This window comes from Paenibacillus sp. Y5S-9 (assembly GCF_036894235.1).
Classification (GTDB): domain Bacteria; phylum Bacillota; class Bacilli; order Paenibacillales; family Paenibacillaceae; genus Paenibacillus.
Window position 1 is genome coordinate 4,440,701 of record NZ_CP145887.1, and the last position, 230,686, is coordinate 4,671,386.

A 230,686-nucleotide genomic window follows, 5' to 3' on the forward strand; every position below is an offset into this window, starting at 1 on the left:
ACGTTGGAACATGCCTTGAATTCGGTCCAGAACATAAGGAGTAGAGTCAATGAGTTTCTCAAACAGATGTGTTGAATTATCGAGTGGCACAATGTGTACCCCCTGTTTGCCTACCACCAGGAACGCAATAGGACGTATGGATACACCGCCGCCACTACCGCCGCCAAATGGAGAAGCCACTTTAGCTGAACTGGCATGTTCAGCAGAGGTACCTGTAGTACCACTTTTGCCATGACTTTCTCCATTGACGTGAAAATCACTGCCACCGGCAGCAAATCCGAATCCCACTTTACTAATAGGTAAAATCACAGTACCATCTGGTGTTTCGACTGCATCGCCAACAATTGTATTGACATCCACCATGGCCTTGATATTTTCCATTGCGGTTTCCATTAAGCCTTGAATTGGATGATCTGACATTTAAATTCCCTCCAGTTTCAATGTAAGCTAGGTTTGATCTAACCATATCATCCCCAAACTTGAAGGGACTTATGTAAATATACATTTTAAGTACACTCACCGAACCCCAACCTCATATTCCCAAAATCAGACCGGCTAAGATAGGCGTCTACAGTGTTGTCCCACTAAGCTTTTTCTTTTGCTTCGCCTTATGTCTGCTGCGCAGTTCCTGAAGAAGTTTGAACCACATCCGCCATCCGCCTTCAACTTGAAGCACACGGGTGAGTAGTGTAACTCCAGCGATCAGAACGGCTGTAATCCGAATTTTCACTCTGAAATCGAGCTCCGTCTTAAATTCCATTTCATCGGACCATACCGGCATAACCTGAAGCACGGGTGTTTCATCAAAGCGGATCTGATAGGTGAGAAAACCAATAATAATGGACTTGATACTCCACACCCATCCCGTCAGCACCGCTGTATATGCTGCATCACCAACGCCGATGTGGGTAGCCCAGGACAGTTGAGTCATATGTACGCGTGTGAGTGTTTGCTTCAGCCACAGCTTGAGCGCGTCCGTTGCCCTAAGCATAATTTTCACATCTTTAGCCCACTTCTTGACTTTACGTTTGTTGACCCGCTCACTTCCCTGGGCCTCACCTCTCGAATGATTCATGGATTGTTCGGTCTTGACCAGAAAACCTTCCTTCATATTACGAAAAACAATACTCGGGATCTCATAGTTAATCCGCACAATTCCATAGAGAAGACGAACATTAATATTGGCGTAATCATCACTTTTATGTTTACTGAATGTAAAATGTACATGAACATTTGAGATGAGGACTGCGGCAATCAGCAATGCGAACAACAAACCGATTCCTCCAAGCCAAATCCACACAGGCCTTACCTCCAAGCCCTCAATTCTTTTCTCGTCTAGTATGGCACTCTGGATAGGAAAAAATTCACGTCTGACCTAAAAATCCCATTTCATATTTGTATGGATACTGTTCTATTCACCATTTATCTAAAAATAATGCACAAAAAAACCGACCCCACTTTGGGTGTCGGTTAATATGAACTTTCAATTAGAGTGAAGAATCCGTATTATCGTCTTCGTTGTCGATATGACTTAGGTCATCCGCTGGATTAACACTTTCCGGTTCCAGTTGTTGCAAATCCAGTTTGTTGAATAACAGTTGTGTCTCTTCCTCTAGGTTTTCGGAATCTTCGAACAAACCTGGTTCAGGAAGGTCTTTAATTGAAGCCAGTCCGAAATAATCCAGGAATGACTTGGTCGTTCCGTACAGAATTGGTCGTCCGATCGCCTCGGCTCGTCCCACTTCAATAATCAAATCCTTATTCACAAGTGTATGGATGGCCCGCTCCGATTTTACACCACGGATTTCCTCAATCTCTACCCGTGTAATCGGCTGACGATACGCCACAATGGCCAGCGTCTCCAGAGCCGCTTGGGATAAGGACGTTCGTGCGGGAGAGTATGCCAATTTCTCGAAATATACAGCATGGTCAGGCAAGGTGCCCAACTGCACTACACCAGCGATCTTGAGAATCTGTACACCTCGTCCCTGCTGTGAAAATTCATGAATCATCTCCTCAATCGCGTCCGTTACAAGTTCCACTCGCTGGTCGACGATCTCGGCAATTTGTTTGATACTCAGACCCTCTTCTCCGGACAAAAACAGCAGGCCTTCAATAATCGATTTCAATTTCGGAAAATCCATGATTCTTTGTTTCCCCTCTCCACTCCATAACGATATCCTCAAACATCCGTTCCTGATAACAGACAATCTGCTTCATCTTCATCAGTTCCAGCACCGCCAGAAAAGTGACAACAATCTCATGGCGATAGATATGTTCATCCATCAACTTGGAAAATAACAGTCTGCCTCCCGGCCCCATACTTTCCAAAGCGCCGATGACATCCCGTATCCGGTCCTTAACCGAAATCTCATCCCGTTTGATCCGGGTTACAGTTGTACGCTTCTCAGCCTTGCGTAGCGCCTTCTGAAATGCTGCAATCAGGTCAGAGGTGTGTAAACCCTCAACCGGGTTCGATTGGGCTTCTACGGGCATATAGGGGCGCAGATCCTCGGGCTCTTTGGAAAATATAAGGCTGCGTTCCCACTCCCGTTCATGAAGATGACGCGCAATTCCCTTGTACTTGCGATATTCTATCAGACGTGCAATCAGCTCTGCACGTGGATCATAATCTTCTTCTTCCATAAAATCATAATCCTCGAAGTCCTCAATTACCGGTGGTTTAGGCAGTAAAAGTTTGCTCTTGATCGACAGCAATGTTGCTGCCATGACCAGAAATTCACTCGTAATATCCAGTTCCAGTTCCTGCATCGAATGCAGGTACGCCATGTATTGATCGGTAATATCGCTGATGGGAATATCCTGGATATGAATTTCAGCCTTATCAATCAAATGAAGCAGCAGATCCAAAGGCCCTTCAAAAGTCTCCAGTTTGTATGTAACTACCGTCACTAGACGAATCCTCCCGCCAGAAAAATACAAAACCCTGCTAAGCCGTACGAATCCGGTTTCCCGTGTTCGTCTGCGCAAAGCAGGGCACTACTATTAAATAAGCACTATTTTAGCTGTTTCGTCAAGTTTGCCATCTCAATTGCCGCCGTAGCTGCATCCCAACCTTTGTTACCCGCTTTGGTTCCGGCACGTTCAATCGCTTGTTCAATATTTTCTGTCGTAACCAATCCAAAGATTGTAGGCACGCCAGTTTTCAGATTAATTGCTGCTACCCCTTTAGCCATCTCGTTGCACACATAATCGTAATGCGTAGTGGATCCACGAATGACAGTTCCCAGGGTAATCACCGCATCATACTTGCCGCTCTCCGCCATTTTCTGCGCAATCAGAGGGATTTCGAACGCTCCTGGAACCCAGGCTACATCCACTTCATCATCCTGCACGCCGTGACGTTTGAATGCATCAAGCGCTGCGCTAAGTAATTTACTGGTGATGAATTCGTTGAAACGTCCAACGACAACTCCATAACGTGATCCTTCTGATACTAAATGTCCTTCAAAAAATTGTGGCATTCAAGTCATCTCCCTAACGGTATAATGTAATGTAAGTAACGGAAATCCTAATTAATCTCTTCCATAAATTACATGGTGAACGTTATTCATCTAAAATATATTTACTGTTCGTTTTGTTCGATATCATCAAACTTGAGCATATGCCCCAGCTTTGCTTGCTTTGTATGAAGATAAACCGTATTGTCCTCGTTCTCTTCCATCTGTATCGCAACACGCTCTACAACTTCAAGTCCGTATCCTTCAAGGCCTTTAATTTTACGAGGATTGTTAGTTAACAGTCTGATCTGACGAACCCCAAGGTCTTTCAGAATTTGAGCTCCAATCCCGTAATCACGCAAGTCGGCAGCAAATCCCAGCTTCAGGTTTGCATCCACCGTATCCAGACCTTCCTCTTGCAGCTTATAGGCTTTGAGTTTGTTGATTAGCCCAATGCCCCGGCCTTCCTGTCTCATATAGAGCAGTACGCCGTTGCCTTCCTCGTTAATCTGTTTGAGTGCCGCATCAAACTGAGGACCACAGTCACAACGATGGGAATGGAATACATCACCAGTCAAACATTCAGAGTGCACACGTACAAGTACGGGTTTGGAACCATCTATTTCACCTTTCACCAAAGCCACATGTTCCTTGTTATCCACAGCGTTTGTATATGCCACCGCTTGAAACTCGCCAAAGTCCGTTGGCATACGCACAGCCACTTCACGTTGAACCAGCTGCTCTTTTTCGTTACGGTAACGAATCATGTCCTGAATACTGATCAGCTTCAGATCATGCTTGCGGGCAATCTCCTGCAGATCCGGAAGTCTGGCCATTGTGCCATCTTCCTTAATCACTTCACAGATCACGCCTGCGGGATATGAACCACACATAATGGCCAAATCTACCGCCGCTTCTGTATGCCCGGCACGACGAAGAACACCGCCATCTTTTGCAATCAGCGGGAACATGTGACCAGGCTTACGGAAGTCCCCAGCTTTCGCTTCAGGATCGATCAGACCTTTCACGGTAATAGAGCGTTCATGTGCCGAGATACCTGTTGTCGTATCTTTGTGGTCCACAGAGACGGTGAAGGCTGTTCCATGGAAATCCGTATTTTGTTGAACCATCGGTTTCAGATTCAGTTCGTCCGCACGTTGTTGTGTAATCGGAACACAGACCAGACCTCTACCTTCAGTAATCATGAAATTAATGACTTCAGGTGTCGCCTTTTCGGCCAAAGCGATAAAATCGCCTTCATTCTCCCGATCTTCATCATCCACAACAATGACGGGTTTGCCACGCATGAGATCATATATGGCTTCTTCTATCGTATCCAAAATGGATTGTTCTGACATGGGTCCACCTCCAGTTTATTTCTGTTTCTATTTATGCAAATCCGTGATTGGAGAGAAAATCTTCACTGATACTGCGCGGCTTGCCAGCACCCGTCTCTCGATGTCCTCTCCCATACTGGAGCAGATGATCCACATATTTGCCCAAAATATCGCATTCGATATTAATGGTATCCCCTGTCTTTTTCACATTTAGTACAGTTTCACCAATGGTATGCGGGATTATGGAAACCGTGAATGCGGTATCCGATGTATGGACAACGGTCAAGCTAATGCCATCCAGTGTAACCGATCCTTTGGGAATCAGATATTTGAACAACTGGTGATCATCAGGTTTGATCTCAAACACAATCGCATTCTGATCACGTGTTATACTGCCAATCACTCCGGTACCATCGACATGGCCCTGAACGATGTGTCCGCCAAAACGACCGCCAGATTGCATAGCCCGCTCCAGATTAACTTTACTGCCAGATTGCAGCTGACTGAGATTGGTATGGCGATAGGTTTCAGGCATTACGTCGGCGGTAAAACCTCCACCTTCGAGCGTTGTCGCAGTTAAGCACACGCCGTTCACTGCTACACTATCACCAATTTTCAGATCGTCCATGATGGCGGAAGCTCCGATATTCAGGACCATCGCTTCGCCTTTCCGACCAATACGCCGGATCTGACCGACTTCTTCCACCAAACCGGTAAACATGCTGCCGCCTCCCTTGTTCAATTTATAAAGAGTCTAACTTGTTTCTTTAAAATTCATTTATTTATTCAGGCCACACCGGAATACCGCCAATGCTGATATTATCTCCAACTTTTTCGATCTCCAACTGATTCAATTGAATCGCCTGATTCATACGTTCCACACCTTCGAAGCGGAAGCTTCCAGGTGTATCATAACCGCCTACAATCTTCGGAGCGATAAACATGAGCAGTCGATCGACCAACCGTGCCTCCAGCATGGCTCCATTCAGAGTGCCCCCACCTTCAAGCAAAATCGAACCAATCTCACGCTCACCCAACTTGCTAAGTCCGCTTAACAGATCCACACGTGGTCCAGGACCACAGCGTATAATCTCAATACCGTAAGCTTCCAAACGTTCAGCAGCTTCAGGACTGGCTTCGTCTGTGGTGAGAACCCATGTTGGAGCAAGACCATCCTTAACCATTTTGGCACCTACGGGAAGACGCAACTTGGAATCCACCACAATGCGCACCGGACTAATGCCTTCCACTTGTAAACGGGTTGTAAGTTCCGGATTATCGGCAATCACTGTGTCGACGCCAACCATAATTCCCTGGTGACGATGACGAAGGGCATGCACAATCTCACGAGCGGGCTCGTTGGAGATCCACTTGCTGTCTCCGCTGCGAGTAGCAATTTTGCCATCCAAAGTAGTAGCCGTTTTCAGTGTCACAAAAGGTAGACCCGTTGTTATAAATTTAATGAATTTTTCATTCATGCGTCTTCCACGCTCACGCAGTACGCCAACTTCAACTTCAATGCCTTGTTGACGAAGCATGCTGATGCCTCTGCCGGATACTTGCGGATTTGGATCTTCACAACATACGACAACACGTTTTACCTTTTCATGAATCAGGCGTTCACTACAAGGTGGCGTCTTGCCATAATGACTACAGGGCTCAAGTGTAACGTATACCGTACTTCCTTCTGCATCGCTGCCTGCCATGTTAAGGGCATGCACCTCCGCATGACCGGTTCCACGTTTCAGATGGCTCCCCAGACCTACAATACGACCTTCTTTCACAACTACACATCCAACGACCGGATTAATCCCCGTCTGTCCTTGTGCTCGTTCCGCCATATCCAATGCCAGTGCCATATAAAATTCATCATTGATCATTTCCAAATCCGTTCACCCCGCGGTTTAAAGTCTTTTTTATTAAAAAATCCCCGTCGAACAATCAGTTCGATGGGGATGATGAGAGACAAATGTCACCAGCAGGAGTGAAATGGATACAGCACGCCAACACTTTGCCCAAAACTTCATTTCGGGCAAGTGAAAATAGACACATACCTTAATGAACATCAATTACAGGTAAAGAGCTTTTATAGTGTGGCATATGTATGGAACTGTCCAGCGTAACCGGATTTTCCCTGCACAGTGCAAGACATTACCAATCTAGACTGTACAGCAATACTCCTGCTGAATGCAAACCTGTTAGGTCTGCACCTCTCCTTCTCCCATCCAGACTATACTGTCGGTTCTGGAATTACACCAGATCAGCCATCTGCCACAGGCAGACAGGTCACGGACTTTGCATCAAGTGCTGGACATGTGTCCTTACACTTCCTGCATCACCGCCGGTAGGGAATTGCACCCTGCCCTGAAGGATTGCTTTCGTTATTACTTGGATGTTAGCACTTTAATGCCAAAAAATCAATTGTTTTTTGTTCCTTTTTGTCACATACTAACTTTTAATAAGCTAAGAAACAACAAAAAACCGCTTCCTCTCAAGGAGGTACGGTTTTTGTTTGGAGGCACATTTCACATCCATCGCAGTATTCTACATATCAGGAAAACACCAGCTCGCCATATGCTTTAATTCTTTGGCATTATGGAATGGAGTGCGATCAGGTTCTTGCAGGGGCGAAGTCGGAAGCGGGAACTCTCTTGCCACCCTTCTGACCCAACTTGTGGAATCAATCGCAATAGCCGAGCATTTCCAGCGTCCATTCGCTCTCGGTCGAAACGTTCCATGCAAATCTGCTTTTCCCGGCATCTCTGGAAAGACACCATCCAAATATTCAACGATGACACGCTTGTCTCTGACTTCATGACAGTATACTGTCACCCATACACCTTCCCGGACCCGAACAGCATACACATCTCCAGACTGTACCTCCCCGGTACCTGCATCAGGAGATGCCTTTGGTACTTTTCCGCGAACACTTCTCTTCTTCTCCAATGCTCCTAAGATCGTGTCCTTTACAGCTGGACTCTCATCAGGCTTATCCGCAAGAGATATATTATTCAGATCAAAATCATGAAATATCTTGTTCAGGTTGTTCTCATTGATTCCTACAGATGAGTCCCACCACGCCAGAGGCGCCTGTACCTCAACCCGAACATTGGGGCGTGCGTCACGTTGCATGTAAGTGGTGAATTCCGTGATCATTCCAGGATGTTCCGGCGTATCCAATATGCCAATCAGAGCTAACGTCTCAAGCAAATCACGGTAGGCATATTCCTTCTGTGTAGGCAAAAGACGTTCCTTCTTGAGCGCTACTGCTGCCTTGCTGTAGCGTGTTTTGGGAGGTAATTCGCGCAGCACCGTTAACACCGCACGGAATGTCCAACGGTCGTAATCATTAGGTATTGGAAGCTCCTGCGCGGCAGCCAACTCTCGAAGTGCCAGCACATATCCAAAAGGATCACCGTCCAACGGGGTTCCATTGGTCATGCGCCAATACCATTGCAGCGTCGTGTCGGTTGCTTGATCTACACTTAATCCGCAAATCTTACAAGTGTTTGAAGATGGATATGGCGTATGTCCATGACTTGGCATACTGCTCGCAATAAGCTTGCCCGTAAGCAACGAGCGCCAGATCATGGGTGCTGACCACAAAGAGGATACAAAAGCCTGCGCTGCATCATTCAGCGTCCATTGATTCGCAACTTTTTTCAGCTCAGTAATCGTTTCATCATGTTGGGGACGTACAAATCGATTCGGTTCATGCCCCGCTGCCTCAAGCGCTTCTCGATCCTTTACGGATAGACTATCCGGAACGACATGGCGCGATGCCTGCAGTTCTTCATCCCACAACGTGCGCTCACTATAAATTTGTTTTAACAAGCTTAGCTGAGTAACCGTATCCAAGGTTTTATTCATCCTTTCTAATCATCGATTTCAAGTATGTAAAAAAACAAAAAAAGTGCTTCTATAAAAGAAGCACTTCATGTTTGGATCCAGTTAAGGTGAAGGTATTAAGCTTCTACAACTTCAACAGTTTCCATTTTGTCTTTACCTTCTAAAGCGTCCACGAACTCCATACCTTTAGTTACTTTACCAAATACAGTATGTTGTCCATCCAGATGTGGTTGCGGTTGGTAGCAGATGTAGAACTGGCTTCCACCTGTGTTACGGCCAGCATGTGCCATAGCAAGTGTTCCGCGCTCATGTTTGTTCGGGTTAATTTCACAATTGATTGTGTAACCTGGGCCACCTGCACCGCTACCGTTAGGGCATCCGCCTTGAGCTACAAAGCCCGGGATAACGCGGTGGAATGTAAGACCATTGTAGAAACCGGAGTTAGCCAGTTTCTCAAAGTTTGCTACTGTGTTTGGAGCTTCTTGATCGAACAGATCGATCAGAACTTCTCCGCCGTTTGCCAATTTAATTTTCGCTTGTTTCGCCATATGTAAATGACTCCTTTCGTATTGACCATCGTTAATGGTGCCAGAACGCATGACCCTGGGTCAAGCATTACAGCACTTTTCTTAGTGTACACCGAAAATGACTGGATCGCAAAAAAAACGGAAACTTTTTTCATAATTTAGTCCGAATATACAAAAAGCAGACGAAAAAGGAAGTTCCCTTTTCATCTGCTTCAAATTTAAAATCCCTATATCCTGAATAATGCAGAAACGCATTATCTTTTGACGAATTAGCGAGTTACTGGCTGTTTGCCAATGCGCGCTGGTACCAGGTCATTCTGAATGATATCTTGATACGTCTCACGGCGTACTACGACATCTCCTTGACCGTCTTTGACAAACACAACAGCCGGACGACGAATACGGTTGTAGTTGCTCGCCATGGAATAGTTATATGCACCTGTACAAGCTACAGCGAGCAGATCGCCGCTCTCCACTTTTGGCAGGTCCAGATCCCAGATCAACATATCGCCACTCTCACAGCATTTACCCGCAACAGATACCGTTTCCTGAGCAGCCTCATTCGCACGGTTAGCGAGCACAGCTTCGTACTTGGATTCATACAAAGCAGGACGTGGGTTATCGGTCATCCCACCATCAACGGCAACGTATTTACGCACGCCTGGGATGTCTTTGCTTGTTCCAACAGTATACAGCGTTGTTCCCGCTTCACCCACGATACTGCGGCCTGGCTCAACCCAGATCTCAGGTACGGCATAGCCAATTTGGGCAAAATGATTTTTAACTGCGTCTGTAATAGCCTTCACATATTGCGCAACTTCAAGCGGCGTATCTCCATCAATATAACGGATTCCGAATCCACCACCAAGGTTAACCACTTTGAAAGCAACATTAAGACGCTCATATACACTTGCTGCAAATTCAGCAACACGTTGAACAGCCATCTGGAAGCCTTCAACTTCGAAGATCTGGGAACCGATGTGGGAATGCACACCGAGCAAAACCAGGTTAGACTGCTTGGAAGCCAAGTCAATCGCTTCAAATGCTGTACCATTGCCAATATCGAATCCAAATTTGGAATCCGTTTGACCTGTGGAAATATATTCATGCGTATGGGCCTCAACACCAGGCGTCACACGAAGCAAAATGTTTACTTTACGATTTTTGTCCGCTGCTACAGCCTGCAACAGATGCAGTTCATTGAAGTTATCAACAACAAAGCATCCGATCTCCGCATCAAGAGCCATTTCAATCTCTTCCAGCGTTTTGTTGTTACCGTGGAAATGAATGCGCTCAGCCGGGAATCCTGCTTGCAGTGCAGTAAACAGTTCACCATCAGATACAACATCCAGGGAAAGTCCTTCTTCAGCTGCAAGTGCACACATTGCCATTACACAGAATGCTTTACTTGCGTAAGCAACCTGGAAACCCAGTCCGGAAGCACGGAACGCTTCCATGTACTCTCTGCAACGCTCGCGAACCAATTGCTCGTCCACAACGTACAGGGGAGTTCCAAATTGTTCTTTCAGATCTGTTGCATCAACTCCGCCAATCTCCAGATGTCCTTGTGCATTTATTTTACTTGTACCATGTAAATACATAATCTGCATTCCTCACTTTTTTGTATACTGGAACAGTTGCTATTCCAATGATTTTACACCAGTATATCAAATTAGGCAGCGAGATGAATGGATTTTTCGGAAGATCATTTGTGTTTTTTACTTTTTCGCAGTTCACCGTCCGGATCATCGGACATTTTGGTGTTGTCACGGGTTTTGTTAAATGATGGACGTTTCTTATTTTCCAGCAACGGAAGCCGGAATAAAAAGTTGCCCAGGGCCTTTGCATTAAACGGTATAAAAGGCCAGAGATACGAAGAATTGTACGACCTGTGAACGGTGAGCGCCAATATGAGTAGTGTACTGCCCACGACCAATCCAGGAACCTTAAATATCGCAACAGCGACTAGCAGAACCAACCTGACCAACCTGTTGGCAAGTCCAAGCTCGTAACTCGGCGTGGCAAACATGCCGATGGCTGCGATAGCCATATAGAGTACAACCTCATTGACAAAATATCCTGTTTTGACGGCGATATCCCCGACTAGAATTGCCGCGATCAAGCCCATTGCCGAGGCCAGAGGTGTAGGCGTATGGACCGCGGCCATCCGTAATAAATCGACCCCCAGTTCAATCAGTAGAAACTGTAGAATCAGCGGCAGCTTTACATTTTCCTGCGGACCAATGAAGTCAAGTCCCATCGGTTTAATCGAAGGATCAATAACCATCAGAAGCCATAGTGGTAGCAAAAACAACGAGATTAGAATCCCTGCAAAACGCACCCATCGTAAATACGTTCCCATCAAGGCAGTCTGTCTATTCTCCTCGGCATGCTCACAGAGGTCGAAGAAGGTCGTAGGCAGAATCATCACACTGGGGGAAGTGTCCACGAAAATGACAACTCGTCCTTCCAGCAAATGGGAAGCTGTAACATCTGGTCGCTCAGAATACCGAACGAGTGGAAACGGATTCCAACCCTTGTTGATAATCGCTTCTTCCAGCTGTTTATCGGCGGAGGGAATACCATCGATATCCACTCGCTGAATTTTTTCACGAACTGAATCCACTTGCACTTTATCCACAATATCGTCAATGTACACCACGCAGACATCGGTTTGTGTTCTCCGCCCCACCTGCATGATCTCAAATTTCAATCCAGGGTCGCGTATTCTGCGGCGCACCAAGGTTACATTGGTCAGGAGTGTTTCGGTAAAACCGTCTCTGGAACCGCGGACTACCCTTTCCAATGAAGGTTCTTCGGGTGAACGTACCGGATAACTCCGGGTATCCATAATTAAGACCGAGCGGTCCCCTTCAACAAACATTGCGCTCATACCAGTAAGAACCTTGTTGATGACCGCACTCATCTTCTCAACTTTTTCCACCTGAATATGGGGAATGTAACATTCAAAATAGGATTTGAGAGCATGTCCGGACACGTCATCCGGCGTGAGATAGGTGAGTCTTTTCAACACCTCAAGCAAAATCTCATCCTTGGCAAAGCCGGTGATCATCAGCAATCCAACATGCTTGCCACCCAGAACCATTTCCCTCATATTCACGTCAAACGATTCTCCGAGCCCCAGGACCTGTTGCAGTGTATATCTATTCTCACTCATGCGTGGGGAGATATCATCGTTTTCCTGCCAATATTGTACGGATTCCTCAATGCTGTCGGACATCTCATTTTGTTTTTTCTTACTGTACGCTTTCTCCTCTTCTTCCTTCTGAATCTCATAAGCAGACTTGTGTAACATCTCTTCCGTTATACCTTCACTATTTTCCTGGCCTGTGTGCTCTGTTTGTTCATCCATCTTCCATCCTCCTATGGCCACGAGTTACCGCTGATATATGAAAAAATCAAACAGGGAACCTGTCATTTTGCCCAAAATCATGGCGAGCAGTAATCCAAACAAATAAGGTTTCATGCCCAATCGTTTGGCTAGTACGGGCAGTACATTAAGCACCTCAGTGAGCGCTGCGGCCAGCAGACCGATGAACACCCCACAGAACAAACCAACGATTGGACTGAGCAGCAGCACCCCATGCATTTTCCAGTGCCAGAAATCCGCCACCGTCCCGAGCAGTGAACCACCGATCAGCGCCCCTTCGTACCAGTGAGTCTTGTCATACGATTGCGTAAGTTGGGCCAACCTGGGAATCATATCGAGCACCAGAATGAGCGCAATTACGCCGCTCCCTACGGCAATTCCCCCTGCAATACCCAATACAATGCTGATTGCTCCATTAAGAACGCTCATCCGCATTCATCTCCCTGCGTTCCTGCTCGTGCATCCGTTCGCTTTCTTCAATCACCACATATTTATCTACATTTTGCTGGTATAGGAACATCTCCACTTCCAGCGGGGTAGGCTCCTCATTCCACTTTTTCTTGAACAAATGATTAAAAAATACTGCCATACCGAATCCAATGCCAATGGAATACGCCACTTGAAACAGATAGGGATGTTCGTCCCGATGCCCAGTAAGCATCTCCACAATTCGAATCTGTACTTCCTGCATGTTCACATCAGCATGAAAATTCATAATGGTTAAGGCTGATCCGAAGAAAAGCAGCAGCCAAACCAGAATGAACAGGGACTTGGAAGGTTGACCATTTCCCGCAATGACTTCAACCAACGTATGACCTGATCCCATCAGTTCCACACTTACCTCCGGCAAGATGCGCCGAATTTGGGGAATAATCTGCAATATATCAATGAGGATCAGATTGCCATCCTCCGGTCCAGGGCGCAGCAGTTCAAGCTCCAGTAGCCTGCCCTCCTGGTCTTCAGAAGAGGTCAGTACATGTGCGATGTCTCCAAGCTTGACTGCTCTGCCCCTCTGGATGCGAATACGGCTGCGCAGACGAATATAGACCATTGGAGTGGGTGTCTGGGACATCCATAGCACTCCTTTACTGCGTAATTTAAGTTAGTATTTGAAGAATGTGCAAATTTATTACAAACGGGTTGGAAAAAGATCGGGAGGTGGTGCTAGCGCTACGGGATGGATCGGTCATTGGTCGCTGTTGCTCGGGGGAGGATACACGCAGACACTCCGACGGCAGACCAACCTTCTGATCGCTGTTGTCTCCAAATTCTTTTGATTGATTTCTAAGTGTTAGAAATTTGGAGACAAAGGCGAACGCTTCGCTTCTTCAGGTCTAATCTGCCGCCTGCGTTAATTATGTATCCTTAGATGAACCCTCACGCTTCGCTCCTTTTGACCGATTCCATCCCACCGCTACCCATAGTCCTCCCATTTCCAAACGTTTGAAATAAATATGCTGGGGAGGAGGCAGGGAGGGAATTAAAAGATGTGCTTTTTGGGGTTTATTTTGACTTTAACGGAGGAGTAACTATTGACCGATTTGGGGCGTAATTGAGTGTGAAGCATTATTTCACATATCAAAAAAAGTCGCCGTGTGCGCGACTCTTCGATATCGGTAGATAAGTTCACGGATCATGTACAATAACTCAACAATTATGTTATTTTTCTCTTTTGTTCAATTCACTTCTGAATCGTAAAGGGGTTGAATTCATTGTTTTGCGGAATTGGTTAATGTAATAACTCGTGCTGTTAAAACCAACCTCATAGGCAATTTCGGTGATGCTACGCTTGGAGGATTGCAATAGTTCAATGCTTCTTTGGATGCGGTACTCGATCACATATTGCATGGGTGTGGTTTTCAGAATTTGCTTGAAATAACGGCATGTCTCCGATCGACTTAACTGTCCGGCCTTTGCAATATCTTCCAGCTTAATCGGCTCGGCATAGTTGAAATGAATCCATTGCAACATGTCTTTCATTCGGTTGTTTCTGCTCATCTCTGATGGATCATGTTCCAGGGAATATCCGTTCATAATCAGCAGTTTCCACATATTCAGCACCGCAGAAGCAACATTTACTTCGTAAAAAGGAACTTTTTCCACTAACTCCTTTCTAATCCGTGCAATGGCACTCAGGATCTGTTCTCCCCAAGCGTTAGCTCTTTCGATATACAGAAAAGGCAAATTAGTTGCTGTTACATATGGATGTACGTACTTTATATACAAATCCGAAGGCATGATAACATGCGGGGACAAATTCAGACATAAATAAATGCAGTTCTCGCTCACACCGTGATCTTCGGCCATATGCATTATTCCACTGTTGATAAAAATCACGTCACCTTTGGACAACATCATCTTTTGATCGTTGATATGGAACAGTGCCGTGCCCTGAAGAACGGTAACAAACTGCAATTCATCATGCCAGTGGAGAGGAATATGTCCGTGAACATTTTGAACAATGGTTGTCTCATAACAGGCTATAGATAATGTATCGGTACGGTGTTGCGTCATTTCTTTCAAATGTTGATCAATGATAAATTCGATTTTCCGCATGGCCCTCATCTCAATATAGTTATATTTTTAAGTGTAATATTGATATTAATGTACCGCATTTCTCCTTAATATAACACTATTCTTATATTTAAGGTGAGGCGAACAAGAATGACAACTTCTGCAAAATCCAAAATTTCAGGCATCGTACTCGTTCTAACCGGAGCCATCTGTTGGGGCATTGGGGGTACGGTATCTCAAAAACTGTTTCAACTGGATGGAATTGAGGTCAATTGGTATGTCACGGTACGATTGTTGATTGCTGGGTTACTATTACTGGTTATTCAATCGTTTACTAATGGACGATTTCAGATTTTTGATGTGTGGAGAAATAAAAAAACGGCTGGACAGCTGATCATTTTTGGATTGGTCGGCATGCTTACCGTCCAGTATACGTACATGGCATCCATTAAACACGGTAATTCAGCGGTAGCTACACTCCTGCAGTACCTGTCCCCTGTCATGATCATGATTTACATCGCACTCCGTAAGCAGTCTGTCCTTACACGCAATGACCTTGCATGCGCCGTTCTGGCTCTCGGTGGGTGTTTTCTCCTACTGACGAACGGCTCACTCACGCAGTTATCTGTCTCCTGGCTCGCAGTGATGTGGGGCATATTATCCGGGGTTTCAGCTGCATTTTATACGCTGTATGCCGTGCAACTGATTAAAAAATTCGATTCACTTGTTGTGGTTGGCTGGGCTATGATCATCGCTGGTTTGGGAATGAGTTTTATTCACCCACCCTGGAAAATGAATTTTGCTAGCATCACGCTCGAAACCTACGGTTATTTGATATTTACAATCCTTTTTGGAACCATGATTGCTTTTTGGTTTTATATTGCGAGTCTCAAAAGTCTTACACCCAAGGAAACTAGCTTGCTCGGGAGCGCAGAGCCCCTTGCTGCTGTTGGAACAACTGTCATATGGCTCCATGAACCTTTTGGCTTCTATCAATGGATTGGTATGGCATGTATTCTTGGCATGATGCTGGTCATGCAGTCCAATCGTTCGAGATCTCCCCGGAGTAACAACAAATAACCTTCCTCGCCATAATGCGCGATAGAAGGTTGTTAGTTGTCGTATATTGGTGCATAAGCGCCAATATTGTTGTTGCAATCCCAGAATCACTGCGCGATCTGGTCGCGGATGGATTGCAGTATTTTTTTCTCCAGACGTGATACCTGTACCTGAGATATTCCCAGCCTGCTGGCAACCTCGGACTGGGTCTGATCCCGGTAATACCGAAGATAAACGATTAACCGCTCCCGCTCACTGAGACCACCAATGGCTTCGTTCAGGGCCAGTTTGTCAAACCAACGTTCCTGAGACTCGTCGGCAATCTGATCCATTAATGTGATGGGATCACCGTCATTCTCAAATACCGTCTCATGGATGGAGGTCGGTGGTTTGTTCGCTTCCTGGGCAAATACAACTTCCTCCGGGGTTACTCCCAGCTCTGCGGCAACTTCCTTGATCGTTGGCAGACGATCCAAATGTTTAGACAGTTCGTCCCTTTTTTTGCGAACTTTATTCGCCATCTCTTTCAGTGAACGACTGACCTTCAGGGTACCGTCATCCCGCAGGAATCGCTGGATTTCTCCGATGATCATCGGTACCGCGTAGGTTGAGAACTTCACGTCATAACTGAGATCGAATTTGTCCACTGACTTGAGCAGACCGATACAACCAATCTGGAACAGATCTTCCGGATCATATCCCCTGTTCATAAAACGCTGTACGACGGACCAGACGAGTCTGATGTTGCAGTTCACCAGCGTATCCCGTGAGACATGGTCACCCGACTGACTGAGCGCAATCAGCCGTTTGACCTCGGCATCGTCCAAATAGGTCTGTGAAGATGGTTTCACTTCAGCATCCATAAGAACACCAACCCCTAATTATACAATGCTTTCTTGGATTCAATCCTTTTTTTCATCTTGATGGAGGTGCCTCTGCCGGGCTCACTGCTGACTTCGAATTCATCCATGAAGTTTTCCATAATGGTGAAGCCCATGCCCGACCGCTCAAGTTCGGGTTTGGACGTATATAGCGGCTGCTTGGCCAGTTCAAGATCTTCGATTCCTTCACCGCGGTCTTCCACAATAATCGTAATCATGTCTTCCCGAATCTCGGCCTGGATGGACACAACCCCATCGGAGTTGTTGTTGTATCCGTGGATGATGCTGTTGGTCACGGCTTCCGAAATGACCGTCTTCAGGTCACTGAGCTCGTCCATCGTTGGATCAAGCTGGGAGATAAACGCAGCAACGGTTACCCGTGCAAACGACTCATTCTCTGACTTGGCCGCGAATTGCAGATTCATGAAATTTGTCCCTGTTCCTTCATTCATGAGACGACCTCCAGACCTGAGAGAGCAGTTCCCTCATTTTCGTATATCGGCATAATCTTGAACAGACCCGACATTTCCAGCAATCGGTACACTGGCGAATTGACGTCACAGACCACCATCTTGCCACCTTTATTCTTAATGAGCTTGTATCTTCCCAAAATGACACCCAGACCCGAACTGTCCATAAATTGCAGATCTTTCAGGCTGAGTACGAGATGCTCGCTTTGTCTCCGCTGGATGGCTTCATCCATTTGCATCCGTACCATGTCAGCTGTATGGTGATCCAGCTCCCCGGATAATCGTACAATCAGAATCCCGCGATGGTGTTCCATTTCCACATGCAAGTTCACGTTTGCTCACTCTCCTCCCTGTCTTAGAACAAGGATTTCTACGCTTCCGAAGGCTTTTCCTGCCCCCCGACAAAACTAGAAGAAAACCCCTATTTAACTACAAAATATGTTCGAAGGATGCGTGCAACTCGCAGAAATCGCCGTTTACTCAAACAGGTTGGACGTTGTCCGCTTGAACAGCTTCCACCAGCCAGCCTTATTCACATCCTGCGGGGCCTGAATATCGAATTCCTTAATCACGTCATTGCCCTGGTAAACCACAAGTTTACCTATACTTTGCCCAGCCTTGATCGGAGCTTTCAATTCTTTGGCAACCAACAATTCATGTCGGATGTCGTTGGATTTGGCTCCTTTGCGCATCAGTACACTATAATTTTGCGTGGCATTCAGAGGCAATTCGGCAACTTCACCTTTTTCGATCTTCAGACTGCCCAGCAGATCCCCTGCCTTGTAGAGCGCCTTCATCGTATATTGGCTAAAGGCATAGTCAAACATCGAAGACACCTCGCTGTTCCGTGTTTTGGTATTTGGTTCACCAAGTACCACGGAAACGACACGCAGTCCATCCTTGGACGCTGTTGCAGACAAGCAAAATTTCGCTTCGGAAGTGTAACCTGTTTTCAAACCGTCTGCCCCTTCATAAAAACGAACCAGCTTGTTTGTGTTCACCAGCCAGAATGGCTTTTCCGTATCTTTGCGAAGGTAATCCTGATATGCACCGGTGTACTTTGTAATCCCGGAATGTTTCAACAGTTCACGGCTCATGACGGCAATGTCATGGGCGGAAGAATAATGATTATCGACCGGAAGGCCGTTACAGTTGGCAAAATGAGTATCCTTCATGCCAAGCTCCTTCGCACGCTCATTCATCAGCTGTACAAAAGCTTCTTCCGAACCAGCAATCTTCTCGGCCATAGCCACTGAGGCATCATTGCCTGAAGCCATCGCGATCCCTTTTAACATATCATCGACCGTCATTTCTTCCCCAGGCTCCAGGAAGATCTGCGAACCGCCCATGGAAGCTGCATATTCACTCGTTCTTACTTTGTCCGTCAGCTTCAGCTTGCCCGAGTCGATCGCTTCGATCGTAAGCAGCATGGTCATAATTTTTGTAATGCTCGCAGGAGGCAGCTGATCATGACTGTTTTTCTCATAAATGACGGTCCCCGTATCTGCATCCATTAAGATCGCAGATCGCGCCGACGGGGCAAGATCAGTTCCTCCCGCTGCCTTCGGTGTTTCTTCAGCTAATGCCGTTGATGCCATAAGGGACAGCAGGATACAAAGGGTCATGAACGATGCCATTATTCTTTTCTTCACAAGGTTACCTCCTCAAATGACTTGCTTACTGCATGTTCCATGCATGTACTGCTAATCATTGTCGGCCCGTTTCCAGTAAATTATTCCATGTAAAGCATGATTTCCCGAACTTTTATTGAAAAATGTGGTCAAAGCAAAAAAACGTACTGCACTCAATGAATGAGTAACCGTACGTTTAACACAACAAAAAAAGGTTACCCCCCGATGATTTCTCATCCAAAGAGGTAACCTTCTCTACTCAAATCTTGCTTACATTTGCGGAATAACCGCCACTACCAGCGCCAGGAACGACTCACGAACACGTTCCGTCGTTTCCATCACCTCATCATGTGACAGCGGCTGGTCCAAAATTCCGGCAGCCATGTTGCTGATACAGGAAATACCGAGTACTTCCAGGCCTGCGTGGCGTGCCACGATCACTTCAGATACAGTGGACATACCCACTGCGTCTGCGCCCAATGTACGCAGCATTCTGATCTCTGCCGGTGTCTCATAGTTCGGACCGAGCATACCTGCGTATACCCCTTCACGTACGTTAAAACCTTGTGATGCGGCCGTATCCTTCGCCAGCGCACGCAAACGGCGGCTATATGCTTCGGACAGATCAGGGAAACGCACGCCCAGTGCAGCGTCATTTGGTCCGATCAGTGGATTTTTGCCTGTAAGATTTAAGTGATCAGAGATCAGCATCAAGTCTCCAGCTTCATACGACGTATTCACACCACCCGCAGCATTGGTTACAAGCAAGCTGCTTACACCCAATTCTTTCATAACCCGTACCGGGAAAGCTGTCAATTCCGGACCATATCCTTCGTACATGTGGAAACGGCCTTTCATCATTACGACTGGACGACCTTTGATGGTTCCGACCAATAGTTCACCTTCATGTCCTTCTACTGTGGACACCGGAAAATGTGGAATATCCTGATAAGCGATGCTTACACCATCTTCAATCAGTTCTGCCAGTACGCCAAGACCCGAACCCAAAATCAAACCGACTTCCGGCTTGATGGAGCTTTTGCTTTGAATATAAGATGCTGCTTCCGAAATCATTTGTTGGTTTAATGCTGTCATGCGATGTATGTTCCTCCTTGAGTTGAAACGATCCGTCTTATGTATAACGGCGTTTGGATGTATTCAATTTATTTTATCCTAAATCGGCCCAATGTTCCGCATTTATTTGTGAATGCCCTGCGTCAAAATCTATCTTGCCCTCGGATGATGGGTTTCATAGATTTCTTTCATGGTTTTGCGACCATGATTGCCGTATTGTTGTCCAGGCTGCTCCACGTGACCCAGCATGTCCTGAACCGCACGTGTATCCGCCCCATTGGCAATCAGGTGCGCCGCAAACGAATGACGCAGCGTATGCGGCGTAATTTCTTCCGAGATTCCCGCGTCCACCGCTGCTTTTTTGAGCAGCTTCCAGAAGCCCTGCCGGGTCAAACGTCTGCCGGATACATTCACGAATAGTGCCTGCTCGTCCGAATCGGTTTTGAGCAACTTGTTGCGGAATTCCTCCACATATACACTTGCCCAATGTGCTGCTGGTGCACCGATGGGAAGGATACGTTCCTTGCCCGCCCCACCGCATCGGATAAAGCGCATGCCTGGCTGAACATCTCGAATGTCAAGGGCAATCAGTTCCGAGACCCGAATACCCGTAGCATATAACAGTTCAAGCATCGCTCGATCTCTCACACCCTGCGGTGAACGAATATCAGGCGCTGTCAGCAGTTGTTCGATCTCCTGGATACTTAACACCTGTGGTGGCGTCTTGTCCGCCTTGGGAGCTTCCACATCAAACGTAGGGTCCTGTATAATATCACCCCGCCGCATCAAAAAATGAAAGTAGGAGCGCAGAGATACGATGCTGCGGGCAATGGTTGCATTGGCACGTCCTGCCTGTTTGAGTTGACCTGCAAACAGGACGACATGTGTGCGTCTGACCTGATCGGCTTCGCGTATGCCATATTCCTTATCTGCAAATTCAATGAACTTGTCCACGTCTCGGAGATACGATTCAAGCGTGCTGCTCGACATCCCTTTATCATCTTCCAAGTATAAGGCATAGGCGTGTATCGTCTGTTTCATGTACAACGCTCCTCAACTGACAGACCTGCCGTTCTGGCAGACTGCTCCCGTATTTGCATCCCTGGCTGTTTGAAGCTACTCCCCGTACCAATAGAACAAACGGAGACGCTCTGCCATCGTAGGACGTCCTTCTCCATTACCCGGCCAATCCGTTTCCTGAAATACTTTGATTGCATTGCCAGTCGGCATCTGATATTGATCCACAGGTGAGATCCAACCATTAAACAGATCCAGAACATGATAGAACAGATAAACTAATGCAGCAAAAAATATAATAAATCGAATAAAACGGAGCCCTCTCCGCACTGATATAATCATGGGCGCGTCCCCCTCCTGATTCGAATCCGGTATTGTCCTTGAATCAGGGTATGTCCATAAACACAGGTTTATGCCATCCGGGGGAAACTCCAGATCATGTCCGGTGCCAAAAAAGCTCTCCCGTCAAAACCGCCGGTGAGAGCTTGAAGATATGCTATGTTATTCTTCATCTTTGGGTTTCTGTTCATTTTTAGCTTTGCAACGATAACAAATTCCATGAAAGTCCAGTCGGTGATCTACTACCGAAAAGTTGAATTCCCGCTCCAAACGCTCTTCAAGCGGTCCAAGCCAGTCTTCACGTATTTCATCCATACTTCCGCATTGAACACAGATTAAGTGATGATGGTGATGCTTGGATGTATCTCCGCGCAGATCATAACGCGCTACACCGTCGCCGAAGTTGATTTTCTCTACAACATGCAGCTCACTCAGCAGTTCGAGGGTACGGTACACGGTTGCCAGACCGATTTCGGGAGCCTTTTCTTTAACGAGCATGAATACGTCTTCTGCGCTCAGATGATCTTCTTCATTCTCAAGAAGTACTCTTACGGTGGCTTCCCGCTGGGGCGTTAATTTATATCCTTGGGACTGTAGTTGCTGCTTAATTTTATCAATCCGTGCTTCCATTTTCTCCCTCCCCCTAGGAAATCACTGCACACTGCAACTTAACCCACTCTTTTCATTATAGGGGGAGTGCGTAATTAAAGTCAACATTTTACACTATACGATACACGTTAGGCCGGTAGTAGCATTGGCGTGACCCAGCGCATCATCGCAGGTGTAACCCATGTTTCAAAAGACGCCACACCGAGCAGCAGTGCAGCCATAACCAAAGTTAACACTATATATGAAGCAAAAGGCCTTTGTCGACCAGGTGTTCGCTGCATTAAAACACGATTGCGAATGATGTATAACGAGAACGTCATCGCCGCCACACTGCAGATCAGGAGGATCGGAATGACAAATAGATTATGCGGCGCCACGGAAACCAGTGCAAACAGCAGCCCTTTCCAGGAATACTGCCCAACAAGGTACCCCACTGTGAATCCAATGAGCACACCTTTCAGAAAATCCAGAACCAGTATACCGGGCAGTCCAACGACGGATAAACCCAGAATAAAGATCAGACCCACCCATTTCAGATGGAGCATGGCAATGTCCCAATATGCCCCGGTCTCTGTCACCTGTGCACTGTGCTGCACGGTCATGAAGAAATTGCCGAGATAACCCTCCAGATCCTGACGTTGCTCAAGAGACAATGCGTTCACCATGAGCGCGCCAAAAATGACGCCGACCAGAAACAAGACAGCCACGAATACATATAACGAAGTCTGACCTTTAAATGTAAAGTAGGAAGAGCGCATACAGGTACGAGTCCCCTTTCCGGTATCATGCTGCAAGGATTCTCAATTCCATCCTCATAGTCATTCTTATGAACCGGAGTGCGCCTGTATGACTTCTTGTCCAGATTGGACCTCTGTAAAGCCAAAGCTAATATGAGTTGAACTACAGAATATTTACACGGGTCACTCCGAAGCTTTTTCCTGAACAGCAACCTTTCCGTACGTACCGCCACCTCCGGAGGACAGCTCCAGTTGTCCGTTCCGTGCAGCCACAATCAGGCCTGCCAGCACAGGTCCAACAACCGCATCAAGCTCTTCCTCTCTGGTGCGATGAAGTACATTCATTTCCGTACCAAAATGGTCCAGTAGCTGGCGCAGTTTGGCTTTGCCAAGACCGGGGATGAACTCCAGTGGTACCTGATAATGATAGGCCGGTCTGTTTGCAGGAACATGAGGACTCTCTCGATCAGAGATCGCCAGGATGCGATCCAGCACCCCCTGCACCAGCTTCAGACTGCCACAGTGCGGACAACGCTCTGCTGACATCGCTTGCTCGTCCATAATGCTGCCACATGCTGCACAGTAAGTACGGTGGTATTTGCCCAGCCTTGGATTCAGTCCATAATTGGCCGCAATTTTCCTGCCGGCTTCTCCTTGAAGTGCCATACGGAATTCATCAAAAGAAGGGGCAGCAACTTGCAGTTCGTTATACTCCCGTCCAATCTTACCGAGTGAATGAGCATCCGAATTGGTCAGGAACGGGACATGATCCAACTCCCGAATATAACTAGCCATGGATGAGTCCGAGCTTAACCCCAGCTCGACAGCATCCACAAGACGGGTATCCAAGACATCGCCCATACGGGGCGCAGTACTGCCATAGATGCCTTTATGCGGTGTAAATACATGTGCAGGCACAATAAGCCCACCACGTGCCTTAATCTCAGCCTGCATCTCTAGAGCGGGCACGTACACCCGCTGAGAACTGAGGTTCACATTTTTCATATAACGTTTCATCCAGTCCGTGAAGGACTTCATCGTTTTCAGATCACGGAAATACGCCAGCATATGGAACTCACGCATTCCAGGCTCGCGCAACTCAATCTCTGTACCCAGCAAAATGGTGGTGTCCTGGTAGGCAATGCCGCCTCCCTCAATCTCGGACATGGTACCACTCTCCAGCAATTGCTCAATATCCATCTGTACAACAGGAGAGTGACAATCAATAACACCAAGCAAATGAATTCCTTTGTGATCCGATGCTTCCCGAGCAATATTCTCAAATGTCAGATCGCGACTGCCGCTGATTTTAACAGCCTCACCGCGTGAGGTTCGTCCAATGTGAATATGCAGATCTGTGTAACAGGGATCCCACATCGTGGACGTTTCCAGTTGGTCTTGCATGCCTAGAACCGTCCTGTCGTTCTGTAAAGGTCCCACGCGTACACAGCCATCATCGTTTTGGCATCGCTAATCCGGTTCTCGTCCATAAGCGCATAGGCTTCCTCCAGAGTTATTTCGGCAACTTCAAGGAATTCATCTTCGTCCAGCGCCATGTCCCCTGCTTCCAACTCTTCAGCGATGTAAAGATGAATGATCTCATCTGCGAACCCCGGTGACGTGTAAAACGAACGCAAATGACGCAGCGACTTGGCTACATATCCCGTCTCTTCTCGCAATTCACGTGCTGCGGCAACCTCGGGCTCTTCTCCCGGGTCCAATTTTCCCGCAGGAATCTCCACTTCGGTGCGTCCCATTGCCTGACGATACTGATCCACTACAAGCATGCGATCCCCATTCAGAGCGAGTACAGCTACCGCTCCAGGGTGCCGGATTATCTCACGTGTAGCCGTCTGGCCGTTTGGCAGTTTAACGGTATCGACTTGAAGTGAAATCACTTTGCCCTCGAAGATTGGCTTGGTGGATACGGTCACTTCATCCAGCTTTGGATTGGCAGGTTGTGCTGCATGGATGGATTGGGCAGATTGGTTTGGTTTCATTTGTTCTTCAACTCCATATCGTAGGATTATATATAAATGGACTAAAAATATTTACACTAACCACTCCGATGACAGAACAACCCTTCGATCGCTGTTATCCCCAGATTTTTTTGATTTCTTTCTCTAATAGATAAAATTTGGTTATAGCTTATGCTTACGATGCAGCTTTCTTTCAGAAAGCTTTTAGGCGAACGCTCCGCTTCTCTTGGTTATTTCTGTCCTCTCCGTTCTTGTGTAAAGGATTAGCTCAATTTATATATTCGATGAATGTATAATTCTCTGATTTTGGGCATATGGTGAGCGTATAGAATTCTCACAGCAAATATAAACGAATCAGGGGGACTTTCGATGAACAGTTATATGACGCCTCAATCCGTACACGTGGTAGGACAAGCCCGGCAAGTACAGCTCGTACTCAAACAATGGTTGCGCGAGTGGGGCCCGGATGCCAAGTTAATCGATCTGCTCGCTGGACGTAAATGAATGGGTAATCGATCCATTGTTTCATTTTTGACCCTAAATTAACGAGTCTTCTCCCTTGAAATATAACATGAATTCGCAAAAAGTCCGAATCCGATATAGACCGGGTTCGGACTTTTGTCTAACAACATGTGAGGTAACATGCGCTCTATATTATTTCTTGTCAGCTGCCGTTTCCTGAATAATAGCTACGACTACCTGAGACAACTTCACAATGTCTTCGGCACGAATGCGTTCTTTGGTCGTATGAATATCCTCATACCCTACCGCCAAGTTCACTGTTGGAATGTCGAATCCGTTAAAGATATTGGCATCACTGCCACCACCGGAAGCAAACGTACTGGTCTCCAGCCCAATACTGCGGATGGCACGCTGTGCAAGCTGTACAACTTCGTGTTCATCATGGAAGCCAAATGCAGGATACAGAATCTCACTTTTGAATTCAGCCGTTGCACCGTATTTGCGACATGTCGTTTCCAGCGCGTCACGCATCTGTGCAACCTGCAATTCGACTTTCTCCTGCACAATACTGCGGGCTTCCGCTTCAAGCTGTACAAAGTCACATACCACGTTGAGTGGTGATCCACCCTGGAATTTGCCAATGTTTGCTGTCGTCTCATCATCAATTCTGCCCAGTGTCATCGCTGCAATTGCTTTGGCTGCAACCTGAATGGCGCTGATTCCGTCTTCCGGGTTCACGCCCGCATGTGCGGACTTCCCATAGATGCTCATTTGAATTTCAGCTCTGGCTGGTGCAGCTACACAGATCGTGCCTACAGCTCCATTAGAGTCAAGCGCATAACCGAACTCGGCATCAATATCCTTCGGATTCATCGCACGTGCACCCACCAGGCCAGACTCTTCGCCGACTGTAATGACCAATTGAATTTTGCCATGCGGAATGTTATTTTCCTGAATCACACGAATCGCTTCGAACAACGCCGCAATCCCAGCCTTGTCATCTGCTCCCAGGATCGTTGTTCCATCACTGCGAATCCAGCCATCTTCACCCAGTTCAGGCTTAATTCCCTGTCCTGGCGTCACGGTGTCCATATGACATGTGAAAAAGATCGGTGCAACCCCTTCTGTTCCTTCGGCTTCCCAGGTAATGATGAGATTTCCGGCGCCATGTCCGGTTTGCTCCATCGTGTCGTCCTCATAGATATGAAGACCAAGCTCTGCAAACTGTTCTTTTAACACCTTCGAGATGTTCTGTTCATTTTTCGTTTCACTATCAATCTGCACCAGTTCCATGAACTGATCGATAACACGTTGTTGTTTAATCATAGGACTTTCCTCCCTCTCGTGGATACGGTACAATACAATTACTATGGCTTGTTTATTTTATGAGGTTGTTCAAAAAGTCTGCTTTTGATTACGAAGGATGCCTGGCGGCATCATCAGCATCGAATATGGAATTCAGCCGAAATGTCCGTTGCTCACGTAGTTTTCCCTACGCTCCGCTACTCCATTTCTAGCTTCATCCCATCTTCTTGGTACTGAAAACCAGTCTTTTTGAACATACACTTTATGTTGAAAGGAGTTCTCTCATCATGCAAAAAAAGAAATGGTTCAAAATCATCATCTATCTCATGCTGATCGCCATGATCGGGTCCACCCTTTTCATCGCTCTCGAACCGTTGCTGTTCGGATAGCAACATAAAGCCTTTCGACGAACTGTTTACAGACGTTGAAGGGCTTCTTTTTCCGTGACCCAATTAATCTCATATGGAAAAATACGATTAAAGTACGGAACAATCTCCTGCGCTACCTGCTCCACCGCATAGGACTTGCCTGTTATATCCTCCAGTGAGGTAACGCCATACTGCTCAATCCCACAAGGAACAATCCCCTGAAAACCTGCATGTTGAATGCCTGAGCTGATGTTAAAAGCAAAGCCGTGACTGGTCACAAAACCGCGGCGGTGTTTGCAGCGATTAAACTTGATGCCAATTGCAGCAATCTTCATATCGCCAATCCACACACCCGTGTAACCCTCTTTGCGTCCGGCTTCGATGCCCTGGTCTGCGAGATAATCCATAAGTACCTGCTCAAGTTTCCGTAAATAGCCGTGCAGATCCAGGTCTTCATCCCGACCAAGAATCAATAACGGGTAACCTACCAACTGGCCCGGGCCATGATAAGTAATATCACCGCCGCGGTCAATTTGAAACAAAGAAATCCCTTGCTCACGCAACTCTTCCGGACTGAGAAGCAGATGCTCCGGATGATTTTGTGAGCCGATCGTATACGTAGGCGGGTGTTGTAAAAGCAGCATCTGCTCCGCTCCCTCGCCCTCGTCCAATCGCTGCACAATCGCTTTCTGGCGGTTCCAAGCCTCTTCATAATCAAGCATTGGTATGTATGCAACATCCAGCGGCTTGCTCATGATTCCCCACACCCTTCTGCTTCAGGTTCAGTGTACAATTGAGCACCTGTCCGTAGACAGCAGGAAAAGTGCACGGCCTGCGGCACATACACTTCCCCGACAACTATTTACTTAATACACCTTGCTCTCCATGGTATATCCTTCAAGGTTTTCTTTGACACGTTGCAAGAAACGTCCGCTGATTACGCCATCCAGTATTCGGTGATCCAGCGACAGACACAGGTTAGCCATCGAACGAACAGCGATCATATCATTAATAACCACTGGTTTCTTGACAATCGACTCAAATGTAAGAATTGCTGCCTGCGGGTAGTTAATGATTGGCTGGGACAGGATCGAACCAAATGAACCCGTATTGTTCACCGTGAACGTACCACCTTGCATATGGTCAAGCTTCAACGTACCTTCACGTGTTTTGCGAGCCAGTTCATCCACTTCACGGGCCAGACCTGCAATATTTCGCTGATCGGCATGTTTGATTACGGGTGTAAGTACGGAATCTTCGGTTCCTACCGCCATGGACAGGTTAATGTCCCGTTTGACGATAATTTTGTCCACTGCCCATACCGAGTTCATGATTGGGTAGTCTTTAATCGCGTTAACGACTCCCTTCATCATGAAGGACAGATATGTCAGATTGATGCCTTCCTTACGCTTGAACTCATCCTTGAGTTTATTACGCAGCATCACAAGATTTGTTACGTCCACTTCGATCATCGTCCATGCATGCGGGATTTCCGATACGCTTTGACGCATGTTCCGGGCAATGGCATTACGCACAGGGGTAACATCGATGAAATACTCCGATCTTCCCTGACCGCCACCTTCCACTTCGATCTGTGGAATTTTCGGACTTTCGGTTAGATGAATGCCTGAATGTCTCACAGGAACACCTGCATCAGACGCTGAGATCGCTTCTCCAGCGGTTAAACCCATTTCTCCATTTCCACGATTCACTCCGCTGAATGGAGAAGCAGACGGCACACCAGAAGGTGTATGCTGCGCTGCAGGAGATAATGCTTGTGCAGACGATCCAGCCGCGTTACCTCCCTGTGCAACAAATGCCAGCACATCTTTGCGGGTAATACGACCACCGGCTCCAGTGCCTTGGATGCTTTGCAAGTTCAAGCCATGCTCTGCTGCCAAGGATTGCACTGCCGGGGAATACCGATTGCGCATCGGCTGGTTGGGATCATGTGCTGCTGTATTTGACGCGGCAACAGGAGTAGGGTTCGCATGTTGCTGCACTTGCTCCTGTTGCTGCGATACTTGTGTTACTTGCTCGGCCGCTTCTTCGTCAGAAGCTGCGACCTGCATGCGGCAGATTGCTTCACCAACAGCAATCGTTGTGCCCTCTTCCACCAAAAGGTCACCCATAATTCCATCCACAGTGGATGGAATCTCGGCATTAACTTTATCAGTGATTACTTCACAGATCGGCTCGTACTGTTCCACACGGTCGCCCGGTTTTTTCAACCATTTGCCTATGGTAGCCGAGACCAGCGATTCCGCCAATTGCGGCATAATGACCTCGATCCATTTCATACGTTCAGCCATTTGATTATCACTCCAAACTTTACTTTTAAACGATCCAAATAACGAAATTAAAACTCGGCAAGTGTACGCATTGCTGCTTTGGCTTTGTCCTTGCTCAGCATGTAGAATTTCTCCAATGTTGGGCTAATTGGCATGGCCGGCACATCAGGTCCGCAGAGACGCTGAATCGGTGCATCCAGTTCAAATAGACATTCCTCACTAATAATTGCAGCAACTTCGGCACCTACACCACCCGTTTTGTTATCTTCGTGTACAATCAGCACTTTGCCTGTCAGACGAGCGGAAGCAATAATCGCTTCACGATCCAACGGTTGCAATGTGCGCAGATCCAGGACGTGTGCTGTAATGCCTTCTTCACGCTCCAGCTCCTCAGCCGCCTGCATTACAAAATGTAGCGGCTGACTGTAACCGATCACCGTAATATCCGCACCCTCACGAAGTACGTTGGCTTTACCAATCGGAACGATGTAATCATCTTCAGGCACATCTTCCTTGATAAGCTTGTAGCATTTTTTATTTTCAAAAAAGAGTACCGGGTCCGGGTCGCGAATAGCGGCCTTGAGCAGTCCCTTGGCATCGTATGCCGAGTAGGGAGCTATAATTTTCAGACCAGGTGTACCAAAGAAAATCGATTCCGGACATTGGGAGTGATACAACCCACCGAAGATCCCGCCACCAATCGGCGCACGGATAACAATCGGACAACTCCAGTCATTGTTGGAACGATAGCGGATCTTCGCCGCTTCACTAATGATCTGGTTGGTTGCCGGCAACATGAAGTCCGAATATTGCATTTCGGCAATCGGCTTCATGCCATACATCGCTGCACCAATGGCAACACCTGCAATAGCGGATTCAGATAAAGGTGTGTCCATCACTCGCATTTCGCCAAACTGATCTTGCAGTCCTTTAGTTGTGGTAAACACACCACCTTTAAGACCTACGTCTTCACCAAGGATAAAAACATTCTCATCCCGTTCCATCTCTTCTTTCATCGCGAGACGGATTGCATCAATATATTCCATCACTGCCATACTTACCGTCCCCCTTCTTCGCTGTCCGCATAAACGTGCGTCAGAGTGTCCTCAGGTTTAGGATATGGCGCGTTGTCTGCATATTCAGTTGCTTCTTTCATTTCCATCGCAAGCTGCGAAGCCAGATCCGCATCCCGGGCTTCGTCCCAGATGCCGCAATCGATCAAGTAGTTCTTCATGCGAGGAACGCCATCTTTCTTCCAGTTCTCCTCAACTTCCTCTTTGGTCCGATAAGCCAGATCATTATCGGAGGTGGAATGAGGTGACAACCGATACATCATCGCTTCAATCAGTGTTGGGCCTTCTCCGGCTATGGCACGGCGACGCGCTTCCTTCACTGCAGCGTATACTTCTAATGCATCGTTTCCATCTACACGCAGTCCAGGGAACCCGTATCCTTGTGCTCGATCGGATATTTTGCCGCTCAACTGTTTGTGAATCGGTACCGAAATTGCATATTGATTGTTCTCACACATAATAATGACAGGCAATTTATGCACACCCGCAAAGTTGGCTCCCTCGTGGAAGTCACCCTGATTACTTGATCCTTCGCCAAACGTAACAAAAGAAACAAATTCTTGCTTCTTCATCTTGGCAGCCAGCGCAAATCCAACAGCGTGCGGAACCTGTGTTGTAACCGGGCTGGAACCCGTCACAATCCGCAGCTTTTTGTGACCGAAGTGACCCGGCATTTGCCGACCGCCACTATTCGGATCTTCTGCCTTCGCAAAAGCAGACAACATCAACTCACGCGGAGTCATGCCTACCGCCAGTACAAAGCCGTAATCGCGGTAATAAGGTAAATAATAATCGTGATCCCGATCCAGACCAAAAGCAGCGCCTACTTGCGCAGCTTCCTGTCCTACACCGGATACGTGAAAGTTAATTTTGCCAGCCCGTTGCAAGAGCAAGCAACGCTCGTCAAACTTGCGTGCGAGCAGCATGTATTTGTACATATCCAATACTTCACCATCGCTAAGTCCCAGCTGTTGATGCCGATGGACCGCGTCTGCAGTACCTTGTGAACTCATATGAGGTACCTCCTTTTAATCAGAGCCTGTGCCACTCTTACTACCCGATCTTATAACCTGGTACTAAGACTTGGCTTAACCTTATTATAATCCCTTTTACCCAAAAAAGGAAAGGACCTTTCTCATAAGCTTGTTTGGCTTACATTCCAATGGCCTTTCCATCGACCGCCAGCATGGCTTCACCCATTATTTCCGACAGAGAAGGGTGCGGATGAATGGTTTGTCCGACTTCCCAAGGTGTGGCATCCAGCATCTGAGCCAGAGAAGCCTCAGCGATTAATTCCGTCACATGGGTGCCAATCATATGTACCCCCAATATATCATTCGTCTTGGCATCTGCGATCACCTTCACGAATCCATCCCGACTTCCGTGAATAAGCGATTTGCCAATGGCCGAAAATGGGAACTTGCCTGTTTTAATATCATAGCCACGTTCTTTGGCTTCTCGCTCGGTAAATCCGATGCTTGCTGCTTCCGGACGTGTATACACACAGCGCGGGATGCGATGGGATTCTACGGCATGTACCGTTTCGCCCGCCAGATGATCCACAGCGAGAATGCCTTCATGACTTGCAGCATGTGCAAGCTGTAGACCGCCGATGCAGTCACCAATGGCATAGATGTGACCTTCGCCGGTCTGTAACTGTTTGTTCACAGCGATGAACCCACGCTCCAGTTTGATATCTGTATTTTCGAGTCCGATATTTTCGACATTAGCCTGACGTCCAACCGACACGAGCATTTTCTCCGCTCTCAGTGTCTCCTGCTTATCGTCACCAAGCTGCACATCAATCTGGATGCCCTCTTGATCCGTGTTATATGTTTCCGTTAGAACAGTGGCACCTGTCAGGAAACGAACACCTCGTTTGCCGAGCAATCGCTGCATTTCTCTGGCAACATCCTCATCCTCGGCAGGCAACACATGAGCAGCTGCTTCAACCACTGTGATGTCTACGCCAAAATCATTCAGCATGGATGCCCACTCCAGTCCAATCACACCCCCACCGACAATGATGAGTGATGCAGGAAGTTCATCCATACGCAGGGCTTCGTCACTGCTCATTATGAACTTGCCGTCCGGTTCCAGGCCCGGCAGCACACGTGGACGCGAACCAGTCGCAATGATGAGATTGGTTGGAACTACCGTATCCATCTCGCCATCTTCAAACTCCACAGCGACTGCTCCGCTCTGCGGTGAAAAGATGGATGGTCCGATGACGCGACCTTTCGCGTGTACAACCTGAATTTTATTTTTTTTCATCAAATATTGAACGCCCTGATGGAGCTGTTCCACAATTGCATCCTTGCGTGCCTGTACTTTGGGAAATACAAGTGTGGCTCCAGCTGTCTCGATACCATACGTCTCGCTCTCCTGGATCTCAGCGTATACTTCCGCACTTTTCAGCAAAGCTTTACTCGGAATACAGCCACGATGCAGACAGGTACCGCCAAGCTTGTCCTTCTCAATGATAACGACCTGTTTCCCCAGCTGTGCAGCCCGGATTGCGGCTACATATCCACCGGTTCCTCCTCCAAGAATTGCAACATCACATGTAATTGGCATCTCTCATGCTCTCCTCTATGAATCAAATTTCAATATAATTTATGATGGCTTAAATCATGGTTTAGCTTATACCCTCTATATGCCATTGTACTCTCCTTAAGCGGTCAACTCAAAGTTTGAAGCAATCACACATGGACAGCCTATGCATTCCAAGCTATGATGGAATCAGGTATGATCTGTAAGCGTAACCTTTATTTAATGTCGACTTTGGCAGAAAGGGTATAATGCTCATGAATACAAGATTGGTCTTTGCGCGATTTTTGGCAATTGTTGTTCTGGTCATCCCCGGTTTAATGGCAATGAAGGGTTTTCTGATGATGAAAGATGCCCTGTTCCTATATTATGCTGAGCACGGGAACGAACTGATTTCACCAGGGTTCCAGTGGCTTTCCTTTGGCGGTGGACTTGTCCTTTTTGCCGCAGGTATGAGTTTTCTGGGAGGCTGGATCTTGTTCCGTGACCGCAAGCGTAATTATGTAGGTCCCCGTTTCCGGTCCAAAAGTGTACCCGAAAAAGCAGAGACGCCCGGAAGGACTCCATGAGTCCGGGCTTTTTGTGTGTTTATACAACACATACCGACAACTTTACATAGACAGGATGGATCATCATGGTATCATTTCTAATCACGTTACAACGATTGCTCAAAGGCATTTTCCATGCGTTCAAAGACCCCAAGTTTCTGGCTTTGTTTGCATTAACGACAGCAACGTTGCTGTCAGGCACTTTGTTTTACACTCGTGTTGAAGGTCTGCACTGGATCGATGCGTTATACTTCTGTGCGGTTACTCTGACTACGGTGGGACATCCTGAATTTGTGCCAACCACCGGATTCAGCAAAGCCTTTACCGTGATCTACATGTTTGCAGGCATTGGTCTCACCTTTGCCATGATTGCCAGAATTACAGCAGGTATTCTATTCCCTCGCAAATTAAAGACAGAAGAGGACCCTGAGTAATCTCCGGGTCATTCGTATAAGGCATCCCGCAGTTTGGTAGACATACGTGATTCTTTGGAAGAAGACTTCAAGATCGTTCTACGCAACGTCAGGTTACTTGCCTGCAGTCGCTCCGCTTCTGCGAACAGTTCTGCAAATAATACCTGCGACGCTTCATCTAGAGACCCCTGCTCTTTCAAGCTTTCATATCGATTTTGAAGTGATGTTAATGCTTCACTCATACTAAACACCTCTTTTCACAACTCCTGTTAATTAGCTACCGTAACCAATACCTTAACAATCCATATAGTAACACAAAGCTGCGCAGATTAGTTCTGGCTCTTTCCAAAGATTTTGTGGTACTCTGTAATGGTCGCTTTTTTTGTTGAATCCCGTATGTGAGAGGAGTAGCAGCACCGTGCAAACAGGACGTATTACCGTAATTACTGGACCCATGTTCAGTGAAAAATCCGGTGAACTCATTCGCCGTTGTCAGAAATTAATACAATTTGGCCGTAAAAAGGTTGTGGCCTACAAACCAGCCGAGGATGATCGGTTTGCCCAGGACGAGATCGTAAGCCGAATTGGTTATCGACTCCCTGCCCATTCCATTCCCCGGCAATTAACCCCGGAATCCGTAGAAATGATCTTGAACCAAACCATAGATGCTGATGTTGTTGCATTTGATGAAGTACAATTTTTCAGCAGTGCCATTATGGAACTTGTCTCGGAGTTAGCGTATTGTGGCAAACATGTCATTGTGGACGGACTTAATATGGATTACCGTGGTAAGGAATTCGGATATGTCGGCGGTTTGCTTGCCATGGCAGACGACATTGAGAAACTCTCGGCTTTCTGTGCGGTATGTGGCAGCCCGGATGCAGCCTTTACGCAACGTATCGTCAATGGGGAGCCTGTTACCTTGGGTCCGGTTGTCATGATTGGCGATTCAGAAGCTTACGAGCCACGCTGTCGTTGCTGCTTCATTCCTCCTCACAAAGTTGAATGCTCATCATAATTGCTAAAAGATTTTTGATATCTTCCAAAAAGGCCCCTTGGGGCTTTTTTTGTTATAGAGCAAACATTCGCACAAAAAAGCACCGCTTCGCAGCGATGCTTCCAGAGTCACTTCCCGCTAGTCACGGGAAACAAAATATTTGTTGGTCATGTAGTAAGCGTCACCACGCGACGTTTCCACCATTCCTTTTTTGGCATCCAAAAATACAATCTCTTTACACTTTGTACAGTACCATTTTGTGCGCTTGTATGGGGATTCCGTCACATAAGCCGTGCCACATTTACAATCAATCTTCATTAATAACTCGGTTGATTTATAAGCACTGGACAAGCGTTCCAGGTTATCCTGCTGCTGTGTAGGCATAATGGTCTGCTGATAATCCGATAAATGATTTTGAACCTTGAAGTCTGCTACCAATCCTGCATTCAATCCAAAAAACTCCTTGCCGATTTCGGTCACGAAGCGCTTCTCATTTCTGTAGCAATCCAGCCACTCAATAATCTGCTTATTAGACAGTGGAACCGTACCCTTGATACCGCTGTTTAAGGTGTAGGTCATGATGTATAAAGTATCGTCTTGTCTACCTGAGTACATTAGAATCCTCCTTCGAATACATTTGCTAATGTACTACAAAAACGCGCATAAATCAAAAAATTCTTATTTCCTGAGCGCATCTCTTCTTATTAAATGGGAAACATTCCACGTTCATCCGCCAAAGACTTACAAGAACTGCATACACCTGAAACATTTCCCTGTGGCGCCGCATAATGCACGACCGATTTAACGTTTTTCTTGCATATGGAACAGTAGTGCCTCCTTTCCTTTTTTGGGATATAGTCCGATAGCTTAACCACGTTTTTGTTCGGTCGGAATCGTTGTAAGAAACCCGGCCATTTCATCTCGCTTCACTCTTTCTTGTTCGTCTACTTCGTAGTCATTTTTTTACTCTGGGCTAAAAATTATCTCGCCTTTTTTTATGTATACGATTCCAAGTTGTGCGTGCCTATCTCATAATCTATTCGACGTTTTGAGCGTTTTTCCTGTTTTTAATCTCTACACATATAAAAAAAACCGACAGAACCTGCTCTCCTTTTTTTCGGAAGAACAGTATTTTAGTCGGTTCCAGCCTTATTTATAAAAAGTTCCCAGAACGTCCAGCTCTGATGAGCGCTCAATTCGAAATGGATAGATATACCCCTGATTCATTCGGGTAAATTTGCGGCTCCACAGATCCAGTCCCGATGTGAACTGATAAGCCTGATATATAAACTTGGAGCAATAATTGCGCTCAATACTGCGCAAATTGGTCTGCAAACGGTAGAATTTCACCTGCTTGTAATGGTCATGTACCCACCCGGCTGCTTTCATGCCTGCCTCATTCAGTCTGGAACGGAATACAATAAAGCGATCTCCTTCATAAAAACGCGTGAGATACCACTCTAATGAATCAGCAAATACAGGCCCATAAGGATGCACATGATACACTTTTCCGTCGAGACCGATAATGCCCATATGCCCGGCGTAATACGTTGATTCTGAGCTTGGCGTGTACACAATATCCCCTGGCTCTAGCTTCATCTCGCCCAACACGTTAATAGGCAAGTCCTGATGCAGCCGTTTGGCTGCTGAGCGTTCACGCCGACCTTCAACCAACAAGCGATGAAGCGCGCCAGCCAGTGCGAGATACATTTCAGACCATTTGATCTTTTTTTTATCAGATCGTTTGAACCACCGCTGGATGAAGGTGAAACCTCGTTGTGGCTGTGATCCCTTTTTCATACGCTGCACTCCACTCTGATCTAGTTATAGTATCTATATAAGTTGAATTAAAGTTTATTTACACTGGCACTACGATGACAGAACAATCTTCCAATCGCTGTTATCCCCAGATTTTTTCGATTCCCTTTTTCTCAAGGGAAAATCCGGTGATAAAGGCGCCCGCTTCGCTTTTTCAGATTTTTTCTGTCCTCTCCGTTATCGTGTAAATGATTATTTCAATTTATATAGTTGTTATTCCACAGTTTCTCAGGCTTATTATAGACATTTGGCGGTTCATGTTCAATTCTAAGCCTGTTCTATCTTGTGCAATTATGCCTTCTTATTACCCATTTTATGCAAAAAAGATGACTTCGGAATGAACCCGAAGTCATCTTAATATAACCGATCGCAGACCTTTATTCTTCTACAACGCCAAGAGCTTTATTTTTCTCCTTAAAGCGACTGTTATGGGAAGAAACATAAGCCACTTTTTCCGCTTCAGGGTCCATGTAAAGCTTTGCACTGTTTACCGCTAGGGCTGCATCAGTGAAAGTACCAGCAATCAAATACAGTTTGCTACCATAATCTACAAAATCACCTGCGGCAAAAACACCGGGAATATTGGTTTGCAATCTCTCCGTTGTAGTGACATGCCATTCGCCAAGATCAAGTCCCCAATCCCGGATTGGACCAAAGTCACTCTTCATGCCGTGATTTACAATGACAGCATCGACTTCAAGCAGTTCAGTTTCACCTGTGTCCACGTGTGAGATGGTCACCTGTTCAATCACATCACCACTCATACTATGCAAGGTCTCTACCGCATATGGTGTACGGACATCTACAGAGGATTCTCTCATACGCAGTACATTACGCTCCAACCCGCCAAAGCGGTCACGACGATGCACAACCGTTACTTGCTCTGCCAGGGCTTCCAGTTCATTCGCCCAGTCCACAGCAGAGTCGCCTCCACCCGAGATCAACACGCGTTTACCACGGAATGGCTCCAGTTCTTGCACGGTATAGTGCAGATTGCTGACCTCGTAACGGTCTGCACCTTCAAGCTCCAGCTTGGCCATTTTATATATACCATATCCGATTGCCATAATGACGGTACGTGTCCAGTGTTGCTCACCTGTTGCAGAAGTTAGCAGAATTGTGCCATCAGGTTGACGCTCGAATCCTTCGATCTGTTGTTCAAATACGAGGGTTGGCTCAAAAGTTTTTGCCTGTTCTTCCAATTGTTTGATCAGATCTTCACACAGAATTGGCGTCACACCCCCGACATCCCAGATCATTTTCTCCGGATAAAAGAGCATGCGACCTCCCAATCTGTCACGTGCCTCAATCAACTTGGTCTTCATATCTCGCATGCCGCTATAAAAGGCAGAGTACATGCCCGCAGGGCCACCGCCGATAATGGTTACATCATAAAGTTCCAACTGCTGATTCATATTAAAAATACCTCCGTTAATTCGATCCAGAACATCGAGTATTTGATATCGATTCTCATTATCACTTAAATCCTAGTGTAATGGTAATCTTATCAAATTACAATGGCTAAAAAACAAACATTTCTTGTACAAAAATTCTACGAACACATCTGCTCTTTACTATTGGGCTCTTGGAGCCGCCAACAGCTTTTCAACGACAAAATCAATTTGTTTATTGATTGAATAGATATCCGAATAGTAGAAGAAATCAAAATCAATTTCAATTAGGCGACCTTCTTTAACAGCCGGGATGCTACTCCATATTGGATCATCCGTAAGGTTATCTGCCCCTTCATACACCGAACGAAACACGTAGTCCCCGATATATTCAGGCAGTACTTCCATGGATAGATTAGAGCCTCCCGCTTCCGAAACTACATCAATTTTCTTTTGTACCACTTCAGGTGCTTTCATCCCCAAGTATTCATATAGTGCCTGAGATCCTCGGCCATATTGCTTGCTCTCTACAACAACCATACCTTTCAAACCGCCCTCCACAATGGAAACCGTTTTGTCCAATATGCCTGCATCTGCTAGTGTTTGCTTACTCTCTTCGACTTTGCTATTGAGATTATTGATTAATGTCTCAGCTTCCTGTTCTTTGCCAAAAATACTCGCTATACTCTGGAGTCTTTCTTCTGTTGTCATTTTCTCGTATGGAATATATACCGTAGGTGCGATATCCTTTAACAACGTATACGTCTCTTCTGAAGGAACAATGATCAGATCCGGATCAAGGTCAATGACAGCTTCAGGATTCGGTTCGAACCAGGTGCCTAGTGAATTTACACCTTCAAGCTCACTCTTGTAGGCAGCTCCGTTGAATACTTCAGATGTAGCAATTGGCTTAATCCCAAGCGCAACAACGTCTCCCTGGAGATACAGCACAACAACCCGTTTTGGATTCGCTGGAACAACTACATCGCCCTTAACCGTTGAGACCGTGCGTGTTTCATTGTCTTTGTTCGTCTGGCTTCCTGTATCTGATGATACTGCCGTACTGCTGTTATTGGAACTGGCACCCGTTCCTTCGCCAGCTGCTGGTGTTGTTGCTGTACCCGAAGAGCAGGCTGCGAGGAGCATCGTTATGCTCAATAAGGCAACCATAATCATACTGGAACTTGTTTTTCTTCTTTTCATTGGTGTAGACCCTCCGTCTATATATTGATAATGATTCTCATAATCAATATATCCCGACTTCCATCTTCGGCCAATGGACGATTCAGAGATTACCAATGGACGATCCTCTGTTCTCGCTTCTTCTCTCATCTTTCGTTGATACTGTATCGGAGAGATCCCCACATGTTTTTTGAAGATACGACTAAAATAATACACATCCGAATAACCTACTTCTGCTGCAATTTCACTCAGCGTTGCATCAGATCGCAAAAGCAGATTGCGAGCCTTAGCGATTCGGGTCTGAATTAAATAATCAATGGGACTGTGACCCGTCTGTCGTTTGAATTGCATGGATAAATGACGGGAGCTGTAGTTGAATTGTTCAGCCAGGAAATCAAGCGTGACCTGTTCCCTATAATGGTTCTGTATATAACGAAGTGTTTGTTTCACCGGGTCAGCAAGCTCTGTTTTGATCTCCTGCTCTGCCAACTGAACCATCATTTCATGAATGAACTGGTAAAATAAACTTTTTGTATGAAGCAGATCCAAACTCCCAGATTGAATCCATGCATCCTCAAGCTCATCAAGGTAACGTAACAACCCCAGCGGACTGCTCGGTGCAAATCCATATTGCAAAGAGAACGGCGCAACTTCCGGCTGTGCCAATAACCACTTTTTACGATAACTAGGAAAGGCAAGGAATGCTCTGTAATAGAGCAGAATATATTCAAAATCTTCGTTGGTTTGGATATCCAGTGAAGATCCTTTCGCCCCATGAAGCATGTAGAACCGCTCAGCCTTGTATGTTTGTCCATCCAACTGAAGCACAGCCGCTCCTCGAATCGTATATATAAAACCATTTGCCGGAAGTGTGTAAGAACTCAGTTGTGCCCCTGCCTCCATAACGATTCGGCGTATATCCAGAACCTTAACAGCGGCATGATTCCAGCATTTCATCTGTTCGTCTAATTGCATCGAATACTCTCCAATCCCAACCTCACCCGGAATAAAGGCCTTACAAGGTCATCATTCTGCCACACATACGATAACATATGTGTAGCAGAGGTTCACTAATATACCTTTATTATAAATGATAATAATTTTCATTATCAACTGTAATTTAGAGTGGAATTGGATTTCATCTCATCCATCACTTGTTATGCTTATTTTGGTTCAGAGATCTTCGTAAACCAGGCGGCCAATTCCTCTGTTTGGTCCAATGTTGCAATCGGGTCAAAGTACCATGAACGATCCGGGCTCCAGATAAACACACGATCATTTTTAACAGCATCCAGTGAACTCCAGACCGGTTTCGATTTCAACTCTTCCAGGGTCAGATTATCTGCTGTTAGAATGATGTAGTCTCCGGCGAACTCAGGAATCGCTTCCGATGAAACTTCAACCAGTTGATCCTTCATTAAAATCTCTTTTTTATCTGCAGGAGGATTCAGCCCGAGCGCGCTGTAGACTGCCTGACCTCCCCGACCAAAATTATCACCAAAGGCCAACGGTGCTTTATCATAGAACTGCATGACCGACACCTCGGCCTGCGGATCAATCGCCTCATGAACGCGCTTCTTGGCATCTGCAATTCTTGCGTCATAATCGGTTAACCATGCCTCAGATTCTTTTTCTTTATTCAGGACTTCACCGAAATAGGCAATTTCTTCGTGGGTGTTTTTCAATTCGCCATAAGGTACAACCAAGGTAGGTGCAATTTTGCTAAAGGAATCAAATAAATCAGGATTACCTGTCACAATGAGATCCGGTTCAAGTTCCAACACCTTTTCGAGCGAAATGGTTTCATATTCACCAATATTCTGCACACCCTCAAGTGATTTGATAAAATACGGATTTTTGAGGTTCATCTCGGGTGTACCCACAGGTTTGATCCCTAGGGCGATCAGACTTCCCAAATACAAGTCAACCACAATCCGTTTAGGTTCAGCCGGGATTGTAATATCTCCCTTAACCGTTGAGACTGTGCGGGGTTCCGATGTTTTGCTTTGATTCTCCGCTGTTACTGTCTTAGTAGAACTTGACGTATTATTGCTTCCGGAAGCATCCCCACTCGAATTACTGGCAACACCTGTAGAGCAGGCACTTAACAGTAATGTAAGACTTAATAGAATACTAAGTAGCATTCCCGTTCTTGTCTGTCTGTTCATATTTATTGACCCTCCATGCTTATATTGATAATGATTATCACCATCAGTATAAACATACCTTCCACTTCCACCTCTGAAAATGTCATTTCGCGCCATGCCTAATGTCAGATCAGGCCAATATAAGGGTGCTGAGGTCTTTTCTTTAAATTGCAAAGGAGAAAGACCTGTATGTTTCTTGAACATACGTCCCAAATAATATCCATCCGGATAACCGATGCCGGCTGCAATCTCATCCAACGTGGCGTCTGTTTGCAGCAACATCTCCTTTGCTTTGAACAAACGAAACTGAATCAGATAATCGATGGGACTGGTTCCAGTCGACTGTTTGAACTTGCGTGACAAACTTCTGGGGCTGGTACCAATCATTTCTGCCAAAACATGAAGCGTAAGTGGCTGAGTGTAGGAAGACTCTACAATTTCAATGACTTTGCTGACCTGATCCAACATACTTGGATAGCGATTGGATATACGAGGAATCTGTGATGAGATCTGCTCCACAAATGCATAGAACAAACTCTTGGCCTGAAAGTGATGAATGGGGTTCTTTTGATCCCACAAAACGTGCATCTGTTTCAATTGCTCATATAAAATGGTTGGCGTATTGGGGGTAAAGCCATAGTTCATTTGGAACGGATTGATTCGCTCCATTAACCTTCCCAGATCGTTTCTCCCTCCACTAGGTAGGTTTGCTTTGTACATCAAGTAATATAGGCGCAATCCGGATTCGCCTGCTTGAATCACCAACTTACTCCCTTTTCCCCCATGGAGAACATAAAAGCGACTCACGTCATATGTTTGATTGTCAATCGTCACTCCAGCATCACCTTGAATGGTGAGTACAAAGGTACTTGTCGGAAATTTGTATTTCATCTTTTCATATGCCTCTAATTCCATGTAACGGATATCTGTTATACTCACCGCAGCATAGTTCCAGAGGATATAATAATCATTCCACATTTTGCTAACCCATCTCCGTCTACATAAATTGTGTCTGTCTCTACCCACTTATTGATAACCATTATCAATTATTATGATGAAGTACGCAATACAACCGATGTATATGAATCCATTCAGACGAAAAAGAGCTATTCAAATCCTTCTCTTAAAATCCGATATATGTAAATAGAACCATGATAAAGAGTAGAAGGAGAACAGAGGATATGAATTCAATCTCATCTGCAACCAAAAGCAGTTTCACTCCCGGGAATCAAGTCTCCAGTCGGGATAAAGAAATTCAGGGACTCATGCAGCAGAAGATCCGGCTCAATGAAGAAATGCAAAGTGTAAAAACTAATGACGAGTTGGATACCAAAACCAAAGCTCAACGGATTAAATCCTTAACAAGCTCCATTTCCCAGATCGACAGCCAGATTGCCCAAATTAAAGCAGAGGAATTGCAAGAAAAGAACAAATTAAGACAGCCCGAAAAGACTCAACAGCAACAACCCAAACCAACCGACGAGGCACAAGCCCCTTCACTGGATCACCTAATCAAGCATAGTCAGACTTATGATCAATTGGGTAAGCTGGTCGGTTTGCGCGATCGCATGCAGGGCTCCATTCAGACCACTGAAGGAGAGACCCGATTCGACCGACTTGTTCTAGAGATCAATCCTCCCGCAAATGATCTCGATCTAGGCAAATCAATGATGTTGGAAAATTCAGAACGCACCGTCTTTCAGGCAAAGCGAGAGACCGTCCAGGACATCAACTCCCAGTTAAATAAGGTCAATCAGAAGATTGGGGAACTGGTGGAAGAGATCCATCAGCCCGCACCTAAAAAAGGAATACAACCACCTATCTCTGCAACATCTGGTGAAGAAGATCAGGAAATTAATGACGGAAAGAAAACAGGAAGTAAGGAGCACCCGTCAGATGGCGGAACCACAGATCAGGAATCAGGAAACAGTCCGCAAACTACAGCTTCTACATCTCCTGCTACTTCATATCCATCCGTCGATATTCGAATCTAAGTACACATTGATCAAACATATTAATATGTATACATAATGAGGTTGAAGTGTTTTCGCAACACAGCACTCGACTGGCATCACATAATAGAAAAACCGCTATTACAGGTGACTAACTCCTGATAAGTAGCGGTTTTTCTTGTATCTTTAACTTTAGTAGTTGTAGCTACTATGATTATTTCTTATGTCTAACACGGAGTACTGGCGGTATCATTGGCACAGATGATACTTCCAGCAATCGCTTTACAACCTTTTTTGATGCGTGTGGCCTCATCAATAATCTGATCAATGTTTTCATATTTTTGCTTGCTGTTGGTTACAACGGCGATAGATACCGACACGAGAGGAATGGGCCGATTCAGCCCGGAACGCCCTTCTCCCAGAACATATTGATTATGCCAATCATGTTCGTTGTAAAACGTCTTTTTCATTTCCTCAAAACCTGAGATGACTTCCTCACTAATATGTTTGTAATCATGGTGATTCAGGATTGTAATAAAATCATCACCACCGATATGTCCAAGAAAAGCTTCAGGCGGAACAAATAGCTTACGAAGCAAGTTAGCTGTCGCCTGAATAAGCTGATCCCCCATTTTGAAGCCATAGCTATCATTGTAAGATTTGAACTGATCGAGATCAACGTACAGTACGCTAAAATGGTCCATCTGAAGCGCCTGAGACAGCCTTTCATCTATGATATGATTACCTGGAAGGCCAGTCAGTGGGTTCATAAATATCGCCATTTCAGCCCGTACGTCAGCAACAGCGAGTAGCAAACGTCGAATACTCACAGCTCCATAGAAACTTTCCCCTGACGTGACCAACACAAGATCATATATTTCCCCTTCATCTCGGTCCATGGCTAGAACACTGACATCTGTAATCTGTTCCGTATAATCCACGACCAGCGCCTGCGTGTTCATCACCAGTTCTACAGGACGTCCCATATACAGATTATAGCCATACTGGGTGCCAATCTGCTGAAAGAATCGGGGCCGCATCATTAATGACACACCCTTCTCCCCCATAACAGCTATACCTTCCAGACTAGGGTTAGACTTGAAAAGATGAAAAACGATATCACATTTTGTATCAGATTGTACTACAGGAATCGGTTCAGCAATCTTGCCTATTTGCGTAAACATACTATTCTACTCCTCTGTTCGTAGCATCTAATCCGAACTTTTCAAATATATATGTAGGTCTTTGTCAATGGTCACATCGTACCACTTTCTACTTGAAAAAGCGTTAACTGGAGGTAAAAGTTTATGAAATATTTCCTTTTTCTGAATTTTGCTATAGGGAACTTTCTTTATTGTTTAATCTCAAAATTAAGTAACAATGATGCAAAATTAAATTTCATCATCATGATCTGAGTTATTTCGTTATCCAAAAATACCGTCAATTATTGGATATCTTTAATCCAATAAAATGACGGTATTCGTTGGCATATATTCACAAAAGTTTACAGGCATGAAATGAACGAATTCAGATATAAGCCGCCATAATTCATGTGGCTAGAATCTAATCTGAATCCAAAATTTCTTGCCCAATCACTACTCCTGACCCTTTCAGCTTACCTTATGCTCAATTCTCAGCTTGTCTGCAACCATCGCGATGAACTCGCTATTTGTTGGTTTCGACTTGCTGATGTTGATTGTATAACCAAACAAGTGGCTGATGCTGTCGATGTTACCGCGAGTCCACGCCACTTCAATGGCATGACGGATGGCACGTTCGACGCGGGACGGCGTTGTTTTGAATTTTTCGGCAATCGCCGGATACAGTGTTTTGGTGATGGCTCCCAAAATTTCGATATTGTTATACACCATCGTAATGGCTTCGCGCAAATACTGATATCCTTTAATATGCGCAGGAACGCCGATTTCATGTATGATGGACGTAATGCTTGCATCCAGATTTTTGTGTTTGCCCATTGGCACAACATTGGATTTCATGAACATGGATGATCCGCTGCTCGTGGACATCGCGGTCTGTGTTCCAACCAGTTGACGCACACGATTCGCAAGCACTTCCATGTCAAACGGCTTGAGAATATAATAAGAAGCTCCGAGTTGCACGGCACGCTGTGTGATATTCTCTTGTCCGAATGCCGTAAGCATAATGACTTTTGGCTGTGGAGACAGGTTCAGGTTGCGCAAGCGCTCAAGCACACCCAGACCGTCCAGATGAGGCATGATAATATCCAGAATCAATACATCCGGCACATCCCGAGTTTGCTCCAGCAATTGCAGTACTTCTTCTCCATTGTATGCAATACCGGTTACTTCCATATCTTCCTGCTCAGATATATATTCGGCAAGCAAATTCGTAAATTCACGATTATCATCGGCCAGCAATACCTCAATTTTTTGCAAAACGGTATCCTCCTTTAAATTAAACATCGTTTCGTACATTTCCTTACAGGTTAAATTTTCGACACAGCAAGTTAAATTCCTCCTGTCGAAAATTATTTTTCTTTATTTTTTTTTCTTGATCCTATATAATAAATAATTTATTTCATTATCCGATATATTATGTTTGCTTTCGACAAAAAAGAACCTCAGGGCTGATTAGCCAGCCTTGAGGTTCTTATCGTTTTCCTTTTTCATCATAACGCCAGCATCTTGTAACATCCATTCAATGAAGCAACCGTAACCCGATTTCGGATCATTCACGAATACATGAGTAACTGCACCGATCAACTTACCATTCTGTACAATGGGGCTGCCACTCATCCCTTGAACGATACCTCCGGTTTTATCCAGCAGTTTCGGGTCCGTGATGCGAAGTACCAGACCCTTCGTTGCTGGCTCCGTTTGATCTGCCACATGGACAATGTCAATGGAGAAGCGTTCAACTTGTTGACCGTCAACCACGGTAAGTATCTCGGCCGGTCCTTCTTTCACTTCATGAGAGAAAGCGACGGGAATACCTTTTGAATAGAGACTGTGCTCAGGATTTCCGGACATTTTACCAAAGATGCCAAAAGCCGTATTACGTTCAATATTGCCCAAAATCTTGCTTTCCTTGAGGAAATGAGCACGTTTTTCACCCGGATCACCGGTCTCACTTTTTGAAATGGACGTCACATTGGACTGAACAATCTGACCACTACCCACAACAATAGATGTTTGTGTGTTCATATCTGTGATGACATGGCCCAGTGCGCCGTATACGCCCTGATCGGGAGCATAGAAGGTAAGTGTGCCAACGCCGGCTGCAGAATCACGAATGTATAAACCAAGCCTCCACGCTTGATCCTCGGAGTCATACGCCGGAGTCAATCGTGTCTTAACCGTTTCCTTACCACGTTTTAACACAACATCAATACCTTTTTTACTTTTACCTGCAAGTTCAACGGCTTCAGAGACACCTGCCACGCCATCAAGGCGTTTACCATCCATATGCGTGATCAGATCTCCAAGCTTAATGCCTGCGTTTTCTCCAGGCGATACACGCTCATCCTGCCCGGAATGGACCAGATGATGACCAACCACCAGAATGCCTGCCGATTTAACTTTGACGCCAATCGTTTGACCCCCGGGTACAACACGCAAATCCGGTATCACATTTACATGGACTGTTTTAACCGGAATTTTACCCCACAACTTCAACGTTAATTTGGCATGTCCCGTCTGTTGAGGGTTAAGATGCAAAGGTTGTTGCCTGGTAACATGCATCGCTGCCTGATCATCCAAACCAACGATATCGGGACGATCTATAACGGCGCTTGAAGCAGCAGGTACAGCGAGCCGGACATCCGCTTGCCTGCCAGCAAACACCTGCAATTCATCCGGCAGTGAAGCATAACTTTGCACAGGCTGAATGGCCTGGCTAATCACACAAAGAAAGAAGGCAAATAAAAGACCTAGCAATTTCTTCCTGAGGGGGGAATTCAATGGCTGTCACACTCCCTTTGCTTCTTTCGCTTGACGAAAGGTGGTCGCCAATTGCGTACCTATAAGATAACCTCGCCCCCAGGCTTTTATTACTGTCAATCATTACGCCAGCCGTCCGTTTCACCCTTTTTTGGCTTCCGCCAAATTCAGCATTTCCTGTGCGTGATGCAGCGTTTTTTCTGTAATTTCCACGCCGCCCAGCATACGTGCCAATTCCTTCACTCTGCCTTCGTCTGACAGCGATTCCACCTGCGTCATCGTCCGTCCATCGTAGACATGTTTCTCAATGAGATACTGATGATCTGCCATACAAGCCACTTGTGGTAAGTGAGTTATTGAGAAAACCTGACAAGTCGAAGACAAGCGGAACAGTTTTTCCGCAATGGATTGAGCTGCTCTACCGCTAACACCAGTATCAACTTCATCAAAAATCAACACAGGTATCCGGTCATGTCGCGCAAAGATACTCTTCATCGCCAACATCATTCTCGACAACTCACCACCTGAAGCAATCTTGCCAAGTGGTCGTAATGGCTCGCCCGGGTTCGGTGAGATCAGGAATTCCGCATTGTCCGCACCCTGACGATTCAGACGAATACGGCGTCCATTCCATTCAATGCCCTTCGGATCTTCGAATGGAGTAATCTGAACACGCAGTGTAGTCCGTTCCATTTGCAGATCCTTGAGTTCACTTTCCACCTGTGCAGCAAGTTCCTCTGCGCATTGTTTGCGAACCTTGCTGAGTTCTTCTGCAGACTCCATCACAAGGTTCAGCATTTTGTCACGTTCAGCTCGCAATTTCTCCAGCCGTTCGTCCTTGTTCTCCAGTTGGTCGGTTTCATGGCTAATCTGATCATAATAACTCAGAATAAGTTCAACACTGTCTCCGTATTTCCGTCTGAGGCCAGAAATCAGATTGAGCCTTTGCTCCACTTCTTCCAACCTTGCCGGATTAAATTCAATCTTCTCCCGGTAATCCCTTAGCTGGAATGTCGCATCTTCCAATTGATAAAATGCGGATTGCAGCTGCTCTACAATTGGTTGCAGTCCTTTGCTATCATATCCAGAAATGTCTTCAATTCTTGAAAGAGCAATGCTCACAGCTTCAAGACCGCGTTGACCACTGAGCAGATCATATGCACCAGCAACACTGTCCATCATTTTCTCACTATGGGATAGTTTGACCCGTTCTTCCCCGAGTAATTCATCCTCGCCTCGTGTAAGGCTTGCCGCTGCGATCTCCTCAAGCTGAAAGCGATACATGTCCAAGAGTTGATATGCCCGCTGACTGGACTCCTGAAGCGCACGCAGTTCTTTTTCCGCCGTGATAAACTTGCTGTAGCGCTCCTGGTACTTCACTTTGACAGGTCCGATGACTTCCGAGCCATAGGTATCGAGAAGCCCCAGATGACCCTCTGCACGCAGCAAACTCTGATGTTCATGTTGTCCATGGATATTGATTAGCTTCTCGCCTACTTCCCGCAGCATGGTCAGATTGACCAATTGCCCATTAATGCGGGACGTACTCTTCCCTTGAGTATTCAGCTCACGCCGAATAACCAAATGCTCTTCAGGCTCACAATGGATACCGAGCTTCTCTAACGTCAGCCAGACCGGATGACTCTGCTCCATCTCGAAAAGGGCTTCCATCTCTGCCTTCTCACATCCGTACCGGATCAGATCAGCTGAACTTCGTCCACCAGCAATTAAGCCAAGTGCATCTATAATAATCGACTTCCCTGCACCCGTTTCCCCTGAAAGTACATGGAATCCCGGATGGAATACAACGTCCACTTCTTCCACCACAGCCAGATTTCGAATCGATAACGTAACTAACATCTGCAAAAACACCTCCGGATGACTAACTCAGAAATTATGTTTTTGAACCATTAATTTAAGCAATATAACCCATAATGCGTTCAATAACGGTCACGCTGTTACCTTCAGTCCGGCAGATAATCAGAATGGTATCATCTCCACAGATCGTGCCCATGACTTCATTCCACTCAATATTATCAAGCAAAGCTGCAATGGAGTTGGCTGTTCCCGGCAAACATTTCATCACAACCAGATTGTTGGTGTGATCAATGTGCAAGAAGTTGTCAACGAGTGCACGCTTCAACTTTTGAATCGGATTATATCGTTGATCTGTTGGCAAAGAGTACTTGTATCTTCCGTCATCCATCGGAATCTTGATTAACAGAAGTTCCTTGATATCTCGGGATACCGTCGCCTGAGTCACCTGAAAACCTGATTTGCGTAGTGCTTCAACCAGATCATCCTGGGTCTCAATTTCATTTTGACTAATGATTTCACGAATCTTGATGTGCCTTTGTCCTTTCATACATGCCTCCAGTTAAATGTATTGCAATAAAGCAGCAATTGTAGTTCGCCGCAGACTTTGCCCTGCAATGTTCATCTTTTTATATTAGTCCAGATCATCCCCATCATACACATCTTCCTGATAGTCCATGAGCCTGATTAACTTAATATCGGAATCCTCCACGTCAACATACAGCAATCCTTCACAGCCAGGATATAACAACAGATAATTGAGGAAGCGATCTCTTAGCGCAGGGCCGGTCATTTCAATTGGCTGTCTGCGACGAGAAGTTTTCACCAAGTATCTCAGATCCTCACGTTCTGCAACATAATCAATGAATAACCTGCTGTAATAAACGGATTCATTGGCCTCAAAAGCCAGAGGGACTTTCATTTTGCCACCGATGACTTCGTAACCCTGTGCTTCAAGCAAATCCAAGGCCGGGGAATCCTGAATCTTCACGTTCAGTTGCATTCCGGACAAGCTTACCGGCATCGGTCGGTTCACCCAATTACGCAAGCCAAAGAACAGCCACAAGATCAAACAGACAGCAAGTACACCTATAAAGATTGTGTCATATTGACCATCCATTATCGCTCACCTCGAAGACATATTCGAGGTTCAGTAACGATTTCCCTTTACATCAATCACCTTTCCAGCGAAAAGAAACCCATCTTATGATGAGTTTCCCGTAAATGTATGAGCTGCTTCCTTTGCAACTTGCTCCGCAAGTGCGTCAAGTGAAGCTGGATCGATCTCTGGTTGTGTGGCCTCTGGTGCTTCCAGACGCCAATGTGCGAGAAATTCTATATTACCTTCTCCACCGGTTATCGGTGAAAAAGTCAAACTCTGCAGATGCAAACCAAGTTGACTGGCAAAATGAAGCATCGTCTGCAATACATCCTTGTGTACCTTCGTATCACGTACCACACCGGACTTGCCTACTTTTTCACGCCCTGCCTCAAATTGAGGTTTAATCAATGCAACGATATCTGCAGGTTGTTTCAAAAGAGCCAGAAGTGGCGGCAATATGATTCGCAGTGAAATGAACGACACATCAATGCTCGCAAAGTTCGGGACGGGTCCCGTCAGATCTTCAGGAGTCACATAGCGGAAATTGGTTCGTTCCATAACAGTAACCCGCTCATCATTACGCAAAGACCAGTCGAGCTGATTATACCCCACATCAATAGCGTAGACGTGAGACGCGCCATGCTGAAGTGCACAATCCGTAAATCCACCGGTGGATGAACCAATGTCGAGCATGACAAGTCCATTCATATCAAGGCCGAAATGACGGATCGCTTTTTCGAGCTTCAATCCGCCTCTTCCGACGTAGGGATGTACCGAGCCTTTAACTTTCAGCTCGGCTTCCCTTGGAATTTTCATGCCCGCCTTTTCGATTGGCTCATTATTGGCATATACCAGTCCAGCCATGATTGCAGCTTTTGCCTTCTCACGACTTTCATAATAGCCCTGCTCAACCAGCAGAACATCAATTCGTTCTTTCGGGAGTGACATGTCTGTCTCCTATCATGTAAATTTACGAAGGAAAACGTGTTTTGGGTATGCCGTAAGATGATTGAACAGCCATCTTGCGCAGTTCAGCACATACATTTTCAACGGTAAGACCCACTTCCTCACGTTGTTCCTTAATACTGCCATGCTCGATGAAGCGATCCGGAATCCCCATCAATTGTACATGAACATCATGTAGTCCCTGTTCTGCATAAAACTCCAGCACTGCACTACCCATGCTGCCTGCTTGGGATGTTTCTTCAAGTACAATCAATTTGGTGCCTCGAACAGCTAAATCACGCAACATTTGCTCGTCAAGAGGTTTGAGGAAGCGAGCGTTGATTACGCCTGCTGTGATCCCTTCCCGCTTCACCATCTCTGCTGCTTCTTCTGCAAGCTGCACCATCGACCCTGAAGCGATGACAGCATATCCCTCTGATGGACGCAGTTGCTCCCATGATCCGATTGGAATCGGAACAAGTACATCATCCAAAGGCACACCGACCACATTGTTTCGTGGATAACGGTAAGCAATTGGACCTTCATTATAATCAAGCGCCGTTTTCATCATGTGGCGCAATTCATTTTCGTCTTTTGGCATCATCAAGACGATATTTGGAATATGGCGCATAAATGCCACATCGTATACCCCTTGATGTGTTTCCCCATCCGGACCAACAAACCCGGCACGGTCAATAGCAAACATCACGTTAGCGTTATGACGGCAAATATCATGTACAATCTGATCATATGCACGTTGCATAAACGTAGAATACACGGCAAAGACCGGCTTCAAGCCTTCCATAGCCAGTGCAGCACACATGGTTGCCGCATGCTGTTCTGCGATCCCTACGTCAATCATGCGGTCAGGAAATTCCTTACTAAAAGGAATGAGACCTGATCCTGTAGGCATTGCTGGCGTTACAGCTACGATCCGCTTATCCTGCTTCGCAAGATCAATTAACGTTTGGCCAAACACTTCCGTGTACATCGGTTTTCCAACTGCCTTCAGCACTTGCCCAGATTCAATTTTGTACGGTGAAATCCCATGCCACTTGTGCGAATCGGCTTCTGCTGGCTGATAACCTTTACCTTTGGTCGTGAGCACGTGAACGAGCACAGGGCCATCAACGTTATCTGCCTGTTTGAAGGTTTCAATCAATTTGGGAATATCGTGCCCATCAATCGGTCCCAAATACGTGAAGCCCAGTTCTTCGAAAAGAACACCTGGTACCATCATATATTTGACACTGTCTTTGATCCAGCTTGCCGATTTGGCCAATCGATCTCCGATAGCTGGAATTTTTTTAAGCATCCCTTCGACATCATCTTTTGCTTTCAGATAATGACGATCCGAACGAATCTTGCTCAAATATTTATGCATGGCCCCAACGTTTGGAGCAATGGACATTTCATTATCATTCAGAATAACCATCAGTTTTCTCTGCTCATGACCGATATGATTCAGAGCCTCAAAAGCCATACCACCTGTAAGCGCTCCATCACCAATCATCGCGATAACTTGGTTGTCCTCACCCTTCAGATCACGTGCAAGGGCCATCCCCATCGCAGCGGACAACGAAGTACTGCTGTGTCCAGCTTCCCATACATCATGTTCGCTTTCGTTGCGTTTGACAAACCCGCACAGGCCGTTATGTTGACGCAATGTATCAAAGCGATCCATACGCCCTGTCAGGACTTTATGCACATAAGCCTGATGCCCTACATCAAAAATCATTTTGTCTGCTGGACTGTTATAGCAGTAATGCAGGGCTACCGTGAGCTCAACCACGCCTAAGTTGGGTGCGAGATGCCCACCTGTAACAGACAGTTTCTCAATCAGAAACTGCCGGATCTCTGCCGACAAAAGGGCAAGATCATCCTGAGACATCGACTTTAGATCACTGGGTTGTTTAATTTGTGGAAGCAGCACGAGAATCTCCCCGCTTTCCTAGATTGTTTAGTTATTGTTGTAAATCGATATATACATTATGAATCAAATGACATTAAATCATTATAACATAAAAGAACAAGAATCATAATTTACTGCACTATACTCCCGATAACGAGCATTCTCGCCAGCAAGTTATTTAAAATTCTTCTCCATATGTATTCCCGCATCCACTCGGGACAGACTTTTTCCATCTACTCGGAAAAAGGACATTACATTCATTACACGGTTATACAGGTTTTGAAACAGCGCGTTTTATCAGAATCTAATGGTCTCGACTCATCAGGTAATCTGCAATTTCCAGCAATCTGGATGCATCAGGTAACTCAGCTCTTTCAAGTGCGTCTTTTGCAGATTGGGTAAGGGATTTCACCTCAGCTACAGAAGCCTCCATGCCAATAAAATAAGGATATGTTACCTTCTGCTGATTCACATCGCTCTGTGTTTTCTTGCCCATCTTCTGCTCGTCACCCGTCAGGTCGAGAATATCATCCTGAATTTGGAACGCCAGCCCCAGATCACGGCCAAATACACGCAAGGCTTCCAATTGTCCTTCCGTTGCTCCACCGATTCGTGCTCCAGCAATGAGGGAGAAAACAATCAGGTCACCTGTTTTGTGCAAATGAATATATTGAAGCTGTGCAAGATCAGTCATGCCTTGCTCGCCTTCCATATCCGCAACTTGGCCACCGACCATACCTCTTGCTCCAGCGAGTTCGGACATGTCCTCTACGATGGACAGCAACGCATCTGCCGCCACACCGCTACGGTGTCCAGCTTGAACAATGCTATAAAAAGCATGGGTTAACAGCGCATCGCCTGCCAATATGGCTGTTGCCTCACCATATACCTTATGATTCGTTAATTTTCCCCTGCGGTAATCATCATTATCCATAGCAGGCAGGTCGTCGTGGATCAGTGAATACGTATGAACCATCTCCACGGCGCAGGCTACCGGCATTGCAGCTGTACGCTGTGCACCGAAGGCTTCCGCCGCAGCAACGACCAGAAGAGGACGAAGGCGTTTGCCTCCGGCCATGAGTGAGTACTGCATCGCATCCGTCAACGATTGGGGTACATCCCAGTGATCGGGAAGCGTGTGTTTCAACGCTTCTGTCACCCCAGCTGTGACCTCTTCGAGGTATGCTTGAAACGAAGGACGATTACTCATGGACTTCACCGCTCTCATCGTCAGCAGTTCCGAAAGGCTTCTTGCGAAGCTCTCCATCTTCTTCTACGATCATTTCGATCTTGCGTTCCACTTGTTCCAGCTTCAGACCGCAAAGTTGCGAAAGTTTCATCCCGCGTTGAAACAGATCGATGGCCTGTTCCAACGGAACATCACCATGTTCCAGCTGACCTACGATGTCTTCCAATGCCGCCATTGCCTCTTCAAAATTCAATTCCGGTTCATTCGCCATGGGTATTGTCGTCCTCCTTCATTCCCCAAACCTGACAGTCCAGCTGTCCGTCTGTTAATTTAATCTTAATTGAATCTCCAGGCTGTACATCCTTTGTGGACTTGATTAATCGCTGTTCCTGCTCGTCATAGACAAGACTGTATCCACGTGACATGACTTTAAGCGGGCTGAGCGCATCCAGATGCCGCACAGATGATTTCCACTGTTGTTGCTTTGATCTGGTTATAGACCTGATCGCAAGTTCCAGTTGTCTGCGTGCTGCCGCATTCTCACGGCGTGCTGCATTAACCTGCTCACGAGGATTGAATCGTTGCAGTGCTGCCCGCAGACGCTCCTGCTTCTCTCCTGTCCATTTCATACGCGTATCCACTGTTCTCAAAAGCCGTTGGTGCATCATATCCAGTCGTTCGGTGTGTTGCATCAAGGTGCGTCTTGGATGAACAAGCACTGGCGAACGCTGTAATCTTGCGAGCCGTTCACGATTATGTACAGCACGTTGACGTAAGCTGTGCTGTAACTGGCGCTGACGTTGTCCGATCTGCTCAAGCAACTCGGCTCGATTAGGTACAGCTAACTCAGCAGCTGCTGTAGGTGTAGCCGCACGCAAATCGGCTGCAAAATCAGCAATAGTGAAGTCCGTTTCGTGCCCCACCGCAGAAATGACAGGAATATCCGAAGCGACTATTGCTCTTGCCACAATCTCCTCATTAAAGGCCCACAACTCCTCCAGTGAACCGCCTCCGCGTCCAACGATAAGTACATCGGCTTCTCCCATCCGGTTTAGGTTTCCAATCGCTTTGACGATGGAAGGTGCTGCACCCTTGCCTTGAACCAGAACAGGATACAAAACAACTTTGGCAGAAGGGTATCTGCGTTGGAGTGTGATCATGATGTCTCGCACCGCCGCTCCCGTCGGTGAAGTTACAACTCCGATGGTCTGTGGATAACGAGGAATCTGTCTTTTCCGCGAAGGTGAAAATAACCCTTCATCCTCGAGCTTTTTCTTCAGCTGTTCGTATGCCAGATACAGACTTCCAATTCCGTCCGGTTGCATATGGGTAGCGTAGAATTGATACTGCCCATCCCGTTCATACACCGAGACATTACCACGGGCAATAACCCTTGCACCCTCCTTCGGTACAAAGGGTAATCGCTGGTTATGGGACGCAAACATAATTGACTTGATCCGGCTGTCCTTGTCCTTCAATGTAAAATACATATGGCCGCTGGAGTGATGTGTGAAGTTCGAAATCTCCCCGCGTAGCCAGACGTCCGACAGGACCTGATCCGATTCCAGTTTCATCCGGATGTATCGGTTCAGGTCTTTAATGGAGTAGATCTTTTGATCTGCCACAGACAAAACCCTAGGCCAATCCGTGAGCGCGCTTGGCAGCGATCAATGTATTTTGCATCAGCATTGTGATTGTCATCGGACCAACACCACCAGGAACGGGTGTAATTGGACCAGAAACTTCTTTTACACTCTCGAAATCAACGTCTCCTGCCAGTTTGCCATTCTCCAAACGGTTCATGCCGACATCAATAACAACAGCACCCGGTTTCACAAAATCAGCATCCACAAAATTAGCACGGCCGATGGCTACAACTAGAATGTCCGCCTGACGTGTAATTTCTTTCATGTTGGCTGTGCGGGAATGACACATCGTTACCGTTGCATTCTCACGTTGCAGCAACAGCGATACCGGTTTGCCAACGATGTTGCTTCTTCCGATGACTACCGCATGTTTACCGGACATTTCCAGTCCAGTGCGCTTGATCAGTTCAATTACACCAGCCGGGGTACATGGAAGCAGACTATCGTCTCCAATAACAAGATTACCAACATTGACTGGATGGAATCCGTCTACGTCTTTATCCACGGCAATTGCATCAATGACCGCTTTCTCTTCGATATGTTTTGGCAGTGGCAGTTGAACCAAAATTCCGTTAATGGATTGTTGATTGTTCAGCTTGTCCACCAGCGCAAGCAGATCTTCTTGGGACGTATCTGCATCCAAGCGATGCACTTCGGAGTAGAAACCGAGGTCGTGACATGCTTTTTCTTTATTACGCACATAGACTTGGGATGCCGGATCTTCCCCGACGAGCACAACAGCCAGACCAGGTACTACCCCCTGTTCGCTAAGCTGTTTTACTTCTGTTGTCATGCTTGCGCGGATCTCTTGGGATACTTCTTTACCGTTAATAATAGATGCTGTCATTGTACTCTCTCTCCCTTATGTGAATATAAATTTAGAGGTTGTTCAAAAAGCCCGCTTTTGATTACAAAGGATACTGAAAACCGGTCTTTTTGAACACACACTATAATTAATCATAACTTAAGATAATTTTGCTTTAATGGCATCAACTTCCTGAATCATGCGTCCAAGTACGCCATTGACGAACTTACCGGATTCTTCTGTACCAAAATATTTGGACAGTTCGATTGCTTCGTTGACAGACACTTTTGCCGGAATATCATCACGGAACACCATTTCATACGTTGACAGTCGTAGAATTTGGCGATCTACACGTGACAGACGGCTGATCTGCCAACCTTTCAAATAATCCACCAGCAGCCCGTCAATCGCTTCTTTATTGTTCCATGCTCCTTGTACAATCTCAGTAACATAGGTACGCATTACATCTGCATCGCGGATAACCACTTCGGTTTCATTATCTTCAGCGGCTTCATTGATCAACATGTTTACAGCTTCTGCTGCGCCTACCTCATTCATTTCCATCTGATACAGACTTTGTACTGCAATTTCCCTTGCCAAACGTCTTTTCATGTCCTGCCTCCTGCAGCGCTCCGTCTGGAGCGTCATCATGCTTATTTTATAATCCATGCAACCATCTCATCAAATCCATTAATAGATTGATCGATGGCTTCCACGGTATTGTTATTGTTATTGTTATCCCTTTTCACAAAAAAACCTGCAATACGTTTCCTCCAAAAAACGGGCAACCTAAACTACAGCTCTATTTTCGGAAGAAACATATTGCAGGGTTCAGGTAGGTCACTTAAACGGACGCCAGCGATCGCCAAGCCATTGCCCCCACTCCCTCCAGGGAATGGACGAACCCAGCTTCGAATCGCTTCGTCTGCCTAACGTATAACCGATGAACACCAAGAGTGCAAAGAACAACATATCCCAAAAACCGATCCATACATAAAGAAATCCAAAAAAGATGCCGCCGATAATTCCGGTAATTCGGCCTCTGTGACTATCCCAAATCTCTTTCCACAGCATCAGTGAAACTCACCTCATTCCACTCGACTCTTGTAGTTAGGCGACTGGGTTACATTAGCGATATACACCGTGACAAAAGAAACGGGGATGCCCGTAATCTCTTGTACATGATCATGTATCGCCTTTTGCAGATCAGAAGTCAGCGCAGGAATAGGTGTCTCACCATCCACTACTGCACGGATCATAATCTCCAGTCCTGACTCAACCACACGTATGCGTGCCTTGACATCACGTACTCCCCGGAAACGGGAAGTTGCCTTCAAACAGAGATTCTCAATCGTCTCCATCGAAATCTGTACATCACCAAACTCAGTACGTTGATCTACAGACGGCAACGATGCACGCTCACGGCGAACCGAGATGTAGAAAAATCGCAAACTCAGGATAAACAAAATCGCTGCTGCAATAACCGACGCAACAATAACGTTTTGTTCCTGCTGGTAATTCAATTCGTAAGGCAGCACACCGCTAATCAGAAGAATGACGGCTGCCGATATTGCTCCAACGCTTATGCTGTATATAAACAACAGAAGCCGATCCAGTATTTTAGCCACGAACTGCACAGCCTCCCTTGCTCACTAACATTACTTAACCTGTTCACTAGCAAAAAATCAGATCCTCATCTAGCTTTCGCTATAATGAAGACCTGTCCAAGACGGGATAACCCCCGGCAGATGATGCCGGGGGAATCTGTCTTCTTTTATTTTACGCGCTGACTGTTCAGGTCGATCTCTTCCACTTTCTCGGTGCTCTTGAACTGAACGTCATGAATGTGCACATTCACTTCATTCACATTCAATCCTGTCATGTTCTCGATGGAACGTTTCACGTTCTGTTGAATCTCCGTAGCTACTTGTGGCAGACGGTATCCATACTCGATAATTACAGAAACATCAACTGCAGCTTCACGTTGGCCCACTTCGACTTTAACGCCTTTGGAAAGGTTTTTGCGACCAAGCAATTCAGCAAATCCGCCAGCGAATCCGCCACTCATGCCTGCAACACCTTTCACTTCAAGGGTTGCCAATCCAGCAATCACTTCAATAACTTCAGGTGCGATCTGGATTTCACCGATATCCGTTCGTTCAAATTCAGTCGGTAGTGTACTCATAACTGTTCAACACACCTTTCGCGAGATAAGTTTGCGGCCATCCGTCAGGGCGCTGGACTCAGGTTAATCAACCTTCAGAACCCTTCCGGTCCGGCTTTACCGGAACTCCTGCAAACATCCGCAAGGTGCGGGCTTATCCTTTGCAGGAGACATGCGCTCTTATTATTACATACTATATCATTTGGGCTACATTATGACAAACAAGCCCAATATACCTTTTAAATCTCGTTTTCCTCAAGAAATTTGATATCAAAGTCACCACGAATGAACGTTGGGTGCTCCAGCAATTTCTGATGGAAAGGAATAGTTGTAGATATGCCTTCAATCGCAAATTCCCCAAGCGCACGCTTCATCTTGGCAATCGCCTCTTCACGATTCGCTCCCCACACAATCAATTTTGCGATCATGGAGTCATAGAAAGGTGAAATGGTATAACCCGGATAAGCAGCACTATCTACACGAACGCCAGGTCCTCCCGGTGCAAGGTAGAATCCGATTTTGCCTGGTGATGGCATAAAGTTACGGTCCGGATCTTCTGCATTGATACGACATTCAATGGACCAGCCATTGATAACCACGTCTTCCTGACGGAATGAAAGTGGGTTGCCTTCAGCTACCGAGATCATCTCACGGATCAGATCCACGCCAGTAACCATCTCAGTAACCGGGTGCTCTACCTGAATACGCGTATTCATTTCCATGAAATAGAACTCGCCATTCGGGCTGAGCAGGAATTCCAATGTACCCGCTCCCGAGTAATCCACAGCAAGGGCAGCCCGTACCGCAGCTTCGCCCATCAGTGTACGAACATCTTCGGAGAGAATCGGACAGGGAGCTTCCTCTACCAATTTCTGGCGACGACGCTGAACCGAGCAATCACGCTCTCCCAAATGTGCTGCATTTCCGTGTTTATCAGCAATGATCTGAATTTCCACGTGTTTCATACCTGTCAGGAATTTCTCCAGATATACACCTGCATTGCCAAATGCCTTTTGTGCTTCCTGCTGAGCAGCAGTAATCTGCTTAATCAGCGTTTCTTCATCTTCGGCAATACGAATTCCCTTACCTCCGCCACCAGCAGTAGCTTTGATAATAATAGGATATCCGATATCTCTAGCAATCATGATGGCTTCATCCATATTTTCAACAAGGCCGTCTGATCCAGGAATAACAGGTACTCCTGCATCTTTCATCGTCTGTTTGGCAACAGCCTTGTCACCCATTTTGGTGATGGCTTCAGGAGAAGGTCCAATAAACGTAATATTGCAAGACTCACAAATTTCCGCAAAATCAGCATTCTCCGCCAAAAAACCGTAACCAGGGTGGATTGCATCACATTCCGTCAGTGTGGCTACACTCATCAGGTTTGTGAAGTTGAGGTAACTGTCCTTAGACAGTGTCGGTCCGATACAATAAGCCTCATCTGCAAGACGAACATGCAGAGAATCCTTGTCCGCTTCCGAATAGACGGCTACCGTTGAGATGCCGATTTCACGGCAGGCACGAATAATACGTACCGCAATCTCTCCACGGTTCGCAATCAGTATTTTTTGAAATTCCATTTCGTTTTGTCCTCCTTCGAAGCTCATGCGGTTAGCTGTTTACCAGCTATAACGGTTATTCCGGTTTCACCAGGAAAAGGGGCTGCCCATACTCGACCAGCTGTCCGTTCTCAACCAGCACTTCAACGATTTCTCCCTTGATGTCCGCATCAAGCTCGTTCATCAGCTTCATAGCTTCGATGATACATACCGTTGTTTTCTCAACAACTTTATCACCAGCGCTCACAAAAGGACCCGCTTCCGGCGAGGAAGCTCTGTAAAAAGTACCTACCATAGGAGATACAATTTTATGTAAATGACTTGTAGTATCGACCTGCGGTGCAGCTTCACTTACCACTGCGGCCGGCTGTACTTGCGGAGCAGCAATCATTTGCGGTTGCACAGCAGCTGCTTGAACATACTCCGTTTTGCCCGGTTTGCGGATCGATAACCGTGATCCTTCATTTTCAATTTCCAACTCTTGAACGGAACTTTCATCTACCAGTTTAATCAGTTCTTTGATTTCACTCAATTTAAACATTTCCATTATTCACTCCTTCGGCATCATGCCAGTCTCACTAGGACGGTCATATGGCTTTATGTATTATATCATAATCATTAAAAATGGAAAGAGCCCGAGAGTACAACCAGCTCCCGGGACTGCATTTCCATGATTAGGATTACTGTTCTGTGACGTATTGCACGCTGATTTTGTTCTGTGAAACCGCCAATTCTTTCATGACCAGATCGACAATGGATACCGCCTGTTTTACATCCAGTTTGTCACTGAGGACCACCACTTTATACTTGTCGGCATCTTCTTGAACGATCGCATTAGCATACTGTTGAGAGAGCGTCTCTTCAATGCCAGTGATTTTGGCTTCTTTTTCTTCCAGTGTACGGAGTTGCTCCGTTGCTTTGGCATTCTCCTCTGGTGTTTTGCTCAGATCACCTGCCACGGTCATCAGTTCCTCATACTTGCGATTGTTGCTTTCTTCACGTTGCCACTGGTAGTTCTGGAACTGGCTGCTCGCAGATACTGTCGTATTCTGCTCTTCCATTTCCTTGAGGACTTCCTCATCTGTCTTGGTTGCAGTGCCGCCTGCCTGACCGTCTGTCTCCGGTGTAGTTGTTGCCCCTTTGTCGGTCTCTTTGTTGGTTTCTTTGCCTGCCTCACCCTTATTCTCGCCTGGTACGACAGCAGGTGTTTTCTCTGTATTTCCAGCTTCTTTACCTTCCGTAGCCGCCGGTTCTTCCATAGCGCCAGCCGCACTTGGATCACTTTCAACTTCGCCGCTATTCACCACTTCATTCACAACCAAACCTTCTGTAGGATCAAGAATGCCTGCCGTCTCCTTTGCTTCCCCTTGCTTGATTCCATCCACTTGCTGACTGTCAGCCACCGGCGCGTTGATTGGACCGGAATCCTCAGTGAACAGATAATACGCGGACAAAATGACCATCAGACTCAGCATGGAAACGAGCCATACCGTTTGACGTTTGTTATTCATTAGAACTTCCTCCTCAAATTGGCTTCAATCTTATGAGAATTGAATCTTGTGATTCAACACATCAGATTAGTCTTGTTTGCGCGGTACAACCGAGATCCGGTAGGCTGCCACATTCAGTCCTTTTTCCACAGCATCGGTTATCAGGTCCTTCACAACCTTGTTCTCTGCACCCCTCGCAACCACAAGCACCCCACGGATCTGCGGTTTGAGCTTTTTGGTCACTATAGGTGTCTGATCCCCTGATATTTCGTACGTAATAATCTCGCCATCACGGGTATATTGCGTCATATGTCGCTTGCCCCCGCTAGCATCGGTTTCTTCGGTAAGTTGCTGAGAATCCTTCACGTTCCGCTGAACGACCAATTCTTCTGTGGAATCCACGGTAACCATCACATCAACCGTTCCCACACCAACAATGTTTTCCAGCACACCTTTGATTTTGTCTTCAAATGCAATTTCGATCGCCTGAAAAGGATTCTGTTCTGACGGATCACTCTGTATGGATGCCATGGATGTTGCCGGGTCCGGTGGTTCCCGACCGATATTTTCGGAATCAATTTTTTTGACATTGACGAAGGAATTGAACAGCATGATTCCCACCCCGATCAAACCGAGGATAATCAGCCAGCGGAAGGTTTGACTTCGCCTTACCCCACCCTCTCCGCCACCCATCCAGGTTTCCATCTTTTTGAACCATTGTTTCATCGGACACCCTCCTTCTCAGAGCACTTCACCACTTTTGGGTTCTCTCACTTGAACGTTGCTCGCATCAACATCCCACTTTTCAGTCAACAATGTAATAATCTGCACCGCATGTTCGGACCTTGTGGATGTCTCACCTTGCTGCTTCGTCTCATCTGCCTGATCACGTATAACAGGCTGGGAAGAGGCTTCATTTCCACCACGCTGCCCTTTACTCACATCAATCTGTACATCAGGTACTTCAATCTGACCAACCTGGATGGGCTGCTGTGTTTGAGGTGATTTATCCTTCTCCGCTTCTGTGTCTGTTCCAAATATGGGTTGTGTATTAGCAGCAACTTCTTGCTGCCTTGCCTTCACTTCTCCCTCTGCACCCTCTCCTGCCATCTCGACCAACACACGCTGGATCACAGGCAGTTCGACGGATGAGGCAGCTTCCATCTCGGTTTCATATTTACTCATGGTCAGCTGTACCTCTACGGACCGCACCTTGGCTCCTGTTGTTTCTTCAATCTGACCTTTCATGACATTAGCCAGTTCTTTGGCTGTCCATTGTAAGGATTGTTCCTGTTCATTGGATTGCAGCCGCTTGCCCTGAGCCAATATCTGTTCGAGTGTTGCATTCCCATCCGATGGAGCATCCATTGCCGACATGGCCCGTTTCAGTTCGCCAACCGGATCACTTTTGAGCAGCTTGGTTATGGGTGATAAAAGGGTTAGCAGGATGAGAAGGCTCAGCACAAGCTTGACATAACGTTCCATGGATCGATTGGGCAACAGCATATCCACAAAAGTCGCCAGCAGAACGATCATAATCAATTCCTGGAGCCAGTTGCTCAGCCACCCCATCCTTTCCATCCCCTTTCTTGCCAACATACATTCAGCGCATCATGACAGTCAGATTGCCCGCGGTCAGCAGGATGGTAATTGCCAGGAAAAACATTAGCCCGACGGCTGCGAGCGCCGCAAATACGTAGATCATACTCTTGCCGATGGCCTGGAGGCATCCTACAATCGGGGTGTCTCCTAGCGGTTGCATAATGGCACCGGTAACGTTGTATATCAAGGCAAGAGCCAGGATCTTAAGTGCCGGAAAGGCACATAGAAACAAAATGATGATCACCCCGGTGAGTCCAATTGCATTTTTGACAAGTAAAGAAGCTGTAATTACCGTATCCGTCGCATCCGCAAATGTTCTGCCCACGACAGGAACAAAGTTGCCTGCGATGTATTTGGCGGCCTTCAGGCTGACTCCATCTGCTACCGATCCCGATGCTCCCTGAACCGAGATTACACCCAAAAACATCGTCAGCAGAATACCCAGCAGTGCCACACTAATATTGCGCAGGAGGTCGGCCAGCTGTGTCAGCTTGTACTTGTCAGACAATGAACTGACAAGATGCAGAACAGCCGAGAAGAAAAGTAACGGGAATACCAGCAAGTGAATCAATGTACTAACCAGATGAATCATGAAAATGATGAGTGGATGTGTCACCGAGACGGTGATGACATTCCCCATGGACGCGAGTAGTGTGAATAACAAGGGAACCATGGCCATCATGAAGTTGATCATGCCGGTTATGGCATCCTTGGCGTATCCAATCGCCACACTGAAACTGTTGATTGCAATAATGATGATGACCATATAACAGATGGAATAGGCGATTTTGCTAATATTATTTTTCTCAAATGCGGTCTGAAGTGTCTCCAGAATCATGCTGAGTACACTTAACATCACAATCGTGACCAGAAGTTTGCCATTATATAAAATTTCATGCAGCATGAAGGTTCCTATCGCTACAAACACCGATTTCAGGCTGAACCCTTCATTGCCGGGGATTAACATATCCATGAAGGAAGGGGTCTTCCCATCCGGGAAGAAACCACCGTATTGTTGCATCAGTTGATCCCAGTATTTCTCCACCTGATCCTTGGGAAGCTGATCGGCCTGCTGCTGCATCCACTCACCGGATGGTGAGCTTGCAGTAACCTGTCCCAGGATACCAAACAGAAAACAGAGCATCAGCACAACCGTAAGGCGCCACTGCGGCTTATGATACATTGATTTCATATGAAGTCCGCACGCCCTTTCTACACCGGCATCAGCTTCATGACGGTTTCGATAATAATGCTGATGATCGGTATAGCAAGTACAAGGATCAGTACCTTACCAGCCAGTTCGATCTTGGACGCAATGCTCTCCTGACCTGCATCCCTGACAATCTGTGCGCCAAATTCAGCGATGTAGGCTATACCAATAATTTTCAGCACCGTTTTCAGATAGATACTTTCCATGCCTGAATTCTCGGCAAGCCGCTTCAACACTTCGATGACTGCACCGATTTTGCCAATCAACAACATGAAGATGACAATGCCGGTCGCGGCAGCAATCAGAAAGGCAAACATCGGTTTTTGTTCCTTAATGACCAGAATGAGCACTGTTGCGATGAGCGCCAAACCTACAACTTGGATAATTTCCACAGGTCACCACCATCCGGCTTCATGACCGTTTTTCATTGAAAAAGAAATATCGATTTGATCTCTTGTAGCAGGCTGTCCAGCATACGGACCACCATGAACAATACAACGACAAATCCGATTACGGTCACCCAGTGAGCCATATCTTCCTTTCCCATTTGTTTCAGTACCGTGTGAATCATGGCGATGATGATTCCGATACCCGCAATTTGAAAGATTGCGTTCACTTCTAGATTCATGACCTTGGCACCTCACTATCCCGGCTATTTCAGAAGATCAGAATGACGATTAACGCTCCGACAAGCATCCCGAGGCTTCGGCTCATTCGTTCATATTTCATTTGATCGGCCTGGGCACGGGATTCCTCATGCATTAGTTGTTGAATGGCTAACGATATATGTTTGGTCTGATCCTGACGGTCACTTGTGCCAAGGCTGAAGCTTAATTGCAGCATCACTTCCTTCTCGTCAGCCTTCATGGCCGATCTTCCCCACGCCAGATCCACGCCTGACTGCAGACTTTCCCGGGCAGTGAGTCCATGAGGAGGTTCCATCTGTGTGGCTGCATGAAGGAACAGCGTCTTTACAGGTTCTTTGGTCTGTGCTCCCATCTTGCCCATGGCATCGGGAAGTGGAGTGAGCCCATAGTTAATCTCCGTCATTAGTCGCTGGAGGGCTGCAATGAGTTCTCGCAACTGTCTCGGTCTTAATGCATACTGTCTGGCCTTGTAAAAACCGGCGAGAGTGCTGGCTAACAGAATAATTACCGCACCAAACATGTTAACCAAAGGCTTCACCTCCTGCCCCGGTCTGCTGCAACCCACGCATTTTGCCATCAGCCAGCCGGAAGGTCATGCCCCGGCTCGTCCGTTGCAGCTGGACATAACGTTGAAACATCTGCTCCGTAATTAAGGTTCTGAGGGCGGGTCTGGCCGACAGCTCCGATAGATCACGGCCATGAGCAGTCGCGATCACAGAGACTCCTGCATGCAGGGCTTCCATCACCGCCTCGGCATCCTCCGGACGACCGATCTCGTCCACAATCAGGACATCGGGCGACATGGAGCGAAGCATCATCATCATGCCCTCAGCCTTCGGACAACCGTCCATCACATCTGTTCGCGGACCTACGTCGAATCCAGGTACTCCTTTGTAGCTGCCAGCGATTTCGGACCTTTCATCCACAATGCCCACTTTCAGCCGCGGACGTATTCCCTGAACCAGTTCATTGCCCCCTGTAAGCTTTGTACCACTGCTAATTTGTCTCGCCAGATCTCGCAGCAACGTCGTTTTCCCTTGTTGTGGTGGTGATAGGATCAACGTGTGCAGGACCTGTCCGCTCTTCATATCGAGAAGATGAGGAAGGATACGATCAGCCACCCCATGTACCTCACGAGCTATCCGAACGTTAAACCCGTTGATGTCGCGCAGGTATTCGACACGCCCACCGCTTAGTACCGTTCGGCCAGCAAGTCCGATTCGATGTCCGCCAGGTATGGTGATGAACCCTTTGCGCAGTTCCTCTTCCAATGTATAAAGTGAATGGTTACTGATCAGGTCCAGCAACCTGTGCGTCACTTCTTTCTGAGGAACATACGCTTCTTCAGGATTCCCGGTCGGACAACCTTGAGGTGTCAGGAAGTGGTAAGTGTTGTCTGCATTAATCTCCAGGGGTCTGCCTTCACGAATACGTACTTCCTCCACTTGTTCCAATAGTGCGGGCGGCATTCTTCCAAGAATGGTTCGGATCGGTTCCGGAAAAAGTTCCCTCCAGTTCACCTTCATGAGTAGGCTCCTCCAACCTTGAGATCATTTGGTTCACACTTCTGGCGCTTGTTCATATCTCAAGTTTATGCCTGTACATTTAATTTATGACGCTGAAATCTATCAATTCTTCAGAATACGGTTGAGAGTTGAAACCATAGATCCACCTTCTGTTCTAGGCACCCGTCTAGATGTGCATGCATATAGTAATTGCAGATAGGTAAGTTCCATTCCGGTTCAAAATAGAACTACCGATCCCCAGATACAGAAAGGAGCTGTGGGGAGTGCGAGTCGATGTCGTTGGCAATGTGAATGAAGTACGTACCATTGATATTGCAGGGCGAAGTGCGGTTGTCATTGATGTATTGTGTACGACCAGTACGATTGTTACGGCTCTGGCGTATGACGCTTCGGCTGTGATTGCCGTAGAGACGGTTCCACAAGCCAAACAAATGGAAGTGAAAGATTGCATTCGAGGCGGGGAGCGTTTTGACAAAAAAATCACCGGTTTCGAGGTGGGGAATTCCCCCTATGAATATATGACTGCAGGCATTGCAGATAAAACAATCATTCTAACCACAACCGATGGAACCCGAGCTTTGATCAAGGCTTCCAAGGGGAAACATGTATTTGCTGGTTCATTTCTCAATGTGCAGGCTGTTGCAGCAGTTCTATGTGAACTTCAACGAGATGTATTACTGTTATGTGCGGGGAACCAGGATGAATTTGCTCTGGAGGACGGGTTGTGTGCTGGATGTATCATCGATGAACTGCACCGTCAATCCTGTTCTCCCCTCCAACTTAACGATCTCGGCATCGTTCTTCATCAGGCGGTATCCCAATGTCAGGAGAGCATCCCGGAGCTGGTGCAGGGGTCTGTTAGCGGGCGGAGACTTGAAAAGTTAGGCAGAGTTCATGATATTTCGTATTGTTCTCAATTAAACCTGCTGGATTGTGTTCCCGAGATGGGGGAGGGGAACCGCATGCAACCTTATAGAGGCATACGCGGGGGAAAGATGTTCAAGTTGATGTGAGAATTGTTATGAGAAAAACAAAAAAAAGGTGTACTGCTGCCCGTTGGCAACAGTACACCTTTGCTAATTTACATATACATAAAACACCTTATCTGCGATCTTGAGGTCCGCCGATAACAGCTTGCTCTGCAGTGTCGAGATCATATGCTGTATGCAATGCCTTAATGACGTCATGCAGCTTATCTCCGTCAATGACACAAGATACTTTGATCTCGGAAGTGCTCACCATCTTGATGCTCACGCCTTCAGCGGAAATGACTTTGAACATCTTCGCAGCTACACCAGGGTGACTGACCATACCTGCGCCAACAATGGAGATTTTAACGAGGTTCTCCTCTGATGTGACTTCACGGTAAGGCAAACGGCTGTGAAGGCCTTCAATGACACGTAATGCGTTCTCACGATCAGACAGCGCCACAGAGAAAGAGAAGTCCGCTTTGCCATCCATCACTCCGCTCTGAACGATAATGTCCACATCCAGCTGATTGGACGCAAGCGCACCAAATACTTCGGCCAGAACTCCTGGTACATCCGGCACACCCAGAATACTGATGCGAGCCACATTTTTGTCATAGGCAATACCACTAACCACTACGCCTTGTTCCATTGCTGCTTCCTCCTTCACAACCGTTCCTTCATTATGGTTAAAGCTGGATCTTACAATTAAAGGTACACCGGAATGCTTCGCGTACTCTACTGCACGCGGATGCAGCACCGCTGCTCCCAAATTAGCAAGTTCCAGCATTTCGTCATACGATATTTCCTTCAGCTTGCGTGCAACCTTAACGATCCGCGGGTCCGTAGAATAGATTCCGTCTACATCCGTATAGATCTCACACGCATCAGCCTTAATTGCTGCCGCCAGCGCTACAGCTGTTGTATCCGAACCACCACGACCAAGCGTTGTGATCTCGCCGTCTTCCGTCATGCCCTGGAATCCTGCAACAATAACAATGTTGCCCTCGGCAAGTGCTGCATTCACACGGTCAGGTTGAATATCATGAATACGTGCTTTTCCGTGAACCGGCTCTGTGCGGAATCCCGCTTGCCAGCCTGTAAACGATACCGCCTTACGTCCGAGCGCTTGAATAGCCATGGATAACAAAGAGATCGAAATCTGTTCTCCTGTCGTTAAGAGCATATCCATCTCACGAGCAGGCAGATCACTATTCAGTTGTTTTGCCTGATCAATCAAATCATCTGTTGTATCCCCCATGGCCGAAACCACAACTACACACCGATGTCCTTCATCAGCTTTTTCTACAACACGTCCGGCTACACGCTTCATGCGTTCTGTATCTCCGACCGAGCTGCCCCCAAATTTCATGACGTACAATGACAACGCAAATCCACTCCCTACCTTGTGCAGTATGCATAATTAATGTCCATCGTCATTATTCTCTACGAGAAATGACTTTAACCCAGTATATTACGAAAGCGCCTGATAGGCTAATCTTTTTTCGAAAAAACCCTCTGCCAAAGGAATGGCAAAGGGTTGTTAATACCGTTTATTAGCTTACAGCTTGTGAAAGTTACGCACGGGAAGAGTATTTACCTTCACGTGTGTCAATCAGGAGAACGTCACCTTCGTTAATGAACAAAGGAACTTGTACATTCAAGCCTGTTTCCACTTTTGCATTTTTGGTAGCGCCTTGTGCAGTGTTACCTTTAACACTTGGCTCAGTCTCGATGACTTTCAACTCAACGCTTGTTGGCAAGTCAATTCCGAGAATTTCACCTTGGTAGCTAACGATCTTAACGACCATGTTTTCTTTCAGGAAGTTCAATTCCCATTCCAGTTGATCACTAGTCAATGTGAACTGATCATAAGTTTCGTTATCCATGAACGTGTGCTCTGTACCGCTTGCATACAGGTAGGATACGCCACGGTTTTCGATGATGGCACGACCAATCGTTTCGCCTGCACGGAATGTTTTTTCAACGGTGTTACCGTTACGCAGGTTTTTCAATTTGGAACGTACGAAAGCAGCGCCTTTACCTGGTTTAACGTGTTGGAAATCAAGTACGGTATAGATATCGTTATCTACTTGCACGGTCAAGCCTGTTTTAAAATCGTTTACTGAAATCACAAAAAATCCCTCCTGATATGGTTAAAAAGTAGGTGATATAAGACGACGGGTTAATGTTATATGTAAAATGAGCCCAAGAATGACCACCTCGTTCACTTCGATTGCAGTACCATCCTCCGATCGCTGTTATCCCCAGATTTTTTTGATCCCATTATCAATGGGAAAATCCGGTGATAAAGGCGAACGCTTCGCTTCTTCAGATTGGTTCTGCACTCTCCGTTATGGTGAAATTTCTTATTTTCAATTTAAATAACACATTAAAAATCGTCTTATATCCCTGGTGGCTGTAAATTAGCCGATTACGGTGAACTTCTTGTCCGACTTCGTGAGAATATGAATACCCGTCTCGGTAATCACTACGTCATCCTCGATACGCACGCCGCCAAGCCCGTCAATATATATACCCGGTTCAACGGTAACAACCATACCCGGTTTCAATACATCGTCGCTAAGCTTGGACAAGCGAGGAGCTTCGTGAACTTCCATACCCAGACCGTGGCCTGTGCTGTGTCCGAATTGATCTCCATATCCGTGACCTGCAATGATATCACGAGCCAATGCATCTGCTTCCCGTCCGGTCATACCCGGTTTCAGGTTCTCCAGCGTATGTAACTGAGCTTCCAGTACAATGTCATAAATTTTGCGCAGTTCAGGTACAGGTGTACCTGTTGCAATGGTACGTGTCAGATCTGAACAGTATCCGTCCAAAAGTGCACCAAAGTCAAATGTAATTAACTCATTCTGTCCGATGACCTTGCTGCTCGCTACACCGTGAGGCATAGCAGAACGTTCACCCGATGCTACAATGGTGTCAAACGAAGAGGACGTTGCTCCATGTTTGCGCATGAAAAACTCCATCTCCAGATCCACTTCACGCTCCGTCATGCCTGGTTTTGCAAACTGCAAAACGTGGCTGAACGTAGCATCTGCCAGATCTGCTGCTCTCTGCATGACGGCGATCTCGTCTTCATCCTTGAACATGCGAAGTTGTTCCACGATCCCGGATACAGCTTTCAGTTCAATAGACTGCAGTGCTTCAGCATAAGCGGAGTGCGTGCCAAATGTAACACTATCCTGCTCAAAGCCCACTGCTTTGATATTCGCGGATGTCAGCAATTCGCGCACCGTATCCATCGGCTTGGCTCCATGCTCAACAACGGTAAATCCTTTGGCTTGCTGAGGCGCTTGTGACATATAACGGAAATCAGTCAGCAGATATGCATCCTGTTCCGTAATCAGCACATATCCCGCCGAGCCTGTAAAGCCCGTCATATAACGACGGTTAATCGGGTTTGTAATCAGCATTGCTGTGAGTTCATGCTCACGCATGGCTTCACGCAACTTATTTACTCGTTTGTTTTCCATCGGTAACCCTTCTTTCTCTCACATTCCCGGGTTCCCGGCTCAGGTTTGTTTGTCCAGATGACGCACAAGAGCCAGCAATCCCAGTTCATAGCTTACTTCGCCAAATCCGGCAATCTGCCCGATTGTTTCCGCTGCAATCACTGAATGATGTCTGAACGCTTCGCGTGCATGAATGTTGGATAGATGTACTTCAACCGTAGGGACTTTTACAGCATTGATTGCATCACGTATAGCATAGCTATAATGGGTAAATGCTCCGGCATTCAGTATGATTCCGTCTGCCTCACCCATCGCTGCATGAATGCGGTCAATAATGTCCCCTTCATGGTTCGATTGATAAAAAGCGATGGAGACGCCAATTTCATCAGCCTGTCTGCGAATTTTGTCCTCAATATCCTTCAGACTAAGCGTTCCATAGATGCCCGGTTCGCGTACACCAAGCATGTTCAGGTTCGGACCATTGATCACAATAATTCGTTTCATCGCTGCTCCACCCTCTCTGCAAATAACCATCTGCTATTTTAACACAGCCATTGCCGGATTGAGAAGCTTTTTTGCGCTATGCCCCCGCTTGCTCCGGCTCGCGTTTACGTTCATCCGTGTACTCCATGGCTACCGTGTAACCAATGAACAGCCCCCATAACAAAAAGAAACAGAGTTCCGTGATGATTGAATCCCACGTTAAACCGTTCAAAGGTTTCATCATACCCAGTTTTGGTCCGACCAGTATAAAGAGAATCAGCCACCAGACAATTCCATACACCATGCCAGGTATAGGCCCTTTCAATTTTCTAATCGTGAACGTGTAAAGCAAGGATGCCAAGATGGAAAAGACGATAAAAAACAGCCAGCCTGTCAAATGTCCTGCTGCGGTATATATATATTCATGTTTGAAAAAAGGCTCGGCCAGAAATCCGACAGGTACAATTGTAAAATGCAACAGATAGAATAGCCAATGTAACCCACCCCATATAAAACCGGCAAAAAAGCCAAGCTCTAACGCAAAGGAAAATGGCTTCGTGTAGTAATGAGCTTGACCTTGTCTCTGGGTAGCGCGCCTGCCCTTGTCTTTTTGCTGGCGTTCTTTCGGACGTTGACCTTCATCTTGTGATGTATCTTCATGCTTACGTTCTGTCATCGATATTCTCCTTCATTCAGTTGATAATCCCGCATTATGCCTCTAATTTCCGCTCCGATTCTACGAGGTAGTATGTTCAAAACAGGACAATCTTAACAACATCCTTCAAGGTTTGACTCACAAACTAGAAATTGGTCTTAAAATTCGATACAATAGGGTTATTAAACTGCCTTTGATCGCGAAGGCCTAGAACAGAATAGGAAGGTGAATAATTTGCCTCAACAATCCAAGCCTGTCAGCTATGGGGGGCAAGCTGTCATTGAAGGCGTAATGTTCGGTGGGAAACATGTCAACGTTACAGCTGTTCGTAGAAAAGACGGCGAAATTACGTATCTGGAAGTTCCCAAGCAAGACAAGTCCTGGGTCACGAAATTGCGGCGGATTCCTTTATTACGCGGAATTGTCAGCATTATAGATTCAAGTGTCAAAGGTAGCAGACATCTCAATTATTCTGCTGACGCCTATGCTGATGATGAACTGGAACCGGAAGAGAAAGCCAAGCAAAAAGAGAAAGAAGGTTCAGGCTGGAGCCTTAGTATGATCATTGGTGTGACCGCCGTAGCCATCCTTTCATTCCTTTTTGGTAAAGTTGTGCTCACATTGCTTCCTGTTGTTATCGAGAATTTTCTATTCAAAAATGCATTCGACAATCAGTTTTTGCATAATTTACTGGAAGGCGGCATTAAGCTGATCCTGTTACTCGCCTATCTGTGGTTAATCTCACAGACACCGATGATTAAACGTCTCTTCCAGTATCATGGAGCGGAACACAAAGTAATCAGCGCACATGAAGCTGGTGAAGAACTGACACCGGAGAACGTGCAAAAGTACAGCCGACTGCACTACCGCTGCGGAAGCAGTTTCATTATGTTGACTGTCATTATTGGAGTGTTTCTATACTCCCTCTTCACGTACGATAACCTCTGGGAACGGATGGGTCAGCGTCTGTTGTTATTGCCAGTTGTGCTAGGCATTTCTTTTGAACTGTTAAAGCTCACGAATTCAGTACGTGATATTCCTGTACTGCGTTATCTCGGATACCCGGGATTGTGGCTGCAATTGCTGACAACAAAAGAACCGACCAACGAACAGGTAGAAGTATCCATTGCTTCGTTTAACCGTATGCGTGAGTTGGATGCCAAGCTTGCCAATGTCTCTGCTACGTCAGAAGTACCTGTTGCAACACTCGATCCTGTGAAAGGGTGAATGATATGAACAAGCAGGCAATCTTATTTTGGACGTTCATCGCACTAGCTGCTGTTGGAGTCTTGACTTGGCTGGGGAACGCTAGTCCATCCAGGATCATTATTCCTCTGGTCGTGTTCGGAGCTGTATTCCTGCTGTACAAATATCCGCCTCGTCGCTGGGCAAGCAAAACCAAATCACCAAAGATCAAGCCATCGGCTCGAACCATGGCGAAAGTCAATGCACAGTCCAGTGCCAGAAAGAGCAGCGGCTCTTCTAAGAAACGCAAGGATTATCCTTTCCAAGTGATTCAGGGACAAAAAGGTAAAAGCGATGAAGATATACCGAAATTTCATTAAAAGTTACTGATATACAAAAAAGCAGTTCTCCCAATATGCGGAGAATTGCTTTTTTCGCGTTTATACAGGAATCAGAGGCGGAGCTTCTGCCTGTTTCTTGCGCAATTCTTTTCGTTGTTTGTCCAGCTGTTCATCATACACTTTCATATTCCACCCGTTGAAAAATTCACTCCCTGCGGTAGTACCTGATCGATATAAGGCCGTGCTGTCCTGTAACGATAAATGAAATTGCGTTGGTTTAATCCCAAGCGTTGGTATCTTCACTGTCCGAAACCGGTTAATCTGTTCGATGTAGCGTTCATCATGTGCTGTGAGCATCGTCTCCACAAGGGCCTGAAGCATGCTTAACGGTCCTTTAATCCGGGCAGGTTCCACTTCCGTCTTCCCCACCATTTTGAATCCGACAACCGGAATAACGTCTCCACCTCGTTCCGTACGATCCCCATCGAAGAGCCACAGCGGAAAATTGCTAAGCAATCCACCATCCACTACATAGACGAACTGATCTTGAAAAGGAAGTCCTTTGGAGAATACTGGCGATTTACGTATGATTACCGGATCGAAAAAATACGGAATACTGCAACTCATACGTACCGCTTTTGCAACATCCAGCTTCGCAGGATCAATGCCGAACCGACGAATATCGTCCGGCAGCACCAGAATGGTCCCATTGGATATATCGGATGCGGTAATAAGCAACTTGCCTTGCGGCAAGTCAGCGAATGTGCGAATCCCTTTCTGCTCCAACATCTTGCGAATCCATGATTCCAGCGCTTCTCCGGAATACAGTCCTTTCTTCAAGAACAGCCTTGCTGCGGGTCCGATCCATCGGGTATTAAATATGGGGGAACGACGCAGCAATGAAACAAAGGGTGTATTCTCAATAATGACTTTCATCTCTTCGGCCCGGTAACCCGCCGCTAGCAGAGCAGCTACAATGGAGCCCGATGACGTGCCGGCCACCCGATTGAACTGAATGCCACAATCTTGAGCACCCTGCACAGCACCCGCAAGCGATATTCCCTTGACGCCTCCACCTTCAAATACCGCGTTAATTAACATAACAAAAAACCCCCGTTCTCCAGGCAGCCACGTTTCTACTGCCACTCTATGAGAACAAGGGTTTGTCTTATCACTGTATTGTTAAAATGTTTTATAGACCATAGTAGGCTTTTAATTTGGCAATCAAGCCGAGAGGGTTCTTCGTCAAGTACTGTGAACTAAAGAAAATATCCCCTTTGACCGAACCATACTTCTTGTTGTAGTTCAGCTGATCGATGATCTCCTGTGAAGTCTGCCAGCCAATTTCCGGCGTACCTAACTTATAAGGAGAGTGACCGATATACAATTTTACATTTGTGTTAGCCACTTCATTCGCCCACCAGTCCACGACTTTGTCGTATCTGGCTACACTTAGTGTCATACTCCAATACACCTGCGGAGCGACATAGTCGATCCACTCCTGGTTAATCCATGTCCGCACATCTGCATTCATGCTGTCATACGCGGTTACTCCTGCTTTGGTATCAGAACCCGTCAGATCAACAGATTTGTTACGCCATACACCAAATGGACTAATTCCATATTCAACGTTAGCTTTCACGCTGTGAATGCTCTGCCCGAGCTGCTTAACGAACTGATTGATATTGTCCCGACGCCATTCAGCACGGTCCTTGGTATTTAATGTGTTATAGGTTTTGAAGGCGGCATCATCATTAAAAGTCACATTGGATGGATAGAAATAATCATCCAGATGTACGCCATCAATATCATACTGATTGACCACTTCCATGATCGTATCGATAATATGCTGTCTGGCTTCCGGGATACCCGGGTTAATGTACATTTTGCCGGATGCATTCACAATCCAGTCTGGATGAAGCTTGGAGATGTGGTTTGCAGCCAAGTTCGATGTACTCGCTGAGTTCGTTGCTCTAAACGGATTAAACCAGGCGTGGAACTCCAGGCCCCGTTTGTGTGCCTCCTCGACCATAAAAGCGAGGGGATCATAACCTGGATCTTTACCTTGTGTTCCTGTCAATACGCTGTTCCAAGGTACCAGACCTGAAGGATAGATGGCATCCCCATTGGCTCTCACTTGGACAAATACGGCATTAATGCCCATACCTTGCAAAGTATCAAGCTGTTTCGTATACTCCTGTTTTTGCTTCTCTACATTTCCCTTGGCACCGGATGTAGGCCAGTCTCCATTCACAGTGGAAATCCAGGCTCCCCGCATCTCTTCAGAAGCTGGTACAGTGCCCGTACCTCCAGGCTCCGCTGGGGTTGCCGGGGTTGGTTCAGGAGTTGGGACTGATTCGTCTCCTGTGTACAGATCAATGGTCTGGGCTGCCTGATTCCAGTTCACTCGAATGCCAAGATTCTCACTGACGAATCGAATGGGTACCATGACCCGACCTTGTTTCAATTCGACCGATGCATCCAGACCAACTACAGCGTTATCCACGGTCGCCTGCTGGCGCCCGCTCGTCATAGAGATGACTAAATCGGATTTCTGAATGGTCACGGTACGAGTAGCTTGAGACCATAAAACAGACGCACCCAGTCCTTCGCTAATAACACGCAGAGGCACCATCGTTACATTTACTTTGGGCAAGATGTAGGGTGATACATCCGATTCCAAACGGTTGCCGTCTAGAAAAATAGCGATTTCCTTCTGCCCGGCTGCTTGTGCCGTCATGCCTGCTGTCTGTAATCCAAGTACAAAAATGAGCAGCAGCATCAATCCTTTACGAAAATTCATTAGTGCAGTCCTCCAAAATCATTATAAATTTGCGGTAAATTCTACTAGTTTAATAGACGCTCCTACCCATCGTTTAGTTGCGAAAAATCACCAAATTATGGTGTTAATCCAAACAAAAAAATGCTTCCTGCCATTAAAACGGCAAGAAGCATCCTTTGATCACAGGATACGATTCATTGTATATCACCATGTTGAAACCACTGCTGAAACTTAAGACTCCGTATTACTCATGACGTCCTGAAGATTTTTGAGGTCACGCAACCGACTCTCATCCTGACGGAAGTATTCAACCAAGGACTCAATGCATGTAATGGAGTCCCAGCTCAGATGATGTTCAATGCCTTCAACATCATTGTAGATATTTTCTTCCTGAACACCAATCGTTGTCAAAAATTGTTCAAGCAGATGATGGCGCTCCATCAAACGTTTGCCCATCTTTTTGCCTTTTGGCGTAAGCACCAGTCCGCGGTACTTCTCATAGATCAGGTACTCGTCTTTGTCCAGCTTTTGGATCATCTTCGTCACCGATGAAGGATGTACTTCCAGTCCTTCAGCTATATCAGACACACGAGCATAGCCCTTTTCATCAATTAATTTGTATATACGCTCCAAATAATCTTCCATACTGGGCGTTGGCATCTGCTTCCCTCTTTTCTCTCTGACCGGCCCCTATTCGTGCCTGGTCCCTATCTTATAATGATACATGTTATCAATACGCATTGGCAAGTCCTGCACAGTTCGCAGCGCACTGTTACACAAGTAATTGGCAGGCGTGACTTCTACCCAAACGAGGCAAACTAAACAAAGTTCCGCATCGAAAGGAGTGATTTCGTGAGTACAAGTGTAGCCTCACCGCCAGTTCGTAAAGCAAAAGGTACTAAACCCTTTATTCCCGATTTGGTGTATTTTGAACCCGGTGCGTTGGAATATGATAAAGGCAAACGGATTATGGAGTGGGTGACATCCAAAAACATACCTTATCAGATGACCACATCCCATAACCGAATCACAAACCTGCCGGGTGAAACCGAACAAGAAAAATATCGGATGGCAAAGCGTACTCTGGTCGTTGGTGTGCGCAAAACACTCAAGTTTGACCAGTCGAAACCTTCAGCGGAATATGCCATTCCCATCTCTACAGGCTGTATGGGGCACTGCCATTATTGTTATCTTCAAACTACCCTTGGTGCCAAACCTTATGTCCGTGTCTACGTTAATACTGAGGAGATCATTCAGGCTGCCAAAGGATACATTGAAGAACGCGCGCCTGAAATCACAAGATTTGAAGCCGCCTGTACGTCTGATCCGGTAGGACTCGAGCATATCACGGAAAATTTAAGTGACTTGATTCGTTTTATGGCAGATGAAGAATACGGACGCTTGCGCTTTGTAACCAAATATCATCACGTTGATCCGTTGCTGAACATTAAGCATAACGGTCACACCCGTATCCGGTTTAGCGTCAATTCGGACTATGTCATCAAAAACTTTGAACCGGCTACCTCCAGATTTGAGGAACGCATTGAAGCTGCTGGCAAAATTGCACACGCCGGTTATCCCCTGGGATTCATTATCGCTCCTATTATGTGGTATGAAGGCTGGGAAGAAGGATACTCGGAGCTTTTGCAGAAGCTGGCAGATACACTTCCAGAGGAAGCAACCAAGGATCTTACGTTTGAGATGATCCAGCACCGTTTTACCAAAACAGCCAAAGCGACCATTGAGAAGCGTTATCCTAAAACCAAGCTGGAGATGGATATTGAGAAACGCAAGATGAAATGGGGCCGCTGGGGTCAGTACAAGTATGTGTATAAGGATGACCAGCAAGATGCGCTGCGCGAATTCATAACGGAACGGATCTTTGAACATTTTCCACTAGCCAATATTGATTACTTCACCTAAACGAAAAACAGGATTGCCCAAAATCATATGCAGTTAAAAGCATTTCTAACAAACGATTAAAAAGCAGGTTACATGACCCAGAGTGTCTCGGGTAACATGTAGCCTGCTATGTCATACATAATAAAACTTAAATTCAGTTCATCCGTTTAAATAATCATCCAGTCTGGTGTAATCTGCTGCAACCAGATCGTAATCTTTGTCATCTGATCTGTAAAAAGCAATACCCCAAGGAACAACATTAATGCTCCCCCGACCTTCATCATGACATTGGAATACCGTAAGATCCAGCGTGTCGAACCAATGAAAAACGCCAAAATGAAAAACGGGATGGCAAACCCAGCAGTATAACCTGTAATCAACGCCAGCCAAGTTGTGGGCTCACTTGCAGCCATCGCAATGATTGTTGCCAGAATGGGGCCAATACACGGCGACCAGCCTGCTGAGAAACCGATGCCAAATATAAAAGAGCCCAGATAGCCTGCTGGCTTCCATTTCATATCCAACTTTCGTTCCTTCATTAGAAACTGCGGCTTGAACACCCCAAGCAAAAATAACCCCATAAGCATAATCAAAATCGCAGACAACTGCCGAATCAGTTCGCGGTTATCGTTGAAAAATTGACCAAACAGTCCCGCACCAAGGCCAAGTGAATAAAACACAGCCGAGAAGCCTAAAATAAACGCCAGCGTATGCGTCATCGTCTTAAAGCGGACTTCCCGCTGATTGCGGTCATCCTTCAATTGTTGCACCGTCATACCAGTAATGTAGGAGAGGTACGACGGATACAACGGAAGACAACATGGTGATATAAATGAGACCAAGCCTGCTACAAAAGCCATCCATACATTAACATCAGGCATGAAGCGGATGTCTCCCTTCCCGGGCTCACGTGCTTGCTCGTTCAGTCGTCAGGCTCGTAACCCTTTTTTTCCAATCATCGTCAAAATCAGCATCATGATCAGCAATAATACAATCGTTGCTCCAGGTGCGAGGTTCCAGATACCTGCTACAACCAGTCCAAGGACTACGGCAATTTCGCCAATCACCACGGACAAAATAATGGCGGATTTGAAACTTCGGGCCATCAACAGGCTGACCGCTACCGGAATGGTCAATAGCGCTGACACCAGAAGCGCACCAACAATCTTGATTGCCGTGCTTATGACAAGTGCTGTCATCACAGTGATTAACATGTTCAGAATTCTCACAGGCAACCCTGTAACCGCTGCCGCATCTTCCTCAAAACTGAGCAGGAAAAATTCCTTATGTAACAATGCCACTACAATCACCACGATCAGCGTAACCACACCTACCAGCTTCAGATCCGTAGCGTCTAATGTATATATACTGCCGAACAAATAACTCATGACATCTGCATTATATCCTTTGCCCAGCGTGAAGAACAAGGAAGCAAGAGCCACACCACCGGACATGATAATGGCAATCGATAATTCGGCGTAACTCTTGTACGCTTTGCGCAATTTCTCTATCGCAAATGAAGCAAGCACGGCAAATATCAAGCCCACCGCAATGGGATACACTTCAATCAGGAATCCAAGTGCAACACCGGCAATGGTCACATGAGACAAGGTGTCTCCGATCATGGATAACCGCCGTAAGACCAGGAACAGTCCGATTAACGGAGCGGTAATGCCAATTAACAACCCACCCGCCAGGGCACGCTGAAAAAAATCACTCATTAATATTTCCAAAACAAACACGACTCCTTCGGCCTTACTCTAATCTAATGGGCCATAAATACGGCTAGCGTACCTGTGCAGTGGTATGTTGCAGATTGGTCTCAGCACAATCCTGTATCTCATGCGAATGACGGACATGAAAATTAATTTTGCCATTCGTTACCGCAGCTTCAGAACCCAGATAACTCTCCATCCGATCCATATCATGAGACACCATTAGAAAAGTCATACGGTGATGTTCATGCATATGGGTAATCAGTTCAAAGAAACTGGCCTGTGATTCAGCATCAATACCTACGGTAGGTTCATCCAGAATCAACAGATCCGGGTGATTGATAAGCGCTCGTGCCAAAAATACACGCTGCTGCTGTCCGCCGGACAATTGACCAATACGTTTGTTCGCCAGATCCTCGATCCGCATGACCTGCATCGCATCCGTGCACTGTTGCTGGCATTTGCGAGACATACGACGAAACATGTTTTTGTTATTGTACAAGCCTGACATGACCACTTCACGAACGGTCGCAGGAAACAACGGGTTAAATGCATTCTTTTGCGGGACATAGCCGATTCGGTCCCAGTCCTTGAACCTGCGGATCGACTGTCCGAATAGTTTGATATCTCCCTGCGCAGGAGGAAGAAGTCCTACCAGCATACGCAGCAATGTCGTTTTACCCGCCCCATTGGAACCGATAATCCCGACAAAGTCCCGCTCTTGGGCCATAAAATCGAGATTCTCAATCACTCGCTGGTCCCCGTAGGAAAATGATAGTTTCTCGATCTCTATAATTGGATCATGACATAGTGGCATGATTTGCTGCATGGCAAAGCCGCCCTTCATTATATATAAGAATCCCATAGCGTCCTAAGAGCCTTCACCGTGAACGGTAAAGACTCTTCGATCTGAATCCTTCATTCTATCTTATTTTAATGCGATCAGCAGATTTTGCAAATTTTTCTCCATCAGGGTGAAATAATCATCCCCGTTTGTTGCCTGTTCCTTGGTCAATCCCTCAACCGGATTAAGGACCATGGTCTCCACTCCTGCTTCACTTGCCAATGTTTTCGCCAATTTGTCAGATACCAGCTCTTCGAAGAAAATGTATTTAATGCCTTCATCTTTAACGAGTTTCGCAAGCTTCACAATATCCTGTCCTGTCGGTTCAGCATCCGGGGAAAGTCCCATAATGGCATGCTGCGTTAATCCATAATCACGCGCAAGGTAGCCGAACGCTTGGTGCGAGACAACAATTTCCTTGTTCGGTACGGTAGCTAGTTCATCTGTAAAACGCTGATCCAGCGTCTCAAGCTTCGTACGAAGCGATTCATAACGTTGTTCGTAACCTGCTTTGTGATCAGGATCTGCCTCGACCAGACTATTTTTGATGTTTTCAGCCATGATCATGGCTGATTTCGGACTAACCCACGTATGTGGATCAATATGATGATCAGCGACATCTTCACTGGTAGCCTCATCTGTATGTTCATCTGCATGCTCGTCTTCGTGCTCTTCGCCGTGACCGTGCCCATCATCACCCTCAGCGGTTAACAGCTTAACACCTTCACTGACGGCAACAGACTTCACCTGTGTATCGCTATTCAGGGACTTCAGGAAATTCGGCACCCATCCTTCCAGTCCAGCTCCATTATAGAAAAACAGCTGTGCCTTGGACGTATTAACAATATCCTGACTCTTCGGAGTCCAGTCATGTGGCTCTACTCCCGTTGGCAGCAGGTTAATAACATTGGCATCCTCACCACCAATTGCAGTCGTAAAAGCATATACAGGATAAAATGTCGTCACAACGTTTACCTTGCCTTCCACAATCTTCGCACTATTGGAACTATCCTGCCCACACGCTGACAATACCAGCAAAGTGAGAATAAGCAAACCCGTCCACAGTACCTTCATGTTGCCTCTTTTGCTCGTCTTCCCTGTCCGGTTATCCTGAGCTTGATGCTGCACTTTATAAAATGTCATTATGATTCACTCCGCATCTCTTAATCGTAAACATTACTGAAAGAATTATAGGTAACCTGAACCTACTTGTCAAGCTATCCCGTCCTATTCATTCTTTCCTGAAGTACGGAGTTCATAACAGTATATGCTTGTTCTCTTCCCGTCAGATACGAATTATATCAATAAAAAAGGGACCCGAATTACATCGGGCCACCTTGAGTCATAGTTACGACAGTATTTATATATTCATTTATATTTTATTTTACTTGTGCGCCATTAGGCATGTTGTCTGGTACTGTAGCCAGTGTAAGCTGGTCGCCATGCGATGCTGCAAGGATCATACCCTGGGACAGTTCACCACGAAGTTTCACCGGTTTGAGGTTGGTCACACAGATGACTTTGCGTCCAACCATCTCTTCTGGCGAATAGAACTTCGCAATTCCAGATACGACCTGGCGCTGCTCATAACCCAGATCCAGCTGCAATTTCAGCAACTTATCCGCTTTTTTTACAGGTTCGCAGGAAATGACTTGCGCGACACGCAGTTCAACTTTGGCAAAATCGTCAATACCGATCTCTTCGGTACCCTCAGGTGCAGTTACCGGTTCAACAGCTGCTGAAGCTCCAGCATCTGCTTGACTTGTTTCAGGCTGTGCTGCTTTTTGGCCACCTGTCATTGCTTCAGAGATATAAGCAATTTCCTGTTCGGAATCCAAACGCGGGAAGATTGGATCCCCTTTTTGCAAGGCATTTCCAGCTGGAACCAGACCCCATTGCTTGGCTGTATCCCAAGCCGTAAGTTCACCTTCCTGAATGCCGAGCTGTGCCCAGATTTTATGAGGAGCACGCGTCAGGAACGGTTGCAACAGAATGGAAGCAATTCGCAAGCTTTCGATCAGGTGAGCCATAACGGATGCCAATTCATCGCGTTTTGCTTCATCACGAGCCAGCGCCCATGGCTGCGTCTCATCAATATATTTGTTGGTGCGGCTGACAAACTGGCTGATTGCTGTCAGTGCTACGGAAAACTGCAGGTTTTCCATTGCCTGTTCCACTTTTTCCACTGTAGCATGGCCTGCTTCTTCCAGCGAAGCATCAAATTCCGTTACATTCGAAGCAAACGCCGGGGCTTTGCCTTCAAAATATTTGTCTACCATGGCAACTGTACGGTTCAACAGGTTACCCAGATCGTTCGCGAGGTCGGAGTTGACACGCTCTACGAAGCTCTCCGGTGTAAACGTACCATCGGAACCAAACGGTACTTCACGCAGCAGGTAATAACGCAGTGCATCGAGACCGTAACGGTCAATCAGAGTCACTGGATCAACGACATTACCTTTTGATTTGGACATTTTACCGTCCTTCATCAACAACCAGCCATGTGCAAACACTTTCTTCGGTAAAGGCAGATCCAATGCCATCAACATAATTGGCCAGTAAATCGTATGGAAACGAACAATTTCTTTACCTACCAGATGTACATCCGCAGGCCAGAACTTGTTATACAAGGATGCATCGGATGAACCGTAGCCCAGTGCTGTAATATAGTTGGACAACGCATCAATCCACACGTAGACTACGTGTTTTGGATCGCCTTTAACTTTGACGCCCCATTCAAATGTGGTCCGTGATACGGCCAAATCTTCAAGACCTGGCTTAATGAAGTTGTTGATCATCTCGTTTTTACGGGATTCCGGCTGAATAAAGCCCGGGTTCTCTTCATAATATTTCAACAAACGATCTGCATATTTGCTCATACGGAAGAAGTAAGATTCTTCTTTGACCAATTCAACCGGGTGTCCGCTATCCGGGCTCTTGGCCGAGATAATCTCACCCTTCTCATTCTTCTCTACATCCACCAATTGAGTCTCTGTGTAATACGTCTCATCCGGAATGCTGTACCATCCTTCGTACTCACCTTTGTAGATATCTCCCTGTTTCAGCAAACGGTCAAAGATATCCTGAACAATGGTTTTGTGACGCTCTTCGGTTGTACGGATAAAGTCATCATTGGAAATGTCCAACTTGTTCCACAGTTCCTTGATCCCCACAACGATATCGTCGATAAAAGCTTGCGGTGTCTGTCCTTTCTCTTGTGCCTTGCGCTCAATCTTCTGGCCATGTTCGTCGGTTCCTGTCAGATAATGAGCATCATAACCGCGTAGACGCTTGTAACGAACCATCGCATCTCCTGCCACCGTTGTATACGCATGCCCAATATGCAATTTGTCACTCGGATAATAAATCGGGGTTGTCAGATAAAATGTTTTTTGGTCAGCCATGAATGACTTCTCCTCCTTCAAATGTTCCTGCTTCATGTGATCCCTTCGTCCAAAACAACTAAAAAAGAACACAAAAAACTCCCGCCCCTATGGGACGAGAGTTGCTCTCACGTGTTACCACCCAAATTCCCCATGTTTTTCGCAAAACACAGGCTCTGTCGGTCCTTCGACCGCCCATTAACGCTGGATCACGCCTCAGCCTTACGACAGCAGCTCTGAAATCACTGTCTGCACGCTCGAAAGAGGTTCCTCCGGGACCATATTCCATCCTCCTCCCAGACCGGTTCTCAGCTCATCCGGCTCTCTGCACTGGGGGTGTGTCTGTACTTATCCCTTCACTGGAAATCATATAGAAGTTGTTCAAAAAGTCCACTTTTGATTACGAATCATGCCTACCGGCATCATCAGCATCGAAGTTGAAATTCAGCCGAAATGTCCGTTGCTCACGTAGGTTTCCTACGCTCCGATACTCCATTTCTAACTTCATCCCATCTTCTTGGTACTGAAAACTAGACTTTTTGAACTCGCATATATAGGAAAAATATACTGAAATGCGGACCCCTTTGTCAAGTGGACAGCATCCTCAAGTTCAATCACGGCCTGCTTCCAGGCCACCCTAATGCTTCCGGCTATAACGTTACTCTGATACCAGAGTAGACTTCTCTGCCTTTGGTGGTACCAGATCTACACCACCAGGATGAAACGGGTGACATTTGGCAATACGTTTCGCTGTTAACAACGAACCTTTGAGCGCACCGTGCACTTCAATCGCCTCCATGGCGTAAGCCGAACAGCTCGGATAGAACCGACATGTTGGCGGTGTTAATGGAGAAATATAGTTGCGGTACACCCGAATAGGTGCCTGAGCAATTCTGCGCGATAACTTCATGGTCAGTGCTTCCCATGAGCGTGTTGATGTCCCGACGCCGCTTTGGCCGGAGCATGCTCTGCACAGTCCTTACAATATCCAAATACCTCGAACTTGTGGTCTACAACCTGAAATTGCTCAGGCGCATCCGCAAGCTGCATCGGGCAAAAAATAATAGGATATGTCTTCTGACACTTCAGACAGATCATATGATGGTGATGATGATCTTCACTACAGTGTGCTTTGAATTTAACGCCATCTTCGAAGATGACCTGTTCCAGTACACCCAGTTCCTGCATCACCCGCAAATTACGATATACTGTGTCAAAACTCAGTCCGCTGTAAGTCTTACCCATATATTCATAGACGTCCTTGGGTGTAAGATACCCGGGAGACTCGGCAAATAACCGGGCCAGTGTTTTCCGCTGATCGGTAATGCGAAGTCCCTGTGAGGACATGGTTGAAATAATCTGTTCTGTCGACAGCATGATCTAAAGCACCTCCTGTCATACGAGCATTTTGCATCATTCATAGAGCGACAGTTTATTCGGCAAAAGCAAAAACTTTTGCTTTCTTGTATACCTCTAATAATGCATCAAATTACGATTAGAGTCAACGAAGACACCGGGTTGGGTCATTCCAACATCACATAAAAAGGACTCCATACACATGCATTGCCATTACTTTTAGCTTGGAGCTAATGACATTGCATTTGATGGAGTCCCTTCCTGACGGTTCAGATGATCAATCGTTCGGGCGACTTTTGGGGTGAACGGGTATATATGATATAAGCTTTCACTCCAAACCGTCCGTGCATGTTCATGTTATTACTTTTCAGCCGGAAGCGGCGTGAACAGCAGGTTAACAGGCAAGTTACTTCCTGGTGCCGCCGAGAAGAGAATGGTTACACTCTCGCCGTACGAACCTGTGCGATACATTACGCTTTGCTCATTAGGTGCAGTTACAGATTTACCTGTGGAAATCTGAACGACCTGTCCATTCACGAGTGCCACACCTGAATATCTGCCTCCACGAGGGTTGAATGAAATCAATGTGCGCGGAGCAACATTATTCAATGTAATTTTGTACAATACACCGAAGTTACCTGCGTTGGAAGCTTCCGTGTAAGCCATAGGGTCCGTTCCCACAAGGTTTGGATCACTTGCATTGTCTCCAAGTGGCAGACGTGCAGGCTTCGATCCTACTTCTTGATCATACGTAATGATCCGTGTTGCATTTGGATAGGTACCACGGTTGTGAACACCATCACGATCCAGAACTGGCAGACTCGACAACACTTCCATCGGGTCCTTGTTTTCTTCAATCATAATAATGTTGTAATCCAGTTCATAGTCACTGAATACATCCGAATACAAGGAAATGACCTGTCCCTGTTTCATCGGAAGAACGCTCAGATCATTGAGAATCAGCTTGCTTTCTCCTGGCTGGATGTAAACTTTCTTTTGTCCGGTACCATTCTGCATGGATTGGAACCAACGGTCAATCGACAACTTTCCAGCTACCGTTGCAAAAGGAGACGGTCCTGCAAAACCCATGTTTTGCTGGTCAATGGACGCCGTGTATGCATTGTTGTTTGTCGCTACAACATACATTTTCACGTTTTTGCCCGTGTTGTTCACATGGTGAATCATGAAGCGTGTCTGTCCGAAGGAAGATTCCTTGTACACAATGCCTTCTGTATTCACGGTTTCCGGGCTGTTACTGCGGATCAGCAGACTTGGTTCATCATAATAAGTGAAAGGTACTTTCTCCAATGCCGGTACTCCACCACCGTCAAAAGTGAACTTCTCACCGACTGGTGTGAACAATTGATTGAAGTCAGTCAAACTATAAAGCGTTTCGCCCGTAATATTGATCATCTTAGTGTAGCTATTGCTAGCACCATGTTTATCGGTAACTGTAATCGTTACGGTCTTCGGTCCTGGAACAAAGAATGCAAGTGCATTGTTATCCCATTCGGTTTTAACAATTGCGTTCTCATCATCTGTGCTTTGATCAATATAAGTGATTTTCTCACCCATTTTGTATTCTTCTTTATCTGTCGTAAACATCGCGACAGGTGGCAGATTTGGTCTTTCAACCTTAATCGTAACCGAATACGGATCACTCCATTGACCACTTGAATCCTGGACCGCATAGGTTACTGTGTATACACCTGGTTGGTCGAATGAATCCTGACGGCCTGTCCAACGCTCATCTACAATGCTGAGTCCCTTGGGAGAGCTGGATTTAGTTGTGTAGGTTACCTGCTCTCCGGCAAAAACCTCTTTTTGTACCGTGAAACTTGCCACCGGTTTGGTACTCAGATTCAATACAACCGTTTTGGCAGATTGATTTACTTTATACGTAATGTCCAAAGATTGGGTAATTGAAGTCAACGGCACCATGAACGTATTTTTTTGTTGATAAGCCGCGCCCTTCATCGTTCTGGACACACCATTAACGGTATAGATCTTGCTGTTTGTTTTGAAACGCAACTCATCTTCACCACTAATAATGATCGTTTCTTTAGTTGTGTTATCATATTTGACATCGTAGCCAACCCGATCAACGAGAGCACGGATCGCTACATAGGATACACCATTTTTAACAGCCATCGGCTGTCCAGCAAGATACGTTTTGCCGTCTTGCATCATTTTATTACTGTTCATATAAAGAGTGAGGTCCCCACCCCCGCCTCCAGCAACAGATGAACCGCCTGTAGATGGTTGCTCCACTTCGACTGGTGCAGGTGCAGGTGTTTCCTCAGCTGTACCTTCTTCGTCCGTAGGTTCAATTACCGGCTCAACAGGAGTCGCGTCTGTTCCTGTAGGAACATCTGTCTCGGGGTTCACTTCTTCAGTTGTTTCATTATTTGATGTTGGAGTGTTTGTTCCGGATTTCACTTCGGATTCCGCGATGGTTTGTTCTTTCTTCACAACCTCCACGGATTTAACTTTGGCTGTATTCACTGATGTAGTATCGCTCTGATCTGCTGATTGTGCATTGGCAGGAATGACTGCAAACGCCTGAAACACAGCAAAAGCGGTAAGTATGGACAATTTCTTCTTCAAATTCATTCTTTGTCTTTGGCTCCTTCTGCTCCCATTTTATAAATATCCCCCTCAAAAAGTCATATTATTAGACGCTTGGAACCGGGAAAAGTTGCTAAAAAGTTAAGATGAGAATTGTAAACTTTTAATAGAAGGAAAATACTATGAAAATAGTTATCTATCAATTATCTTTTTAACATCCATATCCCAAAATTAACCAATAGAAAATCCCAATAAAAAAATCTCTCCAGGAGATGGTCAATCAGCACCATATCGCAGAGAGATTTAAGGATTGATAGGCCTAGCGCAAACGGACAGGCAGACTTCCAGTTGGCTGCAGTCCACCTGTTAACACTTGGGACAGGGCCCGAACAACTGCAGGTGTATTCTCATACGTACACACATAACTACCCGGCCTCGAAATCTCCAGCAGATCATATGGATTGCGCAGAGCAATTACAATCAGGGTATGATTCTCACTAAGCTTTTCAACCAAATACTGTTGCCCTTTCGGAAGATGTCCAGCCGACGTGTACGTACATACGATCACTTGCTCACTCTCCGACACTTCCGCCAATATCCGATCTGCTTCATCCTGAGTAGGCTGAGTTGTTATGTTGTGTTCACGAACTCTGCCTCGCAACTGCGAAAGCGCCATACCAAGTGATTCTGTATGAGACCATGGTTCATCCACCTCTGTCCGTTGTACCACCTCAGGCCAGATGACATACACGTCCTTCTCAGGGTCCAACGGTAGCAGCCCTTCATTATGAACAATCGTAATACTGCTTGAAGCAACCGTGAACAGCATCGATTCGTTTCGTTTACTTGAATCACTGGGTTTAGTAGATTCAGTGCAATCAACAGGTTCGACATCGATTGCTTCGACCGTTTCACTCGCTTTCGGCGAAACAAGATGATCATTCTGCTGCCCACAGCGCTTTCTTTTCCATGTCATAATGCTTTCAACCGCCTGATGAATAACCTCTTCCGAAATGCGCCCCGTTCGAACTGCTTCGTATATGCCTTCCAGCGCAGCAACCTGATCTTGCAAGGTATGACTCACCAGAATCAGATCTGCTCCTGCTTCCACAGCACGAACGGCAGCTTCAGCTACCCCATATGGCTTGGATATCGCATGCATTTCAAGACAGTCTGTAATAATTATGCCTTCAAAACCCATTTCCTCACGTAACAGACCCGTTAACACCTTATGTGACAACGTTGCCGGAATGGGCTCGGGCTCAATCGAAGGGAACATCACATGAGCTGTCATAATAGCATCAACTCCAGCATCAATCGCCTTGCGGAACGGCAACAACTCCATCTGTTCCAGCCTGTTTCGATCATGAGGTACCGTAACCATACCAAGATGAGAATCTACGGCGGTATCTCCGTGCCCCGGAAAATGTTTGGCAGTAGCAGCTATGCCCTGTGATTGATATCCGGTGATGGCTGCTACGCCATGAGCGGCCACACTTTCAGCATGTTCACCATACGAACGCACACCGATAACCGGGTTAAGCGGGTTGTTATTCACGTCGACCACTGGCGCAAGGTTCATATCAATACCGATGCTTTTTAACTCACGCCCCAGAATTTGGGCACACTCCAGGGTATATTCCGGATTTCCTGTTGCACCAAGTGCCATATTACCCGGCACTTGGGTCATTCCCTCTTGGTCAATCCGTGCAACCATGCCACCTTCCTGGTCCACCGAAATCATGAGTGGTAAGGCCCCCGCTTCAGCAGCCATATCTTGCAGTTCGGCGGACAGCCGTGTCAATTGATCTATACTTTCGACATTCCGCCGGAAATAAATGACACCCCCGACGTGATAGTCACGGATTAAGCGAGTAATCTGTTCATCTGCGTGCTGACCGTGAAATCCACACATCAACAATTGGCCTACCTTTTGCTCCAATGTCAGATCATTTAAGAGTTTCATTCGACCTCTCCTCCCGTTTCCCTTGCTACTACGAACCCGATTGTTTACTCTGTCTGTACTCGGAGGGTTTCATGTGGAAGTGTTTATGAAACACCTTGGAGAAGTAACGGCGCTCCTTGAAACCTGTTGCTTCCCCAATCGCTGTAATGCTCCATTCGGTTGTACTCAACAATAAAGCTGCACTTTCCATCCGTTTCTGCGTCATGTATTCCACAAAAGTAACACCCATTTGGGTTTTAAACAGCTGGCAAAAGTAACCCGGGCTGATTCCGAGCCAATCTGAGACTTCATCTATTCCCAAGTCCTGTTGCAGCCGTGCATCCATATACTCACATGCAGACAGGATCAGTTCCGATACAGAAGGACGTGGCTGCGTTTGTTTGCCCTGACAGGCATGGATAACAACCTCTGCAAGTTCAAGGAGTTCCCTCATGGATACGGCCCCTTGCAGTGCATTCCAAAAATTCACTTCGTGCTCTTCAGCGATGGCCTGTACTTCACGCAGTTCACGAAGCATGTGCACAAGCATAAACCGAAGATTGGTTTCATCTACCCTGCTGAAGGATTGTCCTGAATTCCCCATTTGCTGTTTAAGCCGATCCAATACATCACGTAACCCCTGCTTGTTCCCTTGACGAATCCACCGAGTAACAAGCTCCAGATCTTCTCTTGTAATCCATGAGTTAGCCCCTTTGGAGGCCGTATGATCATACGATAAGGCGGTTTCGGGACAACTCGCCTTCAGCACCTTGTCTTCACTCTCCGCATGGGACATCAATATTTTTTGACAATGCCGGTATCGATCCAGAATTTGACTTTCCAGGTTCACCGGCACAATATCCTGAACAACCCTGACCTTCACACTTGAATCCAGGGATAATATCGCATTTAATTCGAGACACAGTTGATGGGCGAGTTCCTCTGAGCGACGTTTCCACTCCCCCGATGCCTCCAGCAGGATGCACCACTCACCTTTGCGAGTCGAAAGAATCTGACAATCCACCGTAATTCTCTCTGCCACTTCCCTAAGTCTGGAAATTACGGTCTCATGCCATCGTTGGTGCTGAAGCTCGGACCAACCGATCGAATGGCGAAAATAACCGACCGCATCCACCAGCAGCAACGTATACGGTGCAGCAGTTGTTATAAATTCAGGAACAGAAGCAGGATAGGCAACCTTCAACGGTGCTTCTCCTCGTAACAGGTCAATCAACTGTTTGTGTCTGATCCAGCTTTCCATCTCTTGGCTGCGATAACGTTGCGATTCGTTTTCCTGACGTCTCTTCTGGATCTGTCCGGCAAGTTCACGCAGTTTATGTTCCAGATTCAAATAATCAATTGGCTTACATATGTATTCATGTACGTTATATTTAATAGCGGTTCGAGCATATTCAAACTGCTGATAACCGGTCAGCAAAATAATTTCACACGTTTCACCCTGCTCTCGCAGCAATCGAATAAGTTCCAATCCATCCATAGACGGCATCCGAATATCGCACAAGAGAATGTCCGGATGACTTTCTGTTACTTTCCCCAGCGCTTCTACACCACTTCTCGCTGTACCTGTGATTTCAATCCCCATCTCTTCCCAGGGTAAAATGTAGTTCAGATTCTCCAGAATCGGCAGCTCATCGTCAACCAACATTGCAGTCAGATTCATCCGGCTTCCTCCTGCTCATATAATGGAATGATGCATCGAATAACTGTGCCATACCCCGGTGCTGAACATATAAATATGCCATACCCGGCACCGTATTGAATACGAATTCGATCTGCCACACTTCGTAATCCCAATCCCCTGCGTTCCGTTATGGACGATAATGATTCCGCCCCTTCCGCGAGCATATCTTCCGGCGGATCTTCTGCCATATACTCAAATCGTGCGAGCATTTCCTGGGGAATACCGATCCCATTATCCTCAACACATAACACCAGATGATCCCGTTCTGCATATGCGCTTATCCGCAGTACACCTGCATAGGTGATCCCCTCAAACCCATGTTGAATACTATTTTCCACCAGAGGCTGGAGGGTAAGCTTAAGCAGAATTGAGCTGTATAGATGGGGTGGAATGTCAATCTCATAGGTGAACAAATCACTGAACCTGTACTGTTGAATCTCCAGATAACTCTGCAAATGCCTTATTTCCTCACCCAGCGGAATCTCCTCCTGATCCTGAATGCTGATACGAAGCATATTGCCAAGTCGGGTTACCATCTCGCTTACTTTGCGGCCCTCCCCACGCAGCGCTAATCCATTAATGGATTCCAATGTGTTAAACAGAAAATGAGGTTTGATCTGGGCCTGTAGTACACGCAGTTCCGCTTGGGCCTTCTGCTCTTGCTCTGCCCGAACACGACGGAATAATCCCCCAATACGATCCAATAGCTCATTGAACCCTTGCGCAAGCAGCTGCATCTCATCGAATCCTTTTCCTTCCACCCTCGCATTAAAATCACCATCATCCACACGACGCATAAACCTTACAAGTACAGCAATGTTACCCGTAATGCGATTCATGAAAAAAAGATTAAAGATCATTGCTGCGAGCAGGCATAACAGAATAATGATGACAGACCAACCTGCAAAGGCATTGGTTTCCGCAGATAAGGCTTCCCATGAAGTCACACTGACGAGGCTCCAGTTATAGTTCTTCAGATGATATTGCGAAATGATACTTTCCTTGCCGTCAAAGACCGTTCTGACACTGCTAAAACCGGGACCGTACCTGTCAGATTCAGCACCAAGATTTTGCATGTTCTCACCGTTATAAATACCAGCAGGATCATAGACGATCAGGCCTTCTTCATTAATTAACAGGAAAGATGTATCCTGTGCCGAATCGCTGATCTGCAGGTGACGAAAGATCCGGTCAATCTCTCCTTTTTTGATCTGAACAACAAGCACGCCGATATTTTGAAAATAACTGAGTTCTTTGACCAGTCTGATCTGGGTGAAGACAGGTTCTACCCCGGTTAATTCGGGATATTCCAAAGGTGCGAGCCATTTGGGCACGCCATTAAGTTGCTGAATTTCGTTGAATAAGGGATGCACTTTGAATTGCTGAAAAGGAAGGGCTTGAAAGTTCTCTTTGGTGAAAATGGAGACAATCTGGTTGTTCTCGGACGAACGCAAATCATATAAAAAGGCATAACTGATGAACGGATAATTATATAGAAGGGAACGGAAATTGCGCTGGCTGGCATTCAGGGATAACTGATTACCGGTTCCCAGATCCTGCTTGGTCGGATCTTTGGCGTTCAGCGCCATTTGAAAAACCGATGTAGCTATCCCGTTGTCGGTAACATTATTAATCTGCTGAAATACATTCTCGATATTGTAACTGATGGCCTGAAGCGCATATTCGGCCTGTTGATTGTATTTTTTCTCAATCGTATGTGATGTGACCAGAAACATGCCAATGCCCAGCGCACACATCGGTACAATGATCAGCAGCAGAAATGCCAAGGCCAGCTTCATTCGCAAGTTCATATCCCGTTCTCCCTATTCACTGGTTCATGGTATTAACCTTTGACACCACCTGCAGTTACTCCTTCTATAATTTTCTCCTGGAGTATAGCGTAGATCACAAGTACAGGTACAACGCTGTATACAATACCTGCCGACATCTGGGCATAGTTCATCTGATATTGATCCCGAAACTGGACCATGCCCACTGGCAGCGTACGCAATTTATCGGTGGATAAGAAATAGTTGGCGAGCAAAAATTCGTTCCAGTTGCCGAGGAAATTAACGATAAAAACGGTAACAATAGCCGGAACCGTAAGAGGTATCACTATTTTAGCAAAGATACCCGGGGCCCTCAAGCCGTCCATGACCGCCGCTTCCTCAATTTCTCCAGGCAGAGAACGCATAAAAGCCGCCAGTATAATAATGGTAAAAGGGATCGCATTGGCCACATAGGGCACGATCAATGCCAGATGGGTATCCAATATGCCCATTTTGCGTACAAGCAGATAGATCGGCAACATGAGGGCATTGTTGGGAATAAGCATACCCGCCAGAATCAGGCTGTACAGAAACAGGCTCCATCTCCGGTGTCTCATCCGGGTTACGGCAAAAGCAAACATGGCACCGAGCACAATCGTACACGCCGATGATAGAACCGAAATGTACAGGCTGTTCCAGAAATACGTGCCAATCTTGGCATTCACCCAGGCCTCCACGTAATTGTTAAACTCCCATGTTGTAGGCAGACCGAATGGATTCAGGGCGATTTCATTGTTATCCTGCTTAAATGAAGAAAAAATTACAAATAAAAAGGGAAACAAAATCGCGATCAAGTACAACATTAACAACACATGAGGTATACTACTTTTTATGCTTTTCGGCATCAATATTCCACCTTCTCGCTCCGCCTCGCCACCAGCAGTTGATACACCGCAGTGAGCACAAGCGTCAGAGCAAAGATCAACACTGCAATGGTATTGCCATAGCCATATTTGAAGTTGGTAATCGCGTATTTGATCATGTATGTGGCCAGAACCTCGGTGGACCCGGCGGGCCCACCTTTGGTCATGACAATCACGATGTCGGCTGCTTTCATGGCACCTGCGATGGACAACATGATCACTACTGAAATGATCGGCCGGATCAGCGGCAACGTAATTCGCATTGCACGTTGTACCGCTGTTGCCCCATCGATTGCAGCCGCTTCATCCAGATCACGGGGAATCGCCAGTATGGCCGCCAGCACCATGACAATGTAAAATCCCGTCCACTGCCAGGCATTGGTCACCAAAATGGACAACATGGCAAATCGGTTATCCGATAACCAGTAGATTGGATCGATGCCCAGCACATGAAGTATTTTGTTTAATAGTCCGATATTGGGTTCATAGATGAACCCCCACAAGATACCGATAACGGCTGTCGACATAATGGATGGTAAAAAAACAGCTGTTTTATACAGACCTTTCAGTCTTTTCACATTGGCAATCAGAAGCGAAAACAGGACGATCAGAGGTACCTGAATCAGTACCGAAAATCCGATGAAAAAGCCGTTATTCCGTGTGGAAATCCAAAACCGTTCATCGGTCAGTGCCTTCACATAGTTGGATAAACCCACAAAACGTGGCTCAGCCGATACCCCATTCCAACTCGTCAGACTGTAGTACAGGGAGCTGCCAATAGGATATAAGAAGAACATCACAAACAGAATTAGGGCTGGCATTACAAATAACGTATAGATTAACGGGCTGCGGAGTGAAGTATTCATGGTCAGCCTCCTTCAGTCACTTCAACGATCGCAGTTTCAACTTGGATTGAATTATTCCACGGAAGCGTTTGCTTCCTCCTGCACCTTTTGCAGCTCTTCTGCCATTTTCTCTGGCGTGGTCTGCCCACCAATCAACTTCTGGATTTGCAGATTGCTGATCTCTGTCGTCACATCAGCCTGAACGAGTGCATCAAATGCCGGGAACGACGTCTTGGACGCATTAAGCACGGCCACAATTTCTTTCATCAGATCATCGGTAATACTGTCGGTCAGCACTTTCTCATCCAACTTCATCGCAGGCAACACACCGTCTTCCACAAGACCACGGACCTGCATATCTTCATTGTAGAAATTTTTGATAAAAGCTTTCACTGCTTCCAGCTTCTGCGGGTCATCCGCCACTGCTGCCGAGAATCCGTATCCATTGTTCACATCCCGCATCAAAGACGTCTGATCTCCTGCGCCGTTCTCTACCGGAGGCATATTGAAGAATCCAACCTTGCCAATGAGCGATTCACCGCTCTGACCTTCTTTGAATACAGATGATTTCCATGTTCCGTCATACATTAATATTGCTTCGCCGCTTGTAAATTGCGTGGTATATTCGGCATACTCAAAGCCCAGTTCACCTTTTTTGAAATAACCTTTATCCACCCATTCCTTATGTTTGGCAAATCCTTGGACCACACCCGGGTCGGTCCACTTCGCTTCACCTGTTGCAAACTTTGCGGTAATCTCCGGCCCGGCATAACGGGACCACAGATGGTTGGTTAACATAAGCGGCACCCAGCCCGCCTTGGATGCGGAAGCAAGCGGCACTTTGCCATCGGCCTTGATCTCGGCCAGTATATTGTCCAGTTCAGCCATGGTGGTTGGAGCTTTCCATCCTTTTTGTTCAAAGTACTCTTTATTATAGAAAAAACCTTCGCCCGAACCGCCAATCGGCAGTCCATATACTTTGCCTTCATACGTAAACGGTTCAAGCGATGTAAACTGGTCCTGAATGCCCAGCTCTTGCAAGATCGGAGTCAGATCAAGCAGCATACCTTCCTTGGCATAAACTTTGGAATCCGGGCTACCGAACAGTTCAAATATATCCGGCGGGTTACCTGCCGCCATCTCTCCGCGAAGCTTTTCCTTACGATTCACATCAGATTCGACGCCATCCAGCGTAAAGGTCAGATTGGGTATCTCACCTTCAACTTTGTCCACTACATCCTGGAGAATGGCCAGTCTTTTCTGTTTGTCGGCTCCCACCTGCGTGTGACGGAGAAGCATCTCAACCGGTTCCTTACTTGTCTCCTCCACAGGTGTATTGCCTGCGCCTTGCTGTGGCTCGTTACTTGAGCTTGCACATCCCGCCAAAGTCCATGAAGTGATAAGCAATAATGAAAGCAGTAATGTCATTCCTTTTTTCATCTGGTTGACCCTCCTCAAGATATTGAGCATTTGGCTTTACACTCTGATTATAAAAAGCCGGAGCTTACATCGTAAGGATGACAATTCATCAATGGAGGGATAAAATCCTTCACTGGACCCATAATCTTGCATTTACAATGGATATCAGCAAAAAAAAGCCCCTGCGAAGTATGTTCGCAAGGACTGCTTGGTTGGTATAACGTTGAACTCAAGAATATTTACACTTGCCACTCCGATGACAGAACAACCTTCTGATCGCTGTTATCCCCCGATTTTTTTAAGCCACTTTTACAAAGGTGAAAATCTGGGGATAGCATATGCTTCCGATGTAGCTTTCTTTTAGAAAGCTTTTAGGCAAACGCTCCGCTTCTTCAGCTTATTTCTGTCCTCTTCGTTCTCGTGTAAATAGTTAGTTCAAATTATATACATCCTGCATATAAAGGTAGTTAATTACCGGAACAAGCCACGCCAGCCGTTTCCTGGCGACCTTGTTCGATCAGGCGATACGCCCGCTCCACTTCTTCTTCAGTTGGTGAAGGAACTCCATCCAGTGGATATACTTTGCCGAGCGCCTCCCATTTGTAAATCCCCATCTGATGGTATGGAAGAATTTCGAACTTCTCGACGCCATTTAATGTTCCAATAAACCGTCCGAGGTTAAGCAGATCCTCTTCCTCGTTATGAATGCCAGGCACATACACGTGGCGTATCCACATTTTCCGACCTTGCTCCGATAACCACTTGGCCGTTTTCAACGTTCTCTCGTTGGATTTGCCTGTCAGCTTGATATGTTTCTCGTCATCAATATGTTTGAGGTCCAGCAGAACCAGGTCTGTGTGGTCCAACAGATCGTGAATCCGTTCCGGTTCGTTAAATCCGTTGCTATCAAGTGTTGTATGCATTCCCCAGCGCCGCTTCACTTCCTTGAAGATCTCGGCTACAAAGTGGGCCTGTAACGTTGGTTCACCGCCAGATATCGTCAGCCCGCCTCCGGAGCTGCGATAGTAGGACAGATAAGGCTCAATTTCAGCCAATACCTCCTCAAGCGTCATTTCTTTACCACCATCCAGCGCCCAAGTATCAGGGTTGTGGCAATACTGACATTTGAGTAGACATCCTTGCATAAAAAGCACAAAGCGGATGCCTGGGCCGTCAACCGTCCCGAAAGTTTCGAGTGAATGAATATGTCCGTTAACCATGCTGCCTCTTCCTTTCTGTATCCGCATCCGCTGTGCGTTTAATATGATTTGGAATGCCTTGCTCTAGCGGTCTTCTACTTGCAAATTACATCGAGCCATGGAACGTACGGTTGATGACATCCAACTGTTGTTCACGAGTCAGTTTAATGAAGTTAACCGCATATCCGGATACCCGTACAGTCAGTTGCGGATAGTTTTCCGGGTGATCCATCGCATCAATCAATTGCTGACGATCAAATACGTTGACGTTCAGGTGATGAGCGTTTTGACCGAAGTAACCATCCATCATCGCAGTCAGATTGGATTTACGTGTAGTCTCCTCTTTACCCAATGCTTTTGGCACGATGGAGAAGGTATTGGAAATACCATCAAGACTGTGTTCATATGGCAATTTGGCTACAGAGCCAAGGGATGCCAGTGCACCTTTTTTATCACGACCATGCATTGGGTTCGCACCTGGAGCAAATGGTTCACCTGCTTTACGACCATCCGGTGTAGTCCCTGTTTTCTTACCATATACCACGTTGGAAGTGATCGTCAGAACGGATTGTGTTGGCACTGCGTTACGGTAAGCTTTATGCTTGCGAATCATACCCATGAAGTTCTCGACCAGTTCAACAGCAATGCTGTCTACGCTGTCTTCATTGTTACCGTAACAAGGGAAGTCTCCTTCGATTTCGAAATCAACTGCGATGCCTTGTTCGTTACGAATTGGTTTTACTTTGGCATATTTGATTGCACTCAGTGAATCTGCTGTAACCGAGAGACCAGCGATACCACAAGCCATCGTACGTACAATGTCACGGTCATGCAATGCCATCTCGATACGCTCATAGCTGTATTTGTCGTGCATGTAGTGAATGACGTTGAGGGTGTTCATATACAGCTTCGCCAGCCACTCCATCATTGGTTTGAAACGTTTCATAACCTCATTGTAATCCAGTACTTCGCTAGTGATGGCAGGATACTCAGGTCCAACTTGTGCTCCGGATTTCTCATCACGACCACCGTTGATCGCATACAGGAGAGCTTTTGCCAGGTTGGCACGAGCGCCGAAGAATTGCATTTGTTTCCCGATCTTCATCGCCGATACACAGCAAGCAATACCGTAATCGTCACCGTAGATTGGACGCATCAGATCATCATTTTCATACTGAATTGAACTTGTTTCAATGGATACTTTACTGCAATAATCTTTGAAAGCTTCTGGAAGTTTCGTGGACCATAGTACAGTCAGGTTCGGTTCTGGTGCAGGTCCCAGGTTGTGCAGTGTATGCAGGAAACGGAAGCTGTTTTTGGTTACGCGTGTTTCACCATTCACGGACATACCACCGATGGACTCCGTCACCCATGTTGGATCTCCACTGAACAGTTCGTTGTAATCCGGTGTACGCAGGAATTTGACAATCCGAAGTTTCATTACGAAATGGTCAACCAATTCCTGAGCCTGTTCTTCGGACAGAATGCCTTCTTGCAGGTCACGTTCAATGTAGATATCCAGGAAAGAAGATACACGTCCCAGGGACATCGCAGCACCGTTCTGTTCTTTGATCGCAGCGAGATAACCGAAGTACAACCATTGGAATGCTTCTTTTGCTGTTGTCGCTGGTAAGGAAATATCGAACCCGTGCATATCGCCCAATTGCTTCAATTCTTGCAATGCACGAATCTGTTCAGACAATTCTTCCCGCAGACGAATGACATCTTCATCAATGACATCAACTTCGAGTGCATTCAGTTCACCTTTTTTGTTACGAATCAGGAAGTCTACCCCGTACAAAGCTACACGACGATAGTCACCGATGATCCGGCCACGGCCATACGCATCTGGAAGACCTGTAATAATCCCTGCTTTACGCGCTGCACGCATATCGGAAGTATAAGCATCGAATACACCTTGGTTATGAGTTTTGCGAATGTTCGTAAATATATCAATGACGCCTTGAGGCAATTCGAAGCCGTATGCTTCACATGCATCAATCATCATCCGGATTCCGCCTGTTGGTTGAATGGAACGTTTGAACGGAGCATCGGTCTGAACGCCGACAATCTGTTCTTTGGATTGATCCAGATAACCGGGTTGGTGAGAAACAATAGTCGCTGGTGTGTTCACATCAACGTCAAGGACACCGCCGTTATCCCGTTCTTTTTTGGTCAGATCAGATACGATCTCCCACAATTCCTTGGTATTCTGGGTTGCACCTGCGAGAAATGCTTCATCACCGTAATACGGAGACAAGTTGTGTGCCAGAAAATCATTCACATCTACGGATTTGGTCCATGTTCCTTTGGTAAAGTTTCTCCAGCCTGTTTGTTGTTTGACATCTTTTTCAATCACCGACATCTTAATCCCTCCACTAATTTGGATTTCTGGACACATAACATCTTGCTTCATTCGTAGCATTGTGTGCCCAGAGCCGCGATTAATGTGAATTGTTTCACATAAACCGGAACATGTTCTCTCTACTTGGGAACCGGAACCGCGGGATGAATGTTTTTCTTACATTTTCAGTATACGACTTGGGGCTTTCATCATCTGTGATTTTTGTCACAAAGTCAGTGAACTAACTCACTCCACCTGCGCTTTGTCCCATTGAACCCGGTGAATTCACACTTAGCCACTGCGCGGGCAGAACAACTTCCGATCGCTGTTATCCCCGGATTTTTTCAATTTTATTTTTCAAAGGGGAAAATCCGGGGATAAAGGCGAACGCTCCGCTTCTTCAGTTTTTTCTGCCCTCTCCGTTATTGTGTGAACATCTGGCTCAAACGGCCACATCACGAATTCCGTGCCACCTCTTTAGAACCCTTTTGCTCCTCTATGCTCGGAGCAAATCATATCTTAGAATAAATCCTGAAAAACAGATGCTTCGCTCTTCTGTTTTTCTGCCCTCTCCGTTATTGTGTGAACATCTGGCTCAAACAGCCACGTCACGGATTCCATGTAACCTCTCTAGAACCCTTTTGCTCCTCTATGCTCGGAGTAAACCAAATTTTAAAATACTCCTGAAAAACAGATGCTTCGCTCTTCTGTTTTTCTGCCCACTCCGTTATTGTGTGAACATCTGGCTCAAACAGCCACATCACGGATTCCGTGTAACCTCTCTAGAACCCTTTCGCTCCTCTATGCTCGGAGTAAACCAAATTTTAAAATACTCCTGAAAAACAGGTGCTTTGCTCTCCTATTTTTCTTCCCTCTCGTTATGGCGTGAAAGACGGCAATCGGGGCTCCCCTCTCGGGGAACCCTGATCTTCTTGCCGTAAGGCACGCTTCGTTCTAAATTTATTATTCAAACTTTCCGTAGAAAGCGTTGCGGTATACATCAGCCAGTTCAGTTACCAACGGTAACTTCGGATTGGCGGTTGTACATTGGTCTTCGAAGGCACGGTCTGCCAGATAATCCACATGTGCTTCAAAGTCTTTGGCATCAAATCCGATTTCCTGGAACGATTCTTCAATGCCCAATGTTTTGTTCAGTTTGCGAATCGCATTGATGAGACTGGTTACGCCTTCTTCTGTCGTACGTGCAGGCAATCCCAGAATCCGGGCAATCTCGGCATACCGTTCATCCGCTACAAAGTGCGAATATTTCGGGAACGATGCGAATTTGGTCGGTTTTTTTGCGTTGTAACGAATGACGTGCGGCATCAGGATCGCATTGGTGCGTCCGTGTGCGGTGTGATACTGACCGCCCCATTTGTGCGCCAAGCTGTGGTTAATACCCAGGAATGCGTTGGCAAAAGCCATACCTGCAATCGTGGAAGCATTATGCATTTTCTCACGTGCCAGTTTGTCACCTTGCAGTGCAGATTGCTCCAGGTATTGGAACACCAGTTGGATTGCTTTGATCGCAAGTCCATCCGTGTAATCATTCGCCATAACAGATACATAAGCTTCAATTGCGTGAGTCAGTACGTCCATACCTGTATCTGCAACGGCTGTTCTAGGCAGGGAGTATACGAATTCTGGATCGACAATTGCTACGTCTGGTGTCAGCTCATAGTCGGCCAATGGATATTTGGTGTTACCTTGATTTTTATCTGTGATAACCGCGAACGATGTCACTTCAGAACCTGTACCGGATGTGGTTGGGATCGCTACAAATTTCGCTTTTACGCCGAGACGTGGATATTTGTAGATCCGTTTGCGGATATCCATGAATTTCTGTTTCAGATCGTTGAAGTCCGTGTCCGGGTATTCATAGAACAACCACATGGCTTTCGCAGCATCCATCGGTGATCCACCGCCGAGTGCGATAATGCAGTCCGGTTGGAAGCGGCGCATCATTTCGGTTCCGCGATCTACCGTTGTTGTCGATGGATCTGGCTCAACATCGGAGAAAACTTCGATCGCTACTGGCATTTGGCGTTGACGCAGATAGTGTTCTACCTTTTCAACATATCCAAGTTTCACCATCATGGCATCCGTAATAATCGCCACACGTGTGATATCAGGCATTTTGGCAAGATACTGCGTTGCCCCTTTTTCGAAGTAGACTTTGTTCGGCACTTTGAACCATTGCATATTCACGGTACGACGAGCCACCCTTTTCACATTGATTAAGTTCACAGCGGTTACGTTGGAAGAAGTCGAGTTACGTCCGTATGATCCGCATCCCAGTGTCAATGACGGCATGTTTGTGTTGTAGATATCCCCGATGGCACCGTGTGTGGATGGTGAGTTCACAATAATCCGTCCAGTTTGCAGACGATCTGCGAATTTGCCGATCACTTCTTCATTTGTGGAGTGGATAACCGAAGAGTGACCCATGCCGCCAAAAGCAACCACTTCTGCTGCACGTTCAATGCCCTCTGCTGCCGTTTTAACTTTGTAACAAGCCAGTACCGGGCTTAATTTCTCAGCCGACAATGGGAATTTTGTACCTACCCCTTCAATCTCGGCCACGAGAATTTTGGTGCCTGCTGGAACTTCAATACCGCACAATTTCGCAATGCTCACCGCAGATTGACCAACAATCGCCGGGTTCACCGCACATTTCTCGGCATTAATCGCACCTGCTGTCAATTTTGCTGCTTCATCTTTGTTAACAAAGTAACAGCCATTTGCAATCATTTTTTTCTTCACTTGATCAAAGATCGGTTCTTCAATGATCACCGCTTGTTCAGAAGCACAGATCATGCCGTTGTCGAAAGACTTGGACAGAATCAAATCCGTTACTGCCTGATTGATATCCGCGCTTTTCTCGATAAAGCAAGGAACGTTACCCGGTCCTACGCCCAGTGCAGGTTTACCACAGCTATACGCTGCACGTACCATGCCTGATCCGCCTGTTGCCAGAATGAGAGCCACATCATTGTGATTCATCAGTTCGTTTGTACGATCCATGGAAGGATCATCAATCCACTGAATACAATCTGCTGGTGCACCATGTTTCACAGCCGCTTCCAGCAGGATTTTGGCAGCTTCCCGGCTACAATTCTGTGCAGATGGGTGGAAACCAAAGATGATTGGGTTACGCGTCTTGATGGAGATCAGTGCTTTAAACATCGTTGTTGATGTTGGATTGGTTACTGGTGTAATACCCATGATGATGCCGACCGGCTCCGCAATTTTCTGGAAGCTCTCATATTCGTTATCTTCAATCACACCTACGGTTTTGTCATACTTGATGCTGTGGTACACATATTCTGTTGCAAATATATTTTTGGTGATTTTATCCTCATACACTCCGCGGCCTGTTTCTTCTACGGCCATCTTGGCGAGCATCATGTGTTTATCCAGACCCGCAAGCGCCATTGCTTGCACAATCCGGTCAATCTGCTTTTGGTCCATCTTCATGAATGCGGCGTGTGCTTTATTCGCTTTGTCGATTAACGTTTGAATATACTGACCTGCTGTCGGTTCTTTTGCTGGGGCGACTTCGTTCTTTACAGCCATCTCCCTCATCCTCCTAAAGGTTCGTATTAGTTTGTCTCTCTCGTTTACATTCACATCGTAACATGACAATAAACTTAATTATGTGATTTTTTTCACAAAGTATAACAAATTTAATTTAAGTTTTGTAGTGTCCTTCATACGACCATTTTCACTTCCTATTTAAAATATAGGGCTGTAAAATTCATCGTCTCCATTAAAAGTGAATTTAATCACAATGTTTGAAATTTCGTCATTTTTGCCTCCTTTCCTTCCCCCTCAAACGGTAAGATTAGGTATATACTGAACTTAAAAATTGAACCACCGCAATTTGTACCGTCCTTCCTCCCGGCCGAGATGACCCTGATCAGGACGGCAACGGTTTGCGGCGAACCTCGGAGGCTACTGCTTATTACAGAAGGTCGTCCGATGGACATAAAGGGGAGATAGACTTATGAGAGAACTAACCACTGTACTGGAAAAGCGCGGTAATACCAACTGTTTCTCGGAAGCAAATTTCAACCATCTGCTGGTTACCATGAAAGATAGAACCTATCCGGAAGGTACACATCTGTACTGGGAAGGCGACATCTCTGACAAACTTTATTATATGAAACGGGGTCGTGCCCAGATCACCAAATCCACGGATGAAGGCAAGGAACTGATCATGTACATGTATCAATCCGGTGATATGATTGGGCAGGCTGATCCCTTCTTTGGCTCTAAACACAGCTTCTCAGCGGAAGTATTAGAGGACAGTGAGATCGGTGTACTGGAGCATAAAGACCTGGAGATGTTAATCTGCCAGCATTGTGACTTCGCGATCGACTTTATGAAATGGATGGGCATCCACCACCGGTTGACACAGACCAAATTCCGGGATCTCATGTTATACGGTAAACCGGGTGCACTCTGCTCCACCCTCATTCGGTTGTCGAATTCGTATGGTGAGCCTCATGGAGAGCATGTCATTATTCACAAAAAAATTACCCACACGGATCTGTCCAATATGATTGGAGCCACTCGTGAAAGTGTAAACCGCATGTTAAGCGACCTGCGTAAGAAAGATGCGATTGAATACGACAATGGCATGATTGTTATCAAAGATCTGAAGATGCTGCAAGGGATCTGTCACTGTGAACTTTGCCCGAACGAGATCTGTCGTATTTAATATTTGACTATGCTAATCGGATATTGCTTATATATTTAATGAATGAAAAAAAGCCCAGTTCTCTAAAAAGAGATTGGGCTTCTTGGTATGCTTAGGATGCATTGGTCAATTCAAGTTTCACCGCATCACGTGGATTCAATTTCATGTCCAGACCATTTTCCATTAATTCTTTGTCATTCACCATAATGACCCACCGCTCATTCATACGAGGCGTGACATTCTCGACCGAAACGACAAATTTGTTATTCTCAGACATTCTTACAATGCCGCTGGACTTCAACACATCGCGAACTGTGCACTCTTGAACGTAGACGCCGGCATATTGACGATTAAGGGTTGGCATAATGTTTCCACCGCTAACCTTGAGTAACGTTGTCTGATATGCAACGCCATCTCCCCCACTGTCAGCGGCTTTCACGTAAATGATTACTTCATCTTTGGCATGAAGCTCCATGTCCCAATCTTCCTGTTCAATATCCTTGCCATTTAATTTGACAGCCCAGCTAAGCGAAGAATCCAGAGAAACTTCTCCGACGGATTGAATCCGTTTGCCATCTGCCGTAAAATCTACCAGTCCGCTATTGAGTAATGCTTTTTTGAGTGTCAAACCCTCACTAAAATCTCGCTTAATGGACTTTGTTGCATCAGGCAAAAATGTACTGCCATCTACAGCCACTGTGATCGTATTCGCTGTTTCTGTCTCCTTGACAATTGGCTGCTCAGAAGGCTGTGTCTCACTACAACCAGCCAAGATCGCCAGTAGGAGCAAACATACACCTATGTAACCGGGGATTTTCTTCATCATGTAGGTAACACCACCCTGCGTAAAATCATTCACCCTGTTGTCCATAACCTCTATTATGGCACAACTTTCGGCAAAAAAAAGTGTCAAAGCCGTTACTTTTATAGGGTGTCCCCTCCAAATAGGGCTTGTACAAGAAAGAGAGCCTGCACACAGGCTCTCCAATCTAATTCAATTTTATGTTCGAATTGGTTACGTTATCACTGGACACTAGCCTGCATATATGTCCGTCCTCCATCGCCATCTTTCAGATATGGATTAAGCCCGAAGAACTGCTCCTCAGATACGTATACCCCCGTCAGCAATCGCCCTTCAAGCAATCCACCGTCCACCTGCACGCAACATGAAGGTGCGTCTACATACTCCTGATACAACGGAATCTGCCCATATTGTTGATGGACCTTGAATACCTTACCTTGCTCATGCAAAGGCCGTTCGGAGAAATAGGTAGGCACAATATAACGGGCAATGACATCCAGTTCCTGCACGCTATAAAAGGGTTCATCACCAAGCCATGGTGCAAACATTCGAATCTTCTCATATTGAGACCAGACAACCGCCTGAATCAGCATTTCTGCCTGAACCAACCGACCTTCTCCCACATCCAGAACCAATCGCTTACCATGGATGGTTTCCTCCATCTGAGAAGTCGTTGAATCAGGTTGTCCCAGCTCACATCCGATACACTTCCAGCCCCTGGACGTTTGAATCCATTTTTGCAGCACCGCCGGAGCTAATCTCGGACCATCGCTGTTCACAGAATGCGTATTCACTTCGGCAAGATCATCCTTACCCGAACGGGAATATGCTGTGCGCTTAAACAACTCCGCAGCTTTTTTGTAAATCAGATGTACCTGAATGGATGCGCTCTCAAGTTCTGCAATATCTTTTTTGCCGTAGCGTACTTCACGGGATAAGCTTTCTTCTCTCATGACAAGTGGGCCTCCTTCGCTCCGGCCGTCTGTGGCCATTTTCTATAGATTATACTACAACTCATGACAACATGTGCATAGCCCAAGAGAAAAACGCCGATCCACGTTATACTTAAGACAAAAACCCCTGATTTCCACGGAAATCAGGAGTCTATGTCATTCATCAACGAAAGTGGGTGATGCTTACACGTTAGTCAACCCACTTCTCAGCCCAGTCTTGAATTTGATTCATGACAGGCTGGAGCGCTCTACCTTTATCCGTCAGTTCATATTCAATACGAACCGGCGTCTCGGGATAGACGTGACGAACCAGAATACCTTCACTCTCCAGATCTTTCATCCGTTCGGATAACATCTTATCACTCATGGATGGGATCAGATTGGAGATATCCTTGAATCGCTTCGAACCACTCATCAATGTTTGAATAATTAAACCATTCCAGCGCTTGCCCAAAAAAGAAAACGCCGTCTCAAAACGCGGACACATCCGCAAGTCTTGACCTTCCACATTAATCACCTCTTTAGAGATCACTCAAATCAACTTACATTTTGTTAGTATATTTCATAATAACATATTTAAGCTTCAAAGAAAACGCCTGCAACTAAAAAGTTTAAATTTTAGAAGCATAACATCCAAAATGGATCATACATCCCAGTATACATTACACGCTGCGTCGTAACCATGGGAAATATCGTATAACTTCCCCATAGTACTATCTTACCCAAAAAGAACCCAGCTGCCACAGTCATCAATGACTCGGAGAAGGGTTCCTTCGTATACATTATTCGTATAATTTCACCTAAAGAATATTTACACTACCACTACGACGTCAGAACAACTTTCCGATCGCTGTTATCCCCAGATTTTTTTGATTCCTTTCTAAAGGGAAAATCCGCGGATAAAGGCGCACACTCCGCTTCTTCAAGTTATTTCTGCCCTCTCCGTTATTGTGTAAAGGTTAATTGAAATTATATATATCTTTCACGAAGCAATTAGTGAATTAGACCAGCACGCCACCAAATGGTCTTACAGGTTCGCTCTTGCCAAATTCCGGCTTAAAGCTGCGGGCAGGATATGCCCATTTCACAGCGTTGCTGATCACTCTTAATATTTCCGGTTTGTAATAGGTCGGATACGTCTCATGACCTGGTCGGAAATAAAAGATTTTACCTTCACCACGCCGGAACGTACATCCGCTCCGGAATACTTCCCCACCCTGGAAGTTACTTACAAACACCAGTTCATCCGGTACTGGAATATCGAAGAATTCACCGTACATCTCTTCTTTTTCCAATACAATCTTGCCCTCGATGCCATCCGCAATCGGATGAGATGGGTTAACACACCATACAATTTCCTGCTCGTCAGCTACACGCCATTTCAGATCGCAGCTGGTTCCCATCAGTGCTTTGAATGGTTTGGAGAAGTGACCTGAATGGAGCACAATCATTCCCATCCCGTTCAGCACTCGCTGCGCAACCTTCTGTGAGATCTCATCGCTTACGCGATCATGTGCCATATGTCCCCACCATATGAGCACATCTGTGGAATTCAGCACTTCATCACTTAATCCGTGTTCAGGCTGATCCAGTGTAGCTGTACGAATAGCAAAGCCTTCGCCGCCAAGTCCGTCAGCCAGTGCTCGATGCAGACCATCCGGGTAGACTTCCCTTACTTCATCGTGAATTTTCTCATGGACAAATTCATTCCAAATGGTGACGTTGATCATATTCAATTTCCCCCTAGTGTAGCTCTAAACCCACCACATATCGCCCAGCGGTTCTTCGATCAATACTTGCTGGAGATTTTGCACGGCTTTAGAGAATCCTTCTTCAACCGACATCAGACCGTCTTCGTGCTCAATACTTACTACATAATCATATCCGACCAGACGCAAGGCACTTATAATATCTGCCCAAGTCTTGTTATCATGTCCATAACCAACCGAGCGGAACTGCCAAGCCCGATCCAGCATATTGGTATAGTCCTGCATATCCGTTACACCGTGTTTGTTCACGTTTACCGGATCAATCGTTGTATCTTTTGCATGGAAGTGATGGATGGCTCCTTCACGTCCCAAGATGTGAATGGCCTGAACCGGATCAATACCTTGCCACCACATGTGACTTGGGTCCAGATTGGCTCCGATCACTTCACCTGCTGCTTCACGCAGTCTCAGCAGGGTTGCTGGAGTATGAACGGAGAATCCGCCGTGCAGCTCCAATCCAACTTTTACGTTACGATCTGCTGCAAATTTACCCCACTCTGTCCAGTAAGGGATAACTTTGTTCTCCCACTGCCACTTCAGGATCTCCTGGAAGTCATTTGGCCATGGTGCAACAGGCCAGTTCGGATATTTGGCATCCTCATGATCTCCCGGACAACCTGAGAATGTATTCACTACAGGTACTTCCAGCTTTTCAGCCAGTTCTACCGTTTTAACAAAATCATCGTGGAATCCTTTGGCAATATCCTTTTGCGGATGTAGCGGGTTACCGTGACAGCTCAGTGCACTGATCGTCAAACCACGTGATTCCACTGCATTTTTGAAGTTTTTCAATGCTGTAGGATTACTTAACAACTCATCTGGCTTACAATGTGCATTGCCTGGATGTCCGCCTGTTCCGATCTCTACTGCTTTTAATCCCTTGGATGCTACATAATCAAGAGCATCCTCCAATTTACGTCCTCCGAATAGTACCAAAAATACGCCGAGTTTCAAGTGCGATTCCTCCCTGGATTAGATATCGTATGATTGCTGAATTCATGAATATTGAACTGTATACAATTACCGTTCAGACTACATGCCTGTTTGATTAGTGTGGAAAATCGAGAGTGTTTCTATCCTGAAATTGAACGTAAGAATACTGGTTATTCTGCTTCACTCGCAAGAGCATCAAGCTTCGAACACTTTTTACTCAGACTAGTGGGATTCCACGGTTTCAATCTCAGTTTGAACTGTGCGAGTTACTGCAAAAGAATCATAGCTGCTCTCCAGATGTACGTGCTTGCCTTCAAGTGAAGAACGCTGGAATGAATGCATGGCTTCCAGTACGTGATAAGCAAGCTTGCCACTGGCTTTGTGTTCCCGTCCGGCACGAATGGATTCAACCATTTCCGTTACGCCGATGCCTCGTTCGTTTTGTCCACTTTCGAAGACTGGTTTGACCGTCTCCCAAGTGTCTTGACCGTATCTGCGAACCTTCACTTCCCCGTTAAAATAGTTGGGGTCCGGTACACTAAGCGTACCTTCTGTACCATAGATTTCAATACGTGGCAGATCCGAAGCTCCGCGAATATCGAAACTGGTAATCATCGTTGCAATGGCACCTTCTGCGAAATCAATCGTTCCTGCCAAGTGGGTAGGCGTCTCTACTTGAAGCGCTGTACCTTCCTTCGGTCCGGAGCCAATCTTGCGATCTGCAATCTGTATGCCTGCCGAGGCGCTGATTCTGCGTATCGGTCCAAGCAACGTAATCAGAGCGGTCAGATAGTAAGGTCCCATATCAAACATCGGTCCGCCACCTGCAACATAAAAGAACTCCGGATTGGGATGCCAAGCTTCTGGTCCTCCACCCATAAAGAATGAAGTCGCTGCAACCGGCTTGCCAATCAGCCCATCCTCAATGGCTTTACGAGCTGTCTGTATGCCTGAACCAAGGAAGGTGTCCGGTGCAGAACCAACATACAATCCCTTTTCCTCAGCCAGCTCAACAACCTTGCGACCATCCTCAAGAGAAATTGCCAGCGGTTTCTCGGCATACACATGTTTGCCTGCTTCGAGTGCAGCCAGATCGGTCATGGCGTGACTTCCAGGAACCGTAAGGTTCAACACAAGTTCAATTTCGTTATTTTGCAGCAACTCATCTACATTGTAAACGTTTGCGATATTAAATTCATCTGCCCGTTCCTGAGCGCGTTCACGAATCAAATCCGCAACAGCCACGACTTCAATGACCGGGTTGTTTTTGAGATTTTCCAAGTAGATGGCGCTGATGTTACCACACCCGATGATGCCTGCTTTCATTTTCTCCACTGTGACGTTCATCTCCTTACGCATGGTGAAAATCTGCGTTTGAATGGTTGAGATACATATGTTTTATTGGATGTTTCCTGTTCCTTAAATCTAATACTATGGTATTCCGTTTCAGCTTCAATTAAAATGAATAATATGATTGAAACATGAACTATCTGGTCATAATTTTCAAATTGCAAGGAGTATGCCCATGCCTACAGATTCTTCCTGCCAAGTTCTTACAGCAGGCTTTTCATTTCATCGTAAACCCTACGCTATGGTGCAGCCCGAAGGTGTGAAGAACTACCTGTTAAGACTGCAAACAGACGGACGTTGCCGTGCACGCATAGACGGGGACATGTCCCTGGTAGATGCGGGCGATCTGCTTCTTTTTGATCCTGACGAGCCTTATGAGCTGAGAATAGACAATGAAACCAATCCGATGGGAGAACGACTGGTGGAGAGTGGTGACTATCACATCTTCTTCAATGGTTCCTGGGTGGATGAGTGGTGGAAGCGTCACAAACGGCCGACCCGGATCAAAGTCGAACTGACGGAAAGCCTCTTGGTCCTGTTTCGACAGCTCGTACTGGAGCAGCGCCGCATCTCCAATCCTTATCCGGAAATTTCAAGTTATTATATGCGAATTTTATGTCTCGAAGTGGATCGTCTGCTCGCGGAGCATCCAACGATAACCAATACCAATTACGTGGCTTATGAGATCAAGAATTATATTGAAGAAAACGCTTCCTCTTTATTCAAGCTCGATGATGTGGCAACACATATTGGTATCAGTGTCTCACGGGGTGTTCATCTCTTCAAAGAAGCGTTTGGCAAAAGCATCATGCAATACACGCTTGACGTAAGGCTGAACATGGCGAGGGAACGGATTATTTTCAGTCCAATGACTCTGGAGCAAGTGTCTGAGTCTTCCGGCTTTAACAACTATACCTATTTCCATCGGGTATTCCGTTCCCGGTTCGGCATGTCCCCGAAGGAATTCCGCGTCATTCACCGGGAACAGATGTAATCATACCAGTATACGTAAGTTGAACTTATTTGCGCGCGGCTATGGCCTCGGATACAACCATCGCCAGATCTTCATTGCCAAACATGGACAACACGCCAAGTACCGTATCATCCGGGATCTCACCGGCTTCCTCCTTGGATACAATCAGCTTCTGCACCTGCTGCAAACGCTCGTTGCTCTGCTGATTCGGGTAGGCTTGCCGGTACATCTCTTCCGGGTCCAAACCATTATTGACACACCACTGGGCAAATACGAGGATCATCATCTCTTCTTCCTGTTTATAAGTTTCAATGACAGCTTCCTCGATCTGTTTATTACGTTCCTTTTCATATTCATCCATGACTTGTATTCCTCCGTATGTGTATTCTGCTCTGCAATTATTTGCGAATCAATTGTTCCGCCAGTTCATGACTGTCCATGACGTGACTTGCACTGATCAGGCAATCATCAGGTGAGTCCAGACAAGCCAGGAAATTGTCAACTGCTCCGCTAAAACCTCTGCGTGTTAACACGGTGTCCCAACTCCCGAACGTTTCTTTGGTTTCCAGACTCCCTTGTTCCATGCAGCTGATCGTGTCCATGTTCACTACTTCAACAGATCGTCCACCACCATGCAATTCGATCTTCTCCAGATCTGCCCCAGCTTCACGCACCATATCGAATCGACCGTAGGCTGTTCTGCCCAGCTTGGCCGTTCCGGTTGCATGCAGCAGTCTGTCCAGATCATTCTTCCGAATCCATTGATGAAGCAACTCCACATTATGATCCGAGTACCACAACATCAGATCCAGCATATGGATGAGATCATCATAGATGGTTTCTGCCGCAGGACGATCCTGAATGCCTGTACGATGTTTGGTCACTGTCAAGGATTCAAAACCTTTTCCACCCTGCATCCATTCTTTGGCTTTTTGGTACATCGGTGCGAATCTGCGGTTGAAGCCCACTGCCAGTAGCAGCCCTTGTGCCTCGGCAAAAGCCGTCATCTCTTCCGACTCCCGAATCGTATAGGATAACGGTTTGTCTACGTACACGGCTAATCCCTGTTCCAGACATTGCATGACAATGTCAAAGTGCACTTCCGTTGCTGTATGTACAAACACCGCATCCAGATCCCAGGACAACAGTTCTTTCAGATCCGTTGTTCCCCGTTCTAATCGATACGCCTCCTGAACGGCTTTGACCGGTTCCGGAGATCGGTTCATAATGCCTACAATCTCCACGTTCGGATGAGCTGTTAACAGCGGCAAATATACTTTACGTGCAATATCGCCGAGGCCGATAATTGCAACTCGTTTACGTTGGGTTGTTTCCATGATGATCATTCCACCTTCAGTTCGGTTCTATATTTCCACGTCCTATAGTGTAACCCTTCGGACAGCAACTTGCCAGTGATTGCAGCAGACTTCGCACGAATTGTTCAGACAATGGGCGAACGTGGTAAACTTAGGAGGAACAGCAGTACAGATCGGGACACGACTAGACCTGCCTGATCTGAAAGGAGCGTTTGGGATTTTGCGAAAATGGTTATGGCTTCTGTTATATGTTTTACTTGCAGGAGTCACGTTTATTTACAGATATGAACTGCTGGCCTGGACCGATCTCCATCAGTCCATTCCGCTGTTACTCGCCATGGCAACCTTGTTTGCTCTTGTGCCAGTGATTCCTTATAAGTTTGTTATTATCGCCTTTGGTTACAGTTACGGTACCACCACGGCAGCCTGGATATGCTGGCTTGGCACCACACTTGCTGCCATGCTCGTTTATGGTGGAGCAAGAACCATCTTCAGACATCAGGCGAGATCGTACCTCGAACGTATTAAGGGTCTGAACCGTTTTACCACATGGATGGAAGCACATCCGTTCATGGGTGTCATGTCGATGCGGCTGCTGCCAGTCGTGCCTCAGATGGCCGTTAATATCTATGCAGGTATAACGTATACACCATTCTGGGTTTTCATGGTCGCTACGGCTATTGGCAAAATGCCCGCGATTTTTGTTTTTGCCTATGCAGGTGCCCAAGCTGAAACATCAATCTGGCTGAGCCTGGCGATCCTTGCCGGATATCTGGTACTCATGGCCATTGTATTGCTTTTGTTTCGCTTTCGGTCACGCAACAAGGCCTGAATTCAGAATTCGCAAACCGTTCAGATTCAGCTTGTTTTCATTCCGGCTTGGTTGGCTTGCCAATTCAGGATATAATAGAAGAGCAAGCCTAATGCTTGTGTAACAAGTTTAATAAAACGGTAGATTGCTGGAGCTCGAACACGAGCGGTAAATCTTCATCAGAAATGGAGTGACTATAGCATGGAACAACATTCAAGTGAGTTAGCAACTTTTGCAGGCGGATGCTTCTGGTGTATGGTATCCCCCTTTGAAGAACTGCCCGGTATTCATAAGATCGTATCGGGTTATACAGGAGGACATACCGAGAATCCAACATATGAAGAGGTCTGCTCGGAGACAACAGGACATGTAGAGGCTGTGCAAATTACGTTCGACCCTGCCATCTTCCCTTATAAGAAACTGGTTGAACTGTTCTGGCAGCAGATTGACCCTACGGATACAGGCGGACAATTCCATGACCGCGGATCTTCTTATCAGACGGCTATCTTCTATCACAGCGAAGAGCAGCGCCAGATTGCGGAAGCTTCCAAAGCAGAGCTGGGACAAAGTGGACGTTTTGACAAACCAATCTTCACTCCGATTTTGCCAGCCAAACCGTTCTATGAAGCGGAAGAACATCACCAAAATTATCACCGGAAAAACCCTGCCCATTACAAACGCTACAGCAAAGGTTCTGGACGTGTAGATTTCATCGAACGCAACTGGACAGGTAACGTGGATAAAGACGGGCTGAAAGAGCGTTTGACGCCGCTTCAATATGAAGTTACGCAGAACAGCGCGACCGAGCCTGCATTCCATAACGAATTCTGGGATCACCACGGTGATGGTATCTATGTGGACATCGTATCTGGCGAGCCATTGTTCAGTTCTACTGACAAATACGATTCCGGCTGTGGCTGGCCGAGCTTCACACGTCCATTACGTGACCACAACGTGAAGGAAAAAACCGATCTCAGCCACTTCATGATTCGTACCGAAGTGAGAAGTCGTGAGGGCGATTCCCATCTGGGTCACCTGTTCAACGATGGTCCTGCCGAAGCAGGTGGAATGCGTTATTGCATCAACTCTGCTGCACTTCGTTTTGTACCCAAAGAAGACTTGCAAAAAGAAGGATACGGTGAGTACGCCGTCCTTTTCCAATAAGTTTTAATACAAATACAAAAAAAGCAGTGGGATGATCCCGCTGCTTTTTGTTGTACATTCTTTTTTGAATAGACGAACTAATGTTACAGGAGAATGCATTGATTAAGTTTTGCTCGAAGAGATTTCCGAACTCAATTGACTGGCAGGAGCCGTCTGATCATTACCAAATTGAATTCGCATCGCTGGAACAATACCCATGATCATCACGGTAACCGAGATTGCGTAGACGATAAAAATGGATGTGCTGTTCATCAGTACACCTGCCATTGAAGATCCAAGAAGCATGCTTCCTATGAATAAAGGTGTGATGGTGCCATTCACTCTCCCGATCAAGTGCTCATCGATCCGAGTGACCAAGTATGTGGAGATGATGACGTTGATGAATGCCAAACTGATTGAGCTTAAGAAGCTGATGACAATAGTCAGCCAGAACCAACTGGATAACACTTCCCCCATCGTGGCTACAGCCAGACACAGCACACCTACAAGCAGAGTTAAGGTCTGGTTCAGCTTGGCACTTACAGCAGCCGCAATACCTCCTCCAATCAATAAACCTATTCCAGATGCACCAGACAAAAACTGTAACGACGTTGCTTCAAGTCCCAAACGTTCGGTGATCAGAAATATTCCAAGTGGGCTGATGAGACCCGCAGAAAGCCCTATACAGATGAATACCAGACTAAGCATTTTTAACGAGCGAGATCGAGCAACATATTGCCAGCCCTCTTTGATATCCGCTAATAATGAGGTATTTATTTCCCGCTGAGTGGCATCTTTAGGCAGAAATGTGAGTAGAAGCGCAGAGGTGAGGAATAGAATGAGTAAAGCGTACATGGACGCCTGAATCCCCATTGCAGTGTATATAAACGTTCCGACGATTGGTCCGAGAATTAAAAACAACGATTGACCACTCTGTGTAATAGCAATTGCAGACTGCAAATGTTCTCCCTTTACATTTCGCCTCACAATCTTTAGAGAGGATGGTTGAGAAAACTGGCTAACGATAGAGGATACAAACGTGGCTACGTATAGAATCTGCCAATACCCAGAAGATAAGACGCCAATAATCATGACAATAGACAACGCACTCAGAATATCCCCCAGTATCATCGTACGTTTGGGATTCCAGCGATCAGCAAGTGCACCGCCAATGATGGAGAAAACAAAAATCGGAGCATATTCAAGTACGGTAATCAGCGAGACGGCTATCGGACTTCCCTGAGTTCGATCCATCACATAATAGAGGATTGCCATATTTCGGATCCATATCGCCAGATTTTGCAGCAGATCAGACCCTGTCACGATTAAAAAAGCTTTGTTTCTGAACAATGTGTTCATTCTCCATCTCCTCTTTTAAACCGACTGTCCGGTTTATTAATATTTAAAAGAAAAACTGACAGTTACATCAGCTTTTCATGGTTAACGTTTTGAATACCTGCCAGCAGACTGGCCATGCCTTTGTGGTAAATACGACGAATATCCGTCAGGTCCTTCTCATAGTAGAGCGTAGTCAATCCGCTAAAGAGACCGTAGATAATGTGCATTACATCCTGTGGGTCATCCGGTTTTAACTCCCCATCTTCCATCCCTTTAGTAATAATGGACTCATATGTCGCATACGGAATACGGATCAGGGAAAGCATCTCATCAAGCATCTCCTGACTGACGACCTGACCCGAGACAAACTCGTTAATGGCGTGATTCAGCGGGTTAGCCAAATCATCCACGTAATGGTCAGCAAGTCCGTACAGTTTGTCTATGGCAGTCTTATACCCGGATTCTTTGTCCAGCCAAGCATCCATCCAATCTTCATTGTTAAGCTTGATTAGATACATGAATAACTCTTCTTTGCTTTTGAAATGATAATAGATGCTGCCTTTACTCCGATTGTTAATCGTACATATGTCTTCCATGGAAGTTGCACTATATCCCTTTTGGGCAAACAGTTCCTTGGTATTACGCGCAATGTCTTTCTTTATCTGGGCAACGTCTTTTCTTCGTTTGACTTCGATTGGAAAAACCCCCATAAACTAAACCGACTATTCGGTCTAATAGTATCACAGCACAAATACCCCGTCAATTCAATTTGCTCAGGCACCCTCTCATTTGCTGTTTCAAAAGGATGTACAAGAGAATGCCTGGCTACAATTCAGGAAAGAAGTCGTCACATCATACTTACAATCCAACCGATCCAATACGCAAATGGAATTAATAACAACTGTGCCAACAGAGTACCGAATAAACGGGATACGAGCATGCAACCATAAATCTGATTCATGCGATCCAAACGGATCTCGCCACGTAATGATTTGTCACTGAGCAGGGAAATCCGCGGATCAATCAGGATGGTTAACAAAATAGTCGCTATTCCGTTAATTAACCCGGTTGATTGGGATGCAGCTACAGCCTGCCCTGGGTAAAGATACGCCGCGTACAAGCTGGACAGGACACCTGTGGTATAGATTGCGGTTACCGCTACATTCAGCAGCATTAACCGTCTTGGCATCCCATGTTGTACCAATCGTTTGGCCATCTTCCAGGATGGCGGGGTGATGTAATACGTTGCATTTCTAAACTTGCTTCGCTTCAGCATACCGCGAACCATCGCAGGGATGGAACCGGCTGCTTCAAAATGGACAACCATTCTCGATGAGAGCTTCACCATGGTTGGAAAACACAATATGGCTAATGCCGTTCCAATCGTTGCCGCACCCATTAACCAGTGTAGTTGTGCCGCAAAGTGTGGATTGGCTCCACGTGTTGCGGTATCCACCAGATTACCTACCATTGGGCCCTGGGCCATATTCGAGGTTCGAGAAACCAACAGCAAGATACCCGCCAAAGAAATGGCTAGCGCGATTCTGCGGGTGCGTAGTCCACCAAGGCGGAGCGCGTATGACAAGCTGTCTGCGGCATGAATCAGCATGGTGAACAGCATAGGGATTGCCAGGCTAAGACTAAACATATGTATGTACTCCTTTATATTCCTGTTATTGAACTTATTTCTTTCATGGACAGCATTATACTCCTCTGGCTTGCAAAAGTATAGGAACGAGATCCTTTTATATAAGTTGAAATAAATAATGTTTACACTGGACACTCCGATGACAGAACAACCTTCCGATCGCTGTTATCCCCAGATTTTTTTGATTCCTTTTATAAAGGGGTAAATCCGGGGATAAAGGCGAACACTTCGTTTCTTCAGGTTTTTTCTGTCCTCTCCGTTTCGTGTAAATGTTTATTTCAATTTATATAGATCATCGGTAAATGCACTTACGACCTCGGCTGTTTATCGTTTATCCCTCCCCTCAGAGGGTAATATACAACTAATCCATTATTGTACAGGAGGGGTTCATATGCCTTGGAACAAACAGGATTACCCGGTATCTATGAAGAACCTGGAACCACGTGTCAGACATAAAGCAATTGAGATTGCTAATGCTCTGCTCGATGACGGGTATGAGGAAGGACGCTCGATTGCTATAGCGACAGCTAAGGCGGAAGAATGGGATGAGAATCATCCCGCACCGGAAAGTTCGAAGTCGGACTCCACATCTTCTTCCGAAAATTCCAACCGTAACAAGTCGTCTTCCACAGATCGTCGTCATTCCGAGCCCGTTTCTTCGTCCAAAAGTCATGATAACATCCATGTAGTACCTACCGACTCCGGTTGGGCGATCAAGGAAGAAGGAAAGTCTACCTATCTGTCCACATTTGATACTAAGGCAGAAGCTGTAGATAAGGCCAAAGAACTGAGTAGCAAACAAAATATTCGAGCGATTATCCATAATCAGGATGGTCAGATTGCTTCTTCGATCAAACCCTGAATGAATCGGAAAACAATAAAATCCCTTTTGCTGCTGAAGAGCAGTCAAAAGGGATTTTATATGAACGTTAACTATCAAGACCTGAATATGATGCATACAGGTTATGGTTGTTCTGAAACGTATGGTTAATTGGATACCCCTCTAGCCACCGTAGTCCGTTGTGAAATAGCAGCAGCGTTAACTGCCTTGGCTGCAGCCGATGGCATCGGCAATTTCACAGCCGAAGTTGTAACCACGGTTCCGCGAGCCGGAACACTAACGACGTACGTAATGACTTTACTGGCAATCCATACGGCCAGAATCGTATATAAAGTTTCTTTTACCGGAAGAAAGAAAAGCGACAATCCCAATACAAAAGCATCACTGACAAAGAAAACTGTTCCCAGCTTCCATCCCTTCCAGCGGCTAACCAGCACGGCGAGAATATCGTCTCCGCCTGTCGCTCCACCGAATCGAAGCACGACCCCAGCGCCTACCCCTGTCAAAATACCGGATAGAACTGCCGGAATCCACAGATTTCCGTTAAACGACAATACCAGTGTAGAGTATCGTTCAAAGCCGTCATAGAATAGGGAAAATGCACCGACGCCAAGCAATGCCTGAATCATGAATTTCCAGCCTTTGAGGAACCAAGCCAGGATCATGACCGGAATGTCCAGTAACAACATACCGATAGCAGGTGATAAGCCTGTTGCGTATTTTCCGAGCAGGGCCAGACCAACAAATCCGCCCTCCGATAAATGATTCTGAAAGTTAATGTGATAATAAGCAAAAGCTAAAATAAATGTACCGAGTAGCATAATGGCGAATTTGATCGCCTCTGTTTTAACGTGTTGTAAGGTTAACGATGTTCTCTTCATTCAGGTTCCCTCGCAGTTTGTAGGTTGGTTTTTTAGACCGACCGTACCCTGCAAAAGGTAAGCCTGGAAGAAATCATCGTGTACGTCCTTCGAATATTCATTCCAATCCCCTCTTTCGCAGAGTCAGCCGTTTTTTTGAACCGGTTGGTGTACTCTACAAGGGGCGCTATGTGTATGAGAGATCGTAACGTTTCCAGATCGTCCTTGGGGAGATTGTCCTTCGGGAACTCATGGTATCCTGATCCTTTCTGTTCTGTTGTGGTTAGCTGTGCTCAGTTAAACTGAAAAATAACTACAATGCATAAGCTTGAACATTTAATTGTACACTTACACTTGGATTACAGTACCCTCTTTCGATCGCGGTTATCCCCGGATTTTTGGAATTCCATTTTCCCTCTGGGGAAAATCCGGTGATCGCTTATGCTTCCGAAGCTGCTTTCATTCAAAAAGCTTTCAGGCGAACGCTTCGCTTCTACAGATGGGTTCTGCACTCTTCGTTCCTGTGTAAATTGTAAATCCAACTTACAGCAGTTGCAAGTTCATTCAGTTTAAACACCAAAGCTAACTTGCTTGTTCTTCTATTATATAACACCAACGTGACCGGGTCTAAACAGCAGACCCCTCAAAAACAGGCATAAAGCAGCCTTTGGACTGCTCCAGCAGTCATACGGCAACACCAGGATAAGCAATGCTTGCTAATGGTGCAACCTGCTCCTTTATTCTATGACCAAAGCTTCCAAAAATAACTGTCAGTCACCCAACTGTGACAAATTGGGGCCTTTTTTTATTTTCTTGCGCTTTTTAAAGGAATCATTTTCCTTTCGTACATACACTATAGCAAAACGTAATCGGCTTATTCTTTGTCCAGTTCAGACGTTTCCAGACTTACTCTGCTGTTTATGGTATAATATAACAATTGAATCCCACTACCGTTTAAGCGAGGCGGATTGATGAAAACGTTAAAGCCAAGAGTCTTTATTGGCTGCTCGCTGGAAGCGAAGCCGATTGCAGCCGCAGTACACGAAAACTTACGTTTTTCAGCCGAAGTTACCCCTTGGTATTCTGGGGTTTTTAATCCAAGCAGCTATACCATGGACGATCTGGAAGTAGAGGTCCGTACGACTGACTTTGCCATTTTTATTTTTCATCCGGATGATATATCCAAAATTCGCGGGAAGTACTACGCGTCGGTCCGGGATAATACAATGCTGGAAATGGGTCTGTTTATGGGTCGTCTGGGACGAAAACGTATTTTTTTCATTCTTCCTGAGGATATTACAGACATCAAGGACACAACCAAGGTTGAAGGATTGCGTATGCCCACAGATTTGCTGGGATTAAATCCACTCGTATATGAAATCCGTTCTGACGGAAAGTGGGCACCAGCTGTATCCGTCGCATGTTCCAAAATCGCAGACAGTATTGAGGAACAAGGACGCTGGAGTGATCCAGAATTGGAGAACATCATTGAGAAGCATAAACGCACTGAGGGAGAAGCGAGGTTACAACTGCTTAAGTTGCTGCGGTTCTTTAGGGAACTGCTGCGTACCCGTAAAGCAGATGCCAAGATGCTGGAGCGAATGAGCGATGCCCTGCGTACTGCCTTTGTCTCTCATCCTCCATTCGCGGTACGTGGCACAGCCATATACCGTACAGATGACAGTGGTTATATTGAGCAATTATGTGGTAATGTTGGAGAACCGGGGAGAAAGTATGACTTGTCCGCTAACGACGACAAACAACCGGATGATCCCAAGCGCATCCTGGTGATTGATTCTTACCGGGAGAATAAAATCAAGATTAACCTGTATGATGATTACCTTGAGAAAGAGTATCTGCTATGCTATCCTGTAGCCAAGAGGTATGTAATCACCGTTCACATTATTGGACATATTGAAGCGGATGAGGCGGTATTTCAGCAGATTGACCTACAGAATCGTCAACTGTTCAACGCCATCAACGATTTGTTAGGAGGCGAACCGGAATGAAACCGGAAACGAAAAAAATAAGCAAGCGCTGGGGCAGCGAAAAAAAGGTACGCCTCAGTTCTGCGCCCGAATCATCACGACCGGTTCCGGAACCCAAGGAAGAAGATCGTTTCCACAAGCCGGCCGTACCGCTAACTACCATTGGGCCCTCCCTGAAGGGCAAGGAAAGACCTTATAAGGTCATCCTTGAAAAAGAGGCGTTCTACGAAAAGCCTCAATATCTTGCTTAATTTCTGAACACATCATCATACCTGCCGCTGAATCGGCAGTATTCCATAGGCCCCGCCGCCCAAGGCAGGGGCTTTTTTGTTGCTCATTTTCGTCAAAAACTGCTTCTACTCGTCGACCTGGTGCCATCGTGTTAAGGTAAGGCATCCTTGAATCATGATTGCAATTCATTGCAGTAATTCATTGCTTGTAATAATTCTGCAGCAGACTGCATTGCATAAGGCTTATTTGGTATGGCCTTAGGTTTCCTGCAAAACCCATAAATTATACCTTATTTTGGAGCAGGCTTGTCCCTAAATCCCTAGCTTCATTCATTATCTGTACCTTTAGGAAAATGCGGTAATGTGTGCTTCCAATATTTCTCGGTTGTATTGTGTATCTCCATTACATATATTGATTATAATACAGGAACACATGTTCTGTAAATATAAAATTCCAATTAAAGGTTAAGGAAGTGAACATATGACATCCTCAACTTCCGCCCCATCCCCTGCGGATGAAGACCACCGTCTGATCAAAGGTCTGGTTGTGCGCACGCTTTTGCTGGATGTACTTGAACGAGATATTCACACACTGGATACGCTGCTGTTGAAGATGCCTGAAGTCTACATTCTGTCGCTGACCCGCATTCAGAACAATGTGCTCAAGGAGATGTTGGCCCTTCGTAAACAGATGAGAACCCGCGGTGTCAAAGTACTGGAAGAGAAACGGGAAGCCGAGGGAATCGAAACTCTGTATATGTGCAGAGGGTATTGGCAACGGTTCTATATGCTGTGGACATTCGCACGCAATGAAGTCAAAAAAGAACTCAGTCGGCATCTGCAGATGGACTTGGCGCAGACTTGATACAACTCTGATAATATTGAACCCGGGTATGCGAACCCCTTCTATTTTTCATCTAAATCAGATGGATATGATCAACCTGCTCACCATCTAAGGTTACGCTTGAATCCATTACAAAACGTCACTACCACTAATTGTTGATGTTCATTACTACTTTAACTCTGAGCCTTAGAATATCCATCTCCAGCAAAACAAGTTGACCACGGAAGGTTACGTTCATTAAGATGGAGAAGAGATATCCAACCATTCCAATAAGGCATGAATTAATTCCAACCGGATATACTCTCAACGTCTTATCAATCAAGGAGCTGTACTTCATGGATTTGAATACACATTCGATTAAACGAACACCCGCACATACTGGTATTGCCGCAGATATAACCGAACTGATCGGCCAGACACCTGCCGTTAAACTGAACCGACTCACAGGCAACGACTCCGCTGACGTATACGTGAAACTGGAATACTTCAACCCCAGTGGCAGCGTCAAAGACCGTGCCGCATACAATCTGATCGTTCAGGCTGAACTTGCGGGACACTTGCTACCCGGCGCAACCATTATCGAACCAACCAGTGGCAATACGGGCATAGGTCTTGCGATGAATGCCGCCGCCAAAGGATATAAAGCCATTCTGATCATGCCGGACAATATGTCCAAGGAACGCATCAACATTCTGAAAGCCTACGGCGCAGATGTGGTGCTCACGCCTGCTGCGGAGCGGATGCCAGGTGCGATTCGCAAAGCAAAAGAACTTCAGGCAGACATTCCAGGAAGTTTCATTCCGCAACAATTCGAAAATCAGGCGAACCCGGACATTCACCGGATCACGACGGCTCCCGAGATTATGCAACAGATGGAAGGCAAGCTGGATGCCTTCATCGCGACGGCGGGAACTGGCGGAACCATTACCGGGACGGGGGAAGAACTGCGCAAGCAGTTACCCGGTATTCGCATCTATGCGGTGGAGCCCAAAGGGTCTCCGGTGTTGTCCGGTGGCGAGCCCGGACCACACAAGCTCGTCGGTACAAGTCCGGGGTTCATTCCGGACATCCTGAATACCGACGTGTGGGATGCCATCATCCAGGTGTCCGATGAGGACGCACTGGATACGATGCGGCAGCTTGCTGCCCGGGAAGGGCTGTTGCTCGGCCCTTCCTCTGGCGCTTCGGTGTGGGCCTCCCTTCGCATTGCGAAGGAACTGGGGCCGGGGCACCGGGTGCTCTGCATTGCGCCGGATACCGGGGAACGGTATCTGAGCATGGATATTTTTTAACACAGCTAAAATCTATACACATCAAAAAGGGGCTTCCATGTCCCATAAGTCATGAGCATGACAGAGGCCCTCCCTTGTTAGCGCTCATTGGTCATTGGTTCTAATGAACCTGACACACGCTATTCGCTCCTATTTGCGCAGGTCTGACGTGTAACGAATCACAGCGACGTTATTTCTCCAAATTCGGTCGATTTACAGGCTTAAAAGCCATTTTCGGCGGGGTAACGTTACTGAGATTCGTTAGAATTTACATCACTTCATTATCACCCTAATAAGGTGCGGTAGGTTCGTTAGAATGTTGGAGCGATTGGGAGCGAGGAGCGAGGGAAAATTCCTTGAAAAAAAGGGAAGAGAAGTACATTAGAGGAACCATCAAAATAAACAAAAAAGCTCTTGCTCCCATACGGATGGTGAATCCGCAGAGAACAAGAACTTATTTTGGTAAGAAACTTTGTATAAAACAAAGCAAGAATATTTAACGTAAGCTAATTAATGTGTCAGGGTTGTCCATTCCACACCTTCAGGAAGCAGGGCCGCAATGCGGTCTTTGGCTTCCTTTTTGGTATACAGTGATTCATCAAGAATGACCGCGGAACCGGAATCCGTGCTTGTCCGAATCAGACGTCCGAGACCTTGCTTCACACGCAGGAGCATATACGGAAGATCGATCTCTTCGTATGGTGCTGCCGACGCACTGCGTTTTGCATTGAAGACAGGGTCCTGTGGTGGATACGGAAGCGACCAGATCATGACATTGGATAATGACGGGCCTGGCACGTCCAGTCCTTCCCACAGATTAACGGAGCACAGCACACTCTCCTCATCCTGCTGGAACGCCGCGATCAGATCACTGATCTCCCGGTCGCCCTCATACATAAAGCGCAAACCTTCTGCTTCAGGTACATGAACGATGTCCTGCTTGAACGCACGTAGCTCTTCCATCGTACGGAACAGAACCAGCGCACGTCCTCCACTCTCCTGAAGTAACGACACCGCATCACGCATGCGATTTTCGTTCTCCGGGTGACCCGGTATAGCTTCGTCTGTAATCTTCATCTTCATTTTGTCCGCATAATCATACGGAGAAGCCACCGAGAATGATACAAAATCATCAATGCCCAGGCTGTCCGCCACATAACGGAATGAACTGTCCACAGATAACGTGGCAGAGGAGAACACGATTGGAATACCTGTGTTGAACACACGCTCGTTCAGCATTTCCTTCACGGTACGCGGCATGATCGATAAGGTTGTCTCATCCTCGCTCTCTTCCGCCCAACAGATGTAACCATCTTCCTTGCGGAACAAAGCAAGTGCAGACTGAATCATGTCCAGATGTTCTTCCACCACACGCATCTGATAACCATCCAGCGAGAACAATCCGCTCTCAAATACCAGTTCCTCACCGATCGCATCCAGCACACTCGTCAGACGTTCAATCTCACGCAGCAGTGGCGGCTCTACCCGAACTTCTTTCCGTTCCGATCCCGGAATCGCCACCGTGTAGGTATCCAGCAAAGCAAACAGTCGCTCACTGCTCTCAATCGCTTCATCCACACGCTCCGCGAGGGATTCACGAATCTCGCCTTCCAATAGACGGGTTACGAGTTCCTCGAAAATACGGTGTTTCAGTTTGTAGCTCAGTGCGTTCAGGGCTGCTTCTTCCAGCAAATGTCCTTCATCAAATACAACTGAGCTGTGATCAGGCAGCAGGGGCAGTTGACCCTCGCGTTTACGCGCATCATACGTCCACACATGCTCCATGTAGTAATCATGGGAACAGATGATGATGTCTTTGGAACGACGGTAATGGTCACGCGACAGCGTCAGGCCGCAGCGTTGTCTTTTGGGACAAACAAAACAATCCTGGAACGGGTCCCAGTTGATTTTATTCCACTGACGATCATTCAGATGTGGATACTGTTTACGGTCACCATATGGATGGAAGGCCTGAAGTGTACCCGGCGTGTTCACAAAATCCGGCAGACTCTCATGCACTTCTTCAATAACAGGCGCATCTTCATCTGCAAATCGCATCGCACTTAATTTGTTCAGACAGACGTATTGGTCCGGTGACTTACCCAGACGTGCGTCCACTTCCAAGTCCAGATGTGCAGCCAGCTTTGCAATATCTCCGCCGGGCTTCACAAGTTGTTCAATCAAAGACTCATCGGCACAAGCGATCACTGCCGGTTTACCTGTATAACGTGCATAACAGACCGCGTAGAGCAGATAGACTAACGTCTTGCCTGTTCCGACACCGGCCTCCGCCATAATGGTCTTTTTATCTCCATAGGCCCGTTCGAGCTGGTACGCCATAAAAATCTGTTCATCCCGTACCTCGAAGCCGGACTCTGGCAAAATATCGTAAAAAACATCGGCAACCCATTCCCCGAGACGGGATACAAAAGGTTCAGCCGGATCATATGCAAAAGGATAACGTTGTGTAGACAATCCTAGGTCAGCCTCCATTCTTAGACGCGGTCCTCTTTCATTTTTCCGTTCAAAAAAGGCCGCAGGGCAAAAGTTAATTATCTCACGCGATGAAGCGGGTGACAAGCTTTTTTTACGAGATTATTTGCGAGGTTTAATGTATAGAACCAATTTTCAGGGAAAATATATACAGGAATCCACTTTAAGGAAAGGCGGTGCTTTACTCCATGAATCATCAGTCTTCACAACCAGAGCATTCCTCAGACAAATCAGCTGAGACATTAACGGATCGACAAGGTCATCCGATCACGGACAATCAGAATGTACGAACCGTTGGCAGCCGGGGACCGACTACGCTGGAGAACTATCATTTTCTCGAAAAGATTACTCACTTCGACCGTGAACGTATTCCGGAACGTGTGGTCCATGCCCGTGGTGCTGGTGCTCATGGCGTATTTGAAGCGTATGGAACGGCCGGGGATGAACCGGTATCGAAGTACACACGTGCACGTCTATTTCAGGAAAAAGGCAAACAAACGCCCGTGTTCGTTCGCTTCTCTACCGTTATACATGGCGGACATTCACCGGAGACCCTGCGGGATCCACGCGGCTTTGCTGTAAAATTCTATACCGAGGATGGCAACTGGGATCTGGTGGGTAACAATCTGAAAATCTTTTTCATTCGCGACCCGCTTAAATTTCCGGATATGGTACATGCCTTTAAGCCAGACCCGTTGACCAATGCACAGGATATGGAGCGGTTTTTCGATTTTGTCTCGCTGAGCCCTGAAGCTACCCATATGGTGACATTCCTCTTCTCTCCATGGGGCATTCCAGCGAATTATCGGCAGATGCAAGGCTCGGGTGTCAATACATATAAGTGGGTCAATCAGGAAGGCACAGGCGTACTCATCAAATACCACTGGGAACCGCTCAATCAAGGGATACGCAACCTGTTGCAAAAAGATGCGAGCGAGATTCAAGGGCAGAATTTCAATCATGCCACACTGGATCTGTATCATGCCATTGAACAAGGCGACTATCCGGAATGGGAGCTGTGCGTTCAGGTAATGGAAGACGGCGAGCACCCGGAGCTGGACTTTGACCCGCTGGACCCAACCAAGCTGTGGCCGCCGGATCAGTTTCCGTTTCTGCCTGTGGGCAAAATGACGCTCAACCGCAATCCCGAGGATTATTTCAATGAAGTGGAGCAAGCGGCATTTGGTACAGGTGTCCTAGTGGACGGGCTGGATTTCTCGGATGACAAGCTGCTGCAAGGACGCACCTTCTCCTATTCGGATACCCAGCGTCACCGGGTCGGTGCGAACTACCTGCAATTGCCTGTGAATGCGCCGAAGAACCGTGTTGCGACCAATCAGAGCGGCGGGCAGATGCAATATCAGGTAGATCGTGCACCGGGGCAGAATCCGCATGTGAACTACGAGCCTTCCTCCCTTGGTGGGTTAAAAGAAGCTACACCGCGCGGCCCGGAACATGAACCGTTGGTGGAAGGCAGGCTAGTGCGTGAGCAGATCGAACGTACGAATGATTTTGGACAAGCCGGGGATACGTACCGGGCATTCGAGGATTGGGAGCGGGATGAGCTGATCAACAACATGGTCGGCGCATTGGCACAATGCAAACCGGATATCCGGGAGCGTATGATTTCTTACTTCACCCAAGCCGATGCCGATTACGGTCGTCGTGTAGCTGAAGGGCTGGCCTCTGTGCCAACCGATGATAGTGCGACGGTCCAACCGAAACATGAACCAAGTGTCGAGCAAGCAGAGAAACGCAGTCGCGAGACGGACGGATATTAAAGTAGCTGGACAGCATTTAGACTGATAAGTCTGACACTGTTAGTACATTTGAGTATTTTGAAGTAAGCAGATTACTTTTCAAATTAAACATAGCCCTGATCGTCAAGTTGCCAATTGCAGCTGCTATCAGGGCTTTTTCATGACTAGCTGGAGTGTAATCTCCACTTCAGGATGCATGCAGCTATGTATTTTAAATTAAATGAAGTTCATATGAGTGGATCGAAGGTAAGACTTGTGCTCTGGGGATGGAAAGGCGCACTTCTCTACGTTCATTTCAGATGATTCTTCGTTAAATGAGAGCTATCACCCAATGGAAAGATTACATAATTCACGTGATATTAAAGGCATTGGAAGCTTGCAGGCCTGACCTGCCTGCATGTACCTCCATCTGATCAGATGATTATTGATGATAACGCTTACAACATTTACCATAAAGCTGTGTCCTAGAGATTACTTTCCCAATTAACCAAGGAGGTTTGCGTAATGAAATTATTCCCATCCACATCCACTCATGTATCTGCACGATCTGCACGTTCTCTGAAGGAACGCTCCCTCAAATCCAAAATGGCCCAGATCTGTCTGAGTGCCGCGTTCCCTCTATTATTAATTGGTGGTGGATCGGCCGGTGCTGAGGAACTGATCGAGAGCAGCTTGCAAAATCCCTCTGAATCGGTGGCGACTTCGAATATCGCACTTGCTGCTGGTGATCTGTATGTGTCTCCTGGCGGCTCAGCCAGCAATCCGGGAACACTGAACAGTCCAACGTCACTGGCTAACGCATTGACCCAGATCGCACCAGGCAAAACGATCTATCTACGCGGCGGTACCTATAACTTCTCCCAGACCATTACCATTGAACGTGGCAACAGCGGCACATCGAGCCAACGTAAAAACCTGGTGGCGTATGGATCGGAAAAACCGGTCTTTGATTTCTCAGCCCAAACCTTCGCTTCCACCAATCGTGGACTGCAAATGTTCGGGAACTACTGGTTCGTCAAAGGGCTTGAGGTGAAGGGTGCGGGCGACAACGGCATCTTCATCGGAGGCAGTTACAACCGTCTGGAGCAGATCGAAGCTCATCACAACCGGGATACGGGTATTCAAATGGGACGTTATGCTTCCACAGCCGCCAAGAGTGAATGGCCTGCATATAATGAAGTGATTCGTTCTTACTCCCACAACAACTATGACCCAGATGACGGCGAGGATGCAGACGGTTTTGCGGCCAAACTGACCGTTGGTCCAGGCAATGTCTTCGATGGTTGTATTGCGGCCTATAACGTGGACGATGGCTGGGATCTGTATAGCAAAACGGACACAGGCGCCATCGGCGCGGTTACGATCCGCAACAGCATCGCCTACGCGAACGGGGCAACCGCAGACGGTACTTCTACCTCCAACAGTGATGGCAACGGCTTCAAGCTGGGCGGTGAGAAGATTGCAGTGAATCATATCGTCGAGAACAGCATTGCGTTTAATAATAAAAAGCACGGCTTCACCTACAATAGCAATCCCGGTTCGATTCAGATGAAAAATAACACCTCCTGGAACAATGGGCAAAGCAACTTTGCCTTTGATGTAGGCACCCACATCTTCACCAACAACCTGTCCTTCCAAGGCGGCGCCAGTGACAAAACAAGCGGAACCGACGTCAGCAGCACTAACGTCTGGTGGAAAAACAAAAAAAGCGAGAACGCCAAAGGCCTGCTCGCTAGCGCAGCCGACTTTGTCTCCCTCGTGCCTTCTGTAACGCGTAGCGCAGACGGAACACCTGTCCTGGGCAATTTCCTCAAGCTTGCGGGTGGCAGTGATTTGATTGGTTCGGGTACGCCAGCGGGTAAGAATATTGGAGCACGGTAAGTGGTAGGTAATATAATAAAAGAATGATTTAATAGCAAAATCCCCTCTCCCATTCCAGCCTGATCGGTGGTAATGGAGAAGGGGATTTTTGAATTGCTTTGTATTGTCTGCTGGCTTATTAGGTAGATAGATAAATACTCACGGCTTGGCTAAAACCTCAATCATCAGTCTGCCACCTGTGCGAAAACCTTGCTCAAACGCCGCTTCCACATACATGGATGTGGACTGTCCGATCAAGTCGATCAGTTGTTCCAAGGCATCGTATTCGTTCCCCGTAAGCTGTGTTTTGTAATCCTGCATCAGGTCCGATATCTGGCGATTGATCTCCTGATACTCAGTTTGTTCAGGATGAATCGACTCATCCAACCGCAGGTTTCCGTGAAACAAATCCTCGATCAGGTTTGACATGTTATCCCCACCTAGTCTTTTTACCAACTATTCTCACTATACTTTAGCGGATTTTCCGCTAAAAATCAATAGCGGATAGCACGCTAAAGTATGATGTTGGTGAGGTGATGAACATGTATGCTCGTATACGAAATTTGCGTGAAGACAAAGACTTATCCCAAACACAAATGGCCACCTATCTTGGCTGTAGTCAACGTGTTTATAGCAACTATGAACGAGGCGAGTTGGATATTCCAACAGCTATATTGATAAAATTGGCTGATTATCATCAGACCAGTACAGATTATCTCTTGAATCGGACGGATGTACGGAAGCCTTATCCTTTGAATTGATACACTTTAAATTTTACAAGCTTTAGGCTAAGTGTATACATGAAGGCATAGTCCGAGACGGTGCGCCATTTGTTATAGACCACCGCTTTCAAATCCGCTAGTACCTAAAGATAAAAGAACACAACTTGCCGCACTGGAAGCATTGGGCGTTCGTTCGTAAATAAACGTTGGAGTGTCAATCTTTTTCTAATTACCGAACCACTCTTCTTTCGCATTCCTTCTTGGGTTTTTCACATACTGCCCACGGTGTAAGTAAACACCCTTTGTATGTTGTTATCCGCATTCTTATTTGACTTTTAGCTGTAAAAGTTAAATCAGCGTCTCCCAAATGTAAGTATGTGTACAGGGCATAAGATACGTCCGGATGAACCGATATTAGTAGCTCAAGTAATTCCTCTGCAGTGTAGCGTTGTAACTTAAAAACTTAGTTAGGTCGATATTATGAGCCTGCTGAAGTTTTTAGGTAGCCAGTTAAAATCCCCAACGGATTCGAGTTGATTGGGACAGTTGTCCTGCCAATGCTCATCATCTGCCGTTTTACCGATACAGGAAGAACAGCATTCACAAATGAATATATGGCTTTATGATACCATTTCAATATTTCACCTCCAGACATGAAAATAGAAGGCAGGAAAAGTTTCCTTACCTTCTAAAGTTCATACTTCTATGGATTTATATTATCATCGACTTACTATCCTGGTACTACGGATTTACTCAGAGTTCTCATACATTCTTCACCAACCCCCATCAATCAAATTGAACAGTCATTCACAGTACTGAATCCCTCGTATACGTGTAACCGAACTGCTCATGATACTCTTTCTTGAGCACGTCTGCATGCTTTGCAGAAGGGTAGCCCTGAATATTCCTACCGCTCTGCTGTCGTTCCTGAATTCTTTCCTGCCATCCAGCATGTCCATGTGCGGACTCAATCACATTGAACATTTTTTTGTCATGGTCGATAACCATGAAGTTTGATACTTCTCGTTTAAACAATAAAATCACCCCAGTTTCTTAGTGTAATAAGAACGGGTTAATGACGCCCCAACTCATGAATGACATGTGTGTACATCGCGCCACTGTGAGACGCCTGCTCTTATCCATCCTAACTATCGGTCTATGTAGGCATTTAGTTGTTGTTGATCCGCAAGATTCTGAAATTTACTTCTTCACCGATGTTAAGCGCAAAAAAAGGACCAGCACTATGGCTCGTTGGTCATAGCCCCGTCAAGTAGACAATCAAAAAAAGGAAAATCATCAAGCGGCGACTTTTTCCCGGAATTCAATTGGGGAGAGGTCGCCGAGTTTGTTTTGGAAACGTTCCTTGTTGTAAAACGAAATATAATCCACAATTTGGATTCTTGCTTGTTCTAGATTTTGAGGCTTCTCCAAATACAACTTCTCCGTCTTCAAATGGGAGAAGAACGACTCAATACAAGCATTGTCATAGCAGTTTCCACGCCGAGAATGGCTTCCTGTCAGCTTCTTCTCTTCAAGCAATTTGGCATAACTCTGTGTTGTATACTGAAACCCTTGGTCCGAATGGAGCAAGGTAGGTCCACATTTCAGTTTCTTCACTGTGTCCATAACGAGTTTTAAGTCATTTCGCTCAGAGAGTTCCCAAGCTACAATTTCGTTGTTGTACAGATCCATCACAACCGATAGATAAGCAAAATCATGTCCAATCCGGACATACGTAATATCCGTCACGAGCTTCTGCACAGGAGCTGCTGCCGAGAATTCTCGATTTAAAACATTACGGAACAGAACTGACGGTTTCCGGCCAGCAAACGGACGTTTCTTACGAATCACGGAACGAATCTGAAGTTCTCTCATTAAGCGGCGTACCTTTTTGTGATTCACCACGAGGCCTTCCTTTCCTAACGCGGTTCTCATACGTTTGTAGCCGAAATAAGGACGAAGCCGGTGAATGCCTAAAATATGTGCTTTTAGATCCGCATCCCGATCTGCTCGTTTCTCTCGGAGGACGACATTCTTCTTCCATTTGTAGTAACCTGCACGAGAAATTTCAGCAATTTTACACAACCACACCACAGGTGCCCACTTGCTTATTTCTTGAATGGACTGGCACCGGGCTTCGAAATCCAGCTTCCCTCTCCGTGCAGATTCGGATTGAGCTTTTTTAGATATTCTACCTGCGCTTTCAGATAAGCATTTTCTTCTTCTGCACTGCTAAAATGCTTCTTCGTCCAACGTCCTCGGTAATCCTCAAAACTCTCTCCATTTTGGCTTTTCCGTACCCAAGTAATAATCTGGCTCTCACTCTTAATACCAAACTTCTCCATGATCGGACTGTATGTCCAACCTTCTTCTATTCGCAGACGAACAGCCTCTTTCTTCGTTTCTTCACTATATTGATTAAAGGTTTGACCTTTTTTTGCTGGCATAGCAAAAATCCCCTCCGGTTTTTCAGTGTTGAGTTCATTTTAACATGACCTCTTTTTTCACTGTCTACCTTGAGGGGATAATACCACGTCCTTGTGTTCTGCTATTGTTTATTGATTCCTCAAAACTTCTTCCAAAATTCGGATCAGTTTGCTGTGGCGTTCTTTAAGTGCATCATAGGTTTCAAGACGTTTAAATCTTGTTACATTACTGCCTATTGTTGCAATAGCTCGCGAATTCAAAGCATACAAATAATCTGTACCAGGATTCTGTAATTTAATTCTTTCAATTTCTTCAAAATCTTCATGATTTAAATACAAAGTATCCATGTTCACATTCATTTTATCCCTCCTCTCCAAAACATCTTACTCAATTTTTGGAAGTTAAACAAAGCGGGATTTGTCTTGAGTTCATTTCCACGTTTGGGTGACCATCATATGCTCAAACGCTGTTCTGTTCTCATATAAACAAGCTTAAAACGGCTTACATTCCGTCATATGAGAGCAAAAGAAAAAGGACGCAAATGGGTGCAGCACTCAATTGTTATTATAGTAGTAAATACCATCTTCTAGTCTTATAATTTCCATTTCTATTAATTTACCAGCATAAATAGACACGACACTAAAACTTCTACCAAGTTTTTCTGCCAACTGCATTTTAGGTATGCCTTTTTTACCAGCGCTTTTAACTATTTCAGTTATTCTATGGCTAATCTTCGCCGAACGAGACCCCGAAAAAGTAATATCATTATTTTCATATGTCATGAACTTGTTATAAGAGTCAAAATTTTGCTCATTATTCTGTTTTGCATTTTCAAGTTTAAGCATAGCCTCACTAAGAGTTTTTTTGAGTTGTTCATTTGCTGTGTTACTTTCTTTAATCTGTTCTAGCAAATCTACAACTTCGATAAGCTCATGTTGAACCTTTTTATTTTGAAGTAAATTCATAAAATTACTTTCGTCTACAAAATCACTCGGTGCATATAAAACGTTGTGTTTAAACAGCAATACCATAAAAAATGCTGCTACCAGTCCAATAGGAAACAACATAACAAACCACACAAAAACACTTTGAATTTCTATAGGAAGACCTAATAAGACCGTTGTACCGGCCAATTCTGCAATACCCGCAAAGATTGCTATTATTGTAAGTGGATTCTGAACTTTGCTTTTATTGTTCACGTTTTATCAACTCCCCCGAACAATAATAACTGGATTTCCAAAATGATACAATATGCGACTATAATTTATTTCTTAGTAGAAACCTGGTCTACTACAGAACTGCTTCACTCCATCCCATCTGCCCCATACACCTTTGCATTCCCCTCGTTGCATCTTCGAAACAAGAGTACAGGTGGTTCTTTGATTGCTACGAAACGCGAGCTTCCAATCAATGGAGATGTCAACCGTCCAATTCAGTCCAATAGGCTTCATTCTCTCCTCAACAAGGATGTCAATTGTCCCATCCTTAGCATTGGCGGTATCTACAATCTTGATCCGGCGAGTAACTGTTCCCGTCGCCCTAATAAGATCATCTACCTCATATGTAGGCATCTCCATTCCATCCCTTCATATTTACAATTGATTGGGATTAATTGATCTACATCACCTGCTTTCATATTTCCGATATCTAAATAATAGAGTCAAATTTCTCCGGTAGTTCTTTATAAAAAAGAAAAAAAGGCGACGAAACTACTCGTCACCTTTACCCCTATCACCAATTGTGGGTCTCCGCATGAAGTTTAAATGGTGTTTAGACTCCTGGTTAAGTTCCTGTAAATCAATAAACTTCTCGAGTAAAAGTCTTGTTTCTTCTCTATACCCCAGTGCATAGAATATTATATATCTTTCGTCATCTGATAGTTGCGAGAGAGCTATAGTCGCATAGTCAGAATCCTTCACTTTTTCCTTTGTGTTTGAACAGTGCTTATCAATCAATAAAAGGATGCAGTGAAAATTTTTTAGATAATGATTAATACTTTTCCCTAGAACTTCTCCTTCCATGAATTCTTGCACTTTTTTTCTCAACTCATTTTCATGATTCGAATTGAATACCATTTCTCTTAACACAATTCGGATATATCCTAACATTGTTCTGCCTGTTCTATCATTACTACCTCTTAATGAATCGATAATATTGTGATGAAGCTCAATCATTTTAAATAATGTGTTCTCAAAGCTTTGCTGTATCATCACATTTTTTTGTTCTTCAAGCTGATCAGCGTTTCTTGATACTTCTTTACGTTGTAAGGCTAGTTCTTTCCTCTGTAAGCTGAGTTCGTAGCGTTGAACATATAGAGTATAGACAAGACCTCCAAACGCAAAGGCAGAAAACAGAGCGTTAATAGCCCCAAACATATCTCCAAAAGTTCCTCTATCGCCCCAGCTGTCAAAAAACAGATAAATCAGTACAGCGGATAGACCCCAAATCAATAAGAAAGCTAAAAGGATAGAACGTAGTTTCCAAACCACAAAACCTTTCTTCTTGTCTTTTCCATCTTTTGATCCTGATGATTCTAAGTTTTCTACAATGTGTTTGCCGTAAAAATCTTTAATTTTGCTTGTCATATGTACAATTCTCCTTAACAAGTAATAACTCCATGGAAAATTATATATAAACAAGCTCAACCTGACCATAGAGTCCTTGATACTACATCCAACAGAAAAGAAGCCCCGCTTTGGAATGGCTTCAAAAAAGGATATAGAGAAAGCACCGTCATTGCCCTCGCTGAGATTCAAACTCAAATCGCTGTTTGTATGCACAGTGATCTTTTCAAATCAAAAGTAGTCACATATCGGGGTCATTCCGTACCCCCCTGGCCCAAGAAGGACCCATAAAGACCCTTCAGATCAGAGCGATGATTTTCCGCCTACCTCCTTCCTACACTTAGGTAATTTCCATAGTTGACCCACGTCTGGTTTCAAGTTCCGTATGACATCTATCCACAAAAGTAAAAAAGTCATTTAATTAAATGACTTTTCATTCCACTAATCGCCCCAAATGCGGTTAAAAGGGACAATCCGAATAACATTAAAATTTAATCCCACTAGTTCTTTGTTTATCAACTTGGGCATGTCATCCAAATTTCGCATCAGCCGTGAGCTTCGAATAAATAGCGTAATTATATCTTCCTCTAATTTGCTATCCATGATTTCAATATCAGCATCATAGTACTCTTGTAAAAGTTCAATAACTACTGAACTGACTTTAGATATGAGATTGGCTTTATGTTGAGTACCCTCTTCTATTGACATGAAAATGTTATAATGGAACAGATTTTCTTTATCAACAGAAACATTTTGCTCTATATGATCTCTAATATATTTTGAATATCTTTTCTGCCTTTTCCACTCTTCAAACAATTCTGAATCAACTTTTACATTTATTTGTTCGTTAAAGATATGCTTATTGACAAACTCCATCTCTTGTATAACTCCGTTAGAAATATTGTTGTTTCCAACACCCAAAAACTTCTCAGCTTGATTTACAAATTGAACAGAGCTATAGAAATAAAAAAGCTTTCCACCACTTATACGATTAAATTCATGGATCAATTCAGGGTGCGGCCCTTTTTTTTCACCTTTAACTTCATATATCCAGTCTTCTTTTTTATCATCACTGACTAGAATGACTGATTTAACTTCTTCAGTCTTTGCATAATCTAAAAGTTGTTTCCAAAAAATAAGATCTCCATATTCCGCTTGATAATTCAAACCATTATGAAAGTACTCAGAACTCTTTTTACTATCCATAAAACCAGGCGGAATTTTATTCTTGTATCTTTTAGCTCCTTCTAAATAAATATTATCAAGTTCCTCTTGAGAAAACTCCCGACCAATATTGAATCCTATTAATTCAGTTATTTTATCTCTGATCTCCAACAAATCTGGCTGTTCTTCTTTTTGATTCGATAATTCTGTTTTGATTTTTTCTCGACTTTCCTCAAGCGTTTGTACCATATCATTGGTGTTTATGTTAGAATGTTTTAAATTATTGAGCTCAGTAATTAATCTTTGGAGTTTATCTATAAAACCAACTTCAAGATTCTCGTATTCTTTCTTTTGTTCATATAGTACCAAATTGAAGTTACGATGATATTCTAAAGCAACGTGATGAGGAATCCAAATTCTTCCTTTAATGTTTTCAAGTATTTTAAGCATTAAATCCCTTGATTCTTTGGGGTATCTGAGAAGATTAAGAATAGTATTTGTGTCAAGCACAAATATACATTCATTCCATAAGTCAATAAGTTCATCATGATTTAGCGGATAGTAACCTGGGAAAATTTTTTTCATAGTCAAATTCCTTTACATTAGAATGCTTGTCATTAATAATTATTTCGACAATATATTTCATCTTCCTTTAGAGGTAATAAAATCAATAAACTTCAGAAAACCTAAAAAACCGCCCAGAATGGACGGCTAGTTATTATTCTTCAATATAAGACTTGAAATTAGGGTACGGTTTGTAATCAAATTCTTCACCTAAAACAACATCAGCCTGATTTTTTATCAGTTTAAACTCGTGAGTTACATACCTTCTGATTGAAGCATGAACTTGATCATTATTATCGAAACCATCTATAAGTTCCAACATCAACTCTTCATTGAATTTATCCAGATAAGGCGCTATACAACGATCAAAATTATGTGCAGCCATATCAAATGAATGACTGTAAGAATAATGCATGATCAATAAAGAATAGAAATCATTGAATGAATTTGTCTCTCTTGCTACCTCATCCAACACATTAATATCACTTATCTGAAAAACTCGGTTGACAATGTATTTTTCGCCATAACGTTCTTGATCTATTCTATGATACCTTTTTTTCAAGTAACTATAGTGCTCTTCGACTGTTCTTTTGAGATAGAATGCTTTGATAATCTTAGAATCCTCAGCATTGATATGTACAGTTAATAGTTCTTGAGCATGCGCTTCCAGTTTCACAAAAATATCTGAAAACTCAAAAAGTAGGTTAGCAAGAAGTGACGTCATCACTGGGTCATCTTTAATTTGACTAAAATATATAGATTCTTCTGCAATGAGAGATTTCAAAGTATCTGCATTTCTATACAACATGATTCGAAGGACTTTATAATTAATGTCCCTATTTTCGACACATTTGTAATCATCCGCTTTAAAAACGACTCTCCATAAACTTTTAAAAACTTTTTTTTCAAGTTCGGGCGAAAGGTGTTTCAAATATTTAGATACAACATATTTTTCGAGAACCGGCTCACTCGTAAGGTACTTCTTATCATTTTCTAAACTGGTCACCATATCCACAAAGATATCACCTTTTAGCAATGCCCCTTTAGATAATATTCCATCGATATTATTTTTTATATGAGCTAGTACAGTTTCTTCATTAGGTGAGAACAAAACATCAGCTTGATCAAGAACTGGATGAGCGCATAGATGACGATGTTGTCTTAAATGTTTTAGATTTTCTCCTTCATGATTATCGAGAAGTTTTGTTCGTTTTATTATAGCTTCAATCAGAGTATTCTCCCATTCAGAAGAAGTCGGCTTGTTTTTTTGCATTTCTCTGATCTCATCCAAGATTGACTTCGCGCCTTCATCTTCATATATATCGAATGATTCTTGAAGCTTAAACACCAAATCTGCCATAACGACTGAATAAAGCGTCACCAATGCTGATCTGAAATTCTTATTCACAAATGAACTGTGAACCTCTACAAAATACTCTGCCGACTTACGATGGTATATTTCTCTTGTTGAATATGTCATGTATTCTGTTACAATTTCCACTTAACTCCACCCTACTTTCATTTTCATAGGGTTAATTATAAATTATTAGACACAAAAAATCACTTCATTTAGTAAAGTAGAGTTCGGATAACTTCTAATAATTAATATTATAGAGAGTCATCCCCTCCAAATAAAAAAGCACCCGCAGGTGCTTTAATCTCACATAATCCCGAATGCGGATCTTAAGTTTTCTTTGACGTATCCATACTTAATATTTTCAGGTTCCCTGAAATGCAATTCAGCAATTCTAAGAATGAGTGCCAAGTCAAAAGCGTCAAAAACTCGAGCATTTTGTTGTGCTATTCTCATTATTTCACTCAGGTCTTGATAGGTAGCTGTACCCTGGCTTACTTTTGAAAATACTTCGAGAAATATCTCTTTATCTCCCTCTAAGAGATTGTCAAGCTTGTTTGAATTAGTCATATTTTCTACCCCTTTCCTTTAACAACTTTACTTCGATGATAATTTTACTTCCTTTACACAATTTGGTCTACAGCAAAACTGCTTGACCCCGTCGAAGCGCCCCCATACACAACCTTTGCATTTCTCCGGTTGCTTTCTCGGATGCGTTTCTTCTTCCGTCTTCTGCTGTACAATACGATTCCTCCAATGAAAAAAAGCCGATCCATGATGGTCATAACCCTGTCAAGTAGACAGTACAAAAAAAAGACAAGGATTTAAGCTACGACCGTTTCCCGGTATTCTACCGGGGAACGGTCGTTTAGTTTTTTCTGGAATCGGTTTTGGTTGTAAAACAATATGTATTTGCTCACTTGCTGTTCAACCTCTGCTTTGTCGGCCGCCTTATTCAAGTATATTTTCTCGGTCTTCAAATGAGAGAAGAAGGACTCGATACAGGCATTGTCTAGACAATTTCCACGTCTGGAGTGGCTGCCTAGCATGCCGAGCTGTTTCAGTTTATGGTTAAAGGGCTCCGAGGTATATTGAAATCCTTGATCCGAGTGCAGGATTACGCCACTCAAGTCCATGTGCTTACGGAGTCTATCCAGCGCTTCATGAACCAAGGCGAAGTCATTTCGTTCAGAAAGAAGCCACGCTACAATTTCGTTATTGTATAAATCCTGAATGACAGAGAGATACACAAAATGTTCTCCAGCACGAATATAGGTAATGTCCGTAACTAGCTTAGTTCGTGGCGTATCCGCCCGAAACTGGCGCTCAAGCCGATTTGGATTCACCACAGAAGCTTGTTTTCCAAAGAATCGACGTTTCTTTCGAATGACAGAACAGATGCCTAATTGTTTCATTAATCGGTACACCTTTTTGTGGTTGACCCTAAGACCTTCCCTCCGTAAAGCTACCGTCATTCGAAGATAACCAAAGTAGGGATGTACGCGATGGATGGCAAGCAAATGCGATTCTAATTCATGTTCCTTGTATCGACGTTCTTTTGCCGCTGATCTGCTTTTTCTCCACTTGTAATAACACGAGCGAGAAACCGCAGCTAGCTTTAAGAGCCAAACCAGACCATGGCGTGCTCGCAGGTCTTCTATGATTTGAAATCTGGTAGCTTTACTCGTCACTCCTTGTGTAGATTTGGATACTGCTTTTTTAAGTATTCAATCTCCGCCCGCAAGTATGCCATCTCTTCTTCCGTACTGGAAAACTTTGTTCTATGGCGTCCCCGTTTGGATGTAGCAGGTTCTAGACTCATTCCCTGTTTCGCTTTTGCTGCCCATACTTGTACCTGAGATTTGTTTTGAATATCTAAACGTGTCGCTACTTCACGTATACTCATATGTTCATCGTTGACCAGTCGGGCCTCCTCCAATTTCAATTCCAAGGAGTACCGCCAGAAAGTTTGTCCTTTTTTAGCCATGAAAAAATCCCCTTCGTTTGACATGATTAAGTTCAGCTTACCAGATGTCTTTTTTCTCATGTCTACTAAAAGGGGATAATACCATGAAGGAACGACTTTAAATATGATATGTATGATGTTGGTGTTACGTCTTAAAAGCTTGCGTCCGGAGTGCCCTTCATCAACAAAAAACCAAATTCTGTCATTTTTCACTCTTTATTACCCATTTATTCGATCATGCACTCGTCTTTACACTTCCTGTTTTCTTAAATGCAGATAATTTCTCTTTCATTATCAGAAGCATTTCTATCAGTTCATCCCGGTTGTTCAAATCTACATTCTTTTTATAACGCTTGGCTTGAAGTACAATCCGTTTCCCGTCTTTAGTCATAATCAATTCTGCTACGAGGTCACCAGCTGCTTTCGTAACTTCTGCCTTGTATCCCTGAGAACGAAATAGTTGTCCAAGATAGTGCTCGAACTGCACTCCATCCATCTGATCAATTTCGGCTATGCCTTACCTCTTCAATCGTTCAGCTCGTTTGCGTTGAATACTGATCATTAACACAATAACACCGACAACTCCGAGCAATCCAACGGCCAATGAGGCTTGCCATGAGCCTGTTAAAGAATACGTACCTTCAATACCTCCCAGCATCGCCATGCCAGCCAATCCTTGAAACAGTTCTTCTTCCTGTGCTTCGCCTTACTTTTTCTTCTCGCCACAGCTTCCCCTCCATTTTAAAAGATAACAAACAGTTATTCTCAATAAAGAAGGATTTTCCTGCCGACTCATCGAACTTTTGTCCTATAAAAGGAGGGGTGAAATGTCGAACCAACACGTGGTACCCAATGGAGACAATGGTTGGGCAGTTACAGGCGAAGGGAACAGTAAAGCAACCAAAATTACGACAACCAAAAAAGAAGCTGTTGATCTAGCCAGACAAATTGCTAACAATCCAAAAAACAGAACTGATTATTCATGGTAAAGACGGAAAAATTCAATCCAAAGACAGCCATGGAAACGATCCTTACCCGCCAAAAGGTTGAAAAAGAGGCGCAAATGAAACGCGCATGCCGGGTTATGAAGCCGTGCGTTTCATTCGCGCCTTTTTCTATGCTCCTAAATGTATCCCACGGAAAAATGGTCATGTGGAGTTCAACATAGCCTTATGAAAGGTCAGGTTGGGTTCACATTCGGGTTAATTTCTATAACTAAATTCAGTTTCCTACATGATAAGGAGAATTTGTATAGTATAATGATTTCGTTATAACAAATAGGAAAGATTAAAAGGAGATCTAAATGAAAATACGAAATGTTCATATTAAAAATTACAAAAGTATCAAAGATTCAGGCATAGTTCAATTACATAACAAAATTAACGTGTTAGCAGGAAAAAATAATACAGGTAAAACAGCTTTTATAGAAGTAATATATAAAGTTCTTACTGCCGGTCTATCCACTTCTTTCAGTATTAATGCTAATTTAATGGTCCTCGTTTTAGAAGTCGACATATCCAAAGATGAATTAAATATTTTATACAATAATGTTGAAGCCAACAATAAAATAGAAAATGTCGAACGAGTTAGACTATCATTTGAATATAACAGTCAGGTTAATATTTCCCATCTTAAAAAAGTAGAGAGATACAATGAGGGTAACTATAAAATTTTTTATAATCTCGAGAAAGTCCCTCATGAAGAACCAAAATATACAATTATTAATATGTTTGGAGAAACGTTTTTTTATGGAATACCAATATTCATTAATAATTTATTTTCATTCCTGAAAAGCAAAATAGTTTACATAAGCGGTTCAAGATATGTTCCACAAGTAGAAAAATCAATTTTACAAGATTCTTTGTATATTGATGGAACAAATCTTAATGCTTTTCTATACACCTTACATAACAATCAGGAGAAGACGTATGATAATATCATAAAAACTTTCACTCAAATCTTTACTGATGTTGCTTCTATAAGTACACCAATTAATGGAGACAACAATACATATGTAAGCTTATATTTTGAAGGAAATGAGACCCCTATCCCCTTATCGAATTGTGGCAGTGGGTTTACTCATGTTTTATTGCTTTTATGTGTCTTATTTACCAAGAAAAATAGCTTAGTTTTATTTGATGAACCACAGGTGTTCTTGCATCCGTCGGCTGAAAAAGCTATATATGATTTAGTTAATGATGATAATGGAAATCATCAATATACATTTACTACACATTCCCCTATTCTGATTAACTACCCTGTAGAAAAACATTTGTTCCATGTGAGTAAACCAAGCGGACACAGTAACTTCGTACATTTAGAAAAAATACAAGAAATGTTATTGGACATAGGTATTTACAATAGTGACTATGCTCTTTCTGACAAAGTTATCTTTGTGGAAGGTGAAACTGAAGAGCGAGTAATTCCGTTAATTCTCTCTCATTTCGATTTAAGACAGATCGGATACAACTACAGAATATTAAATATGAAGGGAACAGGTAAGAATTTCATTAAGAAAACTGCTATGCGCGAGTATAAAGAAAAGCTTGACCTAGTTTTGGGTGGAGTATCGCAAAGCCCGATACCTTATAAGATAATTATTGATCCAGATAATAAAACAGAGGAAAAAATTACTGAACTAAAGGAAAGTTACGGAGAAAATATAATTATCTTGGAACGACGGGAGTATGAGAACTACTTTTTAGACTGCTATGAAGAGCTCTCAGAAATTATCAATCAGGATCTTTCAGGAACCACAAATTCAGAGCAAATAATGGGCGAAGTCGAACTATTACTATCAAAAACCGATGACATTAAATTATTCCCTAGGGGTTCCACAACTGTATCAAAAGATGTTGTTGGTAGTGAAGTTTTGGAACGCTTGTTCGCAAGCCATTCTCTAACGTATAATAAGATTGTTCATGGAATACAACTAACTAATCTAGTTTTAGAAAACACGCCAGATAAATTAGAATTCTTTAAAAATGAGTTGCAAGATTTTATAAAAGGATAAAAAACACAATGAAGGCTGCTGATTATTTGATCAGCAGCCTTCATTTTTTTAAAGATTCTGCGCCATCTTGTTCAAGAAAGCCGTTAGCTTCAAAGTATTGGCGACACTTTCCATACCTTCATCGATTTTTCGCTGGATAGTGCTGTCGTTGAGGGATCGTCGGAAGAATACGATCGTTTCCTCGCATGAGACAATACGGCAATAGCTACGATTCTGATCGGAAAGCAAAATTATATTTACTCGCTCCCCCTTGTAAAAAAATTTTGAATTTCATGTTATCTTTTTATTGACACACCGCCTATTGTTGGAAGCATTATAGACTGAGATGTTCCCAGCAAATATTCATCAAAGGTGAGAACATAGGCGTCAGCTCTATCCGGTGACTTGAGCCCTCGTTTTTTCATGTCCTTCTTACTTTCAAGAAGTATCTTCCCCTTACTGGTCATTGACCATTTCCTTGCGGTCAATTGAGAAGTCAACGTATCAACATTAAGTAATTATAGTACCGCAGATCAATAGTTCATATAATTGCTCATGTGTTCAAAAAGCCCCATAATATACGCCCACATCTTCAAGCCTAGGTTTCCATGATGTTCATCCAAAGATTGCTCAAATGTACTAGGGCTTTGAATACCCATTAATCGCCCATAATGTTGAATAACAAAATAGGAATGTTATACTTGCTTTACAAAAACTTAATTGCATTAGATTCAATATTTTTAACATATTCAAAAAAGGGTTTAGGACAAACTGAAATTTGGTGCGAATTATAGTTTACAGAAGTAGATTCGTAGTATCTTGCATTAAAGTTGATAGGAGGAAAAGATTCATGAATTTAGTAATTGAAAAGTTAAAAGTCACAGATATTGAAAGCTTGTATGAATTCGAAATTGAAAACAGAACTTTTTTCGAGGAAATGGTACCGTCTCGAGGAGATGATTATTACATACCTGAGGTTTTTAAAGTAAGGAATGAATCTCTACTTGATGAACAAGTCAAAGGACTCTCCTTTTTTTATCTAATAAAAGACGAAAATAACTCTATTCTTGGAAGAATAAATTTAGTTGATATTGATTCCGATAAAATAGGATTTCTCGGCTATAGAGTGGGACAAATCCACACTGGAAAAGGTGTTGCTAAAAAAGCATTAAAATTATTACTTAATACGTTAGTTGATTTAGATATAAAAGAAGTTAAGGCAAAAACAACCACCAATAATATAGCATCTCAAAAAGTTTTAGAGCAAAACGGATTCGAGCATATAGAAACTAGTGATAAAGAATTTGAAATGAATGGGCAAATGTTAAAATTCATTACTTATACATGGACAAATAAACCATTATTCTAATCACCAATCGGACGCGGCTGTTTAAGCTGAAGATCATAAGCCAAATTCCTCGTTCAAGATACTGAGGGGTTAGGCTTTTTTTGTCTTTTAAGATCTATTTTTGCTAAATAATAGAATTAATGAATAAACTTGACTGGGGCAATGATTAGGTGTACTATATGTTTGTATAAATGGAATATATTACAATTTAAATATTTATTTTGGAATCTTATATTTTCAAGATCGGTATCAGGTCTTACCATAAATAAGATATCACTACGTATAAATGAGTTTTACATTTTGTCTGCAACACATAATCATTGGCAGGCATTCATTTTACATATACATTCCTACTTCATAGAGTTTTCTAGCCTGTAGAGTTCTACCTCCTTAATTTCTTTTTCAGTAAAGAAAAAAAGGGAAGAACCATCTTTAAAAGAGAGGAGGGCAAGAGGCTTTAAGCTGCAAGCAGGTCTATTTGTCGTATCCGCATGTTTTTGTTAAAGAAACCCCATAACAAGAAAGGTGGAATTTATTGCTATGAGAAAATTGATTAGTTTAGCTCTTATTCTTGTTCTAATGCTTTCATTTAATGTAGCTGCCTATGCAGACGGTGATGTGACACAAGCCAAACCTATGACAAAGGAAGAGATTATTAATTCCAAAGAATTCCGTGAAGCTGTGAAAGCGGCTAAGGCTGAATTTGAATCGCAGAAGGCTGATAATGCGGGTGGTCCAGTTCTGTTTGCGCCTGCTCCGAAAGTATCTCACATTAATGTATACGGTGTCGTATCTCCTAATGGCGGTCAAGAAATTTACGGCTTCAATAACAATCCGCTCTCCACGACCAATGATCATGGTGGGGCTTGGATTCAGTGTATTACTTTCCAGATCGGTTATGACAGCAGTCACTACGGCACACTCGCCGGCAATACAATGACTAACAACTGGTCTGAAGCTATTGATCTGGACGGTGATCGTGTCGTAGATGCTTTTGCCCATTCTTGGGTTTATGAATCCCCTAATACAACAGGCGGACAATTTGTAGGTACGGTCTATTCCATTAACATTCCAACACAGTGGACCGCTTGGATTAATGTTCGTTAACAGGAAGGATGTAATCTGAATATTGGAGGAATTGCTAACCTGGTTCTATCATGAGGAATACGGGAAGTAAGCCCAAAGGCTCATCAGCTTTAGACACGGATTTGATTCTTGATCAGGCGCAGGGATATACATCCCTGCGTCTTTTCTCATTGTGACATTAAAATACGCGACTTTGTATAGGAACCCACCGTTGTACAGCAGGCTACTGTACCTCTGCTTGTATGAATACATAAGTACTCTCATCGGATCTTTCTTCTGAAAAAGCGAAATTCAACCGATCAAAGTTTCTTACATCTTCCACATCTGTAATCTTATGCTCTGCCATATAACGTACCATTTCACCTCTGGCCATTTTAGCCCAGGTTGCCTTTTCAACAAGCTTCCCATTGACCATTTGTCCGAATACACAAGTAATGAACCGGGTTTCCTCACTCAGAAAAGGTAAAATATTTTTGCTATACTCTTTGGAAGCCAGATTTAGGATGTAGTTGCTTTCTGATTGAAGCTGATCTGCGAGTTTGCTACCCCAGAATTGATAGAGCGATTTGAAGCCTGGACCTTGCAGCTTGCCCTGCATCTCCAACCGATAAGGTGTAACCCCATCCAAAGGCCGTAACATTCCATAAAAACCGGATAATATGCGTAAATGCTGCTGAAGATACGCCAGTTCCTCATTTTGAAAAACACCTGGAGCCATATACTGATACTGAATGCCCTCATAGGCATAGATTGCTGGTGTCAGATTTGCTTTTATATTCATATTCTGAATCCGTTCCACGTTCTGTTCGGCGATTGCATCGTTACACTTCCACATCGCTTTGAGTTCGTCATAGGATAACTCTTGAAGCAGACTCAATAGCTGTTCTGACTCGTTTATAAACTGTGGCATCTGCGCGATAGCCATAAGATCGGTATCAATCTTCATCTTTTTAGCTGGTGATATGATAATTCTCATCGTGCTAATCCATCCTTAATCTACCGTTGTTTTTGTCGTTATCCATTGTACAGGATTGGACAGGCGAATCCAATGCCAAGGCTTAACTAAATCCCTCATGGTACCTTTGAAAAGACTCAAAATGAACAAGTCAGCCCATGATTGGACCGGCTTGTTCATTAGAATTCAACACATTAAATTGGTAAGAAAGCAAGGCGTTTATTTCAAACCACTAATTAGGGAGATACGCTCCCCGTGCCGCTATTTTGCTCTGTTTTTGTAGTCGGCAATTGGATCATTGGCGTATTTGACCCACTTACATATGGAAGTGCTCCATCCCATTTCTTGATGGTTTCATATTCAACGAGTTGACTCGATAATGATTGTTGCAGCTCTTTGTTTGCTTTAGCTTGACCTTCTGCTTCGATCAATAGTTTGTCTGCATTACCTTGCGCTTCCACGCGCTTGCGATCTGCTTCTTTCTTGGCGATCTCAAGTTCAGTCGTTTTACGTTCCAGTTCTTGAGATGCTTCGACACGCTTATCGATTGCTTCCTGCGTCTTGGCGTCAGGTTGAGGAACACCTACAGTAACGTTTGATACAATGAAGCCTAACTCTTTAACGTCATCAGAAAAACGTTGTTGCACGTCCACTCCTGCTTCGGATGACTTTTCACCATACACATCAATGACTGTAAACTTGGAAATACCTTTACGAGCTGCGTCACGGAAACGTGTTTTGAGATATGTATCCTCAATTTCTTGAATGCTAATTGGCCCAAATGTATTGAAGATAGAAGATACTTTACTTGGTTCTACTTGGTAGTTGTAAGCAAAATCAATTGTGATGTTTTTCCCGTCAGAAGTAGCAATCTGAATATCTCTGTATTCCACCGTTTGAATTCGGATCGGATATTTCGTTACTTTATCAAACGCTCCAACGAGTTTCCACCCTTGACTCAGTGTGCTATCTTTTACGCCTCCATTTGGTGAATACACGACCCCAACATATCCATTAGGAATTCGTGTTAAAAAGAAGGTCACCATTAGCACTCCCACTATAATAACTAATGCAACCGCAATTGCCCCTACTCTAAACGTCTTTGAATTTTTCATCACCATTCTCCTCTTGTTTGAATTTATTGTATTTCTTCAGAATTCTACTACCTATTTTATTGAATAGCGGGAACATTAATGCCCATAGAATAAATGCTAGGATAAAAATTAAGATGATTCCCCCAATAAATGGCATATCCGTCCTCCTTCTTAAAATGCTGTGGCTCCATATTCATCTGTTTAAAGTTTACTTCTCCGTTCATCCAAATTATAACTAATAATTTATATCTTTCTTTATATATACTTTATAAATTCGATTCGGTTTCAATGATATACCGCGCCGTTTCTTGTAGCCCTAGAATTTCTACATTGAAAAGGGATATGTGATCCGGCTTGTTTTACGCTTGTGAGCATCCCAAGATGGAATTACTATGAGGTAAAGTAGCAAAGAAAATGGTGAGTGAGCGACGTTCAGTAGCTGGTTATTCCTATCCAGAAAGTGGCGTACGTGTGGCCGATGCTGCCCTCCTGTCACACAAAAAAGAGCCATCAAATTATTTGATGGCATCTTCGAACGCTTTACTTATACGAACAAAAATTAAAACGATAAATTAATATTCACAGCTTATTTCTTGTGAGTTACAATCCTCCAATTTATGTCCAAATTCCATCCAACGTGACAATAGATTCCTCACAATATATTTATGAGACCCATCGTTGTACAGTGTAGGCTACTTTATCTCTGGTTGTATGAAAACATATGTGCTCTCGCTCTGCTATATAACGTACCATTTCGCCCTCTGGCCATCTTGGCCCAGGTTGCCTCTTCAATGACCTTCCCCTCGACCATTTGTCCGAATACACAAGTAATAAATTTAACCTGTACTTTAGATTCATACGCCGAATCCTCTCCGCATTAAGTTCAGCAATAGCATCGTTGCACTTCCACAGCGCTTTGAGTTCGTCATAGGATAACTTTTGCAGCAAACGGAGTAGCTGTTCTGACTCGTCAATAAAATGAGGTGTCTGCGCACAAGCCATACGATCGGTATCGATCTTCATCTTTTTCGCAGGTGAAATCATAATTCGTATCATGTTGATTCATCCTTAATCTCCGTTGTTTTGTCATTATTCATTGTACAGGATTGGTTCGATGATACCAATGTCAGTATACATTGATTAGCATTGTGGCGCGTCTCCCAATAAAACTACAACGAACAAGCCTGCCCATTACTGGATTGGCTTGTTCATTACAACTCGAAAACTTCAATTCAGGAAATTCAATTGATTTTTGAATTTGGTTCAGCAGTAAGTTGCACCCATTGCTCTTCCCTGAAGGTGTAAACATATTCCTGTGGATTGTCCTTCAGTTTGACAACTACAGGATACTATGGCATTTTACTGCGACAAGCGGTGATGCTAATAATATCATGTTTCTCCATACCTTTTTCATCGGTTAGATACGTTCTTAAACCATCTTCAAGTTCCTGCATATCCTCTTTAAAAATATATAACCATTGATGTAATTAAAATAAATGATCTCTTTAGAAATTTCCTTTCATCCACTAGTCACGCTATTTCCCCAATAATAGAATCAAGCTCTTCTCAGAAAGGATTCACTCCTAATCATACATCATACATCATACATCCCTCGTGCGGCTACATATATCATTCTCGTTCAATTTTCATATAGAAATATTTCACTTATTAAGTCTATACAAATTCCAGTTATGAACAAGTGTATCTATTGTTTTTTAACTATCACTTTTTCAGTATCTCCATCCCAATCTATTTCAACTATAAACTCATCTTCTTTTAAGAACGATGACCTATTTTCGGCTTTCCCTTTGATAACAGTATTGAATGGAGCTTCCTCTCTCACCTTAATATTTTCACTCATAAATTTGTAATTCACTTTGTCTATTGATGGATTATCTCCTAGATATCTTATGCTATATTCATAACTTGACGAACTGTTATTACTTTGAACCGAACACAATACCCTCCAATTCTTACTCTCCCCCCGGTAAGAGGTAACATCATTCGAGCAAGCAGTAATCGACAAAAAAAGAAGTAATAACAAGATAAATGACATTTTTTTCACGTGAAAATCTCCTTTATAGTTGAAATATGGAAAATAGTAGTGTACAATAAAAAAAAAGCATAAAAATACATTTAAGGAAAATGGAGGTAATGTTTATGAATTTCAGAAAATTATTAACCCCTCTTCTTACAGTCGGTCTTATCTTTTCAAGCGCAAGTTCAGCTTTCGCACAGGAAAAACCTGACTATGACACTGATAGGTATACCATCGTGAAAGAATATGATCAAAATAATTCAACTCCTTTTTTTAATGCTCAGTCAGTGGATGAATCTATACCAGAAATTGATTTAGAAGTTTCGGAAGGTTACGATGTTGATTTGTTAGAAAACACGACTCGTCCATTATACGATCTCCGAGATAAAGAAACTGGAGAAATTGTTACTCAGTATGCGACGGATGTATCAATTCTTGCAGCTGGTCAACGGTCTGATAATCAGGAATACAAAGAGTTTAATATAAAAGTGTATGGAACCATCTATTATATTTTGACAGGTAAAAATAGCTTGTATGTCACAATTGACAAAGTATCTTTTAGATGGGAGAACAACGGTCGTACACCTGGTACCAAAGACCATAGTGTTTACGTTGATCAGTTCGGCGCAACTGAAGGAGGTGCTAAAGTCAATCAAAATAAAACAGTTACTTATGGATTAGTGAGCCATGGAACAGTACTTGTACGAGACTGGAACTGGACTCCAGTATTTACTAGCCCAGAAGCATCATCAGTAGCGGTGAAGTTTAACGCAACCGAAGTTGACGCTATTGGAGGGACCCATCCATTGAGCTTTGTTATTAGATTATACTAAAATTATACAAAAAATAGGAGACCTCTTATAAAAAGAGGTCTTTTTTCCTACGTCCTTTATAAAACGGCATAGTAAATTATTATATCCCATGTTGCTACTAAAAAAACTAATACGTTTGAACTTATCCTCACAAATGCACTAGCGCTAATTCTCCTCTTTTTCCCACTGGAATAGCTGAAGTTCCTTTGATCGTCCAATTAACTGAATCGCACTTTTGAGCAGCTCAAGCTATGTGACAGCTACACAGCACGAAGTCAATCAACCACTACAGCCTCAGGCTGCTTCTCCAGAACTTGCAATGGAGTCTGGATTAAAAACTTTTCCGGCCTGAAAGAAGCCGTGTTGGATTTATTCCTAAAACCGATCCGATAGAGTATGCCTCCAGCATGTTTGTAGATAAGCTTTATCAGAGTATTGTATCACCGATCCTATCCAAACCTGGCGATACAGGAACATTCGATGACGGCGGACATCTGAAATTGCTAAAGTCTGTACCTCCGGATGCACGTTTGAACGTAGGCCACAACCATTCATGTTGTTCATGCTCAATTATTAGAGGCCAGTGACATTCCTGAGGATTCACAGAAAAACATCTCCATTTTGAATCGAGAAGATATCGGTTCTAAAATCACTTATCTCAATACCCTCTACACTGTTGAAAATACAGATGCCATGTTTTAATATGCTACCGGAAAATAAAAATCATGATTAATAAGGTGTGAATTTAAATACTTTTTATAATCGCCTTCTAAGTGAGGAAAATTTAAGGGTATAGTTCACAAACCCACTTACAGGGATTGGATTTCACACTAAACACGCAAAAGGGCGGATCCCAATGAAGCCCCTTTTTGCGTGTTTAACAGATCGATAACTAAATCCGCCCTTATTTACTTTTTAGTCTTTTTGGTCTTATTCGGAAGATACCTACAGCCCGTGCAACACTCTTTTCTACAAACACAACTGGATTATCAATTGATTTCTAGTGAATATATTTGAATTGAATGTTCTGGAATATCCAGTGGTTGAATTGCACTAACTTTAATACCTCGCTTGCGTAATTTTGAGACAAAAGGATTGATTTCACTTTCTAGTATGACTGTTTCCCCCCAAGTTCAGAGTACGTCCACGAGAGTCACTAGACTCTACAGATAATGCAATTGGTAATGTTAAAGGGGATCTACCCCGCGCCGACCTAGAATCTTAACATTTAAATTCCGTAAAGTTTGAACAACGCAAGCTGGTTTATTTGTCGCTAAGTGTCCGCCAATAATCTTAGCTAAACGTGCACACAAAGCTTTTTCACTCATATTAAATACCTACCTATTAATTTCAACGAACAATATATCATGATTAACCATTTTAATTTGATAGAAACACATGATAGAGTATACTCGTATATTTTTCACATACCGTTAGAGTTCATAGCAGAACATAGATAAACGGCTCATCACCAAAACCATGCAACGCCACATCAAGCACTTTCTGCAGAGCAGACTGCTTAACGTTTCAGCTGTCAAACTAACAAACCCCCGGCAGGCGCGTCTACATCAGCAGCGCATGGCCGGGGGTCATTTAATATTTACAATTATTTCTCTTAATTTCTCTACCTAATTTAACGTGTAAAATCATGCTGGCCAATGGTCAGCAGCGTCGGCCTGCTCTTACTCCACACCGAAGTGGCTATCTTCGGATTGTAATAATAGAGCGCTCCGTTTGTCGGATCAGCGCCATTCAAAGCCTTGCGAGCAGCTCTGTAAGAGGTCTGAGTCGGCTTCGTATTGAACTGCCCATCGTCTATAGCCGTGAATTGCCCTTTCTGGAAAATGACCTTTGAGATCGATGATGGGAATGCATTCGAATGCACACGATTCATGACAACCGCTCCGACAGCGACCTGCCCTTCAAAAGATTCGCCGCGCGCTTCACCATGGATCAGCTTCGCCAGCTGGCGCAGTGTCTCGCCTTCGGCTTTGGCTTTTTTATTCAGCCTGTTCAGTGTTGCCGGACCTGCAACGCCGTCTGCACTCAGTCCCTGCGCCCGCTGGAACTGGCGAACAGCGCTTTTGGTAATCGAACCGTAATACCCGGTCATTCCAGCATCGAAGTAGCCCAGATCGCTTAATTGCTCCTGCAATTGCAGCACATGCTCGCTACGAACGCCCTGTTCCAGCTTTTGTGCTCCAGCAGAAGGCGCTGCCATGGTCAATCCCAGAGTCAACGCGCAGGCACCGAGAAGCATGCTGACCCGCCCTGCTCTTTTACCAGCCGTTCTCCCCTTCCCATGAGTGACTTTCCGACTGACAGTGATAGGCTCCATGGTGTCAGCAATCGTTAACAGATCCAACTCCCCATTCGTGCTATCAACTGTAGTACGTTCATTACTGTTCATATGGCTAACCACCTTCATCTCTTTCATCTCACTCACGCTATCTAATTCAATTATCATATTCTTTTCATTCATTTCATTCGGTTGATCCATTCCAATATTGTTCTTCATCATTCCATTAACCTCCACTTTTCTGAATCCAGATCCCACACTTCCTCCTGAATCCTCATGGTTGGACATCCCGAGTGTCATTATAGGATATAGAAAAAATGAAGTCTATCGGACCGATGACGCAGTGAAAAAACGACACCGAACATAACAAAAAGAGGCATGAGCCCATGGTCACACCGTGGTCATGCCCCTTCTTGTATCAACCTTATACCGCTTGTCCAACCCGTTATTTCCGTAGGCAGGCAGACCCGTACAAAAGTTGCGTTGTATTTATTGACAATTAATCGGCCAGTTCCTGACCCTTCGTTTCCCGGCCCCAGAACAGTACAGCCGCTGCGCCAATGAGGATTGTCACGAAGAAAATCGTGAAAATCAGGCTGATTGCCACTTCACGCTGAACCAGCATACCGACCATTAATGGAGCAAGCACCCCACCGATTCGGCCAACCGATGTGGCAAGACCCACACCTGTCGAACGAACAGAAGTCGGATACAATTCCGGGCTGTAGGCGTACAGACCACCCCAGGCTCCCAGATTGAAGAAGGATAGACAGATTCCTGCGGCCAAGATCGTCGCTTCGGTTGTTGCCAGTCCAAACGCAATCGCACTGCATGCAGTCAAGGTAAGATACACAACCAGTACGAACTTGCGACCGTAACGTTCAATGAAATACGCTGCGGTGAAGTAACCTGGCAACTGTGCGATCGTCATGATCAGCACGTACTGGAAGCTTTTAACCAACGTAAATCCTTTTGCCATTACAACCGAAGGCAGCCACAGGAACATTCCATAATAAGAGAAAATGACGGTAAACCACAAAATCCAGAGCATCAACGTTGTACGGCGATGTGGTGCTGACCAGACGGTAGCGACTTTCTCGCGGAACGTGATTTTATGAAGCTTGGTATGATTCTTATACCGCGGCGGGTCCTGAATGGCACGACGCAGATACAGTGCATAGAACGCCGGAAGTGCACCAATGGCAAAAGCAATTCTCCATCCGTACTCCGGGATGACAAAGTTGGCAATGAGCGCTGATACAATCCAGCCCCCTGCCCAGAAACTTTCCAATAATACAACGGCACGTCCCCGTTCCGCTGTAGGCATCGACTCCGATACCAGTGTGGATGCCACGGGTAACTCTCCGCCAAGTCCAATACCCGCAACCAGACGCAGTGCACACAATACCGCAAATCCAGTCGCCAATGCAGACAGACCGCTTGCAATCGTGAAGATTAACAAGGTCCACATCAGTATGGCCTTCCGTCCAAATCGGTCCGCAAGTGCACCTGCAAGCAAAGCACCTAGCGCCATACCGATCGAGTTAATACTCGTAAGCACGCCGACTTGTCCGGGACTGAGACTCCATTCCTTGGCGAGTGCAGCCACGATAAAGGAGATCATGCCAACTTCCATCGCATCAAACAGCCAGCTCATGCCGGCACTGAACAGCAGCTTGCGCTGCTTGGGATTCCGCAATACTTCCAGTTTGCTCATCACTTATAGCTCCCTTGATCTCTATGTAGTCATTCTGACACTAAATCATTATTATGCAGAATGCTCCAGAAATCAATGCAAAATAAGCTTTTCCTTCCGATTTCTGCGATACCTCACCCCTTGAGTGACCCCGCTGTCAGACCTGCAACAAAGTAACGCTGGAGCAGAAGGAACAACACGATCATCGGAATGGCCGTGACCAGCACACCCGTAAGCATCATCGGATAGTTCGTCACGTATTCCCCGCGGAATTGCATGAGCGCGAGCGGTAACGTGAGCTTGGACTTACTGCTGAGCATCAACATCGGAATAAGCAAGTCATTCCATACCATGACGAGCAAAAACGTAGCTGTTGCCGCCAGCGAAGGTGCAGCCAGTGGCAGTGCAATCCGGGTATAGAGCCTCCATTCACTTGCTCCATCCATACTGCCCGCTTCCAGAATCTCCGAATTGAGCATACGCATGAAGCCTGTCAGCATGAACACAGAGACAGGCATCAGCATCGCCGCGGATACCACAATCAGGCCTGTCAGACTGTCCGACCACCCGAGTGTACGTGTAAGGGAATAGATCGGTAGCATACTCACCTGGGAAGGAACGATTAGACCGGCTACGAACAGCGCAAATACGATTTTACCTACACTTCCGCCCCAGCGGACAATGGCGTAAGCAATCATGCTGCTCAGCACTAACTCTATTGCAACCGTACCGAGCGTCACGACCAGACTGTTCCCGAAATATTGCCACATCGGCTGATTGCGGAACATGCCAGTAATGTTATCCCACGTAAACGGGTCCGGCCAGCTGAACGGACTGGTGAAGAAGTTGCTGCTTGTTTTGAACGAAGATACAAATACAAAGTACAGCGGCACCAGGATCAGCAGCGCGTACACCAATAGGATCAGGCGATTAAACCATTTTAAAAACATGTGAACTCCCTTCTGCCTCGATTGCAGGATGAATGCTCCAACATCAACCTCAATAGCTCACCCGGTCAGCGCGTAGTGCCTTGAACTGCAATAACGTCAGCAACGCGAGCAACACCAGGAAGATCATGGAACCGGCAGAAGCCAGACCAAATGAATAGCTGCCAAAGGCGGTATGATAGATATATGTTGTCAAAATTTCAGTTGCGTAGTTCGGGCCTCCGTCCGTCATGGTAAAAATGAGGTCAAATGCCTTGAACGACTGAATCGTCGTATAGGCCACAACAATCGTTGCCGAAGGTGCCAGCAGTGGCCAAGTCACGGTACGGAATACCTGCCATTTGCTGCCGCCGTCCATACGAGCCGCTTCATACAGTTCTGCCGGAATGCCTTGCAGACCTGCGATGAATACAATCATCATCTGGCCAGCATGGGCCCAGACTTGCACCGCAGCGATGGAATAGATGGCGATCTTGGGATCACCAATCCAGTTACGAGCGATGCTGCTCATCCCCGCTTCATTCAGTCCATAGTTGATCAATCCAATGGATGGATCATACATAAATGCCCAGATCAGTCCAACCGATACGGAGGACAGAATCGCAGGCAGGAAATACAATGCCCGAAGCACAATGCGTGTCTTGGTATTGCGTACCAGGAGCAGAGCCAGGACAAGTGAAATAAAGGTTTGTGCAATAACAACCGTTAACATGAACTCCACGTTGTTACCAAAGGCTTTGCGGAATACGATGCTGCTGAGACTGTCCTTGTAATTATCCAGCCCTACAAATGCATACGACGGGGATACCCCGTCCCAATCCGTAAAGGAATAGAACAGCCCCGTCAATGTAGGAAATACGAACAATCCAACGTACAGCAGCAACCCGGGGATCAGAAATAGGGATAGCTGAAGACGGTTTTTCATCGTTTATTTCCCGATATGCTGATCAATGATCGCTTGTGCCTGCTGTGCTGCTTCTTCTGGAGAAGTGCCGCTCAGTACAGCCTGGATGGAGTTGGTTACTGCTTTTTGATTGTCTCCGTTCAGGATGGTGAACCGTGGCTGGAACACGGTCTTTTTGCTCGCCCATTCTCCGGCTACCTGAAGCTCAGGCGTATCGTACTTCACATCATTCACCGTTACATTCTGTCCCGTCTGGTTGGCATAGTCACTCGCTACATCGGGATTGCTCAGGAATTCGAGGAACTTCTTCGCTTCTTCCGGATGTTTTGACTTGCTGTTCACCGCGAGCATGAACGTAGTGGTATGCACTCCTTCATACTTCGCTTGATCTGCACTTACCGTAATCGGTGCAAGCAGTTTTTGCTCCAGATTTGGATTCTGCTGCTTGTTCTGAGCCAATTGATACGATCCACTTGCCAGCATCGCTGCTTTCTCTTGGATAAACAGTGCGCCAGCCGCAGGGTCCTTCGTACCCAGTGCATCCTGTTGGAAGTAACCTTTATCGTTCAGTTCTTTGATTTGAGTCAACGTTTTCACCCAAAACTCATCCGTCAGTTTGGCTTCGCCCGCTTCTACTTTGGTAAAAATGTCGTCACTCGGTGCATTATTCATCACCATTGTATTCATGAATTGCCCTGGGCCAATGTCCGCTCCGGCAAAGGCAATCGGAATGATGCCATTGTCTTTCAGCTTCTGGCAAAGGGCCAGGAAACCTTCCCAATCGGTTGGTGGCGTCAAGCCGTATTGTTCAAACAGTTTTACATTATAGATGGGATCGTTATATACGAGTTGATACGGGATCGCATATTGTTTGCCATCGTGCTGTCCTGCTTCAATCAGCTTTGGATTGTAGGCCGACAGGAACGTTGATCCGCTCAGGTCCGTGAACAATCCTGCTTTGGTGAAAGCTTCGAATTGTGCACCCGGGAAGGATGCAAATACATCTCCTACGGAACCGTCACTGATTTTGGATTGTACGGTGGACTGGTATTGATCGGAGGGCAGTGTCTGCATCTCCACGTTGATGTTCGGGTTTGCTGTCTCAAAAGCGTCAATGGTTTTGTTCAGTGCTTCCACATCTTCTCCACGCCAGTGCATGAAGCTGATCGTAACCTTGCCTGAACCCGAGGAGCCGTTCTCTCCAGATGACGCGTTATCCCCACCGCCGCAAGCTGACAGCAGGATGGACATCACCAGCATACTGACGAGCGGCAGGATCAATTTTTTATTTTTTTTCATGAAAGACGACCTCCTGAGGATGATTAATGTAAGTTGCACGAAAGTTTTTACACGGGGCACTCCGAGTGCAGTACCATCTTCCGATCGCTGTTATCCCCGGATTTTTTGAATCATTTCTTTCAATGGTTAAAATCCGGGGATAAAGGCGAGCGCTCCGCTTCTTCAGATCGGTTCTGCCCTCTCCGTTAAAGTGTAAAAAAAGGGGCACTTACTTAGAGTTGGTAGTAACTTAGTTAGTAGTAACTGAGTGTTGCTTCTGTCTTGTTTTCCATTTCTCGCGAATGATCGGCATCACGGTCCGGCCGAAGATTTCGGCCTCTTCCAGATGCGGATAACCGGACAGAATGAAAGTCGTAACGCCGAGATCTCCATATTCCATCAGACGTTCTGCGACCTGTTCTGCTGTACCTACAATAAGGATCGCACCGCCGGAACGCACAACGGACAAGCCTGTCCACAGGTTGGGACCTACGACAAACTGCTGCTTCTCGGACAGTTCCCGTAGCTCATTCTGTCTGCGTTGGTTGGTTGCATCCGTTTCGGCAAAAGCGGCTTTGGCTTTCTCAATCGCTTCTGGTGGTACTTTGCTAATAATCTCCCAAGCTGCTGCCCATGCTTCTTCTTCGGTATCCCGAATGAGTACCTGAGCACGCATGCCGTAACGGAGCTGACGATCTTGTCCCGTTTCCTCTTTCACCTGCTGACGAATGACCTCAATCTCTTCGATCTGCTCCTGAATCCAGTCATGAGGCTCACCCCACATGAGGAACGTATCTGCATGTTCAACAGCGACCTTCTTGGCAATCGGAGAACTTCCTCCCAGATAGAATGGTGGATGCGGATTTTGCACCGTCTCCGGCATGCCTACCGGTCCTTTGAAGTTGTAATACTGACCGTTGAATTCAGGATTGGGATCACTGGGTGCATCTGCACCAGATTTTGAACCACTTCCGGCAAACTCCGTCAGGTTCAGTCCCGTCGATTGGGTCCATGAACGCTTCATGACTTCCATATACTCGCTCGCTCGTACATATCGTTCATCATGCGCATGTGCCAGTGGATCGCCGAGTTCCTCCAGATCTCGAACAGAACTGCCTGTCACCACGTTGATCATGGCGCGACCACCAGAGAGCTGATCCAGTGCGGCTCCCATTCGTGCAGCGAGTACGGGTGTAACCAAACCCGGGCGAATGGCGACAAGGGGACGCAATGTCTTCGTGTGACTCATCACTGCTGAGCCGACCACCCACGCGTCCAGACAGGCTCCCCCTGTCGGAATCAGTACAAATTCGAATCCTGCCTTCTCAGCCGTCTGTGCCACATCGATCAGATAATCCAGACTCGGTTCCCGCTCCGGGGCAACCCCTACATACTTACCATCCCCTGCTGTTGGCAAAAACCATCCAAACTTCATATCTTCCTGTTCGCTCACAAAAGTCAATCCCTTCTATGAATAAATAAAGTCTCATGTTAAAAAAGTTACCGTTACGCCTCCTTGACGTTCCGGGTACGAATCGTTCTTCCGATCACTGTTATCCTTGAATTTTTTTGATTCTCCTTTTTAAAGGTAAAAATTCAAGGATAGCTTATGCTTCCGATGTAGCTTTCTTTCAGAAAGCTTTCAGGCGACCGCTTCGCTTCTTCAGAATCGATTTCGTCCCCTCCACTACGTTGGCATCTCTTGAAACTTATTTTTAAAGTGCGCCTAATTTCTAACTCATTTTCAAAGTACGCATCCAAATGCCGATTAATTAACTTGGTTTAATAGGTATGGACATCATAACAATTGATTTGTCTGTGATCAATGTCATTTCGCGGCAATTTCATTTTGTCATTTTGTGGTCTTTTCTCAGATTTAGGTCTTCGTGATCTTGAATATGTATAAAACCCACCTGTATAATAGGTTATAAGTGAAACTTTTAAAATGTACAAACGATACTTATACAATAAAGAGGTGTTCCTGATGACCGAGAGCATGAAGGAGGACCACCATGAGTTTTTGGATATTATTTTCTTCACTCCATCTGAATTCGAGAAAGCTGGTGGCGCCTGGCCGATTCGTATTGGCCGTAATATAGCCAAGACCAACTATCATATTGGCCCTCGTACCACACCTTATCATTATTTGCTGTTTGTGCTGGAGGGGGAAGGTACATTCATACAAAACGGACAGCGTCACGCCCTACGTGCCAGGGATGCGTTCTGTCTGTTTCCGCATGTTACCCATGAGTACTGGACGGACCCGGAAGACACGTTGCAGAAAATATTTATTGCCTTTGACGGTGCACATGCAGCCGAGCTGCTGTCTCGAATCGGACTTACACCCGACTCACCGTATCGTTCAGGTGTACTGACGCCGGAGACTGCAAGCGCCATGCGCTCGTTCATGGAGGATGTTCGCAAACCGCAGGATGGAGCGAGCGATCTGGGACGACTCACCCGGTTTCTAACTCTATTCGACCGGATTGCCCGCTCCCCCGCAACCAAAGGATTGCAACCGGATTCAGCCACACCTTGGCTCCAGAAAGGCAAGGAATACATGGACATTCATTTTGCAGGCGGCATCTCCGTGGAAGGTGTATCCGCTCATGCGGGTGTGGATCGAACCCATTTTGCCAAACAGTTCCGCAAAGCCTATGGTCTGTCCCCTGTACAATATATCCAACAATTGAAAATGAATCAGGCTAAACGTCTGCTCGTGCAGACGCCGCTAAGCTTAACCGAAGTGGCTCATTCCGTCGGTTACCCCGACTTATTCTCCTTCTCCAAAGCGTTCAAAAAGCAAGTCGGGCTGCCGCCTAACCGCTATCGCACAGCGGAGAGCACGAAAAAATGAGGGAGCGACCTTTCGCTCCCCAACCTATAATCCATGCCTCATGCATCCCGCCTTGTATACGTTTGTGTAAGATGTCACCTCTACCAAATTAAAATGGACTACTGAGTTTCATATCCTGCACATTATATTGCTGCAAAACCCATATATAAATTGAACTAAACATTTACACGAGAACGTAGAGGACAGAAATAACCTAAAGAAGTGGAGCTAAAAGCTTTCTGTGGCAAGTGTACATTTTCTTAGTTCAATTTATATAAATCCACCACCAAAAAAGGCAAGCCCCATCTACCCGGGACTTGCCTTCTTTCTATACTATAGTCTTGACACACGTACTCGAAACGAGGAACTTTTTTACGTTGACGTAACGCTATTACTTCTCCTCATCCTTACGTGCAAGCGGAATGCCATTCTCCTTCGCATACCATGCTTCATAATGATGCACAGCTACACCTGCAAATGAAGAATGAGAGGAACCGAGATCAAACACCTTTGCCATCTCTTCATTCATATTGCTAACCGGTTTACGGAAAAAGGTCAGGTGATCCCCCTCGTGTGTATCCGCGAGTTCCGCTCCGATCCAGACTTTCTTGCCGAGATCATCCGCTTCGTCCAGTTCTTCCTTGGACAGATCATACATCTGCTGTCCGCTGTCCCGGTAAGCCATAATGGCTACCGCATCAAAGTGGGAAATGACCCAGCGACTGAATGTACCCTCACCTTCAGCCGACTGACGGGCATCAAGCCAGAACGGAATGGCAGCGCTCATGTACAGTCCGGCATCCTCGCCGGCTTTTGTCCAGGCCTTCATGTTGTTCTGCCACTCTGCAATGACGCTGCTCTCCTCGTTCTCCCAGCGCTTCAGCTGATACGGCTCCACATCCAGTTGAATGCCTTCGAAACGTTCATTCTTGGCCGAAGCTGCATTGTATGCTCGTACTCGCTCGATAAAAGCAAGCCCTTCATCCAGCTTTTCCTCATAAGCCCAGTCGGCATGACCGTTAAGTCCATGCACTTCAATCTCAGCCTGCCCTGCAGCCGCAATGAATTTGCGGTATGTTGCGTCAGGCACCTCATCCTGGATTTGCAGGAAGATGGTATCCACGCCCTGTTCTTTGGAAAAGGCAATAATCTCAGGCGTTTGTTCTGCAATAATGGACGCGTCCCACAGCCAGGTCGCTTTATGCTCCTCCGCCTGGAACCATTTGAACATCCAGGACAGAAGCAGCAGGCACAACACCACAGCCAGAATGGCCCATTTCGCCATACCCACCAGTTTGCCCCGTTGCCTCATATATTTCCTCAGACGAGCAACGCTTCACTTGGTTCAAGCACAGGATGCTGTACCGAGTGACCAATCTTGTAGATATGCGGATGTGTGTACGAACGGAACGCATTACGTGTATCCAGAATCGGTACACCCATCTCGGCAATATCAAAGTAAGGCAAATCGCTGTGGTTGGTGATCAGCACGATGCAATCGTACTTTTTGAACTGCTCCAGATTGAACACTTCGCTGTGTACGGTCTCGCCATGCTTGTCCTGGAAGGAATCTGCATGTGGGTCGTAGTAGCTTACGTTAGCTCCACTTTCCTTGAACAGTTCATATACTTCCAGTCCTGGTGATTCACGCAGGTCGGCAATATTAGGCTTGTACGACATGCCGAGCAGCAGAATATTGGATTTACGTACGGATTTGGCGTATTCGTTCAGAATCGTTGACGTTTTGTTTAACACATAATATGGCATGTTGTCATTGGTAGATTGCGCCAGCTCAATGAATTTGCTATAGAAACGGAAACCTTTGGCCTTCCATGACAGGTACATCGGATCAAGCGGAATGCAGTGTCCACCGATGCCTGGGCCTGGATAGAATGGCATGAAACCAAATGGTTTCGTTGCCGCCGCGTCAATAACTTCCCAGATATCAATGCCCATACGATCGCACATCATCGCCATTTCATTTACAAAGGCAATGTTCACACTGCGGAATGTGTTCTCCAGCAGTTTGGACATCTCAGCCACTTTTGGTGAAGATACCGGTACTACGGTTTCTACATATTTGCTATATAGCGCTGTTCCGAGCTTCAAGCAAGCTTCAGTTGTGCCCCCGATTACTTTCGGCGTATTAAATGTGGTGAAACGTCCGTTCGACGGGTCCACACGCTCAGGCGAGAAGCAGAGGAAATAGTCTTTACCTGCTTCTTGTCCGATCTTGTCCAGCTGCTGCTGGATCAGTTCTTCGGTTGTACCTGGATAAGTGGTGCTCTCCAAGGTAATCAACATGCCTGGTTTCATATGCAGTTTGATCTGATCTACAACAGTCTCGATGTAAGACGTATCCGGGTCCTGATTCTCACTAAGCGGTGTCGGTACGCAGATACTGAGTGCGTCGATCACGCGCAGCATGCTGTAATCTGTCGTTGGCTGGAAACGACCGCTTTGCATTACTTTTTTCAACTCATCAGACGAAATATCGTGAATATAGGAATCTCCTTGATAGATACTTTCTACTTTGGTCGCATCCAGATCAATTCCGATTACCGTGAAACCTTGATTGACCATTTCCACGGCAAGTGGAAGTCCTACGTAACCGAGCCCGACGACGCCGAGTACAGCTTCTTTATTTTCAATCGCATTCAGTAATGTGTGGAATTGTTGATTCTCCATGATATTCCCTCCGGGCAGTGTATTTGGTGGTGCTTAAAATCCATATAAATAGATGAGTGTCTGTGCTCTAAATGTTGCTCTAATCTATCTGATTCATAGTGTCAAAAAAGCTCTTACTTTGCACTTCACACAATCAGTTGTTCCAAGCTGTCTTCTAGTGCAGGCAACGTCTGATTCGGGCATCCAGCTCTACGGGTGAGAACGGTTTGGTCATGTAATCATCCACGCCGCTGCGGAAGCATTGACTGATCGTCTGCTCGACACGTTGTTCGGTCAACACGACAATTTTGGGCGGCTGCTCCATCTCCAGGTTCTGGATATGATGGATGAACGGCAGACCGTCGATGCCATACAGATTCAGCTCCGTGAGCACCAGGTCTGGTGTAACCTTCTCGATCAACTCCAGTGCAGCCAGTCCATCGACAGCTTCATAGGTTTCGTACCCCTGCATCTTCAACCGCAATTGCAGGAATTCGCGTACCGTAGGATCGTTGTCCACAATCAAAATGCGTTCCGGTTCGTCCGCCGTATTGTCCAGCGTGTAGATATGAATCTCCGACGAATCTACGAGCTTCGAGGATTCAGCCATATGCTGAATAGTTGCCTTCGAAGGGCGCTCCCCTTCCGGGAAACTGGCCAGTGTAATCTGTGGATCGGCACCGGGCACATTCTCTTGCAGTTCATGCTTGATCCGAAGTCCTTCATAATGAACTTCATCCAGTGACAACCCTGGCAGAAGGACGGCAATCGCTTGGGTGGCCCCATCCTTCCACACCTGGAAGGCTGTCCCGCTCGTCTGCTCCAGATGTGTCCTGACCTGCTGCTCAGGTTGAGAGTTTCCTGCACAATGGATGAACATTAAGCCGCATGTTTCGGCACCCGTTTCCTTCAATCCCTGTTCTACACTTCGGTATACATTAACGGCAGCCTCACGCTGCAATGTCGCCGTATTTGGCATGTTCTTTTCCACCCTTCTCCTCGATTATCTATATAAGTCCAAAAAATATTATTTACACTGACACTCCGATGACAGAACAGCCTTTCGATCACTGTTATCCCCAGATTTTTTGATTCCTTTATACAAGGGGAAATCCGGGGATAAAGGTATGCTTTCGATGCAGCTTTCTTTCAGAAAGCTTTTAGGTGCACGCTTCGCTTCTACAGGCTTTTTCTGCCCTCTCCGTTATCGTGTAAATGTCTAGTTGGACATATAATTGCTTTGATTATTCTTTAATCAAGCAGCTTCGCTTGTTTTCTTCTCATCCTCGGACCAGCTTTGGCGTGTCATAGTACCCCATGAGTTGTTGTTTTGCATGAACTGCACATGTCCCTGCAATCTCCACAGTACGCCCAGCTGATGGTAACCCACGAATTTCAGCGCGGAGTAGACGAGCATTTTGACCAGATCGGAGAGTTTGTTGTAACGCTTGAAAGCAATCTCCTCCAGAACAAGTGCGCCTACACTCAGCAGATAACCACTCACAAAGTTCAGCAGTCCGAACAGAACCAGAATCGGCCATTGCGTCATATCCAGAAGCACATATCCAGCGAGAGCCAGAAGTCCGGTAATCCGGAAATACGGGTTGAGCGCTTCAAAAAGGACGTTATATGGCATGGTCACCATACCCATAACCTTATATTTCGGATTGAACAGCATGCCCCGATTCTCCAGCATGTTCTTCAGGTTCCCACGGCCCCAGCGCTTGCGCTGACTGGACAAGATCCGGTAGGAATCCGGTGCCTGTGTCCAACATACGGCCTCAGGGCAGAAGGCAACGCGGTATTTCAATTTGTTCTCCAGCATATAACGGTGGAGTTTGATGATGATGTTCATGTCTTCCCCAGGATAACCATCCCGGTATCCGCCTACGGCGATTACTGCGTCCTTGCGGAACATGCCGAAGGCACCAGAGACAATGATCAGACCGTTCATGTGACTCCAGCCAATTCGTCCACCCAGGAAGGCTTTGAGATATTCAATCGACTGGAACATGGGCCAGATCTTGCGTGGCAGTGATACATCTTGCACTGCCCCGTTTTCAATTTTGCAGCCATTGGCGATCCGTACATCTCCACCGATGGCTACCGTCTCTTCCGGATTCTCCATATACATGCGTGCCATGCGGATCAGGGCATCCTTCTCCAGCAAAGAATCGGCATCGATGGAAGAGATCAACGGATAATGGGACAGGTTGATCCCCGCATTGAGGGAATCGGCCTTACCGCCGTTTTCCTTGTCAATGACATACAGATCCGGGAACTCCGGATTATGGTAGATCCCACGAATCTTCTGACAGGCAATCTTGCCCCGAATCTTCGTATTGGGTACCGGCTTCAGACGATATTCTTCCAACAGGATATTCAGTGTCGCATCACTGGAGCCATCATTCACCACAATGACTTCATATGTTGGATAATTCAGCGTCATCAGGCAGTTCACATTTTCAATAATCGTCAGTTCCTCGTTGTATGCCGGTACCAGCAGAGAAACCGAAGGTACCAGTTCCGAGCCTGACAATGTATTGTATTTGGAATAGTGCGACCGCCGGAAGATCGTCCAGATGTTACGGAACGATAAAGCCAGAATGGAAAAGTAGAGCGTATTTACAAAAACAACATAGTAGATTGCGACCATGCCGTAGATTAATAGTAGATCCCTAAGCAGTGTAATCCCCTCCTACCGTAGCGACACCTGTGCGCTTCTTGCTGGTTCTGTTCTCTCGGACAGGGCCAAAATAACGATCGTACAGCAGTCTTTTTTTGTTATGTGCAATCATCTGCTCTACAGCTCTGTCATCGGTTCTCGTATGCTGCATGGTACTCTCAATCTGCTGCATCGCAATCTCGCGCTCAGCAACTGTACCTTGCACCGCAGCCTGACACAGCGCTTCGAATCCCGGCTCGCCGAGCTTGCTCAGACTCTCCGCACTGTTATAGCGAACTCTCCAGTCTTCATCCCGCAGCGCTTTACGCAGCAATGGAATACTGCCAGATGCATGCTTCGAACCAAGCGCTTGTACCACTTCGGCGCGAACTTCCGGATCGGGGTCCTGGATCAGCTTCAGAATGGTCTCATCCCGGAGGGCCGGACTTGCGCTAAGATACAGCTTCACTGCTTCGGCACGTACATCCTGATGTTCTGCGCCTACGAGTCTGTCCAGTGCAGGCATCACTTCAGGTACAGCCTGTCCCCACATGGCAACCAGTCCGACTTTGACAAAATCAGGATTCCGATCTTCCAGCAATTCGATTAGAATTCTACTCGTATCCAGACTCGTTTCGAGCAGAATATCTGCTGCCAGGTGGTGAATGGACTTGCCTTTGGTTAACAGCAATGTCAGCATGTCTTTCAGTTCACCTTGCCGAGTCGTACATCTGGAGATGGATCGACCAATCATAATGGCCATCGGGCCCGGTTTCTCATCCTTCAACAATTCCATCAAACCCGGAACGGCTTCGGGACAACGCATGCCACCCAAGCGATAAGCTGCATCAATCTGGCGACCATAACGCAGACGGCCCAGTTCCTTCAGATCATGCTCTACGAACCCTGCTTCACGGCACAGTGCGATTAATTTGTCGCGATACTCACCCTTGAACTGGTCGATCCATTCAATCAGCCTGTCCTGAATGACTCTGCGTTCCAGCGGAGCCAGCTTGCCTGGTGGCAATTTGAGTGGACTATTCTCGGTCAAGGCCGTTTGCAGATAGGTGAAGTAGTCACGCTGCTTCAATTCATAAAACGCCGTCTTGCGTCGTTTGCCATTGTGGGACATTTTCATGGCAAACAATACGATGACGCCTACAACAACAAGTGCGATACAGATGTACAAAAACAGATAGGCCAAAGCCAAACTTGGAAACATGTGAAAAGGTCCTCCTTTATACTCATTTATTCGATCTGAAAACTAGGAATTTTTTCATAGCTCTTCTTCATTTTTTCGTAGCTTAGCTTCAGCCGTTCACTATACTGCACCTGCTCCCAAGGCTGCCAGCTATATCCCGGCAAAGTCTTCAGGTCCAGGGTCGTCTGTTCACCCCCAGGCCAGGATACTTTCTTCGTGGCGCGGTCCGTTAACCACGGAATGAGCGTAACGCCTTCCACAGCAACTGTGGAGAACTCACGTCCATTCTTGAGCGGTCCATAGTCGATTACTTGCAGCGAACTCGGATCACCGAACCCGAGCAGCATCCAGGGAATTCGCATCTCCACCTGATTGCCGTTATACTGCCATGCCGTTAATGAATCCGTATCGGACTGGCTGGGAGCTGTCGTTCCCCGTTTCAATGTTCCGACCTTTTCATTCATAAACGGTTGAGCAGATCGGGTATCCGGCGGTGTCATCCTCAGGCTGACTGCCAGATTCCATGGGTGGAACGGATCTGCGGAATCGGACTGCTGATCTGGCAGCATGTCGTATCCTTCTTTGCCGTACAGACGCTGATTAAAGTCATAATCCTTGGCAATCTCCACCTGTGATTCTTCATCCTGCCCCAGTGTAATCACCGTCTCAAGACCATCACTGAGCGTCCGGCCCGGGAGTAACTTGTCAGGCTGACTGCCTCCAGCAAGTGTATCGGTCCCAATTCGCAGCACTGTCTTAGCCGGGTCAAACGGTTGATCCAAGGTCAGCCCAATATACAGATAGGCTTCATCATGGGTCATCTTCATTTCCTGAATGCCGTCCACTTGGCCCTGCCAGGTCGTGACCTCTTCATCCTTCAGATCATCCCAGTCATCCAGTGATCCGTCGATGGTCAACTGTTCCTGTTTACCGGGGTCCATGGCAAGCAGGCCAAACATCTTCTCGTTTGTCAGTACGTTCAGCCAATATGCACGGCGATCAGCCGGGATTTCCAGTGGCATCGTGTTCCATGTTTTTTTGAACCATTCATCCTGCCACATGAACACAATTGCTCCCGAGTACCCCTCATCATAGATATCCTGCGTCAGTGACGCGTCAATATCTCCCTGCTCTACTTCGTTATGTCCACCCTGATTCCGTCCGCCCATACCCAGATGGGAAATACCAAGAGAAGAGGGTACGCCATACTCTGTAATCATTACAGGCATATCGGAAAACTCGGCTTTTAGCTTGCGCAGATAACTTTTGTACGTGTTGTACTCACCGTTCTCATCCTTGATCGTTTGGAGAGTCTTATCGATATGGAACAGATCCGGGTAATACGGGTACACATGGTAGGCTGCAAAATAACCTCCCTGCCATGCCTCCGGCTGAATATGTCGGGCATCCACACTGACGAGATCCTCTTCATACAGCGGCTCGCCGGGATGATCCAGCACATCGGTCGTTACCCAATTGGTGAAGGTCATCGGATGTTCCCATCCATACTTCTTCTCCAGGACCGCCGTATGATCCAGTAACTCTGCGAGCCAGTTCTCGAACGGTGACGCTTCTGGACTCGCCGAGAAATGAACTCCCTTGTACTGCGGTACGTCCGCATGTTTTGCGTTTGTGTTGTCTACCATCGCCGGGTCCCATTCCGTCCCCACATGCCAGGCCATCAGGTATTTTCCTGCATTCGTTTTGTATTTGCCGCTGGACTCTCCCTGCTTGGCAGGAATGTCCGCATCGCCATAAACAGCAGATACGGCCTTTTCAATCTCCTGCTTGAACGTCTGCTCAATATGCGCCGCATAGGCATCCTGTTTCTCAATCAGCTCTTCTTCAGGTGACCATATGCCCTGTATAAAATATAACGGTTGCTCCCGGCCGCGGTTATATTCGACTAATGCGGAGTAGAAAATCGGTTCGTGAACCGTGTATACCCGGATTACATTGGCTCCCAGATCCTCGATCTGCTGGAACCACCGCAAGTAATCCTCTTTGGTCAGCGGGAATTCTCCCGGGTAATGCCCCGGTGAAGTTGCGCCCAGGTTGACACCTTTGACGAACATCTCCCTCCACGTTCCATCTGGCCCGTATTCCATGAACCGGTCTCCATCGGTCTTGAATTTCATCTCCGTGCCGTTCTCCGCTGTGTACGTAACGAGCTTGGGTTGCATATAGTGCCATCCGGCAAATATCCCACCGGTCACCACCACTGCTCCTGTCAACACCGTTAATAGCCAGCGTCTTCGTCTTTGTCTGCTCATGTCTTTAGATTGCTCACCTCTCTAATATGCATCCTGCTTCAACATCGAATGGTCCAACATGAAGTTTACGAATCTTTCCGCTTCGGATGTCCGCTTGGTAGAGATGTCAGCGGTGTAGTTCTCACTATAGCGCTAAGACTCTGCATTTGTAACTAGGCTGATGGAAGCAAACATGAAATGGAACATTCTGCCCATAATTCGTAAAAAGCGCCATCAACTAGCACCCGAAAGCCTCCAGGATACGTCTGATTCCCAAACACTAATATTTGCTGGAATCGCATGGATTGGATACCCTGCTGATCTTGCACTTCTGGAACCTTTATTGTTATGTGCAACGCGGGTACAGGCAACGTTTGCCGTTTGAACACATACCCCATTAAACGCGAGTTATATTTTAAAGTTGCGGACCTTTTTACAGTATTAACCATAAAGATTACAAAATTGATACTATAGTCCGATAACGCATCAGCGATATTCCGCGTCACATCAAGGTTTTCTGAAAAATGCAGAAAATCAAAAAAGGACATCAGTCCCCCTCTATAGGACTGTGCCCATTTATAACCCTTTTACAAAAACCCAAATGAACGCCCGGTCATCACCCGGAAGTCATGGATCTCTCACATTAAATGTAAAAAAGCACATCTTATTTCCTAATTTCTGCCTCTAATATAGCTAACCAATAATTGTGTCCAATTTGCAAAATAATTCCGGTTGCCGCATTTCGAATTGTCGGATATGCTTATAAAACAAGAACACTTGTTCCATACTGTAAATAAACTGTTAATTATCGATGTTCAAATGAATATAATTGCTTCTTAACATAAGAGCTTAGCATCACGAATAAGGAGAGAAGTCTTATGCCCCGCCAAGACAGACGTGTCATCATGCTGGCAGACTGCCAGTCATTCTATGCCAGTGTGGAGAAGTCTGCACATCCCGAATACAAGGACCGCCCCCTCGTTGTTGCGGGAGATCCGGCGCGCCGTTCGGGCATTATTCTTGCGGCCTGTCCACTCGCCAAGTCCTATGGAATTACGACAGCAGAACGACTGGGCGAAGCACTCGCAAAATGCCCGGATGTTGTTGTTGTTCGCCCCCGGATGGCCGAGTACATTCGGGTGTCCCTTCATATTACGCGTATCCTTCAGTCTTACACCGATCTGGTGGAACCCTATAGTATTGATGAACAGTTCCTCGATGTCACCGGAAGCCTGGATCTGTTTGGCAGCCCCGAGACGATTGCGCGCAGCATTCAATCGAGGGTGATGGATGAGACGGGTGTATACATTAGGATCGGTATCAGTGATACCAAGGTCGTTAGCAAGATGGCCTGTGATCTATATGCCAAAAAAGTCCCTAGTGGCATCTGCACGCTGCCTCGCAAAGATCTGCCTTCAACCATCTGGAAGAAGCCTGTGCGAGACATGTTCATGGTCGGTTCCCGCATGGCGCAGCATCTCTACAAGATGGGAGTCCATACGATCGGTGATCTGGCCCAGACCCCACTGTCCCGACTGAGAGAACGTTGGGGTGTGAATGGCGAGGTACTGTGGCGTATCGCCCGCGGTATTGACGATTCCCCGGTCAAACCCGGGACATATGCTCATCAGCAGCAGGGAATCGGACATCAGATGACGCTGCCCCGGGACTATGACTCCTGGGAAGATATCAAAGTGGTACTGCTTGAACTGGCGGAACTCGTCAGTCGACGTTCCCGGGACAAATCACTCATGGGCCATGTGGTCTCGGTTGGGTGTCGCGGACAGGATTATGATCGGCCAACTGGTTTCTCCCGCCAGATGAAGGTGAATGAACCCACCAACATTACGGATGAAGTATACGATGCGGCAGCAGCTCTGTTCCTGCGCCATTGGGACGGATTACCCATCCGCCGCATCAGCGTGTCATTGACCGGACTTGTACCCGATTCTGAAGTACAGCTGTCCTGGTTCGATGACCGTGAACGCAAACGAGAACTGGAGCGTGCCACGGATGATATCAAGCGCAGGTACGGAGATACCGCCATCATGCGGGCATCCTCCCTCTGCTCGTCCGCGCAAGCCCATGAACGTTCTCATAAAATTGGAGGTCATTATAAATGAGTAAAAAATTGCAGCAAAACGGTATCTTCGAGTCCTCACGCATGATGCTCCCCGAACACCGGGAAGCTTACATTCTTCATCAGGAACAACTTGCTCCTCGTACCCGCCCATCCCTGGATGCCCAGGCCGCGGAAGAAATGTCCCGTTTGCTCAGCAACTCGATGATGCTTGGAGATAGGGTCACTATTACGTTGTTTCACGAACATGACGATATCCGTTACACGGGGCAGGTGCTTCGGCTGGACCGTCCTGCCCGGACCCTCAGACTACTGATGGAAGATGGGTCCCGGGATATTCAGATGAACCTCATTACAGATGTGGCCCTAGCCGATGAATGAATGAATAACTGAGGGCGTATATACCCACCTCGATGTTGTGGATGTTCCATGATAGATGCAGCATGGTCGTTACCATGCAGGACTGCCTTCCTACACATCCTGATGAATGGCAAAAACAGCCGACGAAACATATCCAGACCATTCACTTCGTTCAAAAGAAGCAAAATATCGGATACGTGATTCATCGGCTACATATAAGGGTATGACTTTTCTCAGAAAAATTTTAGAAAAAGCTCCAGTCGAATTCCTTTGACAGACGCTCGAGCAGATGCACGCCGGCAATACTGTTGCCTTTGCGATTCAGAGCCGGGCCAACAAGACCTATGCCGAATTGTCCCGGTACAAGGGTCAATATCCCTCCGGATACTCCACTTTTGGCGGGCAAACCAACCTCGATGGCAAATTCGCCTGATGCATTATACATACCACAGGTCGTCATAAAGGTTTTGGCAATCTGAACATAGCGACGAGGGATGAGTTCTTCTCCCGTAATTGGATCTGTTCCATTATAGGCGAGAACAAGTGACATTCGCGCCAAATCTGCACAGGTGACTTCAATGGAGCAATGACGGAAATACACGGCGAGTACATCTTCCACGTCATCCTTGATTACACCATTATGCTTCAGAAAATAACCAAGTGAACGGTTCAGGTGACCGCTCTCTGATTCGGACTCGAATACCTCTTCGTTATAGCCCAGCTGATCATTATTCGCCAGTTTGCGGAAAAACTCCAGAATGCGGCGTGATTTTTCTTCCTTACAGTCTCCTCCAACAAGCGAGGACACCGTAATCGCACCTGCATTGATTAATGGATTGAACGGGATTCCGGGTTCAACCAATTCAAGCTTGATCATCGAATCGTAATCGTCGCCTGTCGGTTCTTTTCCTACATTAAAGAAAACCGCTTCTTCCCCATGATCCATCAGGGCCAGAATAAGGGTAAATACTTTGGAGATACTTTGCATCGTAAATGGGACACCGCAATCCCCTGCCGACACATGGTTCCCTTCGGCGTCCATGATATGTATACCAAGCTCATCCTGAGAGGCTTTGACAAGCTCTGGAATATAAGAAGCCACCTTACCTTGCCCGGTGTGCAAACGACTGGTCTCCAGCCACTCCGGCAGCAATGCATTCAGACGTTCCATGGTTGAATTGCTCATATGTCATCTCCTCCACATCTCTATATAAGCAAGCATCTTGCATGAAATGTGCATGCGTGAACTCCCACGGTGATAATGAATTTCAGCCATCTCATGCAAGATGCCCTATATTATCTGATTACCCTCAGAACAGTTCCTTTACCGCTTCGTTTGAAGATTTAACTCCAAAATCTCACCAGGAAGACCATCGTAATCACCTGTCCAGGTGGATACAAAGTTCTGGCGGGTCAAGATCCGGCGGGAAGCAGCGTTACCCGGATCGATAACTGCATAGAGGGATCCAATCCCTGCGGCTTGTGCCTGAATAATCAACCGTGACGCTATGGATGTGCCTTGGCCTTTGCCCCAATGTTCAGGCAGGATCATGTAACCTATCTCAGCCTTGGTCGGGTCCTCCTGATCCGGAATCAATTTGGCATACGCCACACCGGCACCATCTTCACTAAATACCCGGTAATGTCCGCAAGTGGAACGCTCATTAAACTCAAGCATGGACTCAAATTGCGTTCTCGCCTCTTGCTCCGGTATTGCACGTTCTGTAATCTGTTTCATTACTTCCATATTGGAAACCAATGCATAATAATCATCAAAATCAGGTTGTGTGTATTTAATGAACTTCATGATATGCCTCCTCTGGGGTACATAACTTGGTCTTAGTCTTGATGAATTCATCTAGAGTATAACAGATGCGAATGATGGAATGCACACAGGGCACCACGCTTGCAGGCAGCCAAATGGTCCGATAGGCCAACAAGTCAGCAATCTGACAACTGTAGATACCAAAAAGCGGCCTCGTCTGGAGACCGCTTTGTTTACTTTGTTTTTTAATTTGCTTTTTAAGATGAAGAAATATTCTCTGTTCCGTCCTTCCAGTGCATGTTGTTAGCTTGCCCGTGATGAAGGGTTAAGGTTCATCTGTTTTTCACGTTGACGTGCACGACGACCTTGACCTGGAGGGGTGATGATCAGTGCGAGCAACAGCGAGACAGCGCAGAGTACAGCAATCACGATGAAGGTTAGATGGAATCCGCCCAGCAGAGCGCTGATGAATGATCCTGCCAAAGCACCAAATCCAAATCCCTGATAGATCACACCATAGTTTTTGCTCTGATTCTTCAGTCCGAAGTAATCAGCCACAATCGCCGGGAATACGGTAATGTTACCGCCGAAGCAGAATGCAACGGCCGCGACACAGGCGAAGAAAATTCCGAAGGTCAGTGGAACCAGACTAAGTGTCATGACAGCTACGGCTGTAACAAGCAGCGCACCAGCAATGACCTTCATTCGTCCTACTTTATCCGACAGCGCACCGAGAATAATACGTCCTGCCGTGTTAAAGATTGCAACCATGGCCACTGCATTCGCAGCGGTAGCTACATCAAGTCCAGCGAGTTGTACACCGATATCTTTGACAATACCGATCAGGTACAGACCGCTCATACACGCCGTGAAGAAAATAACGAACAGCATGTACGCTTCTTTTGTACGCAGCATTTCTTTCACTGTATAGTCATGACGTGCTACGACTTGTTTGGATCCTTCCTTGCTTGCCGGAGCCTGTTCACGAACAACCGCTTCGCGGATCAGGAATGATCCCGCAACGACCAGAACAAGAACAATAATGCCCCAATACATAAATGCCTGAGCAGGACCAACGGCACCAATCAATGCCGTGTTCACATATTTGAACAATAAACTACCGGTACCAAAAGCTCCGACCGAGATCCCCGAGATCAGACCTTTACGCTCCGGGAACCATTTGATCAGATTAGATAGCGACGTAATATACGCCGTACCGTCTGCAAAACCAACGACAAATCCAGCCAAAATGTACAGCAGTGTTAGCGAAGTGACTTGGGAACTCAGAATAAGACCCAGGCCAAGCACAACCCCGGCTACACGGATCAGGCGCTGAAGACCCCAACGTTCCTGCAATCGTCCTGCAAACAATGTGGCAAATGCCAAAGCAAAACTGGTAATTGAAAAAGTTATCGCGACCGAGCTGACGTCCCATCCGAAACGATCAGACAACGGTTGATTAAATAAACTCCAAGTATAGATGGTTCCAAGACCCATTTGTACAATGATGGTCCCTAAAACAATAAGCCAGCGGTTCATTTTTGTAGGTGCAGATGTTGATTCAGGTGTTGATGAAACGGATGAAATGGTTGCTTTCATCGTGATCTCCCCTTTGCCGATGTCATATACATGAATGCGTTCACAAGCTAATCATACATGAAAGGGGATTCATCACACCGTTTTGAGCATGAGTTGCATCAGATGCGGAATGAAATGCTTCTAGATGCGCATGAGTTGCCTGAATTCTTTGACCTTCCCACGACTCACGGGCACTTCAGCTTCCAAATCGCGCAGACGGAGCAGATACGTATTGTTGAACCAAGGTACAATTTCACGGATTTGCGACAGATTTACGACGTACGAACGGTGGCAGCGAAAGAACATATCCTGTGGCAGACGGCTGTGAAAATCCGATATGCTCACTGGCATGGTGAACTCCCCATTTTTGGTATATACCTTCGTCACTTTCTCTTGCGCTTCCGCATAATAGATGTCTGCCGTATCCGTAACAATAATATTGTCATTCCGCAGCAGATTAATTCTTCTGTCCGTATGGGAATTCGTATCTCGTTCTCGCAACAGATCTCCCTGTGCAGCAGATCCGTCCCCCATAGTAACTGGTCCATCCTCAACATGTTGCTCCACCGGCGCATGATCACGTTTGAATGCGAGCTCCAGCTTATGGAGCATTGCAGCAATTCGTTTCTCGTCATACGGCTTCAGAATATAATCAAACGCCTCCAACTCAAAGGCTTCCGCTGCATGTTCCTTGTACGCCGTAGTAAATACAATATAGGGTTTCGTTGCAAACTTCCCAATATGATGGGCCAGCATCATACCGTCCAGCGAGGGAACATTGATATCAAGAAAAATCACATCTACTTCTTGTTCCTGCAAAAATTTCAGTACATCCAGCCCGTCTTCAAGGCGGTCAACCACCTCAATCTGGCTATGTTCCTGGATTAAATAATTTAATTCCTCACTTGCCAGAATCTCGTCTTCCACAATAAGAGCTCTCATTGATCCATCATCACCTTGTTACGACATCTCCTTTGGGCACATCAAATAAAATATCCGTTCCTTGTTCCAGCCTTGTAATGGTTACACCTTGTCCGTAGATAAGCTTGACCCGGCGATGCACATTGTATAGCCCGATCTGATTACCAGGCATACGGTCGTGGTAGACCCGTTCTATAATATCTACACTGATGCCTGCTCCTGTATCACTGACACTGATTCGAACAAACTCCGGATAATCCTGTACCCGAATTCGAACAGTCCCGGGTCCTTTGACCTTGAGAATGCCATGAATAATTGCATTTTCGACGAGCGGTTGGATAACAAGACTCGGAATATGCACTGCGACCTCATCAATGTCATAGATCACATTCAGTCGGCTGCCAAAGCGAGCTTTCTCAATCTCTACATAATTACGGACCTGCTCCAGTTCCTTATGAATATCGATCAACTCATCCGACAGCTCCAGATTGTAACGCATGTACCCGGATAGATTCACAATCAGCTCCCGGGCACGATCCGGTTTGGTTCGGATGGACGAAGCAATCGCATTTAGCGCATTAAACAGAAAATGAGGATGAATGGTTGTCTGTAACGCACGTAGCTCCGCTTTGTTGGCAGCAGCCTTGATCTCCTCTACCCGCGATACCTCCATCTGGGTTGAGATGATCTGCGACAGACCTACAGCCATCGTTTGCAATGGATACGTAATTTTGTACGCTTTGCGATAATAGATTTTGAGCGCACCTGTGATGTCTCCTCGTTCTTTAAGCGGAATGATTAACAGCGAGTGGATATCGGGTGTTTTTTCATCAATCACATCATTACTGATCGTAATCTCCCCGCTGGATATCGTCTTCTTGGTCATCTCACTTATAATTTCATTACCGATATGATATCGTTCCTCACCAAATCCTACATAAGCCAGTACATTCCGGGTATCCGTAATTGCAACCGCATCGGCCTGAATATCCTCCTGAATAATCCGGCAAATTTTGCGCAGAGAATCCTCGTCAATCGAACGGAAATACGGCAAGGTTTTGTTAGCAATCTCCAGTGCCAGCTTCGCCTGACGGGCTGCAATCATCTCTTTTTCCCCTTCGACACTCTGCACCAGGAGCACAATCAGCCCAATGTTGACTTCACCCAGAATCATAGGCAGCGCAATCTTCGAAACAATATCGGCACCCAGTGGATCGGGATAGGAAAATAACAAGATTAATAACATCGTCAGCGCTTCACAGATCATTCCAGCACCAATACCGATGATCCATCGCTTAGGCTTGGGCGTGTACTTATGTATATAACCGGAGACCAGACCTGCCAGGATACTCGTGATTAGACACGGTATAGCTGTAACTCCATCCATATCGATCAAATACCGATGCACCCCGGAGACTATCCCCGTAATAATACCCACAGGCGCTCCGAACAAAATACCACCCGATAACACGGCGATGATCCGTACATTCACCAGTGAACCTTCAACATTAATGCCCGTATATGTTCCGAAAATGGCAAAAGCACAAAATAACAAGGTAACCGCAATAGACTCCTGCCACCTTAATTTCCCCTTTTGCAGAATCTGCCTAAATCTCGGCACCCTCGACAGAAAGAATAAAAATATAATCAACAGCGCCGCCCGTTCAAATAAACCCAGCAGCATCGTAAACATCTCCAATCGTACTTCCTCCACATCTGTCTAAAAATAAAATGCATACCGCCGCAGCCACGCCTTTTTGACGTAACATCCATGACATTGATCGCTGCTGCTCGTATGCTCGTATGCTCGTATGCTCGTATGCTCGTATGCTCGTATGCTCGTATGCTCGTATGCTCGTATGCTCGTATGCAACAGTTTACCGCTCCCCCCGGAGGAAAGCAAAGTCCATCTTGTGAAAATGCATCAACAATACTGCACTATGCCCTATAACGGTTCATCCCTTAACTTCTATGAAAATCTGCGATTCCAGAAAAACCTATGTTATAATTAGTTGTAATGTTATTCCAATTATTCAGTGAAAATTAATACAGAAAGGTGTTCAAGCATGCTTGCCATTCTACTCTTAGGTTTGCTTCTGCTTTTTAGTTTTCTATGGTACACCCTGTATTTTATCTCCAGACGAAGCCATCATCCTGATCGCTTATCGGCGATTGTCCTGCGAATACTCTTAAGCATCTCAACTCTGACACTCATCGTTCAAGTCTACATACTTAAAGGAAACCCATATAACTTTATTTTAATATTCGTATTTATCGCTTCATTAATAGCCACTCGTTCTTTTAACGGTACGAACAAAAACAGATAAATAAAAACAATAGGCATGGCTGGCTCATTAGTTTAATCCTGGAACTAATCCAAAAAGGCCAACCAGACGTACCTGGTTGACCTCAAGTCCAAAATTATAAAAAATTTCGCCTGATAAAATAACTTGGTGTGCAGCTCCAAGCATGGCAATAACTGTTGACCAAATTGCTGCCATAAGGAGAATACGTTTTGTCGTCCGGGTCGTAGAGCTCCCAGAAAGTGTCCGCTCCATCCTTCAGCATACCGCCCCAATACCTTCGGATCTGCTCCAGTGCCTTCTCCTCTTCCCCGCACATAAGCAATGCATCAACATAATGATGAACCATGTACGGCGTGGTCATGCCAATAGCTTCTCCGTTACCCGTTAACCGATCAAGTAATTGCCGGGCCGTCGGAGCATCCATGATCTCAGCCAGAACCATCCATACTTGCGATGCCCAGGATACCTGTCTTTTTTCACCACTGACGAAAAACCCCTGATCACCATCCCACAGATATGTGAGGGCTGCTCGCTCAGCGTCTTTGATGTGTGCGTTAATCCATTCCTCATACTCCGGCAGCCCTAGTTCTTTGGCAATTGATCTGCCCCTTTTCATACTATAGATGAGAACTGCCTGAGCACCCGCCTGTTTATTTAATTCTTCATGCCAGTCCAGAAAACAATACCATGTATCGTCATCCCGTACGATGCCCCGCTCATCAAGTCGTTTAAGTCCAATCTCAATCTGCTCTTGAGCGATCGGCCAAAGTTCTTCCAACGTTTCCCTGTCCTTCGTAGCTTCAAAATAGTCCCATAATGTCGCAATAAAGAACAACGCATAGTCATATAGGTAAATGTCGTCCACGTACGGTTCCGGTTGTTCGTACAAACAGGCTCCTACCTGGCCTCCCTCTAATCTCGTTCCGGCAAAGAGATAGAGACAGCGCTTGACGAGATCATTACAGCCGAATGTTTCATAATTGACGAGGGCCTGAAGGCGAAGATCTCCGATCCATAAACGTCGATCGCGCTTCGGTCCATCTTCGAATACCGTCTGCATGCAATCCCGGAGTGTCTTCACGGACACGCGATCCATTTCCAGCAGATCCGTGTCGATACCTTCAGACAATTGAGGTACTGCCCCTATGTCTGCTGAAGTCACCGTCATGCAATATATATCGTTAATTCGAATATCGTAACGGATCGACGTTTCTACCACCTCGATTTTCAGATACCGAAAGGCATAGCGACGGTCCAGTGTTAGCGCGCCAGGTAACACGTCCACATTCACGATTTCGTCCTGAAGCCATGAACGGCTAAGCCAACCCGAATATTCTGCAAAATTCTCACCGACCTCACAGGGCATTTCTCCAAATGTGAGCTTCAACCTGAGAGGTGCATCTGCATTACTGCGCTCGTTAAGAAGCGACAAGGTCAGATAACCGACGAGATGCTCCCCGAAATCCAGCGTAACACTGTCTCCCTTGCACAACACTTGATCAGATAAGTGTTCTGCTAAGCCGAGTGGTTCGATACGCCATCCCTGAAAAGCCGACGCATCCGGAATTGCGCTCACGATATGTTCCGGATAGACCTTTTGCTGGCGAAGCTCCGGCATCAGACCCTGCGCTTTTTCCAGCCAGGCTGTGTTTATCACTTTTTCACTCATTGCAGTGTCCTCCTTATCCTTTGACCGCCCCAACGGTCATACCACCGATAAAATATTTTTGCAGGAACAGAAACGCCAGCAGCAACGGTAGCGCGCACAGAAAGCACGCTGCAAACAGGACATTCCACTGCGTGGGATTTTGCTGATCGCCCAAAAATCCGAGCATGGCCAGCGGTAACGGTGAATCTCCTGCGCTGGAAATAAAGATCATATTGAAGAAATAATCGTTCCATATCCAGACACCTTGCGTAATAATGACCGAAACCGTCACTGGAATGAGTAAGGGGAACACGACGGTCCAGAACCGTTGGAATAATCCCGCCCCATCGATGTGCGCCGCTTCCTCTACCTCCTCAGGCACACCGCTTCGAATGAAGCCCGTGTACAGGAAAGTTGAAAACGGCAGACTGCACGTAATGAACATGAAAATAGGCGTATATTGATTCGTTGGGATATGAAGCGCATTGATCATTTGCACGATCGGTATCAATACCATTTGCGCAGGTACCACGAGTCCGGACAAAAAAAACAAATACATGAACTTGCTTAGCTTTGTCTTCAAACGGGCCATCGGGTAGGACGCCATCGCCGCAAACAGGACAACGAACACGACCGATACGCCGGTTAACACCACGCTGTTCCATAGCGCTTCCGGAAAGTGCATGCGGTCGAAGGCAGCCTTGTAACTTGCAAAGGACATCTCCTGGAACAGGACCAGCGGATTTGTGTTGTTGCTTGGATCTCGGAGTGATGTCGAAAAGGCAATAATTAACGGAATCAGGTTTAACACCATCACCAACAACACGACAACCTGAATGGACCCTTTCCCCAAAACTTTACGAAGCATCATGCCGACACCTCCCGTTTGTTCATTTTCAGGACAAAAACAGCGGTAATGACGATAATTACGGCAAAGGAAATGACACCAAGAGCCGAAGCTTTACCAAAGAGTTGTTCGGTAAATGCCATCTTGTATATAGTATAAATCAGCGTGTTGGTAGCCGTGCCGGGACCGCCATTCGTCATGATAAACGGGAAGTCAAACGCTTTGAGTCCATTGATCAAACTTAACGTCACGTTGATTGTAATCGCTGTTGCCAGTAATGGAATCTTCACATGTCGCAGCAATCTCCATGAGCCGCAGCCATCAATCCGTCCGGCTTCCAAAAGGTCGCTTGGAACAGTCTGTAGTCCTGCAAGGAAGATAATCATTGTCGTTCCGATCGTCTTCCAGATTTCCACGAAGATAATAGAATACAGTGCGGTCGAGTAATCACCCAGGAAATTCAGTTCATTTGCGATACCCAGTTTATCGAGAAAGGAAGAAATCAGCCCGTAATCCGGCATATAGACGTAGCTCCACAAAAATCCGACGACGATCGCACTGAACAATGTGGGAATATACGCCAGGGAACGGTAAATCCCGGTTCCTCTTATTTTCATGTTTAACAGCAATGCCATTGCCAAACCGATGATATTGCCAGCTATGACGGTGACGAACGTATAGATCAGTGTATTTTTTAAAGAAATGCCTAGGATGTCGCTCCGGAACAATTCCTTATAGTTGTCGAAACCGATATAGTTATAGGCTTGGGCGTACCCGTTATAGTCCGTTATACTGTACTGGAACAACCGCAGGATCGGGAAGATCCAGAAGGTCAGGTAGAAGATCAATGCCGGCAAAGCAAACCAGTACATGGACTTTTTCATTACAGTAGAGCTCATCCTGCTCCATCCTTTCCAAGAGGGCCTGCGGCAAGGGAAGAAGGACAATCATTCTCCCCTTTACAGCAGACAGCATCGTTTTGTTCTAATTTTTCCACAGCTCTCTGAACTTGGTTTCCATGGCGTTTGCCACATCTTCCGGTGTTGTTTTCTGTCCAGCAATAATTTCGGCAAACTTTGCCTGCATGACGTCCGATACTCCGGCTGGCCACATCTGGTTGCTGAAGTAGACAGAATTTCCAGTTTGTTGATAGTTGTCATTCACTTCCTTAAACAATTCTTTTTCAAGTTTTACGTCCTTATACACGCTGATGGAACTGTTGGCTTCCACAAATGCCTTGAACAGATCGGATTCACCATCGAACAGGTAGTTCAGTACTTCCTTGGCTGCATCCAGGTTTGCCGATTTGGCGTTCAAAGCGTATCCCGCAGATGTTGCAGCAGATACAAACACCGGCTGTTCCGGCTCGTTACCTGGCAATGAGGCGAATCCGCGAGTAAATTCGGCAGCGCCTTTGGACGTCATGGAAGCATAATCCCATGTTCCCGTAAAGGTCATGGCTGCTTTCCCGTCGATAAACAACTGCGCAGATTGGGCACTTCCAATGCCAAGGGAGTTTTTCACCACATAGTTCTTGTCATAGAGCTCTTTGTACTTGGAGATCGTTTGAACCCACTTGGGATCAGTCAACGATTTTTGGCCTTTCTGGAGTTTTACATCAAAATCCATCTCATTCGGATACACGACATTGGCCGCAATCGGATACATACCGAATTGAATCATCCAAGGGTCCTTGTCACCCATCGCAATTGGTGTTACGCCCGCTGCCTGCAACTTTTGACACAACTCCAGGAACGAAGGCCAATCCTTCGGAAACTCGGAATATCCGGCCTGCTGTAACAACTCCTTGTTGTAATAAACGCCGAGGAAGTCTAGTCCTTTGGCCACTCCATAAGGTTTTCCCTCATAGGACATATCTGCCTTCGCACCTTGGCTGATGTTGTCCCAGAACTTTAGATCGGATAGATCAGCAGCAAATCCTGCCTTTGCGAAATCATTGACGCCGCCAGCTGCATTCTTTGGAAAAATCAAGAACATATCCGGCCCCTGTCCAGCCGCAAGCTTAGTACGTACGGATGTATTGTACTGATCATCGGGCAATTTCTGCACTTCAAGGGTAATGTTCGGAAACTTCTCTTTTACCAGACGCGGCAAGGTTTCCAACTCGAAATCCTCTCCATCAGACGCCTTGTTTCCCGATAGCATCATCGTCAACGTAATCGGCTTTACTGATTCATCTGAACTCCCGTTGCTATTATCCGTACCGCTCCCCTCCTGACTACTGGAGCTACATGCGCTCAGAAACATCATGAGCAGTACCAAAGTTAGGGACCACAGTCGTTTTCTTTTTTTCATCTTGTCATTCCCCCGATTCATGTTTATTCTTGCTTTGTGCACATTCTCATCATACGGTGGGCAAAAGTGCATTTGCTTTGGCTCGTATGGTGCACTATTTTTAGAATTGACAAATGGCGGGAGGAGCACGTATGATTCTGTTCAACATCAAAACTAAACTTTTTCTGGTCCTCGTCCTCGTATCGATCGTGCCAATTATCGTCGTTTCTGTCAGTTCCTATCGCAGTTACACGAAGCTGGTGAATGAGCAGACCACTCTCGTGACGTCGACAACTATAGGCAATTCGGTCAAGAGCATGGAGGAAATTTTGCAGAACATCGACCGGATCTCCGTCACACTCCTTCAGCAGTCTTCAAATGCAACCGCTTACAGCACTGTGAGTGATGAACTAATCAAGTTGAACGGTACCAACGATCAATATGAAATCTTCATGATCCGCAGCAAATTGAAATTGATCTTTGAAAACATTCTGCTTGGCTACAATTACATCAATGGTTTGTACCTTTTCACACCAGATGGCAAATGGATAAGCTATGGCAGTAGCGGCACAGACCTACGCCTTGATTATGTCGCACTTCGCGATGAGTGGTATCTAAATACGATCCAACGTAAAGGCGATTTGTATATTGGTGAAGTTGGCGTCAAACCTTACATCATTAACGCCAAGGAATCCATTGGCTTCTCCAGAGCTCTCTACGATCCCAACAACAACGAGTTCCTAGGCGTGTTTATGCTGGATTGCAGTATGAACATTTTTGACGGTCTAAAACGTAATCCGGCACCAAGCTTGTCCAATCTATATCTGGCGAACGACGCTGGCGAGATCTTGTACTCCAGCGACGGAAGTAGAGTTAGCACTCCTCTCTCCGATACGCTGGCTGCGGCAACGCATCAAGTCGACAGCAATTCACAGTACAAATCCATCCAAGATAACATGATGACGGTAATCCAGAAAGTTCCCGGCCGCAATTGGAACGTGATTGCCAACATCTCTATGGATCGGTTGTATGAGGAGTACAACATCTCGCAAAAGTTGCTGTTATACGTGGCCATAAGCTGTGCCGTCATTTTCCTTCTGCTTTCCTTTTTCTTATCCAACCTGATCACCAAACCCATCATTGAATTGACCAAACTGATGCGCAAAACCAAATCTCATCGTTTTGTGACCATCAAGCCTCAAGTAACGAGGCAAGTCGACGAGATTGGAATCCTTTACCATGAGTTCAACAAAATGATGAAAGACATCGATACGCATATCCGAGAAAGTTACCAGAATAAAATCCTCATGCTGGACTCCCAGATGAAGGCATTGGAAGCACAGATCAACTCCCATTTCCTCTACAATACGCTGGAGTCGATTAATAGCATTGCCGAGATCGAAGAAGTTGAGAGTATTGTGGTGATGACCAAGTCACTCGGGGACATGTTCCGCTACAGCATCAAAACGGATAGCGAGCTGGTCCCGGTCAGCGAAGAACTTCAACATGTAGAAAACTACATGGCCATCCAGCAGATTCGGTATGGTGACAAGTTCGCGTTCAACCTGAATGTAGACCCGGAAATTCGGAGTCGTCGCATGCTGAAGCTTCTGTTGCAACCACTCGTGGAAAATGCCATCTATCACGGGTTGGAGAACAAACGTGGGAAGGGTTCCGTTACCATTACCGGTTTGTTTCAGGAGGACAGCATCGTGTTCGAGATCTGGGACGATGGCGTGGGCATGTCCTCAACACAAGCGGAAGAACTTCGACAATTGCTCCAGCAGCCACCTGAATTCGTCGCCGTTGGTCAAAGGCATAAACAAAGCATCGGCATCAAAAACGTGCATTCACGAATTGCTTTGTATTACGGAGAGGGTTACGGCCTTTCGTTTCATACCGATTTGAATACAGGAACTCGAATTACACTCGAAATTCCGGCCAATTGGGAAAAGAGGTGACCAAGAGATGTACACGTATATCGTTGTGGACGATGAACCCTTGATCCGCAAAGGTTTGTTGAAAAAAATCGGGACTTTTGAGCACTCGCTTGAACTCTTAGGCGAAGCAGATAACGGCGCAGACGCCTTGGCTTTGATTGAATCGTTCAAGCCGGACATTATCTTTACGGACATGCGCATGCCTGAGGTCGACGGCAAGCTGTTGATCAGGACAGTATGCCAGCAATATCCGCGCATCAAGTTAATTGTCATTAGCGGACATACCGATTTTGATTATATGCAGGAAGCAATCTCTGCGAAAGTTGTAAATTACCTGCTGAAGCCTTTTAGCCGGGATGAAATCCACGGTACGCTTCACCAAGCCATCCAAGCCATCGAACAGGAGCGCTCTCTTCAGCGGGAAGTCGTTCTAAGAGAAGTAGAAACGGAGCAGATGAAAAGGGATACAGACATGCAAGCCTTCCTGAATTATGTGCTGGCTCCCCATTCATCCATCAAAACACCTGTGTTCCGCTCTGCGGAATTTGCCGCCATCATGGCTTCTGACCAGTTCATTTTCTTGACGATTTATGGTCCTCAACCGCTTACAGCACAGCAACTGCCTACCTTTTCGAATGGCCTGTACATTCCTCATCCACAAACGGATCAGCTATTGTTTTTCCTGATGCATGATCTGGGTTGCTCAGGCCAGCTTGATTTGCAGAAAATGGCGGAACAAACAGCAAGTATAATTTTGACCAAATCCGAAACTACGGATTGTTGTGTAGGGATCAGCTTGCCTCATACAGGTATTGGTGGGGTCCGAGAAGCTCATTATCAAACAATCCTTGCGTTGGACGAACGAGCCATTACCGATTTTGGAAAATGTTACGTATTTTCACGGGAGCAAATTCCTTTACATCAACTGAAGTGGGCTCGAACGTATGAACTGTTATTTTTTATAGAGAGCGGGAATGTACCGAAGGTGGAAGAGCTCATCACCGATTTCTTTGCTTTCTACATACGCCAGCCTGACGCTTTGCTTGCCCACCTGAAGGAGCAGTGTAGAGACATTATCACGGAAACCAAACGGCTACTGAGTAACTATATCCAGAACGGAGGTAACAGTAGCGCCTCTTCCAGCTTGGAGGCCGTCCTGAACGTCTCGTTCGATATGGAGTGCATTAGGCATTACATGGTAAAGGTGCTGACGGGAACAGCTCTTCTGCTTAAGGAAGACAACCCCTACGCATCAGATCAAGTGATCGACAACGTCAGGACATATATCGATAATCACTATACCAAGGATTTAACGCTGGAATGGGTATCGTCCCTGTTCTACCTGAACCCGAGTTACCTCAGTCATTTATTTAAAGAAAAGACATCCGAGAACTTCACTGATTACGTAAACCGACTACGGATCAGTCAAGCCAAGCAGCTCTTAACGAGCACAGACGATAAAATCTACCGGGTTGCCAAACAGCTGGGTTACGACAATCCAAAATATTTTTTTCGGTTGTTTAAAAAATTGACCGGTTGGACCCCAGAGGAATACCGAAAGCAACACAAATCATTCACCGCAAACAACAAGGAACCAGGCCATGTATGATGGCCCAGTTCCTTGTTTTCGTGTGGTGCTTAGCGATCATTCGGCAGGTACTGGCCTTCTTCCATCAGCCCATATTCCTTGAAGGCTCGCAAGTACTAAGATGGTCGATTTAACCAACATAACATACTCAATGAAACTTTGTTTTTACGGTAACACAAGCCAAGTCATAGGTCATTTCGATAACTAAAACGAATATTCAACCGAGTAATTGCCACAAGGCTTGTCCCTAGTTATAACAATCAAAAGGGCGTTCCATAAGTCATCTTCCTGACTTATGGAACGCCCCACCTAAAATTACTTCATAAACATTCGATGTAATTTGGTTTTATAAAATATATCAATTTACACAACAACGGAGAGGACAGAAATAACCTAAAGAAGCGAAGCGTGCGCCTTTATCACCGGATTTTACCCTTGGAAAGGGTCAATCAAAAAATCCGGGGATAACAGCGCTCGGAAGGTTATTCTGTCATCGTAGTGCCCTCGTGTAAACGAATGTTTTACCCCACCCAACATTACATAGAATCCCTACCTAAACATCCCCCACAGCTTAATCAAATGAAACGTATTGTTCGGATCAATCTTCTGCGCGAGCACAAAAGCAACAAACTGCTCCTCCTGAGCCGGAGAGAAATTCTCATTCATAATGACTGCCGAAGACTTGACCAACCTTCTGACCTTGGCCTTATCTTGCAGATCAGACTTGGTCACGCCATCAATCAACTTTTTGATACGCTCTTTGACAGCGGGATTTTTCATCTTTAATTTGATCCGCTCCACCAGCTGCGGACTAATTCCATATTGTTGATAACCCAAAACGTATAGCACCTCCCAAAAGAATGAACTCACTTCTTATTCATATGTCGGGAGGGCTTGTACACTTGTCTTTTTTTACAAAGGTAATACGAAAAAACCGCTATTATGGCAAGTTTTAGTCAATCAGATCACCCTTGAATACTTGCTGTTGCTGTAGGAAATCACGCAGAGGTGCATAGTCCATAGAGGTCCAGAAGGTCGCATCCTCAATTAAGTGGGTCACGTCATCTCTGGCTTGTTCCAGCACAGCAAAATCTGCAACCATATCGGCAAGCCGGAACTCGGGTAATCCGCTCTGTTTGGTACCAAAGAAATCACCCGGACCCCGGAGATCCAGGTCACGCCGGGATACCTCGAATCCATCCTCCGTTTCCGTCATGACCTTCATGCGTTCCTGTCCAACCTCGGTCTTGGGATCAGCAATGAGTACACAATAGGAAGCATGCGCACCACGACCGACCCGACCACGAAGCTGATGCAGCTGGGAGAGACCGAAGCGGTCCGCGTCCATAATGACCATTAACGTTGCATTTGGCACATCGACCCCAACCTCGACGACGGTGGTGGAGACAAGCAACTGAATATCATTGCTGTAGAAGTCACGCATCATCTCTTCTTTCTCCGCAGCCGTCATCCGTCCATGCAGCAGACCTACACGATATTTCGGAAAGTTCTGCTGCATCTGCACATGCAGATCAATGGCATTCTGCACATCCAGCTTCTCCGACTCTTCAATGAGTGGACAGATCAGATAGGCCTGACGGCCCTGATCCACTTCTCTGGAGATAAACCCCAGCACCCGCTCCATCATTTCGTGTTTGACCCAATAAGTGGAGATTGGAATCCGTCCCTTCGGACGTTCCGATATCGTGGATACTTCAATATCCCCAAAAGCCGTAATCGCAAGTGTCCGTGGAATTGGCGTAGCCGTCATCGTTAACACATCCGGATTATATCCTTTGCGTCGTAAAACGCTGCGCTGATTCACACCGAAGCGATGCTGCTCGTCCGTCACCACAAGACCCAGATCACGGAAGAAAACATCTTCCTGAATCAGGGCGTGTGTACCCACCACAATATCAATCATGCCCATTTGCAACGAGGCGATCAGATCTTTACGTTTACGTCCATTTACACTGCCCGTTAACAGGCCTACGGTTACCCCAAACGGTTCAAACAGCTTTTGCAGTGAGCGCATATGCTGTTCCGCCAGAATCTCCGTAGGCACCATCAGAGCTCCTTGGAAACCGGATCGAACAGTCGTGTATAGTGCAATTGCCGCAATAACCGTTTTACCCGATCCTACATCACCCTGCAATAACCGATTCATTGCATAGGGCGAACGCATATCATGCAGAATTTCAAGCTCCACCTTTTTCTGAGCATCTGTCAATTCAAAAGGTAAACTGCGTACAAACTCACGGATCGTCGTATTGTCCGTTGTATGTACCACGCCATCCATGCGATTTCGGTTGAGCGCACGATACGCCTGCATTTTCAACTGGAATAGAAACAGCTCTTCATACACCATCCGCTGTCTGGCCTGCTGACCTTCCCGGTTGTCCTGCGGACGATGAATTCCTGCAATCGCCTGCTTCCGTGGCATCAAACTATATTTTTTCATCAATGATTGGGGCAGAATCTCGGGAATCATATCTCCGAATTGAACTAACCCCTGATTGATCGTTTTCCGCATCCATTGTTGCGTCAGCTTGCCGGTTACCGAATATACAGGTTGGAGTGTGCCTGAACGCCCATCGCCTTTATCGGGGAACTCCGAGTCAGTAACTGTCATCTGCATGCGTTTCTGTTCCCATTTTCCCGTAATCACAATCTCCCGATTGGGGGTAAGTTGTTCTTTGAGGAAATGGCGATTGAACCAGGTGGCTGTAATCATCCACTCTTCCGTCATGATCTTACAGGTAAGACGGGACTTTTTACCGTATCGTTGTAATACAGGAATACCCATCACCTGTCCCTGGACCGTAATCTTGTCCCCATCCTTCACTTCACTAAGTGAACGCAGACGATAATCCTCGTAACGGAACGGATAGTACTCAAGCAGGTCTTTAACAGTAGAGATGCCAAAGGCGTGAAGCTCTCCCTCTTTGAGAGCACTCACGCCGTTAATTTGCTTAACTGATATTTCTTCCAATTTCATGTCTAATCCCTCATTCCGGAACAGGCCACATAAAGATCGCAATGACACCAGGTCCAACATGACTGCCTATTACGGCTCCAATATTGGTATAGATCACTTCATTCAGTGTAAAATGACCCCGCAGCTGCTCTGCACAAGCGATCGCTGATCCCGGGTCAGCGGTATGACCTACCGCCAGGTTCACCCGTTTGCCTGCAAGATCCTTCTGGAACAGCTCAATAATGCGTGCCATTGCTTTTTTATGACCTCTGACTTTCTCAACTGCGTAGATAACGCCTTCTTCATCAATAGACAGGATCGGCTTAATGTTAAGCAACGTTCCCAAGATGGCTGAAGCTTTGCCAATCCGACCGCCCTTTTGCAGATACTCCAAAGTATCCACAAGAAAGAACAACTTGCGAGATTGTTGCATCCCTTCAATGGCAGCAGTGATTTCGACTGCTGACTTGCCCTGTTCGGCAAGTTCAGCAGCCTGTACCACCATTAGACCGTATCCATACGATGCTGACTTCGAATCCAGCACGGTGATGTCACCCTCACGCTCCAGCAAAGACTTGCCAAGCATGGCCGATTGATAAGTACCACTCATGCCGGATGACAGGTGGATCGATACAATCGGGCGTTCCGGGTTCTCATCAAGCAATGCTTGGTACACATTCATGAAATCGGTTGGAGATGGCTGTGAAGTCGTAGGCAACACAGATACCTTCTTCAACTTTTCGTAGAACTGTTCCGAAGTCAGATCAACGCCATCTGCATAGGTCTCTTCACCGAACAGAACACGTAGCGGAACAATATGAATCCCGTATTTGCGAATGAGTTCTTCGGGAATATCCGCCGTACTGTCTGTTACTATCGCAACCTTGTGGCTCATGACTCTCCTCCTCTTCGCTAGAGTGCTATTAGGACTCTACGGAGAACAGATAATAATACACCGGCTGTCCTCCAAGATGTACCTCTACCTCAGCATCAGGATACTGTACTTCAAGCCATGCAGCGAGGGCAGCAGTAACCTCAGGGTCAGCTTCGTCCCCTTCAAGGATCGTCACCACTTCATCTCCGCTCTCCATCATCTGTTTGAGCAGACCTTCACATGCTTGGAGCATAGTTTCATCCGTCGCTACAATTTTGGAGTTATGAATACCGATATAGTGCCCCGCCTTGATATCCAATTCATCATATTGCGTATCACGAACCGCATGAGTCACTTGACCGGACTGTACCCGGCTAATAGCCTCCAACATTTGGTCACGGTTTGTTTCCGCAGACTCATCTTCCTGGAAAGCAAAGGCAGCAGCCATCCCCTGTGGAATGGTCTTGCTTGGAATAACCGTAATCCGGCGCTCATCTTCAAGCAATTCACGAGCCTGCTCCGCAGCCAGTACAATATTCGAGTTATTCGGGAGTATAAATACCTGCTCCGCAGCAATGGAACGAACGGCTTTTACAAAATCCTCAGTACTCGGATTCATCGTCTGTCCACCGGACAGAACAACATCAACGCCAAGACTTTGGAAAATCTCTGCAATACCGTCACCGGAGGATACCGCAATAAAACCATACGGTGCCATCTCATCTGCAGGAAGCACAGCCTCTTCCATACTACGCGCTGCCTCAGGTGGAATCTCTGCAAACAATTCAGGTGATGGAGCAATATCCATGCCTGCTGTCAGGAGATCCCGATGCTGTTCACGCATATTGAGAATATGAATCTGTGTAATCTCACCATAATGCAGCGCCAGGTTTAATACATCGCCTGGTGTCTTGGAATGGACATGAACTTTGATGACTTCATCGTCGGCAATGATGATGATCGAATCCCCATTAACTGACAACGCTTTCCGGAATGCTTCGTCATCAAATGCCACTCCTGCGTTCTCTCCAAGCTCGCGGTTAATGAAAAATTCCATATCATACAGGAATTCAATATCTTCCGTTTCCAGTCTCGCCTGAGCAGACAATGGCATCTCCGGTGCAATCACCTGCTGCTGTGCAGGCTTCTTGATATCCACTTCTGTCGGTGCAGCCGGTTTCAAAGCAGATGCTGCCACGGATGGGGTTACTTCTTTGTTCAGTGAAGTCCGACTCCCTCCGTCACTTTGCAGCAATACTTCCATAAAGCCCTCGTAGATATATACAAGCCCCTGACCACCTGAATCCACAACACCAACCTGTTTCAGTACAGGCAGTAATTCCGGAGTCATTGCCAGTGCTTCTTTTGCTTTTAACAAAACTTCATTCATTAATTCAGTAATATCATTCGTCCGTCTTGCGTAGTAGTTGGCATGTTTCGCCGCTTCCTTGGCTACGGTAAGAATGGTCCCTTCAACGGGCTTTACGACTGCTTTGTAAGCTGCGTCAACACCGTTCTGCAGGGCTGCTGCAAATTGGAGCGTATTCAGTTCCTCATAGGGAGCAGCTGAACGACTAAAACCACGGAACAATTGCGACAGAATAACTCCTGAATTCCCCCGTGCGCCCATAAGCAGGCCTTTCGATAGAATACCGGCAGCTTCGCCGATGGAGGCAGAACTTTTTCTTTTAATCTCTGCGACTCCTGCACTCATTGTCAAATTCATGTTCGTTCCCGTGTCACCATCCGGCACAGGGAAAACATTCAGGGAATTGACGTGCTCTGCATGCTGTCCAAGTTGTTCCGCTCCGGCAAGTACCATTGCGGTGAAATCTGTTCCATTTAAAGAACGTATACTCAAGTGAGAATTCCCCTTCCTAGCTTGATACACGAACACCTTGCACCAAGATGTGTCTGGTCTGTTCATGCGCTAACGCGGACTGCGTTATTCTTCGTCCATACCTTGTCCGGCACAGGCATACAATACAACATGTCAGCCGGATTAACGGTCTGGGCGGCCGGGCTACCAATATCCTGCACTCTCTGCACCCCTAACTTCGGGGCATACGGATATGCACCGGTATCAAGAGCCGGCATGAATGCCGCATGGAGACTGGTGCCAATGATGGAATGCCGCAGCTCACAGCGTTGCCAAAAAGCAGACCACCGACCTCTAAGTACGGTTTATTCTCCGACTTCCTCGCGGCAACAGCCTGTTCACCACTGTATTATGGACTACTCAACATTGTACTATATTAGACAGGAGAAATAAATAAAGTTTTTGGATCAGTTGACGAAGCTTTTTTAATTATGATATTATATTCAAGTATTGTTTTATGCAGGTTAAGTAATGGAAATGATCCGGTTCATGCCGGCTTAAACAACGCCATTAGCTACTGAAGCCTGATCTTTATGATCAGGAAGAACAATTTAGTCCTTATGGAATGACTTTTCGTTTCTGAAGGCAACTGGTTATTTTAGGATAGGAGGTGTAATCTATGTCTCGCAAATGTTATGTGACAGGTAAGAAACCGGGCACCGGTAACCACGTATCCCACGCTAACAACCGTAACCGTCGTACTTGGGGCGTAAACGTTCAGAAGGTCCGCATTCTCGTTGACGGCAAACCAAAACGTGTATACGTAAGCACCCGTGCACTGAAAGCCGGTAAAGTGACTCGCGTATAATCACGCAAAGCTACTATAAATCGGGTAAGCAAAAAGCACCTTGTTCCTTGCAGGTGCTTTTTTGGTATTCAAAAAAGGGATTCTTGAATACGCTCATTAACATGTGAATGGCCGCCGCATGGCGCTTCGCAGGTACGAATTCCAGATAAGACTGAGCCAAAGCGGCGGTATTCCCTGTTACCTTATCAATCAGATCAGTTCTTTTGAAACGTATTAAGAATCGCCTTTACAAACCCTCCCAAAAACTTCGGCAGTTTGAATGTGTAAAATTTCATAATTCACCCTCCCCATCATGCTCATGCGTCCGCCGTATCCTATGCTTCAGGCCTTCTTTACCTCAAACACGACAAAAAAGGCTACATGAGAAACCTGCTCATGTAACCATATTTATGCGGAACCTTCGATCCCTATTCCACAATGACAAGCCCGAAGATCAGGTCATTTACGTTTGGGCAGGAATATATTGATAGACAGCGATCATGAAAACACTCAGTACATAATACAGTATGCTGAATATAACAAAAGTAACCCGATGTCCGGTACGATCAAATTTGCGGAAATACATAATAACAACGCCCACCCCGATTAATGACGTAATGGCATTAAACGGGGATTGAATAACCGCAAACAAAGCAAGCACAAGTCCCGTCACGAGACTCGCAGCCATCGTCCACAGTGTCTCCTTGAGGGTCATAGATCAGCCTCCGTAGCTACGGCGAATTTCAGTAATCGCGGCAGCACGATCCTCACGGCCAAATACGGCACTCCCAGCAACGAGCACATCTGCTCCAGCTTCCACTACAAGTGGAGCTGTATCGGCTGCAATCCCGCCATCTACTTCGATATGTACATCATGGCGTCCCTTTTCGTTCAACCAGGTACGAATCTGCTTGATTTTGTTCATGGTACCCGAGATAAATGCCTGTCCGCCAAAGCCAGGATTGACCGTCATAACAAGAACCATGTCCACATCATCCAGCACTTCGAGAATGGCAGACGCTGGCGTTCCCGGATTAAGGGCAACTCCTGCCTTCACTCCCTGCTCCTTGATCAGATGAATAACCCGGTGCAGATGTACACAAGCCTCAGCATGAACGGTAATTACCGCTGCACCCGCTTTGGCAAATTCCTCAACATAACGCTCCGGATTCTCAATCATCAAATGCACATCGAGCGGCAAGCTTGTATGTGGAGCGATTGCCTTCACAATCGCAGGTCCAAGCGTAATATTAGGGACGAAATGACCGTCCATAACGTCAACATGAATCCAGTCTCCTCCTGCAGCTTGAGCTTCTGCAACTTCCGAACCAAGGCGGGCAAAATCAGCTGATAATATCGATGGGGCAATTTTAATCATGTTAATACCTCCGCTTCTTATCTTTCATTTCGTTCAGGAACAGCACATAGTGCTGATATCGGCTTTCGGAGATCAGACCTTCCTCCTTGGCCGCAAGCACACGACAGCCTGGCTCATGTGTATGGGTACAACCTCGGAATTTGCACTGATCTGCAAACTGGGCGAATTCCCGGAAACAAGTGGAGAGTTCCTCCACACCGATCTCCAGAAAGTCCAGTTGGCTGAATCCTGGCGTATCCGCAACAAATCCACCATTATCCAACGGAATAAGCTCCACGTGCCTGGTGGTGTGTTTCCCTCGTCCTAGACGCATGCTGATCGCATTTGTCTCCAGCGTCAGGCCCGGCATCAATGCATTTAACATCGAAGACTTGCCTACACCGGATTGTCCGGAGAATACGCTGATCTTACCAGCCAGACGGTCTCTGAGCAATTCACTGCCTTCACCGGTACGTGAACTTGTGGAGATCACTTCATAACCAACCTGTTCATACAATGCTTTCACTTCAGCAACAGTGTCTTTGGCTGGATCAGCCAAATCCAGTTTGGTCAACACAATGAGTGCATCCAACCCCGCCTGCTCGATGTGAACAAGGAACTTGTCCAACAGGTTCAGGTTCATATCCGGTTCCTTCACAGAGAACACGAGAACAGCCAAACTTACATTGGCTACAGGAGGACGGATAAGTTCCGTCTCACGCTTCCGAATTTCATCAACCGTTCCTTCTCCGTTCTCAGTCAACATGTAGCTGACGCGATCACCTACAAGCGGTGATGTTCCCCGCTTTCTGAAGATACCTCTGGCTCGACATTGAACGGCGGAACCTTCAACCGAAGGAACCCCGTTGTCTTCCACTGGCATGACATAATAGTAACCGCTTAGCGCTTTAACGATGATACCTTCTGGCATAGCTCCGACGCCCTCCTTTAGATGGTGGTACATTTACTCCAGACGCCAGCATAAGCCGCCCTTATGGACGGCTTGATGCGTTAATGACTTCCTTTTTCTTCTCTTTTTCCTTGCCGTGCCCCTTACCATTATTCATGGCAGAAGTGTCCTCATCTACGCTCTCACCCTCACCGTCTGCCGGTGTGGACTCAGGTTCACCTTCCTGATTGGAATCAACACTTCCCTCATCAACGCTACCTTCACCTGGATCAGGCTCATTTTCTGGCGGCGTCTCAGTGCTTTGTTCCGGGTCAATGGAAGGTACGTTTACTGTTCCGTTTTTGGCTTCACTGTAGGAGACAAGATACGTATCCAGGAACTGTCCATCACGATAGACGGACACAGCCCCATTTTCATTTGGAGCAAGTACAAGTGGAATGGTCAAGATCTGGGTTGAGTTCACGGTGCGAGTTCCCCATTCCTGATTCTTGCCACGTGCATCTTCATATGTGATACGGATTTTACTGTTTTTGCCCTCTTCTTTGGGTGATACATTGATATCAAAAGGATATTGCAGCGCTTCAGGTGGATACCCTGTGCTGATAAAGATCGTAATCTTATCGCCAGGACTCACATCTGCGCCCGCTTCCACAGGCCATTGCTGCGTCACTTTGCCCTTTTCTACCGTATAACTTTGTTCTTCCTGTACCTGAGCAAGCTCAAGTCCAGCAGATTTAAGTTTTTCTTCGGCTTCACTGCGGGTAAGATTTTTCAGATCAGGCATTTTGACCGTTTCAGTACCTTTACTTACGGTTAACTCAATCTGAACTGTCTCTGGATCAAATTCCTCATTGACACCCGGTGTCTGGGAAATAACAGAACCTGAAGCCACATCATTGGAGAAGTCATCTTTCCGCTGAATCTGATCTTCCTTAATGCCAAGCGCAGTCAACTTCTTGACAGCCTCATCATAAGTTTCTTGTTTGACATCAATCATCTTCACCAGTTCTTTTTCTGCACCAACACTGATCTGGACTTCGGAGCCTTCTTTGACAACATCGCCTTCTTTTCTGCTCTGGTCAAACACAATACCGGGTTCGACACCTTCCTGGTACAGACGGATGACCTCATCACTGACGACGAGTCCTTTCTCCTCAAGCATTTCCCGAGCCTTTTCTTCAGTCTGGGTGATCACGTTAGGTACGGTAACTTCAGGTACAACCAACATACCCTTGACATACCATACAACACCCACCATGGCGATTAGAATAAGAACGGTTAATGAAATGAGTAGAGCTGGCTTCTTCCAGCTCTTCGATTTCGCTTTACCCTTGCCAGTTTCTTCGTCAGACTCCATCACAGGCAGCGCACCCGTCGATGTAACTCCACGCGGTTCAGGCTTGATCGCTGGCATTACGCGAGTCTGGTCTATATCATCCTCATCCGGAAAATCAATCTTCGTTTCATTTCGTCTCTCCGGCATCAGGCAAGTTTCCAGATCGGTCTGCATTTCTTTGGCCGACTGATAACGTTCCTGCGGATTTTTACGCATGGATTTTAAGATGACATTTTCCACACTTTGCGGAATCAATGGATTGAATTTGCGTGGTTCATCGAACTCTTCCTGCAAATGCTTCAATGCCACACTGATTGGACTTTCACCCAGAAACGGAAGTTGCCCGGTAAGCATTTGGTAAAGTACGATCCCAAGAGAATATAAGTCCGATTTTTCACCAGTAACGATGCCTTTGGCATGCTCTGGTGAGAAGTAATGTACAGAACCAACTACGGAACCGGTCTGCGTAATCGTTGTAGATGTAACCGCACGGGCAATCCCGAAATCCGTTACTTTCACACGGCCATTCCGGCCAATTAATATATTGTGGGGTTTGATATCCCGATGAATGATTTGATTATGATGTGCATGATCAAGAGCATCTGCAATCTGGGAAGCGATTCGCACCGATTCGTCCACCTGCAGAGGGGCGCGTTCTTTAATAATTTCATTCAGGTTTTTGCCTTCCACATACTCCATGACAATATAATGAACGTCATCTTCCTGCCCCACGTCATAAATGCTGACTACATTCGGATGAGACAGCGATGCTGCCGACTGTGCTTCCCTGCGGAAACGGCGAATAAACTCTTCGTCATGCACAAACTGTTGTCTAAGAACTTTGATCGCTACATTCCGGTTCAACAGAAGATCCTGGGCTTTGTACACAAGAGCCATGCCGCCACCACCGACACGCTCAATCACTTCATAGCGTCCGCCTAGCTGGTGCCCAATCATGACTCACACCCCGTTTCCGTATCCACGGAACCTTCCCTCTGCAACTCGAACAAAGCAACCGTGATGTTGTCGTCTCCCCCAGCAAGTAAAGCCAACTGAAGCAGTCGGTCTGCACGATCTTCCAATGCCAGTTCCAGATTGCCGGCAACCTGAATAATCTGCTCATTGCTGACCAGGTTACTGAGACCATCACTGCACAGGAGAAGAACTTCGCCTTCCTCCAGCTTGACGGTATCCAGATCTACCTTCACCTCGGCATCTGTTCCAAGCGCACGAGTTAGTACGTTGCGACGTGGATGATGGGACACATCCTCTTTGCTAATCTGACCATTTTTGAACAATTCATTCACCAGTGTATGGTCCTCGGTTAGCTGGATCACAGCTTTGTTCGCAATTTTGTAGGCTCTGCTATCACCGATGTGTCCAATAACACCTTCCGTATCGTTCAATAAAGCCGCAACTACCGTTGTTCCCATGTTGTGATACTTGTCATCTGTTGATGCAGTGCGGAAGATAACTTCGTTGGCATGCAAAATAGCATCGCTGAGAGCCGCAGACAGAGACGCATGTGACAGACCTGGTTCCAGTGTTCCCAGATCTTTCACCAACGTCTCTACTGCCAAGCGGCTTGCCGTATCCCCTGCAAGATGTCCACCCATGCCATCGGCAACAATACCCAGAATATATCCTGTATCGAGATTACGAATCCAGGCTGAATCTTCATTCACCGAACGCACTCGTCCGATATGGCTCACATGAACTGTTTTGATCAAAACGTTCTCACCTCAACTCCATATGCTTTGCACGAAGCTGACCGCAAGCGGCAGCAATATCATGTCCCTGTTCACGACGAATGGTTACATTAACACCCTGTTCCGAGAGAATCTTCTGAAAATTGAAAATGTCGCTTCTCGATGTTCTTACATATTTGCGTTCAGGTACATGGTTAACCGGAATCAGATTCACGTGGCACAACATGTTCTTAAGCACACTTGCCAGTTCTGCTGCATGCTCTGGCTGATCGTTTACCCCACCAATAAGTGCATACTCGAACGTAATTCTCCGACCTGTTTTGGCCAGATAATAACGAAGGGACTCCATCACGTCTTCAAAAGGAAAACGACGGTTAACCGGCATCAATTTCGAACGCAGTGCATCATTTGGTGCATGGATCGAAATGGCGAGGTTAATCTGTGTATCTTCATCTGCAAACTTGTAGATGTTCGGAACGATTCCGCTCGTGGATACCGTGATGTGACGCTGACCGATGTTCAGCCCTTTTTCATGAATCATAATGCGCAGGAAAGTCATCGTAGCTTCATAGTTTTCGAAAGGTTCACCCGAACCCATGATCACGATGCTGCTGACACGCTCGTTGCGTTCATCCAAAATTTTCTGAGCCTGCACAACCTGGGCAACAATCTCACCAGCCGTAAGGTTACGCTTGAGTCCACCCAATGTGGATGCACAGAACGTACAACCAATACGACAACCAACCTGTGTGGTTACACAGATGCTGTTCCCGTAATTATGCTTCATGATTACCGTCTCAATGGCATGATCATCATGAAGACCAAAGAGGAATTTAACCGTTCCATCCTTGGATTCAAACTTGGTAATTTCCTTAAGCGTTACAAATTCAAATTGCTCTGTCAGCTTTTCACGCAATGGCTTGGACAGATTGGTCATTTCACTGAAATCATTCACACGTTTTACATAAATCCAGTCAAAGATTTGGCCACCGCGAAACGCCGGCTCCCCATTCTCCACAGCCCATTGCTGCAGTTGTTCCAGAGAATAATCATATATAAAAGGTTTCATTTTGTTGTCAACACCTATTCCTTCTTTTCTTTTCGTTGGCTTCCTTCTTTTCGTTCCATTCGTCCTATTCTATCACAAAGACCACGTTACATCCATGTATACCCTTGATATCTGTACTTCATGCATTATAACATCTCAATGCCGCCATCGCACCCTGTCATCACATTCTCTGACAATTATATCGTAGTCCCATCACAAAGAAATCCGCCGAAGTTCCCCTCGGCGGTCATGCTTCCGTGCTCTATTAAACTGTTATTTCGCTGTTTTTGTCAACCGTGCGATGAAAAATCCGTCGCTGTGAGCGTATTGTGGCAAAATCTGAATACCACCGTTCACAACCTTCAAGTTCGCTGTCTCCGATTCAGACCAGACGGATGTTTCTGCTGGACTATATTCTGGATGTCGATTCAAGAAGTCTGTCACCATAACCTCATTCTCAGCAGGCTCAATGGTACACGTGCTGTAAACCAGAATACCCCCTGGTTTTAACAACGGTGCAACCCGATCAAGCAGTTCACGCTGCAAGTCTGCGATATCTTCGATATCTTCTAAGGTTTTGGTCCATTTCACATCAGGCTTGCGGCGAATAACACCCAGACCTGAACATGGTGCATCCAGCAAAATGCGGTCAAACGACGCTTCCGGATACCGCTCGTTCAGATCAAGAGCATCTCCAGTTACAGCATCGATGCAACTCAGACCGAGACGCTCCGCCTGATCCAATATCAGCTGACGCTTGTGAGCATGTACATCATTCGCGACAATACGACCGCGATCCTGCATTTTCTCCGCCATGTGAGCTGTTTTACCACCTGGAGCTGCGCAGCAATCCAATACAAGTTGGTCTTCTTCCGGCGCAACGGCTTCAGCAACAAGCATGGAACTTTCGTCCTGTACAGAGAACAAACCATCACGATACCAGGACGTTAGAGCCATATTTCCGCCACTACGTACAAGAATACCATCGGAACTCAGGCGAGAAGCTTCAACGACTGCACCTGTGCTGGCCATCTCATGCATCAGTTTCTCCCGTGTGGTCATTGTGGTGTTGACCCGGACACTCACCGCTGGCGGCTCATTATTCGCACGACAGATCGCTTCCGCTGTCTCTTCGCCGTACTGGGCAATCCAGCGTTCAACCATCCATAACGGGTGGGAATGCTCCAGTGAAATACGTTCAGCAACGGGTAGATGTTCTGGAATACGAAGTTCATCCCGATTGCGAATCATATTGCGCAGTACACCATTCACCATACCCGAGATTCCCTGATGGCCCAGTTTTTTCGCCAGATTAACCGCTTCGCTCACCACGGCATGCTCCGGAATACGATCCAGGTATATCATCTGATATACACTGATCCGCAGCAGGCTACGAACCCATGGTTGCAGTTTGGATACTCCTTTGGCGACGTAACGTTCCAGAAAATAATCAAGTGTATTCAATCTAGCGATTGTTCCGTACACCAATTCGGTAGCTAGTCCAGCATCCGCAGGGCTTAAATCCGCCTCTTTCAGACGACGGTTCAACTCCAGATTACTGTATGCTCCATCTTGCTCAACAGCACTCAGAACTTTGACTGCCAATGCACGAGCAGATGTTTTCGGTTTCTGGGAGCGAGATGCACCATCCGATTTACCCGAATTCGGACGACGGTTTCCTTCACGCCCGGATGAATTTCCAGTAGCTTTCTGGCCTTTTCCTGACGAACGACCTGGTATGTTACCGCTCATCGCAGCACCGTTCCAGGTTTCAGTGTACCACCGCGAGCAAAGTCAGCGGCCTGCATCACCTTTTTACCTGCTGGCTGCACTTCAGTCAACCAGAGAGAACCATTGCCTGTGCGGACTTCAATCCCTGCCTTGTTCAATTGCAGTACTGTTCCCGGCTCTGCTTGTCCAGCATCCGAAGAAGTTGCCTGATCCACCTGATTGGGGTTAGTCGCAGCCCAGACTTTGAAGACCTGATCATCCCACATCGTGAATGCACCTGAGAACGGCACAAGACCACGAATCTGATTGAACAGTTCGCGTGAAGTACGACTCCAGTCCATTTTCTCGTCATCCCGAGTCAGATTGCGAGCATACGAAGCCTCGGCATCATCCTGAGGTACCGCCGTTGTCTCGCCTGCAATCAATCGTGGCATTTCTGCCTGAAGCAGTTTGGAACCAGCCTCACTTAATTTATCAAACATCGATCCTGATGTATCTTCGTCCGTAATCGGCAGTTCCACACGCGAGATCATATCTCCGGTGTCCAGGCCTTCAGCCATATACATCAATGTGACTCCTGTCACGGACTCCCCGTTAATAATGGAACGTTGGATCGGGGCTCCTCCGCGATATTTTGGCAAAAGTGAGCCATGCACGTTCACACAACCGCGAACAGGCATATCCAGCACGGCTTTGGGCAGAATCTGTCCAAAGGCCGCGGTCACGATCAGATCCGGCTTCCATTCAGCCAAGCGGGCTACGGCTTCCGGATCACGCAATTTAACAGGTTGAAACACCGGCAGACCGTGGCGTTCTGCCGCGGCCTTAACCGGTGTTGGCGTAAGTACTTTTTTGCGTCCCTGTGGTTTATCAGGCTGAGTCACCACACCCACCACATTGTATCCCTCTGCCATCAGCATATCGAGAGAAGGAACTGCAAATTCAGGTGTTCCCATAAAAACAATATTCAAATCGATCACTCCTTAATTACGACGCGGTCCCGTTTGATCGGCTGCAATTTCGTACACTTTCTCGGCGACATCCGTAAAGAGTACGCCATCCAGATGATCAATCTCATGCTGGAATGCACGGGACAGCAAGCCACTACCCGTAATAATCAACTCTTTGCCTTCACGATCCAGACCTTTAACCGTAACGGTCTCGAAACGGCGAACATCACCATTAATTCCAGGGATACTCAGACAACCTTCCGGTCCAAATTGTTCTCCCTCACTTGCAATGATCTCCGGGTTAATCATCTTGATCAGCCCTTGCTCATCACCTGCGTCGATAACAATCAGACGTTTCAAAATTCCAACCTGCGGCGCAGCAAGACCTACACCTTCCGCATCGTACATGGTATCAGCCATATCATCCAGCAATTTTTGTACGTTCGGTGTAATTTTAGTTACTTCTTTGGCTCTCTTGTGGAGCACCTCATCTGGTTCTTGCACGATAATGCGAATCGACATGTTGTAAGCACCTTCCTAATCCTCATCATAATTTCAGGACGATATCTGTATTTTTGGGGTATTCATTTTAATCTATGTTTATACCGCTTGTTTACATCCGCATTGCTGCAAAATGCTTACATTAACATTTGCGGGTCTACATCCAGACTAATAAGCAATTTCTGCGCCTGAACATCATCGTCCATGCGCCGGGCCGTTGCCAGAGCAAGTCCTATGGCGTCTACATCCCCCCGCCATTTTATCATACATTGGAATCTGTATCTATTCTTGATCCGAGGAATCGGGGATGCTACCGGCCCCAGTACATCAAAGGCATCATTGCTGAATCGATCCAGACTGCCGAGCCATCCGGCTGCATTAGCCTTCTCTTTCAGTATTCGCGTGTAGTTCTCGGCAAGACGAATCAATACCGGAAGTTGCTCATGCGAAAAGGTCACCAGAATCAGGCGACAGTAAGGCGGATATTGCAAATTGCGACGGTGCAGCAATTCCTCACGTACAAATGACACGTAGTCATGCTGACTCGCATGGCCAATGGAGTAGTGCTCCGGCGTATAGGACTGAACAAACACCTCACCAGGCAATTGGTGTCGACCAGCTCGGCCAGCTACCTGTGTTAGTAACTGAAACGTTTTTTCGGCAGCACGAAAATCAGGCAAATTCAATGCTGAATCCGCTGTTATCACGCCAACCAGAGTCACATCCGGGAAATCAAGTCCCTTCGCAACCATCTGGGTACCCAGCAATACGTCAGCCTTTTTCTCACGAAACTGTTTTAGCAGCTTCTCGTGAGCCCCTTTTTCCGTTGTTGTATCCACATCCATCCGTATGACCCGAATACCCGGAAATAGCTTCGCAAGTTCTTCCTCAACCCGTTGTGTACCTGTACCAAAGTATCGAATATGCTCACTTCCACAATCCGGGCACACTTCCGGAGCTGCTTCCGCATACCCGCAGTAATGACAACGGAGATTATTGGAGCGCTGATGGTACGTCAGTGAAATATCACATTCGGGACAACCTGCCACATATCCACAACTTCGGCACATGACAAAGGTCGAATATCCACGGCGATTCAGCAGAAGCACCGTCTGTTCACCACGCTCCAAGCGCTCCTCTAACCCTTTGTGCAAAGCCCTGCTGAACATGGAGCGGTTGCCATCCTTCAACTCTTCACGCATGTCAACGATTCGCACTTCAGGCAGCTTGTTCCCCAGTGCCCGTGTTGGCATCTCTAGTAAAAGTGGTGCAAAATCATCATTACTTTGCGAGCGTGCCGCATAATAACTTTCCAGCGAAGGTGTCGCTGAACCCAGAACAACCACGGCCTGATGCTGCTGTGCTCTTTTTACCGCTACATCACGAGCATGATATTTCGGAGTTTCTTCCTGTTTGTAGGAAGTCTCGTGTTCTTCATCCATAATGATCAACCCAAGCCGACTGAATGGAGCAAATACGGCTGAACGCGCCCCAATCGCAACCTTCACCTGACCCTCACGAATCTTGCGCCATTCATCATAACGTTCACCGCCAGACAGACGACTGTGCATAACAGCAACTTGGTCACCGAAGCGCCCTTTGAAGCGCTCTACCATCTGTGGTGTCAGTGCAATCTCGGGCACCAGTACGATGGCCTGCCGATCCTGTTCGATGCATTGTTGAATGGTTTGGAGATAGACTTCCGTTTTGCCACTTCCCGTAACACCATGTAACAAAAATACTCCATGGCGTTGTTCCTGCAATCGGCCATTGATATTGTCGTAGACAAGTTTTTGCTCATCGGTCAGAACCAGCGGTTCAGTCGGTTTGAACGTCCTGCCCTGATAAGGGTCACGGAAGACCTCAACGTCCTCGGTGACGATCAGTCCCTTTTCCTCAAGCCCCTTAATCGTCGCAGCCGATACCTGTAGTGTAGATAACACTTCTTTCATCGGCATGGGCAGCAGTTCTTTCATTTCCAGCAAAAAAGCCAGAATCTCCTTCTGTCGCTGTGCTTTCGCCGGGAATGAAGCAAGTGCTTCCTGCGCAGCAGCAATATCTACAGCCAGATCAACGGACTTCATCGTTTTTTTATTTAACTTGTCCTTGATGGCCTGACTCTCCAGCAGTACACCACCAAGCAATAATTTCTTGATTAGTGCAGCATGATTGGGATATTTTCGACTCAGTTGTTGCAGCGGTACCTGACCCCGACTTTTGACAAAACGGATGATATCCTGCTGTACTTTCTCTGTCGTAGACTCTTCTCCCCAATCAAATAACACCTCATCATCCGGTTGTGCACCCGCCATCTGTCCATCAAGTACATCTCCCAGCGAGATGTATCGCTCTGCTTTCCCTTTCAATGCCGTCGGCACCATGACCTGCAATGACAAAATCCGGTTACTGGCGTAACGTCCACTCATCCATTCAGCCAACTCAACCAAATCCTTTGACAACGGGGGAACAATGTCCAGCAACTCCTGAATCTGCTTAAGCTTGAATGATTCCTCTCCGGTACGCGGCACAAGATCAATCACGAATCCCTGCACCGTCCGATGCCCAAAAGGTACACCCACCCGGCTGCCAATCTCGATCCATTCCTTCATCGATTCAGGTACCAGGTAATCAAACGGCCGGTCTGTTTCCTTCACGGGAACATCAACTATGACCTTGGCAATCTCCATATCCTAATTCCTCCCGGCAATGCGCTCCGCCGCAATCCGGAGCAACCGATGAGCCACATCGTCCTTGGCCAACACTGGAAGCTCCTCCACCAAACCTTCCCGGTCATAGATATGTACCGCGTTGGTGTCTGTTCCAAATCCTGCACCCGTGCGGGTTACATCATTGGCTACGATCAGATCACAGTTTTTCCGTTCCAATTTCTCACGTGCATACATCTCAACCGACTGAGTCTCCGCAGCAAAACCAATCAAAAACTGATGGGTCTTCTGTTTGCCCAGCGTTTCAAGAATATCTATATTTTTAACAAGTTCGAGCGACAATGTGTCGCCTTTCTTCTTGATCTTCTCGGTATAAACTTCCTTTGGACGATAATCGGCAACTGCCGCAGCCTTAACTACGATATCAGCATCGTCCCACTCGCGTGTTACGGCTTCATACATATCCTGTGCAGACTGTACAGAAATCAACTCAACGTTCTCCGGTGGCTTGGCTTGGGTATTGCCCATAACCAATTTCACATCCGCCCCCAGATCACGCGCAGCTGCAGCTATGGCAAATCCCATTTTGCCAGATGAATCGTTCGTAATGTATCGTACTGGGTCAATGCGCTCAATCGTACCTCCAGCCGTAACAACAACCTTCTTGCCTTGTAACAATGAAGCTTGTCCCTGCTGGCTAATGTCTGCAGACTCGCGCTGTTCAAAGAAACGTTCCACCACATCCACAATGCTCTCCGGTTCTTCCAGACGTCCCTTGCCCACATATCCACACGCAAGCAAACCTTCACCCGGTTCAATCATCATGGCGCCCCGTTCAACAAGCAGGTTCATATTATGCTTTACAGCTGGATGATCATACATATGTACATTCATCGCTGGAGCAATCATGACAGGGGCTGTCGTCGCAAGAAGAGTTGTTGAGAGCATATCATCTGCCATGCCATGCGCCATCTTGGCAATCACATTGGCTGTTGCCGGAGCAACCAGAACAAGATCCGCCAGATCGGCCAGATGAATATGAGATACAACTGCTGGTTCACGCTCATCAAATGTATCGGTATATACGGTGTTTCGGGTCAACGTTTGCAGCGTCAATTCGGTAATAAACTGTGTAGCGGAAGCTGTCATAATTACATGAACGTCCGCTCCCTTTTGTACCAGTCTGCTGCATAATGTTGCCGCTTTGTAAGCGGCTATGCCGCCAGTCACACCAAGCACGATTTTTTTACCGTTCAACATGTTTATTTCCCCCGATATTTATACGACGTCTAAGTAAGATTCCGTTAAAATATGCTTATTCGTAAAAAAATAACAACCTCGCGGTTGTCAATTAATCCGGCTTACGCCGTATGCAGTTGAAGAGCAGCCGCAGGCGGCTTACTCTTCTTCTTCGTCCTGTCCTTTGATGACAACGAGCAGGTCTCCATAGATTTCTTCCAGTGCAACGCCAACTTGTTTATGGGATCTCGCACCTCTTAAATCCGATTTTTCACCTTCACGTAGCTGTCTAGCCCGGCGGGAAGCAGCAACAACAAGGGAATACTTGCTGTCGACTTTGTTCATCATTTCATCAATAGAAGGATACAGCATATTAACAAACACCTCTTCGCATTAGTATAATCACAAGTTGCCGCCTGACAGAACTGATGTGGCATGTCTTCACACCCGGGCATTCCGAGAAGGAGTGCTTCAGTATATGATATGACAACTGCCCCACTTATATCGCATTCTGCAGCGGCAAAAGGGATTATTTATTGATCTTACAATGTTCGGCGATTATGATGCTTTCTATTCTCTTGCACGCCAAATCAATTTCATCATTAACAACAGCATAATCATACTGCTCCAGCAGACTGATTTCATCAACCGCCACGGACATCCGGTGATCAATGGTCGCTTGGCTTTCGGTACCACGGCCCTGAATGCGATCTTTCAGCTCGTCCAATGAAGGAGGAAGCAGGAAAACAAAGATGCCTTCCGGGAATTTCTCTTTCACTTTTAACGCGCCTTGAACCTCAATCTCCAGAATGATGTCGCGGCCTTCGTTAATCGTTTTCTCTACAAAATCACGCGGTGTTCCGTAATAATTACCAACATACTCCGCATGTTCCAACAATTGATCTTCAGCAATCATGTTCTGGAACTCTTCATGACTTCTGAAGAAATAGTTCACACCATGTTCTTCACCAAGACGAGGCTGACGGGTTGTCGCCGATACGGAATAGATCAATTCCGGCACCCGTTTGCGCAAAGCGCTGCATACAGTACCCTTCCCGACCCCAGATGGGCCGGACAACACTACCAGTAATCCCTTAGACATATTACACTCCATTTTATTCGTCGTTATCATCATCTTTCGAAGAAAGACGATGGGCGACCGTCTCAGGCTGAACCGCAGACAGAATGACATGATCGCTATCCGTAATAATTACGGCACGAGTACGTCTTCCGTACGTTGCATCAATCAGCATGTGACGATCTCTTGCCTCTTGTATAATTCTCTTGATCGGCGCCGATTCCGGACTCACGATGGATATAATCCGGTTCGCCGATACGATGTTACCGAATCCAATGTTAATGAGTTTGATTGCCATAATCAGGTTCTTCCCCCTATACATGCGACTCTTTTGCCGAAATGTGGCCGTTCATTCGATATTCGCAGCTTGCTCACGAATCTTCTCCAGCTCCGCCTTCATCTCGACAACACGATTCACCAGAGCCAAATGGTTGGCTTTTGATCCAATCGTATTGACTTCCCGATTCATCTCTTGAATTAGAAAGTCCAACTTACGACCTACGGGCTCATCACTCTTCAGCAGTTCCCTGCTCTGTCCAAAGTGACTCTGTAGACGCGTAAGCTCCTCTTCTATGTTAGAACGATCGGCAAACATTGCAATTTCCATACCCAATTTATGCTCATCAAAAGGGAAAGAGCCTTCTTCCTGCATTTCCGTAAGCCTCTGTCTTAGCTTGTTGCGGTAATCACTTACCACAGTCGGTGCAAGATCAAGCATCTCGGTATGCAGTGACTCCAGACGGGTAATCCTCCGTTCCAGATCACTGGCCAGATGAAGACCCTCGCGAGCGCGCATCTGTTCAAGGCTGGACAGAGCCTCTTTCAATCCTTCCTGCAAAACTCGCTCCCATTCGTCCTTCTGCTCTTCAGGAATGGAACTTGTCCCATCTGAATGAACCATGACGTCCGGCAGCCCAAGCATATCCACAATACTTGGTTTGCCCTGCATTCCATATTGGGTCTCCAGTTGCTCTGCAGCCTGCAGATAGGCCCTGACCGTCTGTTCATTCAGAACAGCGGGAAGAGCCTGGTCTTCCTCTTTTTCTTTCATTACATAAACATCAATCCGCCCACGTTTCAAACGACTCTGTACGATCTTCCTCAAACCATCTTCATAATACGTCCACTCTCTTGGCAGACGCATCATCACTTCGCAGTAACGATGATTAACAGATTTGATCTCTAATTGTACCTTATAGCCGCCAAAATGAAAGGCGGATTGACCGTATCCGGTCATACTGAATGACATCGGCATCACATCCGTTTTACTATTGTAATTGATTATTAGGGTTGAAACAAGTAGGACATTGATGCTCCGACTTCTCCCATACGTATTGAGTCAGTTCGGCCGTCATGCCGTAGAACATAAACGGTGTCATAAGATAGATGCCTTTGAAATGCGCTGTTGCTACGTCCAGCAATTCCTTGGCAATTTTCACCCCCATCGCACGGCCTTCTTCGCCTTCCAGACCTGCCATACGGGAACGCACTTCATCCGAGAGCTGAATTCCGGGAACCTCGTTGTGCAGATACTCTGCATTCCGTCCACTCGCCAGCGGCATTACACCTACAAAAATGGGCACATCCAGATGTTTGGTCGCTTCGTGCATTGCTACAATCAACTCAGGATCATAGATCGGTTGTGTCATGATGTAATCAGCGCCAGAGGCAATTTTCTTCTCCAGACGTTGTACAGCTTTCTCCAAATATTTCACATTAGGATTAAATGCCGCTCCAATTACAAAACCAGCTCTTTGCTTCAGCGGTTTACCTGAGAAAGCCACTCCATCGTTCAACTGTTTGATCATGCGTATGATTTCAAAAGAAGTCAGATCGTATACCGAGCTTGAACCCGGCAAATCACCAAATCTTGCAGGATCTCCTGTTACAGCCAGTACATGATTAATGCCCAGAGCATCAAAACCCATCATGTGTGACTGTGTTCCAATCAGATTCCGGTCACGGCAGGCAATATGCACAAGTGGACGAAGACCCGTGCGATCCTGAACGAGGTGACCCAGCGCCATGTTGCTCATCCGTGTAACCGCGAGTGAGTTATCGGCCAGTGTCAGGGCATCGGCTCCTGCTGCTTTCAGTGTCTCGGCACCCTTCATGAACTTGGCAATGTCCAAGTCACGTGGCGGGTCAAGTTCAACAATGACCGTGTGACGCTGCTTGACCAGATCAACGATTGTAGGCTGTCCTCCACGTCCGGAACGCTCATCCACATTTTCATGCAACACGATGCGCGGTTTGGATTCTGACGGATCAGGCTCCAGAATGGGCGAAGGCACATAGTCAGCAAGCGCCTCTTTCATAGCGGTAATATGATCAGGTGTCGTACCACAGCAACCACCGATAATACGAGCACCCAGTTCAGCAAATTGCACTGCCGTCTGACCAAAGTACTCCGGAGTCGCACCATAACGGAACTGACCATCCACATAATCTGCGGCACCCGCGTTCGGGTAGACGGACATTGGAATACCAATACGTCCGGAGACGGTTTCCATGGCACGCATAATCCCGTTTGGACCTGAGCGACAGTTAAAACCAATGACGTCCGCACCCTGCTCCCGCATAATACGGAAGGCTTCAGGCATTGTATATCCGTCCAGTGTGTGTCCTACATCCTCTACCGCGAACTGTCCAATCACGGGCAGATCACTTAGCTTGCGCGCTTGCAAAAGGGCAATATCCATTTCCTCGATATCATAGAAGGTCTCAAGCAAAATGCCATCCACGCCTTCATCAAGCAGTGCAGAGATCTGTTGTTGATAAAAGCGTTTCAGTTCACTCGTTGACACGTTCGTCCGCTTGCCACCTCGAATGGAACCAACTGCACCAAGCACATAACCGGTATCTCCGGCTACCTCTTTGGCAATGCGTACACCTGCACGGTTCACGTCCTCCACCTTGGACTCCAGACCGAACTTGGACAACTTGTCGTAATTGGCAGAATACGTATTTGTTTCGAATATTTCTGTACCTGCATCCCGATAACGGCGATGTACATCCGCCACCACTTCAGGTGAAATCAAATTTAATTCTTCATATGAAATCCCTACCGGGAACCCCATTTGGTACAGAAATGTTCCCATGGCCCCATCTCCAACGAGAACCCGTTCCTGCATAACTTTGCGCAAATCCGCCTTCATCCCATTTCCCCCCGCCTAGCTGTGATCATTTACATACTAATGTAACACAAAAAACGCTAAAAAACGAAGAAAAACACAGGTTTTTGATGAGTATCCAGCTCATATGGACTTTCTTGCCATACAGCCCCCAATATGTCTCTGTACAGGAGACACGACCTGTCCTTTTTGACAAAAAAAGAGGCCCTCAGGCCTCTTTGGTTAAACCTTCCACTTTTTATGAAGTGATTCCCTTAAAAACAACTTCAGCAGGTCCGGTCATGTACACATGATTGTCAGCTTCATTCCACTCAATGTGAAGATCTCCACCCTTGAGGCTGATGATGGCTGTACGATCTGTATGTCCATTCAGGACAGAAGATACCAGTGTTGCACAAGCTCCGGTTCCGCAAGCAAGTGTTGGACCAGCTCCGCGTTCCCATACACGCATGTCCACATATCCACGGTCACGAACTGTGGCGAATTCCACATTGATTTTTTTCGGGAACATCGGATGTACTTCAAGAAGTGGGCCCCAAGTTGTGAGGTCAAAATTCACAGCATCATCAACGTAGATGACCGCATGCGGGTTACCCATGGATACCGCAGTGAATTTGAACGCATGTCCATTCGCTTCAATGTGGTGATCAACCACGGGATTCGCATCCACCGTTGTCGGTACTTGAAGACCGTTCAAGATCGGCTCACCCATATCGACACGAACCGTTTCCACTTTACCATCACGAATGTTGAGACTTACAGGTTGTACGCCTGCCCCAATCGTTTCAATGGTAATCTGCTCCTGGCTGACATGACCATGATCGTATACATATTTGGATACACAGCGAATGGCATTGCCACACTGCTCTGCTTCCGAACCATCCGAATTCATAATGCGCATCTGAAAGTCCGCCTTCTCCGAAGGCAGTATATAAACCAGGCCATCCGCACCGATGCCGAAGAAACGGTTGCACCATTTCACAGCCAATTCTGCTGCATCTACCGGAAGCTCCTTCTCACCAAATACAACGATAAAATCGTTACCAAGTCCATGCATTTTCGTGAATTCCATAATCTTGCCCACTCCTTTTGGCAGTCTGCTGCCAAAGCTATATTCTTGCTCTTCTACAGGATTACCATAGAAATTCATATTCAACATTTACACAAAAAAAGCTATCCTGCAAAATGCCAAAGCTTCCGCTTCGAATCATTTTGAGGATAGCATACCGAAATGGATCAGGAAAAGCTATTGATTTTATGCCGAAAACTTTGTACTTTTCGGTACGAAGCGGCCAGAACCACCCATGCGACGGCGGTTACGACGACCACCCCACACGCTGCCTGCGCCCATAAGGAACGTCGGGATACCTGCGGCAACGATACAGATCGCCCATTCACGTAATCCTAGAGGTACGGTTTTGAAGATCGGCTGCAACGGTTCAACGTACATCACAACCAGCATCAGTACAACCGATGAAATCACGGCAAGAACCAGATATTTGTTCTGTAGTGGGTTCCGATGGAAGATCGACCGCGAACTACGGCAGTCAAAGACATGAATAAGTTGCGCCAAAACGAGTGTAGCGAAAGCAACAGACTGTGCCTTAATCAGTTGACCCGGGTTATCCGGTGAAGCCTGAAGGGTAAGCCAGAAGGCCCCAAGTGTACATAATCCAATCAAGACACCCCGGCTGACGATTTTCCAACCCAGTCTCCGCGCAAAAATATTTTCCTTGGCGCCGCGGGGTTTGTGTTCCATCAAATCTTTTTCAGGCTGATCTACCCCAAGCGCCATGGCAGGTAATCCATCCGTGACCAGGTTAACCCACAGAATCTGAATCGGTACGAGTGGCAGGGGCAAGCCCATCATCATCGCAAAAAACATTGTTAGAATCTCGCCTACGTTCGATGCCAGCAAATAACGGATAAACTTGCGGATGTTCTCATAAATATTACGGCCTTCTTCAATGGCAGCCACAATGGTTGAGAAGTTATCATCACTCAGAATCAGCGCCGAAGCTTCCTTCGTGACATCTGTACCCGTAATACCCATCGCAATCCCGATGTCTGCCGCTTTAATGGCTGGAGCATCATTGACTCCATCTCCTGTCATGGCGACGACATGCCCTTTGCGCTGTAACGATTTTACGATGCGAAGCTTGTGTTCTGGAGATACCCTTGAGAACACGTAGATGCCCTCTACCTGTTTATCCAGTTGCTCGTCTGTCATGCCTGCCAGTTGTTGACCACTTAACGACGCGCCTCCGCGGGGAAGAATCCCCAGCTGATGAGCAATGGCTTCTGCCGTTGTTCCATGATCACCTGTGATCATGACGGTACGAATGCCCGCTTTGCGGCATGTGGCAATTGCATCTCGCACTTCACGACGCGGTGGATCTATCATACCTGCAAGTCCTACGAAGACAAGTTGACTTTCGGCGGCGTGTTCGTCAGCCACTTTTTCTTCCGGCCGCACTTCACGGTAGGCCATTCCGAGGACACGCAGTGCTGCTCCAGCCATGCTCTCGTTAGCTGCCATCACTTTCTGTCGCAGTGTTCCAGTGAAAGGCACGACCTTACCTTCCCACAAAATATAACTACAGTGTCCGATTAACACATCCGGTGCACCTTTGGTGTAGATCATTCGGCCCCCCTGATGATGAACCAGGACCGACATGCGTTTCCGCTCCGAATCAAACGGGAATTCCTGCTGGCGGGCATACAACTCTTTGAGTCCGGCAGGAGTAAGCCCCATTTTGGAGGCCAGTGTGACCAGTGCCCCTTCCGTCGGATCACCTTTCAGCTCCCAGAATACATTGTCTCGCTTGACCGTTTCTTCTTGGAGATCACCTTTTTTCGTGTTTTTCTTGCCGTCCTTTTTATTATCCTTGCCCTTTTTCTTGCTCCCCACCTCGCTTGCAACACTCTCAACAATACTGGCATTGTTGCAAAGTGCGCTGATCTGGAGCATTCTGCGTAGGGATTGATCACTCTTCAATTCCACCGTTCGACCGTTCTCCAGCATCTGCCCTTCAGGTGCATAACCATCTCCGGTAACCTTGATGCTGCGTCCCTCCAGCCACACATCCGTTACCGTCATCTTGTTTTGAGTGAGCGTGCCTGTCTTATCCGAACAGATTACGGATGCACAGCCAAGGGTTTCGACAGAAGGCAGTTTGCGTACAATGGCTTTACGTTTGATCATTCGCTGCACGCCAAGTGCGAGTGCAATGGTTACAATGGCCGGCAGACCCTCCGGTATGGCAGCCACCGCGAGACTGACCCCTGCCAGAAACATGCCAACGGCTGGTTGTCCGTGCAATATCCCGGCGACGACAACCATAATGGTTAATCCCAATGCGACAAAAATCAGAATTTTGCCCAGTTGTTCCAGCCTGTGCTGTAACGGTGTTTCCTGCTCCTCCGTATTCTGGATCAGATCGGCGATTTTGCCCATCTCTGTCTCCATCCCCGTACGGATAACCACACCTTTGGCGGTACCACGAGTGACCATGGTACCCATAAAACCAATATTCTTCTGATCACCAAGCGGAACATCCTCATCGGCAATCGGAAGGCAATGTTTGCTTACGGGAACCGATTCGCCGGTGAGGGCTGACTCCTCCACATCCAGACTGTTCGTTTGCAGCCAGCGCACATCAGCGGGTATGCGGTCCCCACTCTCCACCATGACAATATCCCCGGGGACAAGTTGTTTGGCGGCAAGGTGTACTTCCTGGCCTGAACGAAGCACTTTGGCAAGAGGTGCAGACAACTGTTTCAATGCACGAAGAGATCGTTCAGCCCGGAATTCCTGTACAAACCCCAGAATCGCATTCAGTACGATAATAGCTACAATCGTTACCGCATCCAGGTACTCACCCAGCAATCCGGATACCAACGTTGCTCCCATCAACACCAGCACCATAAAATCCTTGAACTGATTCAAGAGCAATGTAATTGGAGAAATGCGTTTCCCCTCGCTCAGCTCATTCGAACCGACCACTTTCCTCTTCTCTGCTACAGCTTCATCCGTCAATCCTTCCTGCGGGCTGACGCCAAGAGTGTTACGAAGCTCTTCATCACTAAGTTGATGCCACTTGGTATGTTCCATGCTTCAAGTTTCCCTCCCAGTCTGTATTTCATCTGCTAAATAAGCTCACATGTTTCACCGGCGTGCTGGTCGACAGGCTGTACACTATGCCGGACAAACTACCTGCTCTATATGTATTCGGACAGGTCTGTGATTAGCACCCGGAAGGTGAATCCTTTCCCTGATGGACAGAATAGGCTAAAATAAAAGTCTGCGATGTTCTGCGCAGTACCAATTCCAGCGTTCAACAGGAAAGCAACGAAGAATCTGCAGCCAGTCCTTGTTTTTTTACATACCTGGTTGCACGTTTCAGTTATATAGATGAAGCATTTGCCATGATAAATGCAGATGCTCGATAGAGAGAGGAAGTGGAAAAAATGGCATTGGACGGCATCGTAACACGGGCCATTGTTCATGAACTGCAAGGCTGCATTGGTGGACGTATCAGCAAAATCCATCAGCCGAATGGCCATGACGTAGTTCTCACACTGCGTGCTCAGCGCGGAAATAGTAAATTGCTTGTTTCGGCAAGCCCAACCTATCCCCGTGTGCATTTTACGGAAAAGACATTCCTTAACCCTACGGAAGCACCCATGTTCTGCATGCTGCTCCGCAAGCACTGTGAAGGTGCAATCATTGAGGAGATCCGTCAGATTGGCATGGAGCGTATTATCCACATCAATGTGCGCCAGCGCGACGAACTGGGGGATGTTTCGGTTAAACGGATCATCATTGAATTGATGGGGCGTCACAGTAATATTATTTTGCTTGATCCCGTAACTGGAACGATTCTGGATGGCATTCATCATGTGACTCCTTCCATCAGTAGCTACCGGGTAATCATGCCTGGATTCGCGTATACTGCCCCACCCGAGCAACATAAAAGTAATCCGCTCGAAGTGAGTCGTACAGCATTCGAGGACAGCTATCATGCCGCTGAGGAAGAGGCATCACGCTGGCTTGTGAACTCCTTTAGCGGTCTTAGCCCGTTAATTGCGGGAGAGATTGCTGCTCGTGAGATTGCTGCTGAAGGCACAGCGAGCACTCAGGCTGTGGCGGAGGGTGAGAGCCGAGTTGAGGCTGGTGCACTCTGGAACGCTTTTGAAGCTGTGATGGGACCTGTCAGAGATCATCTCTATACTCCTGTAACCGGAATGAACGCCAAAGGCAAAATGATTTTCTCGGCCGTTCATCTTCAGAGCATTCAGGACTTGGAGAAAACCTATGACACGATGAGCAAATGCATGGAAGATTATTACGGAGACAAGGCTGAACGGGACACGGTTAAACAGAGAGTAAGTGATCTGCTCCGTTTTCTACAGAATGAGCGAAGCAAGAACATCAAAAAGCTGGACAACCTGAACAAGGATCTTCTGGAAGCGGACGATGCGGACAAGTTCAGACTATGGGGTGAGTTGTTGTTTGCCTCTCTGCATCAGGTTTACAAAGGGGACAAGAGCGTGGAGCTTGTGAACTTCTACGATGAAGACCAAGCCAACATTACCATTCAGCTTGATCCACTGCTCACACCGTCTGACAACGCACAACGTTATTTCAAGCGGTATAACAAATACAAGAACAGTTTGGCTGTCATTCATGAGCAGCTTAGCAAAACCAAAGACGAAATTAACTATCTCGATAACCTGTTACAGCAGCTATCCATTGCATCCATGAACGATATTGAGGAAATACGGGATGAGCTTGTGCAGCAAGGATACCTTCGAGACCGTAATAAAAAAGGTAAAAAGAAGAAGAAAAGTGACCGTCCGACCGTACACCAGTTCACCTCCTCTGAGGGAATCGATATTCTTGTGGGCAAAAACAACCTGCAGAACGAGTACGTGACTAACCGTCTCGCTTCTTCCAACGACACTTGGCTGCATACCAAAGACATTCCAGGTTCACATGTCGTTATTCGCAGTACGGACTTTGGTGAAGCTACATTGGAAGAAGCAGCACAGCTTGCTGCCTATTTCAGCCAAGCCAAGGAGTCCAGCAGTGTGCCTGTGGATTACACGTTTATCCGTCATGTGCGCAAACCAAGTGGTGCAAAGCCAGGTTTTGTCATCTATGATCATCAGAAAACCTTGTTTGTCACGCCAAATGATGAATTGATCAAAAGTCTGCCATCCACGATTAAAAATGGATAGTATATATAAGTTGAACTAAAGATTATTTACACTGACACTACGATGACAGAACAACCTTCCAATCGCTGTTATCCCCAGATTTTTTGATTCCCTTTTCTCAAGGGAAAATCCGGTGATAAAGGCGCACGCTTCGCTTTTTCAGGTTTTTTCTGTCCTCTCCGTTATCGTGTAAATGATTAGTTCAAATTATATAGATGTAAAAGTAACAAAGACAGAATCCCCTGACCATTAACGGTTCAGGGGATTTTTGTGTTGCATTACTTGTTTCAATGATATGTGAAGCTCAGATTATTTATCATTTTATTGAATATTAATTCATTTATATGTATAATAATTCAATTGTGATGAATAAAATTTATAGTTAAAGGAAGTGTATCATGACCATACATATCAGAGAAACGCAACCTGATGATCTGAAACCCCTGATGGCATTAATGCATGACTATGTGGTGGGATTCTACAACAACCCTTGGCCTGGTGATCAATCCATCCAGCTTCTGATCAACAACCTGCTTAATCAGCAGATCGGTGCTCAATTCGTGGCAGAACAGGATGGGGAGCTTATCGGATTTTCCACCCTGTTCTTTACATACAGCACGATGAAAGCAGAGCGTGTTGCCATCATGAATGACCTATTTGTTACGGAAACATTCAGAGAGGGCGAAGCAGAAGCCAAATTATTTGCACACTGTCAGCAGTATACGCGTGATCATGGCTGTGCTTATATGTCCTGGATCACAGCAGTGACCAATGAGCGGGCACAGCAATTATTCGAGCGTCTTGGGGCTACACGTGGCGATTGGGTAAATTATTCGATTACGTAGACTCTTTTGAGCACAAAAAAAGGACATGCAAACATGAAGGTTCAGCCCTATCATGTTTGCATGTCCTTTACTACTTTTACTTAAAATGCATCCCAGTAATACAGAATGTATTATAGTCAGATAGAGCGTTGCAACGTCTCGCTTACTCTACTTTTTGCTGTGAAGCAGCTGCCTTCAGCCTTTCCAACACATCAACCGTCACGGTCTTGCTACCAAGATCTCCGTGGAAAACAACACCTTGCCGTTTGCCATGATAATCAGATCCACCTGTTTCAATTAGATCGTATTCCTTGGCCAGCTTACCATACCTGCGTTCCTCTTCCGGGCCATGGTCCGAATGAAACACCTCAATGCCATCTGGACGAGAGTCTTCGATGATACGTCGCACCAATTCATCATCGTTATAGAGACCCGGATGCGCAATCACAGCGGCCCCACCTGCGGCTCTGATCCACTCGCACGCATCCTCGGGTGCAACGCGGGGTACAGATACGAAGCCTGGCTTGCCTTCAGCAAGATACCGATCAAATGCATCCCGCATGTCAACAGCGTATCCCTTCTTCACCAGCACATCGGCCATATGAGGTCTGCCAATACTCTCATCCGGCTCTAACGGTCGTCCCAGCTCATCCAGTACCTCCTGCCAGCTTATATCAAGCCCGAGTTCCTGAAGCTTGGCGATAATCAGATGATTCCGCTCATCTCGCGCTTCTCGTAATCCGCGCAACCGTTGCAGGAAATGCTCATCCTCCGTATTCACATAATACCCGAGCACATGAATATCTTTTCCACCAGCCCGAGTGCTGATCTCCACTCCGGCAACAACATCAATATCGTACTCTTTTCCCGCTTGCTGTGCTTCTGCTACACCAGCTACTGTATCATGGTCCGTTAAGGCAACCGCAGATAGCCCTTTTTGTTTGGCAAGCTTCACATTATCAGCAGGTGGCTGGATTCCATCGGAAGCCTGACTATGCATATGAAGATCACAGCGTCCTTGGCGCTGATCCATGAACAACAGCTCCTTTGTGTAAAATTGATTATGATTCACTCTTATCTATCATTGATGTTGCCAACTATTATGCTTTCCCCGTCTTATGAACCGACACAGGCTGCTCCTGCTGACGCAGATAATTCAGGAAAGCGACTGCTGACAGGGGCAACAAGGACGATTTTAGATGGATGGCATAGAACTGCCTTTTGAATTCGAGTCCGCGGATATCCACAATATGAACGAGTCCCAGAGCCAGTTCATGCTGCACCGAAGAAGGAGATAACATCGTAATACCTACCCCTGCCTCCACGGCTGATTTTACCGCTCCTGTACTGCCAAGTTCCATTACAACATTCATATCCTGTGGATCAATCTTTTTCTTTTGCAATTGGTCTTCCATCACCTGACGAGTACCCGAGCCCTTCTCACGCAGCACAAAAGGATAATTCATGACATCCTCAATATTCACTTTGCTACGCTTAGCCAGATCATGCCCGGCAGGTACAATCAGTTTCAGCTCGTCCTGCATGACAGGCTCTACAATCATGTCCGGGTGGTGCACTGGCGCTTCAATCAGACCAAAATTAAGCTGGTGCTTTAATATATCATCCATAATTTGCGTTGTATTCATCACTTTCATGACGATTGAAATATCCGGATATTGAAGCGCAAATGGTCCGAGCATGCGCGGAAGCACATATTCCCCGATCGTTAAACTGGCTCCCAGCTGGAGTCGACCTTGTAACATCTGAGTAAACGCCGACATCGCTTCGTCCGTCTGTCTGACCAGCTCTACACTCCGTTTCGCATGAGGCAATAAAGTCCGGCCCGCCTCGGACAATTCTATTTTTTTGGTGGAACGATGCAGTAACTTGGTCCCAAAATAGTCCTCCAATGATTGAATCTGCATCGTTACTGCCGGTTGAGTCATATGTAATGCTTGTGCAGCAGCTGAGAAACTCCCCTTCTCTGCTACCGTATAAAAAATATGCAATTGGTGAAAATTCATATCTTCGCCCCTCTTCGATTACACTCTCTACATTGTAGCCGATTTCCCGCTTGGCAACAAAAAAAGCATGCAGCTTGTCTGCATGCGATAATACTTGAATCTATGATTTCAACATATTGAATCTACTCAGGCTTACTTATGCTTACGGCTATTTTTGACCAGCGTCATTCTTCTTGAATGTCTTAACCATGAATAATATGACTTCAGGTCCCTTAATTCAATGGTCTCCGACATACGTCCCAGAAACGTAACTACAATCATTTTGTGCAGCGGGTTGCCCGCAATATCATATTCTCCTTCAAGTTCGGAAAATTCGGCGACCACCACCAGATCCTCATCAATCAGGTAGACGTCCTGTTCATTACGGTAGTATGGTGTTATACGGTCCTGCTTCAGACACTCCCATAACCACGCCGCAATATGGTCATCATCACTACGTGCAGGCTCAATACGGTCTGCATACCGCATCTTGGCATGATGGGTAATGACGATGTCGGCCACTTTCTTGTCTCCAAGAGCCACGAAAAACGGCTCGTAGGTGCTCCAACGTTGCATCACCTTATCACGCATGGGAATCACTCTCCACCAGATAGGACTTTCTATCTATTTATTACCAAATATATTACAACATTAGTCCCGCAACCTCAAGGCGTAAGTTTAACTTTTTTTCACAATAGCCAATTTGTGTTTAATTCAAGAAAAGAGCGACCCCAAAGGGTCCCTCCAGTTTCTCTTCTATATTCCGTAAAAGCTCGTTTTGTCCATCGTTTTGCTGGCATACTCGGTTTTGATCTCATTACGATACGAGCGTTCGATCTTGCGCACATAGGAAAGCCGCTTCACATTTTTCATCGTATCATCTGCCCGTTCTGCATTAACATACATGACCACATAATGCATACGGCGGGAGATATAATGCACGGTGCCATATTTTTCGAGATTACGGGCAGCCTTCAAATCACTGACCCAAATAATGAATCCTGTCCTTTCCGCAAACATCATCGTTCCCCGCCCTTCTATAATGATTACTTAACTGCAACCACACTTGCCGCCACTACCGCAGCCGCCCTTCGGATTCGGGTCATTGCTCGGTACTTTAATGGTCGTTGACACTGCAAATGCAATGGTCTCTGACATCTGGAATAACATATCATCTAGGGACTTCTCTGCCTGTTTGAAGCGAATTACCGCCTCGAAATTTTCCAACTCCTGTTCCAGAGCCTTCACCTGGTCTTTTGCTGCATGATAATCCGGGTGAAAATGACCGAAACGCTGTGTTTCTTCAAACAATTCCTTCTTGGCATTCAGCTTCCGAATCCCCATCTGAATCTCAGGGGTAGTCTCGACTTGCTGCTTCCAATATAAATAATCCGATACTTCGGCAGATTGGTTAATCATGTCGCCCAGTTCATATGCGCCCGTTAACACTTGGGCCATATCGACCGTGTTCATTTCCGCTACGCTCATGAAATATTCATCCTATCTATATATAAAGTTCTACTTAACGTAGACTACCTCATCATAGCATATCCATGAATAGTTAAGAAGAGTTTTTCCTGCAATTAGAAATAGGGGGAACTCGAAAATTCGCCTTTCAACCTGATATTCACGTGAAATAGTCAGGTTATGACATCATCTGGCAGGATAAGACGCATTGTATCCCACTCTGACGGGGAGAATGTACGCCATTCCGTCTCTGATGTATTTTCACTTGAATCCAACATGCACCAACCGCTTAAAGTCCATTGTTCATGACCCTCTACCTGATGTGGAATGAGGTATTGCGTACGATTTTCCTGTTGTATCCCCAGCTTTGTCTGCCACTCAATGGCTTTGGCAGCAATCTGTCGTGCGGTTGAACTATGATATCGACGCCACTCCTTGTACCAGTTCTCCGGTATCTCCTCAAATCCCAACAGAGAGAACTTCTTCTCAATGACAGAATGATCATGCTCCAACCCATGCAGAGAAGCAGGGACATCAACCAGACCTTGATTATCGGGAGTGTAGAAAGAAGAATATACACCGCTAAACATATCTTTTTCTAATAACTTCGGATCATCTGCGGAGCCTGTACTTCCCTCCATTACCTCCATACTTCTATATACAGTCAATGGTGCAGCATCCGTCTCCTTGCCCCAATCTGCTAACGCAATCCGTACATTCTCCGGTATACCTGTCAGCGCATATTGATCCAGAAACTCTATCACTGCAGGTAATCCATACCCGCTGGCTATGGCCGAAATGAATCGTTCTCTTGTCATGCGGTAGATCGACATTCGATCACGCGTCACCCGTTCTGCGCATTGCTCCAGCATCCAGATCACATCAGGCCCTGCGTCCGGTGGCACCAACATTTCAAAATCAGGCTGGATATAGAATCCACACGGCTCCGTCTCACTTACCATCTCATGTTCCCGATTTAACAGGCTCTGTGGTTCGATCAACCAGCGGAATGCCAGCTCTCCGGACTGATCTTCTCCTACTTCACCATAACCCCAGCCAGCCAGTGCGTAGAGCCAGCCCCTGACCCGTGGTGTCAATTCCGAATTCTCTATATGGCACCATATATTCTTTTCGGGAGCAAACACTGCCAATTGATAACGGAAATGCTGCAACACGGGTTCAGCTTCTCCGTATCTTTCCATACACGCTTGATATATTTCCCGATGCATATGTCTCCACGAGAGCTTCAACCATTTTTGTAATCGATGATCTACAATCTGAATTCGGCCATCTGACTTCTGAACGAGATTCAGACTGAGCAGTAGATCGAGAAGAATAGCTACGTGGGTCGGATACAGATCCGAATGTTCATATCGGATGCCCAAACCATCAAAGTCTGTCGAAGATAATACCGTGATTACACTTAACTTTTGAACACTTTTCTTATGTATAGTGCCCTTCCCTGTTAAAGGAAGTCCTTCTCTTTCGATCCACGCGATCAGATGAAGCAGCTCTGCAGCAATATCCGGCTTTCCTTCCTGAAGTACATGACCATGCTGTGCCATCTTTTCAACAGTTATACCCACTCTTTGTGCGTAAGCAATCGTCAATGTCTCCATCAGCGAAGCAGGAATATAGAATAATCGCTCCCCCCAACTCTTATATACAGATTCAATCCATCTTTGCTGCCTAAGGTTGGCGAATGAAGAATTGGCTTCTGCGACACTTAGTCCTTCGATGGCCCACTGTTCTCGCGGCAGGAGGGAAGAAAAAGGCTGACCGGCATGTTTGTGAAAAATTGCACCAAGCACTTTTTGTTCCACCAAAGCAAGCTTTGACCATGAATCAAGGTTCAGTACCACCTGCTCATCTATTGGTTCAAATAAAGACATATCCAATCCCTCCTGTTTGCGCGAGTATAAATGGACTATTCGTTCTCATGAACGATGGCATATTCATATCCCTGCTCCACCAAGAACATCTGACGGTTTAATGCAAACTCCTGTTCCTTACTATCCTCTGATACCAGCGCATAGAAATAGGCTTTGTTTTCTCCAGCTTTTGGTCTCAGAATTCTCCCCAAACGCTGTGCCTCTTCCTGCCTTGACCCGAAACTCCCGGATATCTCGAGCGCAACAGCAGCATCAGGCAAATCCACAGCAAAATTGGCAACCTTGGATACCACAATCGTTTTAATCTCTCCACGTCGAAAAGCGGCAAACCACTTGATTCGCTCTTGCTGTGACATGGTTCCCGAGATCAAAGGTGCTTCAATTTCCCGGGCAATCAACTCGAGTTGATCCAGATATTGTCCAATCACTAGCGCAGGCAAATCCCGATGAAGTTCCAGCAAACGCTTGACTACACGCACCTTCGCCGGATTCTCGGCAGCCAATCGAAATTGGTGCTTAACCTCTGCTTGCAGATAATTCGATCTTAGTTCCGGGGAAAACGGGATACGTATCTCCTGACATTGTACATCCGCAATCCACCCTTGCTGCTCCAGTTGTTTCCACGGCATATCATAGAGCTTCGGACCAATCAGCGAGAAAACATCCTGTTCACAGCCATCCTCTCGAACCAAGGTGGCCGTCAATCCCAGCCTTCGCGTAGCTTGAATATCCGCAGTTGCACGAAACACTGGTGCTGGCAGCAAATGTACTTCATCATATATGATCAGCCCCCATTGCCGCTCACTGAGCAGTTTGATGTGGGTAAAATCAGCATCCTTTGATTTCCGATGTGTAAGAATCTGATATGTAGCTACAGTCACAGGTTTCACCTGTTTTTTCTGACCGGAATACTCACCAATCTGTTCACTGGTAATCGTGGTTTTGTCTTGAATTTCTTGAATCCACTGTCGCACAGACGTTGTATTGGACGTCAAAATAAGGCATTCACATTGAAGCCGCTCCAGCACGGCCATACCAATGACTGTTTTTCCTGCCCCGCAAGGAAGTACGAGTAAACCGCTTCCTCCCATGCCCTCACTGCCTTCGAATGCTTCCACAGCCTCTCTCTGGTAAGAACGCAGCGCAAATCGCTCAGAGTGGTCCCCTGGATCATTAGACCGCCAATCAAATGAAAGTTTGGTTCCCTCCCGATACCCCACGTAATCAAGCACAGGGTAACCCAATCGTGTTAATTCCCTTTTTAATAACCCTCGCTGTTCTCCTGGGAGCAGAAGTTCATGAGCGTCCTTACGTTCCATACGAAAGGCAGCTATCGTTTTCAATCCACTTAATTCATCCAGCAACCGCTCATCCTCACTGTAAAGACGCATTCTGGTGTGATCTGCTTCGGAATGCAGCTTTAATTTGCCATACTGATCCATGATTCTCCGAACATCCTGTATCAGTGCAGCAGGCACGTTCCAGCGGGATACCAGCTCCAGACTTGCGATGACTTGATCTGCATTCCATCCCAGCGCAGCCGCATTCCAGAGCGATAACGGAGTGATTCGGTAGGTATGAAACGCTGCTGGTGTCTTAACCAGTTCTGAATACATCCCAAGCTGCTCTCTTGCTCTTTCGAATCCGGGGTGGCCAATTTCCAGCAAAACTGTAAAATCTCGCTGAACGATACAAGCATCTGTCCTTACCATATGTTCTGTTCCTTCCATTCGGAGCCTTCCTCCTATCACAAAAAAGTCCAGTTCCGGCAGCTTCCGAAAATGAACCTCTATAATTGCGAGTTCAAAAAGTCTGGTTTTCAGTACCGATAAGTGGGTTTTGAACAACCTCTAAAAAATCCACAAAAAACATCCTGCCCATACCTTGATATGAACAGGATGCCCAACTAGCTATAAAGTCATTCGGCTGTGTAACCCTTGGCCATGGCGATAAATAATCTCACGGCAGTCTGCATCGCGTCTTCATCAAAATCAAACATCGGATGATGATGCGGATAGATCGCATTTTTATCCGGGTTGCCTGCTCCAACAAACATAAAGCACCCTGGAACCTTTTGCAGATAATACGCGAAGTCTTCCGCTGGCATCAGCATCGGGGATGCTTGCACTCGTTCTGCTCCAAATAATTCTGTAGCTTCTCTAAAGAAACGCGCTGTCTCCTGTTCATCATTCACCACAGGCGGATATCCCATAATATATTTCACTTGCGTCTCTGCCCCATACGCTGCCCCTGTCTGGGCTACCATGGTAAGCACGCGCTCTTTCATCCCGTTTCGGGTCTCTTCATCAAACGTTCTTACCGTACCGCTCATTTTGCATTGCTCTGCAATTACATTCTGAGCCGATCCTGCCTGCATTGTACCAATGGTCAGCACCGCCGGTTGTAATGGATCCACCGAACGACTGACAACGGTCTGAAGCTGCATCACAAGCGCAGAACCCGCAATAAGACTATCTATCGTGGATTGCGGCATCCCGCCATGTCCACCTTTACCTTTGATCTCAATGTAAAAATCGTCCGCCGCAGCCATCATCGGTCCTGCTTTGCTGGCAACCACACCTACAGGCAGCGGGGTCCACAGATGAATGCCATATATGACATCCACGCCTTCAAGCGCACCATCCGCAATGACCTGGACTGCACCGCCCGGAAGCAGTTCTTCTGCTGGCTGGAACAAAAAACGAATCTCGCCTCGGATCTCCTGCTTGTGACGGCTAAAATACAATGCCGTACCGAGCAGGATTGAGATATGACCATCGTGGCCGCATGCATGCATCGCTCCTGCTTGTTGTGATGCATACTCGATATTCTTTTCATCCTGAATTGGAAGTGCGTCCATATCAGCTCGCAGCATGACGACAGGACCCGGCTTGTCCCCACGAAGGGTACCGATGACCCCGTGACCACCAACATGACGCCTCACTTCCACGCCAAAACTCTCCAACATATCCGCTACAAAAGAGGATGTCTTCTCCTCATGAAAGGAAACCTCTGGATTGCGATGAAGGTGACGCCGCCATTCCACCATGTGGATCTGCAGATCTTCCCACCATATATTATTAGTCATTTCTCTCCACCCTTTCAATCTTGAACGGGACTTGTGTCAAGCCCGAACCTTCCTCTTCAAACCTATTGCTGTATATTGTAGCAGAATTGGAAGAAAACCGATACGAAACGCCTTTGGAAAGCTTGCACGGGAAGGGGAAACATACTATCATGAACTAGAGAAATACTCGAGAAATTATACTCGGAAGCTTATGAGGAGGATCAAACGCTTATGATTTTTGAGAATACAGGCTTGGATGGCTTGAAGAGCGACTTGGCATACCTGGATGAGAGCGCCGAGAAAGTCGGATTTGTCCGGTGGCAATGGGAATATTACCGTGCTACATATGACTACAAAATTGAAGATGATCAAACCAACTCAGAATACTTTGTACGCATTAATACCCGCGCTGTGGAAGGCAAATTGGAAAAACCGGATACCGTTCTTGCTGTGGAAGCAGTATACCTCGGCAAAGCCACTTTCCCTCACGGCCTGGATTATGACTCTTCCGTTCCGCAACCAGTCGTGAAGCTGGCAGCCCAAAAATTACAGCAGCTCAAAGAACTGCTGGAAGCATAGGCTGGGCCAAACGATGAAACAACAAACGGCCCAAACGAAAACGAAGAGAGGCACGCCGGATTTTCAACTGCTAATCCTCACTTTATTGTTGGTGGGCTTTGGACTGGTGATGGTATTCAGCTCCAGTTCCAGCATTGCAATCGCAAGCGATAAATTTAACAATGATGCCCTTTACTTCACGAAAAAACAACTTATGTGGGCGATTATCGGTCTATTTGGTATGTTTTTTGCCATGAATATCCGCTTCAACAAGTACAAAAAGCTCTATGCACCCTTTTTCCTGCTCACTACGGTCATGCTGGTGATTGTTTTGATCTCAGGCGCGATGTTGAACGGTGCACGAAGCTGGATTCGCATCTTTGGATTCAGCGTCCAGCCTGCCGAGTTTGCCAAAATTGCTATTATTCTGTACCTTGCTGCATTGATCACCAAAAAAGGGGAACGCTTCAGGGATCTCAAGACCGGATATATCCCTGTGCTGGTCATTGTTGGTTTCATTGCCGGACTGATTATGCTGCAACCTGACTTTGGTACATGCTTCATTCTTGTGGCTACTTGCGGTCTGGTCATCTATGCAGGCGGCGCGAGTATGAAGCATATCATGGGCTCCATTCTACTGGTTGTTTTGGGAGGAGCGCTCGCGCTCGGGGCTAATGCCCTTTTCTCCTCCGTATCTTCTCCGGACAGTGCAACAGTGTCTCTAACGGAAGCGAAGCAGAGCTACAAGATGGATCGGATACAGGCCTTCCTAGACCCACTTTCAGATCCAACGAATGGAAGCCTTAACCTCTTACGCTCCCTTGTTGCCATCGGGGATGGAGGCATCACCGGCTCTGGTATTGGACAAGGCACGATTAAGCTGCACTATTTGCCAAACGCGTATAATGACTTTATTTTCTCCGTAATTGGTGAGGAGCTTGGATTCATCGGAAGTGCATTATTCCTGCTTGTTTACCTGTACTTCATCTGGCGAGGAATCATTGTCTCTCTTCGCTGTCCCGATCCATTCGGAACATTGGTCGGCATAGGTATCATGGGACTGATCGCGATTCAGGCATTTATCAACATTGGTGGTGTAACTCAGACCATTCCGGTGACGGGGGTCACGCTTCCATTTATCAGTTATGGGGGTACCTCACTCTTTGTAATGATGGTTGCCATGGGCATTCTGCTCAGTATCTCACGTACCAACAATCTGGACGTGATCAAGGAAGAGAAAACGAAGTCCGTGACTGTACAGACACAGACTCGCACCTCTCCTGCTCTTCGTTCACGGGAGTCCATCCGTCGGATTCGATAAAAAAGCAACACAAAAAAGGCTGTGCACCCAATGGATGCGCAGCCTTTTTCTGTGTACTGAGTAAACTCTGTCTATCAAGATGAAGAACAGGTCAATGTAGCTCTGTCCCCCATTGCGGATTGCGAATTCTACAGATCGTCGCCTTTGAAAGATACGCCTTCTACCTTTACATTGACTTCAACCACGCGTAATCCGGTCATGGTCTCTACCGCTTCTCTTACATTCTGCTGAAGCATACGGGAAACTTCATGAATCGGGGTTTCGTACAGGACGATGATGCGCAGGTCAATGGCTGCTTCCAGCTGGCCGACCTCAACGCTCACGCCTTTCTGTACGTTTTTACCGCTGAGTCGCTTCGCCCAGCCCTCTGACAATCCTCCAGACATTGCGGCAATTCCGGGCGTTTCCATTGCAGCCATTCCGGCAATTTTTGCAACCACGTCATCGGCAATCCGGATGTTTCCGCTCTCCAGTTGAAGTTGTTCTGCCATGCCACATCCTCCTTCACTTCGTTACTCGTATTTTAAATCCTTTCCACCCCAAAAAGCAAATTAAACTCAAAAAGATGCGTTTACAACCTACCACCATTTGGTTATATTGAAATATGAAAATAATCTCATAAGCGATTTACAATGCAATTCAAAACAAAATAATTTATAACCGAGGTGTTTGTTGTGAGAAACCGGATTTCATCCATTTTGCTGATTGCGTTCTTTGCACTCAGTGCCATCGCCCACTACATGAAATGGGATTCGATTCTACAGTTCGTGATATCAGCCATTTCGGTTATTTTTGTGGCCGGTTTTTTAGGCAAAGCCACCGAAAATGTTGCCCACTACGCCGGACAGCGGCTGGGTGGATTCTTGAATGCCACCTTCGGCAATGCCGCCGAATTGATCATCGCCATTTTCCTCGTGAAAGAGGGACTGTTCGACATGGTCAAAGCAAGTCTGACAGGCTCCATCATCGGAAATCTGCTGTTAGTGCTCGGGTTAAGTATTTTTGCCGGAGGACTCAAGTTCAAAATCCAGAATTATAATGTTTCACTCGCAGGTCTGAATGGTTCCCTGATGATTGTTGCCATCATTGCCCTGTTTATCCCGGCAGTCTTTCTCAATACACATTCCATTACACAGAAAGACACCAATACACTTAGTCTCATCGTGGCCGGATTGCTCATCCTCGCGTATATTGCCTGGTTGCTATTCTCCATGGTGACGCATAAGAACTACCTTGCAGACGTCACTGAGGATCGCGATGAAGAGCTACCTCATGAGCATGCTCCGGCGTGGTCCAAGAAAAAATCTATTCTCTACCTGGTGCTCGCAACAGTAATGGTTGCTTTCGTCAGTGAATGGTTGGTGGGCACGCTCGAAGTCTTCACTTCGGAATTTGGAC

210 protein-coding genes, 3 pseudogenes and 1 riboswitch (2 of these 214 cut by a window edge) are annotated in these 230,686 nt (G+C 46.0%); of the genes and pseudogenes, 40 read left to right on the forward strand and 173 right to left on the reverse strand.

The window, feature by feature from the left end:
• From ytfJ to V6669_RS19600, 15 genes are all read right to left on the reverse strand, one after another.
• On the reverse strand, positions 1-420 hold the 5' portion of the coding sequence (ytfJ, locus tag V6669_RS19530; RefSeq protein ID WP_338587685.1) for a GerW family sporulation protein. Its footprint begins 63 nt before the window's first position; only the first 420 of its 483 coding nucleotides appear in the window; its start codon is at positions 418-420; the stop codon falls past the left edge of the window.
• 148 nt (positions 421-568) lie between these two features.
• Positions 569-1,300, reverse strand: a complete 732-nt coding sequence (locus V6669_RS19535; protein ID WP_338587686.1) for a DUF2953 domain-containing protein — start codon at positions 1,298-1,300, stop codon at positions 569-571.
• 187 nt (positions 1,301-1,487) lie between these two features.
• Positions 1,488-2,144, reverse strand: coding sequence for an SMC-Scp complex subunit ScpB (scpB, locus tag V6669_RS19540; protein WP_338587688.1), 657 nt, complete (start codon positions 2,142-2,144; stop codon positions 1,488-1,490).
• Entirely contained in the window at positions 2,113-2,913 is an 801-nt protein-coding gene (locus tag V6669_RS19545; protein ID WP_076328266.1) for a segregation/condensation protein A, read from the reverse strand. Before V6669_RS19545 ends, scpB begins: the two co-directional genes overlap by 32 nt.
• 104 nt (positions 2,914-3,017) lie before the next feature.
• Entirely contained in the window at positions 3,018-3,485 is a 468-nt protein-coding gene (gene ribE, locus V6669_RS19550) for a 6,7-dimethyl-8-ribityllumazine synthase (RefSeq protein ID WP_017687651.1), read from the reverse strand.
• Between the two features lie 101 nt (positions 3,486-3,586).
• Positions 3,587-4,819 carry a bifunctional 3,4-dihydroxy-2-butanone-4-phosphate synthase/GTP cyclohydrolase II gene (locus V6669_RS19555; protein WP_091028885.1) on the reverse strand — a complete coding sequence of 411 codons (1,233 nt, stop codon included), beginning with the start codon at positions 4,817-4,819 and terminating at the stop codon, positions 3,587-3,589.
• Positions 4,820-4,850: 31 nt separating this feature from the next.
• Positions 4,851-5,519: a riboflavin synthase gene (gene ribE, locus V6669_RS19560; protein WP_036607839.1), complete on the reverse strand. Its 669-nt coding sequence runs from the start codon at positions 5,517-5,519 to the stop codon at positions 4,851-4,853.
• A gap of 61 nt (positions 5,520-5,580) precedes the next feature.
• Positions 5,581-6,684, reverse strand: coding sequence for a bifunctional diaminohydroxyphosphoribosylaminopyrimidine deaminase/5-amino-6-(5-phosphoribosylamino)uracil reductase RibD (gene ribD, locus V6669_RS19565; protein WP_338587693.1), 1,104 nt, complete (start codon positions 6,682-6,684; stop codon positions 5,581-5,583).
• Positions 6,685-7,007: 323 nt separating this feature from the next.
• Positions 7,008-7,174: riboswitch (FMN riboswitch) on the reverse strand.
• A 168-nt stretch (positions 7,175-7,342) separates the two neighbouring features.
• Positions 7,343-8,656: a hypothetical protein gene (locus V6669_RS19570; protein ID WP_338587694.1), complete on the reverse strand. Its 1,314-nt coding sequence runs from the start codon at positions 8,654-8,656 to the stop codon at positions 7,343-7,345.
• Positions 8,657-8,763: 107 nt separating this feature from the next.
• Complete coding sequence (locus tag V6669_RS19575; protein WP_017687646.1) at positions 8,764-9,195, reverse strand: peptidylprolyl isomerase; 432 nt, start codon at positions 9,193-9,195, stop codon at positions 8,764-8,766.
• A 248-nt stretch (positions 9,196-9,443) separates the two neighbouring features.
• Entirely contained in the window at positions 9,444-10,775 is a 1,332-nt protein-coding gene (gene lysA, locus V6669_RS19580) for a diaminopimelate decarboxylase (RefSeq protein ID WP_017687645.1), read from the reverse strand.
• 104 nt (positions 10,776-10,879) lie between these two features.
• On the reverse strand, positions 10,880-12,547 hold the full coding sequence (locus V6669_RS19585; protein ID WP_338587697.1) for a spore germination protein: 1,668 nt from the start codon (positions 12,545-12,547) through the stop codon (positions 10,880-10,882).
• Positions 12,548-12,571: 24 nt separating this feature from the next.
• A complete protein-coding gene (locus V6669_RS19590) occupies positions 12,572-13,000 on the reverse strand; it encodes a stage V sporulation protein AB (RefSeq protein ID WP_026080996.1) in 429 nt (142 codons plus the stop codon).
• On the reverse strand, positions 12,981-13,637 hold the full coding sequence (locus V6669_RS19595) for a stage V sporulation protein AA (RefSeq protein ID WP_338587698.1): 657 nt from the start codon (positions 13,635-13,637) through the stop codon (positions 12,981-12,983). The genes V6669_RS19590 and V6669_RS19595 overlap by 20 nt, the downstream gene beginning before the upstream one ends.
• 587 nt (positions 13,638-14,224) lie before the next feature.
• Positions 14,225-15,121 carry an AraC family transcriptional regulator gene (locus tag V6669_RS19600; protein WP_338587699.1) on the reverse strand — a complete coding sequence of 299 codons (897 nt, stop codon included), beginning with the start codon at positions 15,119-15,121 and terminating at the stop codon, positions 14,225-14,227.
• A 108-nt stretch (positions 15,122-15,229) separates the two neighbouring features.
• On the opposite strand from V6669_RS19600, the gene V6669_RS19605 reads away from it, so the two are divergent.
• Positions 15,230-16,159: an EamA family transporter gene (locus V6669_RS19605; RefSeq protein ID WP_338587701.1), complete on the forward strand. Its 930-nt coding sequence runs from the start codon at positions 15,230-15,232 to the stop codon at positions 16,157-16,159.
• Positions 16,160-16,245: 86 nt separating this feature from the next.
• Here the strand turns inward: V6669_RS19605 and sigF are convergent, their stop codons facing one another.
• The 11 genes from sigF to V6669_RS19660 form a co-directional block, all read right to left on the reverse strand.
• On the reverse strand, positions 16,246-17,001 hold the full coding sequence (sigF, locus tag V6669_RS19610) for an RNA polymerase sporulation sigma factor SigF (protein WP_036607856.1): 756 nt from the start codon (positions 16,999-17,001) through the stop codon (positions 16,246-16,248).
• A 14-nt stretch (positions 17,002-17,015) separates the two neighbouring features.
• Positions 17,016-17,471: an anti-sigma F factor gene (gene spoIIAB, locus V6669_RS19615; protein WP_338587703.1), complete on the reverse strand. Its 456-nt coding sequence runs from the start codon at positions 17,469-17,471 to the stop codon at positions 17,016-17,018.
• Positions 17,468-17,821 carry an anti-sigma F factor antagonist gene (gene spoIIAA / locus V6669_RS19620; protein WP_017687636.1) on the reverse strand — a complete coding sequence of 118 codons (354 nt, stop codon included), beginning with the start codon at positions 17,819-17,821 and terminating at the stop codon, positions 17,468-17,470. The genes spoIIAB and spoIIAA overlap by 4 nt, the downstream gene beginning before the upstream one ends.
• 144 nt (positions 17,822-17,965) lie before the next feature.
• On the reverse strand, positions 17,966-19,087 hold the full coding sequence (locus tag V6669_RS19625; RefSeq protein ID WP_338594996.1) for a D-alanyl-D-alanine carboxypeptidase family protein: 1,122 nt from the start codon (positions 19,085-19,087) through the stop codon (positions 17,966-17,968).
• Between the two features lie 303 nt (positions 19,088-19,390).
• Positions 19,391-20,215, reverse strand: a complete 825-nt coding sequence (locus V6669_RS19630; protein ID WP_036607861.1) for a purine-nucleoside phosphorylase — start codon at positions 20,213-20,215, stop codon at positions 19,391-19,393.
• A 129-nt stretch (positions 20,216-20,344) separates the two neighbouring features.
• Positions 20,345-21,235, reverse strand: a complete 891-nt coding sequence (locus V6669_RS19635; RefSeq protein WP_105599514.1) for a tyrosine recombinase — start codon at positions 21,233-21,235, stop codon at positions 20,345-20,347.
• Positions 21,236-21,310: 75 nt separating this feature from the next.
• A complete protein-coding gene (locus tag V6669_RS19640) occupies positions 21,311-21,553 on the reverse strand; it encodes a DUF4227 family protein (protein ID WP_017687632.1) in 243 nt (80 codons plus the stop codon).
• 159 nt (positions 21,554-21,712) lie between these two features.
• Entirely contained in the window at positions 21,713-22,180 is a 468-nt protein-coding gene (locus tag V6669_RS19645) for a Fur family transcriptional regulator (protein WP_090922447.1), read from the reverse strand.
• 107 nt (positions 22,181-22,287) lie between these two features.
• A complete protein-coding gene (spoIIM, locus tag V6669_RS19650; protein WP_017687629.1) occupies positions 22,288-22,917 on the reverse strand; it encodes a stage II sporulation protein M in 630 nt (209 codons plus the stop codon).
• Between the two features lie 162 nt (positions 22,918-23,079).
• Positions 23,080-24,300 (reverse strand): endonuclease Q family protein, encoded by a 1,221-nt coding sequence (locus tag V6669_RS19655; RefSeq protein WP_338587709.1) that lies wholly within the window; start codon positions 24,298-24,300, stop codon positions 23,080-23,082.
• A gap of 2 nt (positions 24,301-24,302) precedes the next feature.
• Entirely contained in the window at positions 24,303-24,896 is a 594-nt protein-coding gene (locus tag V6669_RS19660; protein WP_051447058.1) for an NUDIX hydrolase, read from the reverse strand.
• A gap of 348 nt (positions 24,897-25,244) precedes the next feature.
• On the opposite strand from V6669_RS19660, the gene mciZ reads away from it, so the two are divergent.
• A complete protein-coding gene (gene mciZ, locus V6669_RS19665; RefSeq protein ID WP_338587711.1) occupies positions 25,245-25,379 on the forward strand; it encodes a Z-ring formation inhibitor MciZ in 135 nt (44 codons plus the stop codon).
• 150 nt (positions 25,380-25,529) lie between these two features.
• On the opposite strand, the gene V6669_RS19670 is transcribed toward mciZ, so the two are convergent.
• On the reverse strand, positions 25,530-26,663 hold the full coding sequence (locus V6669_RS19670; RefSeq protein WP_338587712.1) for a M20/M25/M40 family metallo-hydrolase: 1,134 nt from the start codon (positions 26,661-26,663) through the stop codon (positions 25,530-25,532).
• Between the two features lie 266 nt (positions 26,664-26,929).
• Between V6669_RS19670 and prli42 the strand changes: the two genes are divergently transcribed.
• Positions 26,930-27,031 (forward strand): stressosome-associated protein Prli42, encoded by a 102-nt coding sequence (prli42, locus tag V6669_RS19675; RefSeq protein WP_017687624.1) that lies wholly within the window; start codon positions 26,930-26,932, stop codon positions 27,029-27,031.
• 26 nt (positions 27,032-27,057) lie between these two features.
• Here the strand turns inward: prli42 and lipB are convergent, their stop codons facing one another.
• The 5 genes from lipB to lpdA form a co-directional block, all read right to left on the reverse strand.
• Entirely contained in the window at positions 27,058-27,765 is a 708-nt protein-coding gene (lipB, locus tag V6669_RS19680; RefSeq protein ID WP_074095681.1) for a lipoyl(octanoyl) transferase LipB, read from the reverse strand.
• 111 nt (positions 27,766-27,876) lie between these two features.
• Positions 27,877-29,322, reverse strand: coding sequence for a dihydrolipoamide acetyltransferase family protein (locus tag V6669_RS19685; protein WP_338587715.1), 1,446 nt, complete (start codon positions 29,320-29,322; stop codon positions 27,877-27,879).
• Positions 29,323-29,369: 47 nt separating this feature from the next.
• Positions 29,370-30,356, reverse strand: coding sequence for an alpha-ketoacid dehydrogenase subunit beta (locus tag V6669_RS19690; RefSeq protein WP_017687621.1), 987 nt, complete (start codon positions 30,354-30,356; stop codon positions 29,370-29,372).
• 2 nt (positions 30,357-30,358) lie between these two features.
• Entirely contained in the window at positions 30,359-31,387 is a 1,029-nt protein-coding gene (locus V6669_RS19695) for a thiamine pyrophosphate-dependent dehydrogenase E1 component subunit alpha (protein WP_036607878.1), read from the reverse strand.
• 139 nt (positions 31,388-31,526) lie between these two features.
• On the reverse strand, positions 31,527-32,951 hold the full coding sequence (lpdA, locus tag V6669_RS19700; RefSeq protein ID WP_338587718.1) for a dihydrolipoyl dehydrogenase: 1,425 nt from the start codon (positions 32,949-32,951) through the stop codon (positions 31,527-31,529).
• A 230-nt stretch (positions 32,952-33,181) separates the two neighbouring features.
• Here lpdA and V6669_RS19705 point away from each other — a divergent pair, with 230 nt between their 5' ends.
• Positions 33,182-33,493, forward strand: coding sequence for a DUF2627 domain-containing protein (locus V6669_RS19705; protein WP_036607881.1), 312 nt, complete (start codon positions 33,182-33,184; stop codon positions 33,491-33,493).
• 65 nt (positions 33,494-33,558) lie between these two features.
• On the forward strand, positions 33,559-33,906 hold the full coding sequence (locus V6669_RS19710; RefSeq protein WP_091018111.1) for a potassium channel family protein: 348 nt from the start codon (positions 33,559-33,561) through the stop codon (positions 33,904-33,906).
• Between the two features lie 8 nt (positions 33,907-33,914).
• On the opposite strand, the gene V6669_RS19715 is transcribed toward V6669_RS19710, so the two are convergent.
• Positions 33,915-34,127 carry a hypothetical protein gene (locus V6669_RS19715; protein ID WP_145148883.1) on the reverse strand — a complete coding sequence of 71 codons (213 nt, stop codon included), beginning with the start codon at positions 34,125-34,127 and terminating at the stop codon, positions 33,915-33,917.
• Between the two features lie 176 nt (positions 34,128-34,303).
• Here V6669_RS19715 and V6669_RS19720 point away from each other — a divergent pair, with 176 nt between their 5' ends.
• Positions 34,304-34,903 carry a thymidine kinase gene (locus V6669_RS19720; RefSeq protein WP_062835251.1) on the forward strand — a complete coding sequence of 200 codons (600 nt, stop codon included), beginning with the start codon at positions 34,304-34,306 and terminating at the stop codon, positions 34,901-34,903.
• Positions 34,904-35,020: 117 nt separating this feature from the next.
• On the opposite strand, the gene V6669_RS19725 is transcribed toward V6669_RS19720, so the two are convergent.
• The 5 genes from V6669_RS19725 to V6669_RS19745 form a co-directional block, all read right to left on the reverse strand.
• On the reverse strand, positions 35,021-35,497 hold the full coding sequence (locus V6669_RS19725; RefSeq protein ID WP_017687614.1) for a hypothetical protein: 477 nt from the start codon (positions 35,495-35,497) through the stop codon (positions 35,021-35,023).
• Between the two features lie 534 nt (positions 35,498-36,031).
• Entirely contained in the window at positions 36,032-36,682 is a 651-nt protein-coding gene (locus tag V6669_RS19730) for a hypothetical protein (RefSeq protein WP_036672336.1), read from the reverse strand.
• A 395-nt stretch (positions 36,683-37,077) separates the two neighbouring features.
• Positions 37,078-38,115 (reverse strand): NAD(P)/FAD-dependent oxidoreductase, encoded by a 1,038-nt coding sequence (locus tag V6669_RS19735; RefSeq protein ID WP_338587725.1) that lies wholly within the window; start codon positions 38,113-38,115, stop codon positions 37,078-37,080.
• Positions 38,116-38,274: 159 nt separating this feature from the next.
• Positions 38,275-40,248 (reverse strand): AraC family transcriptional regulator, encoded by a 1,974-nt coding sequence (locus V6669_RS19740; RefSeq protein ID WP_338587727.1) that lies wholly within the window; start codon positions 40,246-40,248, stop codon positions 38,275-38,277.
• A 188-nt stretch (positions 40,249-40,436) separates the two neighbouring features.
• Positions 40,437-42,311, reverse strand: coding sequence for an AraC family transcriptional regulator (locus V6669_RS19745; protein WP_338587729.1), 1,875 nt, complete (start codon positions 42,309-42,311; stop codon positions 40,437-40,439).
• Positions 42,312-42,601: 290 nt separating this feature from the next.
• Here V6669_RS19745 and V6669_RS19750 point away from each other — a divergent pair, with 290 nt between their 5' ends.
• A complete protein-coding gene (locus V6669_RS19750; protein WP_338587731.1) occupies positions 42,602-43,414 on the forward strand; it encodes a hypothetical protein in 813 nt (270 codons plus the stop codon).
• A 185-nt stretch (positions 43,415-43,599) separates the two neighbouring features.
• On the opposite strand, the gene V6669_RS19755 is transcribed toward V6669_RS19750, so the two are convergent.
• From V6669_RS19755 to spoIIIAA, 26 genes are all read right to left on the reverse strand, one after another.
• Entirely contained in the window at positions 43,600-44,556 is a 957-nt protein-coding gene (locus V6669_RS19755) for a GGDEF domain-containing protein (protein ID WP_338587733.1), read from the reverse strand.
• Between the two features lie 426 nt (positions 44,557-44,982).
• Entirely contained in the window at positions 44,983-45,789 is an 807-nt protein-coding gene (gene spo0A / locus V6669_RS19760) for a sporulation transcription factor Spo0A (RefSeq protein ID WP_062835258.1), read from the reverse strand.
• A gap of 195 nt (positions 45,790-45,984) precedes the next feature.
• Positions 45,985-47,313, reverse strand: coding sequence for a SpoIVB peptidase (spoIVB, locus tag V6669_RS19765; protein ID WP_338587736.1), 1,329 nt, complete (start codon positions 47,311-47,313; stop codon positions 45,985-45,987).
• A gap of 120 nt (positions 47,314-47,433) precedes the next feature.
• Positions 47,434-49,152, reverse strand: coding sequence for a DNA repair protein RecN (recN, locus tag V6669_RS19770; RefSeq protein ID WP_338587737.1), 1,719 nt, complete (start codon positions 49,150-49,152; stop codon positions 47,434-47,436).
• Between the two features lie 55 nt (positions 49,153-49,207).
• Entirely contained in the window at positions 49,208-49,657 is a 450-nt protein-coding gene (gene argR / locus V6669_RS19775; RefSeq protein WP_017687604.1) for a transcriptional regulator ArgR, read from the reverse strand.
• A gap of 84 nt (positions 49,658-49,741) precedes the next feature.
• Positions 49,742-50,227, reverse strand: a complete 486-nt coding sequence (locus tag V6669_RS19780; RefSeq protein ID WP_074095691.1) for a hypothetical protein — start codon at positions 50,225-50,227, stop codon at positions 49,742-49,744.
• Positions 50,228-50,311: 84 nt separating this feature from the next.
• Positions 50,312-51,157: a TlyA family RNA methyltransferase gene (locus V6669_RS19785; protein WP_091018128.1), complete on the reverse strand. Its 846-nt coding sequence runs from the start codon at positions 51,155-51,157 to the stop codon at positions 50,312-50,314.
• Between the two features lie 22 nt (positions 51,158-51,179).
• Positions 51,180-53,087, reverse strand: coding sequence for a 1-deoxy-D-xylulose-5-phosphate synthase (gene dxs, locus V6669_RS19790; protein WP_133385416.1), 1,908 nt, complete (start codon positions 53,085-53,087; stop codon positions 51,180-51,182).
• A gap of 283 nt (positions 53,088-53,370) precedes the next feature.
• On the reverse strand, positions 53,371-54,294 hold the full coding sequence (locus tag V6669_RS19795; protein WP_338587738.1) for a polyprenyl synthetase family protein: 924 nt from the start codon (positions 54,292-54,294) through the stop codon (positions 53,371-53,373).
• On the reverse strand, positions 54,269-54,526 hold the full coding sequence (gene xseB / locus V6669_RS19800) for an exodeoxyribonuclease VII small subunit (protein ID WP_017687599.1): 258 nt from the start codon (positions 54,524-54,526) through the stop codon (positions 54,269-54,271). The genes V6669_RS19795 and xseB overlap by 26 nt, the downstream gene beginning before the upstream one ends.
• The gene (gene xseA, locus V6669_RS19805) at positions 54,516-55,880 is read right to left on the reverse strand and encodes an exodeoxyribonuclease VII large subunit (RefSeq protein WP_338587739.1); all 1,365 of its coding nucleotides are present in this window, start codon (positions 55,878-55,880) and stop codon (positions 54,516-54,518) included. Before xseA ends, xseB begins: the two co-directional genes overlap by 11 nt.
• A gap of 10 nt (positions 55,881-55,890) precedes the next feature.
• Positions 55,891-56,748, reverse strand: coding sequence for a bifunctional methylenetetrahydrofolate dehydrogenase/methenyltetrahydrofolate cyclohydrolase FolD (folD, locus tag V6669_RS19810; protein ID WP_017687597.1), 858 nt, complete (start codon positions 56,746-56,748; stop codon positions 55,891-55,893).
• 117 nt (positions 56,749-56,865) lie between these two features.
• Positions 56,866-57,318 (reverse strand): transcription antitermination factor NusB, encoded by a 453-nt coding sequence (gene nusB, locus V6669_RS19815; protein ID WP_017687596.1) that lies wholly within the window; start codon positions 57,316-57,318, stop codon positions 56,866-56,868.
• 228 nt (positions 57,319-57,546) lie between these two features.
• Positions 57,547-57,780 (reverse strand): DUF2273 domain-containing protein, encoded by a 234-nt coding sequence (locus tag V6669_RS19820; protein WP_017687595.1) that lies wholly within the window; start codon positions 57,778-57,780, stop codon positions 57,547-57,549.
• Positions 57,781-57,794: 14 nt separating this feature from the next.
• Positions 57,795-58,334: an alkaline shock response membrane anchor protein AmaP gene (gene amaP, locus V6669_RS19825; RefSeq protein WP_017687594.1), complete on the reverse strand. Its 540-nt coding sequence runs from the start codon at positions 58,332-58,334 to the stop codon at positions 57,795-57,797.
• Positions 58,335-58,480: 146 nt separating this feature from the next.
• The gene (locus V6669_RS19830; protein WP_017687593.1) at positions 58,481-58,891 is read right to left on the reverse strand and encodes an Asp23/Gls24 family envelope stress response protein; all 411 of its coding nucleotides are present in this window, start codon (positions 58,889-58,891) and stop codon (positions 58,481-58,483) included.
• 218 nt (positions 58,892-59,109) lie between these two features.
• Entirely contained in the window at positions 59,110-60,453 is a 1,344-nt protein-coding gene (gene accC / locus V6669_RS19835; RefSeq protein WP_338587740.1) for an acetyl-CoA carboxylase biotin carboxylase subunit, read from the reverse strand.
• Between the two features lie 55 nt (positions 60,454-60,508).
• The gene (gene accB / locus V6669_RS19840; RefSeq protein WP_036614903.1) at positions 60,509-60,973 is read right to left on the reverse strand and encodes an acetyl-CoA carboxylase biotin carboxyl carrier protein; all 465 of its coding nucleotides are present in this window, start codon (positions 60,971-60,973) and stop codon (positions 60,509-60,511) included.
• 139 nt (positions 60,974-61,112) lie between these two features.
• Complete coding sequence (locus V6669_RS19845; RefSeq protein ID WP_338587742.1) at positions 61,113-61,943, reverse strand: SpoIIIAH-like family protein; 831 nt, start codon at positions 61,941-61,943, stop codon at positions 61,113-61,115.
• Positions 61,944-62,009: 66 nt separating this feature from the next.
• Complete coding sequence (spoIIIAG, locus tag V6669_RS19850; RefSeq protein WP_338587743.1) at positions 62,010-62,648, reverse strand: stage III sporulation protein AG; 639 nt, start codon at positions 62,646-62,648, stop codon at positions 62,010-62,012.
• A 15-nt stretch (positions 62,649-62,663) separates the two neighbouring features.
• Complete coding sequence (spoIIIAF, locus tag V6669_RS19855; RefSeq protein WP_338587744.1) at positions 62,664-63,494, reverse strand: stage III sporulation protein AF; 831 nt, start codon at positions 63,492-63,494, stop codon at positions 62,664-62,666.
• A gap of 31 nt (positions 63,495-63,525) precedes the next feature.
• Positions 63,526-64,716: a stage III sporulation protein AE gene (gene spoIIIAE, locus V6669_RS19860; RefSeq protein WP_338587746.1), complete on the reverse strand. Its 1,191-nt coding sequence runs from the start codon at positions 64,714-64,716 to the stop codon at positions 63,526-63,528.
• A 20-nt stretch (positions 64,717-64,736) separates the two neighbouring features.
• A complete protein-coding gene (spoIIIAD, locus tag V6669_RS19865) occupies positions 64,737-65,126 on the reverse strand; it encodes a stage III sporulation protein AD (RefSeq protein WP_017687586.1) in 390 nt (129 codons plus the stop codon).
• A gap of 32 nt (positions 65,127-65,158) precedes the next feature.
• Positions 65,159-65,362: a stage III sporulation protein AC gene (gene spoIIIAC, locus V6669_RS19870; RefSeq protein ID WP_017687585.1), complete on the reverse strand. Its 204-nt coding sequence runs from the start codon at positions 65,360-65,362 to the stop codon at positions 65,159-65,161.
• A gap of 29 nt (positions 65,363-65,391) precedes the next feature.
• Positions 65,392-65,910, reverse strand: a complete 519-nt coding sequence (spoIIIAB, locus tag V6669_RS19875; protein ID WP_036614389.1) for a stage III sporulation protein SpoIIIAB — start codon at positions 65,908-65,910, stop codon at positions 65,392-65,394.
• A complete protein-coding gene (spoIIIAA, locus tag V6669_RS19880; RefSeq protein ID WP_338587748.1) occupies positions 65,903-66,907 on the reverse strand; it encodes a stage III sporulation protein AA in 1,005 nt (334 codons plus the stop codon). Before spoIIIAA ends, spoIIIAB begins: the two co-directional genes overlap by 8 nt.
• Before the next feature lie 263 nt (positions 66,908-67,170).
• On the opposite strand from spoIIIAA, the gene V6669_RS19885 reads away from it, so the two are divergent.
• Complete coding sequence (locus tag V6669_RS19885; RefSeq protein WP_338587749.1) at positions 67,171-67,920, forward strand: 2-phosphosulfolactate phosphatase; 750 nt, start codon at positions 67,171-67,173, stop codon at positions 67,918-67,920.
• 88 nt (positions 67,921-68,008) lie between these two features.
• On the opposite strand, the gene V6669_RS19890 is transcribed toward V6669_RS19885, so the two are convergent.
• From V6669_RS19890 to V6669_RS19910, 5 genes are all read right to left on the reverse strand, one after another.
• Positions 68,009-69,262, reverse strand: coding sequence for an aspartate kinase (locus V6669_RS19890; RefSeq protein ID WP_047843625.1), 1,254 nt, complete (start codon positions 69,260-69,262; stop codon positions 68,009-68,011).
• 190 nt (positions 69,263-69,452) lie between these two features.
• The gene (efp, locus tag V6669_RS19895) at positions 69,453-70,010 is read right to left on the reverse strand and encodes an elongation factor P (RefSeq protein WP_017687580.1); all 558 of its coding nucleotides are present in this window, start codon (positions 70,008-70,010) and stop codon (positions 69,453-69,455) included.
• Positions 70,011-70,301: 291 nt separating this feature from the next.
• Positions 70,302-71,375, reverse strand: a complete 1,074-nt coding sequence (locus V6669_RS19900) for a Xaa-Pro peptidase family protein (RefSeq protein WP_315936975.1) — start codon at positions 71,373-71,375, stop codon at positions 70,302-70,304.
• Positions 71,376-71,414: 39 nt separating this feature from the next.
• Positions 71,415-71,858: a type II 3-dehydroquinate dehydratase gene (gene aroQ / locus V6669_RS19905; protein WP_036614400.1), complete on the reverse strand. Its 444-nt coding sequence runs from the start codon at positions 71,856-71,858 to the stop codon at positions 71,415-71,417.
• A gap of 76 nt (positions 71,859-71,934) precedes the next feature.
• Positions 71,935-72,513, reverse strand: coding sequence for a YqhR family membrane protein (locus tag V6669_RS19910; protein ID WP_338587754.1), 579 nt, complete (start codon positions 72,511-72,513; stop codon positions 71,935-71,937).
• Positions 72,514-72,726: 213 nt separating this feature from the next.
• Here V6669_RS19910 and V6669_RS19915 point away from each other — a divergent pair, with 213 nt between their 5' ends.
• A complete protein-coding gene (locus V6669_RS19915; RefSeq protein ID WP_062835280.1) occupies positions 72,727-73,719 on the forward strand; it encodes a DUF1385 domain-containing protein in 993 nt (330 codons plus the stop codon).
• 5 nt (positions 73,720-73,724) lie between these two features.
• Positions 73,725-74,057 (forward strand): hypothetical protein, encoded by a 333-nt coding sequence (locus tag V6669_RS19920; protein WP_036614407.1) that lies wholly within the window; start codon positions 73,725-73,727, stop codon positions 74,055-74,057.
• Between the two features lie 60 nt (positions 74,058-74,117).
• Here V6669_RS19920 and V6669_RS19925 read toward each other — a convergent pair whose 3' ends face one another.
• From V6669_RS19925 to mntR, 3 genes are all read right to left on the reverse strand, one after another.
• On the reverse strand, positions 74,118-75,119 hold the full coding sequence (locus V6669_RS19925) for a patatin-like phospholipase family protein (RefSeq protein ID WP_338587758.1): 1,002 nt from the start codon (positions 75,117-75,119) through the stop codon (positions 74,118-74,120).
• A gap of 91 nt (positions 75,120-75,210) precedes the next feature.
• Complete coding sequence (locus tag V6669_RS19930) at positions 75,211-76,821, reverse strand: family 10 glycosylhydrolase (RefSeq protein WP_338587760.1); 1,611 nt, start codon at positions 76,819-76,821, stop codon at positions 75,211-75,213.
• 210 nt (positions 76,822-77,031) lie between these two features.
• Positions 77,032-77,460: a transcriptional regulator MntR gene (gene mntR, locus V6669_RS19935; protein ID WP_062835284.1), complete on the reverse strand. Its 429-nt coding sequence runs from the start codon at positions 77,458-77,460 to the stop codon at positions 77,032-77,034.
• A gap of 192 nt (positions 77,461-77,652) precedes the next feature.
• Between mntR and splB the strand changes: the two genes are divergently transcribed.
• Positions 77,653-78,723, forward strand: a complete 1,071-nt coding sequence (gene splB, locus V6669_RS19940) for a spore photoproduct lyase (RefSeq protein ID WP_338587763.1) — start codon at positions 77,653-77,655, stop codon at positions 78,721-78,723.
• A gap of 146 nt (positions 78,724-78,869) precedes the next feature.
• On the opposite strand, the gene V6669_RS19945 is transcribed toward splB, so the two are convergent.
• From V6669_RS19945 to adhE, 17 genes are all read right to left on the reverse strand, one after another.
• A complete protein-coding gene (locus V6669_RS19945) occupies positions 78,870-79,583 on the reverse strand; it encodes a cytochrome c biogenesis protein CcdA (protein WP_017687570.1) in 714 nt (237 codons plus the stop codon).
• Between the two features lie 48 nt (positions 79,584-79,631).
• Positions 79,632-80,435 carry a metal ABC transporter permease gene (locus tag V6669_RS19950; protein ID WP_338587766.1) on the reverse strand — a complete coding sequence of 268 codons (804 nt, stop codon included), beginning with the start codon at positions 80,433-80,435 and terminating at the stop codon, positions 79,632-79,634.
• 52 nt (positions 80,436-80,487) lie between these two features.
• Positions 80,488-81,246, reverse strand: coding sequence for a metal ABC transporter ATP-binding protein (locus V6669_RS19955; protein WP_338587768.1), 759 nt, complete (start codon positions 81,244-81,246; stop codon positions 80,488-80,490).
• A gap of 99 nt (positions 81,247-81,345) precedes the next feature.
• Complete coding sequence (locus V6669_RS19960; protein ID WP_338594997.1) at positions 81,346-82,335, reverse strand: zinc ABC transporter substrate-binding protein; 990 nt, start codon at positions 82,333-82,335, stop codon at positions 81,346-81,348.
• Positions 82,336-82,640: 305 nt separating this feature from the next.
• Positions 82,641-84,701, reverse strand: a complete 2,061-nt coding sequence (gene metG / locus V6669_RS19965; protein WP_091028792.1) for a methionine--tRNA ligase — start codon at positions 84,699-84,701, stop codon at positions 82,641-82,643.
• A gap of 601 nt (positions 84,702-85,302) precedes the next feature.
• The gene (yidD, locus tag V6669_RS19970) at positions 85,303-85,554 is read right to left on the reverse strand and encodes a membrane protein insertion efficiency factor YidD (protein ID WP_091018158.1); all 252 of its coding nucleotides are present in this window, start codon (positions 85,552-85,554) and stop codon (positions 85,303-85,305) included.
• Positions 85,555-85,556: 2 nt separating this feature from the next.
• Positions 85,557-86,021 (reverse strand): Fur family transcriptional regulator, encoded by a 465-nt coding sequence (locus V6669_RS19975; protein WP_074095707.1) that lies wholly within the window; start codon positions 86,019-86,021, stop codon positions 85,557-85,559.
• A gap of 339 nt (positions 86,022-86,360) precedes the next feature.
• Positions 86,361-88,613 carry a stalk domain-containing protein gene (locus V6669_RS19980; RefSeq protein WP_338587773.1) on the reverse strand — a complete coding sequence of 751 codons (2,253 nt, stop codon included), beginning with the start codon at positions 88,611-88,613 and terminating at the stop codon, positions 86,361-86,363.
• Positions 88,614-88,887: 274 nt separating this feature from the next.
• Positions 88,888-90,534, reverse strand: coding sequence for a beta-N-acetylhexosaminidase (gene nagZ / locus V6669_RS19985; protein WP_338587775.1), 1,647 nt, complete (start codon positions 90,532-90,534; stop codon positions 88,888-88,890).
• A 28-nt stretch (positions 90,535-90,562) separates the two neighbouring features.
• Positions 90,563-92,194, reverse strand: a complete 1,632-nt coding sequence (locus tag V6669_RS19990; RefSeq protein WP_338587776.1) for a response regulator — start codon at positions 92,192-92,194, stop codon at positions 90,563-90,565.
• Entirely contained in the window at positions 92,191-94,026 is a 1,836-nt protein-coding gene (locus V6669_RS19995; RefSeq protein ID WP_338587778.1) for a sensor histidine kinase, read from the reverse strand. Before V6669_RS19995 ends, V6669_RS19990 begins: the two co-directional genes overlap by 4 nt.
• A gap of 32 nt (positions 94,027-94,058) precedes the next feature.
• Positions 94,059-94,889: a carbohydrate ABC transporter permease gene (locus tag V6669_RS20000; protein ID WP_036614430.1), complete on the reverse strand. Its 831-nt coding sequence runs from the start codon at positions 94,887-94,889 to the stop codon at positions 94,059-94,061.
• A complete protein-coding gene (locus V6669_RS20005; RefSeq protein WP_036614432.1) occupies positions 94,889-95,773 on the reverse strand; it encodes a sugar ABC transporter permease in 885 nt (294 codons plus the stop codon). The genes V6669_RS20000 and V6669_RS20005 overlap by 1 nt, the downstream gene beginning before the upstream one ends.
• Positions 95,774-95,824: 51 nt before the next feature.
• Positions 95,825-97,192, reverse strand: a complete 1,368-nt coding sequence (locus V6669_RS20010; RefSeq protein ID WP_338587782.1) for an extracellular solute-binding protein — start codon at positions 97,190-97,192, stop codon at positions 95,825-95,827.
• A 446-nt stretch (positions 97,193-97,638) separates the two neighbouring features.
• Positions 97,639-98,391 (reverse strand): pyruvate formate-lyase-activating protein, encoded by a 753-nt coding sequence (gene pflA / locus V6669_RS20015; RefSeq protein ID WP_338587784.1) that lies wholly within the window; start codon positions 98,389-98,391, stop codon positions 97,639-97,641.
• An 85-nt stretch (positions 98,392-98,476) separates the two neighbouring features.
• On the reverse strand, positions 98,477-100,735 hold the full coding sequence (gene pflB, locus V6669_RS20020; protein WP_307416851.1) for a formate C-acetyltransferase: 2,259 nt from the start codon (positions 100,733-100,735) through the stop codon (positions 98,477-98,479).
• Between the two features lie 942 nt (positions 100,736-101,677).
• The gene (gene adhE, locus V6669_RS20025) at positions 101,678-104,290 is read right to left on the reverse strand and encodes a bifunctional acetaldehyde-CoA/alcohol dehydrogenase (protein ID WP_074095716.1); all 2,613 of its coding nucleotides are present in this window, start codon (positions 104,288-104,290) and stop codon (positions 101,678-101,680) included.
• Between the two features lie 430 nt (positions 104,291-104,720).
• Here adhE and V6669_RS20030 point away from each other — a divergent pair, with 430 nt between their 5' ends.
• The gene (locus tag V6669_RS20030) at positions 104,721-105,437 is read left to right on the forward strand and encodes a Crp/Fnr family transcriptional regulator (protein WP_076333276.1); all 717 of its coding nucleotides are present in this window, start codon (positions 104,721-104,723) and stop codon (positions 105,435-105,437) included.
• A gap of 91 nt (positions 105,438-105,528) precedes the next feature.
• Here the strand turns inward: V6669_RS20030 and V6669_RS20035 are convergent, their stop codons facing one another.
• The 6 genes from V6669_RS20035 to V6669_RS20060 all read right to left on the reverse strand — a co-directional run bounded on the left by V6669_RS20035 (position 105,529) and on the right by V6669_RS20060 (position 111,208).
• Positions 105,529-106,242 carry a hypothetical protein gene (locus V6669_RS20035; protein ID WP_017687552.1) on the reverse strand — a complete coding sequence of 238 codons (714 nt, stop codon included), beginning with the start codon at positions 106,240-106,242 and terminating at the stop codon, positions 105,529-105,531.
• 197 nt (positions 106,243-106,439) lie between these two features.
• On the reverse strand, positions 106,440-107,171 hold the full coding sequence (locus tag V6669_RS20040) for a hypothetical protein (RefSeq protein WP_338587790.1): 732 nt from the start codon (positions 107,169-107,171) through the stop codon (positions 106,440-106,442).
• A 190-nt stretch (positions 107,172-107,361) separates the two neighbouring features.
• Positions 107,362-107,658 (reverse strand): helix-turn-helix domain-containing protein, encoded by a 297-nt coding sequence (locus V6669_RS20045; RefSeq protein ID WP_076333333.1) that lies wholly within the window; start codon positions 107,656-107,658, stop codon positions 107,362-107,364.
• Positions 107,659-108,172: 514 nt separating this feature from the next.
• Positions 108,173-108,901 (reverse strand): trehalose utilization protein ThuA, encoded by a 729-nt coding sequence (locus V6669_RS20050; protein WP_017687549.1) that lies wholly within the window; start codon positions 108,899-108,901, stop codon positions 108,173-108,175.
• Between the two features lie 24 nt (positions 108,902-108,925).
• Positions 108,926-109,894 carry a sugar phosphate isomerase/epimerase gene (locus V6669_RS20055; RefSeq protein ID WP_091028762.1) on the reverse strand — a complete coding sequence of 323 codons (969 nt, stop codon included), beginning with the start codon at positions 109,892-109,894 and terminating at the stop codon, positions 108,926-108,928.
• A 201-nt stretch (positions 109,895-110,095) separates the two neighbouring features.
• Complete coding sequence (locus V6669_RS20060; RefSeq protein ID WP_091028759.1) at positions 110,096-111,208, reverse strand: Gfo/Idh/MocA family oxidoreductase; 1,113 nt, start codon at positions 111,206-111,208, stop codon at positions 110,096-110,098.
• Between the two features lie 190 nt (positions 111,209-111,398).
• Here V6669_RS20060 and V6669_RS20065 point away from each other — a divergent pair, with 190 nt between their 5' ends.
• Positions 111,399-112,217, forward strand: a complete 819-nt coding sequence (locus V6669_RS20065; protein WP_133385436.1) for an AraC family transcriptional regulator — start codon at positions 111,399-111,401, stop codon at positions 112,215-112,217.
• A gap of 25 nt (positions 112,218-112,242) precedes the next feature.
• On the opposite strand, the gene V6669_RS20070 is transcribed toward V6669_RS20065, so the two are convergent.
• Both V6669_RS20070 and V6669_RS20075 read right to left on the reverse strand, forming a co-directional pair.
• Entirely contained in the window at positions 112,243-112,557 is a 315-nt protein-coding gene (locus V6669_RS20070) for a hypothetical protein (RefSeq protein WP_091028755.1), read from the reverse strand.
• A gap of 37 nt (positions 112,558-112,594) precedes the next feature.
• The gene (locus V6669_RS20075; protein WP_338587793.1) at positions 112,595-113,533 is read right to left on the reverse strand and encodes a Gfo/Idh/MocA family oxidoreductase; all 939 of its coding nucleotides are present in this window, start codon (positions 113,531-113,533) and stop codon (positions 112,595-112,597) included.
• Positions 113,534-113,732: 199 nt separating this feature from the next.
• On the opposite strand from V6669_RS20075, the gene V6669_RS20080 reads away from it, so the two are divergent.
• Both V6669_RS20080 and msrA read left to right on the forward strand, forming a co-directional pair.
• The gene (locus tag V6669_RS20080) at positions 113,733-114,344 is read left to right on the forward strand and encodes a VTT domain-containing protein (RefSeq protein ID WP_338587794.1); all 612 of its coding nucleotides are present in this window, start codon (positions 113,733-113,735) and stop codon (positions 114,342-114,344) included.
• A 180-nt stretch (positions 114,345-114,524) separates the two neighbouring features.
• On the forward strand, positions 114,525-115,487 hold the full coding sequence (gene msrA, locus V6669_RS20085; protein WP_036614455.1) for a peptide-methionine (S)-S-oxide reductase MsrA: 963 nt from the start codon (positions 114,525-114,527) through the stop codon (positions 115,485-115,487).
• 102 nt (positions 115,488-115,589) lie between these two features.
• Here msrA and V6669_RS20090 read toward each other — a convergent pair whose 3' ends face one another.
• The 3 genes from V6669_RS20090 to V6669_RS20100 all read right to left on the reverse strand — a co-directional run bounded on the left by V6669_RS20090 (position 115,590) and on the right by V6669_RS20100 (position 118,452).
• A complete protein-coding gene (locus tag V6669_RS20090) occupies positions 115,590-116,825 on the reverse strand; it encodes an MFS transporter (RefSeq protein WP_338587795.1) in 1,236 nt (411 codons plus the stop codon).
• A gap of 62 nt (positions 116,826-116,887) precedes the next feature.
• Positions 116,888-117,514 carry a TetR family transcriptional regulator C-terminal domain-containing protein gene (locus tag V6669_RS20095; RefSeq protein ID WP_338587797.1) on the reverse strand — a complete coding sequence of 209 codons (627 nt, stop codon included), beginning with the start codon at positions 117,512-117,514 and terminating at the stop codon, positions 116,888-116,890.
• Between the two features lie 137 nt (positions 117,515-117,651).
• The gene (locus V6669_RS20100) at positions 117,652-118,452 is read right to left on the reverse strand and encodes a lipid II flippase Amj family protein (protein WP_307416843.1); all 801 of its coding nucleotides are present in this window, start codon (positions 118,450-118,452) and stop codon (positions 117,652-117,654) included.
• A gap of 391 nt (positions 118,453-118,843) precedes the next feature.
• Between V6669_RS20100 and V6669_RS20105 the strand changes: the two genes are divergently transcribed.
• On the forward strand, positions 118,844-119,314 hold the full coding sequence (locus V6669_RS20105) for a DUF2188 domain-containing protein (protein WP_338587799.1): 471 nt from the start codon (positions 118,844-118,846) through the stop codon (positions 119,312-119,314).
• Positions 119,315-119,439: 125 nt separating this feature from the next.
• Here V6669_RS20105 and V6669_RS20110 read toward each other — a convergent pair whose 3' ends face one another.
• Positions 119,440-120,174: a YitT family protein gene (locus V6669_RS20110; protein WP_338587800.1), complete on the reverse strand. Its 735-nt coding sequence runs from the start codon at positions 120,172-120,174 to the stop codon at positions 119,440-119,442.
• A gap of 950 nt (positions 120,175-121,124) precedes the next feature.
• Here V6669_RS20110 and V6669_RS20115 point away from each other — a divergent pair.
• The 4 genes from V6669_RS20115 to cysK all read left to right on the forward strand — a co-directional run bounded on the left by V6669_RS20115 (position 121,125) and on the right by cysK (position 124,507).
• The gene (locus tag V6669_RS20115; protein ID WP_051447360.1) at positions 121,125-122,162 is read left to right on the forward strand and encodes a nucleotide-binding protein; all 1,038 of its coding nucleotides are present in this window, start codon (positions 121,125-121,127) and stop codon (positions 122,160-122,162) included.
• A complete protein-coding gene (locus tag V6669_RS20120) occupies positions 122,159-122,392 on the forward strand; it encodes a hypothetical protein (RefSeq protein ID WP_017687536.1) in 234 nt (77 codons plus the stop codon). The genes V6669_RS20115 and V6669_RS20120 overlap by 4 nt, the downstream gene beginning before the upstream one ends.
• Positions 122,393-122,852: 460 nt before the next feature.
• Positions 122,853-123,236 carry a hypothetical protein gene (locus tag V6669_RS20125; protein WP_036674948.1) on the forward strand — a complete coding sequence of 128 codons (384 nt, stop codon included), beginning with the start codon at positions 122,853-122,855 and terminating at the stop codon, positions 123,234-123,236.
• A gap of 314 nt (positions 123,237-123,550) precedes the next feature.
• Positions 123,551-124,507 (forward strand): cysteine synthase A, encoded by a 957-nt coding sequence (cysK, locus tag V6669_RS20130; RefSeq protein ID WP_338587804.1) that lies wholly within the window; start codon positions 123,551-123,553, stop codon positions 124,505-124,507.
• Between the two features lie 489 nt (positions 124,508-124,996).
• Here cysK and V6669_RS20135 read toward each other — a convergent pair whose 3' ends face one another.
• Positions 124,997-126,961, reverse strand: coding sequence for an ATP-dependent DNA helicase (locus tag V6669_RS20135; RefSeq protein ID WP_338587805.1), 1,965 nt, complete (start codon positions 126,959-126,961; stop codon positions 124,997-124,999).
• A 206-nt stretch (positions 126,962-127,167) separates the two neighbouring features.
• Here V6669_RS20135 and V6669_RS20140 point away from each other — a divergent pair.
• A pseudogene (locus V6669_RS20140) lies at positions 127,168-128,658 on the forward strand (catalase); the annotation flags it as partial.
• 585 nt (positions 128,659-129,243) lie between these two features.
• Entirely contained in the window at positions 129,244-130,620 is a 1,377-nt protein-coding gene (locus V6669_RS20145) for a right-handed parallel beta-helix repeat-containing protein (RefSeq protein ID WP_338587806.1), read from the forward strand.
• Positions 130,621-130,758: 138 nt separating this feature from the next.
• Here V6669_RS20145 and V6669_RS20150 read toward each other — a convergent pair whose 3' ends face one another.
• The gene (locus tag V6669_RS20150; protein ID WP_338587807.1) at positions 130,759-131,028 is read right to left on the reverse strand and encodes a DUF6809 family protein; all 270 of its coding nucleotides are present in this window, start codon (positions 131,026-131,028) and stop codon (positions 130,759-130,761) included.
• Positions 131,029-131,141: 113 nt separating this feature from the next.
• On the opposite strand from V6669_RS20150, the gene V6669_RS20155 reads away from it, so the two are divergent.
• On the forward strand, positions 131,142-131,360 hold the full coding sequence (locus tag V6669_RS20155) for a helix-turn-helix transcriptional regulator (protein WP_338587809.1): 219 nt from the start codon (positions 131,142-131,144) through the stop codon (positions 131,358-131,360).
• Positions 131,361-132,128: 768 nt separating this feature from the next.
• On the opposite strand, the gene V6669_RS20160 is transcribed toward V6669_RS20155, so the two are convergent.
• From V6669_RS20160 to V6669_RS20215, 12 genes and pseudogenes are all read right to left on the reverse strand, one after another.
• Positions 132,129-132,356, reverse strand: a complete 228-nt coding sequence (locus V6669_RS20160; protein ID WP_338587811.1) for a hypothetical protein — start codon at positions 132,354-132,356, stop codon at positions 132,129-132,131.
• Positions 132,357-132,617: 261 nt separating this feature from the next.
• Positions 132,618-133,768, reverse strand: a pseudogene (locus V6669_RS20165) (IS3 family transposase).
• A 108-nt stretch (positions 133,769-133,876) separates the two neighbouring features.
• On the reverse strand, positions 133,877-134,107 hold the full coding sequence (locus V6669_RS20170) for a hypothetical protein (protein WP_338587813.1): 231 nt from the start codon (positions 134,105-134,107) through the stop codon (positions 133,877-133,879).
• Positions 134,108-134,302: 195 nt separating this feature from the next.
• Positions 134,303-134,947 carry a hypothetical protein gene (locus V6669_RS20175; protein ID WP_338587814.1) on the reverse strand — a complete coding sequence of 215 codons (645 nt, stop codon included), beginning with the start codon at positions 134,945-134,947 and terminating at the stop codon, positions 134,303-134,305.
• A gap of 72 nt (positions 134,948-135,019) precedes the next feature.
• Positions 135,020-135,319: a hypothetical protein gene (locus V6669_RS20180; RefSeq protein ID WP_338587815.1), complete on the reverse strand. Its 300-nt coding sequence runs from the start codon at positions 135,317-135,319 to the stop codon at positions 135,020-135,022.
• Positions 135,320-135,457: 138 nt separating this feature from the next.
• Positions 135,458-136,333, reverse strand: a complete 876-nt coding sequence (locus tag V6669_RS20185; RefSeq protein ID WP_338587816.1) for a putative phage abortive infection protein — start codon at positions 136,331-136,333, stop codon at positions 135,458-135,460.
• 420 nt (positions 136,334-136,753) lie between these two features.
• Positions 136,754-138,061, reverse strand: a complete 1,308-nt coding sequence (locus tag V6669_RS20190; protein ID WP_338587817.1) for a PIN-like domain-containing protein — start codon at positions 138,059-138,061, stop codon at positions 136,754-136,756.
• Positions 138,062-138,194: 133 nt separating this feature from the next.
• Complete coding sequence (locus V6669_RS20195) at positions 138,195-139,541, reverse strand: hypothetical protein (RefSeq protein ID WP_338587818.1); 1,347 nt, start codon at positions 139,539-139,541, stop codon at positions 138,195-138,197.
• A 159-nt stretch (positions 139,542-139,700) separates the two neighbouring features.
• On the reverse strand, positions 139,701-139,964 hold the full coding sequence (locus V6669_RS20200) for a hypothetical protein (RefSeq protein WP_338587819.1): 264 nt from the start codon (positions 139,962-139,964) through the stop codon (positions 139,701-139,703).
• A 254-nt stretch (positions 139,965-140,218) separates the two neighbouring features.
• A pseudogene (locus V6669_RS20205) lies at positions 140,219-141,381 on the reverse strand (IS3 family transposase).
• Positions 141,382-141,595: 214 nt separating this feature from the next.
• On the reverse strand, positions 141,596-141,856 hold the full coding sequence (locus tag V6669_RS20210; protein WP_338587820.1) for a restriction endonuclease: 261 nt from the start codon (positions 141,854-141,856) through the stop codon (positions 141,596-141,598).
• A gap of 21 nt (positions 141,857-141,877) precedes the next feature.
• A complete protein-coding gene (locus V6669_RS20215; protein WP_338587821.1) occupies positions 141,878-142,024 on the reverse strand; it encodes a hypothetical protein in 147 nt (48 codons plus the stop codon).
• A gap of 163 nt (positions 142,025-142,187) precedes the next feature.
• Here V6669_RS20215 and V6669_RS20220 point away from each other — a divergent pair, with 163 nt between their 5' ends.
• The 5 genes from V6669_RS20220 (at position 142,188) to V6669_RS20240 (ending at position 146,807) form a co-directional block, all read left to right on the forward strand.
• Positions 142,188-142,349 (forward strand): DUF2188 domain-containing protein, encoded by a 162-nt coding sequence (locus V6669_RS20220; RefSeq protein WP_338587822.1) that lies wholly within the window; start codon positions 142,188-142,190, stop codon positions 142,347-142,349.
• On the forward strand, positions 142,309-142,410 hold the full coding sequence (locus V6669_RS20225) for a DUF2188 domain-containing protein (protein ID WP_338587823.1): 102 nt from the start codon (positions 142,309-142,311) through the stop codon (positions 142,408-142,410). The genes V6669_RS20220 and V6669_RS20225 overlap by 41 nt, the downstream gene beginning before the upstream one ends.
• A gap of 253 nt (positions 142,411-142,663) precedes the next feature.
• Positions 142,664-144,373: an AAA family ATPase gene (locus V6669_RS20230; protein WP_338587824.1), complete on the forward strand. Its 1,710-nt coding sequence runs from the start codon at positions 142,664-142,666 to the stop codon at positions 144,371-144,373.
• 829 nt (positions 144,374-145,202) lie between these two features.
• On the forward strand, positions 145,203-145,721 hold the full coding sequence (locus V6669_RS20235; RefSeq protein ID WP_338587825.1) for a GNAT family protein: 519 nt from the start codon (positions 145,203-145,205) through the stop codon (positions 145,719-145,721).
• Between the two features lie 519 nt (positions 145,722-146,240).
• On the forward strand, positions 146,241-146,807 hold the full coding sequence (locus V6669_RS20240) for a DUF4879 domain-containing protein (RefSeq protein WP_338587826.1): 567 nt from the start codon (positions 146,241-146,243) through the stop codon (positions 146,805-146,807).
• Positions 146,808-147,009: 202 nt separating this feature from the next.
• Here V6669_RS20240 and yaaA (V6669_RS20245) read toward each other — a convergent pair whose 3' ends face one another.
• The 5 genes from yaaA (V6669_RS20245) to V6669_RS20265 form a co-directional block, all read right to left on the reverse strand.
• Positions 147,010-147,762, reverse strand: coding sequence for a peroxide stress protein YaaA (gene yaaA, locus V6669_RS20245; protein WP_338587827.1), 753 nt, complete (start codon positions 147,760-147,762; stop codon positions 147,010-147,012).
• Positions 147,763-147,977: 215 nt separating this feature from the next.
• Positions 147,978-148,856: a prohibitin family protein gene (locus V6669_RS20250; RefSeq protein ID WP_082219137.1), complete on the reverse strand. Its 879-nt coding sequence runs from the start codon at positions 148,854-148,856 to the stop codon at positions 147,978-147,980.
• The gene (locus tag V6669_RS20255; protein ID WP_338587828.1) at positions 148,834-148,992 is read right to left on the reverse strand and encodes a hypothetical protein; all 159 of its coding nucleotides are present in this window, start codon (positions 148,990-148,992) and stop codon (positions 148,834-148,836) included. Before V6669_RS20255 ends, V6669_RS20250 begins: the two co-directional genes overlap by 23 nt.
• Before the next feature lie 506 nt (positions 148,993-149,498).
• Positions 149,499-149,891: a peroxide stress protein YaaA gene (yaaA, locus tag V6669_RS20260; protein ID WP_338587829.1), complete on the reverse strand. Its 393-nt coding sequence runs from the start codon at positions 149,889-149,891 to the stop codon at positions 149,499-149,501.
• Between the two features lie 649 nt (positions 149,892-150,540).
• Positions 150,541-150,900 (reverse strand): hypothetical protein, encoded by a 360-nt coding sequence (locus V6669_RS20265; RefSeq protein WP_338587830.1) that lies wholly within the window; start codon positions 150,898-150,900, stop codon positions 150,541-150,543.
• A gap of 95 nt (positions 150,901-150,995) precedes the next feature.
• Here V6669_RS20265 and V6669_RS20270 point away from each other — a divergent pair, with 95 nt between their 5' ends.
• The gene (locus V6669_RS20270) at positions 150,996-151,706 is read left to right on the forward strand and encodes a hypothetical protein (RefSeq protein WP_338587831.1); all 711 of its coding nucleotides are present in this window, start codon (positions 150,996-150,998) and stop codon (positions 151,704-151,706) included.
• A gap of 1,612 nt (positions 151,707-153,318) precedes the next feature.
• Here V6669_RS20270 and V6669_RS20275 read toward each other — a convergent pair.
• From V6669_RS20275 to V6669_RS20300, 6 genes are all read right to left on the reverse strand, one after another.
• Entirely contained in the window at positions 153,319-154,206 is an 888-nt protein-coding gene (locus tag V6669_RS20275) for a cell wall hydrolase (protein ID WP_338587832.1), read from the reverse strand.
• 277 nt (positions 154,207-154,483) lie between these two features.
• The gene (locus V6669_RS20280) at positions 154,484-155,701 is read right to left on the reverse strand and encodes an MFS transporter (RefSeq protein ID WP_338587833.1); all 1,218 of its coding nucleotides are present in this window, start codon (positions 155,699-155,701) and stop codon (positions 154,484-154,486) included.
• 113 nt (positions 155,702-155,814) lie between these two features.
• Positions 155,815-156,630 (reverse strand): carbohydrate ABC transporter permease, encoded by an 816-nt coding sequence (locus V6669_RS20285; RefSeq protein WP_133385463.1) that lies wholly within the window; start codon positions 156,628-156,630, stop codon positions 155,815-155,817.
• A gap of 49 nt (positions 156,631-156,679) precedes the next feature.
• Positions 156,680-157,552: a sugar ABC transporter permease gene (locus tag V6669_RS20290; RefSeq protein WP_017687487.1), complete on the reverse strand. Its 873-nt coding sequence runs from the start codon at positions 157,550-157,552 to the stop codon at positions 156,680-156,682.
• 3 nt (positions 157,553-157,555) lie between these two features.
• Positions 157,556-158,830, reverse strand: a complete 1,275-nt coding sequence (locus V6669_RS20295) for an extracellular solute-binding protein (RefSeq protein WP_338587835.1) — start codon at positions 158,828-158,830, stop codon at positions 157,556-157,558.
• 229 nt (positions 158,831-159,059) lie between these two features.
• Complete coding sequence (locus V6669_RS20300; RefSeq protein WP_338594999.1) at positions 159,060-160,244, reverse strand: LLM class flavin-dependent oxidoreductase; 1,185 nt, start codon at positions 160,242-160,244, stop codon at positions 159,060-159,062.
• A gap of 549 nt (positions 160,245-160,793) precedes the next feature.
• Between V6669_RS20300 and V6669_RS20305 the strand changes: the two genes are divergently transcribed.
• A complete protein-coding gene (locus V6669_RS20305) occupies positions 160,794-161,666 on the forward strand; it encodes an AraC family transcriptional regulator (protein ID WP_338587836.1) in 873 nt (290 codons plus the stop codon).
• Positions 161,667-162,036: 370 nt separating this feature from the next.
• On the opposite strand, the gene V6669_RS20310 is transcribed toward V6669_RS20305, so the two are convergent.
• The 6 genes from V6669_RS20310 to V6669_RS20335 all read right to left on the reverse strand — a co-directional run bounded on the left by V6669_RS20310 (position 162,037) and on the right by V6669_RS20335 (position 170,451).
• Entirely contained in the window at positions 162,037-162,957 is a 921-nt protein-coding gene (locus V6669_RS20310; protein ID WP_338587837.1) for a hypothetical protein, read from the reverse strand.
• Positions 162,958-162,965: 8 nt separating this feature from the next.
• Entirely contained in the window at positions 162,966-164,333 is a 1,368-nt protein-coding gene (locus V6669_RS20315; RefSeq protein ID WP_338587838.1) for a nucleotide sugar dehydrogenase, read from the reverse strand.
• A 154-nt stretch (positions 164,334-164,487) separates the two neighbouring features.
• Positions 164,488-165,291, reverse strand: a complete 804-nt coding sequence (locus V6669_RS20320) for a response regulator (RefSeq protein WP_338587839.1) — start codon at positions 165,289-165,291, stop codon at positions 164,488-164,490.
• Between the two features lie 276 nt (positions 165,292-165,567).
• Positions 165,568-166,968 (reverse strand): glycosyltransferase, encoded by a 1,401-nt coding sequence (locus V6669_RS20325; protein WP_338587840.1) that lies wholly within the window; start codon positions 166,966-166,968, stop codon positions 165,568-165,570.
• A 22-nt stretch (positions 166,969-166,990) separates the two neighbouring features.
• Positions 166,991-168,199 (reverse strand): HEAT repeat domain-containing protein, encoded by a 1,209-nt coding sequence (locus tag V6669_RS20330; protein ID WP_338587841.1) that lies wholly within the window; start codon positions 168,197-168,199, stop codon positions 166,991-166,993.
• Between the two features lie 26 nt (positions 168,200-168,225).
• Complete coding sequence (locus tag V6669_RS20335; protein WP_338587842.1) at positions 168,226-170,451, reverse strand: hypothetical protein; 2,226 nt, start codon at positions 170,449-170,451, stop codon at positions 168,226-168,228.
• 857 nt (positions 170,452-171,308) lie between these two features.
• On the opposite strand from V6669_RS20335, the gene V6669_RS20340 reads away from it, so the two are divergent.
• Both V6669_RS20340 and V6669_RS20345 read left to right on the forward strand, forming a co-directional pair.
• Complete coding sequence (locus V6669_RS20340) at positions 171,309-172,553, forward strand: DNA polymerase IV (protein ID WP_338587843.1); 1,245 nt, start codon at positions 171,309-171,311, stop codon at positions 172,551-172,553.
• Positions 172,550-172,891, forward strand: coding sequence for a YolD-like family protein (locus tag V6669_RS20345; protein WP_105599602.1), 342 nt, complete (start codon positions 172,550-172,552; stop codon positions 172,889-172,891). Before V6669_RS20340 ends, V6669_RS20345 begins: the two co-directional genes overlap by 4 nt.
• A 223-nt stretch (positions 172,892-173,114) precedes the next feature.
• On the opposite strand, the gene glsA is transcribed toward V6669_RS20345, so the two are convergent.
• The 9 genes from glsA to V6669_RS20390 form a co-directional block, all read right to left on the reverse strand.
• Positions 173,115-174,056, reverse strand: coding sequence for a glutaminase A (glsA, locus tag V6669_RS20350; RefSeq protein ID WP_338587844.1), 942 nt, complete (start codon positions 174,054-174,056; stop codon positions 173,115-173,117).
• A 138-nt stretch (positions 174,057-174,194) separates the two neighbouring features.
• Entirely contained in the window at positions 174,195-174,677 is a 483-nt protein-coding gene (locus V6669_RS20355; RefSeq protein WP_091028682.1) for a GNAT family N-acetyltransferase, read from the reverse strand.
• A gap of 261 nt (positions 174,678-174,938) precedes the next feature.
• Entirely contained in the window at positions 174,939-176,174 is a 1,236-nt protein-coding gene (locus tag V6669_RS20360; RefSeq protein WP_091018296.1) for an OFA family MFS transporter, read from the reverse strand.
• A 180-nt stretch (positions 176,175-176,354) separates the two neighbouring features.
• On the reverse strand, positions 176,355-177,155 hold the full coding sequence (locus V6669_RS20365) for a LytTR family DNA-binding domain-containing protein (RefSeq protein WP_338587845.1): 801 nt from the start codon (positions 177,153-177,155) through the stop codon (positions 176,355-176,357).
• Between the two features lie 10 nt (positions 177,156-177,165).
• On the reverse strand, positions 177,166-178,818 hold the full coding sequence (locus V6669_RS20370) for a sensor histidine kinase (protein ID WP_338595002.1): 1,653 nt from the start codon (positions 178,816-178,818) through the stop codon (positions 177,166-177,168).
• A gap of 737 nt (positions 178,819-179,555) precedes the next feature.
• Positions 179,556-181,109 (reverse strand): sugar hydrolase, encoded by a 1,554-nt coding sequence (locus V6669_RS20375; protein WP_338587846.1) that lies wholly within the window; start codon positions 181,107-181,109, stop codon positions 179,556-179,558.
• A gap of 13 nt (positions 181,110-181,122) precedes the next feature.
• A complete protein-coding gene (locus V6669_RS20380) occupies positions 181,123-181,959 on the reverse strand; it encodes a carbohydrate ABC transporter permease (RefSeq protein ID WP_338587848.1) in 837 nt (278 codons plus the stop codon).
• On the reverse strand, positions 181,956-182,834 hold the full coding sequence (locus V6669_RS20385) for a sugar ABC transporter permease (RefSeq protein WP_036614579.1): 879 nt from the start codon (positions 182,832-182,834) through the stop codon (positions 181,956-181,958). Before V6669_RS20385 ends, V6669_RS20380 begins: the two co-directional genes overlap by 4 nt.
• Before the next feature lie 85 nt (positions 182,835-182,919).
• Positions 182,920-184,251, reverse strand: coding sequence for an extracellular solute-binding protein (locus tag V6669_RS20390; RefSeq protein WP_338587849.1), 1,332 nt, complete (start codon positions 184,249-184,251; stop codon positions 182,920-182,922).
• Between the two features lie 131 nt (positions 184,252-184,382).
• On the opposite strand from V6669_RS20390, the gene V6669_RS20395 reads away from it, so the two are divergent.
• Together V6669_RS20395 and V6669_RS20400 are read left to right on the forward strand one after the other, a co-directional pair.
• Positions 184,383-186,191 carry a sensor histidine kinase gene (locus V6669_RS20395; RefSeq protein ID WP_338587850.1) on the forward strand — a complete coding sequence of 603 codons (1,809 nt, stop codon included), beginning with the start codon at positions 184,383-184,385 and terminating at the stop codon, positions 186,189-186,191.
• A 7-nt stretch (positions 186,192-186,198) separates the two neighbouring features.
• Positions 186,199-187,779 (forward strand): response regulator, encoded by a 1,581-nt coding sequence (locus V6669_RS20400; RefSeq protein WP_338587852.1) that lies wholly within the window; start codon positions 186,199-186,201, stop codon positions 187,777-187,779.
• Between the two features lie 528 nt (positions 187,780-188,307).
• On the opposite strand, the gene V6669_RS20405 is transcribed toward V6669_RS20400, so the two are convergent.
• The 4 genes from V6669_RS20405 to V6669_RS20420 form a co-directional block, all read right to left on the reverse strand.
• Positions 188,308-188,595 (reverse strand): stage VI sporulation protein F, encoded by a 288-nt coding sequence (locus tag V6669_RS20405; RefSeq protein ID WP_036614589.1) that lies wholly within the window; start codon positions 188,593-188,595, stop codon positions 188,308-188,310.
• A 115-nt stretch (positions 188,596-188,710) separates the two neighbouring features.
• Positions 188,711-190,756 (reverse strand): ATP-dependent DNA helicase RecG, encoded by a 2,046-nt coding sequence (recG, locus tag V6669_RS20410; RefSeq protein ID WP_338587853.1) that lies wholly within the window; start codon positions 190,754-190,756, stop codon positions 188,711-188,713.
• A 10-nt stretch (positions 190,757-190,766) separates the two neighbouring features.
• Positions 190,767-191,630, reverse strand: coding sequence for a DegV family protein (locus V6669_RS20415; RefSeq protein WP_338587854.1), 864 nt, complete (start codon positions 191,628-191,630; stop codon positions 190,767-190,769).
• A 28-nt stretch (positions 191,631-191,658) separates the two neighbouring features.
• Positions 191,659-193,470 carry a DAK2 domain-containing protein gene (locus V6669_RS20420; RefSeq protein WP_338587855.1) on the reverse strand — a complete coding sequence of 604 codons (1,812 nt, stop codon included), beginning with the start codon at positions 193,468-193,470 and terminating at the stop codon, positions 191,659-191,661.
• 637 nt (positions 193,471-194,107) lie between these two features.
• Here V6669_RS20420 and rpmB point away from each other — a divergent pair.
• Complete coding sequence (gene rpmB / locus V6669_RS20425) at positions 194,108-194,296, forward strand: 50S ribosomal protein L28 (RefSeq protein ID WP_017687459.1); 189 nt, start codon at positions 194,108-194,110, stop codon at positions 194,294-194,296.
• A gap of 194 nt (positions 194,297-194,490) precedes the next feature.
• Here the strand turns inward: rpmB and spoVM are convergent, their stop codons facing one another.
• The 19 genes from spoVM to V6669_RS20520 form a co-directional block, all read right to left on the reverse strand.
• The gene (gene spoVM / locus V6669_RS20430; RefSeq protein ID WP_019424875.1) at positions 194,491-194,571 is read right to left on the reverse strand and encodes a stage V sporulation protein SpoVM; all 81 of its coding nucleotides are present in this window, start codon (positions 194,569-194,571) and stop codon (positions 194,491-194,493) included.
• A gap of 167 nt (positions 194,572-194,738) precedes the next feature.
• Positions 194,739-194,990, reverse strand: coding sequence for a hypothetical protein (locus V6669_RS20435; RefSeq protein WP_091014322.1), 252 nt, complete (start codon positions 194,988-194,990; stop codon positions 194,739-194,741).
• A gap of 3 nt (positions 194,991-194,993) precedes the next feature.
• Positions 194,994-195,653, reverse strand: coding sequence for a ribulose-phosphate 3-epimerase (gene rpe / locus V6669_RS20440; RefSeq protein WP_338587857.1), 660 nt, complete (start codon positions 195,651-195,653; stop codon positions 194,994-194,996).
• Between the two features lies 1 nt (position 195,654).
• A complete protein-coding gene (rsgA, locus tag V6669_RS20445; RefSeq protein ID WP_076328024.1) occupies positions 195,655-196,563 on the reverse strand; it encodes a ribosome small subunit-dependent GTPase A in 909 nt (302 codons plus the stop codon).
• 61 nt (positions 196,564-196,624) lie between these two features.
• On the reverse strand, positions 196,625-198,835 hold the full coding sequence (pknB, locus tag V6669_RS20450) for a Stk1 family PASTA domain-containing Ser/Thr kinase (RefSeq protein WP_338587858.1): 2,211 nt from the start codon (positions 198,833-198,835) through the stop codon (positions 196,625-196,627).
• Positions 198,832-199,608 (reverse strand): Stp1/IreP family PP2C-type Ser/Thr phosphatase, encoded by a 777-nt coding sequence (locus tag V6669_RS20455; protein WP_036614606.1) that lies wholly within the window; start codon positions 199,606-199,608, stop codon positions 198,832-198,834. Before V6669_RS20455 ends, pknB begins: the two co-directional genes overlap by 4 nt.
• Before the next feature lie 7 nt (positions 199,609-199,615).
• Positions 199,616-200,656, reverse strand: a complete 1,041-nt coding sequence (gene rlmN, locus V6669_RS20460; RefSeq protein WP_017687452.1) for a 23S rRNA (adenine(2503)-C(2))-methyltransferase RlmN — start codon at positions 200,654-200,656, stop codon at positions 199,616-199,618.
• Positions 200,657-200,908: 252 nt separating this feature from the next.
• Positions 200,909-202,387, reverse strand: a complete 1,479-nt coding sequence (gene rsmB / locus V6669_RS20465; RefSeq protein WP_338587859.1) for a 16S rRNA (cytosine(967)-C(5))-methyltransferase RsmB — start codon at positions 202,385-202,387, stop codon at positions 200,909-200,911.
• Entirely contained in the window at positions 202,384-203,337 is a 954-nt protein-coding gene (gene fmt / locus V6669_RS20470) for a methionyl-tRNA formyltransferase (protein WP_338587860.1), read from the reverse strand. Before fmt ends, rsmB begins: the two co-directional genes overlap by 4 nt.
• Positions 203,338-203,349: 12 nt before the next feature.
• A complete protein-coding gene (gene def / locus V6669_RS20475; RefSeq protein ID WP_017687449.1) occupies positions 203,350-203,838 on the reverse strand; it encodes a peptide deformylase in 489 nt (162 codons plus the stop codon).
• 116 nt (positions 203,839-203,954) lie between these two features.
• A complete protein-coding gene (gene priA / locus V6669_RS20480) occupies positions 203,955-206,504 on the reverse strand; it encodes a primosomal protein N' (RefSeq protein WP_338587861.1) in 2,550 nt (849 codons plus the stop codon).
• A gap of 3 nt (positions 206,505-206,507) precedes the next feature.
• Positions 206,508-207,743, reverse strand: a complete 1,236-nt coding sequence (gene coaBC / locus V6669_RS20485; RefSeq protein WP_338587862.1) for a bifunctional phosphopantothenoylcysteine decarboxylase/phosphopantothenate--cysteine ligase CoaBC — start codon at positions 207,741-207,743, stop codon at positions 206,508-206,510.
• A 138-nt stretch (positions 207,744-207,881) separates the two neighbouring features.
• A complete protein-coding gene (gene rpoZ, locus V6669_RS20490) occupies positions 207,882-208,094 on the reverse strand; it encodes a DNA-directed RNA polymerase subunit omega (RefSeq protein WP_091028645.1) in 213 nt (70 codons plus the stop codon).
• Between the two features lie 157 nt (positions 208,095-208,251).
• Positions 208,252-208,824 (reverse strand): guanylate kinase, encoded by a 573-nt coding sequence (gmk, locus tag V6669_RS20495; RefSeq protein WP_017687445.1) that lies wholly within the window; start codon positions 208,822-208,824, stop codon positions 208,252-208,254.
• A 13-nt stretch (positions 208,825-208,837) separates the two neighbouring features.
• A complete protein-coding gene (locus V6669_RS20500; RefSeq protein ID WP_006209218.1) occupies positions 208,838-209,098 on the reverse strand; it encodes a DUF370 domain-containing protein in 261 nt (86 codons plus the stop codon).
• Between the two features lie 51 nt (positions 209,099-209,149).
• Positions 209,150-210,049 carry a YicC/YloC family endoribonuclease gene (locus V6669_RS20505; protein ID WP_076211386.1) on the reverse strand — a complete coding sequence of 300 codons (900 nt, stop codon included), beginning with the start codon at positions 210,047-210,049 and terminating at the stop codon, positions 209,150-209,152.
• A gap of 19 nt (positions 210,050-210,068) precedes the next feature.
• A complete protein-coding gene (locus tag V6669_RS20510; protein WP_017687443.1) occupies positions 210,069-211,958 on the reverse strand; it encodes a bifunctional homocysteine S-methyltransferase/methylenetetrahydrofolate reductase in 1,890 nt (629 codons plus the stop codon).
• Positions 211,959-212,172: 214 nt separating this feature from the next.
• A complete protein-coding gene (gene dapF / locus V6669_RS20515) occupies positions 212,173-213,006 on the reverse strand; it encodes a diaminopimelate epimerase (protein ID WP_338587863.1) in 834 nt (277 codons plus the stop codon).
• Positions 213,007-213,189: 183 nt separating this feature from the next.
• Positions 213,190-216,048, reverse strand: coding sequence for a cation-translocating P-type ATPase (locus V6669_RS20520; RefSeq protein WP_338587864.1), 2,859 nt, complete (start codon positions 216,046-216,048; stop codon positions 213,190-213,192).
• 356 nt (positions 216,049-216,404) lie between these two features.
• Here V6669_RS20520 and V6669_RS20525 point away from each other — a divergent pair, with 356 nt between their 5' ends.
• Positions 216,405-218,177, forward strand: coding sequence for an NFACT RNA binding domain-containing protein (locus tag V6669_RS20525; RefSeq protein WP_338587865.1), 1,773 nt, complete (start codon positions 216,405-216,407; stop codon positions 218,175-218,177).
• A 377-nt stretch (positions 218,178-218,554) separates the two neighbouring features.
• On the forward strand, positions 218,555-219,001 hold the full coding sequence (locus tag V6669_RS20530) for a GNAT family N-acetyltransferase (protein ID WP_338587866.1): 447 nt from the start codon (positions 218,555-218,557) through the stop codon (positions 218,999-219,001).
• 142 nt (positions 219,002-219,143) lie between these two features.
• Here V6669_RS20530 and V6669_RS20535 read toward each other — a convergent pair whose 3' ends face one another.
• The 8 genes from V6669_RS20535 to V6669_RS20570 all read right to left on the reverse strand — a co-directional run bounded on the left by V6669_RS20535 (position 219,144) and on the right by V6669_RS20570 (position 227,430).
• On the reverse strand, positions 219,144-220,013 hold the full coding sequence (locus V6669_RS20535; protein WP_338587867.1) for a PHP domain-containing protein: 870 nt from the start codon (positions 220,011-220,013) through the stop codon (positions 219,144-219,146).
• A 67-nt stretch (positions 220,014-220,080) separates the two neighbouring features.
• A complete protein-coding gene (locus V6669_RS20540) occupies positions 220,081-221,004 on the reverse strand; it encodes a selenium metabolism-associated LysR family transcriptional regulator (protein WP_338587868.1) in 924 nt (307 codons plus the stop codon).
• A 132-nt stretch (positions 221,005-221,136) separates the two neighbouring features.
• Positions 221,137-221,574, reverse strand: a complete 438-nt coding sequence (locus V6669_RS20545; RefSeq protein ID WP_017687436.1) for a hypothetical protein — start codon at positions 221,572-221,574, stop codon at positions 221,137-221,139.
• A 165-nt stretch (positions 221,575-221,739) separates the two neighbouring features.
• The gene (locus tag V6669_RS20550) at positions 221,740-222,003 is read right to left on the reverse strand and encodes a YlbG family protein (protein WP_026080981.1); all 264 of its coding nucleotides are present in this window, start codon (positions 222,001-222,003) and stop codon (positions 221,740-221,742) included.
• Positions 222,004-222,033: 30 nt separating this feature from the next.
• Positions 222,034-222,471 carry a YlbF family regulator gene (locus V6669_RS20555; protein WP_036614642.1) on the reverse strand — a complete coding sequence of 146 codons (438 nt, stop codon included), beginning with the start codon at positions 222,469-222,471 and terminating at the stop codon, positions 222,034-222,036.
• A gap of 152 nt (positions 222,472-222,623) precedes the next feature.
• The gene (locus tag V6669_RS20560; protein ID WP_338587870.1) at positions 222,624-224,342 is read right to left on the reverse strand and encodes a helicase-associated domain-containing protein; all 1,719 of its coding nucleotides are present in this window, start codon (positions 224,340-224,342) and stop codon (positions 222,624-222,626) included.
• 35 nt (positions 224,343-224,377) lie between these two features.
• The gene (locus V6669_RS20565; protein ID WP_338587871.1) at positions 224,378-226,072 is read right to left on the reverse strand and encodes a DNA repair helicase XPB; all 1,695 of its coding nucleotides are present in this window, start codon (positions 226,070-226,072) and stop codon (positions 224,378-224,380) included.
• Positions 226,073-226,260: 188 nt separating this feature from the next.
• The gene (locus V6669_RS20570) at positions 226,261-227,430 is read right to left on the reverse strand and encodes a M20 family metallopeptidase (RefSeq protein WP_338587872.1); all 1,170 of its coding nucleotides are present in this window, start codon (positions 227,428-227,430) and stop codon (positions 226,261-226,263) included.
• 210 nt (positions 227,431-227,640) lie between these two features.
• Between V6669_RS20570 and V6669_RS20575 the strand changes: the two genes are divergently transcribed.
• The gene (locus V6669_RS20575) at positions 227,641-227,988 is read left to right on the forward strand and encodes a YugN family protein (protein ID WP_338587873.1); all 348 of its coding nucleotides are present in this window, start codon (positions 227,641-227,643) and stop codon (positions 227,986-227,988) included.
• 13 nt (positions 227,989-228,001) lie between these two features.
• A complete protein-coding gene (gene ftsW, locus V6669_RS20580; protein WP_338587874.1) occupies positions 228,002-229,288 on the forward strand; it encodes a putative lipid II flippase FtsW in 1,287 nt (428 codons plus the stop codon).
• A 128-nt stretch (positions 229,289-229,416) separates the two neighbouring features.
• On the opposite strand, the gene V6669_RS20585 is transcribed toward ftsW, so the two are convergent.
• The gene (locus V6669_RS20585; RefSeq protein ID WP_017687428.1) at positions 229,417-229,779 is read right to left on the reverse strand and encodes an Asp23/Gls24 family envelope stress response protein; all 363 of its coding nucleotides are present in this window, start codon (positions 229,777-229,779) and stop codon (positions 229,417-229,419) included.
• A 183-nt stretch (positions 229,780-229,962) separates the two neighbouring features.
• On the opposite strand from V6669_RS20585, the gene cax reads away from it, so the two are divergent.
• Positions 229,963-230,686, forward strand: the 5' portion of a protein-coding gene (cax, locus tag V6669_RS20590) for a calcium/proton exchanger (protein WP_074095776.1). Its footprint extends 347 nt past the window's final position; only the first 724 of its 1,071 coding nucleotides appear in the window; the start codon lies at positions 229,963-229,965; its stop codon lies off the right edge, out of view.

Bases quoted from the DNA above. Each gene is read 5' to 3' on its own strand.
- scpB (WP_338587688.1), bottom strand. From the start codon at position 2,144: ATGGATTTTCCGAAATTGAAATCGATTATTGAAGGCCTGCTGTTTTTG.
- ribE (WP_017687651.1), bottom strand. From the start codon at position 3,485: ATGCCACAATTTTTTGAAGGACATTTAGTATCAGAAGGATCACGTTAT.
- V6669_RS19555 (WP_091028885.1), bottom strand. From the start codon at position 4,819: ATGTCAGAACAATCCATTTTGGATACGATAGAAGAAGCCATATATGAT.
- ribE (WP_036607839.1), bottom strand. From the start codon at position 5,519: ATGTTTACCGGTTTGGTGGAAGAAGTCGGTCAGATCCGGCGTATTGGT.
- V6669_RS19575 (WP_017687646.1), bottom strand. From the start codon at position 9,195: ATGGCGAAACAAGCGAAAATTAAATTGGCAAACGGCGGAGAAGTTCTG.
- lysA (WP_017687645.1), bottom strand. From the start codon at position 10,775: ATGTATTTACATGGTACAAGTAAAATAAATGCACAAGGACATCTGGAG.
- V6669_RS19585 (WP_338587697.1), bottom strand. From the start codon at position 12,547: ATGGATGAACAAACAGAGCACACAGGCCAGGAAAATAGTGAAGGTATA.
- V6669_RS19590 (WP_026080996.1), bottom strand. From the start codon at position 13,000: ATGCGGATGAGCGTTCTTAATGGAGCAATCAGCATTGTATTGGGTATT.
- V6669_RS19595 (WP_338587698.1), bottom strand. From the start codon at position 13,637: ATGTCCCAGACACCCACTCCAATGGTCTATATTCGTCTGCGCAGCCGT.
- V6669_RS19600 (WP_338587699.1), bottom strand. From the start codon at position 15,121: ATGCGGAAAATCGAATTTATCATTGATCAACATTTGAAAGAAATGACG.
- V6669_RS19605 (WP_338587701.1), top strand. From the start codon at position 15,230: ATGACAACTTCTGCAAAATCCAAAATTTCAGGCATCGTACTCGTTCTA.
- sigF (WP_036607856.1), bottom strand. From the start codon at position 17,001: ATGGATGCTGAAGTGAAACCATCTTCACAGACCTATTTGGACGATGCC.
- spoIIAB (WP_338587703.1), bottom strand. From the start codon at position 17,471: ATGAATGAAGGAACAGGGACAAATTTCATGAATCTGCAATTCGCGGCC.
- V6669_RS19625 (WP_338594996.1), bottom strand. From the start codon at position 19,087: ATGGCATCAACGGCATTAGCTGAAGAAACACCGAAGGCAGCGGGAGGA.
- V6669_RS19630 (WP_036607861.1), bottom strand. From the start codon at position 20,215: ATGACAGCATTAAACCAACAAATGATTTCGGAAGCAGCATCTTATATT.
- V6669_RS19635 (WP_105599514.1), bottom strand. From the start codon at position 21,235: ATGAAACAGACGATACACGCCTATGCCTTATACTTGGAAGATGATAAA.
- V6669_RS19640 (WP_017687632.1), bottom strand. From the start codon at position 21,553: ATGATTATATCAGTGCGGAGAGGGCTCCGTTTTATTCGATTTATTATA.
- V6669_RS19645 (WP_090922447.1), bottom strand. From the start codon at position 22,180: ATGGAAGCACGGATTGATAAAATTAAGCAGCAACTACAGTCCCAAGGA.
- spoIIM (WP_017687629.1), bottom strand. From the start codon at position 22,917: ATGCGCTCTTCCTACTTTACATTTAAAGGTCAGACTTCGTTATATGTA.
- V6669_RS19655 (WP_338587709.1), bottom strand. From the start codon at position 24,300: ATGCAAGACCAACTGGAAACGTCCACGATGTGGGATCCCTGTTACACA.
- V6669_RS19660 (WP_051447058.1), bottom strand. From the start codon at position 24,896: ATGAAACCAAACCAATCTGCCCAATCCATCCATGCAGCACAACCTGCC.
- mciZ (WP_338587711.1), top strand. From the start codon at position 25,245: ATGAACAGTTATATGACGCCTCAATCCGTACACGTGGTAGGACAAGCC.
- V6669_RS19670 (WP_338587712.1), bottom strand. From the start codon at position 26,663: ATGATTAAACAACAACGTGTTATCGATCAGTTCATGGAACTGGTGCAG.
- prli42 (WP_017687624.1), top strand. From the start codon at position 26,930: ATGCAAAAAAAGAAATGGTTCAAAATCATCATCTATCTCATGCTGATC.
- lipB (WP_074095681.1), bottom strand. From the start codon at position 27,765: ATGAGCAAGCCGCTGGATGTTGCATACATACCAATGCTTGATTATGAA.
- V6669_RS19685 (WP_338587715.1), bottom strand. From the start codon at position 29,322: ATGGCTGAACGTATGAAATGGATCGAGGTCATTATGCCGCAATTGGCG.
- V6669_RS19690 (WP_017687621.1), bottom strand. From the start codon at position 30,356: ATGGCAGTGATGGAATATATTGATGCAATCCGTCTCGCGATGAAAGAA.
- V6669_RS19695 (WP_036607878.1), bottom strand. From the start codon at position 31,387: ATGAGTTCACAAGGTACTGCAGACGCGGTCCATCGGCATCAACAGCTG.
- lpdA (WP_338587718.1), bottom strand. From the start codon at position 32,951: ATGCCAATTACATGTGATGTTGCAATTCTTGGAGGAGGAACCGGTGGA.
- V6669_RS19705 (WP_036607881.1), top strand. From the start codon at position 33,182: ATGAATACAAGATTGGTCTTTGCGCGATTTTTGGCAATTGTTGTTCTG.
- V6669_RS19710 (WP_091018111.1), top strand. From the start codon at position 33,559: ATGGTATCATTTCTAATCACGTTACAACGATTGCTCAAAGGCATTTTC.
- V6669_RS19715 (WP_145148883.1), bottom strand. From the start codon at position 34,127: ATGAGTGAAGCATTAACATCACTTCAAAATCGATATGAAAGCTTGAAA.
- V6669_RS19725 (WP_017687614.1), bottom strand. From the start codon at position 35,497: ATGTACTCAGGTAGACAAGACGATACTTTATACATCATGACCTACACC.
- V6669_RS19730 (WP_036672336.1), bottom strand. From the start codon at position 36,682: ATGAAAAAGGGATCACAGCCACAACGAGGTTTCACCTTCATCCAGCGG.
- V6669_RS19735 (WP_338587725.1), bottom strand. From the start codon at position 38,115: ATGAATCAGCAGTTGGAACTTTATGATGTAACCATTATCGGCGGTGGC.
- V6669_RS19740 (WP_338587727.1), bottom strand. From the start codon at position 40,248: ATGCAATTAGACGAACAGATGAAATGCTGGAATCATGCCGCTGTTAAG.
- V6669_RS19745 (WP_338587729.1), bottom strand. From the start codon at position 42,311: ATGAAATACAAATTTCCGACAAGTACCTTTGTACTCACCATTCAAGGT.
- V6669_RS19750 (WP_338587731.1), top strand. From the start codon at position 42,602: ATGAATTCAATCTCATCTGCAACCAAAAGCAGTTTCACTCCCGGGAAT.
- V6669_RS19755 (WP_338587733.1), bottom strand. From the start codon at position 44,556: ATGTTTACGCAAATAGGCAAGATTGCTGAACCGATTCCTGTAGTACAA.
- recN (WP_338587737.1), bottom strand. From the start codon at position 49,152: ATGTTAGTTACGTTATCGATTCGAAATCTGGCTGTGGTGGAAGAAGTG.
- argR (WP_017687604.1), bottom strand. From the start codon at position 49,657: ATGAAAGGACAAAGGCACATCAAGATTCGTGAAATCATTAGTCAAAAT.
- V6669_RS19780 (WP_074095691.1), bottom strand. From the start codon at position 50,227: ATGGATGGTCAATATGACACAATCTTTATAGGTGTACTTGCTGTCTGT.
- V6669_RS19785 (WP_091018128.1), bottom strand. From the start codon at position 51,157: ATGTCACTCCCGAAAGAACGAATTGATGTTCTGCTGGTTGAGCAGGGC.
- V6669_RS19795 (WP_338587738.1), bottom strand. From the start codon at position 54,294: ATGAGAGCGGTGAAGTCCATGAGTAATCGTCCTTCGTTTCAAGCATAC.
- xseB (WP_017687599.1), bottom strand. From the start codon at position 54,526: ATGGCGAATGAACCGGAATTGAATTTTGAAGAGGCAATGGCGGCATTG.
- folD (WP_017687597.1), bottom strand. From the start codon at position 56,748: ATGACAGCATCTATTATTAACGGTAAAGAAGTATCCCAAGAGATCCGC.
- nusB (WP_017687596.1), bottom strand. From the start codon at position 57,318: ATGAAAAGACGTTTGGCAAGGGAAATTGCAGTACAAAGTCTGTATCAG.
- V6669_RS19820 (WP_017687595.1), bottom strand. From the start codon at position 57,780: ATGCTGTGGAAAGAGATTTGGGATAGTCACAGAGGCCGAATTACCGGA.
- V6669_RS19830 (WP_017687593.1), bottom strand. From the start codon at position 58,891: ATGAGTACACTACCGACTGAATTTGAACGAACGGATATCGGTGAAATC.
- accC (WP_338587740.1), bottom strand. From the start codon at position 60,453: ATGGAATTTCAAAAAATACTGATTGCGAACCGTGGAGAGATTGCGGTA.
- accB (WP_036614903.1), bottom strand. From the start codon at position 60,973: ATGTTTAAATTGAGTGAAATCAAAGAACTGATTAAACTGGTAGATGAA.
- V6669_RS19845 (WP_338587742.1), bottom strand. From the start codon at position 61,943: ATGAATAACAAACGTCAAACGGTATGGCTCGTTTCCATGCTGAGTCTG.
- spoIIIAG (WP_338587743.1), bottom strand. From the start codon at position 62,648: ATGAAACAATGGTTCAAAAAGATGGAAACCTGGATGGGTGGCGGAGAG.
- spoIIIAF (WP_338587744.1), bottom strand. From the start codon at position 63,494: ATGGGGTGGCTGAGCAACTGGCTCCAGGAATTGATTATGATCGTTCTG.
- spoIIIAE (WP_338587746.1), bottom strand. From the start codon at position 64,716: ATGAAATCAATGTATCATAAGCCGCAGTGGCGCCTTACGGTTGTGCTG.
- spoIIIAC (WP_017687585.1), bottom strand. From the start codon at position 65,362: ATGAATCTAGAAGTGAACGCAATCTTTCAAATTGCGGGTATCGGAATC.
- spoIIIAA (WP_338587748.1), bottom strand. From the start codon at position 66,907: ATGAAGGTGAACTGGAGGGAACTTTTTCCGGAACCGATCCGAACCATT.
- V6669_RS19900 (WP_315936975.1), bottom strand. From the start codon at position 71,375: ATGGAAAACAAACGAGTAAATAAGTTGCGTGAAGCCATGCGTGAGCAT.
- aroQ (WP_036614400.1), bottom strand. From the start codon at position 71,858: ATGAAACGAATTATTGTGATCAATGGTCCGAACCTGAACATGCTTGGT.
- V6669_RS19910 (WP_338587754.1), bottom strand. From the start codon at position 72,513: ATGACAGAACGTAAGCATGAAGATACATCACAAGATGAAGGTCAACGT.
- V6669_RS19920 (WP_036614407.1), top strand. From the start codon at position 73,725: ATGAACAAGCAGGCAATCTTATTTTGGACGTTCATCGCACTAGCTGCT.
- V6669_RS19925 (WP_338587758.1), bottom strand. From the start codon at position 75,119: ATGTTAATTAACGCGGTATTTGAAGGTGGAGGCGTCAAGGGAATATCG.
- V6669_RS19930 (WP_338587760.1), bottom strand. From the start codon at position 76,821: ATGAATTTTCGTAAAGGATTGATGCTGCTGCTCATTTTTGTACTTGGA.
- mntR (WP_062835284.1), bottom strand. From the start codon at position 77,460: ATGCCAACGCCCAGTATGGAAGATTATTTGGAGCGTATATACAAATTA.
- V6669_RS19945 (WP_017687570.1), bottom strand. From the start codon at position 79,583: ATGCCTGATGTTAATGTATGGATGGCTTTTGTAGCAGGCTTGGTCTCA.
- V6669_RS19955 (WP_338587768.1), bottom strand. From the start codon at position 81,246: ATGCAGCAAATCATGCCACTATGTCATGATCCAATTATAGAGATCGAG.
- V6669_RS19960 (WP_338594997.1), bottom strand. From the start codon at position 82,335: ATGAAGGTACTGTGGACGGGTTTGCTTATTCTCACTTTGCTGGTATTG.
- metG (WP_091028792.1), bottom strand. From the start codon at position 84,701: ATGAAGCAGGAACATTTGAAGGAGGAGAAGTCATTCATGGCTGACCAA.
- yidD (WP_091018158.1), bottom strand. From the start codon at position 85,554: ATGAAGTTATCGCGCAGAATTGCTCAGGCACCTATTCGGGTGTACCGC.
- V6669_RS19975 (WP_074095707.1), bottom strand. From the start codon at position 86,021: ATGCTGTCGACAGAACAGATTATTTCAACCATGTCCTCACAGGGACTT.
- V6669_RS19980 (WP_338587773.1), bottom strand. From the start codon at position 88,613: ATGAATTTGAAGAAGAAATTGTCCATACTTACCGCTTTTGCTGTGTTT.
- nagZ (WP_338587775.1), bottom strand. From the start codon at position 90,534: ATGAAACTCTTAAATGATCTGACATTGGAGCAAAAGGTAGGCCAATTG.
- V6669_RS19990 (WP_338587776.1), bottom strand. From the start codon at position 92,194: ATGAATCTGACTGCAATGTTGGTTGACGATGAGCTGCCGATTCTGGAG.
- V6669_RS19995 (WP_338587778.1), bottom strand. From the start codon at position 94,026: ATGAACTTGCGAATGAAGCTGGCCTTGGCATTTCTGCTGCTGATCATT.
- V6669_RS20000 (WP_036614430.1), bottom strand. From the start codon at position 94,889: ATGCCGAAAAGCATAAAAAGTAGTATACCTCATGTGTTGTTAATGTTG.
- V6669_RS20005 (WP_036614432.1), bottom strand. From the start codon at position 95,773: ATGAATACTTCACTCCGCAGCCCGTTAATCTATACGTTATTTGTAATG.
- V6669_RS20010 (WP_338587782.1), bottom strand. From the start codon at position 97,192: ATGAAAAAAGGAATGACATTACTGCTTTCATTATTGCTTATCACTTCA.
- pflA (WP_338587784.1), bottom strand. From the start codon at position 98,391: ATGGTTAACGGACATATTCATTCACTCGAAACTTTCGGGACGGTTGAC.
- pflB (WP_307416851.1), bottom strand. From the start codon at position 100,735: ATGTCGGTGATTGAAAAAGATGTCAAACAACAAACAGGCTGGAGAAAC.
- adhE (WP_074095716.1), bottom strand. From the start codon at position 104,290: ATGGCTGTAAAGAACGAAGTCGCCCCAGCAAAAGAACCGACAGCAGGT.
- V6669_RS20030 (WP_076333276.1), top strand. From the start codon at position 104,721: ATGAGAGAACTAACCACTGTACTGGAAAAGCGCGGTAATACCAACTGT.
- V6669_RS20035 (WP_017687552.1), bottom strand. From the start codon at position 106,242: ATGATGAAGAAAATCCCCGGTTACATAGGTGTATGTTTGCTCCTACTG.
- V6669_RS20040 (WP_338587790.1), bottom strand. From the start codon at position 107,171: ATGAGAGAAGAAAGCTTATCCCGTGAAGTACGCTACGGCAAAAAAGAT.
- V6669_RS20045 (WP_076333333.1), bottom strand. From the start codon at position 107,658: ATGTGTCCGCGTTTTGAGACGGCGTTTTCTTTTTTGGGCAAGCGCTGG.
- V6669_RS20050 (WP_017687549.1), bottom strand. From the start codon at position 108,901: ATGATCAACGTCACCATTTGGAATGAATTTGTCCATGAGAAAATTCAC.
- V6669_RS20065 (WP_133385436.1), top strand. From the start codon at position 111,399: ATGCCTACAGATTCTTCCTGCCAAGTTCTTACAGCAGGCTTTTCATTT.
- V6669_RS20070 (WP_091028755.1), bottom strand. From the start codon at position 112,557: ATGGATGAATATGAAAAGGAACGTAATAAACAGATCGAGGAAGCTGTC.
- V6669_RS20075 (WP_338587793.1), bottom strand. From the start codon at position 113,533: ATGGAAACAACCCAACGTAAACGAGTTGCAATTATCGGCCTCGGCGAT.
- msrA (WP_036614455.1), top strand. From the start codon at position 114,525: ATGGAACAACATTCAAGTGAGTTAGCAACTTTTGCAGGCGGATGCTTC.
- V6669_RS20090 (WP_338587795.1), bottom strand. From the start codon at position 116,825: ATGAACACATTGTTCAGAAACAAAGCTTTTTTAATCGTGACAGGGTCT.
- V6669_RS20095 (WP_338587797.1), bottom strand. From the start codon at position 117,514: ATGGGGGTTTTTCCAATCGAAGTCAAACGAAGAAAAGACGTTGCCCAG.
- V6669_RS20100 (WP_307416843.1), bottom strand. From the start codon at position 118,452: ATGTTTAGTCTTAGCCTGGCAATCCCTATGCTGTTCACCATGCTGATT.
- V6669_RS20105 (WP_338587799.1), top strand. From the start codon at position 118,844: ATGCCTTGGAACAAACAGGATTACCCGGTATCTATGAAGAACCTGGAA.
- V6669_RS20110 (WP_338587800.1), bottom strand. From the start codon at position 120,174: ATGAAGAGAACATCGTTAACCTTACAACACGTTAAAACAGAGGCGATC.
- V6669_RS20115 (WP_051447360.1), top strand. From the start codon at position 121,125: ATGAAAACGTTAAAGCCAAGAGTCTTTATTGGCTGCTCGCTGGAAGCG.
- V6669_RS20120 (WP_017687536.1), top strand. From the start codon at position 122,159: ATGAAACCGGAAACGAAAAAAATAAGCAAGCGCTGGGGCAGCGAAAAA.
- V6669_RS20125 (WP_036674948.1), top strand. From the start codon at position 122,853: ATGACATCCTCAACTTCCGCCCCATCCCCTGCGGATGAAGACCACCGT.
- cysK (WP_338587804.1), top strand. From the start codon at position 123,551: ATGGATTTGAATACACATTCGATTAAACGAACACCCGCACATACTGGT.
- V6669_RS20145 (WP_338587806.1), top strand. From the start codon at position 129,244: ATGAAATTATTCCCATCCACATCCACTCATGTATCTGCACGATCTGCA.
- V6669_RS20150 (WP_338587807.1), bottom strand. From the start codon at position 131,028: ATGTCAAACCTGATCGAGGATTTGTTTCACGGAAACCTGCGGTTGGAT.
- V6669_RS20155 (WP_338587809.1), top strand. From the start codon at position 131,142: ATGTATGCTCGTATACGAAATTTGCGTGAAGACAAAGACTTATCCCAA.
- V6669_RS20170 (WP_338587813.1), bottom strand. From the start codon at position 134,107: ATGAATGTGAACATGGATACTTTGTATTTAAATCATGAAGATTTTGAA.
- V6669_RS20180 (WP_338587815.1), bottom strand. From the start codon at position 135,319: ATGCCTACATATGAGGTAGATGATCTTATTAGGGCGACGGGAACAGTT.
- V6669_RS20185 (WP_338587816.1), bottom strand. From the start codon at position 136,333: ATGACAAGCAAAATTAAAGATTTTTACGGCAAACACATTGTAGAAAAC.
- V6669_RS20190 (WP_338587817.1), bottom strand. From the start codon at position 138,061: ATGAAAAAAATTTTCCCAGGTTACTATCCGCTAAATCATGATGAACTT.
- V6669_RS20200 (WP_338587819.1), bottom strand. From the start codon at position 139,964: ATGACTAATTCAAACAAGCTTGACAATCTCTTAGAGGGAGATAAAGAG.
- V6669_RS20210 (WP_338587820.1), bottom strand. From the start codon at position 141,856: ATGGATGGAGTGCAGTTCGAGCACTATCTTGGACAACTATTTCGTTCT.
- V6669_RS20215 (WP_338587821.1), bottom strand. From the start codon at position 142,024: ATGGCGATGCTGGGAGGTATTGAAGGTACGTATTCTTTAACAGGCTCA.
- V6669_RS20220 (WP_338587822.1), top strand. From the start codon at position 142,188: ATGTCGAACCAACACGTGGTACCCAATGGAGACAATGGTTGGGCAGTT.
- V6669_RS20230 (WP_338587824.1), top strand. From the start codon at position 142,664: ATGAAAATACGAAATGTTCATATTAAAAATTACAAAAGTATCAAAGAT.
- V6669_RS20235 (WP_338587825.1), top strand. From the start codon at position 145,203: ATGAATTTAGTAATTGAAAAGTTAAAAGTCACAGATATTGAAAGCTTG.
- V6669_RS20240 (WP_338587826.1), top strand. From the start codon at position 146,241: ATGAGAAAATTGATTAGTTTAGCTCTTATTCTTGTTCTAATGCTTTCA.
- yaaA (WP_338587827.1), bottom strand. From the start codon at position 147,762: ATGAGAATTATCATATCACCAGCTAAAAAGATGAAGATTGATACCGAT.
- V6669_RS20250 (WP_082219137.1), bottom strand. From the start codon at position 148,856: ATGAAAAATTCAAAGACGTTTAGAGTAGGGGCAATTGCGGTTGCATTA.
- V6669_RS20255 (WP_338587828.1), bottom strand. From the start codon at position 148,992: ATGCCATTTATTGGGGGAATCATCTTAATTTTTATCCTAGCATTTATT.
- yaaA (WP_338587829.1), bottom strand. From the start codon at position 149,891: ATGATACGAATTATGATTTCACCTGCGAAAAAGATGAAGATCGATACC.
- V6669_RS20270 (WP_338587831.1), top strand. From the start codon at position 150,996: ATGAATTTCAGAAAATTATTAACCCCTCTTCTTACAGTCGGTCTTATC.
- V6669_RS20275 (WP_338587832.1), bottom strand. From the start codon at position 154,206: ATGATGAAGAACAATATTGGAATGGATCAACCGAATGAAATGAATGAA.
- V6669_RS20280 (WP_338587833.1), bottom strand. From the start codon at position 155,701: ATGAGCAAACTGGAAGTATTGCGGAATCCCAAGCAGCGCAAGCTGCTG.
- V6669_RS20285 (WP_133385463.1), bottom strand. From the start codon at position 156,630: ATGTTTTTAAAATGGTTTAATCGCCTGATCCTATTGGTGTACGCGCTG.
- V6669_RS20290 (WP_017687487.1), bottom strand. From the start codon at position 157,552: ATGAAAAACCGTCTTCAGCTATCCCTATTTCTGATCCCCGGGTTGCTG.
- V6669_RS20295 (WP_338587835.1), bottom strand. From the start codon at position 158,830: ATGAAAAAAAATAAAAAATTGATCCTGCCGCTCGTCAGTATGCTGGTG.
- V6669_RS20300 (WP_338594999.1), bottom strand. From the start codon at position 160,244: ATGAAGTTTGGATGGTTTTTGCCAACAGCAGGGGATGGTAAGTATGTA.
- V6669_RS20305 (WP_338587836.1), top strand. From the start codon at position 160,794: ATGACCGAGAGCATGAAGGAGGACCACCATGAGTTTTTGGATATTATT.
- V6669_RS20310 (WP_338587837.1), bottom strand. From the start codon at position 162,957: ATGAGGCAACGGGGCAAACTGGTGGGTATGGCGAAATGGGCCATTCTG.
- V6669_RS20315 (WP_338587838.1), bottom strand. From the start codon at position 164,333: ATGGAGAATCAACAATTCCACACATTACTGAATGCGATTGAAAATAAA.
- V6669_RS20320 (WP_338587839.1), bottom strand. From the start codon at position 165,291: ATGCCAAATACGGCGACATTGCAGCGTGAGGCTGCCGTTAATGTATAC.
- V6669_RS20325 (WP_338587840.1), bottom strand. From the start codon at position 166,968: ATGGTCGCAATCTACTATGTTGTTTTTGTAAATACGCTCTACTTTTCC.
- V6669_RS20330 (WP_338587841.1), bottom strand. From the start codon at position 168,199: ATGTTTCCAAGTTTGGCTTTGGCCTATCTGTTTTTGTACATCTGTATC.
- V6669_RS20335 (WP_338587842.1), bottom strand. From the start codon at position 170,451: ATGAGCAGACAAAGACGAAGACGCTGGCTATTAACGGTGTTGACAGGA.
- V6669_RS20340 (WP_338587843.1), top strand. From the start codon at position 171,309: ATGCCCCGCCAAGACAGACGTGTCATCATGCTGGCAGACTGCCAGTCA.
- V6669_RS20345 (WP_105599602.1), top strand. From the start codon at position 172,550: ATGAGTAAAAAATTGCAGCAAAACGGTATCTTCGAGTCCTCACGCATG.
- glsA (WP_338587844.1), bottom strand. From the start codon at position 174,056: ATGAGCAATTCAACCATGGAACGTCTGAATGCATTGCTGCCGGAGTGG.
- V6669_RS20355 (WP_091028682.1), bottom strand. From the start codon at position 174,677: ATGAAGTTCATTAAATACACACAACCTGATTTTGATGATTATTATGCA.
- V6669_RS20360 (WP_091018296.1), bottom strand. From the start codon at position 176,174: ATGAACCGCTGGCTTATTGTTTTAGGGACCATCATTGTACAAATGGGT.
- V6669_RS20365 (WP_338587845.1), bottom strand. From the start codon at position 177,155: ATGAGAGCTCTTATTGTGGAAGACGAGATTCTGGCAAGTGAGGAATTA.
- V6669_RS20370 (WP_338595002.1), bottom strand. From the start codon at position 178,818: ATGCTGCTGGGTTTATTTGAACGGGCGGCGCTGTTGATTATATTTTTA.
- V6669_RS20375 (WP_338587846.1), bottom strand. From the start codon at position 181,109: ATGAGTGAAAAAGTGATAAACACAGCCTGGCTGGAAAAAGCGCAGGGT.
- V6669_RS20380 (WP_338587848.1), bottom strand. From the start codon at position 181,959: ATGATGCTTCGTAAAGTTTTGGGGAAAGGGTCCATTCAGGTTGTCGTG.
- V6669_RS20385 (WP_036614579.1), bottom strand. From the start codon at position 182,834: ATGAGCTCTACTGTAATGAAAAAGTCCATGTACTGGTTTGCTTTGCCG.
- V6669_RS20390 (WP_338587849.1), bottom strand. From the start codon at position 184,251: ATGAAAAAAAGAAAACGACTGTGGTCCCTAACTTTGGTACTGCTCATG.
- V6669_RS20395 (WP_338587850.1), top strand. From the start codon at position 184,383: ATGATTCTGTTCAACATCAAAACTAAACTTTTTCTGGTCCTCGTCCTC.
- V6669_RS20400 (WP_338587852.1), top strand. From the start codon at position 186,199: ATGTACACGTATATCGTTGTGGACGATGAACCCTTGATCCGCAAAGGT.
- recG (WP_338587853.1), bottom strand. From the start codon at position 190,756: ATGAAATTGGAAGAAATATCAGTTAAGCAAATTAACGGCGTGAGTGCT.
- V6669_RS20415 (WP_338587854.1), bottom strand. From the start codon at position 191,630: ATGAGCCACAAGGTTGCGATAGTAACAGACAGTACGGCGGATATTCCC.
- rpmB (WP_017687459.1), top strand. From the start codon at position 194,108: ATGTCTCGCAAATGTTATGTGACAGGTAAGAAACCGGGCACCGGTAAC.
- spoVM (WP_019424875.1), bottom strand. From the start codon at position 194,571: ATGAAATTTTACACATTCAAACTGCCGAAGTTTTTGGGAGGGTTTGTA.
- V6669_RS20435 (WP_091014322.1), bottom strand. From the start codon at position 194,990: ATGACCCTCAAGGAGACACTGTGGACGATGGCTGCGAGTCTCGTGACG.
- rpe (WP_338587857.1), bottom strand. From the start codon at position 195,653: ATGATTAAAATTGCCCCATCGATATTATCAGCTGATTTTGCCCGCCTT.
- rsgA (WP_076328024.1), bottom strand. From the start codon at position 196,563: ATGCCAGAAGGTATCATCGTTAAAGCGCTAAGCGGTTACTATTATGTC.
- pknB (WP_338587858.1), bottom strand. From the start codon at position 198,835: ATGATTGGGCACCAGCTAGGCGGACGCTATGAAGTGATTGAGCGTGTC.
- rlmN (WP_017687452.1), bottom strand. From the start codon at position 200,656: ATGAAACCTTTTATATATGATTATTCTCTGGAACAACTGCAGCAATGG.
- rsmB (WP_338587859.1), bottom strand. From the start codon at position 202,387: ATGAGCGGTAACATACCAGGTCGTTCGTCAGGAAAAGGCCAGAAAGCT.
- def (WP_017687449.1), bottom strand. From the start codon at position 203,838: ATGTCGATTCGCATTATCGTGCAAGAACCAGATGAGGTGCTCCACAAG.
- priA (WP_338587861.1), bottom strand. From the start codon at position 206,504: ATGGAGATTGCCAAGGTCATAGTTGATGTTCCCGTGAAGGAAACAGAC.
- coaBC (WP_338587862.1), bottom strand. From the start codon at position 207,743: ATGTTGAACGGTAAAAAAATCGTGCTTGGTGTGACTGGCGGCATAGCC.
- rpoZ (WP_091028645.1), bottom strand. From the start codon at position 208,094: ATGCTGTATCCTTCTATTGATGAAATGATGAACAAAGTCGACAGCAAG.
- gmk (WP_017687445.1), bottom strand. From the start codon at position 208,824: ATGTCTAAGGGATTACTGGTAGTGTTGTCCGGCCCATCTGGGGTCGGG.
- V6669_RS20500 (WP_006209218.1), bottom strand. From the start codon at position 209,098: ATGGCAATCAAACTCATTAACATTGGATTCGGTAACATCGTATCGGCG.
- V6669_RS20505 (WP_076211386.1), bottom strand. From the start codon at position 210,049: ATGTCATTCAGTATGACCGGATACGGTCAATCCGCCTTTCATTTTGGC.
- V6669_RS20510 (WP_017687443.1), bottom strand. From the start codon at position 211,958: ATGAAGGCGGATTTGCGCAAAGTTATGCAGGAACGGGTTCTCGTTGGA.
- dapF (WP_338587863.1), bottom strand. From the start codon at position 213,006: ATGGAATTCACGAAAATGCATGGACTTGGTAACGATTTTATCGTTGTA.
- V6669_RS20520 (WP_338587864.1), bottom strand. From the start codon at position 216,048: ATGGAACATACCAAGTGGCATCAACTTAGTGATGAAGAGCTTCGTAAC.
- V6669_RS20525 (WP_338587865.1), top strand. From the start codon at position 216,405: ATGGCATTGGACGGCATCGTAACACGGGCCATTGTTCATGAACTGCAA.
- V6669_RS20530 (WP_338587866.1), top strand. From the start codon at position 218,555: ATGACCATACATATCAGAGAAACGCAACCTGATGATCTGAAACCCCTG.
- V6669_RS20535 (WP_338587867.1), bottom strand. From the start codon at position 220,013: ATGGATCAGCGCCAAGGACGCTGTGATCTTCATATGCATAGTCAGGCT.
- V6669_RS20540 (WP_338587868.1), bottom strand. From the start codon at position 221,004: ATGAATTTTCACCAATTGCATATTTTTTATACGGTAGCAGAGAAGGGG.
- V6669_RS20545 (WP_017687436.1), bottom strand. From the start codon at position 221,574: ATGCGTGATAAGGTGATGCAACGTTGGAGCACCTACGAGCCGTTTTTC.
- V6669_RS20550 (WP_026080981.1), bottom strand. From the start codon at position 222,003: ATGTTTGCGGAAAGGACAGGATTCATTATTTGGGTCAGTGATTTGAAG.
- V6669_RS20555 (WP_036614642.1), bottom strand. From the start codon at position 222,471: ATGAGCGTAGCGGAAATGAACACGGTCGATATGGCCCAAGTGTTAACG.
- V6669_RS20560 (WP_338587870.1), bottom strand. From the start codon at position 224,342: ATGTCTTTATTTGAACCAATAGATGAGCAGGTGGTACTGAACCTTGAT.
- V6669_RS20565 (WP_338587871.1), bottom strand. From the start codon at position 226,072: ATGGAAGGAACAGAACATATGGTAAGGACAGATGCTTGTATCGTTCAG.
- V6669_RS20570 (WP_338587872.1), bottom strand. From the start codon at position 227,430: ATGACTAATAATATATGGTGGGAAGATCTGCAGATCCACATGGTGGAA.
- V6669_RS20575 (WP_338587873.1), top strand. From the start codon at position 227,641: ATGATTTTTGAGAATACAGGCTTGGATGGCTTGAAGAGCGACTTGGCA.
- ftsW (WP_338587874.1), top strand. From the start codon at position 228,002: ATGAAACAACAAACGGCCCAAACGAAAACGAAGAGAGGCACGCCGGAT.
- V6669_RS20585 (WP_017687428.1), bottom strand. From the start codon at position 229,779: ATGGCAGAACAACTTCAACTGGAGAGCGGAAACATCCGGATTGCCGAT.